General features: G+C 36.8%; 240 protein-coding genes, 5 pseudogenes and 1 riboswitch (1 of these 246 cut by a window edge). Of the genes and pseudogenes, 44 read left to right on the forward strand and 201 right to left on the reverse strand.

Features of this window, described 5'->3' with window-relative positions:
• The 3 genes from BC6307_RS20920 to BC6307_RS20930 form a co-directional block, all read left to right on the forward strand.
• Window positions 1-371 carry the 3' portion of a competence protein ComK gene (locus BC6307_RS20920; protein ID WP_066415072.1) on the forward strand. The gene continues 148 nt to the left of window position 1, outside the view, so only the last 371 of its 519 coding nucleotides appear in the window; the start codon falls outside the window, past its left edge; the stop codon is at window positions 369-371.
• Between the two features lie 156 nt (window positions 372-527).
• On the forward strand, window positions 528-791 hold the full coding sequence (locus tag BC6307_RS20925) for a helix-turn-helix domain-containing protein (RefSeq protein ID WP_066415079.1): 264 nt from the start codon (window positions 528-530) through the stop codon (window positions 789-791).
• A 218-nt stretch (window positions 792-1,009) separates the two neighbouring features.
• The gene (locus BC6307_RS20930) at window positions 1,010-1,522 is read left to right on the forward strand and encodes a hypothetical protein (protein WP_066415085.1); all 513 of its coding nucleotides are present in this window, start codon (window positions 1,010-1,012) and stop codon (window positions 1,520-1,522) included.
• 245 nt (window positions 1,523-1,767) lie between these two features.
• Here BC6307_RS20930 and BC6307_RS20935 read toward each other — a convergent pair whose 3' ends face one another.
• The 12 genes from BC6307_RS20935 to BC6307_RS20990 all read right to left on the reverse strand — a co-directional run bounded on the left by BC6307_RS20935 (window position 1,768) and on the right by BC6307_RS20990 (window position 14,626).
• Complete coding sequence (locus BC6307_RS20935; RefSeq protein WP_066415087.1) at window positions 1,768-2,667, reverse strand: helix-turn-helix domain-containing protein; 900 nt, start codon at window positions 2,665-2,667, stop codon at window positions 1,768-1,770.
• 589 nt (window positions 2,668-3,256) lie between these two features.
• On the reverse strand, window positions 3,257-3,721 hold the full coding sequence (locus BC6307_RS20940; RefSeq protein WP_066415171.1) for an NUDIX domain-containing protein: 465 nt from the start codon (window positions 3,719-3,721) through the stop codon (window positions 3,257-3,259).
• 93 nt (window positions 3,722-3,814) lie between these two features.
• Window positions 3,815-5,113 carry a phosphoenolpyruvate--protein phosphotransferase gene (ptsP, locus tag BC6307_RS20945; RefSeq protein WP_157729296.1) on the reverse strand — a complete coding sequence of 433 codons (1,299 nt, stop codon included), beginning with the start codon at window positions 5,111-5,113 and terminating at the stop codon, window positions 3,815-3,817.
• 46 nt (window positions 5,114-5,159) lie between these two features.
• Window positions 5,160-6,305 carry a glycosyltransferase gene (locus tag BC6307_RS20950; RefSeq protein ID WP_066415092.1) on the reverse strand — a complete coding sequence of 382 codons (1,146 nt, stop codon included), beginning with the start codon at window positions 6,303-6,305 and terminating at the stop codon, window positions 5,160-5,162.
• A 10-nt stretch (window positions 6,306-6,315) separates the two neighbouring features.
• Window positions 6,316-7,020 (reverse strand): alpha/beta hydrolase, encoded by a 705-nt coding sequence (locus BC6307_RS20955; RefSeq protein WP_066415093.1) that lies wholly within the window; start codon window positions 7,018-7,020, stop codon window positions 6,316-6,318.
• 12 nt (window positions 7,021-7,032) lie between these two features.
• Window positions 7,033-8,745: a (d)CMP kinase gene (locus tag BC6307_RS20960; protein WP_066415095.1), complete on the reverse strand. Its 1,713-nt coding sequence runs from the start codon at window positions 8,743-8,745 to the stop codon at window positions 7,033-7,035.
• The gene (gene tmk / locus BC6307_RS20965) at window positions 8,729-9,364 is read right to left on the reverse strand and encodes a dTMP kinase (protein WP_066415097.1); all 636 of its coding nucleotides are present in this window, start codon (window positions 9,362-9,364) and stop codon (window positions 8,729-8,731) included. Before tmk ends, BC6307_RS20960 begins: the two co-directional genes overlap by 17 nt.
• The gene (locus BC6307_RS20970) at window positions 9,340-10,005 is read right to left on the reverse strand and encodes a hypothetical protein (protein ID WP_066415099.1); all 666 of its coding nucleotides are present in this window, start codon (window positions 10,003-10,005) and stop codon (window positions 9,340-9,342) included. The genes tmk and BC6307_RS20970 overlap by 25 nt, the downstream gene beginning before the upstream one ends.
• 95 nt (window positions 10,006-10,100) lie before the next feature.
• The gene (locus BC6307_RS20975; RefSeq protein WP_066415102.1) at window positions 10,101-11,174 is read right to left on the reverse strand and encodes a radical SAM family protein; all 1,074 of its coding nucleotides are present in this window, start codon (window positions 11,172-11,174) and stop codon (window positions 10,101-10,103) included.
• A 108-nt stretch (window positions 11,175-11,282) separates the two neighbouring features.
• On the reverse strand, window positions 11,283-12,521 hold the full coding sequence (locus BC6307_RS20980; protein ID WP_066415105.1) for an MFS transporter: 1,239 nt from the start codon (window positions 12,519-12,521) through the stop codon (window positions 11,283-11,285).
• Entirely contained in the window at window positions 12,478-13,686 is a 1,209-nt protein-coding gene (locus tag BC6307_RS20985) for a nucleotidyltransferase family protein (RefSeq protein WP_066415108.1), read from the reverse strand. Before BC6307_RS20985 ends, BC6307_RS20980 begins: the two co-directional genes overlap by 44 nt.
• 10 nt (window positions 13,687-13,696) lie before the next feature.
• On the reverse strand, window positions 13,697-14,626 hold the full coding sequence (locus BC6307_RS20990; RefSeq protein WP_066415111.1) for a GNAT family N-acetyltransferase: 930 nt from the start codon (window positions 14,624-14,626) through the stop codon (window positions 13,697-13,699).
• 462 nt (window positions 14,627-15,088) lie between these two features.
• On the opposite strand from BC6307_RS20990, the gene BC6307_RS20995 reads away from it, so the two are divergent.
• Window positions 15,089-15,673, forward strand: coding sequence for a diguanylate cyclase domain-containing protein (locus BC6307_RS20995; protein WP_066415114.1), 585 nt, complete (start codon window positions 15,089-15,091; stop codon window positions 15,671-15,673).
• 967 nt (window positions 15,674-16,640) lie between these two features.
• A complete protein-coding gene (locus tag BC6307_RS21000) occupies window positions 16,641-17,327 on the forward strand; it encodes a hypothetical protein (RefSeq protein WP_066415117.1) in 687 nt (228 codons plus the stop codon).
• Window positions 17,328-17,603: 276 nt separating this feature from the next.
• On the opposite strand, the gene BC6307_RS24920 is transcribed toward BC6307_RS21000, so the two are convergent.
• On the reverse strand, window positions 17,604-17,774 hold the full coding sequence (locus BC6307_RS24920; protein WP_157076629.1) for a hypothetical protein: 171 nt from the start codon (window positions 17,772-17,774) through the stop codon (window positions 17,604-17,606).
• Between the two features lie 110 nt (window positions 17,775-17,884).
• Between BC6307_RS24920 and BC6307_RS21005 the strand changes: the two genes are divergently transcribed.
• Entirely contained in the window at window positions 17,885-18,670 is a 786-nt protein-coding gene (locus BC6307_RS21005) for a cupredoxin domain-containing protein (protein ID WP_066415119.1), read from the forward strand.
• A gap of 258 nt (window positions 18,671-18,928) precedes the next feature.
• On the opposite strand, the gene BC6307_RS21010 is transcribed toward BC6307_RS21005, so the two are convergent.
• The 4 genes from BC6307_RS21010 to BC6307_RS21025 form a co-directional block, all read right to left on the reverse strand.
• Window positions 18,929-20,335 carry a sensor histidine kinase gene (locus tag BC6307_RS21010; protein WP_066415120.1) on the reverse strand — a complete coding sequence of 469 codons (1,407 nt, stop codon included), beginning with the start codon at window positions 20,333-20,335 and terminating at the stop codon, window positions 18,929-18,931.
• Window positions 20,336-20,337: 2 nt separating this feature from the next.
• Window positions 20,338-21,042, reverse strand: a complete 705-nt coding sequence (locus tag BC6307_RS21015; RefSeq protein WP_066415122.1) for a response regulator transcription factor — start codon at window positions 21,040-21,042, stop codon at window positions 20,338-20,340.
• A gap of 125 nt (window positions 21,043-21,167) precedes the next feature.
• Window positions 21,168-22,130 (reverse strand): ABC transporter permease, encoded by a 963-nt coding sequence (locus tag BC6307_RS21020; protein WP_066415123.1) that lies wholly within the window; start codon window positions 22,128-22,130, stop codon window positions 21,168-21,170.
• Window positions 22,123-23,079 (reverse strand): ABC transporter ATP-binding protein, encoded by a 957-nt coding sequence (locus BC6307_RS21025; RefSeq protein WP_235858101.1) that lies wholly within the window; start codon window positions 23,077-23,079, stop codon window positions 22,123-22,125. Before BC6307_RS21025 ends, BC6307_RS21020 begins: the two co-directional genes overlap by 8 nt.
• A gap of 538 nt (window positions 23,080-23,617) precedes the next feature.
• On the opposite strand from BC6307_RS21025, the gene BC6307_RS21030 reads away from it, so the two are divergent.
• A complete protein-coding gene (locus BC6307_RS21030; RefSeq protein WP_066415124.1) occupies window positions 23,618-24,115 on the forward strand; it encodes an LURP-one-related/scramblase family protein in 498 nt (165 codons plus the stop codon).
• Between the two features lie 169 nt (window positions 24,116-24,284).
• On the opposite strand, the gene BC6307_RS21035 is transcribed toward BC6307_RS21030, so the two are convergent.
• From BC6307_RS21035 to BC6307_RS21070, 8 genes are all read right to left on the reverse strand, one after another.
• Entirely contained in the window at window positions 24,285-26,309 is a 2,025-nt protein-coding gene (locus BC6307_RS21035) for a prolyl oligopeptidase family serine peptidase (protein WP_066415127.1), read from the reverse strand.
• 80 nt (window positions 26,310-26,389) lie between these two features.
• Window positions 26,390-27,625, reverse strand: coding sequence for an MFS transporter (locus tag BC6307_RS21040; RefSeq protein WP_066415130.1), 1,236 nt, complete (start codon window positions 27,623-27,625; stop codon window positions 26,390-26,392).
• The gene (locus BC6307_RS21045; protein ID WP_066415131.1) at window positions 27,622-28,398 is read right to left on the reverse strand and encodes a JmjC domain-containing protein; all 777 of its coding nucleotides are present in this window, start codon (window positions 28,396-28,398) and stop codon (window positions 27,622-27,624) included. The genes BC6307_RS21040 and BC6307_RS21045 overlap by 4 nt, the downstream gene beginning before the upstream one ends.
• On the reverse strand, window positions 28,364-29,623 hold the full coding sequence (locus BC6307_RS21050) for a JmjC domain-containing protein (RefSeq protein ID WP_066415133.1): 1,260 nt from the start codon (window positions 29,621-29,623) through the stop codon (window positions 28,364-28,366). Before BC6307_RS21050 ends, BC6307_RS21045 begins: the two co-directional genes overlap by 35 nt.
• Before the next feature lie 6 nt (window positions 29,624-29,629).
• The gene (locus BC6307_RS21055; RefSeq protein ID WP_066415135.1) at window positions 29,630-30,871 is read right to left on the reverse strand and encodes a hypothetical protein; all 1,242 of its coding nucleotides are present in this window, start codon (window positions 30,869-30,871) and stop codon (window positions 29,630-29,632) included.
• Window positions 30,865-32,106, reverse strand: coding sequence for an arginase family protein (locus BC6307_RS21060; protein WP_066415137.1), 1,242 nt, complete (start codon window positions 32,104-32,106; stop codon window positions 30,865-30,867). The genes BC6307_RS21055 and BC6307_RS21060 overlap by 7 nt, the downstream gene beginning before the upstream one ends.
• Window positions 32,096-33,346, reverse strand: a complete 1,251-nt coding sequence (locus BC6307_RS21065) for a hypothetical protein (RefSeq protein WP_066415140.1) — start codon at window positions 33,344-33,346, stop codon at window positions 32,096-32,098. The genes BC6307_RS21060 and BC6307_RS21065 overlap by 11 nt, the downstream gene beginning before the upstream one ends.
• 697 nt (window positions 33,347-34,043) lie before the next feature.
• Window positions 34,044-34,622, reverse strand: coding sequence for a hypothetical protein (locus BC6307_RS21070; protein WP_066415143.1), 579 nt, complete (start codon window positions 34,620-34,622; stop codon window positions 34,044-34,046).
• 148 nt (window positions 34,623-34,770) lie between these two features.
• Here BC6307_RS21070 and BC6307_RS25390 point away from each other — a divergent pair.
• Window positions 34,771-35,082 (forward strand): annotated as a pseudogene (locus BC6307_RS25390) (hypothetical protein); the annotation flags it as partial.
• A gap of 216 nt (window positions 35,083-35,298) precedes the next feature.
• Here BC6307_RS25390 and BC6307_RS24925 read toward each other — a convergent pair.
• The 3 genes from BC6307_RS24925 to rsgA form a co-directional block, all read right to left on the reverse strand.
• Window positions 35,299-35,460, reverse strand: coding sequence for a hypothetical protein (locus BC6307_RS24925; RefSeq protein WP_157076630.1), 162 nt, complete (start codon window positions 35,458-35,460; stop codon window positions 35,299-35,301).
• 122 nt (window positions 35,461-35,582) lie between these two features.
• The gene (locus BC6307_RS21075; protein ID WP_066415146.1) at window positions 35,583-36,878 is read right to left on the reverse strand and encodes a helix-turn-helix domain-containing protein; all 1,296 of its coding nucleotides are present in this window, start codon (window positions 36,876-36,878) and stop codon (window positions 35,583-35,585) included.
• 285 nt (window positions 36,879-37,163) lie between these two features.
• Window positions 37,164-38,225, reverse strand: coding sequence for a ribosome small subunit-dependent GTPase A (gene rsgA / locus BC6307_RS21080; RefSeq protein WP_066415148.1), 1,062 nt, complete (start codon window positions 38,223-38,225; stop codon window positions 37,164-37,166).
• A 585-nt stretch (window positions 38,226-38,810) separates the two neighbouring features.
• Between rsgA and BC6307_RS21085 the strand changes: the two genes are divergently transcribed.
• Both BC6307_RS21085 and BC6307_RS21090 read left to right on the forward strand, forming a co-directional pair.
• Complete coding sequence (locus tag BC6307_RS21085) at window positions 38,811-39,236, forward strand: hypothetical protein (RefSeq protein ID WP_066415151.1); 426 nt, start codon at window positions 38,811-38,813, stop codon at window positions 39,234-39,236.
• Between the two features lie 152 nt (window positions 39,237-39,388).
• On the forward strand, window positions 39,389-40,072 hold the full coding sequence (locus tag BC6307_RS21090) for a hypothetical protein (protein WP_066415152.1): 684 nt from the start codon (window positions 39,389-39,391) through the stop codon (window positions 40,070-40,072).
• 361 nt (window positions 40,073-40,433) lie between these two features.
• On the opposite strand, the gene BC6307_RS21095 is transcribed toward BC6307_RS21090, so the two are convergent.
• The gene (locus tag BC6307_RS21095; protein WP_066415154.1) at window positions 40,434-40,655 is read right to left on the reverse strand and encodes a hypothetical protein; all 222 of its coding nucleotides are present in this window, start codon (window positions 40,653-40,655) and stop codon (window positions 40,434-40,436) included.
• A 210-nt stretch (window positions 40,656-40,865) separates the two neighbouring features.
• Here BC6307_RS21095 and BC6307_RS21100 point away from each other — a divergent pair, with 210 nt between their 5' ends.
• On the forward strand, window positions 40,866-41,072 hold the full coding sequence (locus BC6307_RS21100) for a hypothetical protein (RefSeq protein WP_066415156.1): 207 nt from the start codon (window positions 40,866-40,868) through the stop codon (window positions 41,070-41,072).
• A gap of 498 nt (window positions 41,073-41,570) precedes the next feature.
• Here BC6307_RS21100 and BC6307_RS21105 read toward each other — a convergent pair whose 3' ends face one another.
• Window positions 41,571-43,085 carry an HD domain-containing protein gene (locus tag BC6307_RS21105; RefSeq protein WP_066415159.1) on the reverse strand — a complete coding sequence of 505 codons (1,515 nt, stop codon included), beginning with the start codon at window positions 43,083-43,085 and terminating at the stop codon, window positions 41,571-41,573.
• 893 nt (window positions 43,086-43,978) lie between these two features.
• Here BC6307_RS21105 and BC6307_RS21110 point away from each other — a divergent pair.
• Both BC6307_RS21110 and BC6307_RS24930 read left to right on the forward strand, forming a co-directional pair.
• On the forward strand, window positions 43,979-45,268 hold the full coding sequence (locus tag BC6307_RS21110; RefSeq protein ID WP_066415160.1) for an NCS2 family permease: 1,290 nt from the start codon (window positions 43,979-43,981) through the stop codon (window positions 45,266-45,268).
• A gap of 211 nt (window positions 45,269-45,479) precedes the next feature.
• On the forward strand, window positions 45,480-45,650 hold the full coding sequence (locus BC6307_RS24930) for a hypothetical protein (RefSeq protein WP_157076631.1): 171 nt from the start codon (window positions 45,480-45,482) through the stop codon (window positions 45,648-45,650).
• Between the two features lie 146 nt (window positions 45,651-45,796).
• Here BC6307_RS24930 and BC6307_RS21115 read toward each other — a convergent pair whose 3' ends face one another.
• The 4 genes from BC6307_RS21115 to BC6307_RS25605 form a co-directional block, all read right to left on the reverse strand.
• The gene (locus BC6307_RS21115) at window positions 45,797-46,558 is read right to left on the reverse strand and encodes a transposase (RefSeq protein ID WP_066415162.1); all 762 of its coding nucleotides are present in this window, start codon (window positions 46,556-46,558) and stop codon (window positions 45,797-45,799) included.
• A 6-nt stretch (window positions 46,559-46,564) separates the two neighbouring features.
• Window positions 46,565-48,091 carry a YifB family Mg chelatase-like AAA ATPase gene (locus BC6307_RS21120; protein WP_066415165.1) on the reverse strand — a complete coding sequence of 509 codons (1,527 nt, stop codon included), beginning with the start codon at window positions 48,089-48,091 and terminating at the stop codon, window positions 46,565-46,567.
• A 575-nt stretch (window positions 48,092-48,666) separates the two neighbouring features.
• Window positions 48,667-48,780: a putative holin-like toxin gene (locus BC6307_RS25255; protein WP_220096662.1), complete on the reverse strand. Its 114-nt coding sequence runs from the start codon at window positions 48,778-48,780 to the stop codon at window positions 48,667-48,669.
• A gap of 105 nt (window positions 48,781-48,885) precedes the next feature.
• Window positions 48,886-49,011 (reverse strand): hypothetical protein, encoded by a 126-nt coding sequence (locus BC6307_RS25605; protein WP_268874269.1) that lies wholly within the window; start codon window positions 49,009-49,011, stop codon window positions 48,886-48,888.
• 863 nt (window positions 49,012-49,874) lie between these two features.
• On the opposite strand from BC6307_RS25605, the gene BC6307_RS21130 reads away from it, so the two are divergent.
• On the forward strand, window positions 49,875-51,089 hold the full coding sequence (locus BC6307_RS21130) for an IS4 family transposase (RefSeq protein WP_094366215.1): 1,215 nt from the start codon (window positions 49,875-49,877) through the stop codon (window positions 51,087-51,089).
• Window positions 51,090-52,235: 1,146 nt separating this feature from the next.
• Here the strand turns inward: BC6307_RS21130 and BC6307_RS21140 are convergent.
• The 32 genes and pseudogenes from BC6307_RS21140 to BC6307_RS21290 all read right to left on the reverse strand — a co-directional run bounded on the left by BC6307_RS21140 (window position 52,236) and on the right by BC6307_RS21290 (window position 72,746).
• Window positions 52,236-54,026 carry an SLC13 family permease gene (locus BC6307_RS21140; protein ID WP_066419874.1) on the reverse strand — a complete coding sequence of 597 codons (1,791 nt, stop codon included), beginning with the start codon at window positions 54,024-54,026 and terminating at the stop codon, window positions 52,236-52,238.
• Window positions 54,027-54,465: 439 nt separating this feature from the next.
• Entirely contained in the window at window positions 54,466-56,148 is a 1,683-nt protein-coding gene (locus BC6307_RS21145; protein WP_066419875.1) for an EAL domain-containing protein, read from the reverse strand.
• A 501-nt stretch (window positions 56,149-56,649) separates the two neighbouring features.
• A pseudogene (locus BC6307_RS21150) lies at window positions 56,650-57,085 on the reverse strand (NAD(P)/FAD-dependent oxidoreductase).
• A 49-nt stretch (window positions 57,086-57,134) separates the two neighbouring features.
• Complete coding sequence (locus BC6307_RS21155) at window positions 57,135-57,416, reverse strand: hypothetical protein (RefSeq protein ID WP_066419879.1); 282 nt, start codon at window positions 57,414-57,416, stop codon at window positions 57,135-57,137.
• Window positions 57,417-57,472: 56 nt separating this feature from the next.
• Window positions 57,473-57,622 carry an SHOCT domain-containing protein gene (locus BC6307_RS24935; protein WP_157076699.1) on the reverse strand — a complete coding sequence of 50 codons (150 nt, stop codon included), beginning with the start codon at window positions 57,620-57,622 and terminating at the stop codon, window positions 57,473-57,475.
• A 49-nt stretch (window positions 57,623-57,671) separates the two neighbouring features.
• The gene (locus BC6307_RS21160; protein WP_066419883.1) at window positions 57,672-58,271 is read right to left on the reverse strand and encodes a class I SAM-dependent methyltransferase; all 600 of its coding nucleotides are present in this window, start codon (window positions 58,269-58,271) and stop codon (window positions 57,672-57,674) included.
• A gap of 26 nt (window positions 58,272-58,297) precedes the next feature.
• Entirely contained in the window at window positions 58,298-58,858 is a 561-nt protein-coding gene (locus BC6307_RS21165) for a peroxiredoxin family protein (RefSeq protein WP_066419884.1), read from the reverse strand.
• Window positions 58,855-59,580, reverse strand: a complete 726-nt coding sequence (locus BC6307_RS21170) for a cytochrome c biogenesis CcdA family protein (RefSeq protein ID WP_084380655.1) — start codon at window positions 59,578-59,580, stop codon at window positions 58,855-58,857. The genes BC6307_RS21165 and BC6307_RS21170 overlap by 4 nt, the downstream gene beginning before the upstream one ends.
• A 19-nt stretch (window positions 59,581-59,599) precedes the next feature.
• Window positions 59,600-60,262 carry a hypothetical protein gene (locus BC6307_RS21175; RefSeq protein ID WP_066419885.1) on the reverse strand — a complete coding sequence of 221 codons (663 nt, stop codon included), beginning with the start codon at window positions 60,260-60,262 and terminating at the stop codon, window positions 59,600-59,602.
• Between the two features lie 223 nt (window positions 60,263-60,485).
• Window positions 60,486-60,878 (reverse strand): rhodanese-like domain-containing protein, encoded by a 393-nt coding sequence (locus BC6307_RS21180; RefSeq protein ID WP_066419886.1) that lies wholly within the window; start codon window positions 60,876-60,878, stop codon window positions 60,486-60,488.
• 320 nt (window positions 60,879-61,198) lie between these two features.
• Window positions 61,199-61,579, reverse strand: a complete 381-nt coding sequence (locus BC6307_RS21185) for a peroxiredoxin family protein (RefSeq protein ID WP_066419887.1) — start codon at window positions 61,577-61,579, stop codon at window positions 61,199-61,201.
• 14 nt (window positions 61,580-61,593) lie between these two features.
• Window positions 61,594-61,941 carry a DsrE/DsrF/DrsH-like family protein gene (locus BC6307_RS21190; RefSeq protein WP_066419888.1) on the reverse strand — a complete coding sequence of 116 codons (348 nt, stop codon included), beginning with the start codon at window positions 61,939-61,941 and terminating at the stop codon, window positions 61,594-61,596.
• A 53-nt stretch (window positions 61,942-61,994) separates the two neighbouring features.
• Window positions 61,995-62,770 (reverse strand): annotated as a pseudogene (locus tag BC6307_RS21195) (sulfite exporter TauE/SafE family protein).
• Between the two features lie 50 nt (window positions 62,771-62,820).
• Window positions 62,821-63,048 carry a sulfurtransferase TusA family protein gene (locus BC6307_RS21200; protein WP_016204393.1) on the reverse strand — a complete coding sequence of 76 codons (228 nt, stop codon included), beginning with the start codon at window positions 63,046-63,048 and terminating at the stop codon, window positions 62,821-62,823.
• 27 nt (window positions 63,049-63,075) lie between these two features.
• Window positions 63,076-64,203, reverse strand: a complete 1,128-nt coding sequence (locus tag BC6307_RS21205) for an MBL fold metallo-hydrolase (protein WP_066419890.1) — start codon at window positions 64,201-64,203, stop codon at window positions 63,076-63,078.
• A gap of 51 nt (window positions 64,204-64,254) precedes the next feature.
• Entirely contained in the window at window positions 64,255-64,647 is a 393-nt protein-coding gene (locus tag BC6307_RS21210; RefSeq protein WP_066419891.1) for a DsrE/DsrF/DrsH-like family protein, read from the reverse strand.
• Window positions 64,648-64,659: 12 nt separating this feature from the next.
• Window positions 64,660-64,893, reverse strand: coding sequence for a glutaredoxin family protein (locus BC6307_RS21215; RefSeq protein ID WP_066419892.1), 234 nt, complete (start codon window positions 64,891-64,893; stop codon window positions 64,660-64,662).
• Window positions 64,894-64,911: 18 nt separating this feature from the next.
• Entirely contained in the window at window positions 64,912-65,487 is a 576-nt protein-coding gene (locus tag BC6307_RS21220) for a sulfurtransferase TusA family protein (protein WP_066419895.1), read from the reverse strand.
• 59 nt (window positions 65,488-65,546) lie between these two features.
• Window positions 65,547-65,843 carry a rhodanese-like domain-containing protein gene (locus tag BC6307_RS21225; RefSeq protein ID WP_066419896.1) on the reverse strand — a complete coding sequence of 99 codons (297 nt, stop codon included), beginning with the start codon at window positions 65,841-65,843 and terminating at the stop codon, window positions 65,547-65,549.
• A 15-nt stretch (window positions 65,844-65,858) separates the two neighbouring features.
• A complete protein-coding gene (locus BC6307_RS21230; RefSeq protein WP_066419897.1) occupies window positions 65,859-66,221 on the reverse strand; it encodes a rhodanese-like domain-containing protein in 363 nt (120 codons plus the stop codon).
• 45 nt (window positions 66,222-66,266) lie between these two features.
• Window positions 66,267-66,455: pseudogene (locus tag BC6307_RS21235) on the reverse strand (DsrE/DsrF/DrsH-like family protein); the annotation flags it as partial.
• Complete coding sequence (locus BC6307_RS21240) at window positions 66,454-66,717, reverse strand: metal-sensitive transcriptional regulator (RefSeq protein WP_066419899.1); 264 nt, start codon at window positions 66,715-66,717, stop codon at window positions 66,454-66,456. The pseudogene BC6307_RS21235 and the gene BC6307_RS21240, both read right to left, overlap by 2 nt.
• Before the next feature lie 13 nt (window positions 66,718-66,730).
• Window positions 66,731-67,111 (reverse strand): rhodanese-like domain-containing protein, encoded by a 381-nt coding sequence (locus BC6307_RS21245; protein WP_066419900.1) that lies wholly within the window; start codon window positions 67,109-67,111, stop codon window positions 66,731-66,733.
• Between the two features lie 344 nt (window positions 67,112-67,455).
• The gene (locus tag BC6307_RS21250) at window positions 67,456-68,235 is read right to left on the reverse strand and encodes a sulfite exporter TauE/SafE family protein (RefSeq protein WP_066419905.1); all 780 of its coding nucleotides are present in this window, start codon (window positions 68,233-68,235) and stop codon (window positions 67,456-67,458) included.
• 60 nt (window positions 68,236-68,295) lie between these two features.
• Window positions 68,296-68,523 carry a sulfurtransferase TusA family protein gene (locus tag BC6307_RS21255; protein WP_066419906.1) on the reverse strand — a complete coding sequence of 76 codons (228 nt, stop codon included), beginning with the start codon at window positions 68,521-68,523 and terminating at the stop codon, window positions 68,296-68,298.
• An 11-nt stretch (window positions 68,524-68,534) separates the two neighbouring features.
• Complete coding sequence (locus tag BC6307_RS21260) at window positions 68,535-69,671, reverse strand: MBL fold metallo-hydrolase (protein WP_066419907.1); 1,137 nt, start codon at window positions 69,669-69,671, stop codon at window positions 68,535-68,537.
• 13 nt (window positions 69,672-69,684) lie between these two features.
• Window positions 69,685-69,921, reverse strand: coding sequence for a glutaredoxin family protein (locus tag BC6307_RS21265; protein ID WP_066419908.1), 237 nt, complete (start codon window positions 69,919-69,921; stop codon window positions 69,685-69,687).
• A gap of 15 nt (window positions 69,922-69,936) precedes the next feature.
• Window positions 69,937-70,326, reverse strand: a complete 390-nt coding sequence (locus BC6307_RS21270; protein ID WP_066419909.1) for a DsrE/DsrF/DrsH-like family protein — start codon at window positions 70,324-70,326, stop codon at window positions 69,937-69,939.
• A 16-nt stretch (window positions 70,327-70,342) separates the two neighbouring features.
• Window positions 70,343-70,915 (reverse strand): sulfurtransferase TusA family protein, encoded by a 573-nt coding sequence (locus BC6307_RS21275; RefSeq protein ID WP_066419910.1) that lies wholly within the window; start codon window positions 70,913-70,915, stop codon window positions 70,343-70,345.
• Window positions 70,916-70,935: 20 nt separating this feature from the next.
• On the reverse strand, window positions 70,936-71,256 hold the full coding sequence (locus BC6307_RS21280) for a rhodanese-like domain-containing protein (RefSeq protein WP_066419911.1): 321 nt from the start codon (window positions 71,254-71,256) through the stop codon (window positions 70,936-70,938).
• 403 nt (window positions 71,257-71,659) lie between these two features.
• Entirely contained in the window at window positions 71,660-72,145 is a 486-nt protein-coding gene (locus BC6307_RS21285; RefSeq protein ID WP_066419913.1) for a hypothetical protein, read from the reverse strand.
• Window positions 72,146-72,281: 136 nt separating this feature from the next.
• Window positions 72,282-72,746 (reverse strand): hypothetical protein, encoded by a 465-nt coding sequence (locus tag BC6307_RS21290; RefSeq protein ID WP_066419914.1) that lies wholly within the window; start codon window positions 72,744-72,746, stop codon window positions 72,282-72,284.
• A 151-nt stretch (window positions 72,747-72,897) separates the two neighbouring features.
• Here BC6307_RS21290 and BC6307_RS21295 point away from each other — a divergent pair, with 151 nt between their 5' ends.
• The gene (locus BC6307_RS21295) at window positions 72,898-73,488 is read left to right on the forward strand and encodes a hypothetical protein (RefSeq protein WP_066419915.1); all 591 of its coding nucleotides are present in this window, start codon (window positions 72,898-72,900) and stop codon (window positions 73,486-73,488) included.
• 215 nt (window positions 73,489-73,703) lie between these two features.
• On the forward strand, window positions 73,704-75,107 hold the full coding sequence (locus tag BC6307_RS21300; RefSeq protein ID WP_094366217.1) for an IS110 family RNA-guided transposase: 1,404 nt from the start codon (window positions 73,704-73,706) through the stop codon (window positions 75,105-75,107).
• 656 nt (window positions 75,108-75,763) lie between these two features.
• On the opposite strand, the gene BC6307_RS25610 is transcribed toward BC6307_RS21300, so the two are convergent.
• The 8 genes from BC6307_RS25610 to istA all read right to left on the reverse strand — a co-directional run bounded on the left by BC6307_RS25610 (window position 75,764) and on the right by istA (window position 83,852).
• Entirely contained in the window at window positions 75,764-75,898 is a 135-nt protein-coding gene (locus BC6307_RS25610; protein WP_268874295.1) for a hypothetical protein, read from the reverse strand.
• Between the two features lie 20 nt (window positions 75,899-75,918).
• On the reverse strand, window positions 75,919-77,709 hold the full coding sequence (thiC, locus tag BC6307_RS21305) for a phosphomethylpyrimidine synthase ThiC (protein WP_066421799.1): 1,791 nt from the start codon (window positions 77,707-77,709) through the stop codon (window positions 75,919-75,921).
• A gap of 146 nt (window positions 77,710-77,855) precedes the next feature.
• Window positions 77,856-77,970: riboswitch (TPP riboswitch) on the reverse strand.
• Window positions 77,971-78,336: 366 nt separating this feature from the next.
• Window positions 78,337-78,747, reverse strand: coding sequence for an immunity protein YezG family protein (locus BC6307_RS21310; protein ID WP_066421802.1), 411 nt, complete (start codon window positions 78,745-78,747; stop codon window positions 78,337-78,339).
• On the reverse strand, window positions 78,737-80,113 hold the full coding sequence (locus tag BC6307_RS25395) for a DNA/RNA non-specific endonuclease (protein ID WP_244905122.1): 1,377 nt from the start codon (window positions 80,111-80,113) through the stop codon (window positions 78,737-78,739). The genes BC6307_RS21310 and BC6307_RS25395 overlap by 11 nt, the downstream gene beginning before the upstream one ends.
• Window positions 80,114-80,403: 290 nt before the next feature.
• Window positions 80,404-80,766, reverse strand: a complete 363-nt coding sequence (locus BC6307_RS21320) for a recombinase family protein (protein ID WP_066421968.1) — start codon at window positions 80,764-80,766, stop codon at window positions 80,404-80,406.
• A 148-nt stretch (window positions 80,767-80,914) separates the two neighbouring features.
• Window positions 80,915-81,646, reverse strand: coding sequence for a hypothetical protein (locus tag BC6307_RS21325; protein WP_157076724.1), 732 nt, complete (start codon window positions 81,644-81,646; stop codon window positions 80,915-80,917).
• A 464-nt stretch (window positions 81,647-82,110) separates the two neighbouring features.
• Window positions 82,111-82,296: a hypothetical protein gene (locus BC6307_RS21330; RefSeq protein ID WP_066421971.1), complete on the reverse strand. Its 186-nt coding sequence runs from the start codon at window positions 82,294-82,296 to the stop codon at window positions 82,111-82,113.
• On the reverse strand, window positions 82,296-83,852 hold the full coding sequence (gene istA, locus BC6307_RS21335; protein WP_066421973.1) for an IS21 family transposase: 1,557 nt from the start codon (window positions 83,850-83,852) through the stop codon (window positions 82,296-82,298). The genes BC6307_RS21330 and istA overlap by 1 nt, the downstream gene beginning before the upstream one ends.
• Window positions 83,853-84,151: 299 nt before the next feature.
• On the opposite strand from istA, the gene BC6307_RS21345 reads away from it, so the two are divergent.
• Window positions 84,152-85,078, forward strand: a complete 927-nt coding sequence (locus tag BC6307_RS21345) for an IS3 family transposase (RefSeq protein WP_157729300.1) — start codon at window positions 84,152-84,154, stop codon at window positions 85,076-85,078.
• Between the two features lie 257 nt (window positions 85,079-85,335).
• On the opposite strand, the gene BC6307_RS21350 is transcribed toward BC6307_RS21345, so the two are convergent.
• From BC6307_RS21350 to BC6307_RS21440, 20 genes are all read right to left on the reverse strand, one after another.
• Window positions 85,336-85,524: a hypothetical protein gene (locus tag BC6307_RS21350; RefSeq protein ID WP_066419400.1), complete on the reverse strand. Its 189-nt coding sequence runs from the start codon at window positions 85,522-85,524 to the stop codon at window positions 85,336-85,338.
• Between the two features lie 291 nt (window positions 85,525-85,815).
• Window positions 85,816-86,376, reverse strand: coding sequence for an acyltransferase (locus BC6307_RS21355; protein ID WP_066419402.1), 561 nt, complete (start codon window positions 86,374-86,376; stop codon window positions 85,816-85,818).
• A 97-nt stretch (window positions 86,377-86,473) separates the two neighbouring features.
• A complete protein-coding gene (gene murJ, locus BC6307_RS21360) occupies window positions 86,474-88,000 on the reverse strand; it encodes a murein biosynthesis integral membrane protein MurJ (protein ID WP_174522387.1) in 1,527 nt (508 codons plus the stop codon).
• A gap of 224 nt (window positions 88,001-88,224) precedes the next feature.
• Window positions 88,225-88,965, reverse strand: a complete 741-nt coding sequence (locus tag BC6307_RS21365) for a hypothetical protein (RefSeq protein WP_066419406.1) — start codon at window positions 88,963-88,965, stop codon at window positions 88,225-88,227.
• 171 nt (window positions 88,966-89,136) lie between these two features.
• Window positions 89,137-90,234, reverse strand: a complete 1,098-nt coding sequence (locus BC6307_RS21370) for a glycosyltransferase family 4 protein (RefSeq protein WP_066419407.1) — start codon at window positions 90,232-90,234, stop codon at window positions 89,137-89,139.
• Window positions 90,235-90,316: 82 nt separating this feature from the next.
• The gene (locus tag BC6307_RS21375) at window positions 90,317-91,633 is read right to left on the reverse strand and encodes an O-antigen ligase family protein (protein ID WP_066419409.1); all 1,317 of its coding nucleotides are present in this window, start codon (window positions 91,631-91,633) and stop codon (window positions 90,317-90,319) included.
• Window positions 91,634-91,690: 57 nt separating this feature from the next.
• Window positions 91,691-92,173: a PssE/Cps14G family polysaccharide biosynthesis glycosyltransferase gene (gene pssE / locus BC6307_RS21380; protein WP_066419410.1), complete on the reverse strand. Its 483-nt coding sequence runs from the start codon at window positions 92,171-92,173 to the stop codon at window positions 91,691-91,693.
• Window positions 92,170-92,631: a PssD/Cps14F family polysaccharide biosynthesis glycosyltransferase gene (pssD, locus tag BC6307_RS21385; RefSeq protein WP_066419412.1), complete on the reverse strand. Its 462-nt coding sequence runs from the start codon at window positions 92,629-92,631 to the stop codon at window positions 92,170-92,172. The genes pssE and pssD overlap by 4 nt, the downstream gene beginning before the upstream one ends.
• 64 nt (window positions 92,632-92,695) lie before the next feature.
• Window positions 92,696-93,856 (reverse strand): carboxylate--amine ligase, encoded by a 1,161-nt coding sequence (locus tag BC6307_RS21390; protein ID WP_066419413.1) that lies wholly within the window; start codon window positions 93,854-93,856, stop codon window positions 92,696-92,698.
• 1 nt (window position 93,857) lies between these two features.
• On the reverse strand, window positions 93,858-94,532 hold the full coding sequence (locus tag BC6307_RS21395) for a PHP-associated domain-containing protein (RefSeq protein ID WP_066419417.1): 675 nt from the start codon (window positions 94,530-94,532) through the stop codon (window positions 93,858-93,860).
• Window positions 94,533-94,662: 130 nt separating this feature from the next.
• Window positions 94,663-95,631: an NAD-dependent epimerase/dehydratase family protein gene (locus BC6307_RS21400; protein WP_066419418.1), complete on the reverse strand. Its 969-nt coding sequence runs from the start codon at window positions 95,629-95,631 to the stop codon at window positions 94,663-94,665.
• A gap of 2 nt (window positions 95,632-95,633) precedes the next feature.
• Complete coding sequence (locus BC6307_RS21405; protein ID WP_066419419.1) at window positions 95,634-96,491, reverse strand: polysaccharide deacetylase family protein; 858 nt, start codon at window positions 96,489-96,491, stop codon at window positions 95,634-95,636.
• Window positions 96,488-97,102, reverse strand: coding sequence for a sugar transferase (locus BC6307_RS21410; protein ID WP_066419421.1), 615 nt, complete (start codon window positions 97,100-97,102; stop codon window positions 96,488-96,490). The genes BC6307_RS21405 and BC6307_RS21410 overlap by 4 nt, the downstream gene beginning before the upstream one ends.
• A 579-nt stretch (window positions 97,103-97,681) precedes the next feature.
• On the reverse strand, window positions 97,682-98,059 hold the full coding sequence (locus BC6307_RS21415; RefSeq protein WP_066419422.1) for a type II secretion system protein: 378 nt from the start codon (window positions 98,057-98,059) through the stop codon (window positions 97,682-97,684).
• A 463-nt stretch (window positions 98,060-98,522) separates the two neighbouring features.
• Window positions 98,523-99,404, reverse strand: a complete 882-nt coding sequence (gene galU, locus BC6307_RS21420; RefSeq protein ID WP_066419423.1) for a UTP--glucose-1-phosphate uridylyltransferase GalU — start codon at window positions 99,402-99,404, stop codon at window positions 98,523-98,525.
• Between the two features lie 36 nt (window positions 99,405-99,440).
• Entirely contained in the window at window positions 99,441-99,824 is a 384-nt protein-coding gene (locus BC6307_RS21425) for a four helix bundle protein (RefSeq protein ID WP_066419424.1), read from the reverse strand.
• Window positions 99,825-99,936: 112 nt separating this feature from the next.
• A complete protein-coding gene (locus BC6307_RS21430; protein WP_066419425.1) occupies window positions 99,937-101,772 on the reverse strand; it encodes a polysaccharide biosynthesis protein in 1,836 nt (611 codons plus the stop codon).
• 20 nt (window positions 101,773-101,792) lie between these two features.
• A complete protein-coding gene (locus BC6307_RS25145; RefSeq protein WP_169714895.1) occupies window positions 101,793-101,933 on the reverse strand; it encodes a hypothetical protein in 141 nt (46 codons plus the stop codon).
• 153 nt (window positions 101,934-102,086) lie between these two features.
• Entirely contained in the window at window positions 102,087-102,794 is a 708-nt protein-coding gene (locus BC6307_RS21435; RefSeq protein ID WP_066419427.1) for a CpsD/CapB family tyrosine-protein kinase, read from the reverse strand.
• Complete coding sequence (locus BC6307_RS21440; protein WP_066419429.1) at window positions 102,784-103,527, reverse strand: YveK family protein; 744 nt, start codon at window positions 103,525-103,527, stop codon at window positions 102,784-102,786. The genes BC6307_RS21435 and BC6307_RS21440 overlap by 11 nt, the downstream gene beginning before the upstream one ends.
• Window positions 103,528-103,850: 323 nt before the next feature.
• On the opposite strand from BC6307_RS21440, the gene BC6307_RS21445 reads away from it, so the two are divergent.
• A complete protein-coding gene (locus tag BC6307_RS21445) occupies window positions 103,851-104,309 on the forward strand; it encodes a hypothetical protein (protein ID WP_066419431.1) in 459 nt (152 codons plus the stop codon).
• A gap of 347 nt (window positions 104,310-104,656) precedes the next feature.
• Here BC6307_RS21445 and BC6307_RS21450 read toward each other — a convergent pair whose 3' ends face one another.
• The gene (locus BC6307_RS21450; RefSeq protein ID WP_066419433.1) at window positions 104,657-104,917 is read right to left on the reverse strand and encodes a hypothetical protein; all 261 of its coding nucleotides are present in this window, start codon (window positions 104,915-104,917) and stop codon (window positions 104,657-104,659) included.
• Window positions 104,918-105,154: 237 nt separating this feature from the next.
• Window positions 105,155-105,583, reverse strand: a complete 429-nt coding sequence (gene fabZ, locus BC6307_RS21455) for a 3-hydroxyacyl-ACP dehydratase FabZ (RefSeq protein WP_066419435.1) — start codon at window positions 105,581-105,583, stop codon at window positions 105,155-105,157.
• Window positions 105,584-105,691: 108 nt separating this feature from the next.
• On the opposite strand from fabZ, the gene BC6307_RS21460 reads away from it, so the two are divergent.
• From BC6307_RS21460 to BC6307_RS21470, 3 genes are all read left to right on the forward strand, one after another.
• The gene (locus BC6307_RS21460) at window positions 105,692-106,033 is read left to right on the forward strand and encodes a hypothetical protein (protein WP_066419436.1); all 342 of its coding nucleotides are present in this window, start codon (window positions 105,692-105,694) and stop codon (window positions 106,031-106,033) included.
• Window positions 106,034-106,044: 11 nt separating this feature from the next.
• Window positions 106,045-106,953, forward strand: coding sequence for a UDP-N-acetylmuramate dehydrogenase (murB, locus tag BC6307_RS21465; RefSeq protein WP_066419437.1), 909 nt, complete (start codon window positions 106,045-106,047; stop codon window positions 106,951-106,953).
• Window positions 106,954-107,041: 88 nt separating this feature from the next.
• Window positions 107,042-107,308, forward strand: a complete 267-nt coding sequence (locus BC6307_RS21470) for a YesK family protein (RefSeq protein WP_066419438.1) — start codon at window positions 107,042-107,044, stop codon at window positions 107,306-107,308.
• On the opposite strand, the gene BC6307_RS24945 is transcribed toward BC6307_RS21470, so the two are convergent.
• The 4 genes from BC6307_RS24945 to BC6307_RS21485 are packed head-to-tail and all read right to left on the reverse strand — an operon-like array spanning window position 107,300 to window position 109,803.
• Complete coding sequence (locus BC6307_RS24945; protein WP_157076684.1) at window positions 107,300-107,797, reverse strand: ribosomal eL19 family protein; 498 nt, start codon at window positions 107,795-107,797, stop codon at window positions 107,300-107,302. The two genes, BC6307_RS21470 and BC6307_RS24945, sit on opposite strands and share 9 nt — an antisense overlap.
• A gap of 34 nt (window positions 107,798-107,831) precedes the next feature.
• A complete protein-coding gene (locus BC6307_RS21475) occupies window positions 107,832-108,110 on the reverse strand; it encodes a DNA-directed RNA polymerase subunit beta (RefSeq protein ID WP_066419439.1) in 279 nt (92 codons plus the stop codon).
• 19 nt (window positions 108,111-108,129) lie between these two features.
• Window positions 108,130-108,963: a flagellar hook-basal body protein gene (locus BC6307_RS21480; RefSeq protein ID WP_066419441.1), complete on the reverse strand. Its 834-nt coding sequence runs from the start codon at window positions 108,961-108,963 to the stop codon at window positions 108,130-108,132.
• A 15-nt stretch (window positions 108,964-108,978) separates the two neighbouring features.
• Window positions 108,979-109,803 (reverse strand): flagellar hook-basal body protein, encoded by an 825-nt coding sequence (locus BC6307_RS21485; RefSeq protein WP_066419443.1) that lies wholly within the window; start codon window positions 109,801-109,803, stop codon window positions 108,979-108,981.
• Window positions 109,804-110,234: 431 nt separating this feature from the next.
• Here BC6307_RS21485 and BC6307_RS21490 point away from each other — a divergent pair, with 431 nt between their 5' ends.
• Together BC6307_RS21490 and BC6307_RS25150 are read left to right on the forward strand one after the other, a co-directional pair.
• Window positions 110,235-110,837, forward strand: coding sequence for a hypothetical protein (locus BC6307_RS21490; protein ID WP_066419445.1), 603 nt, complete (start codon window positions 110,235-110,237; stop codon window positions 110,835-110,837).
• A 44-nt stretch (window positions 110,838-110,881) separates the two neighbouring features.
• Window positions 110,882-111,055, forward strand: coding sequence for a hypothetical protein (locus BC6307_RS25150; RefSeq protein ID WP_169714896.1), 174 nt, complete (start codon window positions 110,882-110,884; stop codon window positions 111,053-111,055).
• Window positions 111,056-111,418: 363 nt separating this feature from the next.
• Here BC6307_RS25150 and BC6307_RS21495 read toward each other — a convergent pair whose 3' ends face one another.
• Window positions 111,419-112,822 carry an IS110 family RNA-guided transposase gene (locus tag BC6307_RS21495; protein WP_094366207.1) on the reverse strand — a complete coding sequence of 468 codons (1,404 nt, stop codon included), beginning with the start codon at window positions 112,820-112,822 and terminating at the stop codon, window positions 111,419-111,421.
• 564 nt (window positions 112,823-113,386) lie between these two features.
• Here BC6307_RS21495 and BC6307_RS21500 point away from each other — a divergent pair.
• The 5 genes from BC6307_RS21500 to BC6307_RS21520 all read left to right on the forward strand — a co-directional run bounded on the left by BC6307_RS21500 (window position 113,387) and on the right by BC6307_RS21520 (window position 118,800).
• Window positions 113,387-114,142 (forward strand): basic amino acid ABC transporter substrate-binding protein, encoded by a 756-nt coding sequence (locus tag BC6307_RS21500; protein WP_066420307.1) that lies wholly within the window; start codon window positions 113,387-113,389, stop codon window positions 114,140-114,142.
• Window positions 114,143-114,173: 31 nt separating this feature from the next.
• Window positions 114,174-114,833: an amino acid ABC transporter permease gene (locus BC6307_RS21505; protein WP_066420305.1), complete on the forward strand. Its 660-nt coding sequence runs from the start codon at window positions 114,174-114,176 to the stop codon at window positions 114,831-114,833.
• The gene (locus tag BC6307_RS21510) at window positions 114,802-115,560 is read left to right on the forward strand and encodes an amino acid ABC transporter ATP-binding protein (protein WP_066420303.1); all 759 of its coding nucleotides are present in this window, start codon (window positions 114,802-114,804) and stop codon (window positions 115,558-115,560) included. The genes BC6307_RS21505 and BC6307_RS21510 overlap by 32 nt, the downstream gene beginning before the upstream one ends.
• A 19-nt stretch (window positions 115,561-115,579) precedes the next feature.
• Entirely contained in the window at window positions 115,580-116,743 is a 1,164-nt protein-coding gene (locus BC6307_RS21515) for a M20 family metallopeptidase (RefSeq protein ID WP_066420302.1), read from the forward strand.
• A gap of 245 nt (window positions 116,744-116,988) precedes the next feature.
• The gene (locus BC6307_RS21520; RefSeq protein ID WP_066420301.1) at window positions 116,989-118,800 is read left to right on the forward strand and encodes a sensor domain-containing protein; all 1,812 of its coding nucleotides are present in this window, start codon (window positions 116,989-116,991) and stop codon (window positions 118,798-118,800) included.
• Between the two features lie 78 nt (window positions 118,801-118,878).
• Here the strand turns inward: BC6307_RS21520 and BC6307_RS21525 are convergent, their stop codons facing one another.
• Complete coding sequence (locus BC6307_RS21525; protein ID WP_066420299.1) at window positions 118,879-120,345, reverse strand: hypothetical protein; 1,467 nt, start codon at window positions 120,343-120,345, stop codon at window positions 118,879-118,881.
• Between the two features lie 194 nt (window positions 120,346-120,539).
• Between BC6307_RS21525 and BC6307_RS21530 the strand changes: the two genes are divergently transcribed.
• Entirely contained in the window at window positions 120,540-120,860 is a 321-nt protein-coding gene (locus tag BC6307_RS21530) for a thioredoxin family protein (RefSeq protein WP_066420298.1), read from the forward strand.
• 122 nt (window positions 120,861-120,982) lie between these two features.
• On the opposite strand, the gene BC6307_RS21535 is transcribed toward BC6307_RS21530, so the two are convergent.
• Window positions 120,983-121,672: a DUF421 domain-containing protein gene (locus tag BC6307_RS21535; protein ID WP_066420292.1), complete on the reverse strand. Its 690-nt coding sequence runs from the start codon at window positions 121,670-121,672 to the stop codon at window positions 120,983-120,985.
• A gap of 150 nt (window positions 121,673-121,822) precedes the next feature.
• Between BC6307_RS21535 and BC6307_RS21540 the strand changes: the two genes are divergently transcribed.
• A complete protein-coding gene (locus tag BC6307_RS21540) occupies window positions 121,823-122,131 on the forward strand; it encodes a hypothetical protein (protein WP_157076704.1) in 309 nt (102 codons plus the stop codon).
• A 75-nt stretch (window positions 122,132-122,206) separates the two neighbouring features.
• On the opposite strand, the gene BC6307_RS21545 is transcribed toward BC6307_RS21540, so the two are convergent.
• The 8 genes from BC6307_RS21545 to BC6307_RS21585 all read right to left on the reverse strand — a co-directional run bounded on the left by BC6307_RS21545 (window position 122,207) and on the right by BC6307_RS21585 (window position 131,029).
• Window positions 122,207-122,800 carry a response regulator transcription factor gene (locus tag BC6307_RS21545; protein WP_066420288.1) on the reverse strand — a complete coding sequence of 198 codons (594 nt, stop codon included), beginning with the start codon at window positions 122,798-122,800 and terminating at the stop codon, window positions 122,207-122,209.
• Window positions 122,801-122,880: 80 nt separating this feature from the next.
• The gene (locus tag BC6307_RS21550; RefSeq protein ID WP_066420287.1) at window positions 122,881-124,005 is read right to left on the reverse strand and encodes a sensor histidine kinase; all 1,125 of its coding nucleotides are present in this window, start codon (window positions 124,003-124,005) and stop codon (window positions 122,881-122,883) included.
• 174 nt (window positions 124,006-124,179) lie between these two features.
• Window positions 124,180-125,217 carry a Delta(5) desaturase DesA gene (gene desA / locus BC6307_RS21555; protein WP_066420286.1) on the reverse strand — a complete coding sequence of 346 codons (1,038 nt, stop codon included), beginning with the start codon at window positions 125,215-125,217 and terminating at the stop codon, window positions 124,180-124,182.
• A gap of 936 nt (window positions 125,218-126,153) precedes the next feature.
• Window positions 126,154-128,397: a YhgE/Pip domain-containing protein gene (locus BC6307_RS21565; RefSeq protein ID WP_066420280.1), complete on the reverse strand. Its 2,244-nt coding sequence runs from the start codon at window positions 128,395-128,397 to the stop codon at window positions 126,154-126,156.
• An 85-nt stretch (window positions 128,398-128,482) separates the two neighbouring features.
• Entirely contained in the window at window positions 128,483-129,055 is a 573-nt protein-coding gene (locus tag BC6307_RS21570; RefSeq protein WP_066420278.1) for a TetR/AcrR family transcriptional regulator, read from the reverse strand.
• A 236-nt stretch (window positions 129,056-129,291) separates the two neighbouring features.
• A complete protein-coding gene (locus BC6307_RS21575; RefSeq protein WP_066420276.1) occupies window positions 129,292-129,945 on the reverse strand; it encodes an NAD(P)H-binding protein in 654 nt (217 codons plus the stop codon).
• 30 nt (window positions 129,946-129,975) lie between these two features.
• Complete coding sequence (gene spx / locus BC6307_RS21580; RefSeq protein ID WP_066420274.1) at window positions 129,976-130,383, reverse strand: transcriptional regulator Spx; 408 nt, start codon at window positions 130,381-130,383, stop codon at window positions 129,976-129,978.
• Window positions 130,384-130,402: 19 nt separating this feature from the next.
• Complete coding sequence (locus BC6307_RS21585) at window positions 130,403-131,029, reverse strand: TetR/AcrR family transcriptional regulator (protein ID WP_066420268.1); 627 nt, start codon at window positions 131,027-131,029, stop codon at window positions 130,403-130,405.
• A 333-nt stretch (window positions 131,030-131,362) separates the two neighbouring features.
• On the opposite strand from BC6307_RS21585, the gene BC6307_RS21590 reads away from it, so the two are divergent.
• Complete coding sequence (locus BC6307_RS21590; protein ID WP_066420262.1) at window positions 131,363-131,818, forward strand: VOC family protein; 456 nt, start codon at window positions 131,363-131,365, stop codon at window positions 131,816-131,818.
• Between the two features lie 172 nt (window positions 131,819-131,990).
• Here BC6307_RS21590 and BC6307_RS21595 read toward each other — a convergent pair.
• Both BC6307_RS21595 and BC6307_RS21600 read right to left on the reverse strand, forming a co-directional pair.
• Window positions 131,991-133,458, reverse strand: a pseudogene (locus tag BC6307_RS21595) (IS1182 family transposase); the annotation flags it as partial.
• 170 nt (window positions 133,459-133,628) lie between these two features.
• Window positions 133,629-134,381, reverse strand: a complete 753-nt coding sequence (locus BC6307_RS21600) for a class I SAM-dependent methyltransferase (protein ID WP_066421823.1) — start codon at window positions 134,379-134,381, stop codon at window positions 133,629-133,631.
• A gap of 190 nt (window positions 134,382-134,571) precedes the next feature.
• Between BC6307_RS21600 and BC6307_RS21605 the strand changes: the two genes are divergently transcribed.
• Together BC6307_RS21605 and BC6307_RS21610 are read left to right on the forward strand one after the other, a co-directional pair.
• Window positions 134,572-134,763 carry a helix-turn-helix transcriptional regulator gene (locus BC6307_RS21605; RefSeq protein WP_066421821.1) on the forward strand — a complete coding sequence of 64 codons (192 nt, stop codon included), beginning with the start codon at window positions 134,572-134,574 and terminating at the stop codon, window positions 134,761-134,763.
• 2 nt (window positions 134,764-134,765) lie between these two features.
• On the forward strand, window positions 134,766-135,194 hold the full coding sequence (locus BC6307_RS21610; RefSeq protein WP_066421819.1) for a hypothetical protein: 429 nt from the start codon (window positions 134,766-134,768) through the stop codon (window positions 135,192-135,194).
• A 97-nt stretch (window positions 135,195-135,291) separates the two neighbouring features.
• Here BC6307_RS21610 and BC6307_RS21615 read toward each other — a convergent pair whose 3' ends face one another.
• From BC6307_RS21615 to spoIIID, 4 genes are all read right to left on the reverse strand, one after another.
• Window positions 135,292-136,734 (reverse strand): glycoside hydrolase family 1 protein, encoded by a 1,443-nt coding sequence (locus BC6307_RS21615; protein ID WP_066421816.1) that lies wholly within the window; start codon window positions 136,732-136,734, stop codon window positions 135,292-135,294.
• Between the two features lie 178 nt (window positions 136,735-136,912).
• Window positions 136,913-137,173, reverse strand: coding sequence for a hypothetical protein (locus BC6307_RS21620; protein ID WP_066421813.1), 261 nt, complete (start codon window positions 137,171-137,173; stop codon window positions 136,913-136,915).
• A 272-nt stretch (window positions 137,174-137,445) separates the two neighbouring features.
• A complete protein-coding gene (gene mreB, locus BC6307_RS21625; protein ID WP_066421808.1) occupies window positions 137,446-138,447 on the reverse strand; it encodes a rod shape-determining protein in 1,002 nt (333 codons plus the stop codon).
• 334 nt (window positions 138,448-138,781) lie between these two features.
• A complete protein-coding gene (gene spoIIID / locus BC6307_RS21630) occupies window positions 138,782-139,045 on the reverse strand; it encodes a sporulation transcriptional regulator SpoIIID (protein ID WP_066421805.1) in 264 nt (87 codons plus the stop codon).
• Between the two features lie 513 nt (window positions 139,046-139,558).
• Here spoIIID and BC6307_RS21635 point away from each other — a divergent pair.
• The 3 genes from BC6307_RS21635 to BC6307_RS21640 all read left to right on the forward strand — a co-directional run bounded on the left by BC6307_RS21635 (window position 139,559) and on the right by BC6307_RS21640 (window position 141,857).
• On the forward strand, window positions 139,559-140,734 hold the full coding sequence (locus BC6307_RS21635) for an IS256 family transposase (protein WP_094366035.1): 1,176 nt from the start codon (window positions 139,559-139,561) through the stop codon (window positions 140,732-140,734).
• Window positions 140,735-141,129: 395 nt separating this feature from the next.
• Complete coding sequence (locus BC6307_RS24955; RefSeq protein WP_157076715.1) at window positions 141,130-141,288, forward strand: hypothetical protein; 159 nt, start codon at window positions 141,130-141,132, stop codon at window positions 141,286-141,288.
• A gap of 116 nt (window positions 141,289-141,404) precedes the next feature.
• Window positions 141,405-141,857 carry a DUF2269 family protein gene (locus BC6307_RS21640; protein ID WP_066421098.1) on the forward strand — a complete coding sequence of 151 codons (453 nt, stop codon included), beginning with the start codon at window positions 141,405-141,407 and terminating at the stop codon, window positions 141,855-141,857.
• A gap of 34 nt (window positions 141,858-141,891) precedes the next feature.
• Here the strand turns inward: BC6307_RS21640 and BC6307_RS21645 are convergent, their stop codons facing one another.
• The 5 genes from BC6307_RS21645 to BC6307_RS21665 all read right to left on the reverse strand — a co-directional run bounded on the left by BC6307_RS21645 (window position 141,892) and on the right by BC6307_RS21665 (window position 145,791).
• Window positions 141,892-142,890, reverse strand: coding sequence for a zinc-binding dehydrogenase (locus tag BC6307_RS21645; protein WP_066421101.1), 999 nt, complete (start codon window positions 142,888-142,890; stop codon window positions 141,892-141,894).
• Window positions 142,891-142,987: 97 nt separating this feature from the next.
• A complete protein-coding gene (locus BC6307_RS21650; protein WP_066421104.1) occupies window positions 142,988-143,812 on the reverse strand; it encodes a squalene/phytoene synthase family protein in 825 nt (274 codons plus the stop codon).
• Window positions 143,813-143,927: 115 nt separating this feature from the next.
• Window positions 143,928-144,308: a hypothetical protein gene (locus BC6307_RS21655; protein WP_066421107.1), complete on the reverse strand. Its 381-nt coding sequence runs from the start codon at window positions 144,306-144,308 to the stop codon at window positions 143,928-143,930.
• A 71-nt stretch (window positions 144,309-144,379) separates the two neighbouring features.
• Window positions 144,380-145,213 (reverse strand): SMI1/KNR4 family protein, encoded by an 834-nt coding sequence (locus BC6307_RS21660; protein ID WP_066421109.1) that lies wholly within the window; start codon window positions 145,211-145,213, stop codon window positions 144,380-144,382.
• Window positions 145,214-145,224: 11 nt separating this feature from the next.
• Window positions 145,225-145,791 carry a hypothetical protein gene (locus BC6307_RS21665; RefSeq protein ID WP_066421111.1) on the reverse strand — a complete coding sequence of 189 codons (567 nt, stop codon included), beginning with the start codon at window positions 145,789-145,791 and terminating at the stop codon, window positions 145,225-145,227.
• 247 nt (window positions 145,792-146,038) lie between these two features.
• Between BC6307_RS21665 and BC6307_RS21670 the strand changes: the two genes are divergently transcribed.
• From BC6307_RS21670 to BC6307_RS21680, 3 genes are all read left to right on the forward strand, one after another.
• Window positions 146,039-146,236: a type II toxin-antitoxin system HicA family toxin gene (locus tag BC6307_RS21670; protein WP_235858320.1), complete on the forward strand. Its 198-nt coding sequence runs from the start codon at window positions 146,039-146,041 to the stop codon at window positions 146,234-146,236.
• Window positions 146,237-146,249: 13 nt separating this feature from the next.
• Complete coding sequence (locus BC6307_RS21675) at window positions 146,250-146,621, forward strand: type II toxin-antitoxin system HicB family antitoxin (protein WP_066421117.1); 372 nt, start codon at window positions 146,250-146,252, stop codon at window positions 146,619-146,621.
• Between the two features lie 394 nt (window positions 146,622-147,015).
• Window positions 147,016-147,348: a BsuPI-related putative proteinase inhibitor gene (locus BC6307_RS21680; protein WP_066421121.1), complete on the forward strand. Its 333-nt coding sequence runs from the start codon at window positions 147,016-147,018 to the stop codon at window positions 147,346-147,348.
• 25 nt (window positions 147,349-147,373) lie between these two features.
• Here the strand turns inward: BC6307_RS21680 and BC6307_RS21685 are convergent, their stop codons facing one another.
• From BC6307_RS21685 to BC6307_RS21750, 12 genes are all read right to left on the reverse strand, one after another.
• On the reverse strand, window positions 147,374-147,721 hold the full coding sequence (locus tag BC6307_RS21685) for a hypothetical protein (RefSeq protein ID WP_066421124.1): 348 nt from the start codon (window positions 147,719-147,721) through the stop codon (window positions 147,374-147,376).
• 168 nt (window positions 147,722-147,889) lie between these two features.
• Window positions 147,890-148,438, reverse strand: coding sequence for a hypothetical protein (locus BC6307_RS21690; RefSeq protein ID WP_066421125.1), 549 nt, complete (start codon window positions 148,436-148,438; stop codon window positions 147,890-147,892).
• 3 nt (window positions 148,439-148,441) lie between these two features.
• Entirely contained in the window at window positions 148,442-148,669 is a 228-nt protein-coding gene (locus tag BC6307_RS21695) for a hypothetical protein (RefSeq protein ID WP_066421127.1), read from the reverse strand.
• The gene (locus BC6307_RS21700; RefSeq protein ID WP_066421137.1) at window positions 148,669-148,854 is read right to left on the reverse strand and encodes a hypothetical protein; all 186 of its coding nucleotides are present in this window, start codon (window positions 148,852-148,854) and stop codon (window positions 148,669-148,671) included. The genes BC6307_RS21695 and BC6307_RS21700 overlap by 1 nt, the downstream gene beginning before the upstream one ends.
• A 15-nt stretch (window positions 148,855-148,869) precedes the next feature.
• Complete coding sequence (locus BC6307_RS21705; protein ID WP_066421139.1) at window positions 148,870-149,454, reverse strand: hypothetical protein; 585 nt, start codon at window positions 149,452-149,454, stop codon at window positions 148,870-148,872.
• A 303-nt stretch (window positions 149,455-149,757) separates the two neighbouring features.
• On the reverse strand, window positions 149,758-150,249 hold the full coding sequence (locus tag BC6307_RS21715; protein WP_066421145.1) for a GNAT family N-acetyltransferase: 492 nt from the start codon (window positions 150,247-150,249) through the stop codon (window positions 149,758-149,760).
• A 15-nt stretch (window positions 150,250-150,264) separates the two neighbouring features.
• Window positions 150,265-150,555 (reverse strand): hypothetical protein, encoded by a 291-nt coding sequence (locus tag BC6307_RS21720; protein WP_066421147.1) that lies wholly within the window; start codon window positions 150,553-150,555, stop codon window positions 150,265-150,267.
• 49 nt (window positions 150,556-150,604) lie between these two features.
• Complete coding sequence (locus BC6307_RS21725; protein ID WP_066421149.1) at window positions 150,605-151,129, reverse strand: GNAT family N-acetyltransferase; 525 nt, start codon at window positions 151,127-151,129, stop codon at window positions 150,605-150,607.
• A 617-nt stretch (window positions 151,130-151,746) separates the two neighbouring features.
• Window positions 151,747-152,232 carry a GNAT family N-acetyltransferase gene (locus BC6307_RS21735; RefSeq protein ID WP_066422059.1) on the reverse strand — a complete coding sequence of 162 codons (486 nt, stop codon included), beginning with the start codon at window positions 152,230-152,232 and terminating at the stop codon, window positions 151,747-151,749.
• 12 nt (window positions 152,233-152,244) lie between these two features.
• On the reverse strand, window positions 152,245-152,802 hold the full coding sequence (locus BC6307_RS21740; protein WP_066422064.1) for a YdcF family protein: 558 nt from the start codon (window positions 152,800-152,802) through the stop codon (window positions 152,245-152,247).
• Between the two features lie 173 nt (window positions 152,803-152,975).
• On the reverse strand, window positions 152,976-153,614 hold the full coding sequence (locus tag BC6307_RS21745) for a hypothetical protein (RefSeq protein WP_157729298.1): 639 nt from the start codon (window positions 153,612-153,614) through the stop codon (window positions 152,976-152,978).
• Between the two features lie 47 nt (window positions 153,615-153,661).
• Window positions 153,662-154,147, reverse strand: a complete 486-nt coding sequence (locus tag BC6307_RS21750) for a tetratricopeptide repeat protein (RefSeq protein ID WP_066421214.1) — start codon at window positions 154,145-154,147, stop codon at window positions 153,662-153,664.
• A 126-nt stretch (window positions 154,148-154,273) separates the two neighbouring features.
• Between BC6307_RS21750 and BC6307_RS21755 the strand changes: the two genes are divergently transcribed.
• On the forward strand, window positions 154,274-154,720 hold the full coding sequence (locus BC6307_RS21755; RefSeq protein ID WP_066421211.1) for a GNAT family N-acetyltransferase: 447 nt from the start codon (window positions 154,274-154,276) through the stop codon (window positions 154,718-154,720).
• 11 nt (window positions 154,721-154,731) lie between these two features.
• On the opposite strand, the gene BC6307_RS21760 is transcribed toward BC6307_RS21755, so the two are convergent.
• The 17 genes from BC6307_RS21760 to BC6307_RS21840 form a co-directional block, all read right to left on the reverse strand.
• A complete protein-coding gene (locus BC6307_RS21760; protein ID WP_235858323.1) occupies window positions 154,732-154,980 on the reverse strand; it encodes a hypothetical protein in 249 nt (82 codons plus the stop codon).
• A 14-nt stretch (window positions 154,981-154,994) separates the two neighbouring features.
• Window positions 154,995-155,636 (reverse strand): 3'-5' exonuclease, encoded by a 642-nt coding sequence (locus tag BC6307_RS21765; RefSeq protein WP_066421209.1) that lies wholly within the window; start codon window positions 155,634-155,636, stop codon window positions 154,995-154,997.
• Window positions 155,637-155,646: 10 nt separating this feature from the next.
• The gene (locus BC6307_RS21770; protein WP_066421208.1) at window positions 155,647-157,485 is read right to left on the reverse strand and encodes a DUF294 nucleotidyltransferase-like domain-containing protein; all 1,839 of its coding nucleotides are present in this window, start codon (window positions 157,483-157,485) and stop codon (window positions 155,647-155,649) included.
• Between the two features lie 17 nt (window positions 157,486-157,502).
• Window positions 157,503-157,946 (reverse strand): hypothetical protein, encoded by a 444-nt coding sequence (locus BC6307_RS21775; protein ID WP_066421207.1) that lies wholly within the window; start codon window positions 157,944-157,946, stop codon window positions 157,503-157,505.
• A 119-nt stretch (window positions 157,947-158,065) separates the two neighbouring features.
• A complete protein-coding gene (locus BC6307_RS21780; protein ID WP_066421206.1) occupies window positions 158,066-159,721 on the reverse strand; it encodes a sodium:solute symporter family protein in 1,656 nt (551 codons plus the stop codon).
• Between the two features lie 41 nt (window positions 159,722-159,762).
• Entirely contained in the window at window positions 159,763-160,068 is a 306-nt protein-coding gene (locus tag BC6307_RS21785) for a DUF4212 domain-containing protein (protein WP_066421203.1), read from the reverse strand.
• 20 nt (window positions 160,069-160,088) lie between these two features.
• Window positions 160,089-160,271: a hypothetical protein gene (locus tag BC6307_RS21790; protein WP_066421198.1), complete on the reverse strand. Its 183-nt coding sequence runs from the start codon at window positions 160,269-160,271 to the stop codon at window positions 160,089-160,091.
• Window positions 160,272-160,552: 281 nt separating this feature from the next.
• Window positions 160,553-161,386 (reverse strand): DUF1028 domain-containing protein, encoded by an 834-nt coding sequence (locus tag BC6307_RS21795; protein WP_066421195.1) that lies wholly within the window; start codon window positions 161,384-161,386, stop codon window positions 160,553-160,555.
• Window positions 161,387-162,021: 635 nt separating this feature from the next.
• A complete protein-coding gene (gene pcp, locus BC6307_RS21800) occupies window positions 162,022-162,621 on the reverse strand; it encodes a pyroglutamyl-peptidase I (RefSeq protein WP_066421191.1) in 600 nt (199 codons plus the stop codon).
• 29 nt (window positions 162,622-162,650) lie between these two features.
• Window positions 162,651-163,181, reverse strand: coding sequence for a chromate transporter (locus BC6307_RS21805; protein WP_066421216.1), 531 nt, complete (start codon window positions 163,179-163,181; stop codon window positions 162,651-162,653).
• Entirely contained in the window at window positions 163,181-163,741 is a 561-nt protein-coding gene (locus tag BC6307_RS21810) for a chromate transporter (protein WP_066421188.1), read from the reverse strand. The genes BC6307_RS21805 and BC6307_RS21810 overlap by 1 nt, the downstream gene beginning before the upstream one ends.
• 262 nt (window positions 163,742-164,003) lie before the next feature.
• The gene (locus tag BC6307_RS21815; protein ID WP_094366035.1) at window positions 164,004-165,179 is read right to left on the reverse strand and encodes an IS256 family transposase; all 1,176 of its coding nucleotides are present in this window, start codon (window positions 165,177-165,179) and stop codon (window positions 164,004-164,006) included.
• 213 nt (window positions 165,180-165,392) lie between these two features.
• Window positions 165,393-167,006, reverse strand: coding sequence for a gamma-glutamyltransferase family protein (locus tag BC6307_RS21820; protein ID WP_066421597.1), 1,614 nt, complete (start codon window positions 167,004-167,006; stop codon window positions 165,393-165,395).
• 132 nt (window positions 167,007-167,138) lie between these two features.
• A complete protein-coding gene (locus BC6307_RS21825) occupies window positions 167,139-168,821 on the reverse strand; it encodes a two-component system sensor histidine kinase NtrB (protein ID WP_066421596.1) in 1,683 nt (560 codons plus the stop codon).
• Between the two features lie 157 nt (window positions 168,822-168,978).
• Window positions 168,979-170,601, reverse strand: a complete 1,623-nt coding sequence (locus BC6307_RS21830) for a two-component system sensor histidine kinase NtrB (protein WP_066421594.1) — start codon at window positions 170,599-170,601, stop codon at window positions 168,979-168,981.
• Window positions 170,602-170,923: 322 nt separating this feature from the next.
• Window positions 170,924-171,748, reverse strand: a complete 825-nt coding sequence (gene spoIIQ / locus BC6307_RS21835; protein ID WP_066421592.1) for a stage II sporulation protein SpoIIQ — start codon at window positions 171,746-171,748, stop codon at window positions 170,924-170,926.
• A 605-nt stretch (window positions 171,749-172,353) separates the two neighbouring features.
• On the reverse strand, window positions 172,354-173,202 hold the full coding sequence (locus tag BC6307_RS21840) for a hypothetical protein (protein ID WP_094366229.1): 849 nt from the start codon (window positions 173,200-173,202) through the stop codon (window positions 172,354-172,356).
• Between the two features lie 272 nt (window positions 173,203-173,474).
• Between BC6307_RS21840 and BC6307_RS21845 the strand changes: the two genes are divergently transcribed.
• Window positions 173,475-173,864 (forward strand): AraC family transcriptional regulator, encoded by a 390-nt coding sequence (locus BC6307_RS21845; RefSeq protein WP_157076707.1) that lies wholly within the window; start codon window positions 173,475-173,477, stop codon window positions 173,862-173,864.
• Window positions 173,865-173,877: 13 nt separating this feature from the next.
• Window positions 173,878-174,309, forward strand: coding sequence for a pentapeptide repeat-containing protein (locus tag BC6307_RS21850; RefSeq protein ID WP_066420516.1), 432 nt, complete (start codon window positions 173,878-173,880; stop codon window positions 174,307-174,309).
• A 50-nt stretch (window positions 174,310-174,359) separates the two neighbouring features.
• Here BC6307_RS21850 and spoIID read toward each other — a convergent pair whose 3' ends face one another.
• The 41 genes from spoIID to BC6307_RS22055 form a co-directional block, all read right to left on the reverse strand.
• A complete protein-coding gene (gene spoIID, locus BC6307_RS21855; RefSeq protein ID WP_066420514.1) occupies window positions 174,360-175,379 on the reverse strand; it encodes a stage II sporulation protein D in 1,020 nt (339 codons plus the stop codon).
• 424 nt (window positions 175,380-175,803) lie between these two features.
• Window positions 175,804-177,105: a UDP-N-acetylglucosamine 1-carboxyvinyltransferase gene (murA, locus tag BC6307_RS21860; protein ID WP_066420513.1), complete on the reverse strand. Its 1,302-nt coding sequence runs from the start codon at window positions 177,103-177,105 to the stop codon at window positions 175,804-175,806.
• 32 nt (window positions 177,106-177,137) lie between these two features.
• Window positions 177,138-177,932 (reverse strand): YwmB family TATA-box binding protein, encoded by a 795-nt coding sequence (locus BC6307_RS21865; protein WP_066420512.1) that lies wholly within the window; start codon window positions 177,930-177,932, stop codon window positions 177,138-177,140.
• A 168-nt stretch (window positions 177,933-178,100) separates the two neighbouring features.
• Window positions 178,101-178,334, reverse strand: coding sequence for a DUF1146 family protein (locus tag BC6307_RS21870; protein WP_066420511.1), 234 nt, complete (start codon window positions 178,332-178,334; stop codon window positions 178,101-178,103).
• Between the two features lie 179 nt (window positions 178,335-178,513).
• Window positions 178,514-180,055, reverse strand: a complete 1,542-nt coding sequence (nuoN, locus tag BC6307_RS21875) for an NADH-quinone oxidoreductase subunit NuoN (protein WP_066420510.1) — start codon at window positions 180,053-180,055, stop codon at window positions 178,514-178,516.
• Between the two features lie 7 nt (window positions 180,056-180,062).
• The gene (locus tag BC6307_RS21880) at window positions 180,063-181,589 is read right to left on the reverse strand and encodes a complex I subunit 4 family protein (protein ID WP_066420509.1); all 1,527 of its coding nucleotides are present in this window, start codon (window positions 181,587-181,589) and stop codon (window positions 180,063-180,065) included.
• The gene (nuoL, locus tag BC6307_RS21885) at window positions 181,586-183,454 is read right to left on the reverse strand and encodes an NADH-quinone oxidoreductase subunit L (RefSeq protein WP_066420508.1); all 1,869 of its coding nucleotides are present in this window, start codon (window positions 183,452-183,454) and stop codon (window positions 181,586-181,588) included. The genes BC6307_RS21880 and nuoL overlap by 4 nt, the downstream gene beginning before the upstream one ends.
• A 73-nt stretch (window positions 183,455-183,527) precedes the next feature.
• A complete protein-coding gene (nuoK, locus tag BC6307_RS21890) occupies window positions 183,528-183,842 on the reverse strand; it encodes an NADH-quinone oxidoreductase subunit NuoK (protein WP_066420506.1) in 315 nt (104 codons plus the stop codon).
• Window positions 183,839-184,354, reverse strand: a complete 516-nt coding sequence (locus BC6307_RS21895) for an NADH-quinone oxidoreductase subunit J (RefSeq protein WP_066420505.1) — start codon at window positions 184,352-184,354, stop codon at window positions 183,839-183,841. The genes nuoK and BC6307_RS21895 overlap by 4 nt, the downstream gene beginning before the upstream one ends.
• The gene (nuoI, locus tag BC6307_RS21900) at window positions 184,351-184,770 is read right to left on the reverse strand and encodes an NADH-quinone oxidoreductase subunit NuoI (protein ID WP_066420504.1); all 420 of its coding nucleotides are present in this window, start codon (window positions 184,768-184,770) and stop codon (window positions 184,351-184,353) included. Before nuoI ends, BC6307_RS21895 begins: the two co-directional genes overlap by 4 nt.
• A 43-nt stretch (window positions 184,771-184,813) precedes the next feature.
• Window positions 184,814-185,824, reverse strand: coding sequence for an NADH-quinone oxidoreductase subunit NuoH (gene nuoH / locus BC6307_RS21905; RefSeq protein WP_066420501.1), 1,011 nt, complete (start codon window positions 185,822-185,824; stop codon window positions 184,814-184,816).
• Window positions 185,824-186,924 carry an NADH-quinone oxidoreductase subunit D gene (locus tag BC6307_RS21910; RefSeq protein WP_066420499.1) on the reverse strand — a complete coding sequence of 367 codons (1,101 nt, stop codon included), beginning with the start codon at window positions 186,922-186,924 and terminating at the stop codon, window positions 185,824-185,826. Before BC6307_RS21910 ends, nuoH begins: the two co-directional genes overlap by 1 nt.
• Window positions 186,925-186,927: 3 nt before the next feature.
• Entirely contained in the window at window positions 186,928-188,268 is a 1,341-nt protein-coding gene (locus BC6307_RS21915) for an NADH-quinone oxidoreductase subunit C (protein ID WP_066420498.1), read from the reverse strand.
• A 3-nt stretch (window positions 188,269-188,271) separates the two neighbouring features.
• Window positions 188,272-188,784, reverse strand: coding sequence for a NuoB/complex I 20 kDa subunit family protein (locus BC6307_RS21920; RefSeq protein WP_066420496.1), 513 nt, complete (start codon window positions 188,782-188,784; stop codon window positions 188,272-188,274).
• Complete coding sequence (locus BC6307_RS21925; protein WP_066420492.1) at window positions 188,775-189,149, reverse strand: NADH-quinone oxidoreductase subunit A; 375 nt, start codon at window positions 189,147-189,149, stop codon at window positions 188,775-188,777. The genes BC6307_RS21920 and BC6307_RS21925 overlap by 10 nt, the downstream gene beginning before the upstream one ends.
• 1,114 nt (window positions 189,150-190,263) lie before the next feature.
• Window positions 190,264-190,665 (reverse strand): F0F1 ATP synthase subunit epsilon, encoded by a 402-nt coding sequence (locus BC6307_RS21930; protein WP_066418353.1) that lies wholly within the window; start codon window positions 190,663-190,665, stop codon window positions 190,264-190,266.
• A 25-nt stretch (window positions 190,666-190,690) separates the two neighbouring features.
• Window positions 190,691-192,109 (reverse strand): F0F1 ATP synthase subunit beta, encoded by a 1,419-nt coding sequence (gene atpD, locus BC6307_RS21935; protein ID WP_066418351.1) that lies wholly within the window; start codon window positions 192,107-192,109, stop codon window positions 190,691-190,693.
• A 59-nt stretch (window positions 192,110-192,168) separates the two neighbouring features.
• Window positions 192,169-193,026, reverse strand: a complete 858-nt coding sequence (locus tag BC6307_RS21940) for a F0F1 ATP synthase subunit gamma (protein WP_066418348.1) — start codon at window positions 193,024-193,026, stop codon at window positions 192,169-192,171.
• A gap of 85 nt (window positions 193,027-193,111) precedes the next feature.
• Window positions 193,112-194,626 carry a F0F1 ATP synthase subunit alpha gene (atpA, locus tag BC6307_RS21945; RefSeq protein ID WP_066418346.1) on the reverse strand — a complete coding sequence of 505 codons (1,515 nt, stop codon included), beginning with the start codon at window positions 194,624-194,626 and terminating at the stop codon, window positions 193,112-193,114.
• Window positions 194,627-194,644: 18 nt separating this feature from the next.
• Window positions 194,645-195,187: a F0F1 ATP synthase subunit delta gene (locus tag BC6307_RS21950; protein WP_066418344.1), complete on the reverse strand. Its 543-nt coding sequence runs from the start codon at window positions 195,185-195,187 to the stop codon at window positions 194,645-194,647.
• Window positions 195,184-195,705, reverse strand: coding sequence for a F0F1 ATP synthase subunit B (atpF, locus tag BC6307_RS21955; protein WP_280522909.1), 522 nt, complete (start codon window positions 195,703-195,705; stop codon window positions 195,184-195,186). The genes BC6307_RS21950 and atpF overlap by 4 nt, the downstream gene beginning before the upstream one ends.
• Before the next feature lie 243 nt (window positions 195,706-195,948).
• On the reverse strand, window positions 195,949-196,155 hold the full coding sequence (gene atpE / locus BC6307_RS21960) for a F0F1 ATP synthase subunit C (protein WP_066418341.1): 207 nt from the start codon (window positions 196,153-196,155) through the stop codon (window positions 195,949-195,951).
• 60 nt (window positions 196,156-196,215) lie between these two features.
• Window positions 196,216-196,965 (reverse strand): F0F1 ATP synthase subunit A, encoded by a 750-nt coding sequence (gene atpB / locus BC6307_RS21965; RefSeq protein ID WP_066418340.1) that lies wholly within the window; start codon window positions 196,963-196,965, stop codon window positions 196,216-196,218.
• Between the two features lie 6 nt (window positions 196,966-196,971).
• The gene (locus tag BC6307_RS21970; protein ID WP_066418337.1) at window positions 196,972-197,355 is read right to left on the reverse strand and encodes an ATP synthase subunit I; all 384 of its coding nucleotides are present in this window, start codon (window positions 197,353-197,355) and stop codon (window positions 196,972-196,974) included.
• A gap of 2 nt (window positions 197,356-197,357) precedes the next feature.
• A complete protein-coding gene (locus tag BC6307_RS21975; RefSeq protein WP_066418334.1) occupies window positions 197,358-197,576 on the reverse strand; it encodes an AtpZ/AtpI family protein in 219 nt (72 codons plus the stop codon).
• 387 nt (window positions 197,577-197,963) lie between these two features.
• On the reverse strand, window positions 197,964-200,207 hold the full coding sequence (locus BC6307_RS25615; RefSeq protein WP_066418332.1) for a S8 family serine peptidase: 2,244 nt from the start codon (window positions 200,205-200,207) through the stop codon (window positions 197,964-197,966).
• Window positions 200,208-200,663: 456 nt separating this feature from the next.
• Complete coding sequence (locus tag BC6307_RS21985) at window positions 200,664-200,954, reverse strand: hypothetical protein (protein ID WP_066418327.1); 291 nt, start codon at window positions 200,952-200,954, stop codon at window positions 200,664-200,666.
• A 55-nt stretch (window positions 200,955-201,009) separates the two neighbouring features.
• Window positions 201,010-201,639, reverse strand: a complete 630-nt coding sequence (gene upp, locus BC6307_RS21990) for a uracil phosphoribosyltransferase (protein WP_066418319.1) — start codon at window positions 201,637-201,639, stop codon at window positions 201,010-201,012.
• Between the two features lie 146 nt (window positions 201,640-201,785).
• Complete coding sequence (locus BC6307_RS21995; RefSeq protein WP_066418314.1) at window positions 201,786-203,027, reverse strand: serine hydroxymethyltransferase; 1,242 nt, start codon at window positions 203,025-203,027, stop codon at window positions 201,786-201,788.
• Between the two features lie 128 nt (window positions 203,028-203,155).
• Window positions 203,156-204,157 (reverse strand): anti-sigma factor, encoded by a 1,002-nt coding sequence (locus BC6307_RS22000; protein WP_066418312.1) that lies wholly within the window; start codon window positions 204,155-204,157, stop codon window positions 203,156-203,158.
• Window positions 204,150-204,671, reverse strand: a complete 522-nt coding sequence (locus tag BC6307_RS22005) for an RNA polymerase sigma factor (protein WP_066418309.1) — start codon at window positions 204,669-204,671, stop codon at window positions 204,150-204,152. Before BC6307_RS22005 ends, BC6307_RS22000 begins: the two co-directional genes overlap by 8 nt.
• A 90-nt stretch (window positions 204,672-204,761) precedes the next feature.
• The gene (locus tag BC6307_RS22010) at window positions 204,762-205,319 is read right to left on the reverse strand and encodes a TIGR01440 family protein (RefSeq protein WP_066418307.1); all 558 of its coding nucleotides are present in this window, start codon (window positions 205,317-205,319) and stop codon (window positions 204,762-204,764) included.
• A gap of 61 nt (window positions 205,320-205,380) precedes the next feature.
• Window positions 205,381-205,818: a ribose 5-phosphate isomerase B gene (rpiB, locus tag BC6307_RS22015; RefSeq protein WP_066418305.1), complete on the reverse strand. Its 438-nt coding sequence runs from the start codon at window positions 205,816-205,818 to the stop codon at window positions 205,381-205,383.
• 98 nt (window positions 205,819-205,916) lie between these two features.
• Window positions 205,917-207,407, reverse strand: coding sequence for a methyl-accepting chemotaxis protein (locus BC6307_RS22020; RefSeq protein ID WP_066418303.1), 1,491 nt, complete (start codon window positions 207,405-207,407; stop codon window positions 205,917-205,919).
• 444 nt (window positions 207,408-207,851) lie between these two features.
• Window positions 207,852-209,138 (reverse strand): methyl-accepting chemotaxis protein, encoded by a 1,287-nt coding sequence (locus BC6307_RS22025; protein WP_066418302.1) that lies wholly within the window; start codon window positions 209,136-209,138, stop codon window positions 207,852-207,854.
• Between the two features lie 27 nt (window positions 209,139-209,165).
• Entirely contained in the window at window positions 209,166-209,594 is a 429-nt protein-coding gene (locus BC6307_RS22030) for a low molecular weight protein arginine phosphatase (RefSeq protein WP_412766300.1), read from the reverse strand.
• A gap of 360 nt (window positions 209,595-209,954) precedes the next feature.
• Window positions 209,955-210,467, reverse strand: coding sequence for a manganese efflux pump MntP (locus tag BC6307_RS22035; protein WP_174522381.1), 513 nt, complete (start codon window positions 210,465-210,467; stop codon window positions 209,955-209,957).
• Between the two features lie 163 nt (window positions 210,468-210,630).
• Window positions 210,631-211,683 carry an L-threonylcarbamoyladenylate synthase gene (locus BC6307_RS22040; RefSeq protein WP_066418296.1) on the reverse strand — a complete coding sequence of 351 codons (1,053 nt, stop codon included), beginning with the start codon at window positions 211,681-211,683 and terminating at the stop codon, window positions 210,631-210,633.
• 178 nt (window positions 211,684-211,861) lie between these two features.
• The gene (locus tag BC6307_RS22045) at window positions 211,862-212,302 is read right to left on the reverse strand and encodes a GNAT family N-acetyltransferase (RefSeq protein WP_066418293.1); all 441 of its coding nucleotides are present in this window, start codon (window positions 212,300-212,302) and stop codon (window positions 211,862-211,864) included.
• A gap of 87 nt (window positions 212,303-212,389) precedes the next feature.
• A complete protein-coding gene (gene spoIIR / locus BC6307_RS22050; RefSeq protein WP_066418287.1) occupies window positions 212,390-213,028 on the reverse strand; it encodes a stage II sporulation protein R in 639 nt (212 codons plus the stop codon).
• A gap of 149 nt (window positions 213,029-213,177) precedes the next feature.
• Window positions 213,178-219,123 (reverse strand): lamin tail domain-containing protein, encoded by a 5,946-nt coding sequence (locus BC6307_RS22055; RefSeq protein ID WP_066418285.1) that lies wholly within the window; start codon window positions 219,121-219,123, stop codon window positions 213,178-213,180.
• A 309-nt stretch (window positions 219,124-219,432) separates the two neighbouring features.
• Here BC6307_RS22055 and BC6307_RS22060 point away from each other — a divergent pair, with 309 nt between their 5' ends.
• Window positions 219,433-219,777 carry a hypothetical protein gene (locus BC6307_RS22060; protein WP_066418284.1) on the forward strand — a complete coding sequence of 115 codons (345 nt, stop codon included), beginning with the start codon at window positions 219,433-219,435 and terminating at the stop codon, window positions 219,775-219,777.
• Here the strand turns inward: BC6307_RS22060 and prmC are convergent.
• The 3 genes from prmC to BC6307_RS22080 all read right to left on the reverse strand — a co-directional run bounded on the left by prmC (window position 219,759) and on the right by BC6307_RS22080 (window position 222,618).
• A complete protein-coding gene (prmC, locus tag BC6307_RS22065) occupies window positions 219,759-220,613 on the reverse strand; it encodes a peptide chain release factor N(5)-glutamine methyltransferase (RefSeq protein WP_066418355.1) in 855 nt (284 codons plus the stop codon). The genes BC6307_RS22060 and prmC overlap by 19 nt on opposite strands.
• Before the next feature lie 11 nt (window positions 220,614-220,624).
• Window positions 220,625-221,698, reverse strand: a complete 1,074-nt coding sequence (prfA, locus tag BC6307_RS22070) for a peptide chain release factor 1 (RefSeq protein WP_066418277.1) — start codon at window positions 221,696-221,698, stop codon at window positions 220,625-220,627.
• Between the two features lie 488 nt (window positions 221,699-222,186).
• Complete coding sequence (locus BC6307_RS22080; protein WP_066421793.1) at window positions 222,187-222,618, reverse strand: hypothetical protein; 432 nt, start codon at window positions 222,616-222,618, stop codon at window positions 222,187-222,189.
• Window positions 222,619-222,924: 306 nt separating this feature from the next.
• On the opposite strand from BC6307_RS22080, the gene BC6307_RS22085 reads away from it, so the two are divergent.
• Entirely contained in the window at window positions 222,925-223,161 is a 237-nt protein-coding gene (locus BC6307_RS22085) for a YczF family membrane protein (protein WP_066421791.1), read from the forward strand.
• Here the strand turns inward: BC6307_RS22085 and BC6307_RS22090 are convergent.
• From BC6307_RS22090 to rho, 6 genes are all read right to left on the reverse strand, one after another.
• On the reverse strand, window positions 223,158-224,258 hold the full coding sequence (locus BC6307_RS22090; protein ID WP_066421789.1) for a GerAB/ArcD/ProY family transporter: 1,101 nt from the start codon (window positions 224,256-224,258) through the stop codon (window positions 223,158-223,160). The genes BC6307_RS22085 and BC6307_RS22090 overlap by 4 nt on opposite strands.
• A 17-nt stretch (window positions 224,259-224,275) precedes the next feature.
• Window positions 224,276-225,481, reverse strand: coding sequence for a Ger(x)C family spore germination protein (locus tag BC6307_RS22095; RefSeq protein ID WP_066421787.1), 1,206 nt, complete (start codon window positions 225,479-225,481; stop codon window positions 224,276-224,278).
• Window positions 225,468-227,081 (reverse strand): spore germination protein, encoded by a 1,614-nt coding sequence (locus BC6307_RS22100; protein ID WP_066421785.1) that lies wholly within the window; start codon window positions 227,079-227,081, stop codon window positions 225,468-225,470. Before BC6307_RS22100 ends, BC6307_RS22095 begins: the two co-directional genes overlap by 14 nt.
• A 151-nt stretch (window positions 227,082-227,232) precedes the next feature.
• A complete protein-coding gene (locus BC6307_RS22105) occupies window positions 227,233-227,835 on the reverse strand; it encodes a thymidine kinase (RefSeq protein ID WP_066421782.1) in 603 nt (200 codons plus the stop codon).
• Window positions 227,836-228,470: 635 nt separating this feature from the next.
• Window positions 228,471-228,716 carry a type B 50S ribosomal protein L31 gene (locus BC6307_RS22115; protein ID WP_066422007.1) on the reverse strand — a complete coding sequence of 82 codons (246 nt, stop codon included), beginning with the start codon at window positions 228,714-228,716 and terminating at the stop codon, window positions 228,471-228,473.
• Window positions 228,717-228,898: 182 nt separating this feature from the next.
• Window positions 228,899-230,167, reverse strand: a complete 1,269-nt coding sequence (gene rho / locus BC6307_RS22120; RefSeq protein WP_066422009.1) for a transcription termination factor Rho — start codon at window positions 230,165-230,167, stop codon at window positions 228,899-228,901.
• Window positions 230,168-230,686 lie beyond the last annotated feature (519 nt).

Here is a 230,686-nt window from a genome sequence, read left to right on the forward strand (position 1 = left end):
TGCATTACGGGGCATCTTACGAAGGAAGAAAGAAATCAATCGTACATAGAACAAATTTTAAGCAAAAGACACCGATGATTATATCGGAGGCACAAGGAATGATCATGATTCCAACACATTCTCCGGAACATATGTATTGCGCTTGGTTAATGTATCACCATATACATAAGGTTATTCCGAATGGTACAAGCTGTACTATTCTATTTCATAACAATGTAAAAGTAGATTTAACTATATCAGCAGCCGTCATGCGACAACAAATGCAAAAAGCTGCTGTCATTTATAACCTTTTCTGTACAGACCAGAAAATTAACTTTAGTTTTATGATGGATCCGAAAAAGAGAAAGAAAAGGAAGAAGGAAGAAAAGTAAGCCTGGTTAAGAGCCAGGCTTGTTTCTATTTGGGAAAATTAAATCCACAATTGGCTGCCACGAAAAAAGTTTTAATTTATTCACAAAAGGTGACGAGCTCGACGTGTGATTACTCCTAGCCCCTTTAGATAATGTTCCTAAAAGGAGTGTTTTTCTTTGACTAAAAGAGAAAACCTCGATGGGAAAATATTAGGGGAACTTATATATAAGTGGAGAAAAGAGCAGAATATCACGCAAAGGAAAGTTGCTGAAGATACTGGAATTGATGAAAAAACAGTATCTAGATTAGAACGCGGCATACAAATACCAGAAACGATGACTCTATATAAATTCTGCATTGAAGCAAAAATGGACATTACACAACTTTTCCATGACTATCAAAAAGAAGAAGAAAAGCAAAACCAAAATGAAGACGAATAGCAACATTAACCCCGGGACACCCTAGTGTAACCTTGTCGGACAAGCCTATACATATTAAAGAAGATGATAACAACTGATTCTATGTTATCATCTTCTTTCTATTTGCGAGCCAAACGCGAAAGATCCTTCCTCCCCTTTCTCCCTATAATTTAATATCATAAAAATTCCAGTAGCCGAATACATTATTACGTATTTAATAGGAAGAAAGGAGCAAAGCCATGATTAATAGCTATACAAGGTTTACCGCAACGTTGCTCGTGTTGAATGTGGTAACAATTTTAATAGCTGGGTTGTTTATATTAAGGCATTTTCCACCTATTCATACGATCAATGCAATACTTGCTGGAGGTTTTGCGATTGTTCTATTGTGTGTGAGGTGGAAATGGGTGCCGGTTTTTGCAATCATTTATGGTCTTATATTTTCTGTTCTTACTATCCCTTCCCTAGTAATCTCCATGTTTCGAAGTGTGGATCCGGAATATAACGCAATGTTGGAAGCAAGTAATCCTTTTATTGGTATTAGTTTTCTTACAGCTATTTTTGTTTTAGCCATTTTAACGTTTTCAATTTTATCGCTGAAAGCAAACATCCAACAAACGAATGAACCCTTCTCTTTCTTTCCTTTAGTGAAAGGGGCACTTTTTCCAATACCTATTCAACTCCCCATCGTGATTACTCTTCAAAACTTTCCCAGATCGCACAAAAGTTCAAAGAAAATAATAATTAGCTAGAAGTTAAATTAAACTATAAACTCTTTTTATTAGAATCTTTCAACCATCCCTAAAAAACTTTTAACCTATATTAAAAAACTTTTCACTACAAGTATTTCCAGCTCATTTGAGTTTTTTTCTAAAGTAAAAATTATGTATATTTTTGATTTTGACTTTTTCAGAGATATTTCTAGGTGATTACTATCTTTTCATTACCTTGCTTATCTTACTACCCCTAACAAAAATAGGAATTTACGGATTTCCGTCTATTTTGATTCTGCTAAATTAGATAATTCTTTAATCTTTTTACTAATAAACTCCGTATTTTTCAAATTATTTTGTAAATTAAAAATATGAACTGCTTGTTTGTATTGCTTTATCGCTTGATGAACCTCGTTTTGAAGTTCATAATTGTAACCGATATGATAAACAAACTCTCCATATAAATACAGAAATTCTCCTTTGATACATTGGTCTAACCCATTTTTACAAACTGTAATTGAATGATCATATTCACCTAAATGAGTTAAGACTTTACTAAAATTATACAGAACTCTAATGTATATTGTTAGGTCCTTTAATAACTCACGTTTCTCTAGTTCTTCAATACAAGTCAGGTAGATTTCATACGCCTTTTTATGCTCCTTTAATTCTGCATAAATGACCCCCATTGTATTTAAAATACTTAACTCTTGCTCAGAAAATAACTCTACCTTTTTTATTTTCTCCCTAATTTCTAATGCTCTTTTTATTGTTTCAATCGCTTTATCCGGATTGCCGTCAGCATAATAATACGCCATACCTTTATGCCACAACAAAAATTGTCTCCATTCCAAAGAATCGTCACTTTTGAAATCGTTTTCTTCCTTCAAGACTATATTCTTAACCTCTGCATAGTCTTTTCTTCTCACCGCTTCTCGAAGCGAAGATTGAATTTTTTTCATATAAGAAACATCTTGTATATTAGCAAAAAGAAAAAAATGTTCCATATCAACATTTAGACGTTGCGAGAGTTGATAGAGTATATTTGCAGATGGATATGTTTCACCCTTTTCAATTTTGCTAAGCATTGATTGATTACATATATCTTTGCTTACTTCTTCTTGAGTTAAACCTAAATGAAGTCGTAAACGACGAATCCCTTTCCCTACTAAATTACCACTCATCTCTTCTCCAAACCCCCCAACCCAGTTCAATATTCCTATATTCATAAGACAAAACGACATACTTAGAGTAAAATAGACTTAAAGTATTAAAAAATTCAGGGAATTAATAGTTCCAATATTCCCCTATTTATATTATGCAGAAAGGAGTGAGGATTGTGAAGGGGTTTTTTAAGATGACAATGTGTTTAACATTATTCTGTTCTATACTTGGATTTACCACCAGTACTTTAGCGGATAATAATGTACCTATCGTACCAACTGAACTACCTTACGAAAATTAATAAAAGAGTAATAGAAATGTATTTAGCAACTGGAGATTAAGCCATTTTTATTCAATTTCTTGAGTTGTGGTTTACCCAAACCTACAATTAAAAATGAGGTGGGCAACCTACACATGCCCACCTCTCTTTAAAGAGCTTATCCATAAAATGATAATAATAAAATAACTTCAATTTATGAGTTTCAATTTTTATGATCGTACTTCTACTATTAGATTTATGATGTGACCAAAAATAAATAATTTCGTTATTGTTTTGCCTTAGAGTGAGGTCCAACCATAGATTCCTGCGAAAATCATTTCAACTACCTTTTATTCTACTCGTAATTTTCCGTCCAGTATATTTCTTAAAAAAAACTCTTTTGTGTCAGGGTGCGTTAATAGGTCCATAACATTATTTTTGTTTATAAATACAATTTCATCAATCTCGTCATCTTTTTGTTTTAATGTTTCTAATTCACCGAAATATTCTACTAAGAACATTGTAGTTTCTTGCTTATTAAAACCTATCTTCTTTCGAATTTCAATAGGGAAAGAAAAGGTTATTTTTTCATGAAATTGTTTTATAATAGTATAGTCTTTAGAACCTGTTTCTTCATCTAATTCTCTTATAATCGAATCTTGTAGACCATTATCTTCCTCTTTAACTCCACCTTTAATAAAGTCCCACTCTCCTTTAATATTTTCCTTACCCTCTTTAGTATTTATTTTAGTCTTATGAACCAATAAAAATTTTTCTCCTTTATAAACAATGGCACCTACCGCATTTCTAATTATTTTCAACACCTCACAACACCATATTTTCTAGCCCTAGAAGCAAAATTTATCTATTAATAAAAGCACGACCTATAGGTACGTGCTTTTAGGTACTTAAACTATACTTTCATAGCATACTTTTCTGTTTTCTAGAAAATTGATAGCATCTTCTAAGTTTGAGTACCCGTAGAGGACATCTAGGTTTTTTTTACATTCATTATAAGATAAACCTTTTATCTCATTTTTGATAATCGGAACAGAATGAGAATTCATACTTAGCCTGTCAATACCTAAACCAACCAGATACGAAAGAGCAATTGGGTTCGATGCCAGTTCTCCACATACACTAACCGGTTTATTATAAAGTTGTGCAGCATCGACTGTCATTTTAATTAGTTTTAATAAAGCAGGGTGTAATTCACTATATAAAGATTTAACATGTATGTTTTGACGGTCCACAGCTAACGTGTATTGTGTTAAGTCATTTGTTCCAATACTGAAAAAATCCGCGACTTCCGCTAGATGCTCGGCTATTAAGCAACTACTAGGAATTTCTATCATAATCCCGACATCTACCATTTTAAATGGGGTAGCTTTTGAAATTAATTCCTGCCTAACCTCCTCTATTAATTTTTTTGCATATAGAAATTGCTCTATGTGTGAAATCATAGGTATCATAATTGATACTTCTCCAAATATAGCAGCTCGCAATATTCCCTTTACTTGATCTTTAAAAAGCTTTCTTCCCATATCATTACTAATAATTCTGCTAGCTCGATAACCTAAAGAGGGATTTTCCTCTATTGGATGATTAAAGAATTTTGTAGGCTTATCTCCACCAATATCAAAAGTCCGAATAACTACTGGCTTTTTAACGTTTTTCAAAACATCAAAATATGTATTGAAATGATCTTCTTCACTAGGCGGCATTAACCTATTCATGAATAAAAGTTCTGTTCTAAAAACCCCTATTCCATCTGCAATACCATCTAAATTTACTACATCAGTTAAACTACCAACATTCGCCATCACCTGAATCTCTTTACCGTCACGTGTTTTCTGAACGGACTTAACGCTTTCTTTCATTTCCTTTTGGTTTCTTCGGTATTCATTAAGCCTGTCATTTGCATCTTTTTGTTCAACTTCATCCGGTTCCACTTTACAAAAACCAGTAAGGCCGTCTAATATTACAAGTTTATTTAACATCTTTTCAACATTAGTTGTCATCAAGACAGGAATCCCTAAATTTTTTGCAACTATTACCGCGTGTGAGGTTGGACAAGCATCTCTTATTAAAATACCAACTACACTTTCTAGTGGTAAATTTATAGTATCATTGGGGGTTAAATCATCTACTGCCAAAATTAAACTTCTTTTATCATCGATATTTCTTTTTACATATTCAAGGTTCACTGTGAAACCCACAGCAATACCGTCCACGAGGACATTACAAAAATAATTAATAATTAAGCACCTCCTTCATTTTACTTTCACATATAGCAATGTATGATTCTAAACCACTATATTCCATATATGTTTCATAATAAAACGATTTATAAGGGTCACATTCCAGGATTCCAAAAATATCTTTATAGAGGAAAGATTTGTTCCGTTCAATCACCTTACTAAAATACTCATATGCTGATAAATAATCTTTTTGGTAAAACCTCACAATACCTTTATTTAATAAAGAATGAATTAGGGCAGGATTCGATTCAAAGGCCTTGCCAAAATACTCTTCTGCCTCCGCCAAATTCCCCAGAGTCATATACATAACACCAATCATATTTAGAACACCTGCATCATTTGGTCGTAATTCTAATGCCTTTTTATATGTATCAAGTGCTTCCAAATTTTTATTTACGGAACGAAGCACGTGTCCATGAAACATATGTAAAGTGGAAGAATTGGGATTAATGTTTAATGCATGAGTTGTCTTGTTAATTGCATAATCAAAATCACCTAATGTGCGGGATATAAGTCCAATATATCCATGTAGAACAGGGTCATTCGGTGTTTCTTCTAATTGCTCTTTCATCAACTGTATATACTTTTTACTTTTTGCATCTCTATCTTCTCTTGACCGAGTATGACCGATATGGTTTAGTACGATGTCAGAGTCTTCTATTAAATAACCTGATTGAATAATAGAGGTATCAATAGATTCATTTACTTTCTTAGCGTATTTATATTCTAGATTATTCCTAAATAACTTTAGTACTTTATTAGAATACCAACCTCCGGAAGCAAAAAAGTTATATCTATAAAACCGAATCCCCCCCACATCGCTTGAAACTTTATTAATAGCTTCCTTTATTTTGGGAATTTCCGTTTCATCAAAAAATTCATCCGCATCAAGGAATAGTACCCAATCCGTTTGCACGTACTTTAGCACTTCATTGCGCATAGCACTAAAGTCCCCATTAAAAACCTTATATTTTACTTGGTCTGTGTATTCCGTTGCAATCTCGATAGTTTTATCTGTAGAGCCAGTATCTAATATGATAATTTCATTAACAGTTGCTTGGACACTTTCTATGCATTTTCTTAAAAAAGTCTCCTCATTTTTTACCATTAAACAAAGTGAAATTGTTTGGGTTTGCATTTTCATCCTCCTACTTTACTTCTTTTATAAACTTCGATATATCTCTTGATAGCTGTTGCCTTACTTCATAGTTGCCAAACAGATGGTCCATTTCTTTATAACCTTTTATTTTTATAAAAGTACTAACTTCATCTGCAGCTTTCTGCACTTTATAGTCTTTGTTCCCAAAATAAAGGATACAATTAATACCTGATTCTTTAATCAATTTCCTTATAAAGATTTTAGATCTTTCTTCAGAAAACTTATCGTTTAGGTGGAATTCTCCACTTCTTATGGATAATTGTCCGGAGAACTTAAGGTTTTCAGCCAAATCACTACTTATAATTATATTTCCAGGACTCCTATGTTTCACTGCAACAACGCTAGAAACAATAGCCCCTATACTTAAACCTAAAAAAAATATCTCCTTTTCTGGATATAGCTGCATAATATACTTCATTACTAGTTCCGTATCCTCTATCATTTGACTAAATGTAGTACTAAAGAAGTTTCCGCTAGAATCACCCGCACCCCTAAAGTCAAACCTGACAGTTAGAATATTATCCACCACTAAATTATTTGCTAGTATAGTCTGGAGTTTTTGTGGCCCAGTTTTATTTCCCGTTAAACCGTGACAAATAATTAGTATAGCTTCTACTTTTTCAGGAATTGTTAATATAGAAGCAATCCATTCATTTTTATTTCTATGTGGGATGATTACTTCTTGTTGAAACATGCAACTCCTCCATTACCACTGGATATTGATTTTGTTCTTTATTGATTCTAATATCGTTTCCTTATTTTCCTCCCACTGATTAACCGTAAATACTATGAATGGAATAATGTTATTCAAAAACTGGGAATATATTAATATAGTATTCAAATGATGACTAGGCACTACCAAAATAACTAATTCCACTTCCTCCTTTATTAAAAGGAACTTCTTTTGTATATAGTTGAAAAAATTATCATTGGCATCATTTTGAATATTCAGTATTTTTACTTCGCCATATTCTTCTCGTGGATTAAACTCCTCATAAATCTCCATATAATTCGCTTTAATATTGGGATCGAAAACAGAAGAAAACATTTCAAATTTTTTAGCATCTTCACCCCTATGTAACTGTAAAAAATGTTCTAAATTAAGCTTCCACTGATTAAATTTTTTGTCATTCATATTTCTATCATGATATAGATGATAGCCTATAGACCTATTAGAAAATAACCACCTAACATTGTTATTATGGAGGCGATAACCCCATTCAATATCTTCCATTCCCCAACCTTTAAAATCTTCATTAAAAGTAGTACTCTTTGCTAGAAAAGAGGGCAAAGACACTATACACGTATAGCATAAACTCCATGGGTGCATTAGATAATTAATATCTTGTGAATACTTACTTATTAAGACTTCTCTACTTTCCATTTTTATTTTATTTTTCGGAATATAATCAATATGCTCAGGTAAATGCCTTCTCGCACCTAAAACAACCGTTCTACTAGATTTGTTATGATAGTCAATGTGAGTTAAGATAAAATCTTCTTGAACTAATATATCACTATCTAAAAAAATTATAACTTCTCCTCTTGCTATAGCTACCCCTTTATTCCTTGCACTTCCAGGGCCTCTTTTTCCATTGTTCTGAATGTAGCGTACACCTGGGAAGGTTGCTACCACTTCACGAGTATCGTCTGTAGATTGGTCGTCTACTACGATAATCTCATACTTTACACTCGAAATATTTTGTTTTTCCAAGTAATGCAAACACTCTTTTAAATGATTTGATCTATTGTATGCTGGAATAATGACGGAAGCCAAAATTCTTTCTCTTTTTTCTATACATTCAATCTTGTCCATAACCATTTTTACATTTTCCTCTAAACTTGTGTTAGTTGTATCTATATAAAACATATCTTCCGTAACTTGCAAGGAACCAACACTTCGTTTTTGATCATTTTCATCTCTTTTTTTATTGTAATAAAGGAATTCCTCTATATCTTTAATTTTATTTGTCCTTTCCAATTCCCGACGATTTCTATTAAACCGTTCATCTCTTTTTGCATCTAAAATTATATTAAGTATTGCATTTGGGAAAAAGCCATGTGTATTTCTTCCTTCTATTACTGCAGATTCTGAACCCAAGTGCTTTTTAATTATAGAATAAGCTATTTCTTCATATCTTTTCTGTGCCCCAACACTTGATACTATCTTTTCTATTGCTAAGTTCCCTTGAATTTCCCTAGTTATATTTTTTCCATCAAACATTATAGTTGGGTAAGAGTTATAATTATTTGTATAAGATACACTAAGCTTATTCTCTGAATTGTCATTTATGAGACACCAAGCGATAGCACGGAATATAAAGCCTAAACTTATATGCTTTATTCCTAAACTATTGGCTAATTCATTTGCAAAAGCACTCTTTCCCGCTCCTGATGTTCCATCAACTGTAATGATCAATTAGATTCACCTCAAACAATTTGATAATATTTTCTCGCACTTTTAACTTAACGTTTTCTATATTCATTGAAGAATCGATTTTAACAACCTTTTTATCTTTTAACATTTCTTCTAGGTTGCTTTTAATTTTGCTTAGTAATATTATGTTTCTATCCAACGAATCCTTATTAGACCTAGATGCAACTCTACTAATTGATGTTTGAACATCATTTGCTAAATAAATTATTAAGTCCGGTTCTATTGCATTTTCAATAGACTCATAAAGTCCTGTATTTACTCCAAACGTCTTTTGATTAGCAATATGAGAATATAAATACCTATCACACACGACATTTATTCCCTCGCTAATTGATGGTTGTATCATTGTTTTATAACGAAATAGAAAGTTAATAAAAAGGAAATCTCCAATAGCCTGCTCAATTTTACCGAAGTCTGCATCTACCTTCTCCCTTATAAAGTTAAATACTTCACCAGCATTATCCCCAGCTGTAATGGAGTGTATTTTATTACAAGGAAACCCTAATTCTTCTATAAGTTTGTTAATATAATTCACAATCGTTGTCTTGCCTGTTCCATCAATACCGCAAACGACAATTAATCTCCCTTTTTCCTTTTCCACTCCATTAACACCTCACTAATTTTCTGACTTACAATTTCCCTTTCTACCTCTTTCCTTAATAACGGATCTACATTTGGAAAAGAAATTGAATTCCTATAAAACAAAGTACTATCTTTTTTCTCATCACCTAAACTGAATAAATAGTCAACATAACACTTTTTAGTTAGTTTACTTTCTAATTGTTGAAACAATGATAGTGGTAAATGTAGTCCTCCAATCGAGCTTGTCTCAACTGCCAAATTCAACCAAAATTTTTCTTCTTTAGTACTATAAACATCGTTTTGAGGTACTTTAACCCAATCATTATCAATATATCGGTTGATATACGATAGATCATAATCGTTTTTATTACTGTGACCTAGTAGTATTATTTTTCCGTTATAGGTACTTGTAGAAAATAAAACTCTACAAATACCCCTTGCTATTATTAATATATTCGGAAAACTCGAGGTAAGGAAGCGCAACACTAAATCTAATTGATTCACCCATGTTTCTAAGTTCGGAATGCCGTTCTCATCTCCAAGTCCTATTAAATTAAATTGACATGTAGAGTAACCCATTCTATATAACTTTTTTGCTTCAGAAGCAAAAAAATAATTAATGCCTGTACGATCTTCACCTAAACCATGTATAAATAACACAACATCCTTTTTTGCTGATTGTTCGTATAATAATATATGAAATTTCTTAGAATCTAGTGAGAGTTGCTTAATGACTGGTAAAATGAGGCTTCCCCCTAATACCTCTTAGCGAAACAAGGTTTTGTAATACGTACATCAGCATAGCTATTAAGGTTACTTAAATCACGGTCTTTTTTGATTTTCGTCCTTTTGAACTCTTCAAAATTCTGACCATAATTATTTTCTGCCACAAGTTTTAACATATCCCTAGGGTGTGTACCTATTTGCACCCTCATTTTCTTTAAATATTCTATTTGCTTAATGATACAATAGTCACAGTCTAAACAAGTTTCGATATTTTCTGCCCAAGCATACCAACTAGAAGTGCTTTCATATTTTTGAGTACCAGTTTTTATTGTTAATAGATTATAGTTACTAATAATTTCTTTACTATAAATGTTGGCTCTGGTTAACATTCTTAAAAAGTTCAAGTCACCAGTAGAACCACTATTTAAAACGATACTATTATTTACTATTTCAAATTCATATCCAAGTGCCCTAGCTACATCCAAATTTATTGGCTCATTTAAATCATGCATCCAACAAGAGACCCCTTTTATATACGCTGCACAACAACTAGATTTATGGAATGATTTAACTCCTGCCATATCACACATTTCAATTAGCCTTTCTTCAACGGTAGATTCAATCTTCTTATTTTTATAAGGGTCATGTAGTCCACCTAAAACTAAATAGCCGCAATGTTCTTTTGCAACTTGTACGATTTTTTGTAAAGTTTCTTCATCGTCATTTCTACCTTTTATAATAGGGCGTGTAAGGATGACAATATCATTAAAAATCTCTTTTAGTTCCTTAATAAAATTTACTCGATTCTCAAAAGAATATCCCGCCTCATTTAACCCAGTTAGAGAATACATAACAATAACCTGGGGATGGTTTTTAATTTCTTTAAGTTTTTCAATAACCTCTGGATTAAATGGTGCTTTTGTAAAGATAGCAATCGGTGCTTTATGGTTCCATAGTATTTTTAGCTTCTTAATAGTATTATCTACCTGCTCAATAATGAAAGGATCTCCATATGTATCATTGACAGACATAGGTATATGGTCATACCAATCATTAATCCTTTCTAGTACTTTATTTTCTTCTTCCACAATTTGTAATGACATAATTAAAACCTCCTAATCAATTTATAAATAATTTTATAGAATTAGAATTTATAAGTAAAATTAATATCGGAATATTTAGACATTTTTTGCGATATTAACAACATTTAATTATTCTAATTTGTATGCTTTGCTATAATACAAATAAAATAGTGTAACAAAAATGATGAATACAGATATTAAAAATAAATAATTTACAGTTATGAGTTCCCCTAACAACCCAGCAATCAAAAATGCTAACGGAGTAGCTAATTTCATAATAGTAGAAGACGTTCCAGCCACTCTACCTAATAAGTGATTGGGAGTAGATTCTTGTCTTAAAGTAGAATAATGAATACCGATAATAGTGCCGCTAAATCCAATCAAGAAAATCCCAACTGCTAAAAACACCCAATACACTGAAGCGAACAATATAAAGTAACCAATAGCTGATAATATCAAACTAAAAGTAATCATATGGCCTCTATAGAACCATTTACGTAATTTCTTAGCTATGGATGCGGCCAACAATCCCCCAACCGCTGCACTAGAAAGAACTATTCCTAAATAAAATTCTGAGATGCCAAAATATTTCAATGCGTAAAAAATAAAAACTGCAATAGTCATTGCAGAAGCAACATTACTTATACAAACTATTAAAGTTAAGGACCACAACATTTTATTTTCAATTAAACAATCCCAACCAGCACTAATTTCCTTAAATAGACCTTCACGCTTCTTTGGAACTTTATCTTCATTTGGAACGTTTAATAAACTTACAGCAATTAAGAGTACTAATAAACCGACTAATGTAATCGTAATCCCATATTGGTAGGTAGTTACAAGTAAAATTAACCCGGCAATTGCTGGACCTATAATACTAATCAATTCCCTCGTAAAACTTAAATAGGAGTTTACTTCTGTTAGTTGATCTTTTTTTACGACTAGTGGCATTATGCTATGATATGCATTTCCAAAAGTGTAGGTAGACGTATAAAGGACAAACCCTATTATATATAACATCCATATACTAATATCCGTAAATAAAATCAACGTTAAGATTGTTCCTATTGACAATGTTTTTATCACAACTGCACTTAACATTACTTTTTTTCTACTATATCGATCTGATAATACCCCTATAAATACAGCAAGTAGAATATTTGGTAAAAACTCTATCGCTCTCATCGAACTCATTGCTAATGTAGATTGAGTTAAATCATAAATCATTAAGGGTAATGAAAGGGTAAAAATATTAAACGTTAAATAGTTCAACGTACTACCAAGCCATAACAATAAAAAATTTTTATTTTTGAGAACATTACTGCTAACTTGCTGTGTTTTTATTGGAGTTGTCGCTATATTTGACATTTGCAAAATCACCTTCTTCAACTAATTTTGTTATTTGATCGAACTCATCATCATATACTATACAAAAACCACTAAGTAGAAATGTACCTATTGGGGTAACCGCTAATTTATGTCCCTTTAGATTTAACCAATTTATTTTACTATGGATAACTGACTCGCTAATCGGAATAAAAGTGATTGGAATTCCTTTTTCAAAGCGCCATTTGATTGAAACAAAATCATCCATCTTTTTCATTAACTTTAACTTCTTATCGTTATCTACATAGTAGTTTCCTATTCTTGTAAAGTAATATAACAACAATGTTGTAGGACTTCTATAGATAAACTTTGGGATGTTATATTTCCATTCCATGTTTTTTTTGTTTATATTTTTGTATTCCTTACCCATCCCTTTATCTAACTTAATAAATTCTGATAATAAATTTTTTAAATGTTTATCATTCATATTATTGAGAAGTTTCTCTATTTTCTTTGGACCTATATATTGATACATATAATAAAAATCGACATGATCTCTCAATATAGAAGGGAGCCTACCAGATGTCTCCGCTAAAAATATTAATAGGTTATTATTATCTGAAGGTACATAATATGAATACTCTTCTAGTTTAAGTAACTGCTTTTGCTCCCATAAGTCATCATCCGTTATCCAAGTTAGTTGACTAATAGTAAAACCACCTATATTTATTTCTAGTAATGTTTCTATATCATGGGTAACCTTTGTAAACTTCACAGTACCTACTAATTTATTATTAAATCGTGTAAATACTGGATAGTGATAAAAGGTATAACCTTGCTTGGTTAATATTGAATAACATTTGAAAAAATCATTTATATCCTTAACCAAAAAGTCATAATCATTACTTTGTCTATTACTCATTTTTGGATAGTACTTCTTCATGGCAAGGCCCTTTAAACAGACATAATCGACATCGGTTTCGTTTAGTTTTAATAGAAACTGTTTTAAGCATTCATTTTTAACGTTATTTTTCTTTTGAATACTAACTCTGCTTCTTTCCTTATGAGAGAAACCCGTCAGCAAAATAATTGGGTCTAATACTCTTTGTTGATAGCAATGTTCTAAAACATCTGGATTAAAATCCGCTTTTTTTTTCGGCGATTCCTTTGTTAAAAAATTAAATAGAAATGAGTTTGATAGTAACAACATTATCCTCCTAATTATTCCATTTGTAATATGTAACGGATCTTTTGTAGTATCCTTTATCATCAAGCATAGACAATAACCGTTGTAGCTTAACGTCATCGTTTTCTTCAACAGTCGCGTTTAGAAAACTAATATCATTTTGTAAACAAATTTGCTCAATTTGATTTAATAAATACGAAGACAACCCATGATTCATAAATGGTTGTTTAATATAAATATCTAGTAAATTTGCTTCACGGTGTACTGGGCCCTCACCCACTTCATCTATCTCAACTGTTGCATGACCACATAACTCTTGTTTATTTAATGCTGATAAGCTGATTCTGTTCTCAGTAATAAGCGGATAGTAACTTGCTTCTACATTTTCTTTTACATTTATTAGATTAACCGGTTTATCAGTTAACAGCTTATAGCCATTTATTAATGCCTTCGTAATAAGATCGATAGTTTCTTCCACTAATAATTCATCTTCATTAGAGATTCTCCTAATTGAATAAGGTTCACTTAAAATAACATTTGATGGCATTGTTCTTTCCGTTATTTTTTTTCTTATTTTAATAGAGTAACGGCTCATATCTAGAAATTCCTTCATTTCAGAAAGCTTTTCTATTAAGTCTTTATCATCTGTATAAATTTCTAAAAATAAAATTTCAATTTCATTAGAAAAAGAAATGGAATGCATTTGTTCCAATGCTTTACTAAGCTCTTGAATTATATTCTTCATTGAATAGTTTCCATTAATAAACACAATTAGATATGCCTCTCTTTGGCCAAAGATGCCATTCTCTCCAAAGTAACAAAAAGCCAATCCATCATTATTTAAAATTGGAATAACCTTGCCGTCTAGTATTTTAGTAAGACCTTGATGGTATATAATTTCATTTCTATAATTATCCAATAAAAAATTATCTATTTGAAAGCTAGATAACGATAGAGTCATTGATAGTCCTCCCTCTTATTTATGTACTACAACAATCTTAGGGAATAAGGATTTTCCAACATTAATCAGAACATAGTGTTGTAAAAGAAAGGCACTACGCAAATAAGGAGAAATATTAGAAAACATTTCTCCTCTTCTTTTACAATTCGCTCAAAATTATCGTCTAGTGATTTTTTTTATTTTTTGAGTTACTCGTACAACGTGTTGTCTTTCTGACATAAATATCCCCTCCTTCACAGAATTCTATATACATACATTGATATATATACATGAATGTATGTATACTTAAATTGTATAACAAAAGATTAATAAATCAACAATATATTTAAAATATTCCGATATTAATATTGAGTATCAGTTGTTACCTGTGTTCTTTGAAGAAATTCATACTATTATACGATCCAATTATTTAATTAGAAAAAAATGATATAATAAGATTATTATTAATATGGAGGCTGTTAAATGAATTCTTACAAAATTTACTCTCGAGTGGAAATTGAAGAAATTGTAAAAGATTATTGCACAAAAACAACACATGATAAGATCTCCATGGTTTTAATAGATATTGATAATAGTAGAAAGTATTTTGGGGAAGTAATTAAGAGTGAAATTATAGATGTTATATTGTTAGCAATAAAAAATATATATAATACTGATATGGCATTTAGAGTTGGACGTGACACCTTTGCATTTGTTATAAAAGAGGGGAATTTATTAAAACTTGCAAAAAAGAAAGATCAATTGCAAATCGAAATATCTAAACGAACCAATTTAAAACTTACATTTTGTATGGGAATAGGGATTGTTAATAACGATATAAAAGTCCTATATGATAAAATAGCAAGCATTTATGATGCTCTTTTTACTTCAAAAAAAGAAGGTAGTAATAATATAGAGATTGCAAATGAGCAGAATATGAAACTAAAGTCATTCTACCTTAGAAAATCCCAGCTTGAGAGATTAGCATTATATTGTAAAAATGAGAAAATGTCGGAAGCTTTGATTATACGAAAATCCCTAGATGAATATCTTGATAGAAATATGTAAATTTTGAATCTAGTGATTTAAAATCTATACATACACACACACACCAAGGCACACTTTCTATGTTTTATTACGAAAAAGATTAACGACCCAGTGTAATGATTATGTTGAGAATCGTAGGAATATCGGGTAGAAAACAGGCACGCATTCATATGAACAACGTTGCCTGTTCCCCCCCTTCATTAAACAAATGCTTTCACTAAATAAAAAGCCTGCTGGCACATCTATTTATGCTGCAGCAGGCTAACGATTTCATTAGAACTATATTTAAAAGCTTCCTTCAAACAATACTGAAAAAACGCCCTTTTGGGCTAGATTACGTGGAGGGTCGCTGCAATCCACTATCACTTCCATTACTAATTCCCAATATATGTGTGAATTCCTGTCCCCTTGTTCCAAGTGATGTTTTTGGAGTTTTTCCGATCGGGGAAGGTAAAATTTTAATCGGTTGTTGAAATTTTGATTAATTACTGAAATGGTATTTCTTATTTCCAGATTTTATGTAAATGAATTTCTTGTCACCCCGTCTTTCATTATAGTCACCCAATCTGGTAAACTAATGACGAAAACCTTCACTCTATTTTATTTTCAGCCTTGGCGGCTACCTCGAACGACTTTTTGCCACCTCGTTCTACACATGCTGAGACACACTCGAATAGACCAATTAGAATCTATATTCTCGTTCTATTTTTGTCTTTATTATACAATTCAATTTCTATTTCTTCTTTTTTAGGAATCTAAACACTAAATACATCAAAGAAAATAATCCAATTACCACGATTAACTGCCATATTCCATCCATTGCATTCATTTAATAAGTACCCCCTTTATCTAAATCTATTTTACGTTAATGAAATATTCACCTCAAGTTATTGCAAATATTAATATCTGAATATTCCTATATTAATACTTAATTATTAAATACATATGGTAATATTTTCATGTACTTAAAAACAAGGAGGGAAAGTAAATGAAGAAATTAACATTTTTATTGTCAATTAGTTTTATGTTTTTATGTGTAATTGTAGGTGGTAATTCTGTTGGTGCTCAAGAATTAACCAAAAAAGAAGTTGATGGTAGTAGCTTAGTAAATGATGAGATTCAAATTGATAAGAATTTAAGTTTAGAAGAGATATTTGATAACTATGAACTTGAAGTATTAGATGAAAGTGAGTTTGCTGAATTATCATCCGAAGTAGGAGTATTAAATTTTGAAAGTAAAGAAGACTTCCATAAATTTTTAATTGAAGCTGAATCTCAACCAGCAGAAATACATGGAGATATTTTTTTAGATGCAAAATATCAATTATTAAAGAATAATGACCAAATTGGAATTGCTGCGGGCTCTAACATGACAAGGACTCATTCATATAGTTCTAGTACTTGGATGGGTGCAACATTAACTTTAACTGGAACTTATAATATCTATTCTTACAATTCATTTAGATCAATTACTGAAGGAAGTGCTTCTACAAGATTCTCAGGTTTTACAGTGGGACTTTCATGGACAGAAACGAATAAAGGTGTAAATATCGCTTCAAACGGGCAATCTGCATATACTTGGGCTGAAGGAACAGTTGGGTATGTAATTTTCATAGAAGGAATTGGAACAGTATACGAGAGACCTACTGATATTTACTTTACTTACCATATATAAAAGAGGCTGAAACGAGACACTGAAAAAGGTGTCTCGTTTTAACAATATATGTTTATGTACATTCCTATAATTCAACTTCTTAATTTTATTGTATATGGTAACTTATAAGTGAATCAGAATGAAAATTTAAAGTTGAGCAACTTCTACTCAAAATATCTAACTATTATTCATTCTGATCAAGAATACAAAGGTTGGAGCGTTAGTATCGGAAATTTCAAGATTATATAGAAAAAACTCCAATAGATATAGTGCTTGTTTTATTGAGTTTTTTTGATTTTAGAATAGGCTTTCTATGAGATAAATCTTGGATGAACGCCCTTTCGGGATATTAATAATTTCCAGTAACTGCATAAACGACTCTCCTGTCCCCCAATCCCATGAAGAAGATGAAACGACTAATTGTTTATTATCATCTCTTTCTATTTGCGAGCCTAACCCGAAAGACACGTTTTTTTGCCCCTTCTTTCCTTTCCCCTGTTCCATCTAATTAATCAGCATAATAATCCCAACAGTCGAATACATTATTACGTATTTAATAGGAAGAAAGGAGCAATGCCATGATTAATAGCTATACAAGGTTTACCGCAACGTTGCTTGGGTTGAATGTGGTAACAATTTTAATAGCTGGGTTGTTCATATTAAGGCATTTTCCACCTATTCATATGATCAATGCAATACTTGCAGGAGGAATTGCGATTGTTCTATTGTGTGTGAAGTGGAAATGGGTGCCGGTTTTCGGGATCATTTACGGTCTTTTCTTTTCTGTTCTTACTATTCCTTCCCTCGTCATCTCTATGTTTCGAAATGTTGATCCGGAATATAACGCAATGTTGGAAGCAAGTAATCCTTTTATTGGTATAAGTTTTCTTACCGCGATTTTTGTTTTAGCCATTTTAACGTTTTCTATTTTTTCGCTGAAAGCAAACATCCAACAAACGAATGAAGCCTTCTCTTTCTTCCCATTAGTGAAAGGGGCATTTTATGGCGCCACCATTATAGGACTTTTGATTAGTTTATACCTTCAACAACATTGGGTGACTGGTATTAATGCAACGACGATCGAGAAGCTACCAACGATTGTGATGAAACCCGATTCGGTAGAACCAGCAACAATGGAGTTATATGCAAGTGCACCAATTGTTCTCCGCATCCAAAACGAATCGAATAACAACTGCCATATACTTAGCTTTCCTGAATTAGGCGCCAGTGTGCATATGGAAAAAGGTAGGACCGGGTTGATTGTATTAGACGCAAAACCGGGCACATACACATATGAATGCAAACCGCATCACGATTATTATCATGAGGGGATTAAAGGAGAATTGACGATTCGTTCTAGGTGATGCATATAGTCCGTTTCAAAAACTCCAATAGAAACATTGCTTGTTTCCATTGGAGGCTTTGATTTCGGATGGTTTTCTTTGAGAACAGTCAAGATGGAACACCCTTTCAGGATATTGCTAATTTCCAAAATATATGTGAACATCTCGCTTTGTCCTCTCCCTAAAGTAAAATTGCGGAGTATGGTTGAACTGCACAGCATTCCTGTAGTGCAGCAAGAGATCATTAATTACAGTTCATTCAAACTAAGCTCCCTTTATTTAATCAGGTTTGCTCCCGGTATAAATGTATGTAACCTCAAGCTTAACTGGAATAACAATAACAAATTTACTTCCTTGCCCAATCTTACTTTCTGCCCAAACTTCACCTTCATGGGCTTTAATAATCGATTTGACAATGGCAAGTCCTAAGCCCGTTCCCCCATGATCACGAGATCTCGACTTTTCTCCGCGGTAAAAGTGTTCGAAAATTCTTTCCGTGTCTTCTTCAGCAATTCCATCTCCATTGTCAATTATATAGATTTCTAGAGTCATCTTATGTACATTCACAGCAAATGTAATCTCGATTTCAGAAGCTCCATATCGGATTGCATTATCCAACAAGTTCGTAAACACTTGTTCCATCCGTTTAGGGTCAATATTAATGACAACGTCTGGAATTGGCCTTTTTACGACTAGCTGTACTTGCTTTTGTTTCAGATCTACTTCTGCATCTTGAAGGATATTAGTGAAACATTCATCACTGCTCACCAGTTGTTTTTCCATCACTAGTTGATCCAAATCAATTTTGGAAAACTCAAACAGGTCATCAATTAACCGATTTAGCTGGTTGGTTTTTGATAAAATCACATGCAAATATCGCTTTTTCATCTCTTCATTTTGTACAATTCCATCATTGATTCCCTCTACATAGCCCTTGATAGACTGAAGTGGTGTTCTTAAGTCGTGAGAGATTGTAGCGATTAATTCTTTTCGATTCTTTTCATACAACTGCTGCTTCGCAATTGATTGTTTCAAATGATCTCTCATCGTATTGAAGCCTTTAATAAATCTACCTATCTCATCCCTTTTATTGTAACCTATATTGTAGTTTAGATTTCCTTCGCGCATTTCTTCTGTTGCGATATAGATTTGCTTAAGTGGATTTAAAATCGTTTTGGAAATATATAGCGTCCATCCTACAATTAATAGGATTAAAACTACTAGACCGCTGCTAAAACTGATAACAATCACAGTAATTATCTTGTTATAGGATAGTTCAGAGGATAAATCCAGTGAGTTGGACTTTATTTCAATGTTTAGGATTTCTCCATCTAGCGTCTGAACCTGTGAGTGTCTCATAGTGAACATACTATTACTATTATTTTGCACAATATCAGTAGATTGAAATAAGACACTTTCTTCCTGTGACGACACAATGACCTCTAAATTATAGGGTTGTATAACTGGCTTGATTTCTTTGTAAAACTGAGTCGTATCAGTAATAACATCATAACTTTCTAACACCGTTTTATTGATTTCTTTTAGAACAGATTCTATTTCATTATTTTGCTCTTCCTCTATCTGTTCTAGCTGATAAGAAAAAAAGGACAGTGCACCAAAAATCGTAACAACCGGTAAAATGATGATCGATAAAAAGGCAATAATCAGCCTTGGCCGCAGTCCCATTACTATACACTCCCATCAAATTTATACCCTACTCCCCAAACTGTAACAATAAATTTAGGCTGGGACGGGATGTCTTCTATCTTCTCACGGATTTTACGAATATACACCGTTACCGCATTCATATCCCCATAACTGTCATAGCCCCAAATCGTATCAAAAAGCTGCTCTTTTGAAAAAACCTGTCCTTTATTATTCGCCATGAAATGAAGTAACTGAAATTCCTTTGCTGACAGTTCTACTTTTTTCCCAGACACGGTAACTGTGTGGCCCTTTACATTAATAACTAGATTGGCGACTCTTAAAACATTTTCCGTATTCATTGGTTTCAATTCCGAATAGTCCGTATACCTTCTAAGTTGTGCTTTAATGCGTGCTACAAGCTCACTGGGACTAAACGGCTTCGCTATATAATCATCTGCACCAATCCCAAGTCCTATAATTTTATCAGTTTCACTTTTTTTTGCACTCATCATAATAATGGGAACATTGGACGTTAACCTGATTTCTCGACACACATCAATCCCTGACTTCTTTGGTAGCATCACATCTAAGACGACTAACATCGGATTCCTTTGTTTAAACTTCTGCAACCCCTCTTCCCCATCCTCAGCTATAATTACCTGGTAGCCATTTGCATTTAAATAATCTCTGACTAGCTCGCCAATTTCTCTTTCATCCTCTACAATTAAAATCATATTCTCCTTCATATGGCTTCCCCACTTTCATGTCATCTTCTCTAACTTCATTTTCCTCCGCCTTCAAACTCATAGTTCTATTATGCCTCCGAAAAAACAAAGAAACCTAGCATAACTAGGTTTCTTTATGATGCTGATTATGCTGTCACATCTCTTTTATTAAAGATTATCCAAGAAATCAAGTGGAAGCATAAGAAGTAAACGAGAAGTACAATAATTGAAAATGTCATCGTCATTCCTTCAACTATTGGTGTTCCGCTAATATACTGCCTTAAGTTCGTGTTAGCAAAAAGAATATACTTGGCCCAATCATACTGACTTAAAAGCATAACAAGCTGTTGTCCTGTAAATAAGAGAAAGAGTGAGAGACCGATTGCCAAAGAACTACTCCTAAAAACTGTAGAAATCATAAAAGCAAAAGTAACCATCATGATCATATCAACACTGTTTAGCCCATAAAGGCTAATAATATGGGTAAGCATGTTTCGTTCCACCACTTCTCCGCCTTGATAGACCAGATAAGGCAAGTCGATCCCAGCAAATCCAAACAAGATACTTCCGACTAGAACGGAAGAGACGAATATCGTTGCTAGCATGACAATTGCAAAGATTAGTGTTGCGATATACTTAGAAAGTAATATTTTAGAGCGATTCACCGGGCGAATTAACAATAACTTAATCGTGCCTGTCGAAAACTCTGTTGCTACGATCCCTGCAGCAATGACAATGACAAAGACAGAAGATAGCGCGGTAAAATCTGGCGATGAGATCATAAATCCCCAAAGTGTCCCAGATTCCACTGGCGGAATGTCATTTACTAAGCGGTACTCATTGATAGCGAGCTGCTCTATAAGAGGGCTTGTAGCATGACTTCCGACCATTGGCATATTCTCATACTCAGTAATTTGTTCTGCTAGTTGTGCATTTTCTATTTCGAGTTGTTGTTGCCAGTTTTCTGTCGTGTCATTAGTTAATAAGAACTTTGTGACGATTCCTGCGAATAAAACGATGCCAAATATCGCCGCAATCATTACCCATGTTCCTAACCGCTTATAAATTTTCATATTTTCATTTTGAATTAACCGAATAGTATTAAACATGCAGCTCTCCTCCTGTTATTTCAAGAAATTTATCTTCAAGCGTCTTCTGCTTTCCGTAGATCCCCTTGATCATAAAGCCATTATTAACGAAGAGCCTTGTGTATTCCGTAATTGATTCTTCATCTGTATCAATCACTAAGTTTTCCCCGCTTATTTTCGCTACTTCATTCGGATATTCTTCTTTAAAAAACTGTAGTGCTTTTTCTAAAGGTGAAACCTTAAATTGAACAGAAATTTGTTGATTATCTTCCACCAAGTTTTTCACCGACTCCACGCTAATGAGCTTACCGTGATGTATGATTCCAATTCTGTCGCACATCAGTTGCATTTCGGACAGGAGATGACTTGAAACAAACACAGTTATGTTTTCTTCAGCCGCAATTTTTCGAATATACGTCCTGATTTCTCTGATTCCCGCAGGATCTAGCCCATTCGTCGGTTCATCCAAAATTAATAGTTTCGGCGAATGAAGTAGAGCTTGAGCTAACCCAAGACGCTGACGCATCCCAAGAGAGTATGTCTTCACCTTTTCATGAATTCTTCCATTCAGACCTACTAATTTTACAATTTCATCAATTTTTCCTTTTGGAATATCGGGAATCATTCGGGAATAATGTATCAAGTTATCGTAACCAGACATAAACTTATACATTTCAGGATTTTCGATAATACCACCGATGTTGGCAATTGCTTTCTCAAAGTTCTTTTCAACACTATGGCCATTGATGATAACTTCCCCTTTAGTGATGCTCATTAGACCAACTATCATTCGAATAGTCGTCGTTTTTCCAGCGCCATTTGGTCCAAGAAACCCAAACACCTCTCCTGGATATAAATCTAGCGTTATTCCATGAATTAGCGTTGTTTTTCCAATTGTTTTTTTAAGATTTTTTATTTGTAAAATAGGTTGTTGTTGGTTACTATTTTGCTTTTGTTTTTGCATTTCCATATTTTTTTACCCCCTCGTATTTCCTACTGATATTATGTCACCTAAATTCTAAAAAATAGTTATAAAGTTATTAAAAAAGTATTAAAAATGAGGAGAAAAACAATGATCTCATTTAAACTCTTTAAATCCCCCTGTCATTTTTGCCGTAAAAAAACAAGGAATTATAAAATTTATACAGACGGCAAAAGGAAATTAGTGACCTGCTATTTATGTACTACCAATGCAGAGAGAAGAGCATATAAGCAATATCGTTAAGTAGCGAATATGGTAGCCGGGTGGATGACCTGCGAGATGCGCCAATTCCTAAGAAACACGGATTCCTCCTTCATTCCCGGATGGTCGGATTTCCCGAGTCCATGTTTTGGTTCTTGGCATTCCGTAAATAAGTCTTCCTTACCCAATCTAGGTTTAAGTTCTAGCCACATACGTCATTATAATAATTCGATAAATCTTCTGATTAATGAAACCGTAAGATCATCTCTCCGTATATATAAGTAGATATAAGTAGATAAAGGCATACACAAGGGGGAGAGTTCGGATGAGAGAGCTTTTTATAAAGCAGAAAGTATTCAGTATTAGTGAAAAATTCACAGTGAAAGATGTTCAACAGGAAGATGTATATTATGTGGAAGGTAGTTTCATGAAAATCCCAAAGACTTTTTCTGTGATGAATACAAACCGTGAGGAAGTAGCACTTATTACGAAAAAGGTATTTAGTTTTTTACCGAAATTTTTTGTTGAGGTGAATGGTCGTGAAGTAGTAACCATTAATAAAGAATGGTCCTTCTTTAAAGCCCGTTACTCCATAAGTGCGGAAGGAATTGAAGTGATCGGAAATTGGTGGGACATGGATTTCCAAGTATTACAGCATGGTAAAGTGATAGGGAAGGTTAATAAAGAGTGGTTCACTTGGGGAGATAGCTACAAGGTTCAAATATTAGATGAAAAGATGGAAAAAACTATTATCGCAATAGTTGTCGCCATTGATTGTGTAAAGGCTGATGAAGCAGCAGCCTCTTCTGCTGGTACGCCTTAATTAAGTACGTTAGACTAGAATAAAGTGTACAGTTTTTGCTGGATAATTTGAGATCCTATAATTTAACTAACAAGAGACTAGCAGAAGTGTTTCTCCTCGAAAAGCAACATTAAAGCTAGTCTCACTGAAATCAATATTTCGAATTACTTTGAATCTAGTGATATCTATTCTATAATTTAAGTTCAACTTCTAAAAACCTAAAATAATCTATCCATTCATCAAGAACCTTATATGTTGGTTTACCAAGTCCATGTCCAGCTTTTTGCTCAAATCTAAAGATAACATTTAAAGGATTTTGTCCCTTTTCAAGTAATGCCGCCGTGAATTTCATCGCATGAGCAGGTACAACCCGATCATCGCCCTCAGCAGTGCTTATTAGTATTGGAGGGTGTTTTTGGTTTTCTTTAACATTATGTAAAGGCGAATATGCATAGAGAAATGGAAATTGCTCAGGATTTTCCGAGCAACCGTATTCCTGAATCCAGTAACGGCCAATCGTAAATTTATGATAGCGCAACATATCTAGAACTGGAACTTGACAAATTACAGCTCCAAACAAATCCGGTCTTTGTAACATGCACACTGCAACTAATAAACCACCGTTAGAACCACCCATAATTGATATTTTTTTTGGATTTGTATAGTTATTTTGGATTAGCCATTCAGCAGCCCCAATAAAGTCATCAAATGAATTTTGCTTATTTTCTAATTTACCAGCTCTATGCCAATCCGCTCCATATTCTGAACCTCCTCTTATATTTGCTTCAACATATATTCCACCTTTTTCTAGCCATAGTAAAATTGCTGGATTAAAGGTTGGTTTAATACCAATATTAAAGCCACCATATCCGTATAAAATTACAGGATTTTCTCCATTTAAAATAATATCCTTTCTGTGAGTGATAAACATTGGAACTTTTGTTCCATCTTTTGAATAATAAAATACTTGTTTGGTTACATATTTATCTACAGAATATTTAAGATTCACTTCAAAAAGAGTCGATAACTTTCTCGTTTTCATATCAAAGTGATAAATACTGGCAGGGGTTATGTATGAGGTTAGGCCAAAATAGATTTCCGTACCATCAGAATTTCCTGTTATCCCAGTTAAAGAACCAAGAATCGGTAGATTTATATCATATTCAAAAATTCCTTCTACCGAAAACACCTTTAACTTATGGTGAGCGTGTTGTAAAAATATCCCTATAAAGCGATTATTCACATACTGAATACCCTCTAACACATCTTCTTGTTCAGGAAGAACCTCAATCCAATTTTTACTATTACTATTTTTCACATCTATTGCTATCAATCTTCCTTTTGGTGCACCCAGGTTATTTCTAAAATAAAAGACAGTATCAATGTTTGTAATATAAGAATATTCCGCTTCAAGACTATCTATTAGAAACAAAAACTCAGCATTAGATTTTATATCTCTTATATAGAATTTATTATTTGATGAGGTCCCCTTCTTAACGTGAAGACAAAGATATTTCTTATCCCCTGTAACTAGCGGTAAATATCTTAATCCTGTATCTCGATTATCTTCAAAAATAAGAGAGTCCTCAAATTGGCTGTTTCCAATTTCATGGTAGTAGACTTTATTGTATCTATTCTCATCACCTGGTTCCACTGTCCCTTTTTCAGGAAATCTGCTATAATAAAATCCTTTATTATCAGGTGACCAAGCAATCGTCGTAAATTTTACCCATTTAAGATTATCAGAAAGATCCGTTAAGGTAGAGATATCTCTTATCCTTATCTCTTGCCAGTCACTACCTTGTGCAGATGTAGTATACGCAACGTAACGACCATCATCACTAATTGAGTAATTTATAATAGCAACAGTTCCATCTTTACATAGGGAGTTTGGGTCTAAAATAGCAATCTCTTGTTCTCCCTTCTTTTTATATAGAACAGGGTGATTTTGTACTCCATTATTTCTAAGATAAAACATTTGATTACCTATCTTTTTCGGAACAAAGTATTTTGGACAATCCCATAACTGAGTTAAACGTTCCATGTCGTTGTTTACTGTTGATTGACCAGAGAAATAATCATCGTATTCTTTTTTCCTTTGATTAATCCATTCAAGAGTCTTATCTGAACTCGAATCTTCAAGCCAGCGATATGGGTCGGCGACCATTGTACCATGATAATTATCTATTACTATATCTTTTTTTACTGATTGCATATTAGTCTCCTTAATTATAAATTTTATACCTTATTAGCAAAACTAAGAAATAAAAGCTATGATGTATATCATAGCTTTTATTAAAATTCTAAATTATATTTTTTTCCGGATTTAATTTTTAACGTGTCTCCAACGAATAGAATCAGTATACTTGAAACTACGACGAAAGATGTAATAATGATAAGCGTCATTGTCATTCCCAATTGATCAGAAAGTGGTCCAGCTAAAACAAATCCTAGTGGCATAAAAACAAATGATACGAATGAATCTAAAGAGCCTATTCTAGATAATAAATTCTGCGGAATATTTTTTTGCACTATTGTATCCCATAATACAGCACCAATAACAATACTAGCGCTAGCTAACATGGCAGCAAACATTATTAACCAGGAAGGCATAGGACCAATCAGTACTAGAAATTCTATAGAAACAAAGAGTGGCATGATAATAAAGCAAAATCTCAATGGGTTTTTAAGCTTTATATTGTGCGACAATAATGCACCAATTAACCCTCCAATTGCACCAGCAGTTACAATAAATCCCCACACTTTAGGGCCTCCATAGTTTTCTGAAATTACAATTGGACCTAATACATAAAAAGCAGCGGTTGCGAAGTTTAATACGGAAAATATAATTAAAGTGGACCATATCCATGAATAATTCCTCGTAACCTTTATCCCTTCCACCAAATCTGTCCAATAGGATTCTTGTGCTTGAGACTCCTTTTTAAAGCGCTCCTTAACAAAAAGCATTAATATTAAACTCAGAAAAAAGGTTAACGCGTCAATAAAAAATATCGTACTAAAACCTAAGAATACAACCATAAGTCCAGCTAAAGCGGGACCTGCAATCTCAAAAATGTTACTCATAATACTTAGTACCGAGTTTGCCTTTTGATAATTTTCTTTCGAAGTTAGTTGTGGTATTATTCCACTAGAAGCAGGAGAATGGAAAGCACTCACGGCCCCATATAATACCGATGAGACTATTAAATGCCACATTTCTATCGAACCAACAAAAAAAAGTATACCTATTATTAAGTGATTAACTCCTTGTAATAAGTCTGAGATTATTAAAATCTTTTTCCTCGAAAGACGATCTGCTAATACTCCCCCAAACATAACAAACAGAACCCTAGAAATCCAAAGTGCCCCTAGCACTACCCCTAATTTGGTAGCACTTCCAGTAACCTCTAATACAGCAAAGGTGATTGTAACTGGTATTAAAGTATTACCCATTGAAGAAATTACATGAGACAACCAAAATAAAAAGAAGTTTGAATCTTTTAAGATTGATCTATTAGTTAAGAAATTCATATATCCCCTCCTATATTAATTGATTCAAGTTTATTCATTACTTTTAACCAATCTATTTTTTGACGTTCTTCTAAGTATTGTTTAGCAAGAGAATAGTTACTTTCATTAATAAAATTCCCTGTAATCGATACTGTAGACTTCACATTAACAACTTCATGAGCCCAGCCACTAGGTGTAAAAACTAAGTCACCAGGGCGTTGTAAAACGTCGATTTCAAAAGTTTCACTATTAAAATACGGTTGGTAACTCTCTCCAAGTATGTTTTGTTGTATAGACTCTGAAGGAGATAGGAACTTCCACTTTTTTAATCCACTATAAAGCAGATTCCATGCACTACTCATCATAACGTCTATATGTAACTTTGTTGAAGAAGCACTTGGCCCCAGAAAAACCCATAACCAATATGGTTTTACTTCATCTGGTAATGCATCAAGCCAATTATCAAAAGTCTTAGGAAGATCGATATGTTCCATCACGCCATCAATTATCTCTTTATCATTCAGGTTAGAAGCATACCAAGGGTCAGACTCATTATCCCTATTCATATATATAATATACTCGGCAAAGTCAAAGAATCGAGTTTCACTGCCGTTTTTCCGGCTAGCGGATAGTAGTTTATTACTATTTTTAAATGATAGGATGTGCTGAGAAAGGATGCGTTCACTCATTTCTTGAGATAAAAAGTTCCGAATAATAAAAGGTGCTTTTAATGTCTCCATCGTAATATCATTTAAATTTCTAATTTCTTTGATACTCTTGATTTCCCTGCTCATTCGAATTTACTCCTCTCAATTTACAGCTACACGTAACTTCAATACACTTATGCATTAAGAATAAATCTAATAGTTTATGAACAACCTTCTCATTCCCTAACACCTGAAAAATATTATGAAATGAAAATTTTGGTTTCTTGTTAATTAATATAAGCGCTTCCTCTATTAAAGCATTATATTCTAATTTTATTATCTTACCTCTTAAGTAGATTATTAGTTCTTCATTAATTTTCCTAAAGGATATCTCCGAATTCTTTTTAACTCGAAAACAATTCTTTTTAAAATCTACATTACTATCCTGATTGAGAGTAGGAGATCCGATAAAACCTCCATTACTTTTCAATTTATATTGTTGATCTATTAATCCTTGATAAATTGCCTCTCCTAAATCGTTGTATTCAAAGCCAAAACCATCTTTAATTATTTTATTAAACTCTTTTTTCATAGACTCTTCATTCGACCATGTAACATTAAGTTGTTTATTTTCAGAGCTAAATATCGGCAAATTCGAAAGGCCTGTACGGATTAGGGCATTTGCAGTTCCAGGAAATATAGCAGTTCCAAGCGTTATCGAAAAATCATTTGTATATAATAAATGATAGACATTACTCGGAATAAATATCATATCTCCCGGTTCTAATACCACATGTTCTGCAAACTCTTTCCAATCATCATTCACTTCAAGAATATCAGCACTTCCTATATATTTGTCATCAGGCTTTTCCTTCCAATACCATATATCTTTGTTACCTGGTCCACAATGTATAAGGAAAATTGGTTCATTGTCTGGGTGTATTCCAAAAGGAGTGTATCCATAATTCCCAAAAATTGCGTAAGAGTCTGCCCCAACACTAAAGTTTTTATTCCTTAATCCTTTAATGACTTTGGATACGAGAAAATCAAAAACTTCCTCACTATAATCTGTAATTCGGTCAAATAACACACAAAAATTATCATCATTTAGCCAATTTACAAACCAATCCTCTAAATTTTCAAAATCATTAACTTTTTGGTCAAATATTTTGTTCTTCAACCAAGGCTTTACAGAGTTATTAACATTTATATTCATGGAAGGAGCCTTATCACTTTTTTGAATTTCTCTAATAAAATTTGTATAGATTTCTCCCCAATCCAACTTTTCATTAACAAAATGTCTCCATAATTTCGGTACCGCTAGATTATTAGTTTCTTCAATTAAGTCATAGTCTACTATTAGTTCACTCATATATTTCTACTCCTTTACATATAATCCCTTATAGTGAATAATGCAATCTAGCAAAATCTTAGCAACTTCTAAAGGTATAAAGTTTGCTAATGTTTCTAGCAGTTCCTTGTAAGATACCTCCTGAACGGCGTTAAGGACATCCATCGCTTCTACTATACCTTGTATATTTTTAAGCTCTAGTAACCTTCCTCTAACAAATATTGTTATTTTCCCATTGTAGGTTTCATGTAAAATCGGAAAACAAGAAGGCTTCTGTAATGTTTTATTATCATAATTTACCTGTTGAACCTTATCTATGTAAGGCTTATGGATGGCATATCCATTACTTTTTAGTAACAAATGATAAAAGTATGCACCTTTTTTTAGACCCTCTTCAACAGAGTTATCTGCTGGTAAAGTAATTCTGTTGATTTGTTCATATATACTGTTTTTTAATTCATCCTCTTTAACAAAATATAAAGAATTATTCCCGTTCCGTTCTGCCAGCATATTTATCCCCTCATGACCTATAGTAATAGAATTGGAAGGATATAATATGAATCCTAAAAACGAGGAGTATCCAACATTTTCAAAAACATGGAAGTCTCCTTTTGGGATAAATAAACAGTCACCTGGTTTCATCACAAAGTGATCAGCATACGGAACAAGGTTTTCTAAATCGAATCGGCGATCATTTTTTCCTCCAGTTAATTTAAGATAATCTGTTCGTTTCCATATCCATACATGTTTTTCATCAGGACCTAGATGAAAAATTAACGAGTGGTCCGGATCTTCATGTATTCCAAAAGGTGTATAACCTCCATTAGCAATAAAAGCATAGGTATCGACACCAGCTAACGGAACTCCAACGGAATCTACAACTTTTCTAACAACGTCTTTAGTTAACTGTGTATGTAATTGATTGTTCCATTTGGTTATACCGTTAAAAGTAAGACAATATTCTTTATGACCAATCGTTTCTTTTATCCATGAGTCTAGGTTATTTTCTGGAGCAAATGTTGCATTTTTTATCTCCTCTAATAAATCATAACGTTGGCCATTATCTGTAAAAATCCTTAAAATTGGTTTTTCATCCTTATCTTTAATCTGACTAAATGCATATTTTAATTCATTGTTAATATAATCAGGTTGTATTAACAAGTTGGGTATTAGAGCATAATCCTCTAAGTTATTGGTATGGTGAAGAAGTTGTTCCATCCAATCTTTAGAAAATATTTCTTTCTTATATACTTCATTCGCTATTAACATGAACTAGTCACCTCAACTATTTTTTTATTTTGATTAAGTGTTATTAAAGTTGCCAGGTTTGCGGCTGATAAAGCAGCTAAGTTTGGTTTTCTATTACCAGCACAGACTTCAACAAAATCAGCTCCGACAATATTAAAATTGCTACATAAGTGACTTATTAATGACGAAACTTGGTGATAGTGAAGACCCCCAATTACTGGCCATGCTACTTCAGGAGCATAAGCTGGATCTAAGACATCTACATCAAATGAAATATAAACTGGATTATTCTTATCTAATGAAGAAAAAATAGATGTTACGTCTTTTAACATGTGAATTTTATTAGCAGAATGAATTGTTACTCTATCTTCTAGGTCAATAGAATTATGATCTTTTTTATCAAATTCTCTTATTCCAACTTGCACTAGCTGATGGAAATTTTTCTCCTTCATTAATTCACTAAATACATTTCCTATAGTAAGACCTTGTATGTTTCTTAACCGGCTTTCGTATCGATCTGTATGGGCATCAAAATGTATAATGGTTAAATTTTTATATCTTTCCATAAGGGTAGAAACCACTGGATAAGTAATTGTATGGTCTCCACCAAGAACTAGAGGTTTAAGTTTATGATCAGACACCTTTTTTACAATAAACTTCACTTTATTATTGACATCATTTATTGACTCCGAACGGGAATCATATATAATATCTCCTATATCGTAGGGCACAACATCACTACCAACATAAGATTTAGAATGGTTTAAATCGAATATAAACTCCTCTTCTTTTTGGAAATCCAATGAACTTAGAGTATCAAAAAGTTTAATATTTGCCCGAATTTGTGAAGTCCCATGTACAGGACTATTTAACCCCTTATTTTCGTAAGAAACGGGAACACCAATAAAGCAAAACTGTCCTTGGAATTCTGTATTAGAATTAATCTTCATAATATCTATTTTTTTACCGATTGTATCTTTAGGATGATTTATAAGACCATTTTGGTAGTACTGAACATCCCTTTCAGGAACTAAAATTTTTTCTCCTAACAGAAATTGCAAAACCTTATTATTAATTCCAAGCTCTTCAACAGACGCTAACTCTATTGGTTTTTCTATAATCTTTAATACTTTAATAAATTGTTTACTGGCCTGAAGTTTCTTTCTTTCGTGAGGTAGAACAATTAATACATCATCATCTCTTTCTTTAACCGATAAGCTAGGGTTAATAACATAACTCTGATTGTTAATGGACAAGGCTTTTCACCTCTAAAATTCCACACTTATAAAATGTTTGAATAAGAGTATTTAAGGAATCCTCACTTAAGTGCTGACTATATTTCATTTTTAATTCTTGGAATTCAATACTACTTTCTGAATTTAAATATTTTATAAGTTCAGAAAGTATGGAATGGTTGGTTAGACTAACTATATTCCCTCTGGCGAAGATATGCATCACATCATCTTTCACCAAAGTCAGTATTTTAAAAGGTTTTACTATAGATATCGTACTTTCATTCCATCTTGATTGATCCATCTTTAATAACGTCATTTTTGTAGGTACTCGAAATCCTAAGTTACTCTGTATTCGTAATATATACTTTATAACTTCCTCTTCTAACTTGTTGTCCTTACAAGTACTTACTTTTTCATAAGATATTAATCCATCTTCTCTCTGAACTACTTCTTCCAATACATTATTTATGAGTTCATTAATATCTTGGTCATTAATTGATTGAATTTTGACGATATCTTCTTGTAAAGATCTCTTTATAATGGTTTCTGAATCAAATCTAATTAGGGCAATAGCTAGAGAGACACTAAAGTCTGTATTTTCCCCAATATGGAAGTATCTACTAGCAGGAAGATAGAACCAATTGTTTGGATTTATCTGAAATCGCTGAGATTTTGCTAAAAATTGATTATTAGGATTTATTAATGGTTTTAAAGATCCCCTCATTTTTTTGTAAAGCTCTGGAGACCATAAATGCATATACCGTTTATTAGGACCTAGATTTAAATGAAGTGCATCAGATATATCATCAATATGAACTCCAAATGGGGTATAAGTAGTGTTACCAATAAAATAGGTCACTTCTAGGTGTAATAGATCTTCATGTATCTTCCCTTCTGCAGAAAGGAATAATTCTCCACACCACTTAACTATAGGATCATGCCACTTTTCTACTCGATTCAATATGATTAAATAATCCGCATCACCAAAAGTATCTTTCCCCCATTCTTCCAAAACAGAGAAACTTTGGGGTGGATTTTGAAGTATATACTCTTCCATATCTTCCCGTGCCTCTCCATTAACATAGATACGTAAGCTATTCTTATACGTTGGATCTTGTACTTGCACAGATTTTGACATTTCTTTAAGTGCTTTGACGGGTGCATCATAAACTGCAGTTAAATCCAGTTCAGCTAAATTATCATTAAGAGATGGACTTATAAAATTATTAGTTTTTTTAATTAAATCCTTATAAAAGTTCAATGTATTTTCCTCCTTGCAATTAAACTCAAGATCGAAGGCCACAGAGTTTAATAGAGTGTAATATTTACGTAGAAATTAGTGACCTACATGTGTTACTGGACGTGCTGCCAGTTCTTCATCACGTAGTTCTGAAAATCGAATCTCTAAATCTTCTAATGATACTTTTTCTTTTTTCTCAACCATTTTTTATTCCTCCTTTTTTTATATTATTAGTGACCTACATGTGTTACTGGGCGTGCTGCCAGTTCTTCATCACGTAGTTCTGAAAATCGAATCTCTAAATCTTCTAATGATACTTTTTCTTTTTTCTCAACCATTTTTCATTCCTCCTTTTTTATATTATTAGTGACCTACATGTGTTACTGGGCGTGCTGCCAGTTCTTCATCACGTAGTTCTGAAAATCGAATCTCTAAATCTTCTAATGATACTTTTTCTTTTTTCTCAACCATTTTTCATTCCTCCTTTTTTATATTATTAGTGACCTACATGTGTTACTGGGCGTGCTGCCAGTTCTTCATCACGTAGTTCTGAAAATCGAATTTCTAAGTCTTCTAATGACACCTTTTCTTTTTTCTCAACCATTTTCTTTTCCTCCTTTCATTTGATTCTGTGGCCCTCGATCTTAGGTTTAATCATCCTAATATATTTTTTGGAGTAAATTGGATACCTATACTTAACTCAAAAAACTATTTTCTATTAAATTTTCTTATTGCTAATCCATTGAAAAAAAGATATAGGTAACTTATAATCACCCAACTGTTTCTCAATCACAATATCTTTAAGTTCACCATGTAAATCTATGAATTTACTCATTTTTAATATCATCTCCTGAGCGTTATCTTTTATCTTATTCATTTTAAATTGTTTATTATCTTCTTCTCTTATCAAATATCCAATTGCTAATGAGGATAATGATTCTTTTTTAAGAGCATTCCAATCGTCCTCTACAATATTATTTAAAGGAATTAAAATTTCTTTAATGAAATCTATTAAATATATACCTTTGTTATTTATCCCCGATACAGTATTTTCCCTTATAACAATAATGGTAGGAATGATCGGTATGTCCTCTGAATCATATTCTTTTAGAGCTTCATAGATAATTTGTGCTAATGTATTTAGATGAATTATTGGTAAATTCTCCTTATTAGCTGTTTCCTTCTTTTTAGATAGTTGATTCTTTTTAAAAAGTTGAAAGTTTATATAAGCACCGTCATTTAACGATTTATTTGTAACTTTTCCTACTTCTAATTCCTGATTAATATTTACTTTCATTCCCTGCCCCCCTTTCAAATTGTTTTTTGTTTGTTTCTAGTAACAATATAACTCGTTTATTTTGTTTACTGTAATGAGTAAAATATTGTTGAAAACTTTGATGTTAACTCTTTAATTTATCTAAATAATTTTACTAAGGTAAAATAGTACCGACTCTTGGCGTGCCTTTAAAAAACATTTGCGGCTAAAAAGGATTGGATATATATCCATCATTTAAGTCCGACGTAAAAGTTTGCACAAAAAAGGCCTTTTCACATCAAGAACATCAGAAGATACCACCGACGACTTAAAGGTTGGTTACAACGATATAACGGTGAGCAACTAAAAACCTTAACAATTACCTTGAGTGGTTTCAGGTGTTGGAGAGCACAATACCAACGATGAAGTAACTTTGAATGACTCGAAAAGGAAAAATAATATAAAAATAGGGAAACATTTTCCATGTATGGATGTAGACTAATGTGGGGAGAAGAAAAAAATGCCATAATAATTATGATTTCTGGAATAACTCTAAACTTTTATGAATTCTTAAGTGGTAGTCCAGCACTTTCAAGAACTTTAATGTTACTTTTGTATAATTGGCTATTTGATGTGTCTTGTGATCGCCTTTAAAATTAACAGAGCCAAAAAACAAAAAAACTGATACCTAGAATTAGATATCAGTCTCTTTTTATATTTACGAGTTTTCATCACTTCCAAATGGCCCAGGTTGATATTCATCACCTGCATATTCGAATTGTTTTTGGTTATCATTCTCTAGACTTATTATATTGATACCCCAAGTGAATAATGTGCCAACTAAAAGAAGAGTCATTAATAATAGTTTTAATCTAAACATAGTATCTACCCCTTAATACTTTTGATATTACTATCATATATTTAAGGTGTAGTTAATAATAACTAGTAAAATTCGAATAATTATTTTACAAGTTAAACCATAAAATAGTTCTATATCTTTACTTAAACTGAGACATATTGATCCTGATTTTCACTAATTTTCGTTTCAATCCTTAGTGCTTTTTGATAATATTTTGCAGCCATTTTATAAGCATTAACATTAAAGTAATGATTAGCAAGGTTAATAGAGTGCTTTTTCACCAATAATAACTGATTATTTTCTTGAGCGAATAAAATTATTTGCTGCATCTCCTTTTCATAATTATAATCATCTCCGCGTATCTTAAATAACTCTGCAACTAATCCATGAATTTCAACATAAAGATAACTAAGATTTAGATTATCTACTATTTGAATAGCCTCACTTAAGAGTTTGTTTACTTGATTCCAATCCTTTAATTCAGAATATATTTCTATTAGTCCCCTTAAAGAATATACCTTTTCTTTTCCGTTGTTATTATTAAACTTTAAACTTTCTTCAAAATAAGTTATAGCTTTATCAAATTCTTTCATTCCCTGATAGATTCGCCCATAGTTGTACTTAATCATTCCTAATAATGATTTACTATCAGCTAAATCAATTAGTCCCTCTGCTTTTTCAAGACATTTTTTTGCTTCTTCAAACATATTGTCTAAATGATATTGAACTCCAAGAGTAATTAAAACAGAAATGATATTAGAGGAATAATTTAGCTTATTATATAATTCATATGCCTTTAATGAGTATTGTCTACTAACTTGCTGATTTTTAGAAAGGCGCTGTTTAACCAAGGATAGATTATAATACAAATTTGCCCTCTGGATCCCTTCCTCCTCATCTAGTAGCTTATCTGCATTTGTGTAATATTCATCTGCCTTATTAAAATTTTGTTTATTATAATAATAGTTACCACAAGCCATAAAATAGAATATTGAATCTTCGGGGTAGTATTCCAACCCCCTATCAGGTAATAGTTTTAGTGATTTTTCAAAGTGCCGCTCTGCATTTTTTAAATCTTGATTTCGTATATAAAAGTGAATTAATACCCCATATATTTGTAAAAGTGTTGGGACTGAGTGCATTTCTACGGAATGAATTTCAAGAAGAGATACCTCTTTATCGGTAATTGAATTATTTAGCCTATATCTATTTGATATATCTTGAATAGTAGACTCAAAACTTAATGTATCTGTCTCTATAAGATAACGTAAATCAATATCGAGTTTTACTGATATCTTTTCCAAAAACTGCCTTGATGGCTTTATTTTCCCATTTTCAATACGACTCAAATAAGTTATTGAACAAATCCCCTCGACTAGTTCAGATTGATTCATACCTTTATGTATTCTTAATTGTCTTATTCTTTCAGCTAAAAACAAAATTATCTCCTCCTTATATTTCCATCTACTTAGGTACTATTTTCAGGTTATAGGCAGTCAAATTAATATTAATAATTCGGAACATTCCAACTATAAATTTGCTCATTTTCTCTTTTAAAATGTTTGTAAGACAAATTTAGAATATATTATATTTCATCTTTTAAAAATAATTATACTATTAAGAGATAATATTTTGGTTAATTTTAGATAAAAAGTATTATATTGCATTCAGGCTTTATGTACTAAAAACCCCACTATCATTTTAGAAGATAATGGGGTTTACTTTTACCGTCTTTTACTTTTAATACCTTTAGAAACTCTCTTCCATTTTTCTTTTTCATCAAGTTGGGCACGTACATCAGATTTTCGATCAAAATAAGCTAACTCTTTCTGGAGCTTTAAATAACTCTGGAAGCGTTTTATATCAAGTGCTCCTTCATTAATTGCTGCTTTAATAGCACAGCCTGGTTCAGATTCGTGTTGACAATCATTGAAACTGCAACGATTAGAGATTTCTTCTATATCTGAAAAACTTTTGCTAAGAGAATTTTCCGTCTCCCAAAATTGAAGTTCTCTCAACCCAGGGGTATCAATAATAATCCCACCACCTGGAAGTAAAAAAAGCTCACGATGGGTTGTTGTATGCCTTCCTTTGTCATCCACTTTACGAGTTTCCTGAACTAACTGCTTTTCTACACCTAGTAATCGGTTCGTTAAAGTTGATTTTCCAGCACCAGATGAACCAAGTAATGCAACAGTCTGGCCTGATATAAAATAATCTTGTAGTTCTTCTATCCCTGTACCATCTAGTGCACTACATACATGAATAGGTACACCAAATGCGACTTCCTCTACCTGAATTACTTTTTCACTAATATCTTGTCTGCATAAGTCTGCCTTTGTTAGCACTATGACTGGATTGGCACCACTTTCCCATGTCATTAACAAATATCGCTCAATTCTACGAATATTAAAATCATTATTTAGAGCATTTACGAGGAACACCGTATTAATATTCGACGCGATTATCTGTTCTTCAGTAGCCCTTCCAGCGACCTTTCGAGAAAATTTGCTGAACCTTGTAAAAAGTTTATGGATTATTGCTCTTCTTTCTTCCGCCATTACGGAAATTAATACCCAATCACCTACTGCCGGGTAATCTCCAGTATCTAAAGCTTCAAACCGAAACTTGCCTGAAACTTCAGCTAACAGTTCACCTTGATCTGTTAGAACTCTATACATATTTTTATGCTCTAATGAAACTCTTCCGACTGAAAAATTACTAAACTCATAACACAATAATTCCTTTTGTAATGTTTCATTCCAACCTAGTTGACATAAATTCATTTTTTTACCCCCATAGTAGATTTATAACAATTTAATCAGACCCTCCAAAGTTCTTTCTCCTTCCCTATTTAACAGTTAAGCAAAATGATAAATTTCTTATTATAAAATGGGAGATACTCTATCTCCTTTCAAATACACTTTAACCACTAAAATGATACTATTATGTAATAAATTAGTAATCATGTATAGACTTTGACTAGCCCAGTAAAAACTTTACGGTTAGGTAGTAAAATGATTCTATTAGGATTACTACTCAAATTAAAAATTATACTTATATTACCATAAGAAAAATACTTCTTCAATTAAATGAGTGACATTTCAGAACATTCATATATATTATAATATATACACACTATATTACTTAACAATTCTCAATATCTATTTAGGCTTCAAACCAGCACACTATCTACGAAAAATATAAAAAACAGCAAAATATACCCAAGGTCCACGTAGCTAACTATAACTGAAGGAACGAGGGGCCATCTCATTTCCCGTTTCCTTATCCTACCAACAACTGAGTGTTTATTTTGACCTACCTGGTACATATATTCTAATATTACGTCCAATAATTCAGGGGGTGATTAATTGAACAAAGTATCTCTTTTTCTCATATCAATCGTTTTCTTCTTAACATCTTGCCAATCAGCAAATCCTCATATTATAACACTGGATGAAGTAGTATCTTCTTTGGAAAAACAGCAGTTGGCCATTAAAGAAAATAGTAATTTTCACAACGATAGCATTTTTAGAATGAAACTTAATGGAGTCAAACCTACTACTTATGAATTAGATGGAAAGTTGTTAACCGTTTATATTTATAAGTCAGCGGAAGAACGCGAAAAGGGTTTAGAGGACTTTGAGGAGAAAACTGCGACAATGGATACTGTTTCATATAATGTTTATGAAGTGGAAAATGTCTTAATCTTTTATGTGTATGAACACGACATGAGTTTGGAAGTGAAATTTGATGATGAAATTAAAGAAGCTTTAAGTGAGTTAAATAGAAAATAACGCTTTTATTTTCCACACAGGAATTATTTTACAAATTCTATGTTATAATTTACATAATATTCTGTATTATTATGCGACTTGTAAATGGGAAATCAGATGAGTAAGAATACTAATGTTATTAACTGGAGGTGCTTGTTCTGAAAACATTTATAATGGGGATACTATTAATTTTATTTTTAGCAGGATGTACCGTTGCTGAAACTACAAATACAAATGAAAACGGAGAAGATGTCACAACGTCCCTAAAAGAACAAATTAAAGATTTGGAAAAAGAACTTGATACACAATCTAGAACTTTGGCAGAAACGGAAAAAGAGTTAGAAGAGTTAAAGATTAACGATAGCGAGGATCATGTTTATAACGAGGAAGAATTCATTATAATTCCGAGAGAAACTGCTCCTAATATACGCAATAATCCTGACGTGCAATTATGGGAAATTGTATCTGATTTTTCACTAGGTTATGAACTTATGGGCTATGTAAGGGGCGAAACGAATTGGCGTGAGTGGGATGGTGAAATTGGTGAGCCGTTTATGTCGATAAACGAAGAGTGGGAAACGCCAGGTCACCTTTTATCCAATTGGGTCAATTACCATGGTTTTTCCTACGAGAACGGCACGGGAGTTTTGGAAGTAACAATGCGAGTTGATTATGATGATGAAAAGAAGAGAGCTACAGGTTATGTATTGATTTATGGAATTGGAGATGACTCTGTTGCTGGATCTGTTAAAAAAGTGATAATGAATCAAGAAAATGACCGCTGGTACATTGAGGAAGTATTTATACGTAATCAATGTTATAGAAGTGTAGGGGAAGATGGGGAATTGTGTGTGTAAGATACCTAAAAACAACTACTAGGAATAAATATAAGACAACATAAAGGCTAGGGAAAATCTAAAATTCTTTTTTCTTCGGTAATTATGCTACATATCCTACTCGTTGCAAAAGTATAGATAGTTTAGTTTACAAAGCAACACAGTGGATAAAGGAAGTACGAAGGTCGGAGCATTTACAAGATAAACTTTATGATTGTATAAAAGACTCCAATATAAGAATTGCTAGTTTCTATTGGAGCCTTTTGATTTCGGATGGTTTTCTTTGAGAGAAATTATGAGTAAAAGTCTATATGGTATTTATTACTTTCAATTTCTTTGTCCATGCATGACTTTCCCTACGTTCACTGCATCTTCACCTTTATTACCTTTCGTATGCAACACCTCTACGAAATTCGTACTTGTCATTACATTCTTTACATGTACACCAAATATCCGAATCCCTAAAGCCAGGGATGGCATCCTTTTCGTAAATCACCTTAGCATGACCACAAGGACATTGATATTCTTCCTTAATTACCTCTCCACTACCTGCACCATATCCAGCATGTGGAGTGGTATTACTATCTATTAGTTTTAGTTCCACAATAGCACCTCCTTTTAATCTCAACAAATAATTCGACAGTATATAGATAATTCCTCCATTTTACTTAATGAAATTGTGCATATGAGATTAAAATTAAACTATTATTTACTTGCTTATAATATCTTGTTTATGACTGTCACTGCATTTACTCATGCAAAAAAAAAGGAATATAGAGGTTTTTGTATAATTTTTATTAAGGGGGGTGATATTATGGTTAGCAAAGGTAGATGTTCATCTTGTTATGACGGGAGAATATTGGACACTGAGGCTAGTAATTACAAAGAGGTAGACAAAGAAATTGACAAACTTTATGATGGCGGCCAGTTTAGCTATTACGAGGCATTTGTTCGAATCACTGGCAAATTAGGTGGTACGAAAAAATGTGAAGTTTGCAAAGGTACTGGTAAAGCAAGTTAATTACGCACAAACTGAATTTCTATCTATAAATATTACAATAAATGTGATTGCTATAATAAAATGTACAGCTTTTACCCGATAAAATGAAACATATATATTCTCCTATATATACCAGCAAATAACCATCTCAGTAAAATGATTAGAAAGATAATAGTTATGGTGGAGGTTAAAAAAGATGGAAAAGTGGGAGATGTATATGAAATACAACAGTTATTGAAACAGGGATTGAGTAAAACAAAAATATTAAGGACAACTATATAACTGCTTCGGCGGTATGACAAATGAGATTGTATACGATTAAAACGGTTTGATGCGGCCACGTTTCTTGAATTTCTTTGATCAATTTCCAATATTTACTCACGAGACCATCCTGTCCCAGCGTTCACTACAATAAGCCTTGCTTGAGCGTTTAAGCTACAGCAAGGCTTTCAATTAATCTAACATTTACTAATTTCCAATATCTATATGCACTACTTTCCCGCGTTTATCCCTAAAAAATTAAAAGTTCTGTTTTAATAATTCTTTTAATTCACTTTTTATTCTTCTAAAATTATTTCTACTATCTTCATCATTTCTCACTTTAATATATATTCGTCCTACTAAATAATTTTGAGACAAAGCTTTAAATATAATTGAGTCTTGTATCCAATCATCACGCTTAGCTATTATATGGTTTTCATCGTTATCTTTTTTTAACAAAACTGCTTTTTCTCCATTTAGATCCTTTAAAGGGTCATTTGAAATAAAATTAGGTTTCACCCAAGGCATTAAGTCTGGATATTTATTATCTAAATACCCAGTTATCCCTTTCAGTCTATTTTCTATATCACTTTTTCGCATTTTCTCCTCTTCTGGGAAAATCTCAACTAATCTCTTCCATAATCTACGATTTCTCAAATCCGTTAGAATAGATTTTTCAATTTCATTAGTAATAGCATTTTCTAAATCATCTAGAAATTTTTCATCCGAAAGCTTTAAGTATGCCTCTATAAATTCTTTTACACTATTACAATTAACAAATTTATGTTGATTATTGATAAGAGTAGCTGTGGAAGCTAGAAGCATAGTATTACATGACTGATTTGTCTTATGGAAATATACTTGTATATAAAGTTCATATCTAGCTTGTAAAAAGTTCTCGATTGCTGGTAAGCCACTATTTTTAATTCCTAATCGAATTTTATTTGTTTCATTATCAATATACCCTAATAGGGATTTTAGAAGCCTATTTAAATCGTATTTTCCATATCTTACACCTGTAAAATAACTATCCCTTAACAAGTAATCCATCCTGTCACAATCTAGTGGTGCACCAGCAACAATTTGATTTAGAAACGGAGTTAATGAGTGGCCATTAATATTTATTTGTTTTAAATTTAAGTTTTCGTTCATAATTGTTAATATTGTTTTAATTCTTTCTTCACTAAATCCTAAGTCCAATAAAATTTTAACAGTAAAGTAATATGAGACATACTCATGTTCAACTTGATCATTATTACTATTCTTAATTATTTTATCTAGAGCAGCGGCAAATTCATTGCAAAATTTAATTGACTGATCATTTTTAACCATCTCTAGAAAATCGTTACTTTTAGGAGCAAATTTATCAAATAAATGTGACATTGGCCCATGTCCAATATCATGCAGTAATGCTGCTATTCTTAAATTTAAGTATGCATTAACAAATTCACTCTCTTGTAAATATTTGCTATCTACTATATTACTATCTTCTTTAATATTATATTTTCTCTGTTTGTTTTTAACAATATCTCCATTTCTAATTGCACTTAAGAACATTTCACTCGCTAAATGCATTACTCCAATTGAATGTTCAAATCTAGTATGATTAGCTGACGGAAAGACATAGTATAAAAAAGTATTTTGCTTTATTCTTCTCAACCTGTTGAATAAAGGATGAGATATAATCTCCATTTCTTCCTCTGTCATTTTAATTAAACCATGAATAGGATCTAAAACGCTTTTAATAAATATATTTTCTGCAGTGTATAACAATATTAGTCTCCTCCTTATTCCTTTATAGGGAATAAGTTCTACAATTTGACAATAATTCCTTTTTATTTATGTACTTTTTTACAAATCCATACAGTTAAAAATTTATAATATTTTGCTTATATTTGTTGAACGATATTAGACCTATTAGATAAAAAAGAAAAACTCCAATAAATCTATAAATTTTAACTTTTTATAGTATAATAGTACTGCAAAATAGTAATATAAGATTTTAGCGGAAGAAGGATGTAACAATATTCCAGATGATGATATTATTTTTCTAATTTACAATAAAAACATCATAGTAGTACTATGAAGTAACTTTTATTTTGTAAATTGAATTCTACTTAAAAATAAGTTAAGGTATGGTACTAAAAGACCTTGCAGCAAGGCTTCTCTATACCTTTCAACCCCCTAATATAAATCTTCTTTTCTCACTTCAGGCATATTATCAGAATAACGATTTGCTAAAATTACTTCACTAATCAGTTTAAACTAATCAATAGTCGCTTACTACTTTAGAGCGTTGAGCGTTTCTTCAACTTACGCAGAGTATAAATAACAGTCTCAACACTATCTTGGATAGGCTTCATAGAACCTGGATAGCCACTGAATATTCATCAGTCATATCTAAATATAGGTACTACCTCGTCTACACTTATACTCCATCTCACTAATCAAAATAACAACAATTTTTTCAAAGGTTTCCAATATATATTCATGGACAACTTCCTCCCTCCTCGTCCCCAAGCAATTTGCGAAAGAATACAACCAAAACACGAACAATCTTATATTGACAACATATTAATATAAGGATATTATACTCGTTGGGCAAAAAATAATAAGATAAAATTTGAGCGTTAATTATAATTAGCAACTAGATGGAGGAAGTCAGAATGGATAAATTCTTTCGATTGAAAGAGAATGGAACGAACGTCAAAACAGAAGTTTTAGCTGGTATCACTACGTTTTTAACAATGGTATACATCGTATTTGTAAACCCTGCAATATTAAGTTCTGCCGGTGTACCATTTGAACAAGTTTTCACAGCAACTATTATTGCTGCAGTAGTTGGGACATTGATTATGGCGATTTTTGCAAAATACCCAATTGCAATTGCACCGGGAATGGGATTAAATGCTTACTTCGCTAGTGTTGTAGGTGCTCATGGGATATCTTATCAGATTGTGTTTGGAGCAGTGTTTTTAGCAGGTTTATTGTTCTTGTTATTAACTTTTACTTCTTTAAGGGAAGTTTTAATTAAAGCTATACCAAATTCGTTGAAGTATGGTATTACTTCAGGTATTGGATTATTTATTGCATTTATCGGTTTAAAAATGGCTGGGATTATTGTCCCAGATGAAGTGAATATGGTTACATTTGGGGACTTAACGAACCCAGTTACTGTATTATCCATATTTGGTCTTTTTGTAACGTTAATATTGTTAGCACGTAAAGTAAGGGGTGCTCTATTTTACGGAATGCTAGTTACAGCATTAATCGGTTATTTTTTCGATCTATTAAACTTTAATGGAATATGGTCGTTACCACCTGTACCAGTATTTTTTGATTTAGATTTAAGTGGTGTTTTTACACACGGTTTATATACGGTAGTATTTGCCTTTTTATTAGTAACTGTTTTTGATACAACTGGAACGATGATCGGTGTGTCTGAACAAGCAGGTTTAATGAAAGATGGAAAACTTCCGCGTGCTAAACAAGCATTAATGGCGGATGCAATAGCGACAACAGTAGGTTCTACTTTTGGGACGAGCCCATCCACTGCTTATATTGAATCTTCATCTGGTGTAGCAGCTGGAGGAAGAACTGGATTAACATCCATTGTTGTTGCGGGGTTATTTATGCTTGCATTATTTTTCTCACCGTTAATTAGTGCGATTTCCGATTTACCGGCGATTACGGCACCAGTACTAATAATTGTCGGCTGCTTCATGATGGAAGGCCTTGCAAGAATTGATTGGAAAACATTCGACCAAGCGTTTCCTGCGTTTGCAATCCTAATTACAATGCCATTAACCTCTAGTATTGCAACTGGAATTGCTGTCGGTTTTATTACGTATCCAATGCTTCAATTAGTTAGTGGAAAAGGGAAATCAGTTCATCCAATTCTTTACGTATTTGCAGTGATTTTTATCATTCAAATGATCTTCTTCCCCGCACATTAAATAAATGTAATACATCGAAAAGACTAGGAGGTATTTAAACTCCTAGTCTTTCTTTTGCAGTTAACAATGTCATTAAATCAATTATTGATAGTTTCCAATATTTATGCGGATAGTTTCCTGTCCCTTGTCTCACGACTTTTGAGCTAATCTACCGTCCCTATGCATACTCTCTTTATAATAGGAATATCTATTAATTAAGGAGGGGATACGAATGATTATTATTAAAATGGCTGGTGGAGAAACACACGAACTAAGTATGTCAACAAAGGATTTCTTTTACTATATAGGCAAAAAAGCTGACAACTTTGGTTTCTATCAACTACATAGAGATGTGTATATAAATGTAAATAATATTTCAAGTATATTTGAGATTGACGTCTAGGCATTCCATTTATGGTTGCTTTCTATTTAAGAATGATAGTCAAGTCCATAGAAACATTGCTTTTTCTGCCTTATGATTCTTGAGGTGAATCTTGAGTAAGCACCCTTTAGGCTATTATTAATGCCCAATACCTGTGTAGATCATTCTCAGCGGCTTACCACCCGATGTATTAAGCTTTTGGATATACCTGTTACTCTTGACAGTTGCCCAAGTGATACTCCTTCCACTTTTTTGAGTTGGCGGAGTATTTCATTTCTCCTTGTTCTTTGCATTCTTTGTAAACTAGAGCTGTTGACAATGCCTAACTCTCTCAAGTATTCCCTAACTTCCTCATCAGTAGGTTTATTATAATAATCTAAACATTCATCTTGGTTGTCTTGGCTCATAAATATTAAAAATAGATTCCGCGCCACTTTTGGATCATGAGAAAATCTCGATAGGGCTAACTCAATTTCAACTAATTTTGGCTTATATAGATATTCTTTGAGACTTGTCCATTTACAATCTAGTATAGTTTTAGCTAGACCAGCTTTTAGTGGATTTTGGTGAATATATCGAAGAACGACGAGAAAATATTTTGTATCTTCTACTACTTCACTTTTATAACGTTCCTGGAATAGATGACCACACCTACTATATTTACTATTGTACCAATGTACATAACTAGAAATAACCCTTTGAATAGATAGAGACAAAGGTTCTTCTGTCTCTTTTATTAATAAGTGTATATGGTTGTCCATGAGACAATATCCATATATAACATATTGACCTACCTCTTTAAACTTCGCTAATGTTTCTAGAAATCTCCTCTTATCATCCTTGTCTTCAAATATTGTTTGTTGATTGATTCCTCTTAACATTACATGGTAAATTCCTGTTTTACTTTTCTTCCTTTTTTCTCTCGGCATATTCTATCACCTAGCAGTTCCTATTCTTCCGATTACAGAACTAGAAGATTGGCGGCTATTTAATTTTACAGCCTCCCATAGACTTTGGTCTGTGATAGTGTCGGATTGTGCTAAGTCTGAAATGGTTCTCGCTAACCGAATAATTTTAATTTGTGTCCGATTACTAAGTTGCTGTTTTGTAGCTATATGCCGCAGCATTTGTTGTTGGGAAGGTTGAAGTGGACTTGTTTGAAGGAGTGTATCATAGGAGACTCGACTATTTGTTATATTGTTACCATACCTTTCCCTTTGCATTTTTCTTGCATACTTCACCCTTTGTTGAACGTCTTTGGATGTCTCACTCGGCTTGTGATAGTTGTTAAAATTAACTCCGTGAAGAGAAAGAAAAATATCAAACCGGTCCCGAATTGGTCCTGACAGCCTGTTTTGATACGCGATAACTTGCCTTTTTGTACAAGTACAATAATAGTTAGTAGCTCCTAAGTAACCACAAGGACAAGGGTTCATCGCGCCAATCATCGTAAACTGGGCTGGATAATTTACAGTAGCATTCGCTCGACTAATTGTTACATAACCGGTTTCAATTGGTTGTCGAAGCATATCTAATGTTTTCTTGCTGAATTCCGCTATCTCATCTAAAAAGAGGACCCCATGGTGAGCAAGGGATATTTCGCCTGGTTTTGGATATTGTCCACCACCGATGATCGAAACACTTGATGCAGAATGATGCGGAGTACGAAACGGCCTGTTGTTAGCGTCTTCTAACGCGACATCACTTAAATGGTATAAACTCATCACCTCTAACTGCTCTTCGCTCGTTAAATTAGGCATGATCGACGCAAAACTTTCTGCTAACATACTTTTACCACATCCTGGGGGACCTGACATAAAGAAATGATGACCTCCAGCAGCTGCTACTTCTAACGCTCTTTTTGCGTACTCATGGCCAATGATTTGTTCGAATGTAACTGCATGTACTTTTTGCTCGATTTTCATCTCTTTTTTTCTATGAAAAGAGAATATAGATTGACCAGATAAATGATCCATTACATCTTGTAAACTCGTTACATATATTAGCTCTAAGTCCGAAAACTCTATTGAGGGTAAATGTTCGTCAAATGGTAAATATAGCTGTTTTAGTCCGATTTTTTTGGCTGCAATTATGGCAGGTAACATTCCTTCGACAGGCTGAATCGTCCCATCTAACGAAAGCGAACCGATAAAACCAGTGTGTTCATTTATAGGATCATGAATGATGTTCATGGCACAAAGTAAGCCGATAGCCATTGGCAAATCAAACATTGGACCATTCTTTTTTTGCTCGGCTGGTGATAAATTGATTACCACCTTCTCTTCTAATCCTTGCTTAAAAGTATGAAGTGCAGCTGTAATTCTTTCCTTTGCTTCTTTCACAGATGCATCTGGTAAGCCTACAATTACAACACATTCCGGACCTTCTATTAATTGAATTTCGACCGTCACACGATAGCCTTCCATTCCTTTTAATCCTATTGTAGTGATTTTTTCTGTCATAGATTTTCCTCCTTATAGCAAATAAAGAAAAACTGACTGATGTAGTGGGAGAGTTTGAAGAGAGAATAAGGATAGTTTTAGAACGTTTGTTCTATATTTATTTTAATAAATGATGGACTAAAGGTCAACTATTTCATTAAAAATTTTGACAATAATATTAATTTACGTGTGTAGGCTAGTTTTTTCTCTTAGAGGGTGGCCATTGCTTTTAGGATATAAGGCTATGGAGCAATTGAAGAAAGGTTATACTAGATTCCAGTTTTTATTTCGCTTTTCTAGGATGATATGTGTGATTAATTTAAAGCTATGCTTGATATTTAGAAACTAAGATACCACCTGCTAATTTCCATTATTCTGTGTGAACGACTTTTTAACCTATCCCCTCGTCCCTTTCCACACAAAACTAGTTGCATTAATCTATTTGAAAATTATATAATTTATTCATAAAGACAATACTTAAAAAGAACGTGTGCTGAGAACACACGTTCAACACAACTACATGCCGCTTGAAGAGCGGCTGACCAAGTTTTAATTAGACGAGAAATAAACCGCCTACTCATTGGTCTTGGGGGCGGTTATTTCTCTTTTCTATGGATGACAAGTGTGATTACTGTTACAGTCGCTGTTATTAACGCTATAATCAACATACCAAAATGAAATAGCATGTTCATTGCTTCATATGTCACCATTTTTACCCCACCTCCTTACCGTAAGGAGATGGTCAACCGCCCATCCGCTTTATGTAGTTGCTAAAAATATTATATGGAACACTTGTTCCTTTTGTCTAGTTATAATTACTTAATATTAAATATTTCAGTAACTAAGATAATACCATCTAAGAGTTTCATTTTCTTAGTGAACGACTTTATAATCCCTTCGTTCATCGCTTCATTAAACCAATTGACGGTTACAATTGGCATCGTAAACCTCATTATTATGTAGAAAAGACACCAATAGATTTAGTGCTTGTTCTATTGGTGTCTTTTGCTTTTGATTGAGTTTTCTATGAGGGAAATATCTTGGGTAAACGCTCTTTCGGGCTATTATTAATTTCCAATTTTTGTGTAGACGATTTTCCTGTCCCCCCGTCCCTTTTAAGGTACAACTCTTTTTGCCTTCAAAATACTCACCTCCTAACATTATCCATAATTGTACATTATTAAACAATTTTTGTAAGTGCATATTCCTATAAGGATAATCTTATTATTAAAAATATTATGGGTACTATAAACTATCAAAAATAGCCTAGACTAATTATATAGACTAGGCTTTTATTTTTTCTTATTTGGACTGTTTGGCTTTAGAATGGGCTAGATACACGCTTATTTAAAACCTAAAGATAATTTAGTTTCTAATATTTCTTCTTAGTAAGATTCTTTACTCGTTCAAGAGAAAGTAAAATCAGACATTTTTTGAAGAAAACATTATTTATTTGGATAGCATCGTTCATTTTACAAGTTTAATATACTAGGATATAGCTAAAAACTACCATCAAGCGATCTATATACTAAGAGCAAACTGTTAGGATCACTCCCATGAGTAAAAATATTGTGAACCAAAAAGAACAATTGATTTTCAAGTAGATTTTTTAACCTTGACCCTTAATTATCTTCCAGTATCTGTATGGACGAGTTTCCTGTCCACTAGCGTTGCATGACTTCCAAAAAAATCCATAATTTCAATAATTATGGATTTACATTTAATAAAAAAACTCCTATTGTAGAATGTGTGACCTTGTTTTGTTCCCTTAAACAAACAAGTCATCTACAAAGGAGCTTTAAAAATGAATAAAGATAGTATAGAACGTGAAATGCTTATTTGTCAATGTTTATCACTTCTTCCTACTGAGGATTTTGATTGTCCATTATTGGATTATAGTAACTATAAACTTTCAACTAAATCATTGGTTAAAACGTTTGTAGCTGCTCAACTGGATCATTGGAGTTCCTATAGCCATATGGAAGAAAAGCTTGAGGCTTATCCAGAGCTTCGTATGGAAATTGGGATAGAGGAAATCAGTAGATCACAGTTAAGCCGTAGAATTAACGAACTGCCAACTGAACTAGTACAAAAACTATTTATAAAAGTTGTAGAGAAACTCTCTCAACTTACTAAAGGGTTAAAGGGACTTCCAAATGGGTTAGGTAGGTTACGAATTATTGATTCTACTGAAATAAAGTTACCTCATAATTTATGTGACTGGGCAAAGATTTCGAAGAAGAAAACTGGCGTTAAAATGCATACAAGACTAATGGTTGCGTCACCCGATGTTGTATATGCAGACAAGATTGTACCATCTTCCGGAAGGTTAAGTGATTTTGAAAGTTCGGATGTAATGATAGAAGAATCAGACTATATCTATATAATGGACCGTGGCTATCCTTCAAGAGAGAATCTGCAATCCTGGCAAGCGAAGGAGATATCGTTTGTAGCACGGGTATCCAAGTCACTGCGATTGGGTATCTTGGAAGAATATACACCTACCCACTCATCCGTGGTTCAAGACGCAAAAGTATCCTATACTGTTTCTCAACCACCAGTTCGGTACGTAGAATTCATCGATGAAAAACAAAGAACGTATAGAATTCTAACGAATAGATTTGACCTCACAGATCAACAAATAATGGAATTATATCGAGCAAGATGGACGATAGAGTTGTTCTTTAAATGGATCAAACAGCACTTAAGATTTACAAAAATATGGAGTACAAAGCCGCAAGGAATATGGAATCAAATGTTTTTAGCCTTGATTGCATATGGGTTAACTTTAATCGTTAAACTCCAAACTAACTCTAAAAAGACACCTTGGGAATTCTTTAGACTACTACAAACCTATCTGTATAAAACAGTAGGCTCATTTACTAAAGCGTTAAATAAGAAAAACAAAAAAACGTCTAAAGGAAGACAAAAGGTTCCAATACCAAAACAAAAGGTGTCGCCGGAACTTGGAAATGTAGCTTTGGATAAAAAGGGAACTAAGGAAAGAAAACGTCGATAGGAATTAACAATTGTAAAAAAAAGGGAACAAGGTCGAAAGTAACCTCGTTTCCCTTTTTTCTTTATGCGGACAAAAGCGACTTGAAAAAAAATACATAAATTCAACTAAGAGAAAATCGTGCAACGCTAGTGTTTCCTGTCCCCTCGTCCCATGACCATGCCTGCTATCTTCATATAACTTATCGAATGTTTCCTGCATGTTATAGTATTCCCAATATCGCAAATTAGCGTTCAATCGTGGACACCCCCTAGAAGTGTTAAACACACGTTCCTACCTGACCCTTTGAACTTCATCTAGTTAGATTATAATTTTAGGATTTACAAGACTTGGGGCTATCCCTCCACGTTCATTACACGCTTCAAAGGTACTGTACCCCTACTTTCACAAGGATAAAGCAATTTCAGTTCGGAAGAACTTTATATGCAACTGTCCATTAGTAGATGTTTAAAAAACAGTTCCTTGCTTATCACGTTCCAATATATCTAGCTATCTCTAATAATTTTAGGTGTTTGCTTTAAGCCTATGAGATTATAGAATCATTGTTTTCTATCCCGAATTTCATACAACGAATATTTTACTTTTCGGTATCTCATGATACATTTGTATCCTCTGTCTTTCGAAAGAGTACAGTTCTAGACCCGTACATTCGCAAATTCGTCAGTCACAGTGGACATTCTCACCATGATTATTTTTTCAGCCACCCGACCTATCCATTACCTTATGAAAGAATGTCACTTAGGTATTGTTCAGCCGACTTCACCTAGTTTCATACAATTTATGGCTACTATCATATTTCGCATGTAGGAGTATCAGTGGAAATGTTTCAGCTCAACTTGACGGCTTTCATTCCATTTCTCGATAAATTAGTTGTAATTACTAAAAGAATTAGTAATCCTCCCATTTCATGGATTAATCATTTATAGGGAAAACGTGTCCCACTCTTTGTACTGTGCAGCAAAGAAATTCTATATGCGATTTTACTTAAAGGATCTTCCCTTTATATTTTTATTTAGAACTTTACCTCTTTATACTATATTCGCCATACATTTGGCGAAAAAAAGTTAAAAAAAGTATCTACCCCACAAACTACGTTAAGGCAGACACTTCTTTCTAAATATATAGTTTTAAACTAATCTTTTTCAAACTTTAAATGTAGAAAAGGTAAATCATTAAAACTGAAACAATAAGAAAGATAAGACTCATAATGCTACCAGCTCTTAAAAAATCAGCATTTCTGTATCCTCCTGAACTCATGAGGAAAGCATTCACCTGATGAGTTGGCAAAAGAAAGGAGTTAGAAGCCGATATAGCTACTAATAAAGCAAGACCAGTGGGATCCATTCCAAATGAATTTGCCATCATAATTACAAGTGGTACTAACAGCACGGTAGCCGCTACATTTGACATAAAGAGAGAGAAAAACATTGTTAAAATTCCGATAACCATTAATATGGCTAATGTTCCCCAACCACCAACAAGGTTAACAATAAATGTCGCAGTAAGCTCAGCGGCACCACTTTTTTCAAAGGCTGTTCCTAAAGGAATTAACCCTGCAAGAAGAAATACTGTTTTCCAATCAATTGCTGAATAAATCTCTTTTTTAGGAATAACACCCAGGAGAATCATTAGTAAAGCCCCTGTAAAAAAGCTGAGTGAAAGCTGGAATCCAAATAATACAAGACCAAGTGCAACCGCAATAGAAAATAGCGCGTGTTTCTTCTTATCGGTTTTAGCATCAAGTTCAGGAGGATTAATGTCTGTAATAATAGCAAAATCTCGAATTGCTTTCATACTGGCTATATTCTCCCAGGTACCGAAAACTATCATCAGCATACCTGATTCGAAAGGAACTTCCTTTATATCATGTTTTTCTCCTTCCCGTGTAATAATAGCAATGGGTTCTAATTTGTAATTTTTTCTAAAACCTATTTCTTCAAGTTTCTTGCCAATTACCTCGGATCTAGGTGGTATCACAATTTCTGCAAAACCTGCATGATCTTCATTCTCTAAATTTGAGAAAATGGTCAATTCATCTTTCATCTTAACATGATGATCATTGGCAAAAGTGGTGACAGCATCTTTATTGCCTAAAACTGCAAGGGTCTGATTTGCTTGAAGACGTGTTTTGCGCCACGGACTATATATATGGCTTCCTTCTTCACTTAGGGCAATAATATGAATAGAGTATTTTTTCCAAATGTCAAGTTCCTCAATAGATTTTCCATTTAGAGAGCTACTTGCAGTAACGTCCAATTCATAAATATCTTCAGGTAATTCATAGGTTTTACGAATTACCTCAGTTACACTTGGTTTTGTTTTTCCTTGGGCTTTAGGAAGCACCCAGTCACTTAAAAGATAAAAGTATAGTAAACCCGCACCAAGTAAAGCAAGACCAACTGGTGTAACACTGAAAAGATTGAACGGTTCATTTCCCGCTTTTAAAAGTAAGTCATTTAAGATGATAAGTGGACCTGATGCAACCATTGTAATGGTTCCACCAAGTATAGCTGCAAACCCCATTGGCATAATCAATTTGGAAGCAGGTATATTTGCTTTTTTACCGATTTTCCGAAGAGCAGGAAGAAAAAGTGCTGCAGCTCCAATGTTTTGCATAAAAGAAGAAATAATACCAACCGTTGCTGAAGTACTAACCATTACATTTTTGTCTTTTACTCCAACTCGCTTTGTAATGAATTCAGCCACAACTGTCATAATGCCGGAGCGATCAACCCCATAGCCTATAAGCATAACTGCAATTACAGAAATAACTGCATTTGAGGAAAATCCCATGAATGCTTCTGACGCAGTAATAACTCCAGTCCAAGGAAGGATAACCATAATTAGTACTGCAACAAGGTCTGTCCGTAACTTTTCCGTCACAAACAGTACTATAGCTAATATCAGAACTCCAAAAGTAATTAAAATGTCAAGTGTCACGATGTATGAGCCCCTTTCATTTTTTCTACAACATTCATAATTTTTATTTCTTTAATTATCTATAAATTTGTCTTGTGAAATAGTATTTTTTAAAACTTTACAAGGGAAGTTTCTTGTAAAAATTATCTTATCGAACAACAATTAGAATCATTTTCATTCTCTACTATTCTTACCCCTTTTTTGAAATCCTACAGTTTTTTTTTAGAATTCACTTTTTGAGGTTTTAAATTTAAATCTCCATAATAAACCAATGAGGTTACTCATTTGTGTGAATCTATTTGTATAGATAGTCGAAACTAAAAGCCAAAAGGAAATAAGAAAAGCAAAATCCATCATAACCTGCTTTTTTAAAATCTAGAACTTCAAAATACACTATCTTCTTCAAAATATTTGACTAGTAACTCGATAATTCAGCCATTTTGTAGGGTTAAAAGACAACCTAATTATGCAAATACATAGCCAATCGTTCTTCAACAGCCTTAGCTCGCATCGGCTTTCCATAAAAATATCCCTGAGCTTGATCACAATTTTGTTGAATCAAAAAAGAAACCTGCTCTTCATGTTCAACACCTTCTGCAATTATCTCCATATTTAAATTTTTTGCTAACCCGATAATTGTTTTTACGATAGTCTTATTACGGTTACTTAAAGGATTTAAAAAAGATTGATCTATTTTCAACTTATGAACAGGCAACCTACTTAAATAGCTTAACGAACTATATCCAGTACCAAAATCGTCAATACTAATTTTCACACCTAAATCATTTAATTGATAAAGTATCCTTTCTGCTAGGGGAAAGTCCGCCATGATAGATTCTGTCATTTCAAGTTCAAGATTTCCACTAGACATATCACAATCTGACAAGATGTTCTGTATAATTCCAATGAAATTGGTTTGAGTAAATTGAAGTTGAGATACATTAACACTCATTGTTAATGACGAGAAGCCTTTATCGTTCAACTCCTTTAATTGATTACAAGCCGTTTCCAGTACCCACTTTCCAATTGGAATAATTAATTCCGTCTCTTCTGCAATAGGAATGAATTCAATGGGACTGATATACCCAAACTTTGGATGTTTCCACCGCAGCAAGGCTTCAAATCCAAGAATTTTCTCTGTATGAATTTCAACTTGTGGTTGATAAAATAGTTCTAGTTGATTTTCTTGAATAGCTTTACGAAGATCGGTTTCTATGATAAATTTTTCTCTTAAATTCATATCTACATGTTCTTGGTAAAATTGAAACTTATTTTTTCCCTTCCTTTTCGAAAAGTACATAGCTGCGTCAGCATGTTTCATGAGGACATCGACTCGATCCCCATCATTTGGGTACATAGCAGCACCGATACTGATTGAGGCAAATATGTCTATACCCTCTATCAAAAAAGGGCTTTCCAAGGATTCAAGGATATTATCGACTAGTTGGGTCACTTGTCGGCGATTCCGGTTTGGCAATAGAATAATAAACTCATCTCCACCCTGTCTGAATAGAAAATCCCTACTCTCGATTACTTCTCTTATTCGAGTAGCGATGGCAATAAGGACCTTATCCCCAAATAAGTGGCCAAATGTATCGTTAATATATTTAAAACGATCTATATCTAAGAAAAGAATTGAAAATGACTGGTTATCCTCACTATCAATCAATTGCATAACGTATTTTTCCAAGTAACGTCTATTTGGCAGTTGCGTAAGTGCATCATGAAACGCCATTTCCTTTACTTTATTTTCGACTATCTTCCGTTCTGTTATATCAATGGCGGTTCCGATCACTTCTATTATTCGGCCGTCATCATCAATAGGTGATAAATATACAAGAAAGTAATTATTATCTAACTGGATCTCAAAAGAAGTTTTAGCCCCTTCAAAAGCCTCTTGACAGGCACTTTCTATAACAGATGCAATATCAGACGGAAATACCTCCCTAACCTGTTTGTTTAGAAGAGTCTCAGTAGTCATACCCATCTTATCTGCTATTCCTCCTTCAGAAAGAGTAAATACACAATAACCCGCTTTATTTTTTGAAAACTTAAATATGGTGTTATAGAGATGTTTTAATACCGTTTCATAGTAATTTTCTTCCGATGAATTCCTTGTTTCTCTCCAGGTAGTTCGGTTCATATTTTAAATCCCCCAATCAAAAAACTAAACATAACCAAATACCTATAGGGGTATATGTATTTATATTATAAGATTAATTTACTAACTTTGTAAAGGTAAATGATTAATTCTTTAAAGTCATAAGTGAAAGATATGAAATAAAAAACACAATCAAAGAAACTAAAATTAGAGTGCCTATTTAAGTGATGGCAATATCATTAAAGTCAATACACCAAGACAAACTCTATGTAAATAATTTCGGTTATCAATTCCTTTTTAAACCTAGTTTCTGAGCTTTCATTATTGACTCGTTAAAAAAATAAAAAGTTGCACAGAAGGCAGCTTGATTTTATATATATTAACTTTATCTTAATAAACTTATTGTCCTAATAATAATTAGTTGTTTATGAGGATTAAAGAAATAGAAATAGGAGTTAACATAACTTAACGAACATATTATTTTTAAAAACGAGATTCAATGTTATTTTTTTATTTTTTGTAATGTTTTTTACTACCACTTAACTACAATGTTTTACTCCAATCGTGTACAGCACTTCCTTCTAAGTACCTCTCTGCATCTAAAGCTGCCATACAACCTGTACCTGCTGCTGTAATGGCTTGACGGTATTTTTTATCTTGAACATCCCCACATGCAAAGACTCCAGGAATATTCGTTTCTGTTGTTCCAGCCTTAACATTCAGCTCCAAAACGTTCTGCTTGTTTTCTCATATGTTCTGGTCCCATAATGCCATTAATAAAAATAGGAAAGTTTTCAACTTCAGTTGTTAGTGTTAATTGGCCGCCTGGTTGATCTCCTTCTATAACAATTGGTTTCATATTTGCTCTTGCTAAATAAATAGCAGCTGTTAAACCTGCAGGACCCGTTCCTAAAATAACGACTTTTTCCACGATTATATCCTCCACTGATTTTAATATATTACGATTATCATATCCCATCTTTTCTTAATTTACCCAAGAGTAAAATAAGACTAAATAGGAAGAGTTACTACACTAACAATTCCTCTTTGCTTATGAGTAATCCGAACACCGCAAGTAGAAAGGAAGAAGATAAAACAAATGTCATTCGACTATTTATCCACCTCATCGTATATGCCCCTATTATTGTTCCTATGAACACAGATACAAAAACCGAGGCATTGTATACTCCTATAGTAGAAAGACTTGCTCCTTGATTCCATAAAAAAATGTTTATATATAAGTTTGAAAAAGCTAATACACCTGAAAAGACGGTATTCATAAATAAAACAATAAAAATGGGATTTTTCATTTATAGATTCACTCACTTCACGCATTCATAACAACTGTTTTTTAGTTCCACTATGGCTATTTTGTGTTATCTTCATGTCCGTTTTCTTTATTTTTCATGAATGTGTATACAAAATAGCCTCCACCAACAAAAATAACTGCCCATAAAATGGTCATAAGTAATCCACCCATACCATAAAACATCATATTCTCCATTGTATTTACCACTTGTATTCACCACCTAAAAGAGTTGCTCAAGACAATTCCAAAGATTATTTTATTCTCTTTTTTGCCCCACAAACTGAATAACATGGGACAAACCATTATGAAGTTCACCTTCATTCCTTACAACCTCGCCCATAAAAAAGTGAACAATCCGCCAATCTGAAAAAACGCTTAGAAACTCTTCTGGTTTGTATAGCAGCTCTATATTTTGTGGTCCACCACTTTTGTATGGTAGTTGATATACCGAATACACTTCTGAAATAAAATAACCACCTGGTTTAACTGCTTCCTTAACACCTTCAAGTGTTTTTTTACGTAATGCCTCAGGAAAGTGACCAAAAATACAAATCAATTCATCCCACTGATCTTTATCCCAGTTAGCTTCATTTAAGTCTACAAGCTTTGTTTGAACTGTTACATTTCTATCCTTGGCGAGCTTTTCTGTTTTAGTCAGTCCGGATTGCGCATAATCCCATGCAGTTACATTCATTCCTTGTTGCGCCAAGTAGACTGCATTTCTACCTTCTCCTTCAGCTATAGCCAATGCATCTCCTGATAGACTTAATTTTTTATGGATATCTGCAAGAAATACGTTTGGATTAGTTCCATAAACATAATTTTCATTTTTAAATCGATCATTCCAGGAATTCATAGATTGTCTCCTTTGATTTAATTATGTTAGTCGATACTTTTTATTAATTGCTCCATCATTTCCTTATCCATCGGTCCGACAATTTTCTTTCGAACAATTCCATGCGAATCAATTATATAACTCGTTGGAATCGTGAAAGCTTGATATGTTTCTCCTATATCGCCTTTAGTATCAAGCAGTATTGGAAAAGTTAATCCATAATCTTTTACAAATTTTCCAATATCGTTTGTGTTCTTTTCTGCAGTAGTTAAATTAACTGCTAAGATTTCTACATTTTCATTTTGCAGATAAAATTCTTGCATATGAGGCATTTCAGCTTTACACGGAGGACACCAAGTTGCCCAAAAATTTAGGATGACCTTCTTTCCTTTATAGTCAGAAAGCTTTACTTCTCTTCCTTCTAAAGTCTGGAGTTGAAATTCAGGTGCCAAATTCCCTTCTTTTATTCCACTAATTAAATCATTATTTTCTATTCGACTGTTAAGGGAGGTGTCATTCATATTGTCTTTTTCTGAAAATGCATAGTCATATACTCCCCATCCTAAAAGACCAATCAAACCTACTAAGACGAGTATTTGTTTGTTCATAATCCCACTCCTTTAAAAATCGTGAATGTAGAGAGATAAGCACTGATCTTTTCCATTTGACCAGTGAATAATAACAATCCCATTATGATAAGAATTACTCCATTAATTAGCGAAAGCTTTGGTAAAACCTTATTGATTCTTTTAACAACGTTTAAAGAGTATGTCACAAGGATAGATAACAGAAGAAAAGGAATGCCTAGCCCTAAGGCGTATATCCATAACAAAAACATGCCAGAATAAATCGTTTCAGTTGAACTAGCCAGTAATAAAATGGACGATAAAGCAAGTCCTACACAAGGTGTCCACCCTGATCCAAATGCTAAACCAAGGATAAATGATTTTAGAGAACTAGCTTTGGACTTCCCATTATAATCAAACCGTTTTTCAGTCATCAAAAACTTTATTTTAAATACACCAAGCATCTGCAATCCAAAAATAATGATGAGGAATCCACCTATCATTTGAATCAATTTCTTATTATCTAAAAACATTTGTCCTACAACACTTGCTGAAGCTCCTAATAACACAAATACAATACTAAATCCAACGATAAAACTAATTGAACGAGAAAACAGTACACTTTTCTGTGTATTTACTTTTCCATCTTTTACTGACCCATCGGTTAAATGGGCAACATATGCAGGAATTAATGGAAACACACATGGTGAAAAAAATGAAAGTACTCCTGCAGTTAATGCAAAAAATATTGTGATATTCTCCAATTCTTTCCCACCCTTCTTTCTACTGAAGCTTTCTATCCCAAAAGAATAGAGACACGATAATTAAGCCTATAAAAAACCACTGCTCTATCGAGAAAATAAAGATCGTATTTTCATTGATTAGAATCAATGAGAGTATTATTTTGTAGAATGAAAATAATACGATGACAGAAAAAAATGACTTATATGAGGATAGAATCCTTTTAACTAGGATGAGTATGAAATTAGTCAACGAATAAATGCCGATAAGTACATGGTAAATCAAATTATCCTCTACAAAGGTGGCAGATAAAAAGTGATATACAGATAGCACTGAAAAACTAAATAGTAATAAGCATTTCAAAGTAACTAGCATTGAAATATCTAATTTCCTAGCTCTATAAATAAAGTAGGAGATTGAAAAAATAATAGCTAAGACTAAACCACTACTTCCTCCAGTAAAATACAACAACGACAAAGGAGTTTTTATTACTAATGATGGTTCCAATAGAAGTAAGCTACCTTTCCAAATAAAAAAGCCTAAAAACACGCTATTAATTAATAAGTCGAATACTGCCTTATTTTGTGCCCTATTCGGTAAGTGTAGCGGCAATACTTTTATAAGAACCAGTCCAAATAGAATGGCCACTCCAAGAAGAAACCATTTAAGAAGAATCGTAAATGAACCGATTTGAATGATATCCATAGGTACCTCCTAAAGATTGCCTGAAGTTTACAAAAAAAGGGGCTGTTTAGCCCCTTTTCTTAAAACATTCTTTGAATTAAGACGATGACTCCTACCAGGAGCCAAACTAAAATCCCAGGTCATATGGGTGGAAAAAATGACCGAGATTTTTTGTTGGTAATTCCTCAACTACCTTTACCACAGTCTTTATGATCTTTATCCATATTTTCAGCCTACTCCATAATTATTTTATAATTTCTCCCTGCCAGTCTTGAATACCGCCACTGACACTTACAACATTACCATAACCAAAATCTTTTAAAATGTTTGCAGCTTTAAGACTTCGTTTCCCACTTCTGCACAATAAAACGATTTCCGAATCCTTAGAAAGACTTCTATAGTCAGATTTCAATGTGCTAAGTGGTATGTTTTTCATCCCTTTAATATGACCTGCTTCATATTCATGAGGCTCACGTACATCTACAAAGATTATGTTACTGGATTTTGGTTCCTGTAATTTTTGCTCCAATTCATTAATTGAAATTGTTTTAATACTTTTATTTTCAAACTGGGTATAACCAAAATACAATACTAAAATGATAAATGGTAGATAAAATGCTATAGATTTGATCTTCAAAAAAACTCCTTCTTTCAGATATACTTATAGTGTAAGGACAATAAATTTCCCATCACCGAATAGGGTCTTGGTATAATCAATTTTGACATTATTAAAATAAGGTTTGTTTGTTTCATGTACTAAAAAAATTTATACCATCTTGTTCAATAATCTCATCATTTTCTAAAGCTGACTCTTCCAGAGTCAGACGAAGCTGAGGTCCCCCTCAACCGATGCCCATTGCAAGACGAACAAATGGCTTTTTTACGCCTTTAACTTCTTTTTTTATTTATGATATCGCAGCATCTGTAATTTTAATCAAAGTCATTCCTCCTAAATATTTAAAAATGTACAAACAAATCCGCTGAAACTGCCTCGTTTAAGACCCATTTAATCGGAACTTGCTCAGCTGGGTACTTAAATTGCGTATGGTCCTTAATATCTAAATCCACTACATAAAGTTTAACTCCTGATTCAACAGCTATCTCAAGTAAGTCGTTAATTGAAGGTGCGTTAAAATCAGATAGCGCATTTGACAAGTATTCAATTCCATCCGATGGAATAGGAATGTATTTTTGATCTAAAATATTTACTCCTTTTCGTGAGAAGGCTAAAATCACATCAGCCCCGGATGAAGTAGCTCCAACAGCAACATTTAAGGGTGGGTAAGCAGACTCTAATTCATCATGAAGCGCTAATACGACAACTTTTTTCGTGTTCATGTTTAGTCCCCCTCTTAATAACTTAAAACAGCATCAGCTTGGTAGGCTGCTTCTAAAAAGGTAACAACGCCCGCTAACTCTGCCCCATCTATTAGTTCCAAACCATCTGCAATTAACACATTCATTTGACAACCATACAGTTTGATTCCCGCATTTAAAGCCAAGTTGAAAAGTAAGGAGAGATCCCCTCCATGAGTTCTCGTCATTTTTTTAAAATAACGTTTATCTAAAACACGGGCTCCATCAAGATCAAAAAATATGGCGACTTCATTTTTTTGTTCAACCATTTCGATTGATTTCTTCAACACATAGGGAACATTTGAGCTTAACGATACAAAATAAACAAATTTCTTGTTCATCATTTTAATCCCTTCTTTCAGAACTTACTATGAATACACTTTATTTTTCCCTGTTTTTACAAAATATCTAACCAAATCTTAACGGCAGTAGCTCCAATTAATAACGCTAAAATGACTTGTAACACTTTTGTATTTACTTTTTTTCCAGCCATTGCTCCCAATGGGGAAGCGATTAAACTTGCAACGATCATTATAAAAGCTGGGAAATAGTCTATTTGTCCGATCGTAATTTTACCTACTGTCGCTCCAATTGATGAAATAAACGTAATCGCCAGTGAAGAAGCAATTGTCATTCTTGTTGGAATCTTTAATACAACTAACATGATTGGCACTAATAAAAAGGCTCCTGCTGCCCCGACGATCCCAGCACCCACACCTACAATAAGTGCTAATATTGCTGCAAGCCATTTATTAAATTTCACCTGATCTAATGGGATATCGTCTATCCCTTTCTTCGGAATAAACATCATCACTGCTGCAATTAAAGCGAGTATCCCATAAATTAAATTAATGCCTCCTTCAGACATTAACTTTGACCCGAATCCTCCAACAAAACTACCTACTAAAATACTAGCACCCATATACATAATTAACGTTTTATTTAAATATCCACCTTTTCGGTAAGCCCAGACTCCACCAATGGTTGCAAAGAATACTTGAATTGCACTTATACCCGAAACTTCATGTGCAGTAAATGCAGCTAATCCAAATAATGGTGGAATATATAATAACATAGGGTACTTAATAATAGACCCGCCAATTCCTAGCATTCCAGATATATATGAACCTATAAATCCTATTAAAAAATGGTAATAATAAATGCAAAATCCATTCTGTTATCTCCTTTTGAAAAAAGGGAACCTTAATAGGCTCCCCTTATTTTTAACCCTTTTTAATCCAAAATTTAAATACATCATTTTCTTCTTCATGTTTAATTAATTCATGACCACCAGACTTTGCCCAAGCAGTTAGGTCGTTTTTAGCACCTTTATCAGTTGCATGAATTTCTAGAATTTCACCTGATGCTAATTCATTGATTGCTTTTTTTGTTTTTACAATTGGCATTGGACATGCTAACCCTTTTGCATCTAATACTTTTGTTGCTTCCATGTCATTATTCCTCCTAAGAATTAATTTTTATCGAACCGCACAACGGTTTGGTCCAATTTCCATTTCACGTTGTTTTTCATCATCTGGGTTAATTTTCCCCATGTTAGTTTCACGAATTTCTTGATAAGCATTTGGTTGTGGTGGTAGGTTTTCTGTTACTAGTTTTCTGAATTCATTTTCGTCCTCAATGTTTAGACCGTGATTTTTTGCAAATAGTGTTCCTAATTTTTCTGATACACTACCGTCTTCATTCAATTCATCAATGATCATAAAGTGTGCTGGTAGAACAACTAAATCTTCTGATAGCTCTCTGTAACGTGTGTACAAACTTTCTCTTAAATCTGCTACCCAATCTTCTGCCATTCCAGCTAAATCTGGTCTTCCAATTGAATCGATGAATAAGATATCACCTGATAATAAGAACTGAGAATCCACAACAAACGATGTAGAACCGATTGTGTGTCCTGGTGAATATAGCGCATGAATATCAATCGCCGTATTTCCGATTGTCACTACATTTCCACCTTCTAGAGCCTCGTAGTCAAATGTTACTTCTGTCGCATCTTTTGGAGGTAACCAGTACGTTGCACCTGTTCTCTCAGCAATGACTCTTCCACCAGAAATGTGGTCAGCATGAAGATGAGTATCAAATACATGAGTGATCGTAGCTCCGATTTCTTTTGCAAAATCAAGATAAACATCAGTCATACGAGTTGCATCGATAATTGCAGCTTCGCTATTTGAGACAACCATGTAAGATAAGCAGCCCTTACCGATACGAACGAACTGATACACTTCGCCTCCATCGTTTAAATCTCCAACCTTCACAGGCTCTAAGTGCTCACTCCACGCTTTCATCCCACCTTGCAGGTAAGAAGCCGTTATGCCTTGTTCTGATAACATCTCTGCCACCATTAATGAAGATCCTTCTTTTGCACAAACTACTAAAACTTCTTGATTAGCCGGGATCTTATCTAAGATTCCTTCCACTCCATCCAGTAACTCGAAATACGGAATATTAAAATAGTCGAAGTTTTCTCCTTCAATTTTCCAATCTTGAAAGTCACTTTCATTACGAACGTCTAGAATAAATAATGGTTCTTTATTAAATACTTTTTTTGTTACTTCTTTTGAAGTCATAGCCTTTACAGTCATATCATTTACCCCCTATGGTATATTTAAACTCAAAAAAATAATTAATTCCTACTAAAACGTAAGAGTTACTTCTGCATCTTTTGCAAATTCTAAAAAGGTTACAGCTCCACCTACTTCAATTCCATCCACAAATGCTTCTTTTTCCAATCCCATCACATCCATTGTCATTTGACACCCAATGAATTTGACACCCATTTCTTGTGCCATTGCCACTAACTCAGGTATAGCTGGCACGTTCGCTTTGGAAAACCCTTCAGCAAAGTGCTCTTTTCCCTCTGGCATTGGAAGCTGTTGATTTGCTTCTTTGTGGATTAAGTTTAATCCTTCAAATGTAAAGAATATGGCAACTTCTTGATCAGATGCTGCAGCAGCTGTTGCGATATTAAACACTTTATATGCATCAAATAATCCACCATTACTTGCAATGATTGCTACTTTACTCATTCCTAATTCCTCCTAGTTTCTTAATGCTAGCATTATATTATTTGGATCATAACCAATTACCCACTTACCATTTACCTCTGTTTGAGGAACACCCATTTGTCCGGTTTTCGCGACTAGTTGGTTCATAATTTCTGGATTTACTTCAACATTTACCTCTTTAAAAGGTATATTTTGATCTGCCAAAAAGTTCTTTAGCATAACACAATATGGACAGCGTGTGGTTGTGTATACCGTTACTGTGCTCATATGAATTATTTCCCTCCTTTACTTATTTACGCTAATGGTTTTGCCTGACCAAGCACTCATCCCTGGCACAACATTAATCACATTTGCAAAACCTTTTTCAGCTAATTTTTGAGCTGCGAGATCACTACGGTTTCCAGTTCGACACACCACATAAATCTCATCAGTTGTATTAAGCTCAGAAAGACGATTCTCCAACTCCCCTAAGGGAATAGAGATAGCGTTAGGGATATGATTAAATGCGTACTCCGCTGCTTCTCTCACGTCGAGAACAACAATATTCTCGTTAACATCTAGTTTTTTCTCCAACTCTTCATTGCTTGTAATGTTAGGATGTTTTCTTTCAATTGTTCCATCATTGGAAGATTTTCTAAGGTAATGCTTTAACACTTCTCCTTGTTCAATTGTGCCTAGATACTGATGACCAGCGCTTTTTGCCCATGCTTCAAGATCAGCTTTTGACCCTTTATCTGTTGCTTGAACCTCTAAAACTTGACCCGCTTGCAACTCATTCATTGCCTTTTTTGTTTTTACGATAGGCATTGGGCAAGCTAAACCCTTTGCATCTAATAAAAGATCTGTTTTTAATGAATCCATTTATAAAAACCTCCTGTTTATTACCCTTGTGGGTATATTCAATTCTAAAAAAAATCACCTTATTTTGTTTCGCCTTCCCATGCAAGCATTCCACCTGTCATGTTGGTTACCTTAAACCCATGACTTTCAAGAAATTGACAGGCGCGACCACTACGTGCACCAGAACGACAAACCATGATATAGTCTTGTGACTTATCTAATTCATGCATACGGAATTCTAATAAGCCTAGTGGAATGTGGATCACTCCTGGGATTTTCCCAGTTTCAACTTCATCTACTTCACGAACATCAATTAGGTTTAATGGTTGACCTTCTACTAACAGTGTTTCTACATCTTTAGCTGTTAATTGCTTCATTTTCTCTCCTCCTTTTTATCTCCAGGCGCTCATACCACCTTTTACATTTGTCACGTTCGTAAATCCTAATTTTTTTAATATTTTAGTAGCATTTTGACTTCTCATTCCACTTTGACATATAACAACTACTTCTTTGTCTTTTGATAGTTCCTTCTCCGCTTTTTGAGCAAGTTGTTGGAGTGGGAGATTTTTAAACCCTTTAATGTTTCTTCCCTTAAACTCCCCAGGAGTACGTACATCAACAAATTGTTTATTCCTATCTTTTAATTCATTCTTTAAATCTGTTGTTGTAATCTGTCTAACACCTTTAGCCGGGATGATTCGTTTAATGATAAATAACAGAAAGAGTCCAATGATTAAATAATTTAGATATTCCAAACTTACTCCCTCCTTTTTATGTAGGGGAGAATCCCCCTAATGTGTTTAGATAAATAGGTTTACATTTCCATCTTCTGCATCAGCTAAATACGCAGCTACACCTGCATACTCGATATTATCTAAAAGTTCTTCTTTGTGAAGTCCTAATAAATCCATTGTCATTGTACAAGCAACGAGCTTTACATCTTGTTCTTTTGCCATTTCAATTAAGTCTGAAAGTGGCATTGCATTATTATCTACTTCTTACAAGCAGATTGACAGCTTCTTTTAATAGTTCTTCTGTATTTTTCTCACCTATTTCTTCAGCGTTTCTAACACCTTCCACTAAATTAGAACTGACGACTACTCCAATTGTCCGATCAATTGCAGTTCTTGCTGCAGACAACTGAGTAATAACATCCTTACAGTCTTTATTTTCTTCCATCATTCTTAAGATTCCTCTAAGTTGGCCTTCAATGCGCTTTACTCTATTTTTCATTTGGTCATTGTATTCCATCTGTTTCCCCCCTTTAGCAATAACTTTCTTTATTTAACTGATTTTCCTTTAATACAGTTTTTTCTTCATTAGTAATTGTATATCCAACCACCTTAAAGCCCTTTGTACGTAAGAAACGAATGCCAACATTCTTTTCAAGTCGATTCGAAGCAACTACTATTAGATTTTCACTTGGTATTTCCATGTAATATCTTTTTAAGTATGCCACTGGAACATTGATTGAGCCCTTTACGGGATTTTTATAAGACTCATTATAGTCCCTAACATCTACTTTAATCAATGTTGTTAAATCTAGTTCTTTCTTATCTATATAATTTAATCCTAGAATTGGAAAATTCCTTATAGTAATCAGGTATCCGACAACTATTAATAAACCAAACATTACAATCACCATGTTGACTGTCCTCCTAAACTTTCAGTGGGTGACAAGACTTATAATATACCATACGGGGTATGTTGTCAACACTCTAAAATTAATTTTAAAATGAGCCCATGAAGTATTTACCCATGAGCGTGTATAACAATGTATTATGAGGATGTTTTTTTATTTTAAAGATTTAAGCCTTCTTAAAGCATCTTGTTCCTTCGTAATTTCGCTGTCCTAATCCCTAATCTTCGTTAGTCAGCGATAAAAAGAACTCATTACTCTCAAATTGTAATAAAATCATGTCCAGATAATCATTTTCAAAAGGAATATCATCCTGCACTTGAGACATACGTTGAAAGTAATAAAGTGCCTTAAAATAAAATATCAGACCAAATTTTAATTGAAGTAGCTAATATGAGTAATGCCAAAATCCATTGTAAGATTTTGGTGTTTATTTTTTTTCCATAATTAGCACCAAGTGGCGAAGCTATTAGACTTGCTACAACCATGATTAACGCTGTATAATATTTGACTTGACCCGTTGTGATTTTCCCAACAGTTGCACCAATTGACGATATAAACGTAATAGCTAAAGAAGTCGCTATCGTCATTCTAGTTGGAATTTTTAGCACTACGAGCATGATAGGAACTAAAATAAATGCACCAGCTGCACCAACAATCCCTGCCCCTGCCCCGACGATTAGTGCAAGAACGGCTGCGAGCCATTTATTAAACTTCACTTGATCAAGAGGGATTTCGTCGATTCCTTTTTTAGGCAAGAACATCATCACAACGGCGATTAATGCTAGAATTCCATATACTAAGTTAATTCCACTTTCGGTCATGAGCTTTGAGCCGTATCCACCAATAAAGCTTCCAATTAGTATGGCAACACCCATGTATAGTATTAACGTTTTATTCAAATACCCGCCTTTTCGATAAGCCCATACTCCACCTATTGTGGCGAAAAAAACTTGAATTGCGCTGATTCCAGACACCTCATGTGCACTAAATGCAGCTAATCCAAACAGTGGTGGAATATATAAAAGCATGGGATATTTAATAATCGATCCACCAATTCCTACCATTCCAGATATGAAGGCTCCAATAAAACCGATAAGGAATATAACAACGATAAAAGCGATATCCACTTTCCTTTTCCTCCATTCAAAAGGGGGAGGGTTACCGTTTAAAGGTACCTCCCCTAAGCTCTATCCTTTTTTTAACCAGAATTTATAAACGCCATTTTCTTCTTCGTCTTTTAGTAATTCATGTCCACCCGATTGTGCCCATGCGGCCAAATCATTTTTTGCCCCTTTATCGGTTGCATGAATTTCAAGAACCTCCCCTGAACTTAATGCATCCATTTCCTTTTTTGTTTTTACAATTGGCATTGGGCAAGCTAGCCCTTTTGCATCTAATACTTTTGTGGATTCCATCTCTTTTCCTCCTATCTCACTGCACAGCGATTTGGTCCAATTTCCATTTCCCTTTGTTGTTCTTCTTCTGGTTTGACTTTACCCATATTTGTCTCACGAATTTCTTGAAATGAATTCGGCTGAGGTGGTAGATTTTCTGTGACTGTTTTTCTAAATTCAGCTTCATCATTAATTTTTAATCCATGATTTTGTTGATATAGCACGCCAAGTTTTTCAGATATACTTCCATCATCATTCATTTCGTTAATTCCCATGTAATGGGCAGGTAACACTAGAAGGTTTTCAGCGAGCTCTTTGTAACGTTGATAAAGTGTATTTCTTAAATCTCTTACCCAGTCTTCAGCTTTACCTGCAAGATCAGGGCGACCAATAGAATCAATAAATAAAATGTCACCTGTTAATAGATATTGATCATCAACGACGAAAGATGTACTACCAATGGTATGCCCTGGAGAGTAAATGGCTTTTATCGTTGTCTGTCCAACCTTGTATTCATCACCGTCATTAATTTGTGAATAGTTAAATGTGACTTCACCAGCGTCCTTTGGTGGTAAATAATACATGGCATCATGTTTTTCAGCAAGTTCTCTACCACCAGAAATATGGTCAGCGTGCAAATGAGTATCTAATACATGGATTAACGTAATATTATGTTTCTTTATCATCTCTTCGTATGGAGACAACATTCTGTTAGTATCAATTATTGCCCCTTTTCCGTCAGACTCAATTAAATAGGAAAGGCAGCCTTTTCCAATCCGTACAAATTGATAGATGCTTCCTCCATCTTTCAAATCACCAATCTTTATTGGCTCAAGGTGTTCACTCCAAGCCTTCATTCCGCCTTCTACTGAGTAAACATCTGTAAACCCCTGTTCCATTATTTGTTCGGCGACAAATTCTGATGCGCCTCCTTTTGCACAAATAACATAAATTTCTTTGCTCTTTGGTAGTTTATCTAAAATGGAATCGACTCCTTCTAATAACTCAACGTAAGGAGAGTTGATTACCTCTATATTGCGTCCTTCTATTTTCCAATCGTCAAAATCGCTTGTATTACGGGTATCAAGGATGAAAAGATCTTCATGATTAATTACTTTCTTGGCTAAATCTTTAACAGATATTGTTTTCAGAGCTGTTGTTGTTCCCATGTTTCTCCTCCTTTTACTTTTCTAAAAGTTGAGTAATCGTTTCAGGATCATATCCTAAAACCCACTCACCACTAATTTCAATTTGAGGGACTCCCATCTGACCTGTTGTTTCAACCAATTTATCTCCTGCTGCAGGATTTTCTTGCACATTTACTTCTTTAAATGCTACACCTTGCTCATTTAAAAATTTTTTTACCATTACACAATAGGGACAAGTGTTAGTCGTATAAACTGTTACATCTTTACTCATAAATTTTCACTCCTTTTAGAACGTTAGCGTTACGTCAGCATCTTTAGCAAACGCTAAAAAAGTAACTGCACCGCCAACATCAATCCCTCCTACAAAGTGTTCTTTTTCAAGACTCATAACATCCATTGTCATTTGACACGCAATCATTTTCACACCCATTTCACTCGCCATTGCAACAAGTTCTTCAACTGGTGGAACATTTGCTTTTTTAAATCCTTCTTGAAAATGTTCTGTTCCTGCAGGCATTGGCAAATTTTTATGACCTTCTTTATGAATGAGATTTAAGCCTTCAAATGTAAAAAAAATTCCCACTTCAGCATCAGTAGCAGCTGCAGCCGTTGCAATATTGAATACTTTATAGGCATCAAACATCCCACCGTTTGAGGCAATTATAGCTACTTTCATTTTTATTCCTCCCTGTTTAATGATTTTTATCGATAGGGCCTGTCCAGTCTATCATTCCAGGAACTACATTTTTAACGTTGCTAAAGCCTTTTTCGGTTAACTTTTGTGCAGCAAAATCACTGCGACTACCCGTTCTACAAATGACATGTAGATTGTCTACATTGTTTAGTTCTTCAAACCGATTTTCTAATTCACCAAGAGGGATATTGATGGCACCTGGCACATGACCGAATGCATATTCAGCCGGTTCTCTCACATCTAAAACAGTTACTTCTTCATTACCATCTAATTTATTTAATAATTCATCTAAATGAACCACATCCGAATGCTTTGCTTCAGGTTTTTCTTCTTCGGAACGAGCTTTTCGAAGATAATGCTTTAAGGTCTCGCCCTCTTCTACAGTTCCTAAATACTGATGACCGGTACTAGAAGCCCAAGCTTTTAAATCAGCTGTTGAACCTTTATCAGTTGCTTGAATTTCCATCACTTCACCCGGTTCAAGAGTGTTCATTTCTTTTTTTGTTTTTACAATTGGCATCGGGCAAGCCAGTCCCTTTGCGTCTAACACCCTATTAACTGTAACTTCCATAGAGATTCCTCCTTCTTGGGTTACGGTTTTTCAACTTCATCTTCCCAATTTAACATCCCACCAACCATATTTTTCACTTTATACCCCTTATCTTGTAAAAACTCTGAAGCCTTCCCACTCCGACTTCCTGATCGACATACCATAATGTGCTCTTTTTCAGAATCTATTTCATTTAGCCGATCTTCAAGCTCTCCTAAAGGAATATGGTAAGCACCTGGTATTTTCCCTTGCGCTACTTCTTCATGTTCACGTACATCGATAATACTTTTTGCTTTTCCTTCATCTATTTTCTTTGATACTTCTTCAGGTAATATTTCATCAACTTTTGACTTAGTATGCATTTCGTCACTCCTTATGTTGAAGTAATACAAGTCATAATTAGAATTCGCCTATTTCGGTTAAATATGTCTTATATACAGCAACCATATAAATCCAGCAAAATGTTCCGAGTTGTAATCACATCACAAATTTCCACAATGGTGTTATAGAAATACCAATTATGATGTTACGAGAAATGGAGTGATAAACATGAATAAAAAATAATTATAATTGGTGCAGAGGGAGCAACAACTGCTGCAAGGTTGAGAAAAATGGATGAGATTGTTTTATTGGAAAAAGGGGTTTGTCTGGTAGGACTTCGAGGTTACTTAGCCACTAGAATTTAAACGAATATAGGCTATAACGCTAAAAACTTAGAAGAAAGTTGGAAAACCTATTCATCTGTATATAAATAAAAACCCTGTGCTACAGGGTTTTTATCTCTTCAACTTTTGACTTACCTACATATTCTTCAACTTTTTTCTGGAACCAATATATGATAAGTGAAAATGAAATAAATGTTAGAAAAATTTGATGTTGCTTAAAACGAATTAATTTAAAGACATTAAGTTTTTGAAACAAGGAGGTGAAAGGATATGAAAATAACCAATCCAAAATAATATTTGCACATAAATACTTCGAAAAATTCCCATATGAATATTTAAATACCCATAACGTTCCTACAAAAAAGGTGCTCAGCACAAAGGAAACATTAGTTGTTAGATCAGGTATTAAATTGATTTTCACCTTCCACCATCTCCTTGATTGAGCTATTTCACTCATTAGCGCTAGAAGTAAAGAAACAAAAGTCGCAGATGGTAAAAATCGAAAAAAATGTTTCTTTCCTATTAGTGGTCTAGTTAACAATGGTAAAATTAATAACCCCCACATTATGTATGTAATTTTTCTCATTATCATACCTCTTTCTTAAATAATAAAGGGAAGAGAATAAATTAGTTATTCTCTTCCCTTATAATTATCTTTCTCACTAGCGTTGCATAAAGTTTTTTCTGATATGTCAATAACAAATTTTTTGGGTTAAATTATATTATTTCATTGCTTGTATCTTTATCGTATAAGTGCCTTCTTCCTCGAATCTATCATTTAAACTTACAGGTGTCCCATTAATCGTAGCAGAATAGGTTACCCCCGCTTCTTCCACAATAGAAAAATCGACAAATTGAAAATACACTTCTTGTAATTCAGGATAAAAAGCAGGTAATAATGGTGGCACATCATCCAACTTAAACTGAATGGTTTCATTCTTTTCTTTCCAGTAGTTCTTTGCATTTATCACTAATTCATAATCGCCATTCTCTGTGACTAAATGATCGTTCTGTATTTCCTGTCCGTTTAATGACATCGTAAAGTCACCTGCTAGTTGATCATCTATATGAATGGTGACATCATTTATGTAGATATCCCCATCATTCACACCATCTACTTTAATTTCTGGCTCTGCAACACATCCTGTCAAAAAAATGACAAGTAATAGTAAAAATCCTTTTCTCAATGTAACGACCCCCTTATATCATTATAAGGGGGTCGTTTGGCTTGTTTGGGTGGTAAATAAATGTAATCTGCGGGGATTCTGCACTTTTTTAGTCTATTTAAGAATATGACAACCTCATTAAATAGTACGTATGAACTAGGGGGGGTTTGGTATGGAAAATAAAGATTACCGTATTCGTACAATCCATATAAATTCATCGAAAGAGGAAGGGATTGTAGAGGAGTATAGGCGAATAATACATCCTAATCTAAAACAGGATGAAGCAGCATTAATAAGCAAAAAAATTATTATTGTTGAAAACGACAAGGTAAATAAAGATTCCATTATCACCATAAAAAATCCTAAAAAAGAAAAAATAGATTATATAAACAGATTAGATACCACTTATGAACAAGAATACTTACATGAATTAAAAGAAGAATATACATTAACTCAAAAACAACTAAAACAAATTACAGGTGAGTATAATAAATACACAAAGAACAATGAATTGATGGATAAATTATATATAGAAAATGCAGTAGGCGTAAAACATAAAAAGGAAAAGATTAAAGAAATTACAATAGAAATTGTTTTAGAGGATCGGTTGAACAAATGGAGATCTGCTTTCGAAAACCATTATGAGGGTATCATCAATTGTTTATCCAATTTAGAGAACTACATGTTAACAACCGAACTAAAAGAAGAACTAGAAAACAAGGGAAATATCCTCTCAACCTATTTTGATGATGTTACTAAATAAGTCAGCACATAACCTCTAGCATCTGTTTAGTGCTTCATGTACTCATACTCAGTCATTCAGTTTTATCTTTTCTGGCATTATTTTTTGGAGAGTGAACGAGGTACCTAGTATAGTAAATAGTTAATTACAATAAAAAACCACCGTTTTCATTGTAAAATAGAAGTACCTATCACAGAACTTCCAAACTACATTCCCTACCAAAGGAGATGAAAACGATGGTATATTCAACATTAAATCATATTCAAGGTAAGATTGGAAGTCGATGGGCGCAATTTGTGAGAGAGACTGGAGTAGAGAATATTTTAATTGTAGCGATTGATGCAGCTAAATATACTCCCAAAGCTATGATTGCTTCGTTTTATGGAGAAATATTAGAAAAACCATTTGATATAGATGCTTCTATGTCTGGTTTTACTAAGCTAAAAACTCTTATTGGAAGACATAAAGTAAGAGCTAATACGCGAGTGGTGGTCGGCATTGAAACTACTGGACATTACTACGAACATTTAGTCTTTAAATGTCACCTTGAGGGGTATCATGTACGAACAATAAATGCAGCTACTACTGCCAAAGAAAGAGATGCATTATTGAATTGGTCTAAGACGGATAATCTGGACTTAATGGCGATTGTTCAATCTATCATTCATGGTAGGGGTACCTCTAACGAGTTACCTACAGGGGAGATACTTCAACTCCGAAAGTTAACAAGAGCCAGGAGAGAACTAATTTCAGAGAGAACTAAAACGAAGAACCTCATCCTAATGCATATGGATCATATCTTTCGAGAGTACCAGGGGAAAACAGTATGGGTTAATGGGAAAAAAAGCTTTGCTAAACCTTTGACTAATGTATTTGGTAAAGCAGCTAGATATTTAATGAGGCACTATCCTCATCCCTCCGACATCTTAAAGTTAGGGGAAGAAGGATTAAGAGACTTATCAATACGTGAGAACTTAAAACTCCGAGATAAATCTATTAAACTCTTGTTAGAATTTGCAGAAGGTTCCATCTCCCTTCCTAAGGAACAGCTAGATGCTGATATTTTCTTGCTTATTCAAAAATTAGATAGGCTTGATTTTGTAGACAATCAAATAAAGATTTTAGAACGCAAGATAGAAGATTTATTTGTAGTGATGGATGGCGCAGTTGTTCTTTCTGTACAAGGAATTGGATTAGTAACAGGTGCAGAATTAGTGGCGGAAATGGGAGAACTCTCTGATTTTGATGAGTCTGGACAACTGATTAAATTGGCTGGTACAAATCCTATCGTCAAGCAGTCAGGAGATAACAGACCATCTTATTACGGAGTTTCCAAACAAGGTAGGCGATCTTTTAGAAATATTGTATATCAAGTTGGAAGGTCCTTAGCTGTTAATAACCCTGAGATGCACCAACGGTACCAGAAATTGAGGGAAAGAGGAAAACATTCGCGTCAAGCATATATTGCTTTAGGTAACAGAATGATTAGACTTGCGTTCGCTATGATTCGTAACCGTACTCTCTATCAAACAGAGGATAAAAAATATGTCCTTCTCGAAGAGATTAGTAAAAAAATCCGTAAAACGAATGTAAAAAAATTCTTTGAAACACATGTCTCATCCATTAAATGCGCTAGTTAATTATTTGTAGAGAAAATATATTTATAGCGGGATAGTTAATTTTCGAACATGGAACTTCTCTAGGACGTTAGATCACATTGAATTAATTTCCTGAGGCAAAGAGACCTCGCGGGACAGCGTTATGGATCTTGTCCTATAAGTACGAATAATACGTGAAATCTAAGTTTATATTCACTAGGCGGTATCAATGTAGGATGAAAAAAGCAAGATCCTTTCACGCCCTAGAGAAGTTCTATATAAGTTTTGTGATAGTTGAACCTTCAAAAAAATGGAAATGTGAGGTTTTACTTAAAGTCGGCCTTTTTTAAGTGAAAAATTGTGATTGACTTATTTGCCATTATACGCTGTCCCCTCGTCCCATTAATGAACATACTATTTTAAGAACCACCGACTCCTTGCCCCCTTTACAAAGAGATACAGGGGATAAAGGAAGTAGAAGGTTGGAAGCGTAAGTAGCATAAACTTCATAATTATATAAAAGCGTCCAATAGAAACATTGCTTGTTTCTATTGGACGCTTTTGATTTCACATGGTTTTCTTTTAGAGAAATCAAGAGTAAACTCCCTTTCGGGCTTTTTTAAATTTCCAATTTCTGTGTAGACGAGTTTCCTGTCCCCCCGTCCCATAGAAACTTTGCTTGTTTTTATTAGACGCTTTTAATTCACATGGTTTTCTTTGTGAGAATTCATGAGTAATCGCCCTTTCGGGTTATTATCAATTTCCATTTTCTGTGTAGACGAGTTTCCTGTCCCCATGTCCCTTATTTCTTCCTCAATTTTTTTAACCTCCACCCTTACCCCTCCCTAGACAGTCATTGATAGATGTTGCCACCTAAAAGCCTAAACTGCTCAGCCTTTTCCTTCATTCCTACCTCGATTGCTTCATTCGTATCTAACTTATTTTCCTTCGCATAATTTCGGATATCCTGTGAAATTCTCATACTACAAAATTTAGGTCCACACATTGAGCAAAAGTGAGCAGTTTTTGCCCCTTCTGCAGGTAATGTTTCATCATGATACTCCAATGCCCGTTCAGGGTCTAGTGATAAATTAAACTGATCCCTCCACCGGAATTCAAACCGTGCTTTTGATAAAGCATCATCTCGTTTTTGTGCACCAGGATGCCCCTTGGCCAAATCAGCAGCATGGGCAGCAATTTTATAGGTAACAACTCCTACACGAACATCCTCCTTATTTGGTAGCCCCAAATGTTCTTTTGGCGTCACATAACAAAGCATGGCCGTTCCATACCAACCAATCATTGCAGCGCCAATCGCAGAAGTAATATGATCATACCCAGGAGCAATATCAGTTGTTAAAGGCCCAAGAGTATAGAATGGAGCTTCTTGACATACTTCTAGTTGCTTATCCATATTCTCTTTAATCAGGTGCATGGGTACGTGCCCGGGTCCTTCAACCATCACTTGTACATCGTGCTTCCAAGCAATCTTTGTCAGTTCTCCAAGCGTTTCTAATTCAGCAAACTGTGCTTCATCATTCGCATCTGCAATTGAGCCAGGACGTAGCCCATCACCCAACGAGAAGGATATATCATAAGCTTTCATAATTTCGCAGATTTCCTCAAAATGTGTATATAAAAAGTTTTCCTGATGATGATATAGGCACCATTGAGCCATAATCGATCCACCACGGGATACAATTCCTGTTACCCGCTTTGCTGTTAATGGAACGTAGCGAAGCAGAACACCCGCGTGAATAGTGAAATAATCGACACCTTGTTCGGCTTGTTCAATTAAAGTATCACGGTAGATCTCCCATGTTAAATCTTCCGCAACACCATTTACCTTTTCAAGAGCTTGATAGATTGGGACAGTCCCGACAGGAACAGGTGAATTTCGAATAATCCATTCCCTAGTTGTGTGAATATGTTTTCCTGTTGATAAGTCCATAATATTATCAGCACCCCAGCGTGTAGCCCATGTCATTTTTTCAACTTCATTCTCAATGGAAGAAGTAACAGCTGAGTTACCAATATTGGCGTTGATTTTCACATGGAAATTTCGCCCTATGATCATAGGTTCAATCTCGGGATGGTTGATATTTGCTGGAATAATCGCGCGTCCCCTGGCCACTTCATCCCGTACAAATTCAGGATCCATATTTTCTCTTATTGCAATAAACTCCATCTCAGGTGTGATCATACCTTTTTTTGCATAATGAAGTTGTGTTACATTTTTCCCTTTTTGTGCCCGTAGTGGCTTCCGCTTTAAACCTGGAAACATATTTTGAGTGGTCCGAGGATCGTTCTCATCTCTATACCCATTATCCTGCGGCTTGATATCACGCCCTTTGTATTCCTCTACATCGCCACGTTCTTGAATCCAAGAACTTCGCAGGGCTGGCAGACCTTTTGTTATGTCAATAGAATAATTAGGGTCTGTATAAGGTCCGCTGGTATCATACACGCGCACAGGGGGATTATCTTCTTCCCCAAATGAACCGGTTGTCGGACTTAACTCAATTTCACGCATCGGAACTTTGATATCGGGTCTAGATCCCTCCACATATACCTTTTTACTACCATTAAAGTTAGACATGATGGAAATACTTTGCTTGTTTAATGAAGATGTTGTTAATGACATGATCAATCTCTCCCTTTTTCGATAATAGGGACAGGATCTAGAACACAACAAGTGGAAAAGCTTTAGAAGAGCTCATGAAGTACGTAAAAAAGCCGGTGTCCAATTAATGGTTGGACCCGGCTAATATGTATATAGAAGTAGTGCTTTATTGACGCCATTAACTTCCCCACGCTGGTATGAACCAGATCAGGTCCCAAGAGTCAAGAAACTTCAACGTGTTTCTTTCTCAGCCCAACTCATTGGACTCCCCTAGTTAAATCTATTCAGTTTAATTTAAGTATACCTCACCTGCTATAGAAATGAAAGAATAATTTGAAAGTTATTCGCAACTGATATTCCCACTCTTTCAATACAATCCGTACGTATGGAGTGATTTCACCCATTCTCTTTTCACAAAGATTACAAATTATAGTTTACCTTGGTCATGCAGCCTAAGAACAGTGGGACCAAATGAAACGAAGGGACAGGAATATCATACACACATTTGTTAACAGTATTGTAAAAAAAAAAAAAAAATGTGTGGACGACTTTCCTGTCCCCTCGTCCCACTTCCTATCTATGTGAACTTCTTTCCAGTCGCTTGTTTCACCCAAGTGCTTAGTTTTAAGTTGATTAATCTACTATTAATTACACTAAGTTTTCTGCTTCCCACTTATCTTGTTTCTCGACAGGGCTCAGCTCAGAAATGTCCTCATATCCATAGTTAACTTTCATTTTTCCTGTGCTATCTAAAATAAAAGTTAAATTAGTCCATTGTTCTACTTCTTGTTTCCTAAATTCTTCCCACAATCTAGCAAAACATTTATATAGCTCATTTTCCATTTCTTCATAATTATCTTCTGAAATATTATATAAATCCGTTATGTCAAGGCTATATACAGGTTTTGACCTAGAATGTGTGTAATAGTAAAAAAACACCTTTTTATAACCTTCTCTAAATTCAGCATATAAAAAGATCTTTTTCCATTCTTCCGGAATTATATTTACTAATGTATTTGCAACTTGTTGATATATCTGTTCTGTTATTTTAGTTTCCATCTAACTTACCTCCTAGATAATTAGTTAATCTATCCGAGTATTTTTTTCCATCTATTGTATAGCTAACTTTAAACTCAGTCGGTCTAGAAGAATTCGCTTCGTAAATTGGCTTCACTTTAACTGTTACTTCTTTACCTGCTTGTAAAGCTTTTTTCCAAGAAGTCTCTAATACTTTGTATTCTTTCCTGTTCAGCGCAGCATTCATTGGTACTAAGTTATCAATTTCACCTGAACCCTTGAAAATACTAGCTATTAAATGTCCTCCATCATCATTTGGTAATCTATCTTCTCTGCCAACTGTCCTTTGTGCATAATTATTACGGTCTGCTTTCCCGAGTTGTAACGTCGCTTCCACATTTGTAATTCTTCCTTCACTATCCGTTTTATAATGGTAACCTTCTTTAGTTGAATACTCAATATTAGGTTTCAATGTTTTCTTACCATCAACTTTAGTGTATTGGTCGCCATAAGTCACTTTTTTAGAAAGGTCACCCTTCCCCAAATCCCCAACCTTATCAACAACCTTCGGGGCTACTTTCCCGCCAAGCCTTGCAGCCCCGCCACCGAGAATAGCAGCCGCTGCGACCCCGCGTTCCCAATCTTCTAACTCTCTTCCGGTCAGTGGGTCGTATCCTAAATAGACTTCACTTGCTGCTTTGAGGTTTCCAAAGAAGGGCAGGAAGTCAGCATAGGTAGAAATAGTCTCTGCATTTTGAGGTGCATTCCCTCCAAGTGGTTGTCCAAAGATGTTGTTCTCTCCAATATATCCCTCATAACTACTGGTCATGCCTGCGTACTGTTCCATGTTAGAGGATACTTCGCCGTTATCTACTCTCTTTAAATAGTCAACAATCGCCTGTTTTTCAACATCGGAAAAGGTAACTTCTCGAGGACTGTTAGGGTTAATCCATTTATTAAAGGAAAGAGCTGGCCCAATAGGATAAAGAAGACCAAAATGCCGTTGAAATGTCAGTTGTAACCACGGAAAGAGAAGATTAATTAGTCTATTCCTAGTCTTTTTATCACTTGAAAAATAACTTTCCCACCATTTGCCACGTTTCATTAAATTTGGAGATTGTAGCCTGTTAAACCTAGACGAACGATTCGCTAAATCCCTTTCAACTTGATTATACCGTTCCATCGATTGTTGTGTGAAGTTTTTTATCTTGCGCATTTTTCTTTCTATATCGTCTATTTCTCGGATGACTTTACTCAGCCTACCGTCTATATTATGTCTACTTCGAATACGATGGTCCAACCTCGCCCGGACCCTTGTGAGATTATCTTGAATATTTGCTACAGAGGAAGTCGGTAATAGTTTGCTAGAATTCATGACAACATCAGGTTTTATCTGGATTCTCTGCATGGAACACCTCCTGTAGTTGATATTAATACTTCTCTATAGGAAGATAAATGGTAAAAAAGGAAGAATTTATTAATAAAATAGTAAAAAAACGGGTCGAAATCCCTATTTTTCCTTCAAAAATCCAAACTATTTTACATCAAGCCCGTTGATCAGAGAAAATACGAAGGTTGAAGCATTAATATCTTAAGATTCATATGTATTAAAAAACTCCAATAGAAACATTGCTTGTTTCTATTGGAGTCTTGATTTCGGATGTTTTTCTTTGAGAGAAATTATGAGTAAACGCCCTTTCAAGCTACAATTAATAATTTCCAATTTCTGTGTAGACGACTTTCCTGTCCCCCCGTCCCACTTGTCGTTTTCCCTGCTAAAAGCTCACGATAAATGCGGCGAATCACCTCAGCCTGTTCTGGATTGATTACCAGGTTCTCATCTTCATCATAATCATATCCGTACCTTGCATACTTTGTTTTAAACTGCCCTCGCTCTGCTAACCTGCGCTTTCCCCAAGCTACTGATTCTGCAAGGCTTCTACTTTCTTCCTGGGCCAGTCCACTATAAACCGTCAGCATCACTTCTCCGTCTTCATCTAAGGTTCGGATGTTCTCTTTTTGAAACACTACCTCGACTGGCGGCTTCAGTGCTTTTAGCATACGCACCGTCTCAAGAACCGCCGTGAGGACGTATGGATAAAAATACGCGAAATATATCCCCCCTAAACAATAAAAAAATGCCCACCACGTATTGTGATGAGCAAAATTTTCCGAGTTCTTACTATTATATATAAATAATTTTGAAGGTCTATTCCTGAATGGTTAGCTCAATTTTTTTCTTTAGTTCTGCTTTTATCGTCTTCCTATAAAACTCAAGAAATTCTTTTATGGGATACTTCACCAGTTTATCATTTTTTTGATTAAAGGAAATTCCTGAACTTTTCATATGACCGATAACCTTATCTAATGAAACAACTAGCGAATCACTTGATTGATTTTCGTTTATCCACTTCAATATTATAATCCGCCAAGCTCTTTTATCCCCATCAATATAGAGTTCACCTTTAATAGGTTGCGATAGCAGTATATCTCTAACTTTCTCTTTTTTCTTTTTGTCTACACTATCCTCAGTTTTCGTATAACTAGATACCGGTGGACTTTGTTGATAGGTATAGTTTCCATATCGGTTTGGTCTTTTGGACCTTTGATCCCAACCGTCCGGATGAATCTCGATTGGCCTTAAAGCCGCTCTTCTCATCCTTTCTTGCATTTCTCTTTCGATTTCTTCATCTTCTAGCTCTTTGGCTTTTTGCCTTTGCTTTTGCCATTCCAATTCTCGAGCCCTTAATCGTGCCCTTTGCTTTTCTTCCTCTTGTTTAACTCTCTCTTCCTCTGCTCTAATTCTTTCTTGTTCTTCTCTCAACCTTTGTTGTTCTATCTCGAATTGTTGTTTCCTTTCAATTAGTTCCTTTAGAAAACCATTTCTCCTCTCATCCTCATTCTCCTTTGAGAGTGCAAAATGTTTTTGATCAACATTCACTGACAACGCTCGTGCCAGGGGAACTTCAGAAGATGATAGTTTATAAAAAGTTATATTCCTATCATGTTGTGATATCGGTATGAAACGGAAAATTGTACATAGCCGATTAAAGACATCTACATACGCAATATTTCTAGTATTAAATTCGTCTATGGTCGCCCCTGTATCTTTCATAAAAAAGTCTAATAAATCACCTTGTAAATTTCACTCTAGAAATGTATCCCACAGATTATCTTCATGAGTTTTACTAGTTACATAAGTTTCAGCAGTAAGTAAGGTTCCTTTATTTGTCTCTTCTAAAAAAGCTTAACCTGACAAATAATTGTGGATCGCAGTTCTGTTGTAACTCATTTAATAACTGATTTAACTTCAAAATTTTTCTGCGATTCTCAATTCGCAAAAAATCCCTTTCAATATCATCGGATATATGAAACGAGGGGACAGGAATATTATACACACATTTGTTAACAATATTGTAAAAAAATGTGTGTACGACTTTCCTGTCCCCCTGTCCCAGTCACATCAATTAAGAATTGTGTAAATGAATGGTCATTTTGTTCAGCTTCTCTGATTAAGATAGGGAGATGCTTAGCTGTCTCAACAAGTCTTAGTGATTTTAGAGTTTCTTGTAATTGCTGGAGTTGACTCATTAGTAATCACCCTCCAATAATTCAGTGTAAGTGTCCAATTTTCTTTTATATGCTTCTGTTTCTAATACCCAACCAGAATGGTTTACAGGTTTTATTTCTTTATCCTCTGTTGTATCATGTAACGGTCGTTGACGTTTAAGGTAGGCAACGATATCGCTGAAATCTGTTGCGCTATACAACCTTCTTTTTACACATTCCTCTAATGCTTTTGCTAGTAAACCAGAGCTTGTCTCTTTTGTATCCCGTAATATTATTTGTAATTGATCTTTAATATATCTAGGATATTTTTCTCTAACCTTGTTAATATATTGATAAGCTAATTCTTTATCTTCAAATTTAAGAGCTACTGTTTCTATAAAAGCATCTACACCTTTGTTCCGATCTCTACTATGTTTTCGATCTTTAATTAGAAGACCTTTCCCATCAGGTATAGAATGTTTAGCTATTATTTCACCAGTTTCCGGTATATAAACAATTAATTGCTTATCCTCTGTTTCTTTCACACAAACCTTTTCTCGTTTGTTAAATGTACCAAGAGGAAGAGAATACCTATTAGATTGATAGCGAATGGTGTTGTCCTTATGGACATGTCTTGATATACTTGTATCATAGTTATTTGAAATATTTATTTCAGTGGAGACCGGCTTTAAGTGTTGCTTTTCGAGGAGAAACACTTCTGCTGGTCTTTTTTTTATCGTATTATGAATTTTGTAGTTTCCAGTTCTATTTAACCACTGCCAGTTCTGCTCATTCCAAGAATCAATATGATGAAAAACTCTATGTTTCGCAAAGTTTTTCTTCACAAATCCAACTACATTCTCAATTCTACCTTTGCTTTCTGGGTCTGCCTTACGACATACCCTCAAATTGATTCCTCTAGACTCCCGATAATATTGGAACTCTTTTGTTAAGATTAAATCTCCACCGTTTTCACTTACAACCATCAAACTGTCTTGGTCGTATACAATCTCATTTGTCATACCCCCAAACCAGTTAAATGCATTTTCATGAGCTTTGATTACATCCTGTGTAGTAAATGGTCTATCCAACCATTCTGTGTATTTATATCTAGAATGGGACATGACAAAAGCAATAAAACTAAGCTTAACTTCTTTATTATCGATTGTATCTTGCTTAGTGTGTCCAAAATCTACTTGGAGTTGTTCTCCCATTGATGGATCTGGAATAGCTTCATACGATCTAGGTAAGGTAACTTTCTCAATCTTATACTCTTCTCTTAAACCTTTCACATATGACCTTACTGTACTTTCTCCAATTTCAAAGTCACCATACTTTTCTTGTAACCAGTCTAGCACTTGAGCAGCTGACATATCAGGATGTTGTCTAAGCCATGATAAAATAAGTTCTTTGTGAGGATCCAATAACTTTTTTCTAGTTTCTAATGACTCAATCCAATCTGACATTTCCGAAGGAGATTTCTTCAAACGTCTATGCACAGTTGTTCTGGATACTCCTAACTTTTCTGCAATTTTTGTTTTACTAAACCCTTGCTTTAATAACTGTTGTATTTCCATGTACATTTCCCACTTATCCACCTTTTCTGACCTCCACTGTATGTTTAATTACTTCTTCATTTTACAGTGATAGGTTATTATTTTTAGTTGGTATATTTGGGTAAAAGTATGTTTCATCTTATCAAGCAAAAACTGTACACTTTATTCTAGCAGTCACACGTATCTAGGTGGATGAGAGCTGTCACTGTTGGAGGTGGATTGGAAGGCCTGAATAAACAAAAAGGACGGCCTCCCATGTCTAAAAATAAGAAAAAACAAGAAGAAATGACGAATGAACAAAGGTTAGAAAGAGAGAACGAACTACTGCGCTTAGAGGTAGAATATCTAAAAAAGTTAAGAGCTTTTCAGATGGATCCGGAAGGCTATCTCGAAAAGCACAAGCAGCGTTATCATTCGAACTCAAAGAAACCTTCAAATTAAAAGATGTTTTAGTAGTAGTGGGTATTCCAGAATCCACTTACCATTATCATATAAAAGCAATGGAAAAGGAAAATCCAAAGCAGGAACTAGAGGATTTGATTTTGTCCATATTCAATGAGCATGGGGGTAATTTTGGGTACCGTCGTGTTCGATTAGAGTTACGTAACAAAGGATATAAGGTTAATCATAAGGCTGTACAGCGTATCATGAACAAGTTAGGGATTAAGTGTATAAAATTTAGTAGAAAAACTAGAAAGTATAACTCCTACAAAGGCAATGTAGGAAAGATAGCTAAAAATCGTTTAAATCGACGATTTAAAACAAGTGTATGCCATCAAAAATTGGCTACTGATATTACGGAATTTAAATGTACGAATGGTGTTAAACTTTATCTTAGCCCTATCATGGACTTATTTAATGGGGAAATTCTCTCCTACGAGATAGGAGCTAGTCCAACATTAGACCTTACGTTGAAGCCTCTTTTGAAGGCAATAAACATAGTAAAAGATTCAAAGTATCGAACTACTATTCACTCTGATCAAGGATGTCAATATCAACACAAAAAGTGGGTTAAAACACTAAAAGAAAATAAGATATTTCAAAGTATGTCTCGAAAAGGGAATTGTTTGGATAATTCTCCAATGGAGAACTTCTTTGGCATACTAAAACAAGAAATGTATCACGGAGAGCCGTTGTGTTCGTTTGAAGTATTAAAAGAGAAGATTGATATATATATAGATTACTATAACAATAAACGCATTAAGCAAAAATTGGATGGCATGAGTCCGGTTCAATTCCGCATCCATACCAGCCAATTAGCTGCATAATAAAAACTCTAACTTTTGGGGGTCACATCATTTCCTGTCCCCCCGTCCATTAAAAGCACTAGGATTAAACTGCTCTGAAGAATTGTTCGGTGAATTTCAGGAAGAAATGTTTCCGTACATTATGTTATTAGATGAAAACGAAGATTTGAAGTAGTTGTAACGATGTCATAATGGATAAAGGAAGTACCAAAATCGATGCGTTAGCAATGTAAACTTCAAAATTATATAAAAGACTACAATAGAAACATTGCTTGTTTCTATTGTAGTCTTGATTTCGAATGTTTTTCTTCGAAAGAAATTATGAGTAAACGCCCTTGCAGGCAATTACTAATTTCCAATTTCTGTGTAGACGATTTCCTGTCCCCCCGTCCCATGGCGATATCAATGCCGATAATTAAAGTTGACGGTGTGATTTGCGAGATTTTTTGATTTTGAGTATAATTCATCTTGAGTCCTCCCTGGTTCTAATTTAAGGGTCCTTGTGCTGCGCAGCTTCGGACACCTCGTATAATACCAGGAGGGCTCTTTTTTGTTCAATCCTCAAATTTCTTTATTACAGGAATGCTCCTTATGGATTTTTGTAAAAGTTAACCAATAAAAACAGGCAATATAGATATTTAGTACTAATATAAAGTACTTACAATGGTTATTAATATTTATCTCTCTTACATACTCTTATAAAATAAATAAAAAGTTACTTTACAGTAGAGTAGTTAAATAATATATAGCTTAACAATCTATTGATCATCTTTTTTTCTTTGCTCATAAAATTTAACCCATTCCGAATCTACTCTCTTTAATCTGTCTATATCCGTAATTTCAGAGCTTTCTTTTTTTCTACGTTCTTTTAAATCTTCGTAGTTTCCAATAACCCTGGCAGGAATTCCCCCTACAATTTTACCGGGAGGGACATCTTTTGTCACAATACTTCCGGCAGCAACAATTGCATTAGGACCAATCCGACAATTAGCGTTAATTATTACACCGGTTCCAATAAAAACATTGTCCATTATTTCAATACAACCTAAGTGTGACTTATACTCAGCATTACTATCATGGTTATTGAAAACTTTATGGATAATATCATGAGTTATAAATGAAACATTTGAAGCAATTGAGATGTTGTTGTGAAGTTTAATAAACTTGGGATCAGCAGGTAATATCCTTGGTTGAAAATGTACATTCTCTCCCATACTATAAAAATATTTGTGCTTTTTAAGCCATCTAGACCTTTTTTCTGCTGATAATATCAGGGCACACCTAAACCTTAACAATTGGTACTTTAATACATAATTCATCTTAATTCTCCTTTACCAAATTAGTATAGGGATAATTGACATTTAACGGTTGATTCTTTTGACTTCAACATCCTTATTACACCTTACAAGAGAAGTTTTATATTCTTTTCCTTATCTTCTTCTCTTTAATGGCCCGAATAATTGTATTTACTTCACTGATATTCATAAAAGATATTACTAAAAAATAAACAATTATTGCTACAACTATCGACAAAAATAATGACGTAAAATTACTAATGTTAAATGATAATAAAAAAACATATAAATTCCTAGCAGCTACACCCATCAAAATAGAAGATAAGAAAATTTTACCGAAAGATAATGTAATATTTTTCAAACCAAATGAACCAATTTTATTCCGAAGACTAATAAATAATAATATAGTACAAAAAATAACAGAAATACTTGTAGCTAAGGCAAGCCCTGAAACTCCCATATACCTAGACAAAATTATATTTAAAACAATATTTAAAATTATTGCTATAGTTGCATTAATCATAGGTGTTTTAGTATCTTGCAAAGAGTAAAAAACTTTGGATATTACTTCCCTTAAGGCAAATCCTATTAGACCAATTGCATAAAATGACAATGCAGACGAGGTCATATATATCGCATTACTATCAAATTCTCCTCTACCAAATAGTAAACTAACCAATGGCTCTGCAAAAATTATAAAACCAATCGTAGCTGGCACTACCAATAAATTCACTCCAACTATAGCTTCAGATATCGATTTCTTTAACCCATCGATGTTATTTTTTGCTGCCATTTTAGATATAAGAGGATATAATACTACTACAATACTTGTAACAAATATAGCTGATACCATTCCCTTTAAGTTATCTGCATAGTTAAGTGCAGAAATTCCCCCAATTGAAATTTGTGATGCAAGGGTTCTATCAATAACTTTGTTTATCTGTTCTATTGAAGTCCCTATTATTATCGGGAGTGCAAGATAGGACATTTTCCTTATGTTTTCATCCTTCAAGTCAAAAGTAAGACTATATTTATACCCAGTTCTATTTACAAATGGTATTAGTAAAAATAATTGTGCTGCAGTAGCTACAACTATTCCATAGGCTAATAATATAATATCGACTTTTGTACTGAGAAATATTGAAAGTATAATAATAAAATTCATAGGAAAACCTATCATTGCTGGAATTGCTTGTTTCCCTTTTATTTGTAGAAACCCCTTATATATACCAATGACACCAGTAAAGAAGATTCCAAATATAGATATTTGAGTAAACTTAATTGCCAATGTTAGCGTCTCCCCTTCAAATCCGGAGGCAAACACTTTTACAATCTGCTCGGTAAATATTAAACTAAAACCTACAATTATTAAACATAATAGTAATATTATATTTGTTAGCTTACTAGTATATAAATTAGCTTTTTCAACTCCATAATCGCTTTCTAATTTACTATACATAGGGATGTAACCCGTAGATATCCCTGTCGCAATAATAGCAAATATCACTGTTGGAATAGTTAAGGCTATTAAATAAGCATCACTGATATTCGAAGCTCCATAGAAATAAGCTAAAGTTATATCTCTCGCAAAACCTAAGAATTTAGAGGCGATAGTAATGATCATTAAAAGAATTACTACTTTTTTCATAATAATTTTCCTTGCTTTAAATTTTTTAATTACTATTTTTTATAAATTTCATAATGAATCTCAAAATAAGACAAAATTATAACAACGATAAAAAGCTCCCTTTGAACAGAAATTAATCAAAAGAGAGCTTATTGTGATCCTATAGCTATTCGAGATTAAATATAACATTCTAGCTAGTTCCTCAGCGATTTGTCAAAAAATATTTTAAAAAAGTATTGTTGTTTTTATAATAATCCCTTTACTTTTAAGAAATATGAATCATAATTTGTTAAAAAATTCGTATTATCAATAACAACATTATCTTCATTTGCTATATTAGTTATATAGTTTTTCTTTAACTCATACTTTAAAACATATTCTTTTAATAAGTTTGTTTTTTCTACTTCATCTAATTTTTTCCAACTCATTGGAAACCCTTGTTTCCTTTTTGACATTCTTTCAAAATTCTTTTCTACTGTACCATCAACAAAGATATATAGTTTTTTATGGTCTCTATATTTTATCCCTTTAATACTATTAATTCTTTTAAAGTAAGACATAATATCTCCAACCCCATCTTTTTCACTAAAAAAGATACTAGAAATATGTGCCAAACCTTCGTCTAATATAAATACACAATTTTTATCGGAATTTTCTTTTTTAATTTGATTTATTATATTATAGTTTAAAAGAGTATAAATAAAATAAATTAAATTCCTTTTTTTAACAAAAATACTATCTTTAGTCGATAGTATTTTAAAAAGTAAGGTTAGAATATTAATGTCCATAATCCTAATCAATATTATAAAAAAACTAATATGTTTTAAGCATTTACTTTTATAATTTACTCTCTTTTTGTTCTCAATATCTTTTCTAGTTATTAAAATAAATCTTGAACTATTAATTTCTTTTTTTAAATAATCAATAAGTGAATTTGTTAAGTAAGTCTTACCTGCCCCAGGAACGCCTAAAAATTCTATAACCAACTTTAGCACCTCTAAACATATATAAACTTCTCAATAAAAAATATATTTCCATACTCTCAAAGAAAATTTCCTTTATCCAACCAAGATTTCAAACTAAGATAATTGCATAGAATTAATTTTTTTGTAATGATCTCTATATCGCATCTATTTTATCTTAGTTCTAAATAGATATTATTTGTCGATAAATATATTCTTTAACTTAATATTAATACCATCAATACTATATTTTTCTGCCATGGATATTGCACTTTTTTTCATATTGTTTCTTATTTGAGTTGGAAAGCTATAGTATTCTTTTATTCTTTCTTTTAAGTCCTTACTATTCCCAGGTTCAAAGAAAAGACCATTTTCATTGTGATTAAGGTAATCTAATAGTCCAGCCATTTCACTTCCTATTACTGGAGTTCCACATGCCATCGCTTCAAGACCTACTAAACCTAAACTCTCTCCCTCTCTCATGGTTGGGAAGCACAATACATCTATTATATTGAAAATCTTATTTAATTTATCTTGTGGCAAAAGATCAAAGTGAATTATGTCTTCTTCTAAAGAATACCCTTTTAGTTTCGTCTTAAAATCTTCTAATTCTTTTCCATTTCCAACTATAATTGCTTTTTTATCATTCAATAAGCCTTCTTGCTTTAATAAAAATAATGACTCTAAGAAGATATTCCATCCCTTATTGTAATCAATTCTACCAACATATCCTATATAGTTATAATCCTTATCTAAGTCAAACTCTTTATACAATGATTGTCGATCGTCAATAAAATTAAATGTTCTTGGATTCACCCCACCAGAAGGAAAAATTTCAATAGTTTTATGTTCTAACTTATACTTGTTAATAATTAGGTTTTTGAAATAATTTGAAGGTGCTATTATTTTATAGCACTTCTTTAACAAATTTCTAACAAATATTTGCAGTCTTTCCTGCCTATTATTTTCTGGTACAATATCACTTCCATGTACATTAAGATATATTTTAATATCGTTCTTTATCAACTTGAGTAATAATAAAACAGGAGCATTATGTGAAGCATAATGAACATAAATAGCGTCATACTCGCTAAATAACCCCTTGTATAATATTAGAAAATAATATCTCATATAATTTATTGCTTTAAATAATTTATTGTTGTTTCTGTATAAAACAACTTTATCAACATCATGTCCAATTCCTATTAATATCTTTTCTGTATTTTTTACAAAAACCCCATAACTAGGTGATGATTGGCTAGGATACATATTTGATACCAATAAAATCCTCACTTATCGTCCCCCCCCTATTTATACATAATATTTTATACATCATTTCTAAATATCTTGTTCTCTTCTATCTAGTTAACTATATCTAAGTCGTACTCGCCTTTGTTTTAGCTATATAGCATGAAGCAAAAACCATCGCTATAAATGTCCAAAACTCAATCGATCCAGTAATACTTCCATGAGTTGCATATGTCCATATAGTTAGAATATATAACCCGATCCCGTAAATGTTTTTTGTTTTAATACAGAATAGAATTAAATATATTAGAAGTACAAACAATGCTGTTGCACCAGCCACCCCCATTGTTGTTAAAGTGTCAAAGTAAACAGAATGAGCATAATAACTATGACCCGATAACAATTCCAACTCTCTATAAATCCCTAAACCGGAACCAAAGATATACTCTCTTGATGATAACTGAGATAATGCACCTAGCCAAATTTCCCAGCGTGGATTGTTACCCCATGTATCTAACGACACCCTATTCATTTGTTCATTCGTAAAATAAGTATCTATAAAGGGGATGGCTATGGTAACCAGGACTAATGAAATACCAATTATAATAAATGTTTTTACCTTTGAAAAAAATCCTTGTTGCCAAATAAAACTACTAATAATTATAAAGAATATAGACACTACTACAGCTAGAATAGGACCTCTCGAAACAGTTATTAAAAGTGTTGCAATACTTAGCAAAAAAAGAAGTAAGGTTGGCTTTTGGGGAAGTTTATAAATAAATAATGAACTTCTTTTGTTTAATAAAAATAGCATGTGTATAAACAAAATTACTAAAGCTGGACTGGCTATATTGGCTAACTTTTTAACGTTTCCACCTAATCCTGCACGCCCAATGTCAGATAAACCGTCCCCTATAGCTATTGATAGAACAGCAGCAATTAGAGAAAAAACAATTGCAGTGTTCATTAATTTTAAAACTCGATCATCTTGTATAGCGGATGAAATTATAACTGTAGTTGTCAATAAAGCAAAAATTATCAATACAAAAGGTATTATGCTTTGATTAGGGTCTCTAGAAAATAGTAGCGATGCGCCTGCAATTATAGCGAAAACAATACAGAATGCTAGTATTTCTCTAGGAAATGAAAATTTTACTCTTCTAAGAAACTGTATAAAAACAGTGAATATAATAATTGGAAACAAAATAAAGTGAGGCATCATTCCAGCAGCTTCGCCTATAGGGTAATAAAAGCCATAAGACATTATCCAGCCTGCATATCCAATTCCAGGATCCTTTAATATAAATAAAAACAAAACAGCCAAAAACATTATTACACTTAGTACCGATTGCGATATATATATACTTACTAATAATATAATTAGAGCTATAAAAGTAAAACTATAGAAAGAGGTATTTAGTTTTTTAGTTTTTTTTATATTCACAATTTATTGAAATCCTCCTTTCTAAAATTTATAAAGTTAATGATAAATTGAAAAGGTTTAATCTTGGCTATTAATAAAGTCACTAATTATCTCAACTATACGCCCTTCACCTTTGAATTTTTTGGTAATTGGAGATTCTTCAAAACTTTTAATAACACCTAACAATTCATTTACTTCATCGACCCTTTTAACATAGCCGTTTTCAGTGAAAAAATTAACAATTTGTAATTGGTGATCATCTGAATGTTCTTCATACTTTTCTCTTCGTGGAACTGCGATTATCTGCTTGTTAGCTTTTAACGCTTTTACAATTGCTCCAGTTCCACCATGTGTAATAACTATTCTTGCTTCACAAATATAATCCTGAAAAATATCTGGTTCAAGGAACTTAGAATATTCAAAGTTTTTAGGAGTATATGTTGAATGCCCTATCTGTGCATAAACTGGTTCATCAATTAATTTACCTTCTATTAAAGAATCTAATGTAGACAGTAGTCTATTAAACTGAAAAATTTGGGTTCCTAGACAAACAAATATCAATATATACTCCCTCCATACACTGCATTAGGATATATTTCTTGTAGACTTTCCCATTGAATAATAAATAAATCAGCATATTTGTACATTACTGCACCTGTTCGCGTTTTATCATTTACTCTAGCAAAGGTTTCTATATAAATTATTTTGCTCCCTGTTATTTTGGCTAATAATGCAAAGGGAAAGACAATGCTAGTACCAGTACTAACAACAAATTTTGGTTTCTCCTTAACCCATATTATTATTGCTTTAATTAAATTGAGGAACATCTTTATAACAAATAGTTTATCTTTATGCCCGGTTTGCAACATGTGGTAATCTGCTTTGTTATTTATACTTGTTTTTTCAGTTACTGTGATACTCGGATACTTTTCCATTAATGGTTTTAACATCAATAGTTGTTCAAAGTGTCCACCAGATGCTGAAACGAATAATACTTTTGGTTCTTTCTTATTCTTCATCTTTTTCTCCTTCAAAATAACTTAAAGTATCGCCTTAAAGAAATAGATTCTTCTCACTAAGTAATTATCTAAAAAGATTCTTCTTTAGCTGCTTAATACTCACAGTTTTTATAAAAATACTATATAAATAAAGAAACGATGGTTTGATATCTTCTGGATCATAAATCATTCCAGTCACTTCACCTTTAATAGGAACAATAATATTTTTTAGTTTTTTTAGTAAACTTTCCGAAGAAGTTAAAATACTTAATATGTCAGCAGGAAAAAACCACCTAAGCTTTACCCCTTCTTTGTACTCTTTTTTGTAGGATTTATATTCTTTATTTTTATAATTTTCTGCAATCGCTTCTGGTATATTAATGCCGCAATATATAGGTAATTGAATAGAGCCCCATATTCTTGGATTTATTTCCATAAGCACTAATTCTCCGTCTCTTGGATCTTTTTTATACTCCACCATGGCCACCCCATGCCAATTTAGCTCTTTTAATAACTCCCTTCCATACTTCACAGCTTCTGGTAAAATAATAGATTCGCAAAGAGTACTAGGCCCGCCGCTTACCGGATACTCACGTATTCTACGGTGAACAAAATGACACACTTCTTTACCGTGATAATATAAAAACGAGGCTCCTATAGCATCGCCACCAGGAGGAATGTATTCTTGGACCATTGGTAATCCATAGTTGGAGTAAATACTTGAAATAGAACTATAATAATCATCTATATTTTTGCAAATCTTAATTCCTCTTGATCCTGAACTTTTTCTTGGTTTTATTACAATTGGAAAGTCTTCGTCTTTTAGATTATCCATATAATTATTTAGGGCATCTATACTTTTAGCCATATAAGTCTTAGGAATTCTCACTTTATTATTTAGCGCATGTTGCATTGTTAAATACTTATCTCTACAAACATTAAACGATTCCATATTAGGGTTAATACATTCTACTACCTGTGAGATTTTTTTTGATTTTATTACTAATTCCATTGTTTCTTCCTCACAAGTTATTAAGATATCAACATTATTTTCTTCAATAATTTTTAATAATACTTCTTCTTCATACTGATTAATATATATACTCCGAGTTGAAAATTTACTTACACCCGATAAATTCAACCTATGACTTGAAATATTTATAACTTCATGACCTAGCTTACCAAATGCCCTAGTAACAGCTAGAGATTTCCTTGTCTCACTATCTGTTATCGCAATAACTGACATATCAATTTATTACCACCTTTTTAAACTTTTTAATAACCCTTTTCAAAGCATTTGGTTTGTGTTTAATAACTTTTGTAGGACCTCTTAATAAGGAAAGTAAATCTAATGAATTGGTAATAGATTTTTTATCGTTAACTTCAATCCATGTTCTCCCTAACTCCTCTATTTTATGTGCATCACTTCCAGCTGAATATGGCTTTGAATATTTGTTTGCATAACTATTGGCAATCATAAATTCAAATCTAGTGAAATACTTACCATTATTAATTTCAACTATGTCAACTTCTTTAATTAATTCCGTAACTCTCTTCATCTTAGGTCTTGATTTTTTCCTGTATAGGTCAAAGGGATGGGGAACATACACAAGTCCGTTTTGACTTTTGATCATTTTAATCGTCTCTGATAAGGTTAATCCCTCTTGCACATGTTCTTTTAGGAAGAGTCCAATAATTTCACCTGCATCACAAGTCATAATTTCTTCGGCAGGGATAACTGTTAATTTACCTATTTTATACGTTTCGCCAATCGTATTCTCCCTATGTTTATAGTGAAAATCAAAATTATTATGATCTGTAACTGCTACTACATCGATATTGCCATCATAAATTAATAATTCTTCGTAAGTGATTGAGCCATCATATGAAAAATTACTATGAATTTGTAAATCAAGTAACATCCTAAGAAGCACCTACCTAAACTAATAGATTTTTATATTCCATAAAAATTAAATTTCATAATGCATTGAATTGACTAACTTGCTAGACCTATCTAATCAATTAACTTTTCAACAAGAAGATCTTTTCTCTCTAATTTTTCTTAGATTTTGACTTATACACTGTATTGTTTATATTCCAAATTGGTGTAAATAGTTTTTCCATTCTCTTAGTAGAGTATCTAGGCGGATTTATTAACTTGTATAGATTAGCTCGGAATTTTAGCACCCATGTGTTGCCAGTTAAATTTATTATGGTATTTAGAAATAATTCAACTAAATTAAAGAACGACTTAGAAATCTGAAAACTCTTTTTTGCCCTTCCTTCTGCCTTCTCTAATTTAATAAAGTCTACTGAGTTTACTAGTTGGTTATCACATACATTCACTATCCCTAATACTTCCTTATTAGACTGAACCCATTTAATTATGAATTCAATAACATTGTTAATTGAGACTAATTGATAATCAAGTCCTTTCCCAACAGTAAATGCAATAGTAGGAAATTTTAAATATATCCTTTTATAAGCATCGTTCATAAAATTTTTGTCATAAACTGGTGCAATTCTTGCTATCAAATAATTAGAATCGGATCCTTTTGCCAACTTTTTCAAATGATTTTCTGCAAGTACTTTCGACTTACCATAACTTGAAGTTGGTTTAGGTGTGCATTCCTCATTAAATTGATTATTTTTTTCTGTTCCATAAACATCTACTGTACTTGCAAAAAGAACATCAGCATTTGATTTTACTGCATTCTTAAACACTGTATGACTAGCTAATGTATTAATTCGATAATGGCTATTCCAATCCACTTTTTTCCCCTTTTTCACATGGGCTATTCCTGCCAAATGAATAACAGTAGAAATGGAGTACTCCGAAAAAACTTTTTCTATATTAATACAATCCGTTAAATCTAAACTTATATATTGAAAGTTTTTATTTTTAATTGTTGTTTTTGGGCTACTGGATATTCCAAGAACCTTATAGCCTTTTTCCAACAATACATTAGTTAACTTATTTCCAATAAATCCATTGCACCCCGTGACTAAAATATAGCTCATTACTATCCCTCACTGTTTGTAATACTATTTAGTTCCTGTTCAAGGGTTCTGAATTCTGCCCCTTCTTTCCTTAACATTAATAATACTTTTTTAAGTTTTTTCAAGTTCCCTTTTCTACCTACTGAAGCTCTAAACTTATGTTTAAATGGTAAATCAGATGGGTACGGCAATGAAATGTCGGTTAATTCAAATGGGTGTAAATATAATATAAAGTTGTTTTGTTCTTTAAAATATTTCTTTATCAAGCTACTAATAACAGGAAAAGGAAATAACCTTAAATACCCACCACCAGAAATAGGGATATTATACTTGCCTATTTTGTAGGTAGGAATTTCAAACTCTAAAAAATCTCCATTTTTATATGTTAAGTCTTCAACTTTTTCATAGCCACTTAAGTCTAGACTTCCATACAACGGATGTTCAGCAAAACATATATAACTAGAATCATAGCTATAGCCACATTCCTTCAATATATCTAGTTTTTTTCTATCCATTGAAAAACATGAAGCCCTATAACCCTTAACAACATCTGCACCTAATACGGTGTCAAGTATCTTTTTCCCTTCAATTACTTGCTCCTTAAAGTCTGCATCTGTTTTATTATATAAAAGCTCATGATCTAACCCGTGGCAACCAATTTCATGGCCTCTATCCCTTATATCCCTAATAATATCTGCATGCTTATGCGCTAATTCAGCAAGAGTAAAGAATGTAGCCTTAATATTTAACTTATCTAACATATCTAGAAAATCAAATATCTGCGGAATTGTTTCGACCTCATTTTTATTAACTTCATATGTTTTTAAATAATCTAGGTGGTACCATTCTTCTATATCTATTGTTAAGTAAGCCTTTTTCATTTCTCTAATTTCTCCTTCGCAGTAGTCCCAGTCCCACCTTCAACAACGCCATCACTCTTTACAACACTCACGATCGTTCCAAAAAAACATTTAACATCCATACCTAAACCTATTCTTTCTACATAATCTCCATCTAACTTGGCCTTCACTTCAATAGGAAGTTCATCCCTACCATTAATCTGCGCCCACCCCGTTAATCCCGGTGGCACATCATTTGCACCGTACTTATCACGTTCAGCAATAAGATCATACTGATTCCATAACGCAGGCCTAGGACCAATAATACTCATCTGTCCAACAAAGATATTCCAAATCTGAGGTAGTTCATCTAATGATGTTTTTCTTAGAAATTTGCCCATTTTTGTAATATACTGATCTGGGTTATCTAATAAATGTGTTGGTGTATCTTTTGGTGTATCAATTTTCATCGTACGGAATTTCAAAATATTAAAATGTGTTTTGTTAATTCCAACACGTTTTTGTTTGAAGAGAATAGGACCTTTTGAATCAAATTTAATGCCTACAATAAGAATTAAAAAAATAGGGGAAAGTACTATCAACCCTATTAATGAAAGAACAATATCTATTAATCTTTTTATTTTCATATACATCTATGGTACACTCCTTGAAAGTTTTTTAGTTTGTTAGTACTTAATTAGAACTCATTCCAACCAACTACTAACCTACTAAACTTATCTATTATCAATAGCCACCTCGTAATATCTATTCAATCTACCGAATTAATACGAGTTAGATATTCACTTCATAACCACCTTAAACCAAGTTTCTTCCTATTATATAAACCATTCAATCAATCTATAATTCTCACTAAAAACGCCTCAAACCCTTATCCCGCAAGGTTTCTAGCACTCAATCTAACTGCGATAGTCAGTTCCTTAACTCCATTCAATATTTTTCCATATTCGAGGTTACCGAAAAGCCCGTTAAATCAACGTTTTCCAAAATCAAAATCCCCGATTTTAACCATTTTATCTTTATATACTAACAAAATGGTACTATGTCATATAGATAAAATCCATATATTGTATAATTTGGTGATTTTCCACTGATTTTAGCACAATATGTTGTGGTCATCTATCAACCATTCTCACTTCCCCAATACCAATCAATCACTTCTCTCTACCTATTGACCGCAAGGTCAATAATATCTCCAAATCCACATTCAAAAACTACAAAAACGGAACTTCATCAACATTTTCATCTTCTTCATGATTTTTACCATTGTCTCCATGCACACTACATTCAACTTCCCCTTCTACATAAGTAACAATTCCTCCAACCGGACAAATTTCTTGATCATACTCAAGCAAAAACTGCTCAAATTTAGCTTCTTGATGATCAACACCTTCAAGGACTAAAATTCTCTCATAATGATTTTGAACCTCATTTCGATTCACTTCACATACATCTGCTTCTGTATCAGCAATAACCCCTAACATGGTAGGTACAGCAATATTAGCTAATATTCCTAAAATAACTATTACTACTAACAATTCTAATAACGTAATATCTTTACAATTAAAACATTTGCTAAATAATTTCAACATGATAACTTCCTCCCTATGAATATACTTCTAGGTAGTTACACATGATGATTTATTAGTTGGTTAGATTTTAGTGGTTAGTTGGTTAGGGAACCCGAAGGGTGACTCTTTGAGACGTTTTGATAGTTATACGCGTAATAAACTCAATAATTTACAGCTACATCTAATAGCGCTCCCTATCCAACAAACCAACACAAAATAACAGGGCATCCAACCCCACCTCACACCATACCACTGACAACAAACGTGTCTAAGGCTTTTACACCCACAGCATAGCCGAGTGCCTCCATTGATAAAGGTAAGGAGACATCACCTTATTAGTTGGTTAGCCTTTAGCTGGTTAGGTGGTTAGGAAAACCCGAAGGGTGCCTTTCTATAAACAACCGACATAGAAACCCGAAGGGTGATAGAAAACACTAATACCTAAAATCCCTAACCAACTACTGATAATAGGGAATATGATGACCTAAACCTCTATTTTACTTCCTTCCAACATCTCTCTCAAAAAAGGAACCAACTCTTCCCTCAACTTCTCATCCTGCATCGCAAATTCTATAGACGTTTTAATAAACCCAGCCTTCTCCCCAACATCATACCGCTTACCTTCAAAATCATAAGCAAACACACGCTGAATTTGATTCAACTGCTGAATTGCATCCGTCAACTGAATCTCCCCACCAGCACCAGTCTCTTGCTTGTCTAAAAACATAAAAATTTCCGGAGTTAACACATATCTCCCCATAATCGCTAGATTAGATGGTGCTGTACCAGGAACCGGCTTCTCCACAAAATTGTTTACTTGATAGCTACGTCCATTTTGAACCGAAGGTTCAATAATCCCATATCTATGTGTTTCATTCTCAGGTACAGGTTGCACACCAATAACAGATGCTAACGTTCTGTCATACTCATTAATTAATTGCTTCAGCCCCGGTGTTTCAGCTTGAACAATGTCATCCCCAAGTAAAACAGCAAATGGCTCATCACCAATAAACTTACGTGCACACCAAACAGCATGCCCTAATCCTTTTGGATCTTTTTGGCGAATATAGTGAATATCTACTTTTGATGGTTCCGTTACTTTCTCTAATAAATCGAATTTTTCTTTCTCGATTAAGTTTTGTTCTAATTCAAAAGAGTTATCAAAGTGATCTTCAATTGCTCTTTTTCCTTTACCAGTCACGATAATTATATCTTCAATTCCAGACGCAATCGCTTCTTCTACGATATATTGAATCGTTGGTTTATCTACGATTGGTAACATTTCTTTCGGCATTGCTTTCGTTGCTGGTAAAAATCTAGTTCCTAACCCAGCTGCAGGTATAATTGCTTTACGTACTTTTCCCATCTTTTAAACCCCTTTTGGTAATTAGTTGGTTAGTTATTAGTTGTTAGGGAAACCCGAAGGGTTGCCTTGTTGTAACTTATTAATAAGGCCATTTAACAACTTTCCTACTTCATTTGATAATTTTGTTAAATCTATATATTTCTCTTCAATTAAGTAATTTAAATCATTCGCAAGTAGCATTTGATATTTCAGTTCCTCCAATGAGCCCCTAGCCATTAGTAGAAATCGTTTATATTCTTTAACGGACCCTCTCGCTTTTCCCTCCACAATGTTACTAGGTATTGAAACAGCTGCCCGTCTCATTTGCGATGTTAAAGCAAACTGTTCCTCTCTAGGAAAAATCTTTGTAACCTCATATATTTCAAGGACTAGTTTATGAGCTTTTTGATAGACTATGAGTTTGTTAATATCTTGGAACATTATTAGAAACTCCTTTTTGGGTGGCTAAGGTGGATAACTGTTAGGTGGTTAGGAAACCCGAAGGGTTTAGCTTATAGCTACTAACTAAGCCTAACAGCTAATAGCTAACCAACTAAACTACAGCTTTCTCCTTCAAATATCTTACCAATTCACCCTGACGATTATTCGCCACTGCCAATAAGTATTCACGTATTTGCTCTGCGTCCATACCGTACCAGTTTTGAATGAAATACTGCACGATCTCCTTCTCAATCATGACCGCTTTTCCGACGTGTATTTTAGGGAATATGTTTTCTTTATGAATCTCATCCGCATTTAAAAGCTCTTCATACATCTTCTCCCCAGGCCTAATTCCCGAGTACTTAATCCCAATCTCTTCTACCGAATACCCAGACAGCTTTATAAGATTCCTCGCCAAATCCACAATCTTCACCGGCTCACCCATATCCAACACAAATATCTCTCCACCGCGACCTAATGTACCAGCTTGTATCACAAGTCGTGATGCTTCCGGTATCGTCATAAAGTATCTTGTCATCTCCGGATGCGTAACTGTCACTGGCCCACCAGCTTGAATCTGCTTTTTAAATAATGGAATAACACTACCTCTACTACCGAGAACATTCCCAAAACGAACAGCAACAAACTTTGTCTTACTCTTTTCCGCTACCTGTTGAATAATCAGCTCAGCAAACCGTTTAGTAGCACCCATTACATTCGTCGGATTAACCGCTTTGTCCGATGACACTAAAACGAAATTTCCAACACCAGCAGCATCCGATGCTTCAGCAACATTTTTTGTACCGAATATGTTGTTCTTCACCGCTTCTTCCGGATTACGTTCCATTAACGGCACATGCTTATGTGCAGCTGCATGGTATACAACATCCGGCTTATACTTGTCCATAATTTTAAACATTTTATCCCGATCTTGTATGTCAGCAATTTCTGTATATATTTCAATAACATTGTCATATTCTTTACGTAACTCTAGTTCGATAGAGTAAATACTATTCTCTCCATGGCCAAGTAAAATAAGGGATCTCGGAGTGAATTGACAAATTTGACGGCAAATCTCTGATCCAATCGAGCCTCCAGCACCAGTTACGAGAACTACTTTGCCTGTAATCTTATTCGAAATACTCTCCATATCAAGTTCAACTGGCTCTCGTCCAAGTAAATCTTCCACTTCGACATCTTTAAACTCATTAACCGATACTTTTCCTGTCATTAAGTCTTCTAACATTGGAATTTTTTGCGTTTTCGCACTCGTTTTGCTACACTCATCGAATATTGCTTGCATTTCCGATTTATTTAAAGAAGGAATGGCAATAATTATATTATCGATTGCGTATTGCTTTACAACCTGCTCTATCGATTCTTTTCCACCAACAACAGGAATCCCTAATATTTGTAGCTTTTGTTTACGCTCATCATCATCGACGAATGCAACAGGATCTATTTCTGCATCATGGTTTTGTAACAGCTGACGTGCTACCATCGTCCCTGCTGCACCAGCACCTATAATTAATGCATGTTTTTTCTCTTTTTTCGTACGCATAAACGTATCACGGTACATTCTCCACGAGAACCGTGAACCACCTATTAATAACATGTGGAGCATCCACGTAATAACTAATGCTCGGATGAAAATATCTCCAACGACAATCCATTGTAAAACACCTGTTATTAATACGGAGTACGTAACAGCCTTCGCAATGGATAGAAGCTCCCCAACACTCGCATATTCCCACGCTTTAAAATATAGTTTATAAATATAAGCGAATAAATGATGACAAATTAATAATGTTATCGAAGTAAAAAGTAAAGCTTGTGAGCTAAATACGTTAAAGTGAGGGTTTAATAACCAGAAGCTAATATAAATAGCAGATAAAACAATGAGTGAATCAATTACAATTAATGAAGATAACCGTTTACGATAAGTCATAGTAACTCCCCCTTCCTCCCCTATTTACTACTCTCCATCTTCCTAGCAATCGCCATATCCAACATCTTCTTAATTTCGAGAGCTTGTTCATACGATGCGTCCTGATGTATGTAACGAATCGTTTTCTTTATTGTTTTTGGTAAAGCATTAAACTTATTCACACGTATTCACCCTTCTCTCGAAATAATATATATTCAAACTAAACTAAAGTCTGACATGACAACACCATCTGTTAGGTCTTTCGGACTATATCATGCATTAGTTATAATTACTTATGACTCTTCCAAAAAAGAGGGACCTAGTCTTTTTCAAGACTATTTCCCACCATAATAATAGTAATACGAGCTATCTTTCTGTTTCTTCATGTTTAATACAACACCAAGTAACTTTGCTTTTGCTGAGGCCAACATTTCTTTTGCTTTTTCGGCATTTTCCTTTTCTGTTGATCCACTTGCAACGACAAGAACTGTCCCGTCACATTGGTTCGCTAAAAGTTGAGCATCTGTTACCGCAAGTACTGGCGGAGTATCGAAAATAACAATGTCATATTCTTCATACGCTTTTGCTAATAAGTCCTCCATTGCTCTTGAGCTTAATAGTTCTGCCGGGTTTGGAGGAATTGGACCGCTTGTCATCACATCTAAGTTTGGAATTCTAGATGGGTTAATTGAATCATTAAATTCAGATTGTCGTGTTAAAAACGTTGTTAACCCCTTAAAATTATCTTGTTGGAACGTGTAATGTGCTGTAGGTTTACGCAAATCTGCATCTACAAACAACACTTGTTTTCCTTGCTGAGCAAATACGACCGCTAAGTTACACGCTGTCGTTGATTTACCTTCTGCTGGCCCTGACGATGTAACCATAATGGAGCGCATCTCTGTATCTACAAAGGAAAATTGGATATTTGTACGAATCGTTCTATATTGTTCAGAGATTGGCGACTTCGGAAGCTTGTCTGTAATTAAATGACGACTAGTCGTTCCTTTTACTGTTTGTTTTTTCTTTCTTTTAAGAACCAACTGACTCACCTCTCACTCTCGCGCTTCTTGCCGCTTGTTGGGCTTGTTCAATGTCTTTGTCTTCTATAACTGTAATCGTTCCTAAAACCGGTAAACCTAAAATATTCTCTACATCTTGTTCGTTTTTCACTGTGTTATCTAAATACTCTAGTAGGAACGCTAATCCTACCCCAGCCATTAAGCCAACTACGAACGCAATTGCCATATTTAACGCTGGACGTGGTTTAACCGGTACTGGGTTATCACTTACTTGTGCAGGCGATAAAATATTTACATTGTCCACGTTCATTAGAGTTAAAACATCTGCCTGGAATACTTGCGCTGTTGTGTTTGCGATATTGGCAGCCATTACCGGATCCTCATGTTGTACCGTAATTTTTACAACTTGTGAATTACCTTCTGCACCAACGGTAATTGCATTGTTTAATGAAGAAAAAGTTTCTCCCCCACCAACTTGTTGACTTACTTTGTCTAAGATTGCTGGACTTTTAATAATGACGTTATATGTGTTAATGATTTCAATGTTGGATCGGATTTGGTTAACGTCGACAAATCCTTGTTCTGATTTTGTTTGGTTAACGAGTAATTGAGTCGAAGATTGATAGATTGGTGTTAATAGAAAAAAGCTCACTAAACCACTCGTCGCTGTTGCAATCGCCGTAATTGTTATAATGAGCCATAGACGTTTTTTTAGCGTTTGAAATAGTTCTTTTAGACTAATCGTTTCTTCCATGTCGCCCTCCAAGTAGTAAAATCGGTATATTGATAGACAAAAAAATTTTCGCTCTTTTTGTCATACTTAATCATTATAATGAAAACTTTGTCGCATATCTACATTGTAATACCTATTAATTCGTATTGAAAGGCTTAAATTGTAAAAAAACGCTTTCAATTAAGCACAATATTTGACAAGAACGTCGACCTTTGTCGAATGAGTGTCGAACCTTATCGAAGTTCGAATTGCAAGTCATATTCCCTATTAGTTGTACATATTTTTAGTACAAACGTTAAATTGGATTCATTTAATTTAACGAGCTAAAGGAGCCCGAAGACATCATGAGACGAAGACGACCGTTACCCGCTGCACCTATTATTATTTTCATCTTATTTATTTTGCTTATTTTTCTATTCGCTCGCGCTTGTTTACCGGAAAGCGCCAAAGCAAAAAGAATAGTTGATCAATTTTATACGTACGAACAAAAAGGCGAATTCGGCAAGTCGTGGGAATTACTGCACGAAGCGATGCACCAAAGATTCGAAAAAGGAAGCTACATACAAGATAGAGCACACACCTTCATCGGCCACTTCGGCGCTGAAACATTCACCTACAAAATAGACGGTGGCAAAAAGAAAACGAACTGGAAAATGCAAAAAGAAAGCGAACCAATTGGAGACGCCTACGAATTCACCGTCACCAAAACATACCGAGGCAAATACGGCCACTTCCAATTCACCCAATACGTCTACGTCACCAAACAAGAAAAAGATTGGGTGATATTGTGGGACTATAAGTAGAAAGTAAAACGGTTTATTTGTATTATTTATTAATTGCCTCAAAATATAAAACCGTGAGTGAGTCGCAGCGAAGGACACTTGACTCCTCGAAAAATGCATCCGCATTTTTCTTCGTGCGATGTATCGCTGACGTAGCCTTCCTTGTCCTGCGGGAATAGAGGGAAGGCCGAGACCCCACAGGGCGCAGCCCGAGGAGGCTCGGCTCCCTCCCCGCGGAAAGCAAGTGTCCGTAGCGGAGAGGAACGGACTAACTTCTTCCTGCCAACCCAAAATTGGAACGTAGTTCTTTCCCCAAAAAAATAAAAAGGCCCAACTCTGCAAAAGTTAGACCTTTCCTTTACGTATTATTACTGATTCTGATTTTCTTCCTCATCCATTGGAAGCTCTTCCTCTGGTGTTGTTCCACCGTCTTGACCTTCCATACCGCCGTTTTCAGTTCCCATGCCAGGATCTTCAGTTCCCGGTTGCTCTAAACCAGTATCATCTTGAGGAACTTCTGTTGGCGCTTGCTCTTCTGGTGGTGGCACGTCTTGATTGTCCGTTCCACAACCTGCTAATACCATTGCTGCTAATGCAGATGCACCTAAAAGCTTCGTTAACTTGTTCATCGTATCTTTCTCCTTTCATGGATAACAATTTAAAGACCCGACTGCTTGGTCTCTTTTTATATTCCCCAATCAAGAAAAAAGTTTGCATGAAAAACGTAATTTTTTTAAAGAAGACTTGCCGATTGGCAAGCAAAGCGCAGACAGAGGCTTAGTCGCACTTATACTATCTACTTTAAATTGTCTACTACGTCGAATAATCCTCTTAGCTGACAATTTATCTTAGGATAGTGCAAAAGACTACTTCGGTCCCAACGCAAAGGTAATTTCTACCTCACACGCTAGTTCTCCGTTCACAGTTGCAACGCCTTTTCCTTTTCCAATCGAACCTCGGACCCGTGTCATTTCTACTTCTAGACGAAGTTGGTCACCAGGAACAACTTGTCTTTTAAAACGACAGTTATCAATTCCTGCGAAAAACGCTAAACGGCCACGGTTGTCTTCTGGCTTTAACATTGCCACCGCTCCAACTTGCGCTAGCGCCTCAACGATTAACACACCTGGCATTACCGGGTAATCGGGAAAATGTCCTTGGAAAAACTCTTCGTTTGCTGTAACGTTTTTAATCCCAACCGCACGTTTTAGCTCTTCCATTTCTACTATTTTGTCCACTAACAGAAATGGATATCGGTGTGGAATGATTTTTTTTATTTCATTTATATCTAACATGAATTATGACCTCCTACTAATAGTTACTTTTAATTATAGTATACACAGTAGTTTTTTCGCAATTGTTTCCGACAATATGATAATATACGTGAAGAAGGAGGAATAAGTATGTTAACAGTACGTCAAGATATTCTTCAAAAATGGAAAACCGAAATTGAACACGAATTAAACCGGTTTTACGGTAAAATAGATAAAGCATATAATGAAATAGAACAATTGCAAATCCGAAAAGGTATTGTGGATGAGCTTTGTATTGACTTACAAAGACGAGACCGCGATGCTGATGGTTACTTGTTCGAGCTGCAAAAGAATTTAGAAGAAAAATTGAAAGTGCTCCATGAAGAAATGGTGCAAGTGCAAAACGATCCGAAAAAAGTGCAACTCGAAATGTTGATGAATCGTATCGTTGAAGAGTTGCCAGTAGTGGATGAATTTAATTTAGACAACTAGGAGAAGCGTGTATGGATATAATTTACACTGATTTAATCAAATTAATGGATGCTGAGAAAGTAAAGGTGAATGAGCCGCTAAGTAATTTTTCTTATACGAAAACGGGTGGGCCTGGTGATTATGTCGTAACACCTACTTCGTATGAGGAAGTGCATGCTGTTTATAAGTATGCACTTGGGGCTGGTGTTCCGGTAACGATACTAGGGAATGGCTCGAATTTAATAGTTCGCGACGGCGGTATTCGTGGGATTGTGATGATTTTAACAGGGTTGGATGAGATTCGGTTAGAGGATGGCGGAAGGATTGTTGCTCAGAGTGGGGCAGCGATTATTGAGACATCAAGGTTTGCGTTGGAGCATCGTTTAACTGGGTTGGAGTTTGCTTGTGGCATTCCAGGGTCTGTCGGTGGCGCGTTGTATATGAATGCCGGTGCTTACGGTGGCGAAGTGAGCGATGTGTTGAAAGAAGCGCTTGTGATTGATGGTGCTGGAGAGCTTGTTACGATGCCAGTTGAGGAAATGGATCTTGCGTATCGTTCTAGCAGGTTAGCTCGCGAAGGGTTTGTCGTCTTGGAAGCAACGTTTGAATTGAAGGTTGGCGTTTATGATGACATAAAAGCAAAAATGGATGACTTAACGTTCCAACGCGAGTCGAAGCAACCGTTAGAATATCCTTCTTGTGGCAGTGTGTTTAAACGACCACCTGGACTTTTTGCTGGAAAGCTCATTCAAGACGCCGGCTTACAAGGGCAGCAAATTGGCGGTGCACAAGTGTCGACGAAGCACGCTGGGTTTATTGTGAATGTCGGCGGCGCTACGGCTACGGACTATTTGGAGTTGATTGCACATGTGCAAAAGACGGTGAAGGAAAAGTTCGGTGTGGATTTGGAGACGGAAGTGAAGATTATTGGGGAAGATTGATTCGGTGCCGAAGGCGCTTTACCCTTAAGAATGGATTGAACTGATACAGAGGCAATGAGCGTTTAGCTATTTTGGAGGTGGTGTCGAGATGGAATACGTCATATGGTTTGGTAGTGTAGCTTTGTTTGTTTTAGGTTTGTTTTATTTTAAATTCTTTTATGTGAAGCAAAGGAAGTATTTCATTCCGTATCTCATATTCCAAATCGGGATCACCCTTTTAGTAGCAAGTATTTTCATCATTGGCGGCTGGGCTGGAATGGCATACGCTTTTATTTCCGTTTGGATTATCGGATTAGGACTTCTCAGTGGTTTGTTTGTTTTCGTTTATTCGAAAATTAAAGGGAAATTACGGTAGCTCTGGCGTGAACCCGAAGGTGGTTGGCCGATATTTGGATTGCGGTGGCGCGAAAGCATGACCAGTTGGCCGATATATCGATTGTGGTGGCGTAATAACATGCTTAGTTGGCCGATATTTTGACTGTGGTGGCGTAATAACGTGCTTAGTTGGCCGATATTTTGACTGTGGTGGCGCAAAAGCATGACCAGTTGGCCGATTTATCGATTGTGGTGGCGCAATAACATGCTCAGTTGGCCGATATATCGATTGTGGTGGCGCAAAAACTTGCCCAGTTGGCCGATATATCGATTGTGGTGGCGTAATAACGTGCTTAGTTGGCCGATATATCGATTGTGGTGGCGTAATGACATATTTAGTTGGCCGATATTTTGACTGTGATGGCGTAATAACATGCTTAGTTGGCCGATATATCGACTGTAGTGGCGCAATAGTATGACCAGTTGGCCGATATAGGAATAGTAAAAACGCTTGGGGACATAGCCTCAAGCGTTTTTATGTTTATGTTTCGTTTTTTGCTATATTACTCTACTTTCACGAGGTCCAAAATATGTTCCCACGTTTCTTTTTTTAGTACATCCATTGGCGCACCGTCTCCGAGTATTCCGTAGCCAAACATTGCACCGGCAACGACGGCAACACAGAAGAAGGCCGCAACAAGGATGATACGTATCCAGATTGGGATTACCCTCATACGTGGTCTTTTTATTTTTTCAAGCTCTTGCTGTTTGGCGAGCTTTTTTTCGTTTTGTTTATCTTTTTTACGTTGTTCGCGCGATTGCGCATTTTGTTTTTCTGCCATGTGTGAACACACCTTTATTTTACGATTTCAATCCGTTCACAAGCCCCATCATTTGATCGGCCATTTGAATTGACCTTGCGTTAAATTGATACGAGCGTTGTGCAATCGTTAGGTTCGTCATTTCGTTTGCAAGGTCGACGTTTGATTGTTCGAGCATTCCTTGCTGTAAGCTAATAGCGTTACGTCCCGCTCCTTGTAAATAGGTGAGCGCGTCTTCGCCGATATTTTCCGCTGGTAGAGCAAATAGAGAACCGCCCATTGCTTGAAGAAGTTGCGGTCGAATGATTTGCGCCACCGCTAGTTCTGAAGCGATTGCCCCACCGTTCGGTAAGGAAGCTGTTACTGTTCCACCAGGTTGTAGCTGTACTTCTGTGATTGAGTCAGGGAAGACGATTGTTTCGCCTGCTGTGTTAAGTACAGGGTGCCCTTCACTGTTCACGAGCATTACTTCGTTGTTGTTAATTGGTGATAAGTAAAGCGATCCGTTACGCGTGTAGCGTACTTCCTCTTGACCTGTTTCGGATGTATATTGGACCGCAAAAAATTGGTCTTCGGTTGTGAAAGCGAAGTCGAGCATGCGCTCTGTCGGTTTCATGCTACCTTGTGTTAGCTGTAGCTGCGTTTGTGCTAGTTTTGCCCCAACGCCGATCCGAATTCCTTCTGGTGTGTTGCGGCCACCTTCGTATCGTTGAAGTGGCTGGTTGTTATATTGTTGCGCCAATAGCTCTTGGAACGTGCCACGGCGATTTTTATAGCCTACTGTATCTACGTTAGCGATATTATGTCCGATGAGGTCAAGCTGCTGTTGAAGCTGATTCATCGTATTGGATGCATTTAGTAATACGCGATTCATTGCATGTACCTCCTACTAGTTGATTCTTCCGATTTCGTTTGCTGCTTTTTGCATCGACTGGTCGTACGCTTGAATTACTTTTTGGTTCGCTTCGAACGCACGGAAGGCCGCCATCATTTCGGTCATCGTTCGGGAAGAATCGACGTTTGAGCGCTCTAGGAAACCTTGGCGAATTTCGAAGACAACGTTATTTGCTAGTGGAAGCAGTTGCGGTTCTTCTTCGCCTTCTTGTTGTGGAAGACGGAATAAGCCGTTCCCTTCTTTCACAAGTTCATTCGGGTTTTCTGTGTAAGTTAAACCAAGGCGGGCTACTGGTTGGTCGTTCACGAGTAGCGTTCCGTCTGGTTGCACTTGGAACGAACGATCATTTATTTGAATTCGATTAAAGTTTTCATCTAACACGTAAAGGCCGTCATTTGTTGTAAGGAAGCCTTGAGAGTCTAGGGCAAAGTTCCCGTTACGCGTGTAGCGATATGTACCGTCTGTTTGCTCGACTGTGAAAAAGACCGCTCCAGAAGTTTGCTGCTGGATGATAGAAAGGTCCGTATCAATACCAGTTTGCTGAATATCGCCTTGCGCAAATAGTGGTGCTAGTTCTTGCACGTACACACCTGTGTTAAGCCCACCGATCGGTTGCGCGAATGGTAAGTTTAACGGCTTTTGCGTTGGCACTTCTGTTTTTCCAGTCGCGTGTAGTAAGAGTTCCGGAAACGCGCGTAATGATGTTTGATCTGCTTTATATCCAGGCGTATTCGCATTCGCCATATTGTTCGATAACGTCTCCATGCGACGCTGCTGTGACATCATCCCCGCCGTCGCCGTATACAACCCTCGTAACATATTACTCACCTCATCATTTTCGTCCATACTTTTCTACTATCTATTATAGTACAAAACGAACGCTGTCGATATATGTAATTTTATTTTTTTGTGGACGGGGGGACAGGTTCCTCGTCCACGGTATGTGTCCCGCTGTCCCTGGTATGTGTCCCCCTGTCCATGCTTAGATTCGTTGGCTCGTTCAGATGGACAAGTTCCTTGTCCGAGTGTTGGCATTAAAGGAGATTTGTTTGGCTGAGTGTGTAGGGTACTTTTTTAATTAGCATCCGGTTCTGGACAACAGGTTATCAATTGTGAACAACATGCATATGATTAATTAGCTACATATCGCGAATTTTGTTTAACACGATTTCGGTTCTGGACAACAAAACAAGGTAGTTCACTATACATTTTGTCATTTTTGGTTGGTACCCCAAAGAGGAGGTGGAGTGATGGGATTAAGCGATATTTTTACAAAACCGTATTCATCTAACTGGGACTTTTTCTTTTTTTCTGTACTTATTAGTTTGTTAGGGGCATTGATCGGTCACCTGAAGGCGAACGGATCTCTTCAAATGCCGATTATTTTAATGAATTTTAGACATCGGTTTACGTTCAAAAATACGAAACAGGATTGGGTTTTATTAATACCGAGGTCAGTTGGACTCGTTGTCAGCTTTATTGTTTTTTTAGTAGGGTTTAGAGTTGGGGCAAATAAAGAGTCTGCTCCTATTACGGTGGAGTTAGGAGTGCTAGGAGATTTGCTAGTCGGTATGGGAACAGGGACTTTAGCGTTTGCTACGATGGAACTTACCGGCTCTGACAGTACCTTATTTTTAATGTCCACTTCTTTTCTAGCTGGGTATGCAGGCTTTTCGTATATCCAATCGTTACAGGAAGATAAATTTAATAAACGAAGCATCCCTTCGTATGAAGATAAACTGAATGGAACTAGTGTCGTTGAAGAGGAAACGCCATCACCTCCACCTGAAATGGTCATAAGTGAAGCGAAAAAACAGGCTTCTACAACGGAAGAAAAGGAAGAGGGAAAGTAGAATAGAAAAGGGAACATGAATATATTACTAGAGAGGTGATGAGGATGAAGGTACTTGTTACAGCTAAAGAGAAGCGATTATTAGACCATTATTACAAGCTGATGAACGATAAATCATTGCCGCTTTCTCAAAGAAGAGTCGCGAAAATTAGATTTGATAATCTGTACAATGAAGCGAAGTTACGGGCGTGTAATACGGATACGACGTTGTATGGGTAGAGGTGGGTCGGGGGGACAGCGTATAATGGCAAATAAATCAATCGCTATTTTTTACTTAAAAAAGGCCGACTTTAAGTAAAACCCCTCTATTTCCATTTTTTTGAAGGTTCAACCATCACAAAACTTATATAGAACTTCTCTAGGGCGTGAAAGGATCTTGCTTTTTTCATCCTACATTGATACCGCCTAGTGAATATAAACTTAGCTTTCACGTATTATTCGTACTTATAGGACAAGATCCATAACGCTGTCCCGCGAGGTCTTATAGCCTCAGGTTCCTAATACAATGTGATCTAACGTCCTAGAGAAGTTCCATGTTCAAAAATCAATTATCCCGCAATAAAATACTTTCTCTACAAATAATTAACTAGCGCATTTAATGGGTGAGACATGTGTTTCAAAGAATTTTTTAACATTCGTTTTACGGATTTTCTTACTAATCTCTTCGAGAAGGACATAATTCTTATCCTCTGTTTGATAGAGAGTATGGTTACGAATCATAGCGAACGCAAGTCTAATCATTCTGTTACCTAAAGCTATATAAGCTTGACGCGAGTGTTTTCCTCTTTCCTTCAATTTCTGGTACCGTTGTTGCATCTCAGGGTTATTTACAGCTAAAGACCTTCCAACTTGATAAACAATATTTCTAAAAGGTCGCCTACCCTGTTTGGAAACCCCGTAATAAGATGGCCTGTTATCTCCTGACTGCTTAACGATAGGATTTGTACCAGCCAATTTAATCAGTTGTCCAGCCTCATCAAAATCAGAGAGGTCTCCGATTTCCGCCACTAATTCTGCCCCTGTTACTAATCCAATTCCTTGTACTGAAAGAACAACTGCACCATCCATAACTATAAATAATTCTTCTATCTTACGTTCTAAAACCTTTATTTGGTCGTCTAATAAATCTAGCCGATCTAATTTTTGACTAAGCAAGAAAATATCAGCATCTAGTTGTTCCTTAGGACGGGAGATGGAACCTTCGGCATATTCTAACAGGAGTTGGATAGACTTATCTCGGAGTTTTAAATTCTCACGTATTGATAAGTCTCTTAATCCTTCTTCCCCTAACTTTAAGATGTCAGAGGGATGAGGATAGTGCCTCATTAAATATCTAGACGCTTTACCAAACACGTCAGTCAGAGGCTTAGAAATCTTTCTTTTCCCATTAATCCATACAGTTTTTCCTTGGTACTCTCGGAAAATATGATCCATATGCATACGAATCAAATTCTTCGTTTTAGTTCGCTCTGAAGTTAGTTCCCGTCTAGCTCTAGTCAGCTTTCGAAGTTTCGCTATATTTCCTGTAGGTAACTCGTTAGAGGTACCCCTACCATGAATGACAGATTGTACAATGGCCATTAAGTCCAGGTTATCCGTCTTTGACCAATTCAATAATGCCTCTCTTTCTTTGGCGGTAGTAGCTGCATTTATTGTTCGTACATGATACCCCTCGAGATGACATTTAAAGACTAAATGTTCGTAGTAATGTCCAGTGGTTTCAATGCCGACCACCACTCGTGTATTAGCCTTTACTTTATGTCTTCCAATAAGAGTTTTTAGCTTGGTAAAACCAGACATAGATGCATCTATATCAAATGGTTTTTCTAATATTTCTCCATAAAACGTAGCAATCATTGCTTTGGGAGTATATTTAGCTGCATCAATCGCTACAATCAAAATATTCTCTACTCCAGTCTCTCTCACAAATTGCGCCCATCGACTTCCAATCTTACCTTGAATATGATTTAATGTTGAATATACCATCGTTTTCATCTCCTTTGGTAGGGAATGTAGTTTGGAAGTTCTGTGATAGGTACTTCTATTTTACAATGAAAACGGTGGTTTTTTATTGTAATTAACTATTTACTATACTAGGTTCCTTGTCCACGGTATGTGTCCCGGTGTCCACGGTATCCGTCCCGGTGTCCACTTCTAATTACGCCACAAACTGACGAGGGCACGGTACTTCTTTGTAGGTGATTATATCGAAATTAAAGGAGATCGCATTTTGCGGCTCTTTTTTTATTTTTGGAGGGAAATTTATTTTTCAAGCCCCGAATGGACGAGCCCCATTTTTTGGCGTAGGAACTGTGACTTCGATTTAAAAGTGTATAAAGATACTAACCCATATACACGAAATGGTGATGAAAGGAATTTTTACAGCTATAGTATAACGGTTAGTAAATCATTATTATAGATAGAAAAATCTGAATAATTCATTTCTGAAAATTTTTAATTGCAAATTCATACGAATGTGTTAATATTCATTATTATGAATAATTATAAATAAACAAAAAACTTAGAATAACTTTCGGGAGGATGGATTAAATGAAAAAATCATTTATAAGAGCAATAATAACTGTTTTCGCTATTTTATTATTAACAGCATGTGGACAAGGGCAAGGTGAAGAAACAAAGAAGCTATTAATGGGTACTTCAGCAGATTTCTCACCATTTGAAACACGTGATAACAAAGGAGAAATCGTTGGTTTTGATATTGATTTAGCAAAGTATATTGCAAATGAATTAGGTTATGAATTAGAAATTCAAGATATGAACTTTGATGGATTAGTTGGAGCACTTCAAGCAAATCGAGTTGACTTCGTAGCATCTGGAATGTCTGCAACAGACACACGAAAAGAAAGTGTTGATTTTTCCGAAGAATACCACCGTTCTGGAGAAATGTTTGTAACGTTAAAGGATTCTGAATTAAAAGGAATGGCTGATTTAGAAGGAAAACATATTGCTGTTCAGCTTGGTACCATTCAAGAAGAGGGTGCAAAAAAATTAGCTGAGAAAATCAACCTTGAAATTAAAGTACTTGATAAAGTCCCTAACATGATTCAAGAATTGAAATCAGGTCGTGTTGATGGAGTTTACTTAGACAAAGCTGTTGGTCAAGGGTATGTGAAAGAACTAGATTTAGCAGGTTTTGATGATGAAAGTGAAGGTACTCCAGGAATGGCGATTGCATTCCCAAAAGGTAGTGAGCTAATTGAAGACTTTAACCGTATCATTGCAGAAATGCAAGAAAACGGGGAATTAGCAAAGTTACATCAAAAATGGATATCAGAAGAGGAATAAAATAGAATAGAGAAGAAATGAGGTGTAAGGCATGAATTTGGATTTTTTCAAAATCGTGCCTTCTATTCCATTTATTTTAAGTGGAATATGGGTCACGTTATTATTTGTATTAGTATCAGCTGTATTAGGATTTATCATCGGAACCATTCTATCACTTTTTAAAATTAGTAATGTAAAAGGTTTAAGATGGTTTGCAGACGCATATACATCGATCTTTCGCGGAACGCCATTGATTTTACAATTAATGATTATCTATTTTGCTACACCCCAATTAATTGGATATAATATCCCAGCTTTTTTAGCAGGAATCTTGGCATTTGGTCTAAATTCAGGAGCTTATATTTCTGAAATTATTCGTGCTGGTATACAAGCAGTAGATAAAGGACAACGTGAAGCGGCCGAAGCATTGGCTATTCCATATAAACCAATGATGAAGGATATCATTTTACCACAAGCGCTCAAAAATATTTTACCTGCACTTTTAAATGAATTTATTACATTAACAAAAGAATCTGCGATTGTGTCAACGATCGGTTTCTTAGATATTATGCGACGGGCACAGGTAGTAAGTGCTAATACGTATACAGCGTTTGAACCATTATTATTTGCAGGTCTCATCTATTATGTATTAGTAATGAGCCTAACGGTGCTAGGAAGATATGTTGAAAGGAGGTTGCGTCGAAGTGAATAACGCTCATATCAAAGTGGACAATCTCGAAAAATCTTTTGGGAATCTCCATGTATTAAAAGGAATTACTACAACTATTAATAAAGGTGAGGTTATATCCATTGTCGGACCTTCTGGATCAGGTAAATCTACCTTTCTACGCTGTATTAACTTACTTGAAGTACCGACAAGTGGACGGATATGGATTGGAAATGAGGAAATAACGAATCCAGCGACGAATATTATGAAAGTTCGTCAAAATGTAGGGATGGTGTTTCAACATTTTCACTTATTCCCTCATAAAACAGTTCTTGAAAATGTAACCTATGCTCCGATTACGGTGAAAGGTATTTCAAAGGAAGAGGCAGAAGCGAAAGGACGAGATTTGTTAAAATCAGTAGGATTATCGGAAAAAGCAGATCAATATCCAAACCGCTTATCCGGTGGTCAAAAACAAAGGGTTGCCATTGCTCGTGCGCTAGCGATGTCACCGGATGTCATGCTTTTTGACGAACCAACCTCTGCACTTGACCCTGAAATGGTAAAGGAAGTGTTAGAGGTTATGAAATCTTTAGCACATACTGGTATGACAATGGCCATTGTGACGCATGAGATGGGATTTGCTCGTGAAGTGGCAGATCGAGTCTTATTCCTTGATGAAGGAAGTCTTGTAGAAGATGCAGCACCGGATGAATTTTTTACTGCACCTAAGAGTAATCGTGCGAAAGAGTTTCTAGAGAAGGTTTTATAAAATTTTTAGGGTGATTAAAATGAAGGAAACAATAATAGAGCAAATCGATCGATATCGAGATGATTTTTACAATATCAGTATCTACATTGGTGAAAATCCAGAACTAGGTCATGAAGAATTTAAAGCCTGTGCTGTACTTACGGAAGCTTTACAAAAGCATGACTTCAAGGTCGACATTGGTATTTGTGATTTACCAACGGCATTTACTGCAACATTTGATAGCGGGAAGCCTGGTCCTTCGATTGGTTTCATGGCAGAATACGACGCTTTACCTGAGGTTGGGCATGCATGTGGTCACAATTTAATTGGAACGATGGGAATTGCTGCCGCCATTGGGTTAAGTAAAGTCATCCATGAGACTGGTGGAAAAGTTATTGTATTTGGTACTCCAGCAGAGGAAACGAAAGGTGGAAAGGTGACGATGGCAGAAGCTGGTTTGTTTCATAAGCTAGATGTAGCGATGATGGTCCATCCCCTTGATCGTTACATTAAAAGTGGAACTTCCCTTGCCATGGATGCCATTCAATTTGAGTTTTTTGGAAAGTCATCCCATGCTGCAGCAAGTCCACACCTAGGTGTGAATGCTTTAGATGCGGTTATCCAAACCTTTAATAGTATTAATGCGTTAAGACAGCATATTACATCTGATGCTAGAATTCATGGAATTATTACAGAAGGTGGAAAGGCGGCAAATGTTGTTCCTGATTATGCCGTTGCCCAATTTTATGTTCGTGGTGCTAAACGAGAGTATGTGAATGAACTAGTAGAAAAAGTAAAACGTTGTGCAGAAGGAGCAGCACTCCAAACAGGAACAACGATGAAATCTTCCTACTATGAATTTTCATATGATGATATGGTTACCAACACACCTCTATCAGAGGCTTTTACGAAAGAGCTAATTTCCCTAGGAGTGAATGAAGAGGAGATTTTAACGGATCGAGGAGGATCTGGTTCTCTCGATATGGGGAATGTGAGTCATGTCGTTCCATCGATCCATCCATATATTAAAATATGTAATGAAAGCTATGCATGTCATACCCATGAATTCCGCGAAGCCGCGATGAGCGAACAAGCGCGTGAAGCGATGATTTTAGGGGCAAAGACAATGGCTTTAACCGGATATGAAGTAATAACGAATAAATCTCTCCTCGAAGAGATTAAGGCGGAATTTCTTAAATCATAGCGGGACAGAGGGACAGGTCCCTTGTCCACGGTACCTGTCCCTCTGTCCACACGTATATGTTTCTAAATAAACCACGAACAAATCAAATAAAGGATTGAAGGAGCCCACATTAAGCGGCTCCTTTTTATTTTTGTAATGAAACTCTTCAAGTCGGCCGAATGGACAGGTTTCGCTATCCCATGGATGATAACGGCATTAATTAGTTAGAATAATAGTATTTCTATCTTAATGTTTAGGAGCTTGCGATGAAATATACTGGACGAATTGTTGGGGTGTTTTTCCCTATTTTATTTAATGTTATTTATATTTTTGTTCGGGACGGCAGTGTATCTTTCGGCTACGAGCGTCTTTTATCCATTTTATTAAATGTAGTGGTTGGATATTTTTTCGGGCTTGCCTATGATAAGTATCGTTATTCTAAAAATGTAAGCTTAAAGCAATTTGAGTATGCGTTAAGGTCGACTACTGATGGCGTGGCTATTTTTAATCGAAATGGTGAGCTTGTATATTGTAATGAAGCTTATTTACATAACCTCGGGTATAAGTATGAGGAGGTTATAAAAAAGTGTTGGAGTATCGGTTATCAAGTGGACGATATCGCTGTTGTAGAAGGAAAGGTGCTCGAGTCGCTAAAAGGAATAGGAAACTGGAAGGGTGAGCTATTCGGGGTACGAAAAGATAGAACTACTTTTCCACTGGAAGTTACCATTTCTACCATTAAAGAAACGGGTGGATTCGTTACGGTAGCTAGAGATATTACAGAGAAGAAAAATACGGAAAGATACATCAAACAGTTGGCCAATCATAATGAATTAACGAATTTACCAAATCGACGGATGTTAATTAAGCATGTAAAAAAGTGTATGGAAGCAGAACAACATTTTGCGATTTTGTTTATGGATTTAGATCGTTTTAAAATGACGAACGATACGCTCGGGCATGCCGCTGGGGATGAATTGCTTCTTCAAGTGGCGAAGAGACTGCTTTCTTTAAAAAGCGATTTTATTTCCGTTTTTCATTTTGGCGGTGATGAATTTCTCTTATTAGTTCAAGATTGCACGAAGGAATTTGTAAAAGTATTTGCCAATGAGGTAATAGATGCAATTAATGAAAAATATATGATTGTTGGCAATGAAATAGTGATTACCGCGAGCATCGGCATTAGCTTTTATCCGGAGAACTCCGACAACCCAGAAGAACTAATTAGCATTGCAGATACGGCTATGTATTATGCGAAGCTGAAGGGTAAGAACAACTATCAGTTTTATACGGTTGAACTGAAAGAAAAGCTTGAGAAAAAGATGAGTATGGAAACAGAGCTTCGAAACGCTATCCTGAATAACGAGCTTTATTTGCACTATCAGCCTAAATTTAACCTTTGTGCGAATGAAATGATTGGAATGGAAGCTCTTCTTCGTTGGGAAAATGCAAAGTTTGGGAATGTGCCGCCAGTTGAATTTATTCCCCTTGCTGAAGAAACAGGATTAATTCATTCAATTGGTGATTGGGTCATTCTTCAAGCTTTGGAGCAAATGTGGGAATGGAAAAGGAAGGGCTATCGTAGTATGAAAGTGTCGGTTAATTTATCGCTCGTGCAGCTCCGCCAATTGGATTTTGGTAAAAAATTAGCTAAGGCTATAGAGGCTTATGATGTCGATCCGACGCTTTTTGAATTAGAAATAACGGAAAGTGTGATGGAAAATGTAGAGGAGATTCTCCCTACGTTAGAGGAGATTAAGAGTATAGGCGTCGGCATCTCTATCGACGACTTCGGGACAGGCTTTTCATCGTTAAGTTATTTAAAAAGCTTGCCGATTGATACGATTAAAATTGACCGAAGTTTTATTTTGGATCTTATTCATAATAAGGATGATGAAGCCATTGTAAAAAGTATACTCAATATCGGTAATAACTTAAACCTGTCCGTTGTCGCAGAAGGCATTGAAACAGTTGAGCAATTAAACATTTTGAAAGAGCTGGAATGTCCAATCGGGCAAGGGTTTTATTTTAGTAAGCCACTTTCGACTATAGAGTTGGAGGAGAAGTTTTTGAAATGAGTGGGTCAGGGGGACAGGTCCCTCGTCCACGGTATGTGTCCCGCTGTCCCTGGTATGTGTCCCGGTGTCCACGCTAGATCAATAAATTATTTCGTTCGTTTCTTCATCATATTTTATAAGGAACGAACCACTTTCTATCATAGTCTGTCCTACCCTGTTTTCGATTAGCGCGAAGGCATAAGCGTAACTAGTAGCAGGTGATGATGCTGAGAATGCTGAGATTTTTATGTCTAGTAATGTATCCGTTTCATCTAGTCTAAATGCTCGCTGAACTTTTTTTCCAAACTCTGAATCAGATTGGTGTTCATTCCACATCGTTTCGATGATTTCATCTACAAATGGTTCGAATCTTTTCACTTCTTCTGATGAGGCAGCAGAAACTTTATTTCGTTTCTTTACGTATATTTCTCTATCTGTAGTAACGGAAAATTCAAATGTATCCACATGGTCGTTACCTAAAATAGCTTCTAAGTTTCCTAAATGCATATCCCACGCTTGAATGTTTTCTAACCAAGGTATATATTGTTCATCAATTAAGTTCTCTTCCACTTGATACGTATGATGGAATGCATCTATAAACAAACTCCTCCATTCGCCGTTTTCTAGTTGCACTAGATAAACAGAGTAAAAAGCGTCTTCTCCAAATTTGCTATACGTTGCTCCAGTAGGAATTATACGAGATACATTTTGTAATCCTTCTACTTTTACCGGTTCAGAGAGCCAATTTCGATAGCGGTTGTTATCATAAAATGAAAAGTATACTTCCTGATATTCTGTTAAAAACAAATACGGTGTAACTCGGATATTTTTTGTAGAATTTTCAATGTTACCCCATGAGAGGATTTGAGAAATGTTCGTGTCGAATTGATATTCTGTTCGGTCTAACATTAAATCTTTGTCTAAATGACCTTCATAAACATAACCGTCTTTATCTATCGTTACTAATGTACGTACATCCGCTTGCATTTTTACGATACTTTCAATATCTCTAATCTGGTCAAGGATAATTTCGGAATCTAACAGAGATACGCTGTCTATGTAATGGATGTACCCTTCGTTATCTAAAACGAGTGCATTATCACTCACACCATGTTGCAAGTCAACTGCTGTGATACCTTTGATTTCAAAAGGTTTATAAAGTAAGTCAAAAGCTTGCGCTATTTCCTCTTGGTTCCCATTAATGTTCGTTGGAACGAAATAAAGGGTTCCTTCATCATTTATGTAAAAATAACCTTCGTTATAGCCATCATATGAAATGGTATTACGAGCATTTTGAATGCCTATTATTTTGTATGGGTCCCCATGATTACTATGTCCCCAAAGATCGCCACCTCCCCTTACGTAGGAGCTAAAGTCGCGCTTTGCATGCACTTGCTTTTCTTGTACCTCATTATTTAAGGAAGTGCTTTTTGAAAATAAACTACTTGCGCTCGTGCTTTCGTTAGAAACATCATTGCTAGTGATTGAATCCGTGTTTGTGTTACTACTACATGCTGTTAAAATTAGTAAAAATAAAAAACCTATAATAAAAAACTTTTTTCTCATCATCAAACTCCTTCTAATTTTATAAATATAGTATGAATTTAGTATTTTAATATAGGATAATTATCCTAGCAAGGGGAAATTTAGTCAGGGGTGGGTCAGGGGGACATGGGTCAGGGGGACAGGTCCCTCGTCCACGGTATGTGTCCCCCTGTCCATGGTGTCCGTCCCGGTGTCCACACGAGAGGAGAGTAAACATGTTAACTTTAACATCAATTGAAATGGCGCAAGAGTTTATCGAGCAGCATCCGTTGAGTTTTGTGTACGTGTCGCGCACAAACTGCTCGGTATGCCATGCGTTATTACCACAGATTGAGGAATTATTGAAAGAGTTCCCGAAAATTGAGGTTGGGTTTATTAACGCGGACGATGTCGAGGAAGTTGCTGGGCATTTTTCGATTTTCACCGTACCGGCGATGATGCTGTTTGTAGATGGAAAAGAAATGATCCGCGAGGCGCGATTTGTACATATGGAGGAGCTGCGCAAAAAGATTAGTAAGATATATGGGATGGTGTAAGGAGCCGGGGTAATGGCTTCTTTTTTTGTATGGACGAAGAGCCATTCATCTTGGCCCATCCATTTTTTGGTGGGACGCGGGACCTGTCCCTCCGTCCATGGTATGTGTCCCGGTGTCCCACTTTATTTTAGTGTGTCTTCGCGTTTGTCGAGGTAGACGTTGCCTTGTTGGTCGATTTGGGCGAAGAATACTTCGTCTACGTTTTGTATGTTGTTTGCCTGGAGGACATTGTTTACCCAGTTTCGGTCTTTTCCTAGTGCTTCTAGGCTTTTGGTTAAAATTTGGCCGTCGATGATGAACGCTTGGGCTAGTCCGCGACTTGGTTGAATGTTAAAAATATCTTTTCGCATCGCGTATATGTAGGGAGCTTTTGGTAGAACGGAAACAGATCCGTCCATCTCCATCATCGCTATTTCTATTTGATCTACGTAAAAATACCCTTTTTTCCTCAAATTTGTCACAAGTCCATCTGCCGTCATTCTTACTTTTTTCAATCCTTCTTCAAGAATTTTGCCATCTCTTATTAAATAGGTCGGTTCATCTTCTAATATCTTTCTTCCTCTCATACTTTTCAACGCAATAATACTAGATAGGAACGTATAAAAACAAAATAATATTAATCCTATCATGCCGATATAAACCGGAACATCTTTCATTAGCATGGAGCTTGCCACGACGGAACCGATCGTAATCCCGGCAACAAAGTCGAAAAAAGTCATTTGGGCAATTAGTTTCTTATTAAGAAAACGGCATAAAGCGTATAGGACTAAAAAACCGACCGTTGTGCGGATAACCATTTCCATTACCGACATGGGGATACCTCCGAACATACTTTTTCTTATTTTTAGGAAAAGCGTGGAAATATACCCCCAATAGCATTTTCACTTGGCAGTACATAATAGCTTCTCAACTTTCCATAATAAGATTAAGAGGAAGGTGATATTGTGGATAAAAAGGATAGAATGTATAGCATGATCCAAGATTTTTTACAGCATGCACCAGATACGCCTCCGGAACTAAGAGGTAAGCTGGAGGATATTGCGAGTTCTTTAGAGCAGTATCCGGCGGAAGAAATAGACAAGATCGATGGTGTTGTTAGCCATCCAGCAGGGCAAGGCCCAGACGTTTCGCAAAACCCTGTGAATTTACTATTTCAGGCATATGGTGATATGGAAAAGTACGCTTATACCGGTGAGAAGGATAGAGAATTGTATAGTGTCATTCAGCAAATGAGAGGATTTTACGGAATACCAGACCGTTATTTTCCTTGAGGTTGAAGTGGTAAACAGTCGTAGGTCAGGGGGACAGGTTCCTCGTCCACGGTATCTGTCCCCCTGTCCACTCCCCTACCATCCTTTTTCTTTGAACACTCGGATGGCTTCGATGCGGTTGCTCACTTCGAGTTTGTCGAGGATAACGGATATATAGTTTCGAACTGTGCCTGCTGTTAGGAATAGTTGTTTGGCGATTTCTTTTGTGCTTTTTCCTTCTGCCATGAGGGAAAGCACTTCTGTTTCGCGTTCTGTTAGTGGGTTTTCTTCGGTGTACATTTCATCGATGAGTTCTGGTGCGTAAATGCGTTGGCCAGCCACGACTTGGCGAATGGCGTTGGCAAGTTCTTCACTTGGACTGTCTTTCAGAAGGTAGCCGTTCACGCCCGCTTTTATCGCACGTGCAAAATAACCAGAGCGGGCAAACGTAGTGAGGATGATCATTTTACAGCCAGACCCTTTTAGCTGTTCTGCTGCATCTAACCCTGTCATGCCTGGCATTTCGATATCCGTAATACATACGTCTGGTTTATGCTCCTTCACTAGCGCGACTAGCTCTTCCCCATTCGAAGCACGGGCTACTACCTTCATATCTTCTTCTAGATCTATTAACGTTGCGAGTGCTCCTAGTAGCATCTTTTGGTCTTCTGCAATGATGATATTAATCATGTTCATCCCCTCCATTTTACAGGAATTGGTGGGACAAGGAACCTGTCCCTCCGTCCACGGTGTGTGTCCCGCTGTCCCATTTATTCTTCTATTTTTCTTTGGACTTTCGGAATTTTTATTTTTATTGTTGTGCCGCTGTTTTCGGATTCGATTTCGAGGGTGCCGTTTACGAATTCGAGGCGTTCTCGCATTCCTTGAATTCCGTTGCCTACTTTTCGTTCGTCGCGGTCACCGAGACCTATTCCGTTATCTTCAACGGTTACTTCTAGTTCTTTTTCTTTCGGATTGATCGTTATCGTGCATTCTGTTGCTTGGCTATGTTTGACAACATTGTTGACTGCTTCTTTTAAACACATCGATACGACATTCTCTGCGATGAGCGTGGTGTTCTTCAAATGAGTGTCACCTTTGAGTCGAAACTTAATTTGTGCGGTTTTTAAAATTTGGTAGATTCGTTTAATTTCATCGTCCAGTCGGGTGCCACGCATTTTTGTGACGAGTTCGCGTACTTCTTTTAAGGCAATGCGAGCGGTTTGTTGGACGTCTTTAATTTCGATCTGTGCTTGCGCTGGATTTTTTGAAATAAGGCGACTTGCTAAGTCACTTTTCATTCCGATGAGCGATAGCTTCTGGCCTAACGTGTCGTGAAGGTCACGGGATATTCGTTGACGTTCTTCCATTTTCACAAGGTCGGCAATTCGCTTGTTTGCATTCTCGAGCTGCTCTTTCAGCTTTTCTTCTTTATTGCGGTTGTACGTGCCGATTGGTAAAAGAATGACCGCAAGCGTACTAAGAATGACGAATGGAAGCTGTGTAACAAAAACACGGCTGTTCAAAATGAAGCCGACGTTAATAGAGCCGACCGTCGTCGCAATTAAAATTCCGTACAGTATCCAAAACGCGACGCGATTTTTTAAATTGCCGATAAAAAAGGCAAGGAATAACGAGAAGTATATGTAACTAAAGAATATCCCCATAATGGTGGAAATGACAATCTGCAAACTCGTCCAAAAATAAACGAGCCATCCTTTCGCAACGAACGATAATACGTAAAAGACGAAAAATAAGATAATCATTAAAATCCCAAACACAATTTGGGGAATCGATGATGTTGGAAAAATAAAATAAAAAGGAAGAATGTAAAATACGATCCATACGAACGGACTTAACCCCGTATTCTTTCGAAACCTCTCTTTTAGTTTCATCGTCGTATTTCAACTCCTTCCATGTGGACAGGGGGACAGGTCCCTTGTCCATCCAGTTATTGGTGGGACGCGGGACCTGTCCCCGCGTCCACGGTATGTGTCCCGCTGTCCACTTGTATGTTCACAAAAACGCCGATTGCGTATGAGCAATCGACGAAGTTCTCTTACTTTATTTTACACGTTTTCGGTTGCGTTGACCATAGAGTCACGTTGCTTCAATATTTTCTTTGCTTCCCCGAACGTTACGAATGATTTTGTTTCTTCGTCCCATAGGCGGAAACGAATCGATTTTAAGCTCGTTTTTAACGTGATGGTTGTAGCTTTTTGTAACGGCTCACTTGCGTTGTGTACTTTTTCTAGCATGTAGTTCGGTACACGTGGTGCTAGGTGATGCACGTGGTGGAAGCCGATGTTTCCAGTGATCCATTGTAATGGCTTTGGTAGCTTGTAGTAAGAGCTTCCTTCTACAGCTGCTTGTACGAAACTCCATTCTTCATCATGCTCGAAATATGAATCTTCGAATTGATGTTGTACGTAGAACAACCAAATTCCCATCAGACCAGCAATAAGTGCTACCGGTAATTGTACTAGTAGAAATGCTTCCCAACCTAGGAATAGGATAATCCCACCGTGTAGCGAGAAAATACCGATGTTCGTAATGTACGTGTTCATACGTTCTTTCGCTTTTGCCCCTCGACGATTGAATCGATATTGTATTAAGAATACTGCTATCGGACCTAGTCCAAGCATGACAAGCGGGTTACGATATGCGCGGTATGCAAACTTTTGGTGCCAAGGTGCTTCTGCATACTCTTCCACTGTTAATAACCACATATCACCAGTGCCGCGCTCGTCTAAATTACTACTTGTGCGGTGATGGACGTTATGTGTATATCTCCATTGACGGTAAGGTACATGTGTTAAAATTCCTGTAATAGTTCCAACGATGTCATTCGCCTTTCTACTATTGAAAAACGACTGATGACAGCAATCATGGAAAATGATGAATGTTCTTACTAAGAACCCGGCAGCCAAAATTACGATCGGCAATGTGATCCAGTAGGAAACGCTTAATGTTAAATAGGCTATCGTCCAAAGTGCAATTAACGGTATTATTGTATTAAATAGTTGAAGGACGCTCGCCTTCGTATCTGTTTTTTCAAAAGGGGCAACTTCTTTTTTCAATTCTGAAATCTTTTTTGCTTGTGACATGTTTGAAATTCCTCCTTACAGACTTTCATTTATCTAAATATAAGTATAAGTATTAGGGGCAGGTCTTATAAGTCATAAATGTCATATATGTGGATGTGATAAATGTCATATCGGTTGGGACGAGCCGGGTGTTTGTTGGAGATTATGGGAGTTTGAGGATTCGGGGATATACAATGGTAATTTTTGCCTGTTAAAATTTTGCCCACTAGGAAAAACTAAAAGAAAATCATGTACGTAAGGGCTGTTTGGATGAAGCATATATTACTTATTCTCATATTTTTTCTCTTAAATTGTAAAAACCATAGCTGGAAAAAGGTAAAAAAGCATTCAGATGCAATTCTTTATGTCATGGGTATGAATGCTGTGTACTATTTACTCTGTCACCGAAAGCTTGTCTGGGATTTTCGTGACCCTCATTTCAGTATGCTATTTATTCGAATTATTAATGTTATCTTTACTACGCCATTATTTCTGCTTTTATTTTTATGTAAACTGCCAAAGAAACATTTAACTCCATATTTGATTAAATGGGCCATATACTCAACATTGGTTGAATGGCTTGCACTAAGATTGAACATGATCACATATCGATATGGCTGGAACTTATTATGGACGTGGCTTCTATATTTCAAAATGTATCTATACACACACCTACTAAAGAAAAGAAATGCTATCGTTATACCCTTAACCGTGCTATCCACCTACATGTTCGGCGCCGCCTTCCACATGCCGTGGACGGAGGGACAGGTCCGTCGTCCACACATTTTTTGGAAAAGGACATAAGTAACAGGGATGGCGCTTGGCACATATAGTACTTCTCGTGGCGCATAACGAGGTTCGCATACCGCAAAGTCGCATCTTTTTTGACAACAATACAAAAAAAGCGGAGAAAAACATCTCGTTTTCCTCCGCTTGCCTTAAAAGAGGGAGTCAAACTTATTCCCCTACCGCTATTACATTTTCCTCTTTCATTTTTGTTGTTTTCATTTTCACTTTAAAGTAGATAAACGTGATTGTCATGAACGCTGCCATATATGTTAGAAGAATTGCATTTTGTTGCCACATGAATGAGTAGTCGCCGCTTGAAATGACTGCTTTGAACGCTTGGACGGAATATGTCATTGGTAGCAGTGCGCTAATTGGTTGTAATGCATTTGGAATTAATTCTAATGGGAACGTTCCAGCGCTCGTCGTTAATTGGAGGATTAGGACGATAATCGCGATGAATCGGCCAGGGTCTCCCAATGTTGTTACGAGCATTTGGACTAGTGCGATAAACGTGAAGCTCGTAATAAGTGATGTCACGACAAATAGTGGGACACTTGTTACTTCTATTTTTAATACGAAAAGTAATATCGCATCTACTAAAAATGCTTGAATGATGCCGACCCCTGCAATGACGCCGAACTTACTGAACAGCCATTGTAGTGCGCCTCTCGGTTGGATTGCCGGTTCTTTCAACGCATACACAATAGAAAGTAGTAGGGCCCCTACGAACAACCCTAGCGAGATAAAGTATGGTGCAAAGCCTGTTCCGTAGTTTGGCACTTTATTAATTTCGCCTTTTTCGACTTGAACAGGTTGCCCCATCATGTCGTACGTTTTTTCGTTTCCTTGGACAGAGCCTGCTTTTTCTGCTCCTTCTGACAGTTTGTCCGCGAGCTCCTCGGTACCAGCAGTTAAATCGGAAGCACCCGTTTGTAACTCTTTCGACCCTGCTGCAAGCTGATTTGTCCCATCTAGTAGTTGGGACGACCCGCTGGAAAGCTGATTCATTCCGTTCGATAGCTCATTCGCTCCGCTATTTAGTTCAGTCGAGCCGTCATATAACTGTTGAACACCTTTTTGCAACTCGCCTTGCCCAGTTTGTAATGCATCCACTCCCGCTAATAACTGACCAAAGACTGGATCGGTGTTTCCTTGAATTTTTTCCTCTAAACCAGCTGTACTTCCTAATAATTGACTGCCTAGTTCTGTTTTAAATTGAGCAAAACCTTCGTTCATTCCAGAGCGAACTTCTGAGGAAATTGGTGTACTCAATTGTGCTTGCAACTGTTGTTGAAACTGGTTTTCTAGTTGGTCTTTCGTCGGAGACCCTGCTGCCATTTGTCCGATAAAAGCGACGGCTTGATCTTCCGGTAAAATTTTATTTCCGATTAGCGCTTGTTTCAGCTGTTCCATTTGCGCTGCTTGGGACGCAATGGTTTGCTCGGCTAATGCTTTTGAAAGAGAGTCCGCGATGCCCTCTGTTAACCCAGCTGAAAGTTGTGTGCTAAGGGCACCATTAAATTCATCGATGCTTTGATTTAATCCGTCTATGCTACCTTCTAATTGAGTCGTCATTTGCCCCGCAATTTGAGCTGGTAGTTGTTGTTGTATTTGTTCGACACCATTTTTCAGTTCACCCATACCATTTATGAGTTGTGGCATTTTTTCCGTAATCGTACCGAGGCCAGTAGTGATTTGCTCGGTTCCTTTTGTTAGCGATTGTGCACCAGAGGACGCACTGTTCACTCCATTGTTAAACTCGATTGATTTTTCTGCGAGTAGTTGCAAGTTTTCTGCGATAGATTTCGAGCCATCCGTTACCTTCGAGGCTCCATCATTTATTTGAAAAGCCCCGTCACTCGCTTCCTCTAACCCACTTGCCATTTCGGTAATTCGGTCAAAAAACGTCTCTGCATACGTTGCCGTTACATTTTTAGAAATCTCTGCTTTAATTTCATTTATCGCCGTTTCCCCTATTTGCCCAGCAAGGAAATTGGCACTCTCATTCGGGACGTATTTTAGTGTTAATTTTTCAGGCTCGTCTTCCAGTAATGTTGTTGCGTTTTCCGAGAAGTTCGGCGGAATTTCTACTAGTAGGTAAAACTGCTGATTGTTTAGTCCAGCATAGCCTTCTTTTTGATCGACGAAATGAAAGTCGAACACTTTATTCTCTCGGAGCTTTTCCACTAATTCGTTTCCGATTTGCAATTCGGTCCCTTCAAATTCAGCGCCCTCATCTAAATTAACAATCGCAACCGGCAACTGCTCCATCTGTTCGTACGGGTCCCAAAACGCCCATAAAAACATACCTGCATACATAAGCGGGACGATCATCACCGCAATTATCGAAACGAGCATTTTTTTGTTTCGAAAAATTTGTTTTAATTCTGCTAAAAATAAAGATTCTTTCATATGTGTTTTCCTCCTGTTGAAATTTATGACCATTTTGTTCATTTGGTCATTTTAGTGAAAATAAAGAGGGCTCACTCTAATAGCCCTAGTTTGCTAATCCGTCAAAAAAGTAAAGCTCGAACAGTTTTGCGATCTCTTCTTTTTCTAATGCTTCACGGTTTCGTTCCCAATCGAAAATGAGGGATACGTATAGCTTGATCATGACAAAAGCCGTAATTTCTGGATTGCACGGTTTAATTTCACCATCGTCCATCGCCTTTTGTATAATCACCTTCATATATTGAATAATGGCCTGCTCTAGTCGTTGCACTACGTCGACAACCGCTTTTGTTCCGATGTCTCTTTCTTCTTGAAAAAGTTTAATCGTGAGCTGGTGCGACTTTCGAAATTCAAGTAATCGATATAACACACGATGGGCATTTTCTTTGAACGTAAGATTATCATCGATTTCTTCTTCCGCTATCGTTTTCATATCAGTAATGAGAGCTGAAATAATTTCATCGAACAGCTCTTCTTTATTTTTGAAAAAAAGATAGATCGTCCCTTTGCCGACATTCGCCATCTTCGCCACTTGATCCATCGTCGTCGCCTTATACCCAAACATCGAAAACGACTTCTCCGCCGCCTCCAAAATCTGTCTTTTACGATCTACTGACACTAACTCCACCCCCGATTGCTACGCTCGTGACCAAATGAGAAAAACGGTCAGTTTATTTACTATGTGATTTTACCATCATCCTCATTTCTTTTCAACCGTGGACGGAGGGACAGGTCCCTCGTCCACACATTTTTTGGAAATTCCAAGTTGTCGGATTGGAAGAAGTACGAGTGTAGCTTTTTAAAAAAACGAAAACGCAGAAGCTAACTTTTCAGCAACTCCGCGTTTCTATTTAGCTACCCTTTCACTCCAGCCCACTTCCAAATCTCTTCACCACTAATCAAAGCCATGCCGTTTCCCTCATTTTTCGCCGTATTAATTAAGGCTTGAGCTAATGTTTCGGTTGGTAGCGGTCTTTGAGAGCGAAATAGGCCGATTTTATTAAGGAACTGTACAATTTTCACTCCGGTAACTTCATTCGTTCGATCACTGTTTTTTCGTATTAATGCAGGTGGGTTGAAGATTGTTAGCTTTGGAAAGTTTAAAGCTTTTACCGCTTCCTCCAGTTGCCCTTTCATTTTTGTATAAAAGATACGCGAATTCGGTGATGCAAAACCGGAAGATACTAGCACTAAATGGTTCACATTATTTTCTCTAGCTGCCGCCGCAAACTCGTATTGGTAATCGTAATCTATTTTCCATTGCACTTCTTTACTTCCCGCTGCTTTCAAAGTTGTTCCTAAGCTAGAAAACAACACATCACCCTTCACTAAATGTTTCCATTGTTGGGGCTTGTCAAAGTCTATGACATGGACGTTTAGTTTTTCATGTTGTATGTCAACGTCACGTCTAACAAAAATATCTATTTGTTGAAACGAATCGTCTTTTAATAATAAATCTAGTAAGTCTTTACCGGTTGCGCCTGTTGCGCCTATTATTAATGCTCGCATTATTTTCCCCCTTCATATAGTCGCTTTTTATTACCATTCGATTGGTTTAAGGTCTTGTGTCCAATTCAACAACTGGAACTTACGAGTTTTTCTCGGTAAAAACTGTCGAATTTCGTCTGCATTATATCCAACTTGCAGTTTATTCCTATCTACTATAATCGGGCTTTTTAGAAACTTAGGTTGTTCTTGAATCATTTCAAGTAATTCTACTAGTGATAGATCATCAAAATCTACTTCTACTTTTTGATAGTGACTTGATCGTTTTGCGATAATGTCATCTGTTCCTTCCATCGTTAATCGTAATATGTCTTGAAGTTCTGGAACGGTCAGTGGGTCTTTCTTAATATCTCGTTCTACGAAAGGAATTTGGTTGTTGATCATCCATTGTTTTGCTTTCTTTGTCGACTTACATCCTAGTCCATATATCGTTACAGCCATTTCACTCGCACCTCTATTTTTATTTTTCGTTCTCTTGCTTGTAAATGCCATGTTTTATTAAGTACATACTACGTTTAAAGGATTCCATCGCCTCTTCATCCGTTAGCCCTTTCACTGTTTTTTCAATCAGATTGTTAAAGGCTAATCCAGAGACTAGTTTGAAGATATGTAACAAGTCTTTATCTTCACTTATATTTAGGCGATCTTTATTAATCAATCCTTCCACTAGCTTGAAGTGTTCGTTTTGCAAGTATTTCTCCAACATACTAGTAAACGAACTTTCGACTCTATATGTTGTAAAAAGTAAGGCGTTTCTTAAAAGATGCTTTTCTTCCTCATCGGAAAATGAATATAAGAAGTAATAATACATTTCTGTTAGTGCCTCAATAAGGTCACCATTATGTTTTTCTAATAAACCGATAAAGTATATGATGGCCGTTTTTACCTTTTCATCTACTAAATAAATATATATATCATCTTTGTCTTCAAAATATTGATAAAAGCTACCTCTAGATATGCCAGCCATTTTGATTATATTTGCGATAGAAGCTTCAAATAGAGGCACTCTAGCAAACTCCATTTCCGCTGATTCTAGAAGTTTTTTCTTTTTATGTTCAGGCAAATTAAAAAACGTTTGTTTTGGCAACGATAACACCTCAGTTTAATAATATGACACCGTGTCATATGTCTATTAACAATATAATGTGACACCGTGTCACTTGTCAAGCGTGGACACCGGGACACATACCGTGGACGGAGGGACAGGTTCCGCGTCCACACATTTTTTGGAAATTCTAAGGCGGAACGACAGCCCTCAACCGCACATTTTTTTAGAAACTAAAAGGGTTCGAATTACGTTCGGGAAGTCACTCCGCCTCATCTAAGACTAATTACCGAGATAGTGTCTCACCAATGGCCGAAGAGTATCCCTTCAACTGTTGATATGATATTAGTAGAACAATAATTGGAGGGAGATACGATGATTAAAGGATTATTTGAGGCACATTTACCGGTTAGCAATCTTGAGAAGGCGAAAGAGTTTTACAAAAGTTTAAACCTAGAATTGGCATGGGAAGATGAAGACACTGCCTTTTTTTGGATCGAAAAGGAGAAAAGTTGGTTGGGGCTTTGGGAAGGAGAAGAAGTGGAAACTCCTTATCACCCGTCGCTTAGGCACATAGCCTTCCGTGTAGATTATGAATTTATGAAGGATTCTTTGAACTGGCTGGAAGAAAGAAATATAAATGCCGTTCCCTTTGGAAAACGGACTTCCGTTGAGCCGTTCGTCCGACCTAATCAAGGCAATGCGTCTGTATATTTTCAAGATCCAGATGGAAATAGTTTAGAGTTTATGTGTTTTGTAGATGTACCACCTGTACTTAAAGGCAGGCAGGAGAAGTTTTTGGTTGAGGAATGGGAAGAGTTGTTGAGATAGGGAGGCGTGGACAGGTCCCTTTCCTACCTAGTTTTGGTGGGACAAGGGACCTGTCCGAAATCACTGAAAAAGTCCCTTTTTTTGAAACAAAAAAAATAATAAGGACAACTTTTACCCCTAAATAAGGAAAATGTTGTCCTATTTTGATGCTAACCAGTGTTTTTTACCCTGTTTTGGAGGATAGGATCTTTCCTATCCTCTTTATATTAACTGCTAATGCAGTTAATTTTGCTTGTGTAGACATGCATTTGAGACCGTACCCCCTCGCACGATCTAGCCCGTGAAAGCATTTCATTTCGCCGTTTTTCCATTCTTGGCATGCTCTCTTTTTATACTTTTCTTTAAACTCTGGTTGTTTTTGTTGTTGGCTATATTCATAGAATTCTGGTGTGTTGATTCCAACTTCTAAGATTTTTCCAACATTTTTTCCTTTAATACAATCTGTCCTGATTGGACAGGCTTTACATTTTTCTCTATCAAAGTAATATTTGTACGATTGTCTGTTTTTTTGTGTTCTTATAATATTTTTTTATAGTTGTATTTCCCTGCTCGCAACTCCATTGATCAGCGTCTTTGTTATAACTAAATAACTCTTCATTAATTCTATAAGCCATTTCACTTACAGGTATGTAGGCAGCTGCTTTTATTTCTTTTAATTTGTCCAAAATCACTTTTTTGAAATATGCCTTATCTCCATATAGTTCTTCAACCGAAATACCAGACTTTATAGTGAGTTGTAATAGCTCGTCAAAAAAACTACCGTCCACGTATGCCCCATTGCCTACCCTTACGGAAGTAATAATTCTATCTTCTGTTGTAATCATAAATTCTGTTTTATATCCAAAGAAGTTGGATGTTTTACTTTTGTGCCCAACTCTTGCTTCTTGGTCAACAATAGAACGTACACCTTTTTGGGCTAAAAACTTTGGATCGGATAGTATTTCTTTCGCATTTTCAATCACTGCTTTTGTCTTGGGTGTAGTTTCTACGTCTACGTTTTCTGTTACTGTGGTGATAGTTTCTTCAACATAGGCTTTCATTGTTTCTTTCGCAACTTTAGGGTCTTCAATTTCTTTATAATCCGGGATTTCTTGATTGATATCACTTGGAATTTTTTCTACTTCCTCTTTTAATATTTTAAACATCTTACTAACTAATCTTTTCATCACCCGTTCGGGTGTAGCTTTGAACGTGTTAGCTTCTGTATGAGTGGTATCAATACTTACGGAACTACCTTTGATAATCCCTTTATCGACGCATTGTTTAACAAATAGGGCTATAATATCATCTAACGAGACATCCTGTAGTCTGTGTTTTCTAAACTTGGCTAACAGGCTGGGGTGTGGTAGTGTGTCTTCAGGATTAATATCTAGAAAGTACATATAAGCTAGATTAAGTGAAGCATCTTCTATTACTCTTTCGTCAGAAAGATTATAAAGGTATCCAAGAACGAGTAATTTAACCATCATTTCTGGTTCTTTGGCAGGCCTACCATAGTATTTACAATACGATTTTTCCAGTACTTTGTTAATATAAGAAAAATCAACTGCTTCTCTTACAAGTTTCAGTGTATGATTTTTTGGGATTTTATAGTATAATTCGGAGTAGATGCTTAACTGCATATCTTTTTCTTTAAGCATAGAAGAAAACCTTCCTTTTCGTTTGATAATTAGATTCTTGGTCGTTTCTAATTATACCAAATTTTGATAAAGGAAGGTTTTCTTTTTTATTTTTTTACATTTATTAGGAGGGGTTTTTCAGTGGTCACGGACCTGTCCCTCCGTCCACGGTATGTGTCCCGCTGTCCACATTATTTTTTAACTGCACGGGTGGCATAAAATGTTGGAACATTATGTTCATGTAGTTTGCCGGCCCCGTTTGTATCTTGGAAAATATCAGTTAGCATGAAGCCTGCTTGTAGTTGCCCGCCGATTTGCTCTTCGATTGTGTGGGAAAATTGGATTCCCCAGTCGTTTTTAATACAATCGTCATACAATTCTTTATCCTTTAAAGGGTTAAATGGTAGTTTGTATTTTACCGTTGTTTCGTCCTCATCGAAAAGATAATTCATGCCATTATCGAGTCCAGCAAGTAAAATGCCGCCTTTTTTCAATACTCTGTAGCATTCTTTCCAAATTGGAAGTACGTCCTCGACGTAACAGTTTGATACTGGATGAAAAATTAAATCGAACGATTCATCTTCAAATGGTAGCGGTTTTGTCATATCCGCTCTTATTGTTGTAATTTGGTAGTTTTCTCGTTCGGCTACTTCCTGTTCGCTTTGAAGCTGCTTTTCTGAGTAGTCTAACACAGTACAGTTTGCTCCGAGTGCTGTAAAAATCGGCATTTGCTGGCCGCCGCCAGAAGCGAGCCCAAGTACTTCTGCCCCCTTCATTTCACAAAACCACTCTTTAGGCACAGGCTTTGTAGGGGTTAAAAGTACAAACCAATCACCATTTTGTGCCTGTTTAAAAATTTCGTGGCTAATCGGCTTCCCCCACTCCCAACCTTCTTCCACCCATTTATCAATTGTTCTCGCGTTCATTTCTGTATATTTTGTCATTAAGATCACTTCCTCCGTCGTTTCTCTAATACTTACTTCTATAAAAATGGATTGAATCCCTTTTTGTGGACGGAGGGACAGGTCCCTTGTCCACGGTACCTGTCCCTCTGTCCACACTTGCATTTTGTTAAATACCAATGTAATATATAAATGACAAATGCAATATATATCATACACACAGGAGAAAACAATGGTTAATCGTATTAAAATTGCTCGAATGGAAAAGGGTTTAACACAAACAGAGTTAGCTAAAATAATTGGCGTCACTCGGCAAACGATAGGCTTAATTGAAAAAGGAGATTACAATCCAAGTCTTCAATTATGTATTTCAATCGCTAAAGCTTTAGACAAAACATTAAATGATTTATTTTGGGAGGAATAAGAGTGAGTGTTTTACAATGGTTATCCAATGATGAATATAAACAGCGGGAAATTTCTAAGTTTATCGTGGAAGGGGCTGTACTTCAATTTATTTCATCCTTTATCATGATTATCTTATATTTAAATACAAATATAGAGCCGTTATTTTTACTGCTTGCCCCATTCCTAGTTTTCTTATTTTATACTTTCTTACGCTATGTACTTTCTGGTATTGAATATGCGAATGTGTTTTCAGAAGACGAAATAAAAACGGCAAAAAAGCGTAATTTAACACGCTCACTTAGTTTTTTTATTACCATGATGATTGCATCCTTAATAGTCGGGCGTCCGATATTTGATAGTGTAATGGTTTCATTAATTGCTAGCTTGTTATTATTTCTGGTGGATACGACTTCGCTACGAAAATCTATTAAGAAGAACGTTGAATTATAAAAGTGGACGCGAAGACAGGTCCCTTTCCCAACCATTTTTTGGGTGGGACAAGGGACCTGTCCCTCCGTCCATGGTATGTGTCCCGCTGTCCCACAAATTATAGGTTTTCTCCGTTGCTTGCGATCACTTTTTTGTACCAGTGGAATGATTTTTTCTTTTTGCGCTCGAGTGTACCACTTCCGTCGTCATGCTTGTCGACGTAAATGAAGCCGTAACGTTTCGAGTATTCACCTGTTGACATGCTCACTAAGTCGATACAGCCCCAGCTTGTGTACCCCATTAAGTCGACGCCGTCTTCGATTGCTTCAGCCATAGCTTCCACATGGCTACGCAAGTAATCAATACGGTAATCGTCGTTGATCGAGCCATCTTCTTCGACTTTATCGTTAGCACCTAACCCGTTTTCTACAACGAAAAGAGGAACTTGGTAACGATAGTATAGTTTGTTTAAAATAATGCGTAATCCTGTTGGGTCAATTTCCCATCCCCAGTCACTCGCCTGTAAGAATGGATTTTTCACCCCTTCTAGCACGTTACCAGCGATGATTTCTTCTGGTTTTTTGTCTTTCTTTTCGGTGATGCTCATATAATAGCTAAACCCAATGTAATCAACTGTAAATTCTTTTATTAGCTCTATATCTCCATCATGAAGTTCCAATTTCACATCGTGTTCTTTGAAGAAACGTTGTGCATAAGCTGGATACTCTCCTCGGACGTGAACATCTGCACAAAAATAGTTAAACATTTGCTCTTTTTGCAACGCATGCATGACGTTTTCTGGGTTGCTGTCGTACGAATAAACAGGAGCTGCAAGGATCATACAGCCGATTTCTGCATCCGGAATGATTTCTCGGCACGCTTTAACCGCAAGGCTGCTCGCAACAAACTGGTGATGAAACGCTTGAAAAATTGCTTGATAATGATGTTCTCCCTCTTTTGTGGTGAAGCCCATACTCATAATCGGAAAATGCATCGCACTGTTGATTTCGTTAAACGTCATCCAATATTTCACTTTATCTTTATAACGGTTTAAAATTGCCCTCGCATATCGTTCGAAAAACGCTATTACATCGCGACTTCTCCATCCACCATATTCTTTCGTTAAATTTACCGGCATTTCATAGTGAGAAATGGTGACAACCGGTTCAATGCCATGCTTATGTAATTCATCAAAAACACGGTCATAAAATGCAAGCCCTTCTTCATTTGGTTCTAGCTCGGTTCCATTAGGAAAAATTCTTGTCCATGCAATCGACATACGGAACACTTTAAATCCCATTTCTGCAAATAGTGCAATATCTTCTTTATAACGGTGGTAAAAATCTATAGCTTCGTGGTTTGGATAACGGTGTTTTTCATGGTCGATTTCATAATTAAAGCCAGGTTCATTAACTACTTTTAGTCTTCCTTTCCCGCCAGGAAGAACGTCCGCAATGTTTAGACCTTTATTTCCTTCATCAAAACCACCTTCTATTTGGTTCGCAGCTGTTGCACCGCCCCATAAAAAACCTTCCGGAAATCTTTTGTTACTAACGCTCATACTAAAATCCTCCAAAAAGATAAAATGATTAGCTTACACAATATGTATCTTTATAAACATCCCCTACATGTTTGCTAATTATTAGGTACTTTCCCTTATCAAAAACGATACAAAGAGTTGCTCTTACCCAGTTTTGGGAGGAAAGGGATTTGTCCCTCAGCCCAGGTTAAGTAGTTTTTCAATTCCTAGTTAAATATATTTGAACAGTTGTTAAGTATTTTTCGATTCCTGTTAAGTAAATTTGAAAAGCTGTTAAGTAATTTTCAATCTCTGTTAAGTAAATTCGAAAAGCTGTTAAGTAATTTTCAATCTCTGTTAAGTAATTTCGAAAGGCTGTTAAGTAATTTTCCGACTCTGTTAAGTAAATTCGAAAGGTTGTTAAGTAATTTTCAATCTCTGTTAAGTAAATTCGAAAGGCTGTTAAGTAATTTACGTTCATTGTTAAATAAAATCCGCATATGTAAGTAAATACGGCTTGCTGTTAAATAAATTCAACCGTTAAGCCGGCTTTCTTAATAATAAATAAAAAAACAGTCCTCCATTTTGTTTAGAGAACCGTCTTTCACTTATCATATTTAGCTTTTCAGTGCTTGAAGTCCGTTGGAAATCAGCCTTCCCACTCCGATTGCTGTAAATTATTTAAACGGAGCTATTCGTGGGACAAGGGACCTGTCCCTCCGTCCACGGTATATGTCCCGGTGTCCACCAACATTATGCGAATTGGCGTTTTGGGAGTTTGTCCATGTTGTCTAGCATGATGCCTGTTCCGATGGCAACGCAGTCCATTGGGCTTTCAGCGATTAGTACTGGAACTTTTAATTCGTCTGCTAGAAGCTGATCGATGCCGTGAAGAAGTGCTCCTCCACCTGTTAAAATAACACCGCGGTCGATGATGTCCGCTGATAGTTCTGGTGGTGTACGTTCTAACACGCTTTTCGCAGCTTGTACGATGACATGAACAGATTCGCGTAATGCTTGTTCGATTTCTTTTGAATTAACTGTGATTGTTTGCGGTAAGCCGCTCACCATGTCACGTCCGCGAATTTCCATTTCTTCATTTCTAGAACCAGGGAACACTGTTGCAATTTCAATCTTAATGTTTTCTGCTGTTCTTTCCCCGATTAGTAATTTATATTTTTTCTTGATGTATTGTAAAATTTCATTATCGAAATTATCTCCGGCCATTTTTATGGAAGAAGCTGTTACGATATCACCCATGGAAAGTACGGCAACGTCTGTCGTTCCTCCACCGATATCGACTACCATGTTACCGCTCGGTTGGAAAATGTCCATTCCCGCTCCGATTGCTGCAACTTTTGGCTCTTCTTCTAAATAAATTTTCTTTCCGCCACTTTTCTCTGCTGCTTCACGAATTGCCTTTTGCTCGACAGATGTGATGTTTGTTGGGCAGCAAATTAATATGCGAGGCTTCGATAAGAAACCTTTTACGTTTAACTTATTGATGAAATGTTTCAGCATTGCTTCTGTTACTTCGAAGTCTGCGATTACTCCGTCTTTAAGTGGACGCATAGCTACGATATTACCTGGTGTACGTCCGACCATGCGGCGTGCTTCTTCTCCAACTGCTAGTACTTTTCCTGTATTATTATCAAGTGCAACAACAGAAGGTTCGTTTAGCACAATCCCTTTTCCTTTGACATGAATTAACACGTTTGCTGTACCTAAATCTATTCCTATATCCCTAGCAAACATCTTCCTTTTTGCCTCCTTAAATGAGCTGTATGACTATTGTCCGACAACTTGTAGTCCTAATTTTATATTTTATCACAATTCCAGAAATAAACTATTGTTTTATGTACATTTTTTGCAATTTTGTAAGGAAATTTCGTACTATTTGTCGTTTAGGGTGCAAACGTTTGTCGATTAACGTCGGAACATCCCTTTTTATGAATGTAAAATCCTTTTCTAAACATAAAACAGTCTCCATAAAGGTAGTATGCCCAACCTTCTTGGAAACTGTTTTATGTAGATACTTTTATTCGTTTTTTTAGAAATTGACCGTGCTTCAACTGGCACTCATACACATTTACTTTACGATTTCTTCTTCCTTTTTGTACTTTTTCTTCGTTGCTTCTCCACCTCTTAAATGCCTAATGGATTTATGATAATCAAGGATTGTTTTTACTTCGTTGGCCAGTTCTGGGTTAATTTCAGGTAGTCTTTCCGTCAGGTCTTTATGGACTGTACTTTTGGAAACTCCAAATTCCTTCGCTATGACACGAACAGTTTTCTTCGTCTCCACGATATACTTTCCAATCTTGATAGTTCTCTCTTTGATGTAATCGTGCACACCACTCGCCCTCCCTAAATTGGATGTTGAGAAGTGTGAAATGAGACCCGCTTATCAGATGTAACGAAGTACTGTTTATACTCGTTCGAAAAATGCTGTTATATTCCTAAAACTTCTTCGAGACAAATACGATCCTCACCTCAAACACTCTCTTTATATGTTTGGTTTGTATATGTTTATTAGCTTGGATGAAGGATTATGCTACAAATGTCAAGAGGGACAAGTGGTTTTTCGAAATTTTTAATTATTTTCTAATTTTCGGGGCGGTTTTGGGGGAGACGGGCTTTTTTAAAAATGAAACGTGTTGGGAAAAACGGAACGTAGTGTGAAACGCTGTGAAAGTTTTTGTATTAGTTAATTTTTATTGGGGGTACTGCATTTTTATTTGTGATTATAGTCCTTTTATTGATGATGTATAAAAGTATGTGTAAGTCCTTTTGCTAGACAAATAAAAAAGGACAAAGTACTCTCTGAGTTATCACCACAATAACCTTTGAGAGGAGTACTTTATCCATGTCTCATTTTAACACAGATAAATTAGATTTAGCCACTATCTTAAAAATCTCCATGCAGGATCTCCTAAAGGAGAAAATAGAAACTATCTTGCGTGAGGAAATCAAGAGTGTACTAGAGAACGAACCTGTCGGAGAAGGAAATTCGCGTAACGGATACTATCCGAGGACTCTCGACACCATGTATGGCCGCGTTGAAGATTTGGCTGTTCCCCGTGATCGTAAGGGAGAGTTCACAACTAATATGTTTGAGCCTTATCAGAGGCGAATGGTTGCAGTAGATGAGCTCGTTGTTCAACTTTATCAACACGGGGTTGGAGTCCGTCAGGTAGGGAGCATCTTGAAAAACTTGCTTGGGGAACAATATTCCCCTGGCACCATATCGAATATCACATCTGCCGTGATGGAGGATGTGATTGAATGGCAGAACCGCCCTTTAAAGGAGCGCTATTGTGCTTTATTTCTTGATGCTTTATTTGTAAAGATTCGTAGAGATACAGTAGCCAAAGAAGCTGTCTATATTGTTCTAGGAATTACTCCGGAAGGCCACAGGGAAATCCTTGGTTTTTATGTAGGAGGAATAGAATCTTCAAATGGTTGGAAGGAAATCCTCCAGGACCTGCGCAACAGAGGAGTACAGGAAGTACTGCTAGGCGTTTTTGACGGACTGACTGGTCTCGAAGAGGCATTTCGTTCCATCTTTCCAAAAGCTGATGTTCAACGTTGTGTAATACACAAGGTCCGTTCCACTATGAATAAAGCACGTAAGAAGGATCAAGCTGAGCTAAGTACTGATTTTAAAAAAGTCTATACATCAAGCACATACGAAGAAGCTGAGAAAGCGTTCGGAGAGCTCAGGGAGAAATGGAAAAAGCGCTACAGTCGAGAAATAGCTTCTTGGGAAGAAGACCTTCCAGTACTCTTAACCTTTTTACGCTACCCTGAGGATGTCCAAAAGTACATCTACACTACAAATCTTATTGAGCGTACCATTAAGGAAATCCGCAAGAGGTTAAAAACCATGAATAGCCTGCCTAACATTGAAGCAGCTGAAAAGATTACGTACCTGACCTCTATCGACTATAACGAGCGCTGGTCAAGAAGAAAACTAAGTGGATTCGGCCTAGCTCATGATCAAATATTAAAAATGTTTGAGGAGCGGTATCCCAAAGCCTAAAAGTGGAGGATTCAGGCAGCCGCGGCTGCCTGAATCCTCCACTAACAAAGACATATAACTCATTGAGTACAAATGCTTACACATAATTATTGACAGTACCTTCTTATTTGCGGTAACCCAATTTTATTTGCGATACCCACCTTCTTATTTGCGGTAAACCAATTTTATTTGCGGTAGCGCCATTTTATTTGCGATTCGATCCTCCCGCCTTATTTACGGTAGCCCACTCCTATTACCGATCGTCACCCCTCTATCAGTACTGTCAAAAAATCATCATACTCAGTGAGCTTCTATTACCGGAGGACACCGTTTTTACCATTTTCATAGTTTGCTAGATTTTTAACTATACGCTTGTCTTTCCTTTTGAATAGATTGGAATAGGGAGGTGAGAAAGAATGGGAATTGCTGCGAAAAGAAGAGCGAAACAACGTCTTGTGAGAGAGGCTTTGCGTCGTGCAGGTATTACCGTTACGGCTGAGGATGACTGCGTTCAAGTTTGTGGTCCGCTTGGCTGTGTAGAGTTTTGCTTTGGAGAAGAAGAAAATAACGACTAATTGCTCGTATCGTCGAAGTGGGGTGAGAAAATTTTTCCTTCCCCGCTTCTTTTTTGTTCTATTTTGCGAACATTTTTGTAAAATTTAACGTAGTCAAAAAGATGGAGGTGAAAAGTATGACATTCTATACGTTTTTATTAGTGCTTCATATTGTGGCGGCGGTCGTCGGATTAGGTGCGACGTTTGCGATGCCTGCACTTATGAGTACAGTGAGGACTGTTTCACATGCGAGGTTTGCTTTAAACGTATCAGAAAAAATTGAAAAGTTCGCGAAAACCGGAAGTCTTACTCTATTAGTTACGGGAATCGTTATGGCAATTATTCATCCATATTTATTTAAAGAGATTTGGTACATCGCGTCTCTCGTCATTTATGTTGGGGTTCAACCGATAGCGGCTGGGATGTTGCCGAAGAAGGCGAAACTTCAAATGGAAGCGCTGGAAGGAGTTAGTGGCGATGATCTTCCAGAGCAATATTTACGTCTTGCGAAAGAATCTGCTCCGTTAAACAATATTTTACACGTTGCTGCTATTGTTTTAATTGTATTAATGACGGTTAAACCATTTTAAAAACGCAGGGGATTCGCTCCCTGCGTCCGACATCTTATTTTTCAATAATAAAACCAATTTTCCCTAATTGTTCTGCCTTGTTGATGCGGTCGAACGCTGCTTCGAATTCGTCCAACGTGTACATCGTATCAACAACTGGCTTTATATTGTTCGTAGAAATAAACTCTAGCATTTGTTCAAGCTCTTCTCCACTTCCCATCGTCGAGCCTAATAGGTTGTATTGCCCGTAAAAGAATGAGCGTAAGTCAAACTGGAACGTGTCGCCAGTAGACGAACCGAACGTTACGATTGTGCCGCCTTTTTTCAACTGTGCGAGCGATTTATTAAATGTTGCCGCTCCGACACATTCAATGACGAGGTCCATTTTCACACCATTAAGGGCTGCTTCCCAATCTTCTGCTGCGCTATCAATCGCTACATCCGCCCCAAGCTCGAGTGCTTTTTGTCGTTTCACTTCTGAACGCGACGTTACATAAACTGTCGCTCCAACCGCTTTTGCGAATTGTAAAAGAAACGTTGCTACGCCGCTTCCGATCCCAGGAATAAACACGTTCATTCCTTGCTTCACTTGCCCTCGTGTGAATAGGGCACGATACGCTGTAAGTGCTGCTAGTGACAGTACGCCTGCCTCATTCCAATTTAAATGGCTTGGCTTCGGTAACACATTTTCGGCCGGAACGATAATATAGTTTGCAAATGTCCCGTGAAAAGGAAGTCCAACAATTTCAAAGCCTTCTGGTGGCGCGGGTGTATTTTCTTTCCAACCTAGTCCTGGATTGATGATTACTTCCGCTCCGACGTGTACATCTTCCACCCCAGGTCCAACCTCGTCCACAATTCCCGCTCCGTCTGAACCGAGAATTAATGGGCCATCTTCTAGTTTATGGCGATTCGGTACAAAAAGATCACGGTGATTAAGCCCAGCTGTTTTCAACTTCACTCTTACTTCACCCTCTGCTGGGGTCGGAACATCCATGTTCGTTAACGTTAACCCATCTAACCCAATTTTTTCTGCATGCACTACTGCTTTCATTTCCATTCACCTCTAGTTAAATAACAGTCTACTCATACACTTCTATGTTCGATTATAAATTCCTGCTTCTGTTTTAACGTGAGGAACATCCACAATTCTAATTCACCTGGATATCTTCTACTACTTCCTCTACTTCTGCCCGCGTGATTTTTTCTCGTCCATCTTTCATCGCTTTTAATGTTTTATGAGCTAGAGCGAGTGGTAGTCGGCAAAATAGTATAATACTTCGCTTATTGAGCGATTTCATGTATTCGTCCGCTTTCGCTAAGTTTTCTTCTGCATATTTAAACAGCTCGGTGCGTGTCCATCCTTCAGGTACAAAACTAACACCGCGTTCCTTTAAATCTTCCTTTTCATTGCGCAAAATATTGACAGCTTGAAGGCCACGGCCATACCCAATTGCAAGCTCATGGTCTGTTTTTACACCAGCACAAACTTCCCATAATTTCGATAATAAAACTCCAACTAGTCCTGCAACATAATATGTATAGTCGTCTAAATCTTCACGTGTTCGGATTTGCCAGTTTGCTTTCGCCCATTTCGCCATACCGTATGCCATTTCACTAGAAGATTCCATCACAAATGGCAGCGTACTTTTCGGACACGCTTCTACCCAGTCACCTAAACGAAGGGTCACTTCCGGCATCTTATCTTCAATTGGCTCAATAATTTGTAGGTACTTTTCTTCACTGAACGGCTGTTTAAATAATTCACTTACTTGCATTAAAATGGTATGTTTTACATCATTGTCTATTTCATCATGATCTTCTATTTCATCAATTGCGCGTAATACTAAGTAAGCAGATGCTACTGTATGTTTTAATTCATTTTGTAAAAAGGTAATCGGAATATAAAACGTACGACTTGTTTCTTTTAAAACACGTAAAGCAGCTTTCGGGAATTTTTCATTCGTTTTACTCATTTCCTTCCTCCTCTAAGCAGTTATCTTATCAACAAATGTTGCGAACCATTCGTATTTTATTACACTATTTTAAATCTTTTTCTAACTATTTTTCCAACGATAAGTACTACTTCCTTTACGATTTCGGCTTTCCTTTACTCCATAGTTCATAAAACATCATCCCTAACGTAAGGCCGAACGGAATCGCAATATTGCCGTAGCCTCCGCCTTTGTTTGGCATTTCGATGAATAAGCCTAGCACATATAGAACGGCCGTTAGTAGGACAAAATATAGTGCCCACTTGCCAACAATTTTCGCTTTTTCCTTCCCAGATATGCTTTTTAGCTTTACGGCTGTTGAAATGATGAAATATATAATTACGATAAAAATATAAATTAAAAAACCGATAACGAACGGAAACGCTAGTGGGTGTTGTGAATCTGTATATACGAGAATGAGCGTTATAATAAAACTAATCATTCCTATTCCAATAATACTTGCGTGTAGCTTATTCATATTATCTTCCTTTTCTATAGTTGACTTGAAGTCTATTTTACTTCGCTTCCTTCTAATTGTACAATGCTCATTTATTTTCGTTTTTTCTGCACCGCTAGTATCGCTTGTTGGGCTAATTTTTTTATATTTTTGTTTTTGTCACCTGTTAGTTCGGTTAAAATTTCCTCTACGAACTTTATGTCGTTTTGTAGTTTCTGTCGCTCTCCTGTCACAATGTAATAGAGGATAACCGTCATATTATAGCGTACACGGGCATCACGATAACTTTTTATTTTTGTAATAAAATATTGGATTGTCTCATCGTCTCCATGCTCGGCAACGTCTAAAAAGAGCGAATCTACTTCATCCGCTGTCCCTTCTTCGATTACGTTATCAATCGTAGTTTTGTAAGTTTGTATACTTTTGGAAGTGGAGAGCTCGTTAGTAGTAGCAGGCAAAATCTCTTCTTCGTCTTCCTCACTTCTAACATGTAGCCCTTGTACAAACTGTTCGAAGTTCGCGGCGATTTGGAAGTCGTCGTTTTCATCAACATCTATATACACAACTGGTGGATTACTCTTCGTATTTCGATAGTCTAAGCAAACGAACGATGGTGGATTCATTGAAATAATGACAACATCACGTCGTAATCCCCACTCTTGTAAAAAGTAATCTGTGTCACCGATACTATTCTCCCCTAGTCCAATGCCAATCAAACTATCTACCTCAATGACACGATTTCCCCAAGCAGTCGGTTTTGGGCTCGGGTGGCAGTTTTTTTCTAAATAAAAGCCGTTTTTTTGTTTCATTAGCTCGATGTAGCTTTTAGGCAGTTTAATATTGAGCTTTTTCTCAACAGCTCCAACGGTTTGCTCCGTGAATGGAGGCAAATGGCTTTCTTCGTCCCGATACCAAATTGTACTCATCGTATTCTCCTTTAAAAAAATAGTAAAAGCATGCCAGCAAAAGCTCCGTACATTATCATAATGGATGCAAAAATAAGGATGAATGCATTATTTCCACTGTTCGTTGTATTCTGTTTCGGTACGTAGTTATCAATTTTTCGCACTCTAAAAAATTGTAAGATGTTTAAAATAACGAAAAGGATGAAGAAACTCGCCAAAATTTCCTTTTCTAAGGTTAATGGTTCTTGAAAAGGTGGAACGATGGATGATTGTAACAAAAATAGTCCGGCCGTAAAAAAGTTCCCAACGATGGCCTTTTTTTGTTCCTGATCCCAATCATCTCCCATTATTCCTCTCTCGAATTTCCGTACCGTCGTAAATATCGGGATAATAGATACTGTTTTATCCCTTTGCAGTAATCTTACGGTCGAATGGATGATAAGGATGATGGCAGTGACAATAAACGTATGTTTTAATGAATTCGTGTTCAACCATATAATATTCGTTAATACAAACAGGCCGAAAAGAAATATATATAGCGCATTTAACGTTAGCAGCTCGATTAACCTCATTCTTTTTACTTCTAGTTGTTCTTCCATATGCGACCTCCGTTTTTGGATGTAATTTGGTGAATTCACATCTCTAATGTGAGCATTTAATCCCACTTGTACATTGGGATCCAAATTATCTATTACAAAACAGTTTATTCTACATATAATTTCTTTTTCCTCCTGATTCATAAAGTAGGTAAACGTATTTTTTGTAGGGATGAGGAAAATTCGGTATAATGATACTAGATACGATACTATAATAAAAAGAGGTGTGAACTTGGCTAGTGTTGAAAAAATGAAAAATCAACCGAGTGGAATACGATATGCCGAGGTTACCAAAGTATTGAATCATTATGGATATATACTAGTAAGAAAAAGAGGATCTCATAGGCATTTTCGAAATGACGCGGGAGATTTGGTTGTTATTAAAGAAGATAATCCCTTGAAGATTTCTTACATAGAAGACATTCTAAGTAGATTGAATGAATTTTAAGGAGTGGTTGAATATGTCAAATATAAAACCTAAAAATATAGATTATTATATGTCACTAGATTACACAGTTGTTATTAACAAGGTACATGAAGAAAGTTTGTCTTATTACTATGGAAAAATAGCTGAATTAGATGGTTGTCATACAACTGCAGATTCTGTAGAAGAGTTAATAAAGGACTTAGAAGAGGTAAAGAGGGATTACATCGAGATAAAGTTAGAATTCGGGGACCCAATACCAGAGCCTAATGAAATGCCGAGTGGAAAGATTGTACTTAGAATGCCAAAAACGTTGCACTGGAGGTTAGCTGGTGAAGCGAAACAGGAAGGTGTTTCATTAAATCAATATATGATATATAAGTTGAGTCAATCTATTAGCAACGATTAAACTGTTTATAGCACATGAAAAGTGAGCCACTTCGCAACTTAAAACTGAGCCACTCATAGTTTGTGAATATATCATCCACCAGATCTCAGTTGGCTTTACATGGAGAGGCGGGCATGATACATTTGTTTGTTTGCGAAAATCCTTTACAATCGCAGGCTTTCGCAGGTAAGTCATGCCCGTAGAGGCTCCATGTCAAGCCATAATACTATCAATAATAACCTACTAAAGTTTGTGAAAATAACTAAAACCAGATGGCTCAATTATTGTTGCGAAGTGGTTCAAATTTTAATTGCGAAATACATAAACGATTTCCTATCTCTCCCTTTCTAAAAAAGGTATTTACCATATTCCAACGAATATATTTAACTAATGACTTTTCACAAGGGGGAAGAGGATGAAGGCGAGTTTGACGTATAAAAAGGTAAGTGAAGATTCAGTCGATCTACTATTTACGGTGACGAACACGACAGACGAGGAGCAAATTATTACATTTCGAAGTGGGCAACGTTATGATTACGTGTTATATAAGGATGGTCAACTAATTGAACGCTTTTCAGAAGGGAAAATGTTCATTATGATTTATGAGGAGCTGCCAATTACACCTGGGGAGTCAATGGATTTTCTCATACCGCTTCAAAACTTAGAGCCGGGTAATTACAAAGTGAAGGTGTGGCTTGCAGACCGCGATTGGCCAACATTGCGGGAGTCGGTGGAGTTTACGATTTAAAGGGCAGCGTTCAATCTGCCCTTTTTCAATGCCTAATATAGTAATAAAACCATCTCACTATCGGAATAACTAGTACATAGAAAAGAAACGAAAGCCATATTGGCCAGCCTGTATAGTTTAAATAGCCAAAATGGACGGTTGTCCACTCAAAAAAGGTAGAAAATAGTGCCCAGAAAAGCCAATATGGGATGAAACGTGAAAACTTTTCTGGCATAAAGTTTAGATAAGGAATACCGAATAATGGAGCCGTTACTAGCTTCATTGTTAAAACCGCTCCACTTAACACATTCGACTCACCAAAGTAATATAGGTGAAAAACTTTATCAAAGTATAGGTCCACGACAATTTCTACGTAAGAAATAATAAGCCACATGACGTATGTCTCGACGGTCCATTCTTTTCGGCATTAACCAATTAACGATAGCCATGATGATAATTACAATTGTCATATATAGCATTAACGCTCAGTCCATTTGCAAGTAGATTTTATTTTAGTTTTCGAAATAAAACCGGTAATTATGCAGAGACTGTATGCTGTATTTTACTTTAGGATGTTTATTATATCTTCTTTTGTTTGAATCGTTTTACTAATGAGGGTAAACCCTTGCGCATCGTGGTCAGCAATGAGCATTTTCAGATTTTCCTCCATCGTCGTGTAGGCATAGCCATTTTTATAGGTGAGTGACTCATGCTGTGTTACGAGCCACATCATATTTTGACTAGCTAAATGAAACCAATCTGAAAAAACGTTTTGTAGTGTTTCTGAGTTCGCTATTTTTACAGTGTAACTCGGTACGTTGGCGTTATATGTTTTATTCGCGTGCATTGTGAGCACTTTTCTTCCCGAAAGCTGACACGTTATTTCATATGTCTCCTTTTTTGACAACGTCTCTTCGATTTCGTCGTCATAGCCTTCAAAATGGACGTAATACGGATAGGTGAAGAGCTTTTCGGCTGTTCGTTGCATTAGCTTGCTCGTTTCCGCGACATACTCTTCTGCTTCTGGCCAAATGGAAAAAGCTTCGTACTTCCCATCTATCTCGACCCAGTCCTGTTCATTTGTTGTATGGTGGTGGATGCTATATGTCACTTATTACACATCCTTTCTAGCCCGCTTTTCTTTACCATTTAAAAAATAATAATAACCGTTCGTAATAATTAAAGCTGTCCAAAAAAGGATGAGGGAGTTAAAGACGCTTTTATCCATAAAAATCATAAAAATGGTGTCTATGAAAAGCAGGATTAGCAGTACATAAAAGCCTAGAAAAACAGCTTTTCTCCAGTTCGATGTTTCTGATTTTGTCATAGATTTGAAGAGCATTATTTTTTCCTCTCTAGTAAATCGTCTAATTTTTCTTCTACCCTTTTTAATCGTTCATTTCTTTTTTTCATGAAGATAAAAAGCCCGGCAATAATCGTAACTGGAATAACAAAAACTACGAGAATTACTATTAATTGAAAAATGCTATCTCCTACTGTTAGTCCCCCGGCTGATAATAAATACATAACATGTCTCTCCTTTTATTCTGTGCTTACTCGTCTATTTTTTAAAGAATAAATCATTCTTCCTAGCCCCATACAAACAGTCATCGTGAAAATCGTTACAATATAGCCGATTTGCCAGTTCGTAGGGCTTTGGATAATCATATAAAAGATGACCGCAGTCACGGCTAAACCAATAATAAATAACGGAATTCGTAGCACTGGCTTGTACTGTTGGACGAGAACGATATCGCTTGATAGAAAAATATTACTGATGACTAAATACGTCGCCGCTTCCACTAAGTGAAACAACGCGAATGAATAGATGAAAAAGTAAAGAAGAGTGTGTGAAAAATCCATCGAAAGCAAGATGAAAGAAAGTGGTAAACCAAAGATGAGATTCGTCGCGATTCCCGCAATTCCGATGTTATATAATTTTTTCAAGGTTAACGTTTGTGCTTTTTCTATATCAATAGGATTAGCATTAGAAAAAAACAAGTAAAACGGCACGTGCACTTTGAAAGGATTCCCTTTCGCCCCATACTTCGAGTACATAATGCCATGACCTACTTCGTGCAGCCAAATTACTGCATACAGTGCTAAATACCCAACAACAACATACAATAGAAACATCCCCCAAATTTATTTTCTATTGTATTTCGACAAAATCCTTCCATTTCCTTCTAAAAATAAAAAATGAGGTCGTTCTATTTAGAAGCAACCTCGTTTATGAACAGCATGCTGCTACTTTGAGTGAATCTTTCTTTTTGATCCAAATCTCCCCATCCCTTATTTCGTACTTAATTCTTGCCTGATCTAACCTCTCTACTTGATTGTTCGAATGATCGGCCCAGTACATATATTGTTCATCTTCCTGTGAGTTACATCCAGCTAGAACGAAAAGTAGGAGTGATATTATTACTATTTTCATAAAGTTAATTGATATTGTATTAATTGGCTTTCCTCTCCTAAGTAGACTTCTTTGCCAGTTCTACTAATTTCTTTGAACCGTAATTTCTCCAGCATTTTCCGCGAGCGGACATTTCCTTCATGCGTTTCTGCGTCGAACATCGTAATCCCTAGCTTTTCTGAAGCAAATTTGATCATAAGTAATGCCGCACGGTAGCCAAGACCTTTTCCCCATAGCGTGCTATCACCAATTGCGATTCCTAGTTCAGCGCTATTTTCTTTTATGCAAGCTACATCTACATATCCTATTAATTTGGCTTCATATTCGATGCCCATTCGAAGAAAAGTATCTGACGTGTTCTGAACACAATTTGACCACCATTGAAAGAGTTCTTTATCCTCTTGATTGAGCTGCCAGCCGTTTGCCTTACAAAACGTCGCGTCTTTGCTCCACTTGTGGACGTCGGGGAAATCATCCATTGCAATTTGTCTAAGTTTTATAGACTTCATCTTGAGAATCTTCCTTTAAAGAAACATCGCCGAAAGCTTAATCCCAACAGGAATCATTGCCCAAAGGAGAAAATTCAACGCCACGATGGCTACGTAAGAATTGTTTTCAATTTTGTTTTTGTAAAAATACATTAAGACAAAAAACGCAGCAACGAGCCAAACCGGAATAAGCAGAAAGAACTGTGGTGCCACATACGTTTTATCTGTATAGTTTTCACTGATTGCTCCTCCGGCAAAAAAGAAGGCAACTAGCAGCATGAAAAGACCACAAACAATTGCATTACCGTTTATTAAAAATGATTTCAATTTTCAGGACCATCCTCTCTGTTTTTTTACATTGTATTCAGTAAATAGTTTACATATTTTTCTTTTTCCATTCTTCCTTTAAAATCGCGTAATAATACTCATCCCACCAGCCATCTCCATGAGGAATACATTTTTTAAAGAAGCCTTCCTTCCTCATCCCGATTTTTTCCATCACACGGTAAGAGCCAATATTTTCCGGCTGACAGGTAGCGATAATTCGATGCAGCTGAAGTTGCTCGAAACCGTACTGTAAAGTTGCGAGTGCCGCTTCCGACGCATACCCTTTATTGTAGTATTGCGTATGAAACACCCAGCCAATCTCGTACGTATGGTCACCAAAATACCGATGAAATACGATATGTCCGATTAGGCGGTTTTCGTCTTTCAATACAACTGCAAACTTCTCGGGCTCATCACCCATATTTTTATCGATAAATTCCTTGGCATCCCCTTCTGTAAAAACGCCTTCCGGAATATATTCCATCACGGATGGGTCGGACGTGTACTCTATTAAAGCATGAATGTCATCTTTTATAAATCTCCTTATTTTTAGCCTTTTTGTCGCTATAAACATGTTGGATTCTCCTAGTTTCTTAAATTTTTGCTTTACTTTTGACTTCTATTTAGGTTAAGGGTAGTTGGTTTGTAGTTTTTGAAGTCGGATTGAAAGATTAATTGATGCACTCACGCGAGTTTTTGACGCACTTGGAAATTTAATTGACGCACTCCGTGAGTTTTTTGACGCACCTGAAAAATTAATTGATGCACTCACGCGAGTTTTTGACGCACTTGAAAAATTAATTGACGCACTCACGCGAGTTTTTGACGGACTTGGAAATTCAATTGACGCACTACGCCAGTTTTTTGACGCACCTGAAAAATTAATTGACGCACTCACGCGAGTTTTTGACGCACTTGAAAAATTAATTGACGCACTCACGCGAGTTTTTGACGCACTTGGAAATTTAATTGACGCACTCACGCGAGTTTTTGACGCACTTGAAAAATTAATTGACGCACTCACGCGAGTTTTTGACGCACTTGGAAATTTAATTGACGCACTCACGCGAGTTTTTGACGCACTTGGAAATTTAATTGACGCACTCCGCGAGTTTTTTGACGCACTTGGAAATTTAATTGACGCACTACGCGAGTTTTTTGACGCACCCTCACGTTCTGACAGCAAATTAATTAATTACCCGACAATACTTTTTCTAATTCAAGTTCGTCTCTTATCGGAATACCGTCATTTCCGGTAAGAGGGATGGATGGTTTCCGCTCTCGTGCTTTCTCAACTGCGTTTCTATGCAGTTTTGCTAAATAGTACCCTCTTTTTTGGTAAAACTTTAATGCATGCAAGTTGTCATTTGTCGTAATTAATTTCATTTGGCTACAGTTCGATTCTTTTGCTGCCGTTTCCGCTGCTTGTATTAATCTTGTTCCAATGCCTTTTCCTTCTTGTATGCTATCGAGCGAAATGATCTCGCATTCTTTTTCACGAACTATATATGTAATTAATCCGATAATTTCAGTTGCTTCATTTATCATGGCAAATCCGTCTAATTTGATGCAATCGTACACTCCAGAGGAGATGACCATTTCAGTACTGCCCCAATGTGTTTTGAAAAATTGTGTTAGTTGTTCGCTTGGTATGTTTTTTGTATTTGTTAGTTGCATATTACTCTCCTCCTACTTTCTAGCTTCAATCGGGAATAGAACGCTAAAGTATTTCCCGATTCTTTCTACCTCCGCCATCGTGCGCTTTATTCCTATTTCCGATTGAAACCAGTTTTCTTTCGTAATGTCGTATCTGTCCACAACGGGAGCAACGTAAAACTCTGTTTCGAGTGGGAATACGGATTGGTAAGTTAATAGAGCGCGACGGGAGTGGCATGCTTTACATACGATAATGACTTTGTGTCGTTCTATATGTTGTTTCTTTAAAACATCTAATGAAAATTGCGCGTTTTCCAACGTGTGGCGTGCTTGATCTTCCTTTAGTATCGCTTCCGGCGGGACTCCACACTTCAAAGCTATGTCTCTTAAATACTCCCATTCTGTTCTGTTCATATGTGGTTGACTGCCCCCAGACGGTAAGATGTATGGTGCAAATCCTGCTTGGAACAGGGACACCGCTTTTTCCATTAATGGTGGATGGTCAGAGCCCGGAATGACGATCACATCGGCAGGGGAAATTTCTGTTTCAACGAAAATAAAGTCGGTAACGCTATCGAATGGGGTGTTCATAGTGGTTTGGGTTCCTCCTCTTTAAATTGAATGGTGTTTTTCGTGCTGAATGCTTTGTTCGGATGGTTGTTTGCTACTTAGACTTCCATTTGAGCTGCATTTAAAGCAAGACGGCGAGGTGGGGTGCATGTTTGTGCCAACCAGGATACTTTTTACGCAAAGCCGCGCATTCTTTACACGCCAACTGCGGCACTTTTTCGGCCAACTGAACTCACTTTCACGCCAACTGTGTCACTTTTTCGGCCAACTGAACTCACTTTCACGCCAACTGCGAGACTTTTTCGGCCAACTGAACTCACTTTCACGCCAACTGCGAGACTTTTTCGGCCAACTGAACTCACTTTCACGCCAACTGCGAGATTTTTTCGGCCAACTGAACTCGCTTTCACGCCAACTGCGGCACTTTTTCGGCCAACTGAACTCGCTTTCACGCCAACTGCGGCACTTTTTCGGCCAACTGAACTCACTTTCACGCCAACTGCGGCACTTTTTCGGCCAACTGAACTCGCTTTCACGCCAACTGCGGCACTTTTTCGGCCAACTGAACTCGCTTTCACGCCAACTGCGGCACTTTTTCGGCCAACTGAACTCACTTTCACGCCAACTGCGAGACTTTTTCGGCCAACTGAACTCACTTTCACGCCAACTGCGGCACTTTTTCGGCCAACTGAACTCACTTTCACGCCAACTGCGGCACTTTTTCGGCCAACTGAACTCACTTTCACGCCAACTGCGGCACTTTTTCGGCCAATCAGCGAAATTTTTGGAGCTATCCGGGAGTTTTTTGACGCACTTAAAAAAATAATTGACACAGCTTGCAAACACAGAAGTCAAACTCTCCCCGCACCCCACACCTACGCTACTTCCAAACTTGATCCAACTTATCAGCGTAAAAGGTAATGGCCTTTTTGTAATTTAATATTTCCTCATCTGTTGTTGTTTCGATTAAGCATTTTAGTAGAGTTTCCATTGCGTCGCTGTGCTCGTTTAAGTTGTATAGCGTCATAGAATAGAATACTCGAATGGCCCTGTTCTCTGGGTATAATTCCATCGCCCTTTGGAATACTTCTTTTGACTTTTCGTATTGTCCGAGGGTGCGGTAGGTGCTGCCTAATCCGAGTAGTGCTCCTTCTAGGTCAGCGGATGGAAGACCTAGGCTAATTGCTCGTTCATAAAAAGGGACTGCCTTTGCTTCTTCTCCTAACAAATCGAAGCTCCAGGCACACTGGTAGTTTAGCGTTGCGCCTTCTGGATCAACTTCTATCAACTTCATTAAGAGTTCATTTGATTCTTTATATTTTCCGTTCTTTCTTAATCTGATTGCTTTTTCTAATTGTGCTTTCATTTGCTACCACTCCATTTCTCCTTACAATAAGTTCCACAAAACTTGTCACATTCCTTCCGTTTAGGAGGAATAAAGGAAGAGTAGAAGAATATTATTATTAACATATTTTTGTTTGGAGGGAGAAAAATGTTAGAAGTGAAAGAAGTGAAGGCTGAGGAAACATATCCTCTTCGTCATTCTATTTTGCGTCCACATCAACGTTTTGAGGACTGTATCTATAATACGGATCAAGATGAGGGAGTGTTTCATGTTGGGGCGTTTTATGATGGAAAACTTGTTACGGTTGCTTCGTTTTATCCGGAAGAGCTTCCAGATGTCACAGCTGCTTTACCATACCGGTTACGAGCGATGGCAACTGTGCCAGAATACCGTAAGCTTGGCGCGGGGCGTGCTGTCGTTACATATGCAGAGAACAAGTTAAAGGATCAAGGCGTTGACCTTTTATGGTGTAAAGGGAGAACGTCTGTTGAAGAATATTACGTTCGGTTAGGCTTTCATGCACATGGAGATGTTTTTGATTACCCACCGATCGGGCCGCATATTGTAATGGTGAAAAAATTAGAGCACGGGTAAAAGGGAGAATTTCAGCTTTCTCCTATTCCCCATGCTAAAAGTAAAAGTGCTGCAAAAGCTAGAACGGCACCGTTTAAAGTAACTCCCGTTAGAAGATACATTAACTTTTTTGATAAAAAGGCAAAAATAATTCCTAGTATCGATAGCACTCCGAATACGGATATTCCCAATTCCATATTGGCGTTTGGACCTCTAAACATGAAAAAGAAAATAACACTAACAACGAACAGTATAATCGAAAGCAAGCCAAATTTATTCAATTTACTCCTCCTCTCTATCTATCTATTTCTCCGATTCTTAATAACTCCCCCCACGTTCGACAGCCGCGGTCGTGGCACCGTTGTAGTAGTTCCGTGAATAGATAAGCGGTCATGAGGGCGTCGCCGATGGCAGAGTGACGCCTATATATTCGCGTTCCGAACTCGCGAGCGTATTTTTCCAGATCGCGCATGTCGTAGGAAGGTGCAATATATCCTATTAAATTAAGTGTATCAATTGCAGGTGGCATTTTCCAATGAAGCTTATGGCGCTTTAGTTCATATTTAATTGTGTATAAATCGAATGCGATGTAATGACCGACGAAGCATACGGAAGATTCGTTTCCTAGTTCAAGAAAAGCTTCAATAGCCTGTAAGGAGTCTGGTGCACGTAAAACTTCACTGTCAGAAATCCCTGTTAGTTCTGTTATTTCCCGAGAAATTTGTCGATATGGGTTCACGTACGTTTGGAATGTAGATTCCTCTATTACTTGCATTCCTTTCACTTTTACTGCGCCAATTTCAATAAGACGGTCACTTTTCGAAATATCAAATCCTGTCGTTTCTGTATCAAAAACAGTAAATTCGAGCTTGTCGATTGGAGTAGATAATGGTGTGTTTTCGACAAGATTGCTTGGGAAATATTTTCGTAGTAACATCGTTTACCTCCTAGTAATATGACAACATGTACGTTTGCAGCTCTTTTATTAAACGGATATTTAACATCCATTCTTCCTTTTCACGAGTTGTTAACGACCTTAACTCCAGTGTGGTTGTTAGCTCCTTCCCAGCGCTATACTCATCCACTCGTTTTTTTACATAATAGCTTAAAACAGCTTCCATGCTTGCACGTAAGTCTTTATAAAAGTTTTCAGAAATGACCTTTTTTTCATAAAGGGCTTTCAACTTTTCCGTCGGTGTTCCGTAAACGATGTTATGCATTAAGGATAGAATTTGTAAGCTATGATGGAACGGAAAAAGGAGTTGTTTTTTAATATCAATTTCTTTTCTGTGCATGTTAAAAATCGCTCGAATTGGTTGTTCAAGTGTTGGAACTGGATGCTCTCGTTCATGCTGGGATAGGCGGTATAAAAATATTTTTGCTCTGTCTAACCCTTGCTCAACAATTGTAACGAACCGGTCGTGAATCTGCTTGTCACCTGTTATATATCGATAAGAAAAGAAGTTTTGAGCTAGCAAGAGGCGGTCATTCGTTGCGTGCAGTACCCAATCACGTAATCGACTTTGCCACGCATCTAAAGAGCCTCGCCACTGTTCATTGCTCGCCATCATGTTGCCACGACAACGTTTGTATCCTGCACTCTCTAGCAACTTAACGATTTTTTCACCAAATGTCGCGAAGTATTCGTTATCCTCCTCGTTTTCATATACGAGAAAATGATCTTGGTCTGTTAATAAAAATTGCTCCCTCCGACCGGCGCTTCCCATACAATAAAAAACGTATGGAGATGGTGCATGTCCAATTTTCTCTTCTACTATTTTTAAACACTGCTCTAGCAGTTGGTCGTACAATCCGTTCATTACTTGTAATAACGTTGTCGTTGGCACGTTTTGTTGCACTAACGTTTTTAACACTTCATATAAGTGATGCTTCATCTTTGGTAGTTGTTCTTCTTTCACATTGCTTAACAGTTCATTAACGTGGAAAAGCTGTTCTTTTTGAATAACATGGGAAAGGTGAACAATACCTACTACTTTTCCGTTATGCACGACGGGTAAATGTTTGACTCCGTGAGCAATCATAATCGTTAAAGCTTCGTACGTATAATGATGGGGGGTTATCGTGAGAAGGTTATTTGTCATAATGGAAGAAATTGGGCGCTCTGTTGATTCCCCACTTGCAAGTACGCGCTCAATAAAGTCTTGCTCGGTGACAATTCCTTTTAATTGATCTTGCTCCACTACTAGCACTGCCGTTCTCCGATTTGCACGAAGCTCTTGTACGGCTTTTTGAATTGTTACGTCTCTTGGTAAAATCAGTGGTGTTTCATCCATCACATCACCAATCGTTTGAATGATTGTACTTCTTTCCGCTCTTTTACGGTTATGCTTTACTTGGAGGGCTAGTGATTGGTACACGTCATATAAACGAAGCGACACTTCCTGGAGCATTTTTTCGCGAATAGACGGTTGTGTGATCAGCTTGTCCAAAAGTGAAAAAGGAATGTACAACGTTTCTACGTCATCTATTGCTCGTACTTCTAAAGTAGAAGGCTCCAGGTCGACTGTTGGGGACAAAAATGCGTAAAATTGGGAAAGGCCTAGGAATTCTCCTTCTTTCACCATTTCAAGCACCTCATCCTCCGTAGCTGTCAGACCTGGAATATACACTTCTGCTGTTCCTGCTATTATTAAATGAAGCCCTTTTCGTACTTCGTTAGCAGGATGAATAATTTGACCATGTTCAAATGTTTGATGTGTACATTGAATAAATACTTTATTTTTTTCTTCATCAGATAGATGGTCCCATAAAAAATGATCGATCAACGTGTTTGACCCCTTTTTTAATTGTTAGAAAGATTAATATAATGTTCTAGTAATTTATGATGAATGGAATCGATGTAACCGATATCTTGCACTCCATCCCAGAGGATAAAGGAGGCGTCATGGTAAACAAACTCATTCGCTAGTTCTGCTGTATACACTGGATAATGCCGTACTTCTCCTTTTGGCGTTTTAATCATCATCAAATTAGAAAAGGCTGTCTGCTGTACTGGTATTAAGACATTTTCGTTCCATTGGATAGTTGTTAATTCTTCGGGTAAAACAGAAGTATAAAGCAGTCGCCACGATAGTCGATTTTTATCCCATTTAAGTACAAATTTCTTTTCTTGCTTGATGACAAAAAACGCTCCCTTTAGTGGTCGATACCTCTCTAAATCTCTCTCTCTAATTTTTTTAATAGCTAACAGTTGATATCCTTCTGTATTTCGTGCCAATACCCCCATACTTCTTCACCTCCTTTCTTCAGTTTATTTTTTAGTAGGAGGGAAGTTGACATATTTTTTTAAAAAACTAAAAACGTGTAAAGAGGAACGCACTTTTTACAAGCGTCCCTCTATCCTACTTATTTGTCGATCCAAACGTCTCCATCTTTGTATGTCATCTGTTCTGGATAACGCAAGTCGACTACTTCTTCTTGTAATTTTTGTGATGGTGCTTTTGTGCTTAAACTTACGACGATAATGGCGATGATTGCGGAGGCTGCTCCGAACACCCCGGCACCTGTATCGATAATGCCAAATATAGTAAAGCCATAATATTTGGCTGCGACTAAATAGGAAATGGTTACCGTGAGCCCAACGAGCATTCCGGCAATAACACCTTGTGCATTAGCACGTTTCCACCAAACACCGAGTAGGAGTGCTGGGAAAAATGTTCCTGATGCGAGCGCGAATGCCCAAGCGACAATTTGCGTAATCGCACCTGGTGGGTTTAACGCAATAACCCCTGCTAAAACTGTTGCTGTAACGATTGTAATTCGTCCTACGAGTAAACGGTTTTGATCTGTTGCATTCGGTCTTAACACGCGATAGTAAATGTCATGAGCAAACGAGGAAGAAATGGCAATCATTAATCCACCTGCCGTTGATAATGCTGCTGCCATTGCACCTGCAGCGACTAAACCGATAATGAAAACTCCTAAATTAGCAATCTCAGGTGTTGCCATTACGACGATATCGTTTGAAATCATCAGCTCATTCCATTGGAGAATTCCATCTCCATTCGTGTCGGCAATTTTTAATTTGTCTGTTTTAATCCACGATTCTGTCCACGCTGGTAAATTGTTAATTGGTTGGTCAACAACGTTTTTCATTAAAATAAAACGAGAGAATGCTGCGTATGCTGGTGCTGTAAGGTAAAGTAATCCAATGAAAAGTAGTGCCCACGCACCCGACCAGCGAGCTGCTTTCATCGTTGAAACTGTGTAAAATCGAACGATAACGTGAGGTAATCCTGCTGTTCCGGCCATGAGCGTAAACATAAGGGCCATGAACTGCCATTTTGACCCTGTGTCAAACGGAGCGAAATATTCGGTAAACCCTAGCTGACGGTCTATTTCGCCAAGCTCTTGCACGATTGTGCCATATGATAACCAAGGAAGTGGATTATTCGTTATTTGTAAACTCATGAAAATAACTGGGATGATGTATGCTGTGATGAGGATAACGTATTGCGCAACTTGCGTCCAAGTAATCCCTTTCATCCCACCAAATGCTGCGTAGAAAGAAATTAACACGACACCAATGACTACACCGATTTTTGCATCCACTTCTAGTAGTCTTCCAATAACAACTCCTGAACCAGAAAGCTGTCCTACTGAGTAGGTGAATGAAATAATAATCGTACAAATTGCTGCGATAACACGCGCTGTGTGGCTATCAAAACGGTCACCGATAAATTCAGGAACGGTGTAACGACCGTATTTACGAAGTTGGGGAGCTAATAGAAATGTGAGTAGTAAGTATCCCCCGGTCCAACCCATTATGTAAGCAAGCCCGTCGTATCCTAGTAGCATGACGGTACCAGCCATTCCAATGAATGAAGCTGCACTCATCCAATCGGCTCCGATCGCCATTCCATTGAAAACAGGTGGTACTCCACGCCCTGCCACGTAGAAATCGGACGTTTGTCTCGCTTTATTGTAAATCGCGATTCCGATATATAATGCAAATGTCGCTAAAATTAACCCTAGTGAAACGAGAAACTGTGTATTCTCCAACCGTACGTCCCCCTTATAATACCGTGTTTCTTTTTTCTAATTTAATGGTCTAGCGTTTTGCCTGCACTTAATACTTCATTCGCTTTTTCGTCAATTCCGTATTTCGCATCAATTTTGTCACTTACTTTTGCATTAACAAATAATAAAATGATGAAAACGAGGACCGACCCTTGTGCCCCCATAAAATAATGGAACGGGAAGTTTAATCCTGGCATCGTAAACTGAAGTGACTCTGCAAATAGGACAATTCCGTAAGAGACAGCAAACCAAATAATTAAGTAAATCGCAATGTAACGATTTTTTTCCTTGAAGTACGCATCTGCTACCGCTTTATCAATTTTTTTCATACGTGACCTCCTTTAAACTTTTACTGTAAGCTAAATATAAATTTAACTGTGTCTAAAAACGGTGCTGGTACAAGTGCAATCTCAACGATGACATAAGTAATGAGAGCTAAAACCGGTAAGGATAAAAAAGCTGGTCGTTGTTTTTTTATGGCTAAAAATATACTAACTCCAACGACGAGCAACATAAAAACTAAAATAATCATGATGGAGTGTCACCTCATTTTAAAAGAATGTAAGCGTTTTAATTTTTACTTGTGAATCATCACCTCAACCTCTACTCGTCTCATCTGTTCTAATACAGAATTTTGAGACTATTCCAAATAATAATTTATTATGCAGTATATATATTCATACGTCAAGGGGGTCATTCTAGGACAATTCTCACTTTTTTACATTTCGCTTTTATATAACAGGAGGGAAGGGCTATCGTTTTTTTCGCAAAAAAGAAGGGAGAAAATGAATCGTTTTCCCCTTCTTTTTTACGTTATCCTTGTTTTTTCATGTAAGTAAGGACTTCTCGATCAAGGTAGCCTGGCTCTTGTTCTCTGCCCTCAAAATTCTCTGTATGTAAATAGGCTGTGAGTGCTTCTTGAAGTGTATTGTTTTTACTTAAATAACCTAGCCGTGCAAGGTGTGCCGTAAGCTCTTCCTCTGTTTCTCCTTCTATTTTTAAAATGTTTTCCTTCTTTGTTGGTGCAAAATATAGTTGTTGCAGTTCATAAATGCGAATAAGTTCGTCAATCGGCTGAGGATGGTCGTCCACTCGTAGGTCAATGTACCGATCATTGAAGCCACCGTATCCGCCTTTTTCTTTTACGACGAGTAGTGCGGCTGATTGTTGTCCACGACTATCTCCACCTGCAGCTTGTCCAGCGGCTAATGCTTTTAAAAGACGTTCAGCTAACGTACCGCTTGATGATTCAAACGTTTCCGCCATCGCTAGTACGGTTGCTTCACTGACGAGGATGTTACCTTGTGCCGCGTAATACTTGCCTGTTTTTCCTCCTGCCCAGTCATAACACTTTTCGCCAGTAAACGTGGCAGCATTTCCGGTTGCGTCTATTACACCGAATTGACGGAGCTCTCGTTCTGGATCGGCTTCTTTTAGTAAGTTAACGACTTCTTGTGCTGATTTTCCTTCTGAAAGTAATTGCAAACCGTTCGGTCCGTATGAAGTATTCGCGTAAGATTGAGTGGCAATTGCTCCTACTCCTGCTTGAGCAAAAGGAACTACCGCCCCAACGCCAAGAAACTTCGATTGAACAGCAACTCCCCACTCTTTCTCTTTTTCACAATAACCGATAATGGAATATGTCATTATATGTTCCTCCTTTAGTATATGTTTGTGATTTTTTTAAAAAGTTTTTTGATTTTCTAAACAGGTTTGCGGATTTTCTTAGCTGATTTCGCCTTTTTCTTCATAGGTTTGTTGGTTTTCTTAACAGGTTGCGATTTTTTCTTAACAGATTGGTGAATTACTTAACAGATTTGGCGTTTTTCTTAACAGGTTCGTGGATTTACTTAACAGATTTGGCGTTTTTCTTAACAGGTTCGTGGATTTACTTAACAGATTTAGCTTTTTTCTTAACAGGTTCGTGAATTTACTTAACAGATTTGGCGTTTTTCTTAACAAGTTTGTGAATTTACTTAACAGGTTGAGCATTTACTTAACAGGCTGAGCAATCTTCTTGTTCTATTGATAGAAAAATTCAGATAAATATTAGTAGCATGTATAAAACTATTAAGAACTGCCTATGACTATACCATCTTAGTTATGTTACAACCTTGGAGGGGTTTTGATGGTAGAAAAAAACGGTCTAGCACTCGGGATGATTTGGGGAACATTGTTAAGCGTTCCACTTTGGATTTCTTTTTTCGGTTGGATTAAATTAATTGTACAACTAGTAACATAACGACAGCTGTCGATTAATGGCAGCTGTCGTTGTTTTTTTATTATAAAGTCGTCAAACAAATTCGGATCGCCTCAGTTAAATCACGTTGTGACCAGCTCGGGCTATTTTTCAATTGAATCGCTAGCTCATGAGAAGCTGGTATGTGAATAAAGCCTGCTGGGATTGGCGTTCGTTCCTTTTCTATTTTCTGTAAAACAGCATACATTACGTTATTGCAAAGATAGGTACCCGCTGTGTTTGATATTTTCGCAGGGTACCCATGTTCTTTTAACGAGTTCACCATTGCACGGATCGGTAATGTTGAAAAGAACCCCGCTGGTCCGTCATTAGAAATAGGCTCATCCTCACATATAACACCATTGTTATCAGGCGCACCGTCCTTGCAGTTAATCGCAATCCGTTCTGGTGTTATGTGCTGGCGGCCAGCTGCCAAACCGAGTGAGACTACTGCATCTGGTTTGATTTCTTCGTAATGGTGAATGATTTCTTTTTCCGACTGTTGAAAATCAACCGGGAGTACTTTGCTTATGATTTGATACCCGTTAATTGTTTCTCCATCGAGCTTTTTAACGATTTCCTCTGTTGGATTAACTGGAAAATCAAGAAACGGGACGAACCCAGTTAGTAGTAGTTTTTTCATAGGTAGTCACTCCTTTCTTTCGTTGTTACTTATGCAAGAACTAGCGCTCCGTACACTAGTGCACCGACAATCACGTAAGCAGGGTGTACTTTCCACTTTTCTAAAAGTAAGTAGCTAACAACGATTAATATAATTGTTTGAAGGAGGCCAGTTCCTTCGTACGACTGTGCAAAAAATCGGTACGCCATAACGCCAAGTAATAGGGCAATTGTTGGGCGTACGTAATTTGTCATTCTTTTTACTTTTGGTGAATCTTTAAATTTATAAAGTAAGCTCATGAGGCCGATCATTAGTAGTAACGACGGGGCAACCGTTGCGAAAACAGCGATACTCGCACCAAGTACTCCGCCTACCTCATAGCCAATGTAACCTGCCATTTTCGTTGCAATTGGGCCTGGCAAGGCGTTTCCGAGAGCAAGCACTTCACTAAACTCTTGAACCGTTAACCAACCGTAACGATGAACCACTTCATTTTCAACTAATGGGATAGAAGCAGGACCACCACCATACCCTAGTATCCCTGGAATAAAGAAGGCGAGAAATATTTCCCAATAAAGGATCATGCTGATTCGCCTCCTTTTTCCGGTTGTTTATCTTTTTTAAAAAATGCCGCAGCTAGTAGCACTCCAATTAGAATTCCAGGGTGCAAACCTAACATTTCAATAAGTAGAAGACTTGCTACTACTAAAATAATTGCAGGTAGGAGGCCAAGACCTTTTTTTGAGTTCTTGAAAAAATCCCAAGTTAGCACTGCGAGCATCACCCCTACGACAGGAACAACTGCTTTTGTCATTCCTTGGATGACTGGATTATCTTTAAATTGCGTTAAGGTCGTTAAAATGACTATCATTAATAGAATGGTCGGCATAATGGATGCAAAGATCGCATTCAACATACCTAGCACTCCACCTACTCGGTAGCCGATATAACCTGCCATTTTCGTATTTATAGGTCCAGGTAACGTATTGCCAAGCGCAAGTACATCTGAAAATTCATCGTCCGTGAGCCATTTAAATCGCTCGACTACTTCCTTATGTACGAGCGGAATACTTGAAGGACCACCGCCATAGCCTAGCATTCCAGAACGAAAAAATGCGATAAAAATATGCCATTGCTTCATGCTGAAACCTACTTTCTTTTTAGATGGATCAAGATTAGTATTGATCTTCATCTAGTTTCATTTTATTTCCGTTAAACGGCGTTGGGTTGGGGTTAATCGCGGGTGGGTATTGCATTTTATTTGCGGTAATTCACTTTTATTTGCGGTAGCACGCTTTTATTTGGTACTGTCAATAATTATGTGTAAGCATTTGTACTCAATGAGTTATATGTCTTTGTTAGTGGAGGATTCAGGCAGCCGCGGCTGCCTGAATCCTCCACTTTTAGGCTTTGGGATACCGCTCCTCAAACATTTTTAATATTTGATCATGAGCTAGGCCGAATCCACTTAGTTTTCTTCTTGACCAGCGCTCGTTATAGTCGATAGAGGTCAGGTACGTAATCTTTTCAGCTGCTTCAATGTTAGGCAGGCTATTCATGGTTTTTAACCTCTTGCGGATTTCCTTAATGGTACGCTCAATAAGATTTGTAGTGTAGATGTACTTTTGGACATCCTCAGGGTAGCGTAAAAAGGTTAAGAGTACTGGAAGGTCTTCTTCCCAAGAAGCTATTTCTCGACTGTAGCGCTTTTTCCATTTCTCCCTGAGCTCTCCGAACGCTTTCTCAGCTTCTTCGTATGTGCTTGATGTATAGACTTTTTTAAAATCAGTACTTAGCTCAGCTTGATCCTTCTTACGTGCTTTATTCATAGTGGAACGGACCTTGTGTATTACACAACGTTGAACATCAGCTTTTGGAAAGATGGAACGAAATGCCTCTTCGAGACCAGTCAGTCCGTCAAAAACGCCTAGCAGTACTTCCTGTACTCCTCTGTTGCGCAGGTCCTGGAGGATTTCCTTCCAACCATTTGAAGATTCTATTCCTCCTACATAAAAACCAAGGATTTCCCTGTGGCCTTCCGGAGTAATTCCTAGAACAATATAGACAGCTTCTTTGGCTACTGTATCTCTACGAATCTTTACAAATAAAGCATCAAGAAATAAAGCACAATAGCGCTCCTTTAAAGGGCGGTTCTGCCATTCAATCACATCCTCCATCACGGCAGATGTGATATTCGATATGGTGCCAGGGGAATATTGTTCCCCAAGCAAGTTTTTCAAGATGCTCCCTACCTGACGGACTCCAACCCCGTGTTGATAAAGTTGAACAACGAGCTCATCTACTGCAACCATTCGCCTCTGATAAGGCTCAAACATATTAGTTGTGAACTCTCCCTTACGATCACGGGGAACAGCCAAATCTTCAACGCGGCCATACATGGTGTCGAGAGTCCTCGGATAGTATCCGTTACGCGAATTTCCTTCTCCGACAGGTTCGTTCTCTAGTACACTCTTGATTTCCTCACGCAAGATAGTTTCTATTTTCTCCTTTAGGAGATCCTGCATGGAGATTTTTAAGATAGTGGCTAAATCTAATTTATCTGTGTTAAAATGAGACATGGATAAAGTACTCCTCTCAAAGGTTATTGTGGTGATAACTCAGAGAGTACTTTGTCCTTTTTTATTTGTCTAGCAAAAGGACTTACACATACTTTTATACATCATCTTTTATTTGCGACAACTACTTTTTATTTGCGATTACCCACTTTTATTTGCGATAACCAAGCTTTATTTGCGATCCCCCACTCACCAACGCCAGTCCCCTCTACTACATTAATACCCCGCTACTTCACCATCAGTTCTTGATTCCGTTCCACCTGTTAGGACGCCTGTTTCCGGGTTGCGCCAGATGATTTGACCGCGTCCGAAGCTGCCAGAGTCTAACGCGACTTCGATTTGGTGACCTTTTCGCGCTAACGCTTGTGCGAGATGGGTCGGGAAGGTTGGTTCGACCATCACTTTCTTCCCTTCCATCCATTGCCATCTAGGTGCGTCTAATGCTGCTTGTGGATTCAAATGGAAGTCAATTGTGTTCATAATTACTTGCATGTGACCTTGTGGCTGCATGTAACCGCCCATAACACCGAAAGGTCCGACTGCTTCATCACCCTTCGTTAAAAAGCCTGGAATGATTGTATGATATGTTTTCTTTCCTGGCGCTAATGCGTTTTCGTGTTCAGGATCTAATGAAAAATCGTGTCCACGGTTTTGTAAGGCAATGCCAGTTCCGGGAACGACTACTCCTGAGCCGAAGCCCATATAGTTGCTTTGGATGAAAGATACCATGTTTCCTTCGCCGTCAGCTGTAGCTAAGTAGACCGTACCACCTTTTGGCGGAGTTCCAGGCTCAGGCGTAATGGCCACATCTCCAATTAGAGCACGTCGCTCCGTTGCGAATTTTTTGCTTAAAAGCTCCTCTGCACTGTATTTCATTGTGCGCGGGTCAGATACGTATTTTTTTGTATCTTCAAACGCTAGCTTCATCGCTTCTATTTGTTTATGATACGTTTCTACCGTATCTCTATCAGTAAACACATCATCGTTTAAAATGTTTAATGCCATTAGGGCTGCTATTCCTTGGCCGTTCGGAGGAATTTCCCAAACGTCGTACCCTTTATAATTTACACGAATTGGGTCTACCCATTCAGGTTCATAGTTTGCTAAGTCTTCATACGAAATAAATCCGTTATGTTCCTTTGAAAAGGCTGCGATTTTTTCTGCTAATTCTCCACGGTAAAATGCTTCGCCATTCGTTTCGCCAATTGCACGTAACGTATTTGCGTGACCTTCTGATGCCCAAATTTCGCCGATTTCTGGTGGACGACCTTTTGGAGCAAACGTTTCGAACCAACCTGAAAATTCTTCTGACGTTCCTTGCTGTTTGTATGCTTGATAAGCTCCCTTCCAGTACTTTCCTAACGTCGGTGATACTGGGTAGCCTTCTGTTGCGTACTGGATAGCTGGCTCTAATACTTCGCTTAATGGTAATTTTCCAAATCGTTTCGAAAGTGTCGCCCACGCTGCTGGTGCTCCTGGTACTGTAACAGGAATTAATCCGAGCTTTGGCATTTTTTCTGTGTACCCTCGTTCCTTCACCGCATCGATGGAAAGAGAGGCAGGGGCTGGACCGCTTGCATTTAATCCGTGCAATTCCCCTTTTGTCCAGACAAGCGCAAACGCATCTCCGCCAATCCCATTAGATGTTGGTTCCACTACTGTTAAACAGGCTGCTGTTGCAATGGCTGCATCAATGGCATTTCCACCTTTTTTTAAAATATGTAATCCTGCTTGTGCAGCTAAAGGTTGTGATGTTGCGACCATACCATTTTTCGCGAACACTGTATTTCGCTGCGATGGATATGGATGGTATAAATAATCTTGTTTCATTTTTCCCAATCCCCCTAATATTTCGATTTTCGAAATTATCTATTATTATACTTACTTTCTCTACTATTTTAAAGCAATTTATCATTTTTAGGGTAGGCAAATAAAAAAGAACCCTAACAATCATGGGTTCACTTAAGATGGTAGTGGTAATGTTATTAAGATCGTTGTTCCTTTTTCTGACGTATCGTACACTTCAATTGTACCACCATGGTTATCTACAATTCGTTGCACAATTGTTAAGCCAAGACCTGTACCGGTTTCTTTTGAAGTGAAAAATGGATTAAAAACTAACTTTTTCGTTTCATCAGGCATCCCTATACCGGTGTCTTTTATAAATAGTTGATATTCTTTTTCCTTCTTTACTGAATAAACCGAAAGTTCCCCCGTACCGCCCATCGCTTCCATGCTGTTTCTTGCTAAATTGTATAGTACTTGTTTCATTTGTTTTGGGTCGAGGAAAAGCTTCGTATCGTCTAGGTTAATAGTAACTTTTAAACGACTATTATTGTTAAACAATTTTGGGATTTCGTTAATGATGTCAATAATGGACATTTTTATTAAATGTTGTGTAGTTGGTCTTGCAATGAGTAGCATATCATCCACGATGGAGTTAATTCGGTCTAACTCTTTTAGTAATAGTGCCAACTGATATTTTTCATTTTGTTCTTTAGTAAAGCTTTGTTTCATTAATTTTATAAACCCAGAAATGACTGTCAGCGGATTGCGAATTTCATGGGCCGCTCCTGCACTCATTTCTCCTAAAAGTGCTAGTTTTTCTGTTTGTTGAATTTTTCTTTGCATCTCTTCAATTTCTGTTATATCGATGAAATGTATAATTCTCCCGATAAGCTGTTCGTTTTTATTTTTCAATTCAGATTGGGAAAATAAAAGAACTTGACTTTTGTATAGAACTTTTTGGTTTTTGCAAAATTCTCTAGAGCGAATTATTTTCCAAAATTGTTCATCTGATCTTAGCTGACCAATAACTTCCTTCTCATTAATCTTCAATACTTCCTTCGCTGTTACGTTTAGGAAAAATTCATTTACCGTATCATCTGACGTAATGATCCCTACTGGTAAAGAATTTAATATTTGTTCACGATATGTTTTATCCTTTTTCACTTGTTCAAACATTTTATAATAATTTTTAAAGGCAATTGACACGATTACAACTATAATAGTAAAAACGGCTAAGCCAAAAATAGGAAAAGGATCTATTAATATTAATAAAATAATAGATAATATTAGTGTCGCAAAATAGTGTGTCACCGATCCGTCACTTAGATTTTTAACCATAGTAGTTACTTTTACTGAGTTGGCAATAGCAAAATAAGATGCTATAACGGCAATATTTACAACGAAATAAATAGCCGTTGAAACGATATAAGCGTGCGCATACTCTAGTGATAATGCGCCAATTTCTCCACCGAGGGTTTTATAAATATAATAAGCAATCGTATATAAACTAACATAGAGACTAAAGTTAAATAAATGCTTCCACCACTCCGTCCCTTTATGAGTAAAGTAATTTGGCACAATACTTAGCAATAATATGAAAAGTGTCGTTTCAAGTCCATAGAAAAAAAGGGTGGATAAATAGATGGTAGCATCTAAACACAATGAGTTATCACGGGGAGGAATGTAAATTAAATAAATATTTAATAGGGCAACAGCAAAAATTGATAATAGGATAATACTCCAATGAGGCACAACAATATTAAATGAAAAATGCGTAATAAATAGAGCAAGTCCTATCATTATAATGCTTGCTATATATAAATTACTCGTTTTTTTAAAAAGGGCTTGAATTCCCATCAATATCACACTCTATCCACGAAAGTCCTTATCATTTTACTACTACTCTCATTTTAATTTATTTGTTTTGATTTTACAATATTTAACTTTGTTTGACAGCATTCGAGTTTTTTCGACTTTTTTGGAAGAAAAAAGGAACCTCTCTGTCAAAGAGGTTCTAATCCTGTAAAGGTAACGTAATTAAGAAAGTTGTCCCATTTTCTGATGTCTCAAAAACTTCTATTTTTCCGTGATGGTCGTCTATTATTCTTTGTACAATCGTTAAGCCGAGCCCTGTACCAGTTTCTTTGGAGGTGAAAAACGGATTGAATACCGTTTTTACTGTCGCTTCGTCCATTCCTGTTCCACTATCTTTAATATATATTTCATATGTTTGTTCCTTTTTTACTGAATAAATGGAAAGTCTCCCGAGCCCATCCATCGCTTCCACACTGTTTCGTATTAAATTGTACAAAACTTGCTTCATCTGTTTCGGATCAACTAGTAGTTTCGTATCATCCAACTGAATCGCAACGTGCATAGAATCGTTAAGTAATAGGTTTTTGGGCAGTTCATTTAATATTTCTTTAATCGACATGCGCATAAGTTGTGGAGATGCTGGTCGTGCAACCGTGAGCATATCTTCAACTATCGTATTAATCCGCTCTAGCTCTTTAAGCAATAAAGGCAGTTGATACCTTTCGTTATTTTCTTTCGTAAAGCTTTGTTTCATTAACGTTAAAAATCCTGAAATAACGGTTAATGGGTTCCGAATTTCGTGCGCCGCTCCTGCACTCATTTCTCCTAAAAGTGCAAGTTTCTCTGTTTGGTTTATTTTTCTTTGCATTTCCTCTATTTCTGTCATATCAATAAAATGGATAATCCTACCGATAAGTTGTTCTTTCTTATTTTTTAATTCGGATTGTGACAATAGAAATAATCGATCGTTATGTTTTACATTTTTATTATGGCACAAGTCTCTAGAATAGATTACTTTCCAAAATTCCTGATCTTTATATAAATGAGGCTTTACGTCCTTTTCCTCTATTTGTAGAAGCTCTTTTGCTGTTGAATTTAGAAAGAATTCATTTAACGTATCGTCTGATGTTATAATTCCGACTGGTAACGAATCTAAAATTTGTTCTCGATACGTTTTATCCTTTTTCGCTTGTTCATACATGTTAAAATAGTTTTTAAATGCAATCGATACTAGTACGTTTATAATCATGAAAATTAGTAGGCCGAAGATTGGGTGCGTTCCCATTAGAATAAGTAAAATATAGGATAAAATCAGCGTTGCTAAATAGTGAAAAAAAGAATCTTCCGCAATGCTTTTTGCAATAGAAAACATATTGGTATCGTTTGCCATAGCAAAATAAGAAGTAACAATAAAAATGTTCACGATATAATAAACTGCTGTAGAAATGATATAAGCATGTGCATAATTTAAGCCGAATAATCCTATTTCTCCACCGGTATAAATAAAGGCATAATACGCACCAATTATTATCCAGTTGTACATACCAAAATTTACTATATGTTTCCACCATTCGGTTCCGTCTGTAATCCAATTGGTACTATGTTGAACAATGTAGTAGAGAATCGTACTTATTAATAAAATTTGTAATGTAATTTCAATTCCATATAAATACATTACGCTTAAATACACAGTCGTATCCAAACATAATCTATTATCTTTTGGTGGTAAATAAATCATAAAAATATTTAATAAAATTATCGCAATTACAAGTAACCCCAATTGAAACCCGTTCGTTAACGGCATAGAAAAAGAAAAGTGCATTAAAAATAGAAGCACTCCGATGATTATTATGAAGGTTGCAAATAGATTGTGGGATTTTCTTAAAGATGATAGATTCCCCATATAAGACCACACTCATTTTTTTAATATTGTTAGACAAACCTACTATTAGTTTAGTTTATACGTAAAAAATATACAATAGATTCAAAAATACACAAATTAGTACATTAATTCATACAAAACAAAAAATCTTTCCTAAGAAAGCTCTTAGAAAAGATTTTTGCTTGGTCGACATTCTCCATAAAATACTTTATGTTGTTAATGTCACATCGGTTATTTATAGTATTACCCGATTAATTATTTTTTATTCATCAGAATTTGAAGATTCTTGTGGCTCGTCTTGCTCTTCTTCTTCATCTTCAGCAGGAGTGTCTTCTTCCTCGTCTGCTGGCGCATCTTCTTCCTCATCCACTGGAGGAGCTGTTACTTGAGTACTCTCCTCTTCTAATAAGGCAGTTAATGGCTTATTGAAGAAATCAATTGGATTTACAGCAATGCTATCTTTACGAATTTCAAAATGAACATGAGTGTATTCGTTGTTCATTACGCTTGTTCCAGCTTGTGCAATGGATTCACCTTGCTTAACGGAATCGCCTACTTCTACAAATAGTTCATTTAAAGATTGGTAGAACGTCTTTACGTTATCGCCATGATCAATTTCCACTACAAATCCTAGTAATGGATCTGATTCTGCACGAGTTACTGTACCGCTTAATGCAGCGACTACTTCAAATGTTTCTCCATCTTTTAATGCGATGTCAATTCCTGTGCTTGGACGATAAATTCCATTATAGGATACGAAAGATTTTTCTTGCTCATCTTCCGGTCTTGTAGGATCCCAGAAATGTTTTTCAATAACAGTAGAGTCAACATCCACTACTGGAAATAAGAAGTTTTCTACTGGACTAGTAACTTCTACTGCTGGTTGATCTCCTTGTGAAATATCCCCTTGACCGTTCGTATCATTTCCTAAATCTGGTTCAGTTGAATTTGCTGCTTGGAACATTAGTACTGCCGTTAAAATTATTGCTGCACTTGCTAAATAGATTGCTGGGAATACCCAACGCTTTTTCATAACCTTTTGCCACTTCGAATTTAGAGAAGTCCGTTTCTTTTCTTCCTCTCTCATTTATCATCACCTCAGCAATCATTCTGAACAGAATCCGAGAATAATATACATATCTATCAAAAAAAATTTTTAAATAGTTAATATTCGTTACTTTTTATGGAATTATTCATAGATTTAGGAGTTTTTTATTTTTTTTCGTATTAGATTTGTTTGTAGGGGTTGTCCGTTGCAGTTATCCGCGGAGCCTGAGTTCTAGTCTTTCATCCGTTTCCTGTACGCTTAAAACTCACTTAAACTTATATTTTCATATTAATGTTGCTAGCTGGTAGATTTTTTTAGTCATTTAATGCACTATACGATGTACCTGTTGAGTTATTGAAGTACTTGGAAGATTTATTGATGCACTCCTCGAATTTTTTGATGCACTTGGAAAATTTATTGACGCTCTTCTCGCGTTTTTTGACGCACTTGGAAGATTTATTGACGCTCTTCTCGCATTTTTTGACGCACTTAGAAATTTTATTGACGCTCTTCTCGCATTTTTTGACGCACTTGGAAGATTTATTGACGCACTTGCCAATTCGGAACTACCTTTGGGACCAATCAAAATTTCGGACAAAGACCGCTTCTTTTTTGTGCCAACCGTGACGTTTTTTCCAGCCTAACTAACTCGGTTTTACGCCAGCTGCGACTCTTTTTCGGCCAACCGGATTCACTTTCACGCCTACTGCATCGCTTTTTCGGCCTACCGAACTTGCTTTCACGCCAACCGAACTGACTTTCACGCCTACTGCATTGCTTTTTCGGCCAACCGAACTGACTTTCACGCCAACCGACACACTTTTTCGGCCAACCGAACTCGCTTTCACGCCAACTGCATCGCTTTTTCGGCCTACCGAACTGACTTTCACGCCTACTGCATCGCTTTTTCGGCCAACCGAACTGACTTTCACGCCAACCGACACACTTTTTCGGCCAACCGAACTCGCTTTCACGCCTACTGCGCCCCATATTCGGCCAACCGAACTCGCTTTTACGCCAGCTGCGACTCTTTTTCGGCCAACCGGATTCACTTTCACGCCAACTGCATTGCTTTTTCGGCCAACTGAATTCACTTTCACGCCAACTGCATCGCTTTTTCGGCCAGCCGAACTCGCTTTCACGCCAACCACAATGCTTTTTCGGCCAACAGGATTCACTTTCGCGCCAACTGCATCGCTTTTTCGGCCTACCGAACTGACTTTCACGCCTACTGCATCGCTTTTTCGGCCAACTGAACTAACTTTCACGCCAACTGCCACACTTTTTCGGCCAGCCGAACTGACTTTCACGCCTACTGCATCGCTTTTTCGGCCAACCGAACTGACTTTCACGCCTACTGCATCGCTTTTTCGGCCAACTGAACTAACTTTCACGCCAACTGCCACACTTTTTCGGCCAGCCGAACTGACTTTCACGCCTACTGCATCGCTTTTTCGGCCAACCGAACTGACTTTCACGCCTACTGAATTCAATAATTGACGCTTTTCCCGCTTTTATTAACGCAACTCCCCCGCCTATTCACTCCGTACTAGTAGTATCAATAAACAAATAAACCCCTCCTACTGTTTTCGTTAACAAGTAAGAGAGATTTGTGTTGTTATTTTATTATGAAAGTTCTAAATTGTTACAAAAATAATCCATAATCCATTTACAACAAGAACGTTTGTTTGTATAATGGAGCTGTCGGAAATAGAAAGGGGTTTTTGTATGACAGTAAAAGTCGTGGAACATAAGTTTGAAGGAGATGCCGAGCAAGTATCAAAATGCAAAAGAATCTTTATTATCAGCTTCCAAACATTTGCCCAATATTGTTAGTCCTACTATTCATTACGGCATTTGGCCACAAGGTGCTTCACAAAAAAATCCGGACACTCATGTATATATCCTCTGTGTAGAAGTATCCTCTTTTGATGGAATACCTGAATGGTACTTCCGAACAACGTTAGCGCCTCAACAATGTGTTGCAGCCGTAGATAATAGTGATAATCCGTTCAATGCCGCGGGAGAGAAAATGCAGGCTTTCCTGGAGGATAAAGATTATTCTTTTTCAGCTGATGGCCGTAAATATACAATCTGCGAAAAATACGAATATGACGGTGAAGGGTATTCTAGGTATTCTTTACCTATTATATAGAGGGTGTTAAGGGATGGAAAAAATAAAAATTCAAAATGAAGCGAAACAGCTGGAGGCAAAGCAAGCAAACATTGGAGGTTCTTCTTTCTTTGAAGTTTTTGCAGAAGGTATGAATATTACTTGCGCTACACTTGAGGGAACTACTTTTCATGATGTGAATTTAAGCAAGGTGACGATTACGGATGCAAACTTAAGTGATTTAGAAATTAATGGCGCCCAATTAGGTGGGGCATACATTCATCACATCGGCTTACCTCCAGAGGGCCATGAAAACTTTGTTCCAGGAGCAAAACAACGACCGTTAACGTTTGAACATTGTGAACTCGAAGGAAGCCGTATTTCTAACTGTAACCTTACAAATGTTGAAATTAATGACTGTGAGCTTACTGGATTAAAAATTAATGGAATATTAGTAGAAGACTTATTAGCATCCTATAAAAGGTAATAATCGCAAAAATGGTGATCCTCGTATTTTGCGAAGATCACCATTTATTCTTATTGTTTTGCCGTTAGTTTCGTTACAAATTGTTCTGCGCTTGCTATTTCAACACCACGGTAATAATGCGTAACGATTTGGTCATGAGTACGACCTTCTTTCGCCATTCCGTTAGCGCCGTACTGGCTCATTCCAACTCCGTGACCATAGCCTTTTGTTTGGATGACAATTTGATCGCCCTTACGCTCCCATGCAAAGTCACTAGAGCGGAGTTTTAACGCTTCACGAACTTCCCTGCCGGATAGCTCTTTGCCGTTAATCTGGACCGTTTTCACCCTGTTACCAGTTGTCCTTGACACGATATTACCGATAGAGCCGTCATTTGCTAGCTTTACACCGAGGAGTTTTTCAAATTGTTCTACCGTTACAACCGTTTGATCTAAAAACTCTTTTGATTCTGTATCCCAAGGACTTTCTACACTACGTAAGTATGGATATTTGTTGGACCAATATTCTTCCGAGTTTTCTGTAAAACCATTGCTTGTTGAAAAAAAGCTCGCATCGATCGGTTCATTTTCATATGTTAATATTTGGCCAGCAGTTGCTTGAACAGCCTTTTGGATTTTTTCCATTTTCCATTCATAGTCTCCTGGGTCCCATTGTTCTTTTAATTGTGCTGGACTTTTGTATACTTGATGTTGAACGGTATCAGAGACGATTGCACCTGCTGGAACACCTTTCGGGTCATTTATGAGCATCTGTCTCACTACATACGTTCTTGCCGTCAATGCCTGTGCTTTTAATGCCTCCAGCTCGAAATCTGCTGGCATTTCTGACGCTACTACACCTACAATATATTCCTCTAGCGGAATTTCCTCGATGTTTCCAGCTTGGCTTCGATATACTGGAACGTCAACAGGCGAGCTTAAATCAATCGGTTCCATGTCTTTCGTTTGTACATTTTCGGTTAGCTTTCCGGCTTCCTTGTCTGCAAACGGTACGACTACTAGAGCTGGAATTAGTAGGATCATAACAAAAAGGATAGATGAGAGTACGATAATTGGTTTTATGTTTTTCATAAATGTGTCGAGCCTCCGTTTGAAATGAAATACTTGTATATTCCATTCTTATGGGCTTGGACAAGCAATTATGACAAGATTTGTCTCACAAAAAGAAATGACAACTTTTTTTATTTTTGTTACATAATTGTCATGATTATGTAAAACAATAGAAGGTATGAGCGAAAATTATCAGAAATAAACTAGAGGAAAGCATAAAAGCGGAGGCAGCTCGCTTAGGTCCAATCAAACTGGAGCTTTTTCGCAGGAGATAAAGGAATCACGGCGAGCGATCTTTGAGGCGATGATGACTTATCGTACGGAGGAAAAGTGAAGTTTGAGCCGGGCCTAGCCGCCGGAGCTAGTACCGCATATAAAATGGTTGGCCCAATAAAAAAACAAAGGTCCAGACTCTATTAAAAGAATCTGAACCTGTGTGTCTATTTTATGCTTCTTTTACTTCTACTTCTGAAACAGCTGGTGCGCTTTCTAACGTAATACGTTCTACGTCTGCACCAAGGCTTGCTAATTTTTGATGGAAGTTTACGTAACCACGGTCTAAATGTTTTAGTTCCGTTACACGTGTATAACCATCCGCAATTAATCCAGCTAAAATTAATGCAGCTCCTGCACGTAGGTCAGTTGCGGCAACTTCAGCACCTTGAAGAGTAGAAGGTCCATCGATAATTACCGAGCGGCCATCTATTTTTATATTGCCGTTCATGCGTCTAAATTCTTCTACATGCATGAAGCGGTTTTCGAAAACTGTTTCTGTAATCATACTTGTGCCATCAGCAGCAAGTAATAATGCCATCATTTGCGATTGCATATCCGTCGGAAATCCTGGATGTGGCATCGTTTTAATGTCTACAGGCTTTAAACGCTCTGGACCGATAATACGTAATCCAGTTTCTTCTTCTTGAATTGTTACGCCCATTTCTTGCATTTTTGAAACTAGAGATGATAAATGTTCTGGTACTGCACCTTGTACTAGTACGTTACCGCCAGTAATGGCAGCTGCTACCATAAACGTCCCAGCTTCAATTCGATCTGGAATAATATGATGAGTTGTACCGTGAAGTTCTTTTACACCTTCAATACGAATTGTGCCAGTTCCTGCACCACGAACTTTCGCTCCCATTCCGTTTAGGAAGTTTGCTAAGTCCACAATTTCAGGTTCTTTCGCTACATTATCAATAATTGTTGTACCTTCAGCTAATGTAGCTGCCATCATAATGTTTTCTGTTGCTCCTACACTTGGGAAGTCTAAATAGATTTTTGCACCTTTTAATCTTCCTTCGACTTCTGCATCAATAAAACCATTACCAACTTTTACTTTTGCTCCCATTGCTTCGAAACCTTTTAAGTGTTGGTCAATAGGCCTGGAACCGATTGCACATCCTCCTGGTAGGGCAATTTTCGCTCGACCTTCACGAGCTAATAAAGACCCCATCACTAATACGGATGCTCTCATTTTTCTAACGTATTCAAACGGTGCTTCCATCATAAGCTCTCTTGAAGCATCAACCGTAATACGATTGTTCGAAAAGCTTACATCAGCATTTAAATAACGTAATACTTCGTTGATCGTATAAACGTCAGAAAGCTCTGGAACGTCCAAAATTTCACATTTACCTTTACTTGCTAATAATGTTGCAGCGATAACAGGCAGTACTGCATTTTTTGCACCTTCTACCTTCACAGTACCCGTAAGCCTTTTTCCGCCACGGACGATGATTTTATCCAAGGTCTTCCCCTCCGCGTCCTATGTTCTCTATATTAATATTCAATCGTTATAATTGGCGTGCCGATTACAACTGTAATCTTTTCGCCTAATCGTTCTTTTCTAAGTCCAATTTGTAAGTTTATCAGTCCATGGTGTGTAGGAATTACTCGGTCCCACTTCCCATTATATGCAGAGATTGATACAAATGTATCCTCTTTTAATGACTCCACTTCTGAAGCATTAAAATCAGTAAGCAAATTGTTTGACAGATCATGCAAACCAAAGTTAATCTTATCACCTGCTGTGCCTACTATACAAGCAAAACTTTCATATTCGCCTTGAAAAATATTGGCAGATTTCTGGTCGAATTGTTGCTGGATTTTTTTAGGAGATTCAAAACTAAAGTCGGACCCTTTCATCTCAAAAAGTATATACGTGGTTGGATTAGTTTTTGTGTGGGTTGTTATGAATTGAATGGTCTCAGTTTCTTTCGTCGACTCATTAATAAACGTTCCTGTTAGACTCCAACTGTCCTCTTCTATCGACTCATTCCAAGTAAATTGGTCCATCTTTATTTTTAACTCATTTGCGTACGTTTGAAATCCGTCTAAGTTACTAATTGTTTTGACGTATTTTCTGCCATAAAGTTTCCACTCATCCATGGAAAATTTATTTTTTTCAAAAACATTTACGATTTCTTCAAATTCATTACTCGTTACAACTTGTTTTTTATTATCACTTTCATCTGCACGCGCGATATTTTTTTCATTCCCAATCGCTACGACAACGAAACCTATACATACAAAAATAGCTATTCCAAATAAAACATTCTTCCAATTATTTTTCATATCCCCTCGTCCCCTCTCCTTATTACCATTCTTGCCAGGAGGAGGCTTTACATACATGGGAATTGTCGTCAATTTGTTTATGAAAAATGTGGATGTATACATACTATTGTCGATTTTCCATACTATAAAAGACGATCAAGCTAGTATCTTTTTTATGTACAGTGAAATTTAAAATAAAAAGTGTATTCTTTGTGATAAGAATAAGTAATCTAAGAAGAAATTGCTGACAGTAGAACCAATTGCGATTGTTACGAGTATGAGTAAAAGACGGATTTGTAGTACTTTGTTTGGCTTCATCCATTTTTCATATTGTACACTTTGTAACGCCCACCAAGTGACGGCAATAAATACGATATGCGACAAAATACTAATTAATGCTTGAGCACCAATATCTGCTTCCATCATTCACCCTCCTCGACACTTTCCGACAAGTGACAGTCATCAATCAAAATTTTTCGACATTGTTCCATCAAAAAAAGAAGGAGCTTCGACACTCCTTCTTCTATTAAACCATATACCCCATTTATTGCACAATCCATAGTTCAGTAAAAATCCTATTTTCCCCCAAAAATAGTGACAAATTACTGACCAGGTAGAAAGAAATCATATAAAATATTGAAATAGTTGTGGAAAAAGTCTAGAGCGATATTAGGCATAATACCTAAAATAACCGTTCCAATCACTCCTATTACTAATACAATCCACATTGGAACTGGTATGTTTACTTTTTCCTCGTCTGCTGTTGGACGGAAGAACATTTGCGTCATAATACCGAAATAGTAGACATACGATACGACCGTTGTTGCAATTAAAACCGATGCTAATACGTAAGCATTCGACGGTTCCGAAATAGCCGAGATGAAAATATTTACTTTCGCGATAAAACCAGCTGTTCCTGGAATTCCAGCGAGTGATAGTAAAAAGATCGACATAATTACTGCTAATGCTGGTGAACGGCGATAAAGTCCCGCAAAAACACTAACATCTTCCGTCCCGTACTTCGTTGTGACGATTTGAACGACTGCGAATGCTCCGATGCTCATAAATAAGTAGGCTAATAAGTAGAACCAAATCGCATCAAACATGTATAAGAAGTTTAACGTTGTAACCGCAACGAGGATGTAACCTGCGTGCCCAATGCTCGAGTACGCAAGCATACGCTTTACGTTTCGTTGACGTAGAGCAACAACGTTACCGATAACCATCGATGCTACTGCAATAATTGCTAAAAATTCTTGAAGCGATAAAAACATCGATGTTTCTCCACCTTCAGCAGGTGTCATGATAAATAGCGTAACGAAAATACGTAATACAATAACAAATCCTGCTGCTTTGGAAACAACTCCTAAAAACGCGGCGACTGGAGTTGGTGCACCTTCATACACGTCTGGTGCCCACATATGAAACGGCACTGTTGCGAGCTTAAAGGAAAGTCCTACAAACATCATAATAAAACCGATTAGCAACATATGCTGTAATTCTGTTGCATATGCTTGCATTAAAATTTGTTGCATTTCTAACAGGTTTGTTGTTCCTGTTAAACCGAATACGTAACTCATCCCAAATAACGTAATCGCAGTTGCGATGGCTCCGTTTATCACATATTTCATCGCTGATTCATTCGAAGGTCCATGGTATTTACGGATGCCAGCTAATATATAGGACGATAATGATAATAGCTCTAGTCCGATAAATAATGTAATTAAGTCTCCACTTGATGCCATGAACATCGTACCGAGGAGGGCCGTTAAAAATAAGTAATAAAACTCTCCCCTGTAAGTTTTTATTCCTTCTTTCGGTTCATAACTAATGGCCATTAACATCACAAGTGCAGAACCGATGAGGAGCAGAAGCTTAAAGCTTTGTGCAAAGCTATCTAAACGAAACGTTTCATGCAGAATCGATGTTACTTTTGGTTGGCCAGCTCCCACGCTTTCAAATGTACCGACTAAAAAGCCAATTGCTACGAGAATTCCTGCAAATCCAATCCAGCCAAGATAGCGGCGATCAAACTCTTTTTTCAGAAATAAATCGAGTAGTGAAAGAAGGGTTGCAACACCAAGGATGATGAATTCTGGCATCATAGCGCCCCAATCAAAGCTGAGTAAAGTTTCTATATCCATCTCCTATTCACCCTCCTAACCCTAACATAATGGCTTCTATTGTTGCTTGTAACGGATAAACTAAAATATTTGGATACACACCTATTAATACAATAAAGAACACTAATACAAGCACTGGAACATATTCAGCTCCGCGCATATCGACTACTTTTTCGCTATAGTCGATTGGCTTACCGAATGTGATTCGAAGTACTGCTCGTAAAAGGTAAGCAGCCGTTAAAATAATCCCTAACGCACCAACTGCGGCGATAATCGGCTCTTTTTGGAATAATCCTAAAAATGCCATAAATTCACTAACGAATCCACTCATCCCTGGCAACCCAAGGGAAGCAAGTGCTCCAACTAGGAAAAATCCAGCCGTAATTGGCATTACTTTCGCTAAACCACCAAGTTTTTCGATATTCGTTGTACCTACACGCTCATACATTACTCCAATGAGGAAGAAGAGAAGCGCTGCAATAAATCCGTGAGAAACGACTTGGAATATTGCTCCTTGAATTCCAGCTTCGTTTAATGCCGATAATCCAATTAGTACGATTCCCATATGCGAAATACTTGAATAAGCAAGAACCATTTTAAACTCCGTTTGAATGAGCGCTAAAAACGCACCGTACAGTAAGTTAACAACCCCGAGTATCGCTAAAATAACAGAGAGACTAGCAAATTGTTCTGGAAAAATATTTAATCCGAAACGAATTAACCCGTATGCTCCAATTTTCAATAATACACCTGCATGAAGCATAACGATCGACGGTGGTGCTTGTACGTGTACTTTTAACATCCAGCTATGTAGCGGGACGATTGGTAACTTAATACCGAATGCAACGAGTAAAGCAATTAATAGTCCCATTTTAAAGGAATCTGTTAAAGGAACGATCCCGCTATTACTTGTCACAATTTGTGTAATTTCCGCGATATTCATCGTACCTGTTTTTGTATAAAGGACGATAAATACGATTAATAAAATAGCTGAACCGAGTCCGTTATAAACTAAAAATCGATAAGCGGCATTTTCCTTTTCAAAATAACCCCATTTTCCGATAAGGAAGAACATCGGTATTAACGTAATTTCAAAGAAAATGAAGAATAATAGTAAGTTTTCAGCAGCAAATACTCCAAGCATCCCAACTTGTAAAAGTAAGAATAGTAGAAAGTAGCCTTTCCATTCTTTTTTAATATGAATGGAAGCGATAGCTGCTAGAGTTGAAAGAACTGCTGTTAATAGGATCATCACGAGTGAAAAGCCGTTTAATCCTAATTCATACGGTATTCCTAAAAATACATCTGGCCCATAAAATTCCGATATAAATCGTGGGCTTCCAATTTGAAACCAGCTACGATTTTCTGCAAATTGTGTAAGCTCTGTACCGCCTCTAAACTGGAAGTACGCGATAAACGCTAATAGTAAGGATGGTAGCGTCGCTAAAACTCCAACCGTTTTAATTAGCTTTTCATTTGTTTTTGGTAAGAAGAAAAGCACTACCATACCGATTAGTGGGGCAAATATTAATAGAGATAAGAAGTAGTTACTCATCCGATATACCCCCCTACTAACGCAAAGATGACTAATAATACTGCTAAACCGACAAACGCGACAGCACCGTACGTTTGTGTTTGACCGTTTTGCATTTTCGAACCTATTTTACCGAGCGTTTGCGTAAAAGAAGCAATTCCTTTCATCGTTCCTTGTACGAGGAATTCATCGATATATTTAAAGAATAGACCGATCACTTTTGACCCGTATACAAACGTCCCTTTGTAAAGCTCATCTATCCAATATTTGTTGTATAACATGCTATACGCTGCAGGAGCTCCTTCGCTGAAATAGTCACGCGGAATGGACCCTTTATTGTACATAAAGTAAGCTAACGCAATTCCTGCGAACGATACTAACGTTGCCACAATCATGATCCAAGCTGGACCTGAAATATGTGCTGGTCCATAGAGAACCGTTCCTTCTGTAAGCCAATCGCCTAAATGATGACCGAACCACGGTGTATTAATAAACCCTGCTCCTACTGCTAAAACAGCAAGAACAATCATCGGGATTGTCATGACAGATGGTGATTCGTGAACATGACGTTGATCTCCACGACTCTTTCCTGTAAACACCATGAAGAATAAGCGGAACATATAAAAAGCTGTAAAAAATGCAGCAATTAGTGCAATGATGAATAAGAACGGATTACCGTTTACCCATGCTGCTATTAAAATTTCCTCTTTACTAAAGAAACCTGAGAATAGCGGGAATCCACTAATCGCTAACGTACCGATTAAAAAGAGTATCCCAGTTAAGCGCATTTTGCTCCATAATCCGCCGAGTTCTTCTACATTTTGTGATTGAGCAGCGTGGATGACACTTCCGGCTGCAAGGAATAAAAGTGCTTTGAAGAACGCATGTGTCGTTAAATGGAAAACACCTGCAACATATCCAGCAGCACCTAGAGCAAGCATCATAAATCCAAGCTGACTGACAGTTGAATAGGCTAACACTCGTTTAATGTCTTTTTGCACAAGACCGATTGAGGCTGCAAAAATGGCTGTAAATGCCCCAACAATTGCTACTGTCATCATTGCAGCTTCACTTGCATTAAATAGCGGGAATAGTGTTGCTACTAAGTAAACCCCTGCTGCTACCATTGTCGCTGCATGGATTAAAGCAGAAACTGGTGTTGGACCTTCCATCGCATCTGGTAGCCAAGTATGTAACGGAAACTGACCAGATTTCCCAATTGCCCCAACGAAAATAAGAATCGCAATGAGCGTTATCATTTCGTAGGAAATAGCACCCGCTTCTAAACTAGCAAATATATCACGATATTCGAAGCTGCCAACTTGCCAGAATAATAGAATGATCCCGATGAATAATCCTACATCCCCGATACGCGTCATAATAAACGCTTTTTTCGCAGCGGCTTTCGCTTCATCATGGTAAAAATAAAATCCGATTAATAAAAATGAACCGACCCCAACTAATTCCCAAAAAATATAAAGTTGTAAAAGGTTCGGTGATAAAACTAGTGCCAGCATCGCAAAGGTGAAAAGACCTAAATAGGAATAGTACACTGGAAAACGGCCTTCCCCGTGCATATAGCCTTTAGAGTAAATATGTACGAGTAAGCTGACTAATGACACTACGAAAAGCATTAATGCATTTAATTGATTTACTTCAAATCCCGCTGTAAGCTGTACATCTCCAATCGTTAACCAAGTAAATGATTGATAATATGTTGGTGCTGATAGCCGATCCCATAATACTAATGTAGATAGAACGAATGATACGAGTGTGAGCGCAATACCGATATACGCACTCGATTCTTTCAGTTTTTTACCTACTAGTAATAATAGGATAAAGGAGATCAGCGGAAAAAGCGGGATAAGCCAAGCATTCTCCATCATCGTATCAAATCCCCTTCTCTATTCACGAGGCTATGTTACCTCATGCTTTCTCAAACAAGTTCTTCCACTGTTTTTAATGCTTCAATGAATTCATTTCATCGACATTGACGGTACGACGGTTGCGATAAAGTGCAATGAGTATTGCTATTCCTACTGCAACTTCTGCCGCTGCGACCGTTATGACAAACAGGGAGAAAACTTGCCCTGTAATCGATGGGTTCATCCCAAATTTACTAAATGCGACTAAGTTGATGTTCACTGCATTTAGCATTAGCTCGATTGAAATGAGTACAATGACGACATTTCGTTTTGTAAATGCACCGTATAGGCCGATACAAAACAAAATAAGTGCTAGCACGAGGTAGGCTGATAAAGGTACACTGCTCATTTATCTTTCGCCTCCTCTTCTTCATCATCCCGTTTTGCTAATACAATAGCCCCAATTAAAGCTACTAATAGTAAAACAGACGTTAATTCAAACGGAATAACGTAATGTGCATAAATCGCTAGTCCAATTTGCTCCGTATTGTTTACGTGTAACTCCGTTGCTTGTTCTCCTAGCTCTAAATTATAAATACCGAAATACGTAACAGCTGCGAAACCAAGGATACCGACAAAGACGAGTAGTTTTCGGCCTACACTTGAAGTTTCACTATGGTCGTTGTGACGCGTTAACATGATTCCGAATAAAATAATAATTGTGACCGCACCTGAATATATAAGGATTTGTGCAGCTGCTACAAACTCTGCCGAAAGAAGAACGTAAATACCTGCAATACTTATGAATGTAAACACTAAGGAAACAACCATGTGTACTACTTTCGTAAGATTGAGCATCAGCACGGCGCCAGCGATTGCAACAAGTGCTAAACATAAGAATATGAGAAATTCTCCGCTCATGCTTTATTCTCCCTTCGGACGTTTGTATCATTTTCATCTAGCCATTCTAAATCTTTAAATAAACGATCTCTACTATATTCTGCAAGCTCGAAGTTATTTGTCATGACAATCGCCTCTGTCGGACAAACTTCTGTACATAAGTCGCATAAAATACAAATTTCAAAGTTAATATCGTACGTATCGATGATTTTTCCTTTTTTGTTTGGGTCTGGATGTTTTTTACCCGTTAGCTGAATGCAATCAGTTGGACAAATGTTGGCACACTGATTACAAACGATACATTTTTCCGGGTAAAACTTTTGAATACCTCGAAAACGATCAGGTAGTGGAAGCGGTTCTTCCGGGTAATTATACGTTACTTTTTTCATAGTTAAGTTTTTAAGGGTATACTTCAAACCTTTTGCAAGACCGCGCATTTCGCTTCACCCCTACATTTTTTTCCCGATAAAACGGGCTTATTTACTTAAAGAAAATTTCTTTAATAATTGCTGTGACGAAAATATTTGCTAATGCTACTGGTAATAGTACTTTCCAACCGAACTCCATTAAATGATCCGCTCTCAAACGAGGGAACGTTACACGGAACCAGATTAGTAGGAAGACGACAAAACTGAACTTCAGTGCAAACCATACGCCTGCCGGAATGAATCCTAAAAATTCGAATGGTGGTAACCATCCACCGAAAAATAATACCGTTGTTAGCGCAGCCATCGCGAATAAATAAACGTACTCTGCAAGCATGAAGAATGCCCAACGGAACCCTGAATACTCAACGTGATAACCAGCAACTAGTTCTGATTCTGCCTCTGGTAAGTCAAATGGTGTACGGTTTAATTCTGCCACTGATGCAATAAGGAATATTAAAAACCCTACCGGTTGAAGAATAATGAACCAAGCTGTCTCCCCTTGCATTAGGACGATATCGTTTAAGTTTAAACTTCCTGTTAAAAGGATAATTCCGATTACCGACATAACAAGCGGTACTTCGTATGAAATCATTTGGGCCGCCGCGCGCATTCCTCCAAGTAAGGAGTATTTGTTGTTGGATGCCCAACCTGCTGCGACTACACCGACTGTTGTAATACCAGAGATGGCAATGTAGTACAATAAGCCAACTCCAATATCCGCAAATTGAAATTTATCTGTAAAAGGAATAACTGCTAACACCATGAATGCAGGTGTAAAAGCGATAACTGGTGCTAAAATGTAAAGTGGACGATCCGCTAATTTTGGTATCGTATCTTCTTTTAAAAGAAGCTTTAAAACGTCGGCTACCGTTTGTAGTAACCCCCATTTCCCACCTACTTGGTTTGGCCCCATCCGTGCTTGCATAAATCCCATTACTTTACGCTCTGCTAAAATTCCGTACGTTACGAATCCTAATACAGCTAATAATAGCGCTACCGCTAATCCGAAAAAGATAAAAAAATTCGTTAAACTAGGAGTAGAATGGAGTAGCTCTTGCATCATTAGCCATCCACCTCCCCAAGTACGATATCAATTGCACCTAGTATCGTGATTAAGTTAGCCATATTTTCTCCTTTTAAAAGTTTTGGGAGAATTTGAAGGTTGTAGAAAGATGGTCTACGAAACTTTAATCGATATGGCTCTTTTTTACCATCACTGTTAATGTAGCAACCAATTTCACCACGAGGCGATTCAATTCTAACGTACGCCTCTCCTTTAGGTGCTTTAATTATTTTCGGTACTTTTGCCATAATTGGACCTTCACTAGGGAACTGAGCGACCGCTTGCTCGATAATTTTTAATGATTCTTCTATTTCAGCCATGCGTACTTGATATCTAGCCCATGCGTCTCCACCATCTTGAACTGGAACATCAAAGTCGAAACGATCATAAATCGAATATGGCTCATTTTTGCGAAGATCCCACTTCACACCAGTACAGCGTAAGTTTGCCCCACTTAGTGAGTATTGAAGAGCGTCCTCTTTCGTGTAACGTCCAACTCCTTTTACACGGCTTAAGAAAATTTCGTTACCCGTTACTAGTTCGTGGTAGCCTTTCAGTTGTTCGCGCATATATGGAACAAATTCTTCTACCTTTTCAATCCAGCCTTCAGGCGCATCCCATTTTACGCCTCCTACACGCATGTAGTTAAACGTTAGGCGTGCTCCAGAAAGCTCATTTAATAGATTAATGATCATTTCTCTTTCACGAAACGCGTAAAGAAAAGGAGATACAGCCCCGATATCTAACAAGTATGTACCGTACCATACAAGGTGGCTCGCGACGCGTCCTAATTCCATTGCAAGTACTCGTAAATATTCCGCTCTTTCCGGAATTTCAATATTCATCATTGTTTCTACTGCATGACAGATTACATAGTTGTTTGTCATCGCAGAGAGATAATCCATTCGGTCTGTATACGGAATAATTTGTGTATACTGCAAGTTTTCAGCTAATTTTTCTGTACCACGATGAAGGTACCCTATGACAGGTGTAGCTTCTGTAATGATTTCCCCGTCAATTTTTACAACAAGACGAAAAACTCCGTGTGTACTTGGATGCTGAGGTCCAACGTTTAATAGCATTTCCTCTGTACGAATCATTTGCTACACCTCCACATCAAACGGCTCATAATCTTTACGTAATGGATATCCAACCCAATCATCCGGCATCATAATTCGCGTTAAGTTCGGATGACCTGTAAAAATAATTCCTAATAAGTCATACGCTTCACGCTCTGGCCAATCTGCTCCCGCCCAAACTGGTTGGAGAGATGGAATCTCTGGATTGTCCCGGTCTACTTTCACCTTTACAGCAACGGATTGACTATTTTTATAGGAATATAAGTGTATATATATTTCCATATGTGTCTCAAAATCAGTTCCATGTAACTCAGACAAATATTCAAAACCGAGCTGTTCATTGTATCTTAAGAACTCTGCTAGCTTAAAATAGCTTTCTCGCTTCACTATTAATGTTGGCACGTCTTTCGATAGTCTATTAATATAGGACTCTTCAAGCACATCTTCTCCTAAATGCTCTTGAATAACTTTTAAATATTTATCTAAATATTTTTGGTTAGGCGATGGCTTTTCCGGTTCCGCTTCTGTTGCCGCTTTGCCGCCTACCTTCGCTGCTGCAGCTGCTTTTGCTTTTGCCGCCGCCGCTGCTTTTGCCTTTGCTGCTGCGATTGCTTTTGCTTTTTCATCTGATGCGTCTCCGCTAGTTGCTCCGCCGTCACGCTGTTGCTTCGCTAGTGCGGCCGCCTTTGCTTTCGCCGCCGCTGCTGCTTTTGCTTTTGCTGCTGCAGCCGCTTTTGCTTTTTCATCTGATGGGTCTCCATCAGTTGCTCCACCGTCACGTTTTTGCTTCGCTAGTGCGGCCGCCTTTGCCTTTGCCGCCGCTGCTGCTTTTGCTTTTGCTAATGCAATTGCTTTTTCCTTGTCATCCGATGCGTCTTCGCTTTCCTCTGCATCGCCTTCACGTTTTTGCTTCGCTAACGCTGCTGCCTTTGCTTTCGCCGCTGCCGCCGCTTTTGCTTTTGCTAATGCAATTGCTTTTTCCTTGTCATCATCCGAATCACTACTGCCTGCTTCTGCCTCAGTTGCTTCTTTCGCCTTTTGTTTCGCTAATGCCGCTGCCTTCGCTTTTGCTGCCGCCGCTGCTTTTTTCTTTGCTAAGTCAAGGTCGCTTTCTTCTTCTGCGGATGGTGCTTCTTCTTGAGTTTCAGCTTCTTTCGCCTTTTGCTTCGCTAGTGCAGCCGCCTTTGCTTTCGCTGCCGCTGCTGCTTTTTTCTTCGCTAAGTCGAGGTCGCTTTCTTCTTCAGAAGGGGATTCATCCCTTGCTTCTGCTTCTTCTTGTTTAGCTTTCATTTTAGCAAGAGCTGCCGCTTTCGCCTTCGCAGCTGCTTCCTTCTTTAATTCTTCTAAACTTTTCTCATCGCTCATGGACTAGATCACCTTCTTCCCAGTCTTTGCTTCATAGCGAATCTTTTCTCTCAGTTTGTTAATTCCATAAATAAGAGCCGCAGGATTTGGAGGACAACCTGGAATATATACGTCAACCGGTACTATTTGGTCCACTCCTTTTACTACGGAATAGGATTTAATATATGGACCGCCAGCAGTCGCACAGGACCCCATCGCTATGACCCATTTCGGCTCAGGCATTTGATCATATAAACGTTTTAAAACAGGCGCCATTTTTTTCGTAACGGTACCTGATACAATCATGCAATCTGACTGACGAGGAGATGTACGGAAAAACGACCCAAAACGATCTAAGTCGTAGTGAGACGATCCAACTCCCATCATTTCAATTGCACAACAAGCTAAACCAAACGTCATTGGCCAAATTGAATTACTTCGCGCCCATGCTTTTAGCTCTTCTAACGTGGTAAGAAATACAGTTTGCTTTAACTCTTCCATTTCCTCTGGTGAAATATTCTCTAAATTTAGGTCCATTTTAACACCTTCTTCTTCCATGCATAGATAAGTCCGATAAGAAGCATAACAACGAAGATAAGCATTTCAATTAATGCAAAGACTCCTAGCTTCTCATAAGCAACAGCCCATGGATATAAAAATACGGTTTCTACATCAAAGATGACAAACAGTAATGCGAAAATGTAATATCGAACATTAAACTGAACACGTGAATCGTGAAACGGGTCGATACCACTTTCATACGTTGTTTGCTTTGCTGCGTTTGGAGCATGTGGTCTTAAAAACCTACCTGCCGTTAAAGCAACGATAGGAAGTAACACGCCTAATAGCAAGAACACGATCACAATCAAATAGTTATTTTGATATAAGTTAAGTAGACTCATGCCGCCCCCTCCAAAGCTTTTCATTTTTTCAAATTCATCTGAATATTAAATAATGTAACCGATAACAATTATACCAAATACCAATATCTGTGTCGACATAAGATGTACAAGTGCCACATAGAAATCGTATGTTTGTTATTTCACATTTATGAGGTGAAAATAGTGGAAATTGATGAACACTAGTGGTACCGCAATTTTGGGTAATGGGAACAGCATATAAGATAGAGTTAACTAGAGTTGGAGATGTGATAAAGATAATAGACATGGAGAAATTTTTTAGGGTGAATAGATTGTATAGTGATAACAGTTTGATGGGGTGGAGCCGGATCTGAATGAAAGACATGTGAGAACCGGAATTCGGCTTAGGAATAGATGATGCACATATTTTTGGGGTTAATGCTCATAATTTCCCGTGTAATACACAGAAACACTTTGATAACCCACATAAATGTGCTCAGAACACAGAAATGAATCGATGTTGCACATATTCTTGCGGATATTGAACATAAATCTCCATGTAATGCACAGAAACACTTTGATAGTGCACATAAACTTTTACAGTGAACAGAAATGAATGGATGTTGCACATATTTTTGGGTTTATTGAACATAAATCTCCACATAATGCACAGAAACACTTTGATAGTGCACATAAACTTTTCCCGAGAACAGAAATGAATGGATGTTGCACATATTTCGGTGGATATTGAACATAAATCTCCATGTAATGCACAGAAACACTTTGTTATTGCACATAAACTTTTCCCGAGAACAGAAATGAATGGATGTTGCACATATTTTTGGGTTTATTGAACATAAATCTCCACATAATGCACATAAACACTTTGATATTGCACATAAACTTTTCACGAGAACAGAAATGAATGGATGTTGCACATATTTTTGGGGTTATTGAACATAAATCTCCACATAATGCACATAAACACTTTGATATTGCACATAAACCTCCACCTGACACACATAAACACTTTGATTGTTTACATAAAGCCACATTAACATAAATGTCCGCATTTTTTCTACTCCGAACAATAAAAAACCCCGCCAATCTGCTTCTATAAGCAGACCAACGAGGTTAGGTATCAATAGTTATATAATTAGCTGCGTTTAGCAACGTTTAGACGGTTGATTGCGCGTTTAAGTGCTAGTTCTGCACGACGGAAGTCGATGTCATCTTGTTTAGATTGCATACGACTTTCCGCACGCTTTCTAGCTTCTTCCGCACGGGTAACATCAATGTCCTTTGAAGTCTCTGCCGCTTGTGCTAGGATTGTTACCTTGTCAGGTCGTACTTCAAGGAATCCACCACTAACAGCAACAAGATCCGTAGTATTCGCATTTTTCACGCGAACAGCTCCGATTTGTAAAGGAGCTACCATTGGAATATGTCCTGGTAAAACCCCGAGCTCACCTTCAAGAGTTTTTGATACGACCATTTCTGCATCAGATTCATAAACCGGGCCATCGGGAGTTACTACACTGACAGTTAACGTCTTCATTTCATTCCCTCCTAGGTCCGTTTAATTAAACTTCTACACCCATTGACTTCGCTTTTTCCACTACTTCTTCAATGCGTCCAACTAAGCGGAATGCATCTTCTGGAAGGTGGTCGTATTTACCGTCAAGAATTTCACGGAAACCTTTAACCGTTTCTTGAACAGGAACGTAAGAACCTTTTTGTCCAGTGAACTGCTCAGCAACGTGGAAGTTTTGAGATAAGAAGAATTGGATACGACGAGCACGGTGAACAGTTAATTTGTCATCATCTGTTAACTCGTCCATACCTAGGATTGCAATGATATCTTGTAATTCTCTGTAACGTTGTAAAGTAGACTGTACTTCACGAGCTACTGCGTAATGATCATCTCCTACTACTTCAGGTGATAATGCACGAGAAGTTGAAGCAAGTGGGTCTACCGCAGGATAAATACCCATCTCAGATAATTTACGCTCTAAGTTTGTTGTCGCATCTAAGTGAGCGAACGTTGTTGCTGGAGCTGGATCCGTATAGTCATCGGCTGGTACGTAGATCGCTTGGATCGATGTAACAGAACCGACAGCTGTAGACGTGATACGCTCCTGTAATTGACCCATTTCAGTAGCAAGTGTTGGTTGGTAACCAACGGCAGATGGCATACGGCCTAGTAGGGCAGAAACCTCTGAACCTGCTTGTGTGAAACGGAAGATGTTATCGATAAAGAATAGAACGTCCTGACCTTGCTCATCACGGAAATATTCCGCCATTGTAAGACCAGTTAAGGCAACACGCATACGCGCTCCAGGTGGTTCGTTCATCTGACCGAATACCATCGCTGTTTTGCCGATAACGCCAGAGTCGCTCATTTCGTGGTAAAGGTCATTACCTTCACGAGTACGTTCTCCAACACCTGCGAATACGGAAATACCACCGTGTTCTTGAGCGATGTTGTTGATAAGCTCCTGGATTAATACTGTTTTACCTACACCGGCACCACCGAATAGACCGATTTTTCCACCTTTAATGTATGGAGCAAGTAAGTCTACTACTTTAATACCAGTTTCAAGGATTTCTACGTCTGTAGAAAGTTGCTCAAATGTAGGTGCTGTTCTATGAATTGGATCACGACGAGCGCCTGCTGCAACTGGTGTATCTAAGTCGATGTTTTCCCCTAATACGTTGAATACACGACCTAATGTTACGTCTCCTACTGGTACAGAAATAGGAGAACCTGTATCTTCTACTTCCATGCCACGAACGACACCATCAGTAGAAGCCATAGCGATTGTACGAACTGAATCGTCCCCTAAGTGAAGGGCAACTTCTAAAGTTAATTCGATATCAACTTCATTAGCGCTACGTGCTTTATGATTAATTTTTAGAGCGTTGTAAATTTCAGGAAGATGTCCACTTTCGAACTTTACGTCTACTACTGGACCCATGATTTGAGTAACGCGTCCTTTCATCGTTTTCCCTCCTATCTTACTTTTACCGTTCAACTTTTTATGTCCGAATCTTTTTTATTCTATTCTAATGCAGCCGCACCAGCTGTAATCTCGGTAATTTCTTGTGTAATCGCTGCTTGACGTGCACGGTTGTAAACAAGTGTAAGGTCACGGATAAGCTCTTTCGCGTTATCTGTCGCACTTTGCATTGCCGTCATACGTGCTGCGTGTTCACTAGCTTTTGCGTCAAGTAAAGCACCGTAAATTAAACTTTCTGCGTATTGCGGAAGTAAAACTTCTAAAATAGCGTCTTGAGATGGTTCAAATTCATAAGAAGTAAGTTTAGAGTCTTGAGCTAAGTCCGATAGTGGAAGTAGTTTTTTCTCTGTTACTTCTTGTGAAATTGCACTTACGAAGTGGTTGTAATAGATGTATAACTCATCAAAAGTCTCATCTGCAAACATACCAACTGCTTGACTCGCGATATCTTTAATCTCCGCAAACGATACGTGGTCCCCTAATCCCGTGATTTCGGAATATACAGGGATATTACGTGTTTTGAAGAAATCGCGGCCAACTCGACCGATGGCAATTACTGCGTACTCATCTTGAGACTTGTGTCGCTTTTGGATTGTTTGGTATACAGTACGTAAAATATTACTGTTATAAGCACCTGCTAATCCACGATCAGAAGTCATGACGATGTAGCCAGTACGTTTTACAGGACGTGTTTGTAACATTGGATGCGTTACATCTGTACTTCCAAGTGCGATACTTGCAACTACCTCTTGAATTTTGTCCATATATGGGTTGAAAGCTTTTGCGTTTGTTTCTGCACGATTTAATTTCGAAGCAGATACCATTTGCATTGCTTTCGTAATTTGACTCGTCTTCTTTGTTGAGTTAATTCTCGTTTTTATGTCGCGTAATGATGCCAAAGGTTCTCACCACCTTTTGTAACCTTGTCATGGCGATAACCCACAGCAATGATTATCATTACTGTGGTCTCACCGATTTAATCTATTACTTTTCAGTTGGAACGAACGTCTTTTTGAATGCAAGGATTGCGTCTTTAAGAGTTTCTTCGTCTTTTGGTAAAGCACCAGTAGTACGAATTTCTTCTAATACTTCTTTACGGTTATGATCTAAGAATACAAATAACTCTTCTTCGAAACGAGTTACATCTTCAACTGGAACGTCGTCGATGAAACCTTTCGTTAATGCGTAAAGAATCGCAACTTGTTTTTCCATTTTTATTGGTTTGTTTAAACCTTGTTTTAACACTTCTACCGTACGAGCACCACGATTTAATTTCGCTTGTGTCGCTTTATCAAGGTCAGATCCGAACTGAGCGAACGCTTCTAACTCACGGAAAGACGCTAAGTCTAGACGAAGTGTACCAGATACCTTCTTCATCGCTTTTGTTTGTGCCGATCCACCAACACGGGATACGGATAAACCAGCGTTGATCGCAGGACGAACTCCTGAGAAGAATAAGTCTGATTGTAAGAAAATTTGTCCATCAGTGATGGAAATAACGTTTGTTGGGATGTATGCAGATACGTCACCAGCTTGCGTTTCAATAAATGGTAACGCTGTTAGGGAACCTGATCCTTTTGCATCACTAAGTTTTGCTGCACGCTCTAATAAACGAGAGTGTAGGTAGAATACGTCACCAGGGTAAGCTTCACGACCTGGAGGACGTTTTAATAGTAAGGAAAGCTCACGGTATGCAGACGCTTGTTTCGTTAAGTCATCATACACAACTAATACGTGTTTTCCGTTATACATGAATTCTTCACCCATTGTTACCCCAGCGTAAGGTGCTAAGAATAACATTGGAGCTGGTTGAGAAGCAGATGCTGTTACAACGATTGTGTAATCTAATGCACCATGCTTACGTAAAGTTTCTACTACTCCACGAACAGTAGATTCTTTTTGACCGATAGCTACATAGATACAAATCATATCTTGGTCAGCTTGGTTTAAGATTGTATCAATTGCAACGGAAGTTTTACCAGTTTGACGGTCACCGATAATTAACTCACGTTGTCCACGTCCGATTGGTACAAGCGCATCAATCGCTTTAATACCAGTTTGAAGTGGCTCATGAACGGATTTACGATCCATAACACCAGGAGCTGCACTCTCGATTGGACGAGTTTTCTTTGTTTCAATTGGGCCAAGACCATCCACAGGTTGTCCTAATGGATTCACGACACGACCGATTAATTCTGGACCTACTGGTACCTCCATGATACGGCCAGTACGGCGAACAGAATCTCCTTCCTTAATTTCGCGGAAAGGACCAAGAATAACGATACCTACGTTGTTTTCCTCAAGGTTTTGGGCAAGACCCATAACACCGTTTGAAAATTCAACAAGTTCTCCAGCCATGACGTTGTCGAGGCCATGAGCACGAGCAATACCGTCACCTACTTGAATAACTGTACCTACATCGCTAACTTCGATTTCTGACTGATAACTTTCGATTTGCTTTTTTATCAGCGCACTAATTTCTTCAGCTTTGATGCTCATGAATTTCACCCCTATCTACTATCTGTTCAAAGTTAATTGACGTCCAAGACGTTCTAATTTACTACTAACGCTTCCATCAAAAATGCGGTTGCCGATTTGAATTTTAAGGCCACCTAGAATAGATGGATCGACGATGTTTTCAATGGATAATGATGCTTTTCCTACTTTTGCAGCAAACACAGCGGATAGCTGTTGCTTTTCTGCTTCTGAAAGAGCTTTTACGGAATAAACGACAGCTTCTGCTATATTGCGAGCTTCATTCGCTATTTTCTTGTACTCATCGACCATGTCGACTACAATATTTTCACGATGACGATCTACTAAAAGCTGTAATGTATTTACGATAAATGGAGAAGCGCCTACAAATCCTTCGCGGATGATTTGCTTCTTTGATTCTTTTAAAACTTTTGGGTTTGTTAACACTAATTGTAATTCTTTGTTCGTTGCGAACACTGCTTTTACTTCTGCTAATTCTGTATCAAATTGATCGAAAGTGTTGTTTTCTTTTGCTATTTGAAAAAGAGCTAACGCATAACGTTTTGCTGCACTATTTTTACTCATCGTGCTTCGCCTACCTGTTTAACGTAGTCGTCGATAAGTTTTTGTTGATCTTGCTCATTTAGTTCTTTTTCAATAACTTTAGATGCAATTAGGACAGATAGTGATGCTACCTGCTCACGTAAAGCAACAACTGCTTTCTCTTTTTCTTGCTCGATTTCTTTTTTCGCATCTTCTTTTACGCGATTAGCTTCTTCTTGTGCTAATTTAATAATTTCGTTCTTTTGGTCTTCACCAATTTTTTTCGCGCTTTCTACTAGAGTTTGCGCTTCAACGCGTGCTTCTTTTAATAACGCTTGTTGCTGTTCTAAAAGCTTTTTAGCTTCGCGATTACTATTTTCAGCCGCATCGATTTCACTAGAGATATGGTTTTCACGTTTCTTCATCATGTCCATAAGCTTATCCCAAGCAAACTTACGTAGTAACCAAAGTAATAATAGGAAAACTGTTAATTGGACAAGTGAGTCGCCAAGAGTTAAACCACCACCAGCACCAAGTACTAATGTGTCGAGGTTGCTCATCATTGCTTTCACTCCTTTCAAGGAATACATCGTTACATGAGAAAACTTGGTCTACAACCAAGTTGTGTAGTTTATAAATGGTCTATTTACAAACGAAAGCTAGTTTCTTCTATTAAAACTATTCTCGTCTATTTTATGTTAAAAGGAGTAATTCCCTTAAACATCGTATAAACGAAAGGCGAAGGTTCTCGAGTGAGACGGACTTCGCCTTTATTGAACCTTTTTTAAGCTAATTTTCTAAAATTACATTACCATGAATGCTACTACTACCGCGATGATAGGAACAGCCTCTACTAGTGCTACCCCGATGAACATTGTAGTTTGAAGAGCGTTCTTTAACTCAGGTTGACGAGCGATCCCTTCTACTGTTTTACTAACGATCATCCCGTTACCGAAACCTGCACCTAGTGCTGCTAAACCAATTGCGATTGCTGCTGCTAAAGCTCCCATTGATAATTTCCTCCTTATGTGTATAAAATAATTTCAATTTTTGTAAAAAAAATTTATAAATTAATGGTCATGACTCACTTTGTGTGCCATATAAACCATTGTTAACATTACAAAGATAAACGCTTGAATTGATCCGATGAACATTTTGAACGCTATCCAAATCATCATAGGAATTGCTGCTAAAACAGTTCCGACGATACCAGATGCGATTCCAACTTCGTATCCATTTACTGCTAGTCCTACTAGTAATGCTAGCAAGATTTCTCCTGCAAACATGTTACCGTATAAACGTAATCCAAGAGTAAGCGTGTTTGCGAACTCTTCAATTATTTTTAACGGGAACAAGAACGGCATCGGTCTAAAGTAATCCTTACCGTATTCTTTAAAGCCTTTTAGTTTAATACCATAATAGTGCGTTAATGCAACGACCATTACAGCCAACGTTAATGTCATCACTGGATCGGCAGTAGGCGCTTTCCACCATAACTCATGGTTATAGACGATAGCTAATGGAAGTCCAAGCATGTTAGAAACAAACACGAACAAAAGCAATGTTAGTCCTAACGTGATAAATCTGGCTCCAGTTTTTAAATCCATCGTACTACTGATGATGCCTTTCACAAAATCTACTAGCCATTCCAGGAAGTTTTGCATACCAGTTGGTCGTAATGCTATTGTGCGTGTTCCGATTACTGCTACTAGAAACACGATTGTTGCTGCAATAATTGTCATGATAACGTTTGATAGGTTAAAGGATATGGTAAAATCCCCAAACAAATTAACAACCCTTATCGGTGCTCCATGATCCAACTGTACTCACCTCTCTTCCCCACTGCTTATGAAAATTCTTGCAAATGAATCTATGATAATGACAATATAGGATGTCACAATCCCGATAATTACTCCGTATAGATTTAAATATTCTGGCAATCTTACGGCTAGTACTACTCCTAATACGGCGGCAGCCATCCTTGATACAGTTCCAAGTGACATCATTCTGCCACCTTCAGCTGCTACCGTTCCAAGTTTATTAACTTTTCGGTATAGTAGCCAATGGTTATAAAAGCTGATAACTGTTCCTAGTAGTAATCCTAGAAACCAGTCTTGGTATGGAGTGAAACCCCATCCTAATACATATAAGGCTGCTATAAATAGAAAATACCTTATATGACGCATAAACATAATTTTAGTATCAGGCATAATCATTCTCCTGAAGAGTATTTTCGAAGTAATTGCATAATTCCAAATATACCTGTAGCCAGTCCCAGAAAGAGACCGATAAGTAAAAACAACGGCGGAGTTTCGAATTGTTCGTCTAACCACTTTCCTACAAAAATACCTAGTAAAGTAGGGCCAACTAAGTAAGAGAGAATGCTAGTAGTTAGTGCCATTGCACGGAAAGGGTGTTTCTCATTAGTCATCCTAAATCACCCCAATAATGGTGGTCAAAAAAAAGAGGTCCAACTCGATGAAAATATGTAACATTTACAAGTGTTTTCAATGTATGAAAACCCTACCATTTCATACCCTTTGTAAGCATACAATAGCATTTTGTCAATGTCAATGTGTTATACATAAATTCTCAGTAAACTTTATTGGTATTAAATGGTGTGATAAAAATCACTGTATTATAGTAGTCCCAAAAACTTTACTCTTTATTCTAACACGATTTTAATTGGATTTTCCTGCATTTCTAATTTGACTTTGTGAACATTTTGTGTCCAACTTAAAAACAACTATAAAAACGGCGATTTCGAAAAAAACTTTTGTGAAAAAGCTTTTCTTTATTCGAAATCACCGTCTTTTTATTAATCGAAATATAGATCCACTTCAATGGAATCTTCTTTCTCTTTTCTTTTCGCAAAAATAACTGCTTTTACTAATCCTTTACCTTTCAGTTTTTCCCCACTTATTTCTTTTCTAAGCAATCCTCGTGGTACATCTCGTTGCCAGTCAAGAAAATCGATAAAATGAAGCGTGTCCCCTTCGTATAATGCGATTCCTAACTCTTCTGCACCTTCTGGAACAAATACTTCATATTGATAGCTACCTTCTTTATCGCCGTATCCAAATTGAAAACCTTGAATTCTCGGATAGTTAGGTTCTTCGATCATAAATAAGTAAGGTAACCGAATTTCTTGCCCATCTGCTTTCACCGTTATTTGACCTTCATGCATTCCTGGTTCTAACTTTTCCGGGTTAATATCGAGTGAAACTGTTACTTCTTTCATTTCTCCTGGTTTCAATGAGAAGGATGGGGGAATCGACCATATAATTCCTTTGTTTGCTTTCGGAATATCGAAACGATATTTTACTTCTTTTTCACTAACATTTTCTATTTGAAGAATAACATCTTTCTTTTCTCGCTTATCAATTTTTTCGTAAATTCCATAATGAAGGGATCCTGGCTGAATGATAGACTTTGTCTCCATTGCATCTTTTAGTTGAATACGACCTGTTCCTTGCTCGAGAACAGAATAAAATTCTCCATCCCCTTTTTTTAATACTTTCGTTGTATTCATTAATGCCGCTTTTATTTTTGAAGGTTCCCAATCTGGATGAGCTTGCTTTAGTAATGCTGCTGCTCCTGCAACATGAGGTGCTGCCATGCTCGTCCCTTGAAGCGCAATATATCCATTTGGTACGGTACTATCAATTGCAACTCCAGGCGCAACTAAGTCCGGTTTAATTTCCCACGTATGTGTAACAGGTCCTCTTGAACTAAAAGAAGCAATTTCATCCCGATGCCATCTGTATTTCGTTTTCATTAATTTTCTTTTCTTTTTCAATTGGTTTTTTAAAAATACCCCGTCACTTTTCGAAATAGAGACGACCGGTATGTCCACTTCCATCTCTAGTCCCCCAAGAAACGTTCCTTCTAAATTATTATAAATGATAACAGCAATTGCACCTTGTTCTTTCGCATTTAACACTTTTTCAGTGAACGGAATTTTCCCCCGTTCGATTAATACTACTTTTCCTTCTACATCTTTTATGTCTTTTTTCTCACCGAGACCGACAAACTCCATCTCGTAATACTTTGCTTGTTTTAAATTCCACTTTGGGGCTCCTTGAAACGGGAGCATTTCTACTTCTTCGCTCGAGAAAATAGTAGCGATGTGTGGGATGTGTAATGGAGGGGTGGACGCTCCGACGGATATCGCCTTTGTTGACGTGCCAGGTGAGCCTACTGTCCAAAGGTTCGGTCCCGAATTCCCACTCGATGTGACTGCAACAATGCCTTTTTCGACTGCTTTATCTAAAGCGAGACTCGTTGGCCAGTCTGGACCGTTAATCGTGTTTCCGAGTGATAAATTTAAAACGTCTACTCCGTCTTTAATTGCTCGCTCAATAGCAGCAATAACTTGTTCACTCGTGCCATTCCCACCTGGTCCAAGTGCTCGATATGCCATAATTTTCGCCTCTGGTGCTACCCCCATCATCTTTCCATTCGCAGCAACAATTCCAGCAACGTGTGTTCCATGTAGTGTTGGAGGTCCTTGTTCACGCTTTGTTTCCATCGGATCATCGTCCTGATCGACGAAATCATAACCTCCAATATAATTACTCGCTAAATCTGGATGTGTATAATCAATACCAGTGTCGATGATCCCTACTACAACACCCTCACCTGTTAAGCGGTCTCCATCCTCATCGAAAATGCCTCTTATTTCTTTCCCACCAATAAACGGGACACTTTCATCAATGTGTGGGTTGTAGATAGAAACAGGTGAAACATCGAGTATCCCTTCCTCTTTCTGTAGCTTTTCTAACTCTAGTACCGGTCCCTCTATCGAATATCCGTGAAATACTTCTGTGTATGTATATTTAATAGAGAGTGTAGGGTATTGCGTTTCAATGATTTGTTGGATTGCCTCATGCATTTCTTCATCTGTCCGGATAATAACCGTTTGTGTTTCTTCATCACTTATAGGTTGACTAACGGGTAACGGTGGACGTTCTGGATATTGAAAGGCATACGTTCGTTGGGTAATAGAAAAAAATAATGCAACAGCTATCGATATTATTAGAAATTGACGGCACGAATTCATTAATTTAACCACCTCTTTTCTAATGTTTGTTTTTGGAGGGAGAAATATGTAACGATTGTTTAGCGTGGATTGAAGTTTTTTTGAAGGTGGGGAATGGGGTACGGATAGGCCTGTTTAAGGTGGTTTTGCGGGGCGATTTTTAATTTTTGTTGTAGTTGGGAGGAAATTTTATGCGATTCTTTGAGATTTATGAGGCGCTTGGGAGGTTAACAATTCACTATACGTAGTTTATGAGGCACTTGTGGAAATAATTGATGCACTTCGCGAATTTTTTGACGCACCTGTACAAATTGTCGACGCTCTTGGCAATTCGGGACCAATCGGACTTTCGGGCAAAGACCGCTTCTTTATTCGTGCCAACCAAACTAGCTTTCACGCCAACCGCGACTCTGTTTCGGCCAACTGAGCTCCCTTTCACGCCAACCAAAACACTTTTTCGGCCAACTGAACTCTCTTTCACGCCAACCAAAACACTTTTTCGGCCAACTCAACATCTTTTTGCGCCAACTCGACATTCTTTTGTGCCAACCCAACATCTTTTTGCGCCAACCCGATACCCTTTTGTGCCAACCCAGCTTCCTTTTGCGCCAACCCGACACCCTTTTGTGCCACCACAACATCCTTTTGCGCCAATCGCAACACTTTTTGTGCCAATCGCAACACTTTTTGTGCCAACCCAGCGTCCTTTTGTGCCAACCCAGCTTCCTTTTGCACCAACCGCAACCCCTTTTGTGCCAACCACACCATCCATCCCCTCCACCTCATCAAAAAAAGCTCCCCATAAATGGGAAGCTCGTAAAAATTATTTTGTACCGTACAATCTATCGCCAGCGTCGCCTAGACCAGGAACGATGTAGCCTTTTTCGTTTAGCTTTTCGTCTAGTGCTGCGATGTAAATGTCCACGTCTGGGTGTGCTTCTTTTACTACTTCTACGCCTTCTGGTGCAGCGATTAAGCACATAAATTTAATATGTTTTGCTCCGCGTTTTTTCAAGGAATGGATTGCTTCTACAGCAGATCCACCTGTTGCTAGCATTGGGTCCACTACTATTAGTTCTCTTTCTTCTATATCTGAAGGAAGCTTCACGTAATATTCAACCGGTTGCAACGTTTTAGGGTCGCGGTATAATCCAACGTGCCCTACTTTTGCTGCTGGGATTAGCTTTAATATACCGTCTACCATGCCAAGGCCAGCACGAAGGATCGGGATAATACCTAATTTTTTTCCTGCTAATACTTTTGATTTTGCTGTTGCTACAGGAGTATTTACATCCACTTCTTGAAGTGGTAGATCACGAGTAATTTCAAAAGCCATTAATGTAGAAACTTCATCTACAAGCTCACGAAATTCCTTCGTTCCTGTACTTACGTCTCGTATGTATGTTAGTTTATGTTGAATTAGCGGATGATCAAAAACGTATACTTTTGCCATCGAAAGCGCTCCCTTCATCTAATCAAAAATTTTATATCACGAATCTATTTTGTCCACACTTTCACTGATTTTACAGAAATTCGACAAATCGTTCAAGTCATTGACGAAAAAAAATAGAGGTCTAACATCAGACCTCTACAAAAACCTTATCCTAGTTCAGGATATAGTGTGAATTTAGCAGTTAATTGTTCTACTTTTTCTGCTACTTCTTTTAACTTCGCTTCATCTTCATGATTTTTTAACGTTTCGGCGATTAGAGCTGCGATCACGTCCATATCTTCTAAACCGAATCCACGACTTGTAACCGCTGCTGTTCCAATACGAATACCACTTGTTACGAATGGACTTTCCGTTTCAAATGGAATTGTATTTTTGTTAACTGTAATACCTACTTCGTCTAATACCTTTTCCGCAACTTTACCTGTAATGCCTAAAGAGCGTACATCTACAAGTAATAAATGGTTGTCTGTTCCACCAGAAACAAGACTTAACCCTTCTTTTTCTAGAGAAGAAGCTAAACGTTTAGCGTTCTCAATAATGTTTTGTGCATATACTTTGAAATCGTCTTGTAATGCTTCACCGAATGCTACTGCTTTTGCAGCGATTACGTGCATTAATGGGCCACCTTGAATTCCAGGGAAAATGGACTTATCAATCTTCTTCGCCCATTCTTCTTTACAAAGAATCATTCCACCACGTGGTCCACGTAACGTTTTATGCGTAGTCGTCGTAACGAAATCTGCATAAGGAACTGGGTTAGGGTGTAAGCCCGCTGCAACTAAACCTGCGATGTGTGCCATATCAACCATGAGGTATGCACCTACTTCATCCGCAATTTCACGGAATTTAGCGAAGTCGATAACACGTGGATATGCACTTGCACCCGCAACGATAAGTTTTGGTTTATGTAATTTCGCCTTTTCTAATACATCTTCATAATTAATGGTATGAGTTATTTCGTCCACACCGTATTCAACGAAATTATATTGAATTCCACTGAAGTTAACTGGACTTCCGTGTGTTAAATGTCCGCCATGAGAAAGGTTCATCCCTAAAACAGTGTCTCCCGGCTCTAAAATCGTAAAGTAAACTGCCATGTTCGCTTGCGCACCAGAATGTGGTTGCACGTTTGCATGTTCTGCTCCAAAAATTTCTTTCGCACGATCTCTCGCAATGTTTTCTGCTACGTCAACATGCTCACAGCCACCGTAATAACGACGACCTGGGTATCCCTCTGCATATTTGTTTGTCAGTACAGAACCTTGTGCCTCCATTACTGCTTCACTTACAAAGTTTTCAGATGCAATTAATTCTATTTTCGTACGCTGTCTACCTAGTTCTGCTTGTATCGCTTTAAACACTTGTTCATCTTGTTTTGCTAATGTCATTCTCGAATCCCCCTTTGGCGTTTATTCGGAAATTTTTCATTCTCCACATTATATTATCATGTACGAGGCTACTTTTGAAAGTAAAAAAAGAAGATTGATAGCGTTTCCTACTGTAAATTTTCGGATTATTATTCGTCCCAATTCCAAAAGGTGACATCCCCTACTTGGGCCGCTCGTAGTCCTTCGACTTCCTTTAGCTTCAAAAGTTCCTTTACCGGTCCAGTAACGACAGCACCGTATACTTGGAAGTCATTTTCCTCTATACCTTTATAGTACTTTTCAAGATACTCCTTCGTAAATATATGTTCTTGGAATGTACTTTCTTCAATCAACCCTTGTAAGTTCACTAAATAAATATCTCTCATTTGTTCTGCTCCATCTACAAAAGGTCTAGAGATGGACATCGAATGGCGATATTCTTCATCTACCGTACTTACTCTACCAATCCCAAGACCTTGACCAGGTACGTAGTTAATATAACCTTCTTCCCCACCACTGGAAGACATATAAGGAAATGCCCTTTCTCCAACATTTAACGGCATCCAAAGAACATGAATATCATAACCTTCCAATAAAGTTAGTAACTCTTCCATACTATAATAACGGTCCATCGAAAATGCCATTTCTGCAACAGTACCTTCATGGACTTTCTCTAACTTTTCCCATTGCCCAGGTTTTTCTGGAGCATCTAAAGGTGTTCCCCCCGTTGGATCTTCTGGCAAATAAAATTCAAATGTATTGCTGTATTGTGGTTTTTTATTTACAGTCATTGTTGGCTTACGTTGGAATAGCTTCTTCTTTATTTCTACTTCCCCAATTTCTATTTCACCGTTTCCAACTTTCTTATAGATAGGATACTTTATTGTTTGAGTAAAAAAAGAGTCTATTTCTGGGTATACCCAAAAACGATATTCAATATGAATATTTGGCTCTGTTATTAGTAACATAGTGTCGGCATCATGAGCGTACTTTAACGGATTCGTTGTTTGGATAATGATCCATTTCATTCCCGATACTACAAGAAAATATGCGATTAATACGGCGATTGTTATTCGGAGAATCCGAAAAGTAAGCGTGAATCGATACTTCGTTAATATTTTCTTCTCCTTCTCTTCTGTCCAGTTACTCATATTTTTTCTCCTCTCTTTCTCCGAGATCTTGAAGTCGTTTTCTGGCACGATGAATCGTAATTTTCACTTGGCCTTCGTTCATTTCTAACACTTCGGCTATTTCCTCATAACTATAATTCTCTATTTCTCTTAAATAGAGAACAGAACGATATTGCTCGGGGAGGAGACTAAATAGTTCTTCTACTAATTGGTGGTTTTGCTTCTTTTCATATTCTATCTCTGGAATTCCATACGGACTGACCATTTCATCACGTTGTAAAAACGGAACCCACTGCCATTTCTGTTTTTTGCGCCAAGTGTCTAAATACGCATTTCGTGCAACTTTATATAACCATGCTCTCGCTGAGGAATTGTCCTTCCATTCATGCAAAGAGATTGTCGCTCTCACAAACGTTTCTTGGACTAAGTCTTCCGCAACTGAAGGTGAGCCTGACAGTTTCTGCAAATAGTAATAAAGTTGTTCCGCGTAGGCTCGGTATAATGTATCCAACGTCTCCCTTCGTTGCTTCTCCACTTTTTCTCCCCCTTATCTATTATGAAAACGAACGATGTTGGAAAAAGTTACAGTACATTTTTAAAAAAATAAAAGCACTTGAGTAAAGCTTCAAGTGCCATCTTCTAAAACATATATCGCTCTCGCACCGCCGATTAACTTTGGACGGGTAGTCGCTAACGTGATGTGTGCTTGGCCAACGTTTTTTCGTTTTACCCGGACAGGTACAGCCACATGCTTTATATGCATACCGATAAAAGTGTCACCGATGTCAATACCACCGTCTGCTTTTATATGCTCTACCATAACGGCATTTGGCATGTTTCGGTACGCATAAGATGCCATTGCTCCACCCGCTTGACGGACTGGAACAACGGTTACTTGTTCAAATCCACGTGTATCTGCAAGTTCTCGTTGCACGACGAGTGCTCGATTTAAATGTTCGCAACATTGGAATGCGAGGTGGACACCCGTTTGTTTGCTGAACTGGGAGAGCGTTTCATAAACCATTGCTGCTACTTCATCCGTGCCTGCTGTGCCGATTCGTTCTCCGACGATTTCACTCGTACTACAGCCAATTACAAATATTTGCCCCTTTTGAAGATTTGCTTGCTTTTGAAATTCATCTAATATTTCGGTTAATTCGTTTTTCCAATCCGAAACTGTCAACACGCTCACTCCTTTTTACAGAAAAAACCCATCAAAGCTAGCGATGGGCATTTACTTGTTTTTATTTTTCTGCAGCATGAATTTTGTTCACGCGGTTTTCGTGACGACCACCTTCAAATTCTGTTTGAAGCCAAACGCGTGCAATTTCTCTTGCTAAACCTGGTCCGATTACGCGCTCTCCCATTGCAAGGATGTTACTATTATTATGCTCACGAGTTGCTTTTGCACTGAACATATCATGCACAAGTGCGCAACGAATCCCTTTTACTTTGTTGGCCGCAATAGACATTCCGATACCTGTTCCACAAATTAAAATTCCACGATCGTATTCTCCAGAAGCTACTTTTTGAGCAACTGGTAGTGCATAGTCTGGATAGTCTACACTCGTTTCACATTCACAGCCTAAATCATCGTGCTCAATATTCATTTCATTTAAAAGTTCAATAATTTCTCTGCGGATATTCATACCACCATGATCTGAGGCAACTGCTACTTTCATGTTTGTCATTCTCCTTTACCGTATGTTTCTCTTTTTTCATATTACCCTTCTAGTTAAAAAAAATCCATCATTACAATTGGAGAAAACGTTTGTCTGTTTTATTTACAACTATTCACCAGCTCCATTGTTGCTTTGTCTGTATTTTGCACGTAAGAAACGAGCTCATGTAATTGTTCGTTTTGCGTTTCTATAGAAGCGGACATTTCTTCTAATGAAGCGGTTGTTTCTTCAATAATAGCCGCAAAATCACTTACCGACGTTTCAATGGAGAACGAAGATGCCCCTAGCTGCTGTGTTATTTCTTCAAATTGCTTAGCGGTGTTATTTAATTGTGTTACACTTTCGCTAATTTTCAAAAACACCCCGTTCGTTTCTTTCGTTAACTCCACACTTTCTAACATTCTTAATGAATTGTCCTTCATTTGCTGTTGCGTAATGGCGGTGCTCTCGTTTACTTTTGCTAGATTGTTAGATATTAAATTAGCTGTGTTAGATGTTAGCTCCGAAAGCTTTCTTATTTCAGCCGCCACGACCGAAAATCCTTTACCGCTTTCTCCAGCACGGGCCGCTTCTATAGAAGCATTCAACGCTAAAAGGTTTGTTTGTGCTGCGATTTCTTGAATGTTATTTGTAAAACCGTTCGTTTCCTTTATTTTCTCCACTAATGTTTCCATCGTTTCCGACATTAGTTGAATACTTTGCTGAAAGTCTACTATTTTAGTAGAAAGTAATTCAACCGTTTTACTACCATTTTGTGTTTCGAGTTGGGATTTATCCGTTTCCTTCTTCAAAACAGAAGAGCCTTCGAGCAATTGCTTTACCATTTCGTTTAAACTTTCGATTGATTCAGTAATAGTAGAAGCCGTTGCACTTTGTGTGTTCATTCCGGAAGATATTTCGTTTACGGCTATTACCATTTCATTAAAAGTATAACCTTGTGTTTCTCCTTGTTTACGAATGTTTGTGAGGTTTTCACCTATAGTTGTCGCTTTATCACCGATTACACTAGCTTGATGTTGTAGCTTTTGTAACATGTTTTCTGTTTCTTCTTGTAGTTTTTGGATTTCTACATTTTGCTTTTGAGACACGCTGTTTTGGAAAAAGAGCGTTAACGTAATGACGATGAAAATTAAATAGAAAATGACTAAGTTTTTCAAGTCCATACCTAAATCAGCACTTGTTGTTATAAAGTAAAGAGCGCTAAGCAATAAAGAAGCAACTGTTCCAACGATTAGCGTATTCCGTGTATTATATATAGCAGCTGCGGTCATGATGTATAGTGGTAATAGCATAATTGGTAACGATGAGGAAACAGACATAATAAGGTAGACGACTATAGCAATCCCACCAATAGCTATATAAGGCGTTTGCATTAGGAATATTTCTTTTTTTATAAAGAGCGATAGAGCCGATATAAATATAGCTCCACCTATGCCGATTGTTAGGATGACCGCTAACGGTTGTAGAATGGATATTTCCACTACTAAGGCTAGAAGTACTGATATGAATGTAACGAGATTGATAAGTTTGTTTTTTCTTGTAATGTCTTCTTTTTTTAGTTGGTCTAATTTTTGTGAACGTTCCGTCATATAGAAGTACCCCTTTTAGTAACTGTAGTTTGTTAAATCTAGAACTTGGACCTCCCCTTTGATCCAGTTCTTTATTGCAAATAGCGGAAATACCGGCTACCATAGTTCCGCTTCACTTCGCTGCATGTACTCGCTTGGTCGACCGTACCGCGACGTCCTGTCGCACGGTCGACACTAGCACGTCCTGTGCGTCGCCGCGGGCGTGGCTTGAGCCTCCTCCTCGCTTTCGCTCGTGCGGGGTCTCAAGACTCACGCTTCCCCCGCTGGAGTCTCGCACCTTCCGCTCCGTTCCACTCACGGTTCTAAATCTTTTAAGGTAAAATATTGTAACAGTTCTAAGGCGAACCAACCATTATCATTTACCGTTATTTATCAAAAAAACCTCAGCTATTAGAAATAATAAGTGTATTTATCTCTTTTGAAAGCTAAGGTTTTATTAGTTGTTTAAATATGAAATTTTTCTATCGTTTGTTTTAGGCGGTTTGCTTGGGTGGCAAGCTCTTCGGAGATGCCTTCAATATCATTGATTAATGTTGCTTGTTCTTGTGTAGCTGCTGTTACTTCTTCTGCACCCGCTGATGTTTCTTCTGCGATTGCTGCTACTTCTTGTGATTGTCGGGATGTTACTTGAATGACTTCCATTTGTCTGTTCACTAAATCCGCTATATGTTTTACCGCGTCGGCTACTTCCATGACAGACTGTTGCATTTCGGCAATTACTTCGTTCGTTTTTGTCCCTTTGTCTGCCTCAACATTTGCTACTTTTACTTGTTCTTTTATGCGAGCAACGACATTTTTTACTTCCACTTGTATGTTTTGGATCAAATCGGAGATAGCTTGTACTGCTTTTGCACTTTCGTCCGCAAGTGAACGAACTTCATCCGCAACAACTGCAAATCCACGACCATGTTCACCAGCTCGAGCTGCTTCGATGGATGCGTTCAATGCTAAAAGGTTCGTTTGCCCGGCAATAGTGCCGACTAATGAAATGATATGTTCCACTTCTTTCGCATGTTGTTCTAATCTTTCTACCGCTTTTAATGATGCGCTATTATTTTCTGCTAGATTATGAATACCAGACACAAGAGAGTGAATGATTTCTTTGCTTTCATTTAAATCTTGCACCATTTCTTGCGATAATTGCTCAGATGACGTTGCTTTTGTATGTACTTCATCCGCAATTTGAATAACATTTTCTACAGACTCTGCTGTATCTTGTACAGAGGCAGCAGAACTTTCTGCCCCTTTTGCAATTTCTTCTATCGTTACTGCAATGTTGTCTGCTTGTTCAGAGGCTTGAGAGGAAACGGATGAAATATGCATTACCTTTTTGTTCGTTTCATCGAAGTTTTGTTCAATATGTTGAACCATTTCTCTTAAGTTATGAAGCATTAAGTTGAATGACGTCCCAAGCGCTTGAATTTCATCACGTGATTGAACTACAGGAACGTCTTCTGTTAAATCACCATTCGCTGCTTTTTCTGCAACTACTTGAATTTGATGTAATGGCTTCGTTAAATATTGTGCAGCGACGTAAGCTAATATTCCCGACCAAATAACACCTAACGTTAATGTAATGATCGTAAACGAGACTTCATTTAAAAATGATACATAATCTGCCACAACGTAAATGAAGAAACCACTCACACTATACGTAATCGCTGCTAAAACTGTAGTAAAAATAACTAACTTCCAACGCAAACTAAAGGTAAATATTTTTTTCTCCTTCAAGCTTCTTCCCTCCCAAATTTCCCCTGCCTACAACTTTTTTTCTACTATCTGTTCAATTAATCTCTTTAGTTCTTTAAATGTTTGTTCATACAAAGGTACACTGCCGCCAAACGGATCGATTATATCGCCATCTTCGTCTGCAAATTCCTTTAATGAGAACGTTTTCCCCTGTGCATGCGGATATTGATAAGTAATGGATTGTTTATGCTGATTTGTCATTGTTAAAATGTAGGTCGCCCATTCAATATGCTCTTCTGACAGAGCTGTCGAACGATGATCAAAAGCTATACCCTGCTCTTCCAATACTATTTGCGCTTGTGGAGACGGAGCACTACCAGAATTCGCATAAATCCCTGCTGATTTCACTTCCACACCCGGTAGTTTTTTACTATATAAAATCGCTTCTGCCATTGGGCTTCGACAAGTATTTCCTGTACATACAAATAAAATATTCATTTTCATGTCCTCCTCGATGTTATTGTTTAATACTATTATAGTCCAAGTTCGGAGAAGAACAGAAAAAAAGTATGAAAACTTTTATATACTTTATTTCGGCATATTTCAATAAATGTTTATGTACTAGATAGCAAAAATTAGGTAAAAAGTAATAAGATTTTTAGAGTTTTGGATGGGGATTCCTCTTTATCGTCATGGGATAGATGTTTATTACAGGTTTTCATGCAGTTACGGGGAGATTTTGGGCGGACCTGAACGGGTTATTGACGGTGGTTCGGACTTTTGACGCACTTGAGAAATTTATTGACGCAGATACGAACCTTTTTAACGCACAAAAAAAGCAAGGCATACACCTTGCTTTTACGGCAATAGTAATTTAATTCCGAATGCTAGTAAAATGCTGCCACCTAGTGCTTCGCTGTAGGAGCCAAGCCAACCTTGTAGCTTTTTCCCTGAAAGAAGTCCGATCCACGTTAATATCATACTGACGATTCCGAACATCATTACGGTTAAAAATACTTTTGCACCGTATATGCCTACGCTTAATCCGACAGAAAAGCTGTCCATGCTGACACTTAAGGCAAAAAGGATTAATCCGAAGCCTACTGGGGTAATAAACGGTTTATCATCCTTTTTAAAGGAGGCAATCATCATTTGTAAGCCGAGAAGAATTAATAAAATGCCACCCGCCCATGTTGCTAGCGCACCGAATTTTTCTGACAGCAGCTTTCCTACGAACATACCTCCGAGCGGCATAATGATATGAAAAATTCCAATTGTAACCCCTATGTAAAATATTTGCCTTAATCTTAATTTAATCATTCCCATCCCTAGCCCAACGGAAAAGGCATCCATTCCTAGAGCAACTGCCATAATAAATAGAGTTATGAGTTCTTCTATAAAGTGTGTAATTGTAATCTCTCCCTCCCAACCGGACTAGCCTATATAAACTTATGCACAACCAAGAAGGGATAGAAGAGAAATATACAATTTTTAGTTGTTATTTTTTTCATAAAAAAAACGAGCAAGGTTATCCTCACTCGTTTTCTTTCACTATTTTATGACCAGCTGCTTTTTGTAAACGATTCATAATGGCTGCCCCAACACCAACTTGTGGAAAACTTTCGCTAAAAATAATATCCACAGACGTTTCATTAAAGGCGCGCAATACTTCGTATAGATGTGCTGCGATTGTATGTAGGTCTTTTCTCGTACCAACTGTTAATACAACATCGGCTTTTATCCTATCTATTTGTTCATCTGTGGATAGTACTCCGACGATTTTCCCATCTTTTCTCGCTTTATCCACAACGTGTTGTAGATATTGTGGACTTCCTTCTACTATATATAGTGGTGCGACCGGAGCATAATGTGTATATTTCATTCCAGGCGACTTTGGTTTTAATGATGCTTCTTCTTTTTCCAGCGCAGGATCCACATCCACTCTGCCTACCACTTTTTCAAGTTGCTCTTTCGTTACGCCACCTGGCCGAAAAATAACCGGGATGTCCCCTGTACAATCTACAACGGTTGACTCTAGGCCAACTCCTGTTGCACCACCATCGACAATACCAGCTATTTTACCGTTAAGATCCTCCTCAACATGCTTAGCTAATGTTGGACTTGGTTTACCTGAAAGATTTGCACTCGGAGCAGCAAGCGGTAAGCCGGACTCTTCTATTAGCGCTAGTGCAATTTCATGATCCGGCATCCGAATCGCTACCGTATCTAGCCCAGCAGTTAATAACTCGGAAATACCTGCCTTCTTTTTTAAAATAATCGTTAATGGTCCCGGCCAGAACGTTTCGGTTAACTTTTTTGCTACTGGTGTTATGTTATCCACAAGGTTTATCAACTGTTGTTGATTACTAATATGTACGATTAACGGGTTATCACTCGGTCTACCTTTCGCCTTAAAAATCTTAGCAACGGCGCTATCTTTCAAGGCATTTGCACCAAGTCCATATACCGTTTCAGTAGGAAAAGCTACTACTTCATCTTGTTGTAAAAGTGCTGCTGCTTGTTGAACATGTGGATAACTTTCTGTTTTTACTTTATTTTTATCCACAATCCACTTTATTGTGTTCATTTTATCATCCTCGTTTAAAAATCTAGTAATAGTACTATTACTTTATTAAAATTTTCTCCATAACACAAGCTTTATCCACATTCTGTGGATAAAGCATACCTTTTTTGTGGATAACGTTGTTTGTTTCAGAATATTTCACAAAAAAATGTGTATAGTTCCGATATCCATATAGAATAACCTATAATTCACATGCTAACACTTTACTTTCGGATAATGAAAATGTCTCCTTCACGTAAGGTGATTGCTGTATTTCGGACGGCACTTCTTCTATTTTTTGTGGTACAAAACCAAGTAGTTCAAAAAAAGATGCAAAGTTGGCCTTGTTCGTAAACAGAAATAGTTTTTCTACTTCGCGCTTTTTTGCGTATATTTGGGCTTGTTCAAACAGCTGCAAAATATGATGTTGCTTAAAACTTGGTGAAATAACGAGGGACCGAAGCAAAGCGTATTTTCCGTGACGTTCAATTCCTAACGTCCCTTCTATTTTTCCCTCTTCATTTTCTACCACTAAAAAGTCTTCAATCGAATCTTCTAAACCTACTGCACTAATATTAGCTTGTCCTAAAAATCGTTCTACCATTTGCACATCATTTCTATTAGCCGTTCTTACATATTTCATATTTTTCCACCTCGTTTTAAATAGATTCTAGTAATAATCTATGAACCGAGATAGAAAGTAGAACTGTTTTTATAATAAATCTATCATTTATTTAAATTTCGCGAAAATGTTTGCAATAAATTCGAATAAGAAAAACTTTACTTCCACTTCTTCTGGCTCTTCATCTACTACTACTAATTGTTCTGATTGTTCTTCGTCCTCAAAAGGTGTTGCAGAAGTTGCTTCTCCGTTTGAAAAGTCTAAGAAACATAATGGCGGAAATAGTACACACCACCAGTTTGCACCAGTACCTTTTCCTAACGTAATTTTAATTGCTTCGTAATCTCCAGCTGGATATATAAAACGACCGTACATTTTTGTAGGAAAATCTGCTCTTCCAAACTCTACATTATACTTTTGCTCGATGCCTTCTGCTACCATTACTTCTTCAATAATATCTTCTATTGCTGGGATGTTTCCTTTAATGACAGCTCTTGCTTCTTCCTTTGACGTAATATCTGCTACCCAAATTGTAATTTCTTCGTTCACTCGATCGCGTATTTTACGTTTTAACTCTTGATCTTCGTCATTATCACTATTTGCTAGAATACGTAAACGAATCGCATCGTCCGGAATAACCATTGAACCGTTCTTAACACCTGCTTCTACTTGCTCGCCTACTAGTGACACAAAAGCTCCCATAAACATTATTACTATATATAAAGGAATCATATTTTTTTTAACCATTTGCTTTTTTCTCCCCTCTCTAGCAAACAGTTTGGACCAATTGGATAAATATTAAACTAGTAAAATGAAAAAATATATTTTTTCTATAACGAATCCTTTTATAGAAACAAAAAAAGTAGGAACCGTAATGTTCCTACTTTTTTAATAGTTTATAATATTTTTCGTCGATTCTTATAAACGATTACTAAGCTTGCCATAATGAGAATAAGCCCAATCGCTATCCAATTATAAAAATGTGTGGCCGTTTTAGGTAATAGATTTGATTGGTTACCACTATTCGTTTCTGGCTGTTTCGTTATTTCTTTTTCATTAGACTGTTTTGAGTTGTCCGTTTTTTGTCCTTTTTCTGTGTTTATGTTTTCCTCTTTCGGATTCTCAACGACAGGTTGTTCCCCTACTGGATCTTCCTCTACTGGATCTGTTGGTTTTGGAAGTTCTGAATGAATATTCCCTTTAGTAAAAGTCCAAATATCCGAAACGGCTCTACCGGTGTATTGGTCTTCTGCTACAACATACCAAGAATACGTTTTATTTTGCTCTAGATTTAACCAGTTCATTTCCGTTTGACTACCACTCTCTACTCCGTCAACCGTACCGATTTCTGTATCTGTGTATACATTAACAGCAAAATAATCAGTAGCAACTCGCTTTTCTTTTACTGTTAAATCGACTTCGATAATAAATTCATCTTTTTCAGGGTAGTCAGTTGGATCATAGTAATTGTATTTGTCTAAATAAGGAGAATACGTATTTACGATAATTCGATTGTTGTCTTGATCTATATGCAACAATCTCATATATCCTAGTCCACCTTCCGGACCACCTTGGTAGTCTGCAAGCATTTGATAAACTTTACGATCTGTCACTCCATCACCGTTATCATCCACTTCACTAACTAATGTTTGTGCATCATGGTAATGGCCACTTAGAACAGCCACTACGTTTTTATTTGGCACAACAACTTCGTTAAAAATACGGTTACCGATTGGACTACGGTTCCCTGAAACTAGTAAATATTCATGGAAGTTTAAAATCGCGATACGGTCTGGATATTGCGCTAATACATCATTCATCCATTCAATATCTTCGTCGGAAACTCCCCATCCCATATGCACCATGATGAAATCATTGCCTTTTTCGGAAATTAAATCGAAATGGCCACGGTTATTTTTATAGGAGCCACCGTAATAAGGTTTATTTTTAAAGCGCTCCTCACCAAACCACTTATAATATTCGGTATAATCGTCATTTATATAATCGACATCATGGTTTCCAGCGATAACGCCATAAGGAATGTTATGGTCATCTAACGTCTTCATCGCTCTGTCTGCATTCACCCATTGAAACTCTTGATAGTATTTATCTACCAGGTCACCCGAGTGGAACACATATTTAATTTTCAACTCATCTTTATTTTCAGCAATCCAATGAGTCATTCCATCATAAATATGAGGATAACTCTCTGAATAATATTGTGTATCTGTCATCCAAACGAATGTATAGTCATATTCCTCCGGTGAACTTGGTATTTCATCTTGAACTAATACGTTTACTTTTTGCTCTTTCACATATTCATGGAACGATACGATTCCTTTTAACTCAAAGTCTTCTATTCCAGCAATCTTGTAATCTAGTAATTCCCACTTCTTTGTATCGTGATTCCAAGCATACATGGATACTTTACGAACATCGAGAGAATTTCCGTTCCAAACTAGTTCAATCAAATCATTTTCGTCAATCGTCTCATCTATTGTCACTTCAAAACGATGGTATGGGAATTGTGTACTTGAATCATTCGTTACATAGTTTCCATCCTTTTCGGAAATGGTTACATACTCCTCGTCTCCAAATTTCTCTTCCCCTTCCGGCACCATCGTTTGTGGTGGCTCATAATCAGTAGCATTGGAGAAAATTCGGATGGAGTCTGTTCGCTTCGCATCGTATTTAAATCCTTCATAGAATGATACTTTTAACTCGTCATCTGTAGGATCACTTACTTTCACTACTAATGTAGGGTCACCATCTACTGAATGATCTGCACTGTCCGTTGGTGAAACTAACTCTGGCTTAAACGGATTTTCATTCACTACAGAAAAATGCACCGTTTCTTCTGCTCTGTTACCAACATTGTCTGTCGCAATGACGACTAGCTTGTGCTCTCCAGGTGAAAGCAGTGAAGATGCTGTTTCGTACGGTGTTTCTATTTCCTTCCCATTAAGCAACACTCTAACAGTACTTACACCTGCAATATTGTCTGTCGCTTGTACTTCTATTGTAAAAGGACCTTTATATTCGTGACCTTCCATTATAGATGTAGAGACTTGAGGTGCTGTGTTATCAACAAAAACAGTCGCCGCCATTGTTTCGTTTTGTTTTACGTCTAGCGCTTTAATCGTATATTCACCATCTAAAACAGTAGTTGTATCAAAAATAAAGGATTGGGATGGTGCTTGTTCCTCTGTAATCGTAAACGTAAAATGTTCAAATGGTCGGTACGTTCCGTCATCACCCATATCAAAAACTTGTGTTGGGTCTGATTTTAATGGATCGCGTAGTATCGTACCGTCTGGTAATACGAGGCGAACATCTCGTAAGTTAAAGTCGTCACGGTTTTCTTCTAATTGATCCAGTTCGAAAGGTGATGATTTATTTCCTGATCTAACTGTAATTGTATTTTCTCCTACCGTGAGGCGGTCCGCTTCAATCGGTATCGTAATTAATGTCCAATCTGCCATCGTTCTATCAAAGATATGAAGAATGTCGTCTCCCATTGTGACCGCATTTTGGAATAATGCATTGATACCACTCACTTCATAAGCAAAATACGCATCCTGCTCCAATGAAGAATACAATCCTTCTGTCCATTCTTCCTCATCAATATAAAGCTTTACATCACCCGAAACAGCTGAAGGTGACGTACCTTTGATGACTTTTTTGCCTGCTATAACTTCTCCATCCGATACATTTAAACGAAGGCTAGACTTGTCATAAAGACTAGAAACGGTAATTCGTTTTGTTTCACTGACTAATTCATTTGTACCGTCCGAAACGACAAAATAGTAGTCCACATAGTCTTCCCCAATAATGTCAGGAGAGGCAATTGTCCAGAAAAACGTTTCATTTTCTTGATTTTTATTTAAAATAACCCCTCTGTAATCATTGTCTGTACTTAATGAATAAAACAGACGGACTGACTTTACTTCTCTATCATCCGAAGCTTCCGCTCTAATTAAAATATCTTCTGTTTCTAACACTTCTGTTACGCTTGTTAAATCTGTTACTATTGGTGGTGTTGTGTCATCCTCAAGTTCCACAACTTGAGGTGGTACTTGGAAAGATTCCACTCTTCCAGGTGTTGCAGCTTCAATGCTTAGTTTTGTAGATTGAATAGTACCATCTTGTGGATATTTATAAAGAATTCCTTGATCTGGATGAGTATCGTCTACACCAGGCTCATCATTATAGTAAGCGATTGAGATTGGTTTTTTTGCATTCGTAGCTACTAAAAGCCCTCTCATTGCCGCATTTGCCATACCAGCGCTATAAATTCGAACAATATCTTTATTTTCCACTAAATCAGAGCCATAATTTGCATTGAAATCGTCTACTGTGCTGTGACCGTTTTGATCATTAATAATCCAAAATACGAGCGTCCCTTTTGACGGAATCATTACTTCTTCTGGGATAGAAGGCCATACTACATCCGTATTTGGATCGGCACCGTAGCGATAATTTATTTTGTAATCTTTAAAGTTAATGTCTTTATTCGTATTGTTATATATTTCAATAAACTCATAACCATCAGCCGTTCCTACATTTGTAGAATCAGGGACAATTTCCGTTACGAGAAAATGAGGGAGACTATTATAATCCACTTCACTTACTTGAACAGAGATTGTATATTCTTCCGTTTTGGCTATATTAAACCCATCCGTTGCTTCAATATAATATATAACATCACCCTGTACATCTAATCCTGGTATATCCGCTCTATATATTTGTGAATTATCTTCTGAGGACCTCATCGGAATAGACTTCCAATCGTCACCTTCCGCTAGTTTATAAAAGACGTTAGCAAACGGTGTTGTCTCGTTATCTGTTATTTCCGCTTCTATTTGTACGGGAGAAAAAGCTGTTGCTTCAGTAACAGGCTCATGAGAAATTACCGGTGCTTCTATGTCGACAGGTAGCTCCTCTAGTTCAATACGTTTCGTTGGAACTTGAATAGGTTCAATTGTACCTGGTGTTGGTGGTGCAAGGCTTTTGTATTTTTCCATCTCTGTACCTGATTGTGGAAACTTATACTCGATACCAGCTCCTGTATTATCGTTATCCGATCCTAAATAACTTGCTGAAACTACTACATTACCATCCTTATCTTTCAATACTAAAGCGCGGTCTCCCCCGTTTGCAAACCCTGGAAAAACATCTTTAAATTCCACAACTTGCTCGCTCGTTAATTGTGTACCAAAATTTTCATTAAATTGATCTAAACTTCGGTCACCAACATTAAACCAAAAAACGAGCGTTTCTTGTGGTTCTATCGTTGTGACAGGAATTTGAAAAGTTAGCTCATTTCCAGTTTGAGTGTATAAATAAATAAATGAAAAATTTAATAACGACAAAGGTTGATTTGTATTATTATAAAGCTCAAAATACTCAAAATAGTCGGTACCACCCCCTACAGAATTCGGAGATAGTTCTGTTATTAAGATTGGAAGGTCACTATATGTATCTTCCTGTTCATCTATAGGTTCTTCGACGACTGGTTCTTCTTTTGGCTCCTCTATTTGAACTGCTTCCACTGTACCTGGTGTTGGAGGTGCTAAACTTTGATATTTTTCCATCATTGTCCCTGTTAAAGGATACTTGTATTGGATGCCTGCCCCAGTGTTATCGTTGTCGCTAGCCAAATAACTTGCCGAAACAACTTCCTTTCCTTCTATGTCCCTAATTACAAGTGCTCGGTTGCCTCCATTTGCAAAGCCTGGAAATACATCTTTAAATTGTATTACTTGTTCACTCGTTAAATTTATTTGGAAATTTTCATTAAATTCTTCTAAACTTCTATCCCCATTATTAATCCAAAAAACTAATACTTCTCCTGGCTTAATAGTCGTTTCTGGTATTTGAAACGGTAATTCTGAATCACTATTCGTATAATCATAAATAAACGTGTAATCCGATACAAGAATATTCTCTTGAGTCGTGTTATACAGCTCAAAAAACTCGTAATAATCTGTTCCTCCACCCGCTGAGTTAGGCGATAACTCCGTAATTAAAAGTGGTAGGCGAGGAGTATTTTCCATAGGTACAACGTTTGGTTCTTCTGTAGACTCTTCTTCTACCGTCTCTATTTCTTTTTTATTATCAATAGTTACATGTGATTCTTCCTGCGGTTCTGCAGAAACTTCCTCTTCCACTTCCGTTGATTCTTGTTCTAGTATAGAAGGAGCCTCCACTTGTTCAGGTTCCACTAATCCAGGTGTAGGTGTTTCTACACTTGATAGTTTCTCCATTTCTGGTCCTACTTCTGGGTATTTATATAAAATACTAGTTATAGCATCGTTCATATCGTCAGACTTATATTGGGCGGAAACGACTTCACTACCCGTTTCATCTTTAACAATTAGTGCTCTATTGCCCTTTTCAAACCCAGGAAAGTTATCACGCAATTCCACTACTTGCTCTCCTGCTAATTCCACTCCGTAATATTGATTAAATTCACCTAAGTTTCTACTTTGACTATTAAACCAAAAAACGATTACTTCTTTTGGCTGTACAGTCGTTTCTGGAATGGTTATCTCTATGTTGGAATCTACCATATTATCGTAAACAAAAGAAAAGTCTACTAGTGATATTGGATTGGCTGTTGTATTATAAACTTCAAAAAATTCATAACCAGCCTCATCAGCGTTCGATCCTATTTCTGTTAGTAATAAAGACATCTCGCTCTTACTAGTGGACGACTCCACTTCTGTTGCAAACGCATACTTTGGTGGTAGTGATAAGCTAATGTTTGAAAAAACTAAAAGAAACATTAACATATACACTAATAGTTTGTTTAGTCCCGCTCCTACATTCCCCTTTTTCATGCTACTCCTCCTATTAATATGTAATCTACCACCCCCATCATAAAATAGTAGTTTTAAGTTACTATGAACGATTTGTAAATCAAATTGGACGATTTTACAAAACAATTAACAGAAGCTCTACTAAAGCGTTACAAATCAATAGTTTAAGACAAACTAGAAACAATAATATTTACATTTTTCAAAAAATTTAACAGAAAATTATTATTGGATTTACCGTTTCTTTATTTATGTATACGGTTAGAAATATTTTCATCTAAAGAAAAATGTTTTAGGACATTTATTAAACGGGAATGTGGTTAGAGGGGATACATGACTACAGAATACTACTTAGGAAAGGATGAAAACGTTATGTATCAGTACCAATTCCAAATTGAGGATTATCGTGTTGGAAAAGTTGGTAAGTCGTTTAATCATATTAGCGTTCCGGTTAGTTTTGATTTATTAATCGGGGGAAAATGGATGAACGGTACCGTGTTTTATCATCACTATCATCGAACAATAACGTTTGATCCAAATCTTTCTCAAATACTTAAACATATTGACGAAGCAGAGGTTTCTTTAATGAAACAGACTGTCTTTAAACATTTAGAAAAAGAAATAAAGGGGTTGGCATTAAGCCAATCCCCTCTATTCCATCAACGTATGATTCCGTAAACCATTCGATCTTTGCCGTTAATATCATTTATTACTTGAACATCTGCTTGCGGGAATGTACGCTGTAGTAGTTCCTTCACTGCTTCACCTTGCCCAAGTCCTACTTCAAAAGCGACTAATGCTCTTTCGTTTAGAACTTGTGGCAATTCTTCCATAAAGCGCTCATAAAATTCTAATCCAGAGTTCCCGCTTACTAATGCTCGATACGGCTCAAAATCTTTGACAACGGTAGAAAGTTCTTCAAATTCCGTTTCCGTAATGTACGGCGGGTTAGAAACAACAACATCTACTTTTATCCCTTGTTCTATTAACGGTAATAATAAATCACCGTGGACGAACTCAACAGCCGCATCATACTTATGCGCATTATCCTTCGCAACTTCTAACGATTCTCCAGCAATGTCTGTTGCACTAACTTGTAATCTACTATTCTCAAGAGCAAGCGACACTGCAATTGCACCACTGCCTGTCCCAACATCTACTAGGGAGACACTTTCTTTGCTTTGAAATAAATCTTCAATTCTTTGGAGCACTCCTTCGACAAGTTCTTCCGTTTCCGGTCTAGGTATTAACACTTCATCATTCACGAAAAACTGGCGACCGTAAAACTCTTCAAATCCAAGAATATACTGAACCGGAACTCCAGCTACCAATTTATGCACATCGAATACGAATACTTTCCGGTGATTTTCTGAAAGTTCCTCTTGCATATTGCTTAAAAGTTGGGCACGAGACATTTTTAATTGATGCCTTAATAATATTTCGCCCCCGTTTTCATCACGGTTATTTTGTTTTAAAAAAGAAGAAGCCCAAGTGAGGGCTTCGTATATTTTCATCGGTTTCATAGCTATTCCGCCTGTTCCATTCGTTGTGCTTGATCTTCCATAATGAGAGCATCGATTACTTCATCTAGCTTCCCTGTTAGAATTTGATCAAGTTTTTGAATTGTTAGTCCGATACGATGGTCTGTTACACGGTTTTGCGGGAAGTTGTACGTACGAATACGCTCTGAACGATCCCCTGTTCCAACCGCTTGTTTACGGTTTGCATCATATTCGGCTTGAGCTTCTTGCTGGAACTTATCATATACACGAGCACGTAATACTTTCATCGCTTTTTCTTTATTTTTTATTTGAGATTTTTCATCCTGACATGAAACAACGGTATTCGTCGGAATGTGCGTTAAACGAACTGCAGACATTGTCGTATTAACTGACTGTCCACCAGGTCCACTTGAAGCAAATGTATCTACACGAATATCCTTTTCATGGATATCCACTTCTACCTCTTCCGCTTCTGGTAAAACTGCAACAGTAGCGGTAGATGTATGAATACGGCCCCCAGACTCAGTATCAGGTACACGTTGAACACGATGCGCACCGTTTTCGAACTTTAATTTAGAAAAGGCACCTTTCCCAGTAATCATAAAAATGATCTCTTTATATCCACCTACACCAGTAGAGTTTGCCTCCATTACTTCCGTTTTCCAGCCTTTTGCCTCGGCGAAACGACTATACATGCGGTAAAGGTCACCAGCAAACAGTGCTGCTTCATCTCCACCAGCTGCACCACGAATCTCCATAATAACGTTTTTATCATCATTAGGGTCCTTCGGTATTAGCAAAATTTTCAGACGCTCTTCTAACTCTTCAATTTGGTCTTCTAGTTCTGAAAGCTCTTCTTTTACCATTTCGCGCATTTCATCATCGAGCTTTTCTTCCAACATCGCTTTCGCATCATCGTACTGTTCTTTTACTTCTTTATACTCACGATAAGCTTCAACTGTTTCTTGAATATCTGATTGTTCTTTCGAATAATCACGAAGTTTATTTGTATCACTAACGATTTCCGGATCACTTAATAATTCATTTAATTTATCATAACGTGCTTCTACTGCTTGTAAACGATCAAACACGTGCATTCACCTCTAAATGGATTTTGCAAATTAGCATTATATGTACAACAGTATAATTATAATATAGTAGAAAGTAACAGTCAAAATCTAAATTATTGGAAAAAAAGCAGAGAGTTACCTGAATGTCTAAAGAGGTTGGGACATAACTTTTTTCATGAAAGTAAAAAAACGAACAAAAAAATATCCGGGGAAAACTCGCTCCGGAAATATACTTCGCTTTCCGCGGGCGTGTCTAGTTACGGCGGCTTGGCCCTCGAGACATAAGCCAGTCACTTCCGTTGGGCAAAGAGCGCCCAACTGCAGCGTCTGTCTTATGCTTGTCGGGCCAGAGCGAGCCGCCTTCACTTTTCGTACTGGTGAGCCTCCTCGTGCTGCGCACTGCTATCTTCTCACCTATGCCTTTCCTCCCGCTGGAGTCTACGTATATTTCCTCCGCTAATCCTGCAATTGTTCGTTTTTTATCATGATGAATTTAGTTTTGTCTCAGCCGTTTTTTAATTTTCGTTTTGCAATTGTACATCGTAATCATATCGTGGTAGCGCTCTAGCTAGTTTCCGGTTTACTTTCTTTTTCAGCTCTTTTCTTTCTTCCTTATCTTTTTTCTCGGTCGTATAAACTGTCGCATGAATAGTGTTGCCATTTATAAAAATAGAGCCCGCTCTCACACCCGAAACTGCATTTATCACTTCACGTGCTTTATCTTGGTCATCCCCGTACGTTGGTCTATTTTCTGTTAAATCGATAAAATTAGGATTTTGATTTGTATTGTAACGTTCACTATCTAAATCACGTTCATAATAACCACCGTATCGATTGTTAATAAACCTTGTTCCATCTATATCTTCACTTTGGCTAATTCGCTCCCCATCAATCCCACAACCAGCTAGCAGCAAACTTGTTACCAATAAGATAAGTATCGTTCTCACTTTTCATACACCTCCTACCTTTATACTGCCCACCTACTTTTTTTTCATAGGAGAAGGTATCATTCCAATTTTTACATCCAATTTCAATTCGTTTGTTCAAGCATACTATTAGTAATGGAGCACGTAGTTGGTTTTCTGTTTTCTACGATGAGTTCTTACGCTGACTTTTCAGCTGGTTATGCACCAATTTCCGTCACGGTTTGCACCACTATGAAAAGTTTATGCACGAAAATTCCGCTCCAATGCACCACTCCACAGTGTTATCCAGACGCGTTACACTAGAACCCGTAAAGGAAGAAATAACTAATGATAAAAATGCTTTTATTTATGCCATTATTGTTAATAGCTCAATGTATGTTACTTTTTGCTTTAGACTTTATTGTAGGTATTCCAATGCAAACGAGTATTCGTAACATCATCAATCCGTTTTGGGTAATGGATACGGAGGAATACGCCATCATCATTATTATTGCTGGGCTAAGTGTCGGTATTCCGTTATATAATAAATTTCGTTTAGTGCAGAAAGAGAAAGAAACTACTTAACTTTTTTTCATCACTTTTTTACGGAATATAGCTATTAACAATAACATGATTGGAATACCTGCTTGAAAAGGTAAATGTAAATAGTACGGGACAATGTCTACTCCTTCTTTTAAATGCTCAGAAAAATCCCCTGCAATTGTAATAGAGCAGAGCGCTGTTAATAAACCTACTGGAAAAACAAAGGTGCGAAAGCTGTTAAGTTTTAATACCGATTTAATTCCACTTAAGCCCGCGTACATAAAGATAGAAATTTTAAAAAACATTGTTAATACGAGTGTTACGACGACAAGTGCATCTAGTCGCTCTAAAAACTCAGCAACTTCAATTTTTCCAACAGTCATTAGAAGTGGGAAGGTAGATACACGAGACACTTCCGCACCTAAAACGACAACATTTAACATCGTTGTATACGCGATTAACAGTCCACTTACAACAATTCCAATTATTCCAGTCTTAAGCGCTGTTTTCTCCTTATTTAATAGTGGAAGAATCATCGTAAACACAATTACTTCCCCAAACGGAAATGTAAATCCAACCGGAAAAGCTGTCTTTATAATTGTTCCAACTCCCTCCCCGAGAATTGGAAATAAATTTTTCAAATTAATGATGCCCGAAAAAAAGATAAGGAAATTGGCGAATAGTCCATTTAATATTAAAAAGATGAAAAAGAACTCACTCATTCTTGCCATCACTTCTAGTCCAAGGAATAAAACGTACACGATTACTATGATCATCACGAGATTAATGACGAACAGAGGGGTCTCTGGCAAAGTCGAGGTGAGTAATAAATCACCAAAATCACGCAATACTCTTGCTGCAATATATAAAAAATAAACGATATATAAGAAACTAATTACTGTACCAATATACTTTCCAACGATGGAGTTTACATAATCAGTGAGTGGTTTATCGGGATATTGTTTATGTAATAAATAGTAAATGCAGAAAATAGCAATTCCACCTGTCATTCCTAATAAAATAGTCGCCCAAGCTCCTTGCTTCGCCTCTAATCCTACAGATACAACAATGGCACTCCCTAGTTCAAACAGAACTAGCAGTGTGAAAAACTGAAAGGAATTTATTTTAACTTTATCCAATTAAACCACCCCATTTCCTATTGGATGAGGAAATTATTATTGTTCATGCCCGTTCTTCGAATAAAACCGTCTACTTCAACATTCACTTTTACAGTTGGGAAAATTTCGTCCCAATTATTTTTTAGCTCCTTCCACTCTTTTGGATGCTGACGGTGAAACTCACTTCCAAAGCCAAAAGAATCTATACCAAGTTCCTGAATGATATTTACCGTTCTTTCTATTTCTCCTTTTATTTCTTCATTTAATTGTTTTTCTAGTTTTAATATATTAGTGGGCTCAAGTAGGTCAATTGGACAGCTCAGCTCCCCAATATTACCCTCCCCTGTTACACTCATGTTAACTATCGGTGCTCCATTATGAATTTCCGTTTCAATTATTGTCCGCGATCTAATTAATTCAATTGCAATATTTCCTCCAGGACGCGCTTCACAATCAAGATTCACTACCGTACTTGTCACATTATCGACGACCCAATTATACCCACGCGCATCGCGTCCATCTAACCAATGAATAAGGTTACCTTCTTTAAATAGCCCTATTCCACTCACTTCTATCCAGCTAGGAAGGACACTTTTCATTAAGTTTTCACCATTTGATCCCTCTTGTATATCCCCGATTAAATGAACTCCTGTAATAACTACTTCTTTTCCATCACTCATTAAATCGCTAATAACTTCACCGATTTGCGAAACGATTGCTCCTCCCCAAGACCGTTCCGTTGTCGCAATCTCGGTAACAATCTTTTTCGCCGGCACACGTTCTATCGATGTTTGTACCTTTAATACATCTTCTGCTCTACTTCCTCTAGCAATAACAAGATCGACATTCGTTCGGAATTCATGATCACGTTCAAACCAGTCTAAAAAAGCTTTCACACCATCTTCACGTGCTATTTCTTCGCCAATAATTACGACGTTCGTATGTGGAAAATATATTCTTCTTGATATTTTCTTCGTAGCTCTTCTTATCGCTTCAAATAACGTGTCCCCTTGCTCTGAATATACGACAGTAGGGGAAGTATTTCGGGAAGCCCCTTCTTGCCCTGTTGCTACATCCCCAGCATTAATAATTTGAAACGAAACGTTAAATTTTCCATCCTCTGTTTTATCAACTCCTACTGCAGAAATGATAGAAAGGTCGGTTATTTCTCGAGCATTCCAACAACTCGTTAATAGAAAGCATATGATGATGGGTATCGATAACTTGAAACTACGTCGAATCATTCGTATCACCTTTTGTTGTTGGGGTTGGGTGTAAATCTTTCGGCATATTTTTTGTTCTGCCTCTACTAATTAAGTGTGGACGGTTTTTCATCCACCAAAGAGGAGCTCGAATTAATCCATCTGCCTGACCTGTTAGACTAAATGGGGCAATTGGATATAAATACGGTACTCCAAATGAGCGTAAGCTACATATATGAGCAACGATAACAATAATCCCCATCATAACCCCATATAAACCGAACGTTGCAGCTACTAGCATCATAAAAAAACGTAACATCCGAGCTGCAATAGCAAGGTTGTAAGAAGGAGTTGTAAAACTTGCAATCCCTGTCAATGCTACTACAATTACCATTGACGCTGATACGATACCTGCCTGTACTGCCGCTTGGCCGATTACTAGTGCCCCTACAATGGAAACTGCTTGGCCAATTGCCCTTGGCATACGAATCCCAGCCTCTCGCAACACTTCAAATGTTAATTCCATAATGAACGCTTCAATTAAAGCTGGAAACGGTATACCTTCTCTTTGTGCAGCTAAATTAATTAGTAGCGTTGTCGGTATTAAATCTTGATGAAATGTAATGAGGGCAATATAAATGGAAGGACCGAGTAAAGAAATTGTAAACGCAATATACCGTAAAATCCGAATTAGTGATGCAATATCAAACCGTTGATAATAATCTTCCGCAGATTTAAAAAATTGTGGAAAACTCGTAGGGACAATTAATACAAACGGTGTCCCTTCAACAATAATCGCCACCCTACCTTCCATTAACTCACTCGAAACAATGTCAGGGCGCTCTGTATTAAAAACGGTCGGAAATGGAGTGAATGTACCATCTTGTACCAGTTCCTCAATATTCGCAGAGCTTAAAATAGAATCAATTTCAATTCGATTCAGCCTTGCCATCACTTCTTGCACGATTTTTTCGTTCGCTACTGATTTTAAGTATAAAACGGCAATATTCGTTTTCGTTATTTTCCCTAATTTCTTCTTCTCTACTTGCAAATCCGGACTTTTAATTTTTCTACGAACTAATGAAATATTTATCGGTAACGATTCGACAAAACCTTCCTTCGGCCCTCTCACGGTAACTTCTGTTGAAGGTTCTTCTATCGACCGGTAATTTCCACCGTTTGTTTTACAACTAACCACTTCGTTTATTCCGTTAACAAAAATAACAGTATGACCTGATACTATCTCGTTCGCTATATCGTCCCATCGATTCAACACGTTAACGTCTAGGACAGATAAAGTCTCTTTTTCTAGTATAGAAAATAGATTCTCTTTCTCTAATTCTTTTTCAAATGGGTATTGTATAATTGCTTCTAAAACATGCTCATTCACGATTTGTTCATCTACTATATTGTTTATAAATACCGCAGTTCCTTGAGTAAAAGGCTTTTGCGTTATTGTTAGTTCTCTAAATGTAATATCATTACTTTTTCCTAATAATTGTTTTATTTTTTCAATATTACTCGTAAGATCTTTATATAGTTCCGAAGTTTCATCCGTTACTTCTACTGCTTCTTTATTATCTTCCTGTTCTTCCTCTATCTTTTTTTTCAAAAGAGAAGATAACGGAATTGGTTTTTTCATCGTATCACCTTCAATTTAGGTACAGTTGGACTAACTATAACTTCCCCTATCGGTATGGAAATATTCACCTTGATATGAAAACAAATGCAAAATAAAAAAGGATCCTGAATGAACAGTCATGGTAACTATTCATGCAGAATCCCTTTACTATTTATTTAATTGTTTGACTTTCCGGTACCTTTACAGGAACTTCGTGATGATGGCGGCAGCGGGCTTCATAGGCTTCTGAAGCACCTACTAGTATAATTGGGTCATCGAATCTAGCTGGTTTCCCGTTAATTAAACGTTGTGTTCTACTTGCAGGAGAACCACAAACAGTACATACGGCTTGTAGCTTCGTAACAGATTCAGCAATCGCCATTAGTTCTGGAACTTTCCCAAATGGCTCACCGCGGAAATCTTGATCTAATCCAGCCACCATTACTCGATAGCCTTTGTTTGCTAGTTGTTGAACAACTTCAACAATTGCATCATCAAAAAATTGTACTTCATCTATTGCGACTACTTCTGTTTTTTCATCTAACACTTGTAGAATTGTATTTGAATCTTTCACAGGTATCGCTAAAACGGACGTGCCGTTATGTGAAACTACTGCTTCATCACTATAACGATTGTCTATTGCCGGTTTAAACACTTGAATGGATTGTTTCGCAAATTGCACTCTTCGAACTCGGCGAATTAATTCTTCCGACTTTCCTGAGAACATGCTACCGCAAATTACTTCTACCCAGCCTGAATGTTCCATAACATACATATAAGGCCTCTCCCTTCCAACAAACAGTTAAGATGCTACCGTTAGTGGTAGCATATGTAGCTTTTTTCTAATTATTTTTAACGAAAGTAGTAGTTGTATAGTCATAAGCGATATGAACTATACGCAATTTTTCTGTTTTTCCACTAGTTGTAATTAATTTCCTACTGGAGCGCGGTCAGGCCGATGCGCCTGCGCTTTTCTATCTGTCTAGCTACGGCGGCTAGGTCCGGCTCAAACTTCACTTTTCCTCCGTACGATAAGTCATCATCGACTCACTCTCGTTCGTCGTGATTCCTTTATCTCCTGCGGAAAAGCTCCAGTTTGTTTGAACCTGAGCGAGCCGCCTCCGCTTTTCTATCTGTCCAGCTTCGGGCGCTAGCGGCTCGAGGTCACAAGTCAATCGCTTCCGAAGGGCAAAAAGCGCCCTTCTACAGCGCTTGCCTTGTGCTTGTCGCCGCTAAGCGAGCGCCCTCAGCATTTCTATCTATAAAGAATAAAAAAACAGGCAAGATGTTGGTTAACCTGCCTGTTTTATCGTTTCGTTTCGGAAAATCGTTGGCATGATTGCATGTACGATTTTTAGCCTTTTCATAACCAATGAGGGAGCAAGCTCCCTCATTGAGATAAGTTCAATATTACTTAAGGCCGTATTTTTTGTTGAAACGCTCAACACGTCCATCAGCAGCAGCATGCTTCTGACGTCCTGTGTAGAATGGGTGAGAGTCAGAAGAGATCTCTACTTTAATTAACGGATAAGTTGTTCCGTCTTCCCACTCAACAGTTTCGTTTGTTTTCATCGTAGAACCTGTGATGAATTTGAAACCTGTGTTGATATCCATAAATACGACTTTACGGTAATCTGGATGAATTCCTGCTTTCATTCTTTTCATCTCCTTTAACGCCCTGAGTCTTTCGAAACAGAGTTATAATCAAATGATACCAAAGTGTCATACAATTCGACATCATTTATCTTAAACACACTGTTGAAATTATATCAAGGTTATTCCAGTTTTGCAACAACTCGTAAATAGTTTTATTTGACAATTGTTGGACGAACTAAATATTAACGTCTACCACCTGTTTTTTGCTCATCGTCTAGAATAGAGAAAAATTCTTCGTTCGATTTCGTTTGTCGTAAGCGACGAAGTAGTTTTTCCGCAAAGTCAGGGGAATCAGACATTGTTTTACGGATTGCCCATAGCTTGTCTAAATGGTCTTTCGGAATTAATAACTCTTCTTTACGAGTACCTGAACGACGAATGTCAATTGCAGGGAAGATACGACGCTCAGCAAGTGAACGGTCTAAGTGTAATTCCATATTACCTGTACCTTTAAATTCTTCATAAATAACATCGTCCATACGAGAACCTGTGTCTACTAACGCTGTTGCTAGAATTGTTAAGCTACCGCCTTCTTCAATGTTACGTGCTGCTCCAAAAAATCGTTTTGGACGGTGGAAGGCAGCTGGGTCGATACCACCTGATAACGTACGACCGCTTGGCGGAATTACTAAGTTGTAAGCACGCGCCAGACGAGTAATACTGTCCATTAAAATAATAACATCACGCTTATGCTCTACTAAACGCATTGCACGTTCTAGTACTAGTTCTGCAACTTTAATATGGTTTTCTGGCACTTCATCAAAAGTAGAGCTTACTACATCAGCTGCAACAGAACGTTCGATATCTGTTACCTCTTCCGGACGCTCGTCAATTAATAGGACGATTAATTCTGCTTCTGGATGATTCGTTGTAATGCTATTTGCAATTTCTTTTAACAACATTGTTTTACCAGCTTTTGGAGGCGCAACAATTAAACCACGTTGGCCAAAACCTACTGGTGCCATGATGTCCATTATTCTTGTCGATAATGCACGTGGTTGTGTTTCAAGTAAGATGTGACGATCTGGGTATAATGGCGTTAAAGCCGGGAAGTGTACACGTTCTTTCGCTGATTCTGGGTCGTCGCCGTTTACAGCTTCTACATGAAGTAGCCCGTAATAACGTTCGTTTTCTTTAGGTGGACGAACTTTTCCAGATACTTTATCTCCATTTCTTAAATCGAAACGGCGAATTTGCGATGCAGAAATGTAAATGTCTTCAGAGCTTGGAGAGTAGTTAATTGGTCGTAAGAAACCGAATCCTTCCGACTGAATAATTTCAAGAACACCTTCCATGAACAATAGCCCATCTTGTTCTGCTTGAGCTTTTAAAATAGCAAATATAAGTTCTTTTTTCGTTAATTTACTGTAATACGAAATTTTATATTGACGTGCAAGTTCGTACAGGTCTTTCAGCTTAAGATTTTCTAAATTAGAAATAGTTAATTCCATGCAAAAAAACACCACTCAATTCTTAATTTTTAGCTATACTTTTTTCTTTTCTTCGAAGAATGTATTGATATAAAGGAACGGATTTCTATTTCTCTATTAGTAGCGGAATAACTATCCTTAGAAGAGGTCGAAGAATAGCTTTTAGAAGCTAATATCGTTGTCTTTCCTATGCGGGAAGTAACGCATTTGCGGCTTAATAGTTAATCTATTTTTATTTCATCATGCTTTCTACTATATCTTTTACAGAAACAATAGATTCTCTATTATTCATATTTTACCCACATTTCCTATCTTTAAGCAACTACTTTTTGTAGACACCCCCTTACATAATCCGTGTCTTATGTCGATTTTACGTCTAGTATTAAAAAATATTTTTACTAGCTAATTTTTCTTTTCTCTTTGTAAAAACTAGGGACAAAAGCGGAGGCGCTTCGATCAGGCCCGTACAAACTGGACTGTTCCGGTAGGAGATAAAGGAAACACAGCGAGCGAAAGCGAGCTGATGTTGACTTATCGTAC

The organism is Sutcliffiella cohnii (assembly GCF_002250055.1).
Taxonomy (GTDB): Bacteria; Bacillota; Bacilli; order Bacillales; family Bacillaceae_I; genus Sutcliffiella; species Sutcliffiella cohnii.

Bases quoted from the DNA above. Each gene is read 5' to 3' on its own strand.
- BC6307_RS20930 (WP_066415085.1), top strand. From the start codon at position 1,010: ATGATTAATAGCTATACAAGGTTTACCGCAACGTTGCTCGTGTTGAAT.
- BC6307_RS20935 (WP_066415087.1), bottom strand. From the start codon at position 2,667: ATGAGTGGTAATTTAGTAGGGAAAGGGATTCGTCGTTTACGACTTCAT.
- BC6307_RS20950 (WP_066415092.1), bottom strand. From the start codon at position 6,305: ATGCAAACCCAAACAATTTCACTTTGTTTAATGGTAAAAAATGAGGAG.
- BC6307_RS20955 (WP_066415093.1), bottom strand. From the start codon at position 7,020: ATGTTTCAACAAGAAGTAATCATCCCACATAGAAATAAAAATGAATGG.
- BC6307_RS20975 (WP_066415102.1), bottom strand. From the start codon at position 11,174: ATGTCATTACAAATTGTGGAAGAAGAAAATAAAGTACTAGAAAGGATT.
- BC6307_RS20980 (WP_066415105.1), bottom strand. From the start codon at position 12,521: ATGTCAAATATAGCGACAACTCCAATAAAAACACAGCAAGTTAGCAGT.
- BC6307_RS20990 (WP_066415111.1), bottom strand. From the start codon at position 14,626: ATGACTCTATCGTTATCTAGCTTTCAAATAGATAATTTTTTATTGGAT.
- BC6307_RS20995 (WP_066415114.1), top strand. From the start codon at position 15,089: ATGAATTCTTACAAAATTTACTCTCGAGTGGAAATTGAAGAAATTGTA.
- BC6307_RS21000 (WP_066415117.1), top strand. From the start codon at position 16,641: ATGAAGAAATTAACATTTTTATTGTCAATTAGTTTTATGTTTTTATGT.
- BC6307_RS21005 (WP_066415119.1), top strand. From the start codon at position 17,885: ATGATTAATAGCTATACAAGGTTTACCGCAACGTTGCTTGGGTTGAAT.
- BC6307_RS21010 (WP_066415120.1), bottom strand. From the start codon at position 20,335: ATGGGACTGCGGCCAAGGCTGATTATTGCCTTTTTATCGATCATCATT.
- BC6307_RS21015 (WP_066415122.1), bottom strand. From the start codon at position 21,042: ATGAAGGAGAATATGATTTTAATTGTAGAGGATGAAAGAGAAATTGGC.
- BC6307_RS21020 (WP_066415123.1), bottom strand. From the start codon at position 22,130: ATGTTTAATACTATTCGGTTAATTCAAAATGAAAATATGAAAATTTAT.
- BC6307_RS21025 (WP_235858101.1), bottom strand. From the start codon at position 23,079: ATGGAAATGCAAAAACAAAAGCAAAATAGTAACCAACAACAACCTATT.
- BC6307_RS21030 (WP_066415124.1), top strand. From the start codon at position 23,618: ATGAGAGAGCTTTTTATAAAGCAGAAAGTATTCAGTATTAGTGAAAAA.
- BC6307_RS21035 (WP_066415127.1), bottom strand. From the start codon at position 26,309: ATGCAATCAGTAAAAAAAGATATAGTAATAGATAATTATCATGGTACA.
- BC6307_RS21040 (WP_066415130.1), bottom strand. From the start codon at position 27,625: ATGAATTTCTTAACTAATAGATCAATCTTAAAAGATTCAAACTTCTTT.
- BC6307_RS21045 (WP_066415131.1), bottom strand. From the start codon at position 28,398: ATGAGCAGGGAAATCAAGAGTATCAAAGAAATTAGAAATTTAAATGAT.
- BC6307_RS21050 (WP_066415133.1), bottom strand. From the start codon at position 29,623: ATGAGTGAACTAATAGTAGACTATGACTTAATTGAAGAAACTAATAAT.
- BC6307_RS21055 (WP_066415135.1), bottom strand. From the start codon at position 30,871: ATGTTAATAGCGAATGAAGTATATAAGAAAGAAATATTTTCTAAAGAT.
- BC6307_RS21070 (WP_066415143.1), bottom strand. From the start codon at position 34,622: ATGAAAGTAAATATTAATCAGGAATTAGAAGTAGGAAAAGTTACAAAT.
- BC6307_RS24925 (WP_157076630.1), bottom strand. From the start codon at position 35,460: ATGTTTAGATTAAAACTATTATTAATGACTCTTCTTTTAGTTGGCACA.
- rsgA (WP_066415148.1), bottom strand. From the start codon at position 38,225: ATGAATTTATGTCAACTAGGTTGGAATGAAACATTACAAAAGGAATTA.
- BC6307_RS21090 (WP_066415152.1), top strand. From the start codon at position 39,389: ATGGGGATACTATTAATTTTATTTTTAGCAGGATGTACCGTTGCTGAA.
- BC6307_RS21100 (WP_066415156.1), top strand. From the start codon at position 40,866: ATGGTTAGCAAAGGTAGATGTTCATCTTGTTATGACGGGAGAATATTG.
- BC6307_RS21110 (WP_066415160.1), top strand. From the start codon at position 43,979: ATGGATAAATTCTTTCGATTGAAAGAGAATGGAACGAACGTCAAAACA.
- BC6307_RS24930 (WP_157076631.1), top strand. From the start codon at position 45,480: ATGATTATTATTAAAATGGCTGGTGGAGAAACACACGAACTAAGTATG.
- BC6307_RS21115 (WP_066415162.1), bottom strand. From the start codon at position 46,558: ATGCCGAGAGAAAAAAGGAAGAAAAGTAAAACAGGAATTTACCATGTA.
- BC6307_RS21120 (WP_066415165.1), bottom strand. From the start codon at position 48,091: ATGACAGAAAAAATCACTACAATAGGATTAAAAGGAATGGAAGGCTAT.
- BC6307_RS25255 (WP_220096662.1), bottom strand. From the start codon at position 48,780: ATGGTGACATATGAAGCAATGAACATGCTATTTCATTTTGGTATGTTG.
- BC6307_RS25605 (WP_268874269.1), bottom strand. From the start codon at position 49,011: ATGCCAATTGTAACCGTCAATTGGTTTAATGAAGCGATGAACGAAGGG.
- BC6307_RS21130 (WP_094366215.1), top strand. From the start codon at position 49,875: ATGAATAAAGATAGTATAGAACGTGAAATGCTTATTTGTCAATGTTTA.
- BC6307_RS21145 (WP_066419875.1), bottom strand. From the start codon at position 56,148: ATGAACCGAACTACCTGGAGAGAAACAAGGAATTCATCGGAAGAAAAT.
- BC6307_RS21155 (WP_066419879.1), bottom strand. From the start codon at position 57,416: ATGAAAAATCCCATTTTTATTGTTTTATTTATGAATACCGTCTTTTCA.
- BC6307_RS21160 (WP_066419883.1), bottom strand. From the start codon at position 58,271: ATGAATTCCTGGAATGATCGATTTAAAAATGAAAATTATGTTTATGGA.
- BC6307_RS21165 (WP_066419884.1), bottom strand. From the start codon at position 58,858: ATGAACAAACAAATACTCGTCTTAGTAGGTTTGATTGGTCTTTTAGGA.
- BC6307_RS21175 (WP_066419885.1), bottom strand. From the start codon at position 60,262: ATGGATATCATTCAAATCGGTTCATTTACGATTCTTCTTAAATGGTTT.
- BC6307_RS21185 (WP_066419887.1), bottom strand. From the start codon at position 61,579: ATGAACACGAAAAAAGTTGTCGTATTAGCGCTTCATGATGAATTAGAG.
- BC6307_RS21190 (WP_066419888.1), bottom strand. From the start codon at position 61,941: ATGATGAACAAGAAATTTGTTTATTTTGTATCGTTAAGCTCAAATGTT.
- BC6307_RS21200 (WP_016204393.1), bottom strand. From the start codon at position 63,048: ATGGAAGCAACAAAAGTATTAGATGCAAAAGGGTTAGCATGTCCAATG.
- BC6307_RS21205 (WP_066419890.1), bottom strand. From the start codon at position 64,203: ATGACTGTAAAGGCTATGACTTCAAAAGAAGTAACAAAAAAAGTATTT.
- BC6307_RS21210 (WP_066419891.1), bottom strand. From the start codon at position 64,647: ATGAGTAAAGTAGCAATCATTGCAAGTAATGGTGGATTATTTGATGCA.
- BC6307_RS21215 (WP_066419892.1), bottom strand. From the start codon at position 64,893: ATGAGCACAGTAACGGTATACACAACCACACGCTGTCCATATTGTGTT.
- BC6307_RS21220 (WP_066419895.1), bottom strand. From the start codon at position 65,487: ATGGATTCATTAAAAACAGATCTTTTATTAGATGCAAAGGGTTTAGCT.
- BC6307_RS21225 (WP_066419896.1), bottom strand. From the start codon at position 65,843: ATGAAGCAATTAACAGCTAAAGATGTAGAAACACTGTTAGTAGAAGGT.
- BC6307_RS21240 (WP_066419899.1), bottom strand. From the start codon at position 66,717: ATGGAATACAATGACCAAATGAAAAATAGAGTAAAGCGCATTGAAGGC.
- BC6307_RS21245 (WP_066419900.1), bottom strand. From the start codon at position 67,111: ATGGTGATTGTAATGTTTGGTTTATTAATAGTTGTCGGATACCTGATT.
- BC6307_RS21255 (WP_066419906.1), bottom strand. From the start codon at position 68,523: ATGGAATCCACAAAAGTATTAGATGCAAAAGGGCTAGCTTGCCCAATG.
- BC6307_RS21260 (WP_066419907.1), bottom strand. From the start codon at position 69,671: ATGGGAACAACAACAGCTCTGAAAACAATATCTGTTAAAGATTTAGCC.
- BC6307_RS21265 (WP_066419908.1), bottom strand. From the start codon at position 69,921: ATGAGTAAAGATGTAACAGTTTATACGACTAACACTTGTCCCTATTGT.
- BC6307_RS21270 (WP_066419909.1), bottom strand. From the start codon at position 70,326: ATGAAAGTAGCTATAATTGCCTCAAACGGTGGGATGTTTGATGCCTAT.
- BC6307_RS21275 (WP_066419910.1), bottom strand. From the start codon at position 70,915: ATGGAAGTTACAGTTAATAGGGTGTTAGACGCAAAGGGACTGGCTTGC.
- BC6307_RS21280 (WP_066419911.1), bottom strand. From the start codon at position 71,256: ATGCATACTAAGTCAAAAGTTGATGAAATATTACCTGAAGAAGTATCA.
- BC6307_RS21285 (WP_066419913.1), bottom strand. From the start codon at position 72,145: ATGAGAAAAATTACATACATAATGTGGGGGTTATTAATTTTACCATTG.
- BC6307_RS21295 (WP_066419915.1), top strand. From the start codon at position 72,898: ATGGAAAATAAAGATTACCGTATTCGTACAATCCATATAAATTCATCG.
- BC6307_RS21300 (WP_094366217.1), top strand. From the start codon at position 73,704: ATGGTATATTCAACATTAAATCATATTCAAGGTAAGATTGGAAGTCGA.
- thiC (WP_066421799.1), bottom strand. From the start codon at position 77,709: ATGTCATTAACAACATCTTCATTAAACAAGCAAAGTATTTCCATCATG.
- BC6307_RS21310 (WP_066421802.1), bottom strand. From the start codon at position 78,747: ATGGAAACTAAAATAACAGAACAGATATATCAACAAGTTGCAAATACA.
- BC6307_RS25395 (WP_244905122.1), bottom strand. From the start codon at position 80,113: ATGCAGAGAATCCAGATAAAACCTGATGTTGTCATGAATTCTAGCAAA.
- BC6307_RS21320 (WP_066421968.1), bottom strand. From the start codon at position 80,766: ATGCTAAAAGCACTGAAGCCGCCAGTCGAGGTAGTGTTTCAAAAAGAG.
- BC6307_RS21330 (WP_066421971.1), bottom strand. From the start codon at position 82,296: ATGAGTCAACTCCAGCAATTACAAGAAACTCTAAAATCACTAAGACTT.
- BC6307_RS21350 (WP_066419400.1), bottom strand. From the start codon at position 85,524: ATGAATTATACTCAAAATCAAAAAATCTCGCAAATCACACCGTCAACT.
- BC6307_RS21355 (WP_066419402.1), bottom strand. From the start codon at position 86,376: ATGAATTATGTATTAAAGTACCAATTGTTAAGGTTTAGGTGTGCCCTG.
- murJ (WP_174522387.1), bottom strand. From the start codon at position 88,000: ATGAAAAAAGTAGTAATTCTTTTAATGATCATTACTATCGCCTCTAAA.
- pssD (WP_066419412.1), bottom strand. From the start codon at position 92,631: ATGAAGAATAAGAAAGAACCAAAAGTATTATTCGTTTCAGCATCTGGT.
- BC6307_RS21390 (WP_066419413.1), bottom strand. From the start codon at position 93,856: ATGTCAGTTATTGCGATAACAGATAGTGAGACAAGGAAATCTCTAGCT.
- BC6307_RS21395 (WP_066419417.1), bottom strand. From the start codon at position 94,532: ATGTTACTTGATTTACAAATTCATAGTAATTTTTCATATGATGGCTCA.
- BC6307_RS21400 (WP_066419418.1), bottom strand. From the start codon at position 95,631: ATGAGCTATATTTTAGTCACGGGGTGCAATGGATTTATTGGAAATAAG.
- BC6307_RS21405 (WP_066419419.1), bottom strand. From the start codon at position 96,491: ATGAAAAAGGCTTACTTAACAATAGATATAGAAGAATGGTACCACCTA.
- BC6307_RS21410 (WP_066419421.1), bottom strand. From the start codon at position 97,102: ATGTATATGAAAATAAAAAGATTAATAGATATTGTTCTTTCATTAATA.
- BC6307_RS21415 (WP_066419422.1), bottom strand. From the start codon at position 98,059: ATGTTGAAATTATTTAGCAAATGTTTTAATTGTAAAGATATTACGTTA.
- galU (WP_066419423.1), bottom strand. From the start codon at position 99,404: ATGGGAAAAGTACGTAAAGCAATTATACCTGCAGCTGGGTTAGGAACT.
- BC6307_RS21425 (WP_066419424.1), bottom strand. From the start codon at position 99,824: ATGTTCCAAGATATTAACAAACTCATAGTCTATCAAAAAGCTCATAAA.
- BC6307_RS21430 (WP_066419425.1), bottom strand. From the start codon at position 101,772: ATGACTTATCGTAAACGGTTATCTTCATTAATTGTAATTGATTCACTC.
- BC6307_RS21440 (WP_066419429.1), bottom strand. From the start codon at position 103,527: ATGGAAGAAACGATTAGTCTAAAAGAACTATTTCAAACGCTAAAAAAA.
- BC6307_RS21445 (WP_066419431.1), top strand. From the start codon at position 103,851: ATGAGACGAAGACGACCGTTACCCGCTGCACCTATTATTATTTTCATC.
- BC6307_RS21450 (WP_066419433.1), bottom strand. From the start codon at position 104,917: ATGAACAAGTTAACGAAGCTTTTAGGTGCATCTGCATTAGCAGCAATG.
- fabZ (WP_066419435.1), bottom strand. From the start codon at position 105,583: ATGTTAGATATAAATGAAATAAAAAAAATCATTCCACACCGATATCCA.
- BC6307_RS21460 (WP_066419436.1), top strand. From the start codon at position 105,692: ATGTTAACAGTACGTCAAGATATTCTTCAAAAATGGAAAACCGAAATT.
- murB (WP_066419437.1), top strand. From the start codon at position 106,045: ATGGATATAATTTACACTGATTTAATCAAATTAATGGATGCTGAGAAA.
- BC6307_RS21470 (WP_066419438.1), top strand. From the start codon at position 107,042: ATGGAATACGTCATATGGTTTGGTAGTGTAGCTTTGTTTGTTTTAGGT.
- BC6307_RS21475 (WP_066419439.1), bottom strand. From the start codon at position 108,110: ATGGCAGAAAAACAAAATGCGCAATCGCGCGAACAACGTAAAAAAGAT.
- BC6307_RS21480 (WP_066419441.1), bottom strand. From the start codon at position 108,963: ATGAATCGCGTATTACTAAATGCATCCAATACGATGAATCAGCTTCAA.
- BC6307_RS21485 (WP_066419443.1), bottom strand. From the start codon at position 109,803: ATGTTACGAGGGTTGTATACGGCGACGGCGGGGATGATGTCACAGCAG.
- BC6307_RS21490 (WP_066419445.1), top strand. From the start codon at position 110,235: ATGGGATTAAGCGATATTTTTACAAAACCGTATTCATCTAACTGGGAC.
- BC6307_RS25150 (WP_169714896.1), top strand. From the start codon at position 110,882: ATGAAGGTACTTGTTACAGCTAAAGAGAAGCGATTATTAGACCATTAT.
- BC6307_RS21495 (WP_094366207.1), bottom strand. From the start codon at position 112,822: ATGGTATATTCAACATTAAATCATATTCAAGGTAAGATTGGAAGTCGA.
- BC6307_RS21500 (WP_066420307.1), top strand. From the start codon at position 113,387: ATGAAAAAATCATTTATAAGAGCAATAATAACTGTTTTCGCTATTTTA.
- BC6307_RS21505 (WP_066420305.1), top strand. From the start codon at position 114,174: ATGAATTTGGATTTTTTCAAAATCGTGCCTTCTATTCCATTTATTTTA.
- BC6307_RS21510 (WP_066420303.1), top strand. From the start codon at position 114,802: ATGTTGAAAGGAGGTTGCGTCGAAGTGAATAACGCTCATATCAAAGTG.
- BC6307_RS21515 (WP_066420302.1), top strand. From the start codon at position 115,580: ATGAAGGAAACAATAATAGAGCAAATCGATCGATATCGAGATGATTTT.
- BC6307_RS21520 (WP_066420301.1), top strand. From the start codon at position 116,989: ATGAAATATACTGGACGAATTGTTGGGGTGTTTTTCCCTATTTTATTT.
- BC6307_RS21525 (WP_066420299.1), bottom strand. From the start codon at position 120,345: ATGAGAAAAAAGTTTTTTATTATAGGTTTTTTATTTTTACTAATTTTA.
- BC6307_RS21530 (WP_066420298.1), top strand. From the start codon at position 120,540: ATGTTAACTTTAACATCAATTGAAATGGCGCAAGAGTTTATCGAGCAG.
- BC6307_RS21535 (WP_066420292.1), bottom strand. From the start codon at position 121,672: ATGTCGGTAATGGAAATGGTTATCCGCACAACGGTCGGTTTTTTAGTC.
- BC6307_RS21540 (WP_157076704.1), top strand. From the start codon at position 121,823: ATGTATAGCATGATCCAAGATTTTTTACAGCATGCACCAGATACGCCT.
- BC6307_RS21545 (WP_066420288.1), bottom strand. From the start codon at position 122,800: ATGATTAATATCATCATTGCAGAAGACCAAAAGATGCTACTAGGAGCA.
- BC6307_RS21550 (WP_066420287.1), bottom strand. From the start codon at position 124,005: ATGAAACTAAAAGAGAGGTTTCGAAAGAATACGGGGTTAAGTCCGTTC.
- desA (WP_066420286.1), bottom strand. From the start codon at position 125,217: ATGTCACAAGCAAAAAAGATTTCAGAATTGAAAAAAGAAGTTGCCCCT.
- BC6307_RS21565 (WP_066420280.1), bottom strand. From the start codon at position 128,397: ATGAAAGAATCTTTATTTTTAGCAGAATTAAAACAAATTTTTCGAAAC.
- BC6307_RS21575 (WP_066420276.1), bottom strand. From the start codon at position 129,945: ATGCGAGCATTAATAATAGGCGCAACAGGCGCAACCGGTAAAGACTTA.
- spx (WP_066420274.1), bottom strand. From the start codon at position 130,383: ATGGCTGTAACGATATATGGACTAGGATGTAAGTCGACAAAGAAAGCA.
- BC6307_RS21590 (WP_066420262.1), top strand. From the start codon at position 131,363: ATGATTAAAGGATTATTTGAGGCACATTTACCGGTTAGCAATCTTGAG.
- BC6307_RS21600 (WP_066421823.1), bottom strand. From the start codon at position 134,381: ATGACAAAATATACAGAAATGAACGCGAGAACAATTGATAAATGGGTG.
- BC6307_RS21605 (WP_066421821.1), top strand. From the start codon at position 134,572: ATGGTTAATCGTATTAAAATTGCTCGAATGGAAAAGGGTTTAACACAA.
- BC6307_RS21615 (WP_066421816.1), bottom strand. From the start codon at position 136,734: ATGAGCGTTAGTAACAAAAGATTTCCGGAAGGTTTTTTATGGGGCGGT.
- BC6307_RS21620 (WP_066421813.1), bottom strand. From the start codon at position 137,173: ATGAACGTAAATTACTTAACAGCCTTTCGAATTTACTTAACAGAGATT.
- mreB (WP_066421808.1), bottom strand. From the start codon at position 138,447: ATGTTTGCTAGGGATATAGGAATAGATTTAGGTACAGCAAACGTGTTA.
- BC6307_RS21635 (WP_094366035.1), top strand. From the start codon at position 139,559: ATGTCTCATTTTAACACAGATAAATTAGATTTAGCCACTATCTTAAAA.
- BC6307_RS24955 (WP_157076715.1), top strand. From the start codon at position 141,130: ATGGGAATTGCTGCGAAAAGAAGAGCGAAACAACGTCTTGTGAGAGAG.
- BC6307_RS21640 (WP_066421098.1), top strand. From the start codon at position 141,405: ATGACATTCTATACGTTTTTATTAGTGCTTCATATTGTGGCGGCGGTC.
- BC6307_RS21645 (WP_066421101.1), bottom strand. From the start codon at position 142,890: ATGAAAGCAGTAGTGCATGCAGAAAAAATTGGGTTAGATGGGTTAACG.
- BC6307_RS21650 (WP_066421104.1), bottom strand. From the start codon at position 143,812: ATGAGTAAAACGAATGAAAAATTCCCGAAAGCTGCTTTACGTGTTTTA.
- BC6307_RS21655 (WP_066421107.1), bottom strand. From the start codon at position 144,308: ATGAATAAGCTACACGCAAGTATTATTGGAATAGGAATGATTAGTTTT.
- BC6307_RS21660 (WP_066421109.1), bottom strand. From the start codon at position 145,213: ATGAGTACAATTTGGTATCGGGACGAAGAAAGCCATTTGCCTCCATTC.
- BC6307_RS21665 (WP_066421111.1), bottom strand. From the start codon at position 145,791: ATGGAAGAACAACTAGAAGTAAAAAGAATGAGGTTAATCGAGCTGCTA.
- BC6307_RS21670 (WP_235858320.1), top strand. From the start codon at position 146,039: ATGAAAAATCAACCGAGTGGAATACGATATGCCGAGGTTACCAAAGTA.
- BC6307_RS21675 (WP_066421117.1), top strand. From the start codon at position 146,250: ATGTCAAATATAAAACCTAAAAATATAGATTATTATATGTCACTAGAT.
- BC6307_RS21680 (WP_066421121.1), top strand. From the start codon at position 147,016: ATGAAGGCGAGTTTGACGTATAAAAAGGTAAGTGAAGATTCAGTCGAT.
- BC6307_RS21685 (WP_066421124.1), bottom strand. From the start codon at position 147,721: ATGTGGCTTATTATTTCTTACGTAGAAATTGTCGTGGACCTATACTTT.
- BC6307_RS21695 (WP_066421127.1), bottom strand. From the start codon at position 148,669: ATGCTCTTCAAATCTATGACAAAATCAGAAACATCGAACTGGAGAAAA.
- BC6307_RS21700 (WP_066421137.1), bottom strand. From the start codon at position 148,854: ATGTATTTATTATCAGCCGGGGGACTAACAGTAGGAGATAGCATTTTT.
- BC6307_RS21715 (WP_066421145.1), bottom strand. From the start codon at position 150,249: ATGAAGTCTATAAAACTTAGACAAATTGCAATGGATGATTTCCCCGAC.
- BC6307_RS21725 (WP_066421149.1), bottom strand. From the start codon at position 151,129: ATGTTTATAGCGACAAAAAGGCTAAAAATAAGGAGATTTATAAAAGAT.
- BC6307_RS21735 (WP_066422059.1), bottom strand. From the start codon at position 152,232: ATGCAACTAACAAATACAAAAAACATACCAAGCGAACAACTAACACAA.
- BC6307_RS21740 (WP_066422064.1), bottom strand. From the start codon at position 152,802: ATGAACACCCCATTCGATAGCGTTACCGACTTTATTTTCGTTGAAACA.
- BC6307_RS21750 (WP_066421214.1), bottom strand. From the start codon at position 154,147: ATGAAAGCACAATTAGAAAAAGCAATCAGATTAAGAAAGAACGGAAAA.
- BC6307_RS21755 (WP_066421211.1), top strand. From the start codon at position 154,274: ATGTTAGAAGTGAAAGAAGTGAAGGCTGAGGAAACATATCCTCTTCGT.
- BC6307_RS21765 (WP_066421209.1), bottom strand. From the start codon at position 155,636: ATGTTACTACGAAAATATTTCCCAAGCAATCTTGTCGAAAACACACCA.
- BC6307_RS21775 (WP_066421207.1), bottom strand. From the start codon at position 157,946: ATGGGGGTATTGGCACGAAATACAGAAGGATATCAACTGTTAGCTATT.
- BC6307_RS21785 (WP_066421203.1), bottom strand. From the start codon at position 160,068: ATGAAAAAAATTGATAAAGCGGTAGCAGATGCGTACTTCAAGGAAAAA.
- BC6307_RS21790 (WP_066421198.1), bottom strand. From the start codon at position 160,271: ATGATTATTTTAGTTTTTATGTTGCTCGTCGTTGGAGTTAGTATATTT.
- BC6307_RS21795 (WP_066421195.1), bottom strand. From the start codon at position 161,386: ATGACATATTCCATTATCGGTTATTGTGAAAAAGAGAAAGAGTGGGGA.
- pcp (WP_066421191.1), bottom strand. From the start codon at position 162,621: ATGAAAAAACTACTACTAACTGGGTTCGTCCCGTTTCTTGATTTTCCA.
- BC6307_RS21810 (WP_066421188.1), bottom strand. From the start codon at position 163,741: ATGAAGCAATGGCATATTTTTATCGCATTTTTTCGTTCTGGAATGCTA.
- BC6307_RS21815 (WP_094366035.1), bottom strand. From the start codon at position 165,179: ATGTCTCATTTTAACACAGATAAATTAGATTTAGCCACTATCTTAAAA.
- BC6307_RS21820 (WP_066421597.1), bottom strand. From the start codon at position 167,006: ATGAAACAAGATTATTTATACCATCCATATCCATCGCAGCGAAATACA.
- BC6307_RS21825 (WP_066421596.1), bottom strand. From the start codon at position 168,821: ATGGGAATTCAAGCCCTTTTTAAAAAAACGAGTAATTTATATATAGCA.
- BC6307_RS21830 (WP_066421594.1), bottom strand. From the start codon at position 170,601: ATGCACTTTTCTTTTTCTATGCCGTTAACGAACGGGTTTCAATTGGGG.
- spoIIQ (WP_066421592.1), bottom strand. From the start codon at position 171,748: ATGAGAGAGGAAGAAAAGAAACGGACTTCTCTAAATTCGAAGTGGCAA.
- BC6307_RS21845 (WP_157076707.1), top strand. From the start codon at position 173,475: ATGCCGAGCAAGTATCAAAATGCAAAAGAATCTTTATTATCAGCTTCC.
- BC6307_RS21850 (WP_066420516.1), top strand. From the start codon at position 173,878: ATGGAAAAAATAAAAATTCAAAATGAAGCGAAACAGCTGGAGGCAAAG.
- spoIID (WP_066420514.1), bottom strand. From the start codon at position 175,379: ATGAAAAACATAAAACCAATTATCGTACTCTCATCTATCCTTTTTGTT.
- BC6307_RS21865 (WP_066420512.1), bottom strand. From the start codon at position 177,932: ATGAAAAATAATTGGAAGAATGTTTTATTTGGAATAGCTATTTTTGTA.
- BC6307_RS21870 (WP_066420511.1), bottom strand. From the start codon at position 178,334: ATGGAAGCAGATATTGGTGCTCAAGCATTAATTAGTATTTTGTCGCAT.
- nuoN (WP_066420510.1), bottom strand. From the start codon at position 180,055: ATGGATATAGAAACTTTACTCAGCTTTGATTGGGGCGCTATGATGCCA.
- BC6307_RS21880 (WP_066420509.1), bottom strand. From the start codon at position 181,589: ATGAGTAACTACTTCTTATCTCTATTAATATTTGCCCCACTAATCGGT.
- nuoL (WP_066420508.1), bottom strand. From the start codon at position 183,454: ATGATGGAGAATGCTTGGCTTATCCCGCTTTTTCCGCTGATCTCCTTT.
- nuoK (WP_066420506.1), bottom strand. From the start codon at position 183,842: ATGAGCAGTGTACCTTTATCAGCCTACCTCGTGCTAGCACTTATTTTG.
- BC6307_RS21895 (WP_066420505.1), bottom strand. From the start codon at position 184,354: ATGAGCGGAGAATTTCTCATATTCTTATGTTTAGCACTTGTTGCAATC.
- nuoI (WP_066420504.1), bottom strand. From the start codon at position 184,770: ATGCGCGGTCTTGCAAAAGGTTTGAAGTATACCCTTAAAAACTTAACT.
- nuoH (WP_066420501.1), bottom strand. From the start codon at position 185,824: ATGATGCAAGAGCTACTCCATTCTACTCCTAGTTTAACGAATTTTTTT.
- BC6307_RS21910 (WP_066420499.1), bottom strand. From the start codon at position 186,924: ATGATTCGTACAGAGGAAATGCTATTAAACGTTGGACCTCAGCATCCA.
- BC6307_RS21915 (WP_066420498.1), bottom strand. From the start codon at position 188,268: ATGAGCGATGAGAAAAGTTTAGAAGAATTAAAGAAGGAAGCAGCTGCG.
- BC6307_RS21920 (WP_066420496.1), bottom strand. From the start codon at position 188,784: ATGGACCTAAATTTAGAGAATATTTCACCAGAGGAAATGGAAGAGTTA.
- BC6307_RS21925 (WP_066420492.1), bottom strand. From the start codon at position 189,149: ATGAGTCTACTTAACTTATATCAAAATAACTATTTGATTGTGATCGTG.
- BC6307_RS21930 (WP_066418353.1), bottom strand. From the start codon at position 190,665: ATGAAGACGTTAACTGTCAGTGTAGTAACTCCCGATGGCCCGGTTTAT.
- atpD (WP_066418351.1), bottom strand. From the start codon at position 192,109: ATGAAAGGACGCGTTACTCAAATCATGGGTCCAGTAGTAGACGTAAAG.
- atpA (WP_066418346.1), bottom strand. From the start codon at position 194,626: ATGAGCATCAAAGCTGAAGAAATTAGTGCGCTGATAAAAAAGCAAATC.
- BC6307_RS21950 (WP_066418344.1), bottom strand. From the start codon at position 195,187: ATGAGTAAAAATAGTGCAGCAAAACGTTATGCGTTAGCTCTTTTTCAA.
- atpF (WP_280522909.1), bottom strand. From the start codon at position 195,705: ATGAGCAACCTCGACACATTAGTACTTGGTGCTGGTGGTGGTTTAACT.
- atpE (WP_066418341.1), bottom strand. From the start codon at position 196,155: ATGGGAGCTTTAGCAGCAGCAATCGCAATTGGTTTAGCAGCACTAGGT.
- BC6307_RS21970 (WP_066418337.1), bottom strand. From the start codon at position 197,355: ATGCCTGATACTAAAATTATGTTTATGCGTCATATAAGGTATTTTCTA.
- BC6307_RS21975 (WP_066418334.1), bottom strand. From the start codon at position 197,576: ATGACTAATGAGAAACACCCTTTCCGTGCAATGGCACTAACTACTAGC.
- BC6307_RS25615 (WP_066418332.1), bottom strand. From the start codon at position 200,207: ATGAATTCGTGCCGTCAATTTCTAATAATATCGATAGCTGTTGCATTA.
- BC6307_RS21985 (WP_066418327.1), bottom strand. From the start codon at position 200,954: ATGGTGTGGTTGGCACAAAAGGGGTTGCGGTTGGTGCAAAAGGAAGCT.
- upp (WP_066418319.1), bottom strand. From the start codon at position 201,639: ATGGCAAAAGTATACGTTTTTGATCATCCGCTAATTCAACATAAACTA.
- BC6307_RS21995 (WP_066418314.1), bottom strand. From the start codon at position 203,027: ATGACATTAGCAAAACAAGATGAACAAGTGTTTAAAGCGATACAAGCA.
- BC6307_RS22000 (WP_066418312.1), bottom strand. From the start codon at position 204,157: ATGAGTAACTGGACAGAAGAGAAGGAGAAGAAAATATTAACGAAGTAT.
- rpiB (WP_066418305.1), bottom strand. From the start codon at position 205,818: ATGAAAGTAGCAGTTGCCTCAGATCATGGTGGTATGAATATCCGCAGA.
- BC6307_RS22020 (WP_066418303.1), bottom strand. From the start codon at position 207,407: ATGACGGAACGTTCACAAAAATTAGACCAACTAAAAAAAGAAGACATT.
- BC6307_RS22030 (WP_412766300.1), bottom strand. From the start codon at position 209,594: ATGAATATTTTATTTGTATGTACAGGAAATACTTGTCGAAGCCCAATG.
- BC6307_RS22035 (WP_174522381.1), bottom strand. From the start codon at position 210,467: ATGGCAGTTGCTCTAGGAATGGATGCCTTTTCCGTTGGGCTAGGGATG.
- BC6307_RS22040 (WP_066418296.1), bottom strand. From the start codon at position 211,683: ATGAACACAATAAAGTGGATTGTGGATAAAAATAAAGTAAAAACAGAA.
- BC6307_RS22045 (WP_066418293.1), bottom strand. From the start codon at position 212,302: ATGAAATATGTAAGAACGGCTAATAGAAATGATGTGCAAATGGTAGAA.
- spoIIR (WP_066418287.1), bottom strand. From the start codon at position 213,028: ATGGTTAAAAAAAATATGATTCCTTTATATATAGTAATAATGTTTATG.
- BC6307_RS22055 (WP_066418285.1), bottom strand. From the start codon at position 219,123: ATGAAAAAGGGGAATGTAGGAGCGGGACTAAACAAACTATTAGTGTAT.
- BC6307_RS22060 (WP_066418284.1), top strand. From the start codon at position 219,433: ATGACTACAGAATACTACTTAGGAAAGGATGAAAACGTTATGTATCAG.
- prmC (WP_066418355.1), bottom strand. From the start codon at position 220,613: ATGAAAATATACGAAGCCCTCACTTGGGCTTCTTCTTTTTTAAAACAA.
- prfA (WP_066418277.1), bottom strand. From the start codon at position 221,698: ATGCACGTGTTTGATCGTTTACAAGCAGTAGAAGCACGTTATGATAAA.
- BC6307_RS22085 (WP_066421791.1), top strand. From the start codon at position 222,925: ATGATAAAAATGCTTTTATTTATGCCATTATTGTTAATAGCTCAATGT.
- BC6307_RS22095 (WP_066421787.1), bottom strand. From the start codon at position 225,481: ATGATTCGACGTAGTTTCAAGTTATCGATACCCATCATCATATGCTTT.
- BC6307_RS22100 (WP_066421785.1), bottom strand. From the start codon at position 227,081: ATGAAAAAACCAATTCCGTTATCTTCTCTTTTGAAAAAAAAGATAGAG.
- BC6307_RS22105 (WP_066421782.1), bottom strand. From the start codon at position 227,835: ATGTATGTTATGGAACATTCAGGCTGGGTAGAAGTAATTTGCGGTAGC.
- BC6307_RS22115 (WP_066422007.1), bottom strand. From the start codon at position 228,716: ATGAAAGCAGGAATTCATCCAGATTACCGTAAAGTCGTATTTATGGAT.
- rho (WP_066422009.1), bottom strand. From the start codon at position 230,167: ATGGAATTAACTATTTCTAATTTAGAAAATCTTAAGCTGAAAGACCTG.